Below are 230686 nucleotides of genomic sequence, written 5' to 3' on the forward strand. Positions count from 1 at the left end.
TGAGCGGTGTTCGTTCCATATGTTTATGCATATTTTCTATCATTACAATAGCACCATCAACCATCGCACCGATCGCAATGGCAATACCCCCTAATGACATAATATTGGCGTTTAATCCTTGGGCATGCATAACAATAAAGGCCATTAAAATACCGATAGGTAAACTAACAATGGCCACTAATGCTGAGCGCACATGAAATAAAAACACCATACAAACCAGTGCAACTACTGCAAATTCTTCCAGTAATTTAAAACCTAAATTATTAACTGCGCGTTCGATCAATGAAGAACGATCATACACGGGGACAATTTCGACCCCTTCAGGCAAACCATTTTTTAATTTCTCAAGCTTTGCTTTAACACGGTTGATAACATCTTGTGCATTTTCGCCAAAACGCATGACCACAATGCCGCCAACGACTTCGCCTTCACCATTAAGTTCGGCAATACCACGGCGCATTTGTGGACCAGTACCAATGTCTGCCACATCTTTGAGCAATATTGGCGTACCATCATCGTTAACACCTAAGGGAATACTCTCTAAATCTTTAACGCTTTCAATATAACCGGTAGCGCGCAGCATATATTCAGCTTCTGCCATTTCAATTACCGAAGCACCAATTTCTTGGTTACCACGTTTAATAGCTTTTTGAATATGAGAAAGCGAAAAACCAAAGGCACGTAATTTATCCGGATTAACTTGTACTTGGTATTGTTTAACCATACCGCCAAGAGTACTAACTTCAGAAACACCCGCTACCGTTTGTAGTTCATACTTTAAAAACCAGTCTTGTAAAGAGCGTAATTGGCTTAAATCATGTTTACCTGTTCTATCCACTAACGAGTATAAATAAACCCAACCTACACCGGTGGCATCAGGTCCTAGTTGTGGACGAGCCGCCGCCGGTAAATCTGGCGCTACTTGGCTTAAATATTCAAGCACCCGAGAACGCGCCCAATACATATCGGTATCATCATCAAAAATAACATACACATATGAGTCACCAAAGAATGAATAACCTCGAACCGTTTCCGCACCCGGCACCGACAACATTGCCGTTGTTAACGGATAAGTGACTTGATCTTCTACCACTTGTGGCGCTTGGCCTGGAAAAGATGTTTTGACAATAACTTGCACAGCGGACAGATCCGGTAAGGCATCTATCGGGGTGTTTTTGACTGAATATATGCCAAACCCCATAATGACCAATGTGCCTAGCATCACAAAAAATCTATTTGCAATAGACCAGCGAATAATATTAGCTATCATTATTGACCCTCGCCTTGTTCGTTAACTGAACCTTCAGGTGCCGCCATTGCCATGGCGCTAACAATAACAAAGTCACCCTCTCGAATTTCAAAGGTAAACATCACGTAAGCACCTTCGGTAAATAACGTCATATCGACATCTTCGCTGACAATATAATCAACATTAGCGGCAGGACGATCCCAATCGACAATAGCTTCTCGGTCAACATTCACCATTCGGTGTGCAACCATAACTGATTTAACGGTACCGTTAACCATGGCTGAAGGTATCTGTTTTTTCATATCCTTACCGGCCATTGAGCTATGATCCATACCTTCCATTGAGCTATGAACCATACCTTCCATTGAACTATGATCGATACCTTCCATGTCCTTACTAGCCTTGCTAGCTTGTTCATGGTTCATACGCTTAAAGTCAGAGGTTTTGCTTGATTCTGAATCGAGTAAGAATTGTGCAGAGGTAACCACTTTTTCACCGGCGGCTAAGCCTGATAATATTTCCACATTATCTCTATCAAAACGGCCAACGTTAACTTCAATGGCTTTAAAGCTACCTTGACCTAGTGCTAATACCACCCGATCTTGGTGCCCAGTTCGCACTAAGGCTTCTTTGGGAATTAATAGCGCACTTTCATCACCCGAGGTGTGCAGACTAATTTGTGCAAACATATCGGGTTTAAAGTCGCCATTTTTATTGTCTACACGGATCCTTACTTTCATTGTGCGTGTTTTAGGGTCTAAGGTTGGGTAAATATAATCGACATTAAGGTTATATTTTTTACTCGGCAAATAATCTAACGTCATGGTTACAGGAGTACCGATTTTTATTTGTCCGGATTGGCGCTCAAATACTTCCGCTTCAACCCATACCTCAGCTAAATCGCCAATCGACATCATGGTTGAGCCTGGTTGGATAAAGAAACCTTCACGAATTTTTAAGTTTTTCACGACACCCTGTTGTGGCGCATAAAAAGTAATATTCTGTTGGACTTTTTTGGTTTTCTTTAATTGAATAATGGCTGATTTCGGGATCTGTAACGAAACTAAACGATTTTCCGCGGCGGTGATCAAACGTTGGTTGCTGCGATCTAATGCCAATAATAATTCTTCTTGGGCATTTACTAATTCAGGCGAATAAATATCATATAGAGGTTGACCTTTTTTAACCGGGTCACCAATTGCTTTAACGTAAAGTTTTTCAACCCAGCCCTCTACTCGCGGGTGAATATGGACTAAAGCATCTTGATCCCAGGCAACATAACCCACAGTATCGATTTGCATATGCAATGGTTGGTATGCTGCATTGACAGTACGTACCCCTAAGTTATTAATAACATCAGGGGAAATACGAATGGTGCCTTTTCCTTCATCAGGGCCAGAACCAGTATTGCCATAATAAGGGATCAGCTCCATACCCATTGGCGACTTACCCGGTTTATCACTTTTATAATCAGCATCCATTGGCGCGACCCAATACAAAGGTTTTTCCTTCGCAGGTTCACTACTTTCACCCCCCGCAGAACTAGCCTGATCCGATGGCGCAAATGCAGTATAGGCACCTAATGTTACAACAGCACCAATTACGGCACCGATCACTACACCCTTCATTTGGGATTTATTACTTGAACTCATGTCTTTCTCCGTATTTGGCAATTTATCGGGTCGCTTTATTTGCACCAATAAATAAATAATTTAATTCTAATAGAATTTTTTGTTGTGCTACATCTAAGGTTAAAATTCTAATTTCAGCATTGAGTACTTCGATATGAGCTCGAACAACCTCAGAAAAATCACCGTCATCATTGGTATAAGCGGTTAAAGAAGCTTCTGCTTGTTCATACATTTGTGGTAATAATTTTTCTCGATAAAGCCGTTGTTGATCATTAAGTCGTAACAAACGCCCTTTGGCCGTCGAATAGTTACTAAGCAACTGACGAAGTAATAATAGCTTTTCAGTTTTTATCGATTCAGTTTGTGATATTGCTGATTTAACATCTTGATCTTGCTTGTTTTGCGTGAAAAATGGTAAGTCAAACGTTACCCCTACAGACATTAAATCAGCACGACTATTACCGGTAGGATCGTCACCGCGAGAACCAAAGCCTGCGTTAACACCCCATTCAGGTTTGTATTTCTGTTTCGCTAACGCAATGCCTGTTTTAGTCGCTTCAATTCTTTTATTTAAAGCGATAACCGCAGGGTGCTGAGCAAAATAGCTTATTAATTGTTCAGGTTTGTGCCATTTATCAGCATAAACTAGCTCACTCTGTTGCAAATCCATTTGTGGGATCTGTTTGCCTAAATTAATGTCATGCAGTGCTAAATGAGTCGATAGCGGATCATCAAGCCCTGATAAATAATCGGATAACCATTGTGACAATTGTCCTTCAAATTTATTTTTCTCTTGTGCTAACACATCCAAACGTGCATCTAGATTAGTCAATTCTAACTGCGCACGAACAATGTCGGTTTGTCGGGTTCGCCCTAAAGCAGCTGAATAACTCGCCTCGGTAATGTCTACTAATTGTAAAAATAACGAACGATCTTTTTCAATTAAGACAACACTTTGTTGTACACGATAAGCATCAAGCCATAATTGCCCCACGGTTAACGCAACTTGCGCTTCTCTGTTTTCTCGTTGAAAGGGATACCCTTGGCTTTTGATCTTTAATTGACGACTGGTGAGTTCCAGAGTGTCACCTCGAGGGATCACTTGGCTAATACCGACTTTAAATTGCGTCATACCTTCTTGATTAAAATTAAAACTATCGGTAGGCATATTAACCAAACCAACAGAAATTTTTGGATCAGGCAATGTATCAGCAGCAATACTTAAAGATTCAATAGCACTTTGTTGATGACGATTTCCTTTTAGCCAAGGGTCGTTCTTTTGTGCAACGCTAATCGCTTGCTCAAAAGAAAGTATTTCAGCCTTTTGAGATAACGGCTCTGCAAAAACAGTCAAGCTACTCATGGTTAATAGCCCCAAGCCAACCATTACCCACCCTTTGCTATGATTTTTACTTTTAATCACTGGTATTGCTCCTTACTTGAATTGACCGCAAATTTATACTCACTGACACAGCTTCTTGCTTTAATTGTCAGCAACATAAACTTCGCTAGCACCATCATTTTTAAGTAATCAAACTTGATATGGCCTAACTTTATCGCCAATGTCCATTGCTGACGTTGCCATTGGCATTGCGGGAACTGACAAGCCAAACACATAGTCAGCATAAGCTTCTTGCAAAATTTGCTAGATAAACTTTGCCGGGACATATGCATGAAAAACAGAGTTATATTTTGAAATAGCGTTATGACAAGAGCGATAACGACGCTCAATCCCTTTTTTATTTTTAATAGCGGTAACAGCATTGCTATGAAAAAATTTGGGGCGTAAATGCCACCCAGCCTTTTGGAAATTAAAGACATAAAGCCTCCAAATTAGTTACCTATATTCGAATTTAATTCGAAAAAAGGTAATATCTCGTTAATTTATTTTAAAAAAGATAAATGAGAAGGAAGGAGATCAGAAATTGATCAAACCATTCCTAGCTAACTAATAACTATAGGAGGGCGATATAAAGAAACGTTGAATTGTGGGATGGTATGTTGAGTCAAACTAGGTATAAAACGACTCACATTAGAGAGCGTTACTGATTGAATTGTCATCATTTCTAGCGCAATTGAAAAGCAACTACCAATAGGACAGTCACATTGATTATCGCAACAATCAAAAGTATCACTGGTTGTTTTGTTAACTAAATCAGTGTCAGACATTAATTGATGATGGCAAGCGTTAGTCGCAGTAGTGCTGGTATCGGTCGTAATGACATTAGATGTACTTAGCATTGAGTTCATATTAGAGGGACATGGCAAAATCACAGACGCAAAAGCTTGGCTGACAAATGTCATCAAGATAAAGATTACTGTGATAAATCGCTTACCAACCAAAATATAACTCCAATATTACTGATAATAATTTACACTCAACTAGCGTAAATCATCTTAGCTAATTGTAATGAATTTTAACGTTAAACAACCTGACCTAGGTCACATTTATAAGTAACAAATCAAGTAGGAATGACTTATGTATGCAATGTAAACGTTTGATATTAAATATATCTATAGTTTCTTTCCATAGTCGAATGCGTGTTTATTCATCGACTGGGGTGCCAACCGATAATTTACAGCATAAAACGCATCTATAAAGATCTCCCCTCAGTTTGACTGTAGACCTTGGCGGTGGTTTATGCCAGCTCGACAGCCAATTTACAAGGTCGACGAGACCCTTTGACTACCAACCGCCTCGGTGAAGGGCATACAACTAAAATCAACTAGATATAAGTGACTGGTTTTGTTGTTTTCATCATTACAACACCTTCTCCTAAGGGATTAATGTCGACTCCTTATGATTATTCAACGACCAACACCCCTTTATACATTTGCATCTGACAATGAAACGGATACTCGCCCTTTTCCAGTGCAGGTAATGCTATCGTGGTCGGTTTATCCAACGCCAAATCCTGACTAATCTCTAAGTCGGGTAGCAATACCGTGGCTGAACACCCCGATTTATCTTGGCGTAAAAAGGTTATTTCAGTCGGTGTATTGGCGGCAATATTAATTCTTGCTGGCGAATACACACCATCTTTAACCAGAATCGATGTGGTGGCATCAACGCTGGCTTCATTTGACGGTTTGTATAACCAAAACCACCAAACAATGAAACCGATTAGCGCGAGACAAAGTAAATTAATAACATGCCTATGCATCTGAGTCAGTTTTGGCTTATTCTTATAGTATAAATCAAGACTAGAAGTGAGATTTGCTATGAAAATGCCTGAAACGAGTTTTTTTGAATGGCAACGTCAATTCAGCGCTGAAATTGATTGCTTAAATCACATTAAGAAAATGAGATGGCCTAATGGTTTTGTTTGCCCTAGATGCTCTTGTGAGCATGCCTATGAGCTTACAACCCGCAATGTATATGAATGCAGTCAATGTCATAAACAAACATCGGTCACAGCAGACACATTATTCCACGGTAGCCGTATTCCTATCACTAAGTGGTTTTGGGCAATCTACTTTTTAGGCTCAGATAAAGGCAGTATTTCAGCATTAAGATTGAGCAAGCACATTGAAGTTAATTGGCGAACGGCACGTTTGATATTAAGTAAGCTGAGAACGGCTATGGGCCATAGAGACAGCTTATATAGACTGTCAGGCGTTATTGAAATTGATGATGCGTTAGTGGGTGGCAGAAGGAAGGGCAAGCGTGGACGTGGAGCAGAAGGTAAAACACCTGTTTTAGTTGCCGTTGAAAGCAAAGGAAAAAGAGCTGGATTTATTGCTATGCAGGCTGTGAATAGCGTTTGCCATGATAGTGTTGAAAAGTTCGTTGCCAAACACTTAACGAGACAGCAAAAAGTGCATACAGACGGCTTACCTGCGTTGAACATTATAGATAAGACTCAACAACATGAAGCGAGGGTTACCCCCAGTGAGCTTGTTGATGAATGGCTGCCTTGGGTTCATATTGCCATTGGTAACTTAAAGGCATTTTTACTTGGGACATTTCATGGTGTTTCAGGAAAGTACCTACAAGAATACCTGAGCGAGTTCTGTTATCGGTTCAATCGTAGACAAATGGAAAGAGAAATACCTAACAGATTGTTAAATTTGGCAATAATTCACACGCCAATACATTCTTACTGAGCCAACTGCATAGGCATTATTAATAATCATATTGGGCCTCTTAGTGTTCTTTAGCTTTAAATAAACGTAATCGATTCGCGTTACTCACTACGGTAAGCGATGAGAAAGCCATGGCAGCACCTGCAATCACTGGATTTAACAAAATACCAAATACCGGATAAAGCACTCCTGCCGCTAAGGGAATACCCGCAGCGTTATAAATAAATGCCCCAAACAAGTTTTGTTTAATGTTGCGCAGCGTTGCTTTACTAATAGCAATGGCATCGGCTAATCCATGAAGTGAACCGCGCATTAAGGTGATATCGGCACTTTCTATCGCGACATCGGTGCCCGTACCAATCGCGAACCCAACATCGGCTAACGCCAACGCTGGCGCGTCGTTAATCCCATCACCTGTCATACCAACCACTTCATTGTGACGTTGAAGTTCGGCCACTTTATTGGCTTTATCTTCAGGCATCACTTCGGCGAAAAAGTCATCAATACCCACTTTTTTAGCCACTGCAGCTGCGGTCGCTTTATTATCACCAGTTAACATAATCACTTTAATGCCATTACGTTTAAGTCTCGCGATAGCAGCCACCGAATCCGGTTTTATAGGATCTGATACGGCTATAATGGCAAGCAGCTGCCCTGCAAGCGCCAAATACATAGGTGTTTTAGCCTCTTCTGCTAATACTTGGGCCTTAGCTTCATTAAAACCAATATCAATATTTTTGTCTTGCATCAGTTTTTGATTACCAAACAGTAATATTTCCCCATCCACCGTGGCTTCAACACCTTTACCCGAAATGGCATTAAAGTGCTCTGTTTTAGTCATTTCAATTGCTCTGGCATTGGCACTTTCAACAATGGCTTGCGCTAGTGGGTGTTCTGAGTGACTTTCAATCCCAGCAGCCAATGATAATACCTGCTCTTCGCTGTCGGTATTGACGAGAATAATATCGGTGACTTGGGGTTTACCTTCGGTAATGGTGCCCGTTTTATCTAAAATCATTGCAGTGATTTTTGACGCTGTTTGCAATGCTTCACCGTTACGAATAAGCACGCCCGATTCAGCGGCCTTACCCACGCCTACCATTACAGACATTGGCGTGGCTAACCCTAGCGCGCAAGGACAAGCAATAATTAATACCGTTGTTGCGGAAACAATTGCAAATACGGTCGATGGCTCTGGTCCAAAGTTAAACCACACCATGGCACTAACAATGGCGATGATCATAATGGCTGGCACAAAGTAAGCCGATATCACATCAGCCAAACGGCCAATTGGTGGTTTAGAGTTTTGTGCGCGCTTGACCATATTGATGATTTGCGCCAATGCCGTATCTTTACCGACTCGAGTGGCTTTAAATATGATTGAGCCTGACTTATTTAAGGTACCAGTGACTACATCGTCATCAACTCTTTTTTCAACGGGCATTGGTTCACCGGTTAACATTGACTCATCAATGGTACTTTTACCGTCAATAACCACACCATCTACTGGAATTTTTTCGCCTGGACGTACTCTAACGTGATCGTTGAGTAATACATTGGCAATATCGATATCGACATCTTTTCCATCTCGGATAACTCTAGCTGTTTTGGCTTGCAGGCCAATAAGACGCTTAATGGCTTCAGAGGTTTTACCGCGCGCTTTAACTTCTAGCGCCAAGCCTAAATTAATTAAACCAATAATCATTGCGGTAGCTTCAAAGTAAACATGCCTTGCCATCTCGGGGAACCATTCAGGAAATCCAACAATAAGCATTGAATATATCCAAGCCGTACCCGTACCTAATGCAATAAGGGTATCCATATTAGCGTTATGGTTTAAAAATGATTTCCATGCGCCGATATAAAAATGCCTACCAGATATCAGCATGATTGCCAGTGTAACGACACCAACGGATCCCCACGCCATTTGCTCAACAGGGGTTGTCACCGTCATTTCACCGATGAAAAGTCCATAAATCATCAGTGGAATACCAACAGACAACGCTATAATGGTATGGCGCAATAAACTTTTATAATAGTGTAAATCGGCCTGTTCTTTTTCATCCATGGCATCTTCTGCTGAATCAGCCTGTATTTGTGTCGCGTTGTAACCGGCACTTTCTACCGCTTTTATCATCAACTCAGCAGAAGCTTGACCAGTAACAAGTACCGTTCTGTCGGCAAAATTCATGTCTGCCGAATCAACACCGTCGACGGCTTTAATCGCTTTTTCAATTTTGCCAACACAACTGGCGCAACCGGCGCCGAGGATATTGAGTTGCATAGGCGAGTTTGTTTTTTGATTCATTACTTAACCTCCTTTGACGTTAATTTCATCTTGTCCTGCTGAGTAGCGGTTACTGTGGTGCTTTCCGCTTGATTTGTCGCCTCAATTAAATTACAAACCATATTTCCTGTGGGCAAGTTGTCTGGCATGGTTGACCATTCTTCAACGGCCTCTGAAAGCCTAGTTCTTAATTTGACCATTTCATTAAATTGTTTTTCTGTTTCAGCCAATTTTTGTTTTACTAGCGCTCGTACAAGTTGACATGCACTTTCGCCATGATCGGTTTTGGAAAAAATCACTTTGATTTCTTCAACGGAAAAGCCAAGCGTGCGAGCACTTAAGATAAATTGCATTCGAGACTTATTTTTATGGTCATATATTTTATAACCATTAACAGGAGATTTATTTGGATTAAGTAATCCGACACGAGTGTAAAAGCGCACTGTGTCGGCGGTGATACCTAATTCATTAGCAAGTTGATTCACTTTCATACTGCCTCCTAAAGCAAACGTTAATCGTTACGATAGTTTGACTATAAACCTATGTCTTACACACAGGTCAAGCAGGTTTTGAATATTAAAATAATAGGGCACATTTTGAGTGCCCTATTATTTAACGGTTACTGCTGCATCATTTTACTATGTTGTTTCATGATGATAGCCATTAACTCTTCGTGATTAACTAACTTGACGGTTTCACCTTTTATATTGGCGCGATCTAATGTTATCAGGGGTGATTTGATAAAGTTCTTTGCACTGGTGGAGGACAGAACCTCTTTTGTTTTCACTTGAATATCTTCATCTTTAGCCAGATTATAGATCCAATATAGTGCATCTGATTTAATGATATCAGTATCATCTACCCCAGGTCTGAACACGTCATAATACTGTATTTGAATTAAATGTTGACCAGGTGCAATGTCTATTTGGCTCTTGTTTTGTAAGGTTTTACCATCGACCGCAGTAAAAATTAAATTGTCAGGTAATGAGATAGTTGCAGCCATTGATACTGAGCTGACGATAGAGAGAAGTGAAATAGCAATAAATTTTTTCATGATGAACTCCGTTAAGTGTTGATGCTGTTAATTACAGCAACAATAATCTTTATAAATTAATGTGGGTGACTAATTTGAATAAAGAATTACGCTATCGGAGGTGGATTTTGGTTTGTTAGAGTGGTAGGTGTTGATACCCATAAAGCTAGGCTAACTTTGGCGCCAGTTAACCGTATAGCGGTAAGCTCTTCGCCCGAAAACAACATAAAAGCATGAGCTATGGCATGGCAATGACTAATGCATTGACTTATGCATTGACTTATATTGTCTGAACAACAGTTATCGTTGTGAACGTAATTGTCGCAGTCGATGTCTATCATGGTTGATGGGTGCAGATTGCTCGATTGCGAGCCTGACATAGTCATTTCAGTAGACATAGTCATTTCGTTAGACATAGCATAGCTAGGCATAAACAGTTGCCCTACTAGTGATAATATAATCGCTATATTTAACAAAATTTTTAGCATACATGATGTCCACTAAACTAAGAGGCTTTTACTATAACAATGTTGTAGTTAAATTTATACGACTGATGCAACACTTATCAATAATATGATGCCTAGTTATTTATTAAAGAAGTAAGTAGTACGTCAATACGAGCACTATCAGAGATCGCCTCTATGCCCTTAAAACGGTCATATCATGCTATTACTCAGGCTAACGCTTGTTCATAAACACTTTTCTATAAACACATTCTATTGTTTGCACTTGAGACAGCCTATTTCATCTTGTCGTGGGTATATTGTGATAACAAATGTCATTGTGTATGCTGCAAGCCTGTAGTTAACATTATTATAACTATTTGGCTGCCATTATTTGATCCTGCTCAGCAAAGATTTATTTCATTTACAATTTAGTCTTAAATGGCAATGTAACCTAACGATCACTGCTGTTAATGTTTATTAGCATTCGATCTATAACAAAAATAAGGTCCACAAATGTTCGGATTGTTGAAATATTTTTTATATCTGTTGTTGGTACTTTTAGCCTGCCTGGCAATTTTTATTTATCTTAATCAAGCGCCGGACAAGTCAGTGGCAGAGCTGAGTCAACGCTGGGCTCAACCCCCCTCGCAGTTTGTTAATATTGCAGGGATGAATATTCACTTAAGAGATGAAGGGTCAAAGTCTGATCTAGAACCCATAGTGTTAATCCATGGCACGAGTGCGTCTTTACATACTTGGGATGGTTGGGTAGACGCATTAAAAGGACAACGCAGAGTCATTCGTTTCGACTTACCGGGATTTGGATTGACTGGGCCCGATCCTGACAATAATTACAGCATTGAACATTACGCTGATGTCGTTGCTGCAGTGCTCGATGAATTAAAGATACAAAAATGCGTCTTAGCGGGTAACTCTTTAGGGGGTTATGTATCTTGGGCGACCGCGGTTCGGTATCCACAAAGAGTGTCGAAATTAGTGTTGGTTGATTCCAGTGGATACCCTTTTGAACCAGAATCGGTACCACTGGCATTTACATTATCACAAAATCCGCTAACCAGTGTGTTGTTAAAAAATGTGTTACCTAAATCACTGGTCGCTCGCAGTGTTAAGAATGTCTACGGTAACCCTGATTTGGTCAGCGATGAATTAGTTGACCGATATTACGAACTATCACTTCGACAAGGTAATCGTGACGCCTTGAAAGCGCGCTTTAAACAAACATTACCAGGACTTTTGGTGGATAAGATTAACACCATTGATGTACCAACATTGATAATATGGGGAGCCAAAGACAAGTTAATTCCGCCTAAGTATGGCACCCAGTTTAATCACGATATAGCCAACAGCGAGCTGGTTGTATTTGATGAGTTAGGCCATGTACCTCATGAGGAAGATCCGCAATCAACGGTATTAATAGTTAAACAATTCTTGCAAGAACATAAGCCGGATCAATCTTAGGGTAAGTGCACAATATGGTTCACACTCTCTGTTACCAGAATCGATTTAATTCTCGGTGTTAGTTATCGCTCTTAAGCGTCTGAATTTCTAAGGACACTATTCATATGTCATGGCTATTGTGGCTCAGATAATATTAGAGGCAACCACGGTCATATGACCAAAACAGCTATTTTATCTTGTTAGGCATCACTTTTGTCGCTCACCTACCCTCCAATTATCCACTGTCGTTATTTCCTCGTTGGCTTCACCTCGTCTGTTCATAATCTTTCACATATTGTCTGCGTTCATTCATCTACAGTCTGAGTGCCATTAACAATTGTTATCTAATATAGCTGGCATCAGCAAAGGTAATTATTTAAGTGAGCACATTATGACAACAAAAGATTTAGCAGAACCCCCTAGAAAAGTGAAATCTAAGGAGTTAAAGGTACTTGGATTTATCATTTTTTTACTCTTTCCAATCATCACAATCACCAGCATTAGCGCTTACGGTTTTGTCATTTGGATGATCCAAGCATTTGGTGGCGTTGTCGCACACTAATCCTCGAAAATCATGAGTCAATCTTATTAGGGATGCTGTTATGAAATGGTTTATCAACATTTGGCGAACACTTAACCAACCAGCCAAATATCTTACCTTAGGCACAATTAGCCTATCGGCTTTTTTGATGGGCATTATTTTCTGGGGTGGTTTTAATACTGCACTAGAACTGACCAACACAGAAGAATTCTGTATCAGCTGCCATAGTATGGAAAGCAAGCCATACCAAGAACTGCAGCAAACCGTGCATTGGTCAAATCACTCTGGTGTTCGTGCCACTTGTCCAGACTGTCACGTGCCCCATAACTGGAGCCGTAAAATTGGTCGAAAAATTGAAGCTTCTCATGATATGTGGGGCTGGTTAATGCAAACGGTTAATACCGAAGAAAAGTTTGAAGCAAAACGCCTAGAAATGGCTAGCCGAGAGTGGAAACGCTTCGATCGGGATGATTCATTAGCCTGCAAAAATTGTCATAACTACGACTCTATGAATTGGGGTGACATGTCAAAGCTGGCTCAAAAGCAAATGAAACGAGCCGCTGAGATCAATCAAAGTTGTGTTGATTGCCATAAAGGCATTGCGCACAAGCTTCCTGATATGGGGACTGCGCGCGCACCTGAACTCATTGCACAAGTCGGATCTGGCGAAACTGGTCTTGTTGTTGGTGCTCAGTACTTTACCGCCTTGACCAAACCGCTTTATTTTAATCAAAATACAGATGTTGAAGCAGGCACATTAAACATTGCCACTAAAGTGACGGTACTTGAAACCAATGGCAGTCGTGTACAAGTTGGTATTAATGGTTGGCGTAAAAACATTGGTGCTGGTCGAGTAATTTATTTCGATTTCGGTCTTAATATTCTGTCTGCTCAACTCACAAAAGCTGCGGCGTTGGAAGATGGCGTAATGGAGGTCTTCGAAGAAAAACAAGATCCGATGACGGGGTTAACCTGGCAACGTGTTGAAGCCAAAATTTGGACCGACTCAGACTATCTTGTCAACGATTTACAGCCACTTTGGGACTATGCACGGGATACCTATACTAGCAGTTGTAGTGTTTGCCATACCCAGCCGGCAGAAGCACACTTTGATGCCAATAGTTGGCCAGGCATGTTTCAAGGCATGATTGCGTTCGTCAACATGGATCAAGATACTCAAGCGCTTGTACAAAAGTACTTACAAGAGCATTCATCTACTTTCGATAAGTCAGCGCATTAATAGGATATCATCATGAACAGAAGAGATTTTCTTAAAGGCTTAGTGGCGACTTCTTATGTGGGACTAAGCAGTACATCAGTGTTGGCGTCATTCAATGCTTTGGCAACTGCGGGCACTAAAGCAAGTGACGACTGGCTTACTACGGGTTCGCACTTTGGTGCTTTCAAAATGAAGCGTAAAAATGGGGTCATTGACCAAGTCATTCCATTTGAATTAGACAAATATCCTACCGACATGATCAATGGCGTTAAAGGCTTAGTCTACAATCCATCGCGGGTTCGCTACCCTATGGTGCGCTTAGATTTTTTATTGAAAGGTCATAAAAGTGATACGACCCAGCGCGGTGACTTTCGCTTTGTCCGTGTTACATGGGATAAAGCCCTAACCCTGTTTAAAGATTCACTTGATGAGGTGCAAACTCAATACGGTCCATCAGGACTGCACGCAGGTCAAACAGGCTGGCGCGCAACTGGGCAGCTGCATTCATGTACCAGTCATATGCAACGCGCTGTTGGTATGCACGGTAACTTTGTCAAAAAAATTGGCGACTACTCAACGGGTGCTGGCCAAACTATTTTGCCTTATATTTTAGGCTCAACAGAAGTTTATGCCCAAGGTACTTCATGGCCGTTGATCCTTGAGCAATCTAACACCATCATTTTGTGGTCCAATGATCCCTATAAAAACCTGCAAGTGGGTTGGAACGCCGAAACTCATGAATCATTTGCCTATCTTGCTGAGCTTAAAGAAAAAGTGAAACAAGGTAAGATCCGGGTGATCAGTATCGACCCGGTGGTCACTAAAACCCAAAAATACTTAGGATGTGAACAACTTTACGTTAACCCACAAACTGACGTTGCATTAATGCTGGGTATTGCCCATGAAATGATCACCAGTAAGTTACACGATGAAAAGTTTATTGAAGGTTACAGCCTTGGTTTTGACAGATTCGTACCTTATATTTTAGGCGAGTCAGATAGCGTTGCGAAAACCCCCGAGTGGGCCAGCAAAATTACTGGTGTTAGCCCTGAAATTATACGTGACTTAGCCAAAGTAATGACCCAAGGTCGTACTCAAATCATGATGGGTTGGTGTATTCAACGTCAACAACACGGTGAACAACCTTATTGGATGGCGGCGGTGCTTGCCACTATGATTGGCCAAATAGGGTTACCTGGAGGCGGTATCAGCTACGGCCATCACTACTCCAGCATTGGTGTTCCAGCGTCCGGTGCTGCCGCCCCGGGTGCATTTCCTCGCAATCTTGATGACGGCCAAAAGCCGTTATTCGACAGCAATGATTTTAAAGGCGCGAGTAGCACCATTCCGGTTGCACGTTGGATTGATGCCATTTTAGAACCGGGTAAAACCATTGATGCCAACGGTTCAAAAGTCACTTACCCTGATATCAAAATGATGGTGTTTTCAGGTAATAATCCATGGAGTCATCATCAAGATAGAAATAAGATGAAGCAAGCATTTCAAAAGCTTGAGTGTGTGGTCACTGTCGACATTAACTGGACAGCAACCTGCCGTTTCTCTGACATTGTTTTACCTGCTTGCACCACATTTGAACGAAATGACATTGACGTTTATGGCAGCTACGCTAACCGTGGTGTTTTAGCGATGCAAAAAATGGTTGAACCATTATTTGATAGCTTGTCCGATTTTGAAATATTTACTCGTTTTGCCAAAATAATGAACAAAGAGACAGAATATACCCGTGGCATGTCGGAGTTTGACTGGATTAAAAAACTTTATAACGACTGTAAAGCCGATAATGCCGGTAAGTTTGAGATGCCAAATTTCGACACTTTCTGGAAACAAGGTTATGTCCATTTTGGTGAAGGCCAACCTTGGACACGTCATGCCGATTTTAGAGATGATCCCGAAATAAACCCACTGGGTACACCATCGGGTTTGATTGAAATATTCAGTCGAAAAATAGCACGTTTTAACTACGAAGACTGCCCCGGTCACCCAACGTGGATAGAAAAATCAGAGCGCAGTCATGGTGGCCCAGGTTCAGATAAGCACCCGATGTGGATGCAATCTTGCCACCCAGATAAACGCTTACATTCACAAATGTGTGAGTCGCAGCAATATCGAGAAACTTACGCCGTAAAAGGCCGTGAACCTGTGTACTTGAACCCTAGCGATGCAAAACAGCGTGGCATTAAAGATGGCGACATTGTGCGAGTATTTAACGACCGAGGCCAGCTATTGGCTGGGGCGGTCGTATCAGATAACTTCCCTAGTGGCATTATTCGAATTCATGAAGGGGCTTGGTATGGCCCTGTCGGCAAAGATGGTACCAAGCAAGGCGGCAGTGAAATAGGTGCATTATGCAGCTATGGCGACCCTAATACGTTAACGCAAGATATTGGTACATCGAAACTTGCCCAAGCTTGCTCCGCGTACACATGCTTGGTCGACTTCGAAAAATATCAAGGTAAAGTCCCTGAAGTCAGTTCATTTAGCGGCCCAATTGAAACGCAGCTATAACGTGTAAGTATTATTACTGTGCGCCAAGTGATTTATCCTTGTCGCTTAAGTTAACGGCCTTAATAAGGTCAGGAGATAACATAGATGAATGACAAGATATTGTATAACACGCCAATGAACCAGGGTCGTTCTATGGTGTATAAGCTGCTCTCATCACTGTTTGCAAAGGAGCTAGATCAACAGCTATTACAAGCGCTCACGGCAAGTCAGGCGCAGGCATTCTTTACTCAATTGGCTAGTGATCCCTTGTTTAGTCAAGACATCGAAACCATAAACTCAGTGCTTAATTCAACCCTTAACAGCGTCAATACTGATCATGCTTTATTAGAGCTTGCTGCCGATTATTGTGGCCTATTTTTAGTGGGTACAAAGCATAGCGCCAGCCCTTATGCCAGTTTGTATCTTAACGATGCCCATGCTGTCAAAGATGATGTGCTGTTGTTTGGTGAGCAACATCAGCAAATGCAAACCTATTTACAGCAAAGCCAATTGGCTGTTCAAAGTGAATTCCCTGAACCGGCAGACCATATTGCCGTTATTTTGGCGTATGTTGCCCACCAAGCTTGCGCAAGTGATGATAACACTCAGCTCAGCTTTATTAGCCAATATCTTCACGCTTGGCTACCCCGTTTTGTAGATAAGCTTACCTCTGTTGATACTGGTAAGTTTTATTCTGTTATTGCTCACCTCACTCTGGCTTGGGTTGAAACTGATTGTGAAGCACTAAAAGGAGCTCAGTAACAGGATATCTATTTGACTAAGCGATAATTCATCCAGATAAAAACACCGAGCAAGCTCGGTGTTTTTATCTAATCCGTCGAGAAATTCCCGTGATCCGAGCGTAGCGAAAGTCTCGGGGTAGTTCACAAGTAATGTTTGAGCTTAGGATAAATAGAGTGACGGTTATCCACACTGAACTACATTCCAGGCCCATGATTTATAACAACTTAGCTGGCTAATTTCAACTCAAGTGCATTAATAGATGCTTGCCACACCTGTTTAAGCAGCGGATATGAATCAGCACTAATGCCATCTTTTTCTAATTGTTTGCACAACTGACTCAACTGAATAAAGCCGATACTGGCACTACTGCCTTTAAGTGCATGTAACGCTTTTGCCCTATCTGCAGGTAAAGCTGCGAGTGCATTAATGTGTTCCGTACTACTGACTTTAAATAGTGCTAACATCTCTTTAACAGCAGTGTTACCAAGGTATTGTAAGTCTTCATTAATTTGCTTTTCATTGAGTAAAGGCTGATTGTCTTCATTCCGGCGTGATGGTTTTTGATCTATGGCAGTTTGTGTCAAGCCTTTATGTTTCTCTATCTTGGTTAACTTATTCATGTTGCTGTTGTTCATTGCTGATTTGTCACTTGCATCACCGATCCAATGGGCTAAAAACTTCATATTAAGCGGTTTGGCTAATACGTCATCAAAGCCTGCGGCTTGATACTCGTTTATGTCATCATCTTGAATTTGTGCCGTAAATGCGGCAATGCTGATGTCTTTATGGGCCGCGTTAGCGATATGCTTCAACTCTACTAATAACTCAATCCCTGATCCATCGCCTAATTGAATATCAAGCATAATGCCGTCAAACTGCAAAGCACTATCGACGTTAAACAACGCCCTTGCTTGCGCACAACTATCAGCCAGTACGGAATGATGTCCAAGATGTGCTAAAAACCCTTGGGCCACCATGGAATTGACTTTGTTGTCTTCGATAACGAGTACACATTTAGGATCAACTTTAGGTAATTGTGCACAGATAACCTCATGTGCTTGCTCACAGATGTGCAATGGCAAACTAAAACCAAAGGTGGAACCTTCAGCTACTTTACTCTTAACCCAAATAGAATGATTGGCAGTATTAACCTCATTCATTAACGAGACTAATTCTTTACAAATAGCGAGCCCAAGGCCTGTGCCTCTGGTTCTGCCTTGATTAGGCTGCGCACCATAAGCAATAAACAATTGATTCATATCATTTTTACTTATGCCGACGCCGGTATCTGCCACTTCAAAAGTTAATCGTTTATCAACCACATTTACCCGTAATGTAATCTCTCCTGCTGGCGTGAATTTAATGGCATTGCCAAGCAAGTTAAATAACACTTGGCGCAATTTGGGTCCGTCTACCGTTATCCATTTGGGTAAATCACCGCGAACTAAATATAACGATATACCTGACAATCCCGCGCCAGCTAACATGATAGCCATCACTTCATCAAGCAGCTCACAAAGTGCGACAGTTCGAGGCTCGTTAGTTAATTTACCTTGCTCCAAACGAGAAAAATCCAAAATATCGTTAAGTACATTTTGCAGTAAGGTGCCACTGTATTGTGATAATGCCAACATTTGTTTCTGTGCTGGAGGTAATGGCGAGTGACTCAGTAAAGTCAGGGTGCCTAAAAGACCGTTTAACGGAGTACGGATCTCATGGCTCATAGTCGCTAAAAATAGCGATTTTGCCTTGCTAGCTTGCTCTGCCATCTCTCTAGCCGTCGAATGCCCTTTGGCTTCAGCGTCTAGTTGACGGTTGGTTTCAGCCAGTTCGAGTGTGCGCGCCTGCACAGTACTTTCGAGTGAGGCTTTATGGGCAAATAATTCTGATGCCGTTTGTTGTAACTCAGATTGCAGTGCTTGATTGTGCGCGGTTTTTTGTTTAAAAGCTTCAATGGCTGCAGCCATCGCGGTGAGTTCATCGTCTCCATGAGGATCAAGTACCACTTCGGTATTGCCCTGACTTAATTGAGATAATGCTGCAGTTGCTTCACTTAGGCGTAAAGCAATGCCTTTATAAATAACCCGATAAACGACCAACAGCATAATGATTAACATCAAAATACCTGTCGCCCACAGCCCTGATTTAGCCCACAGTAATTGCTGTAAAAAATTACTTCGGGCATGTTCTGCCTGCAGCTGTTGTGCTTTCATTGCGCTATCGACTGACTTATTCAGTTGGCCTAATTTATCCGTCAGCGTTAACAGCTGCGCATTTTGTTTCGTTAGTAATTGCGCATATTGCTGCTGCAAACTTAAGCCAACATTTACTTCCCTTAACATTATCAGTTGGTGCTCAAGCTCTGTCGCCCTAACGGGATCTCGAATTAAGCCTTTAAGTAATTCCAGAGGCATTAAATCAATTTTCCCACTCGTGCCTGAACCTGTGTAAGGGCTAGGCACTTCGATGCCGTTATGTAAGTTATCGCCAGTAGTATTAATCGTATAAGTTGTTGGAGAAAGTACTCGAGCCATACTGTCGAGAACGTTATTTAATCCGAGTTGTTGTTCTGGCGACTGTAATAACTGCCCCACTAACGCAATGTGATGGATCAATCCCAAAGCTCGGTTTAAACGTTCACGGACATCCAAGTCTTGTTCTATGATGGAGTCCAAAAGTTGGGCACTTTGTTCAGCGCCTATCACTTGAGGGTAAGCTAAACTCAACTTAGCCAGAATGGTTGAATCGACCACAGCTTGTTCTGCTTCAAGTAAAACACCACTCTTACTGGCCGCTTCCGCCAGTGCGCTTCCTTTATTATTCAATTGAGCCGCCAACACTAAACGTTTACCCACTTGGCGGCCGAATACCGATAAGTCATGGATGATTTCGCCGGCTAATAGCGCTAATTGCTTATCTTTATCGACACCATGATTTTGTAGATTTAACGAATTGAGTCGTTCAATAGCGGAAAGTAAATTAGTGCTTTCCAGTGACAACTTACGCCCAAGGAAAACGCGTTGAGCCTCTTCTTCCACTCGTTCAAGCGCTTGGGCATTGTCGAGCAAGCCATTAGAAGACTGCATCAATTGCCTTGCGGCCTGTGATGCGGGTAATGCCTCTTCATATAGATATTGGTCAGCAAGCTTTACCCAATAAAGCGAAATACTGCCAAGGCTAACTAACATTAATAGTAACAACCCGAGCAGACAGAATGCCAACATAAGGCGACCCACTAAGCTCTTGCCTGATAGTGATAAAGTGCTCACAGTCATTCCTTAAAATGTTATAATTATTAAAATTCTTTTGCTATTCTTTTCAGAAACCTTAATCGAGACAATATAATGTGCCGACTTATTTATATGCTCATAGCTGGCTTAGGGATATTACCATTACTTGCTGAAGCAACATCCGATTCTAGCTGGACATTACAACAGCGCACGCCCTTTAATGCCAAAATCCAAACAGTAAAGTCGATACAATATAATCAACTGACCTCGGCCAAAAAGCCTTGGCGGATCTGTGCCTTAGTACCTCACCTTAAAGACGCTTATTGGATCGGCATTGATTACGGTTTGGTGTCAAAAGCCAGCCAATTAGGCATTAATTTAGAATTATTTGAAGCCGGTAGCTATTACAGAAAAGAGCAACAACTAAAACAACTTGAATACTGCCTTAATCAGCCGTTCGATGCGATCTTACTCGGTGCTGTGGCCCCCAATTTACTTGACCGATACCCGGGCCAAATTAATAAGCCCATCATTGCGTTAGTGAATAGACTCGATAACCCGATTATTACTACTCGTGTAGGCGTTAATTGGTATCAAATGGGCTGGGAAGCTGGCCACTTTATCGCCAAATCTGTAAAAAAATCACCTCCATCGTCTCCAGTAAAACTCGCTCTACTCACAGGCCCAGAAAGTGTTGGCGGCAGCGATTGGGTTGAGCTTGGTATTCAAGATGCTATTACCAATAGTCCTATTGTGGTTTCGTCAATTCGTCATACTGACAATAATCGTGACCTTTATCGTGACCAACTTCATAATCTGCTTAACGACCACATTCCTGATTATATTCTAGGCAGTGCAGTTGCTATCGAAGCAGCAATAGGAACATTGCAACATAAACAATTAACTGGCCAAGTAAAGCTTGTGAGCAGTTATTTATCGCCAGCGACGTTGCGCGGACTGCATCGTAATAAAGTCGCTTTCAGTAGTGATGATCAAGTGGTGTTACAAGGTAAGTTGGCAATAGATATCATGGTAAAACTACTTGAGGGAGCACAATCATTTGGTGATATTGGCCCACAAATACAGGCGTTAGAACAAGGAAAGGTGCAACTCGATATGTTTAATAACAGCTTAGCCCCTGCAAATTTTTACCCCATTTACCGCGTAACACAAAACTAATCTTTAACCTTAGTCGCAAACAAATAACCTTCTCCGTGAACTGTCACAAACAGGTCTGCCTGTAGCTTGTTTCGTAAACGGCGAATAATGACATCTATGGTTCTATCATTTACCTCTTCATTACGATGGCTTGTTTGCTGCATTAATCGCTCACGAGATAGTACTTGCTGTGGATGCAATGCAAAGACGGTAAGTAATTCGAACTCAGCTTTAGTCAGCTTAATCACCTCGTCACCATAACTCAGTTTTCGACTATTTAATTCAAGAATATATTGATCGAAGGCAATGATATCGTCACATTTTTCAAATTGGTCTACAACGTCTTGCTGTGCTTTTTTGACTAACGAAATTCGCCACAGCAAATTTTTAACTCTTACTAATAATTCTCTTAATTCAAATGGCTTAGTCACATAATCATCAGCGCCCATCTCAAGACCAACGATTTTATCAATAGTTTCATCACGACCCGTGACTAAAATAATGCCCACGTCCGAACGGCTTCTCAGTTCGCGTGCCAAGCTTAAACCATCTGTACCGGGTAAATTAATATCTAACATCACCAAATCGACATGTTGATTTGCAAACTGTTGCCACATCTGTTCGCCGTCTCCAGCTTCAAGCACACGATAACCTTCGCGCTCAAAATAGCCTTTTAATCGAGCGCGGATCACCGCTTCATCGTCAACTACGAGTACTGTATTTGTTAAACCAGTATGTGCCATCGTCCAATCCAAATAGTGTTGCTAATAATGGTCGTTATTATTCATAACTTTTCACATTTGCCTATAACGATATTCAAGGAATGAGTGCTAGCTAGCAAAATTGGTTGATAAAAAGGACCCGGATCACACAATGGAAAGATGTAGAACCAGATCCAATTATATTTACAGATTCACAATAAAAGACGTTATATTTTTAATTTAAAAACTTTTGCTGATGCCAACAACCACTCGGTCATCAAAAATCTTTGTTTGAGTGCCATACACTTTATGATCGCTATCCATGGTACTGCCATGATAACGAACATCGAAATTGATGCCGGCATAAGCTTTACTCACACCCAAGTTCCAGTGTCCCCAGCCTTCTGCACCTTCGCCCTCTAAACCTTGATAACCGATGCTGGCTGAAAAATTTACACCATTATCAAATGCGTAGCTTGGATGAACCGCATAGTTAACACCTTGCCAACCATCAACACCAAACCAGTCATCGATGGTTGGAGTTACTTCTAGTTGAACATTAGCGTGCCCGAATTGCTTGCCAACCTTAATCCATAATTCTGTATAATTAGAGTATGAAGCGCCAGGATAAAGATAAGAGAAAACCATGACGTCGTAACTGATAGTGCTATCGCCAAATTTACCCGCTTTACCAATATAAGGTGCGGTGACAATTTCTAAATTAGGGTCGGAAAATTTAACATTTGAAGCAAACATGCCGGCATACCAACCAAGCTCATTGCCCCAACTGAGCGTACCTTGTACCACCGGTACTTCGCCATCCATGGTTTCAGATTCACCTCGAAAAACATAATCAGAAGCAAAGGTTAATTTACCGTTAATAGTGCCACCAAGGACATCCTGATCAGTTGCGGCATGAGCAAAGGCGTTTGCCGATAGGATTAAGCTAACTAATAAAATTGACTGAGCTAATTGAGTTGTTCTGATATTCATATTTATCACCCTACATTTAGGTTCTTGTTGATAGAGTGACTATATGTAAAATATATGAATAACTACTGATTTAGATATGAACTAATAAGTAACGAATATGAAAGATTATGAATACCAATATTTAACATGACCTAAAGCATTCTGGCTCTGTTGATGAGATTTTAATTCCATTGACGATGAACAATATAATAGTCGACACCTATAGGGCTTACCTTGCATTAATATATTCACCCAAAAATAAAGCATTCTAGAATTTAGCTTGTGATCTTCATCATCGGATTTCGATTCTATCAATAGCCGCTTCGGCTATTTTCACTGTTGAAAACCTCCGCCACTGAGTAGATTGGTGGTTATCAACAATGGTTACCAGCATTGGTCTTAATATCATTGCTCATAAAAATAGTGGAATTTCATCATGGCATTACAAGATAATATTGTTCAAATAGTCAGCCACCCTCAACTTTCTCCTAAGCAAAAATCGAATAATTTGGCATTAGAAGCTGAAAACAGCCTGCCTTATGTGGCGGTATCTGAGCAGGTTAATAATGCGATGACGGACGGCATTATCTGCGATATGTTTGAAGGCCATGCGCCGTTTAAGCCGCGTTATGTGTTACCCGATTATGCTAAATACCTTCAGCAAGGCTCCGAGTATTTGGAATTAGCGCCAGCTGAAGATTTTGATGATGCATTGAATGCGTTAACTATCCTTTATCACCATGTGCCGTCGGTGACCAATATCCCGGTGTACTTAGGCCAATTGGATGGGTTATTAATGCCTTTTACCCTAGGGCTTGATAATGATGCAATCTATCGCAAACTAAAACGCTTTTGGATTTTACTTGATAGAACCTTACCCGATGCGTTTATGCATGTGAATATAGGTCCGACCGATAATATTATTTGTCGGACCATATTGCGAATTGATGCCGAGTTACAGCAAATTGCACCTAATTTAACCTTTATGTACGACCCAGCCGTCACCCCAGATGATTTATTACTGCTCGCCACCACCAATATTTGTCAGTGCAGTAAACCTCACATTGCTAATTACCCATTACATGCCGAAACGTTCGATGAGCGGGGTTTTGGGATTGTCAGTTGCTATAACGCTTTACCATTAGCTGGCGGCGCCAATACCTTAGTACGACTTAACCTTAAGCAAGTTGCCATCAAAGCCACCAGCATTGCTGATTTTTTTGAGCAAACGTTAACTCATTATTGTCAGCTCACGTATGAGCTTATTGAAGCGCGTTCGGCCTTTTTACATCAACAATCACATTTTTTTGATAGTTTTTTAGTTAAAGAACAGCTCATTGATGAGTCACGGTTTGCACCAATGTTTGGGATTTATGGTATGGCTGAAGCGGTCAATATTTTACAAGCCTTGCCCACGCGTGGTTTAGCCGACGTAGGATCCACAAACAGTGTTAATCAATCCGGTAACGGTTATGGACACGAGCTTGAAGCAAATGAACTCGGACTGAGGATCTCTGCCGCATTAGATAAAATTGTCAAATCGACGCCGGTGACCTATGGCTACAAAGGCCGAGCATTATTACATTCTCAAAGCGGTATTAGTCTGGATAAAGGCGTAACCCCAGGGGTTCGTATTCCCTATGGTACAGAGCCCGATCCCATTAGCCATATTCAAGCATTAGCGAAACATCATCAGTATTATACCGCTGGGATTAGCGATATTCTCACCATAGATGAAACTGTAAAATCTAATCCTCAAGCTATGTTCCAACTCTGTAAAGGCGCTCTTAGCTCAGGTTTTAGAGAGTTTACCGCCAATGTTGCTAATAATGATTTAGTCCGCGTGACTGGCTATATGGTAAAACGTTCAGACATTGAGACGTTTAAGCAATGTGGCTCGCGTACCAACACCACGGGCTTAGCCGCCGAGGCTGCTACCAATACAGGGATATTACAGCGCCAAGCTCGGGTGATTGCTCACGAACAGTCGCCTCTTGTTTATGAGTAAACACGCCATTGTAAGCCAAATATTGCCGTTTTCATGTGTCGATGGGCCTGGCAGTAGATTGGTAATTTTCCTGCAAGGCTGCAATTATCAATGCAAAAACTGCCATAATCCTCACACGATAAGCTTGTGTGATGCTTGTGGCGATTGTGTTGAACATTGCCCTGAGCAAGCACTGACACTCATGGCGTCACAAGACGCTCTTTCATATGACATAGCGTTGCAAGGTGCTGTGGTAAAGGAGAAGTCGCATATAGTGTGGAACAGCTCGCTGTGCAGTCAATGTGATACATGTCTTGCGGTATGCCCTAAAAAGTCAACGCCCAAAACGTCCAATTATACCATTGAGCAAATGCTTGAGGTCATTAGCAGTCAACGGCATTTTATTGATGGTATTACGGTCAGCGGCGGTGAAGCCAGCCTGCAATTACCTTTTGTCATTGAGCTGTTTAAGGCGATTAAGTCATCTGAGCACTTATCACATCTTAATTGCATGATCGACACCAATGGCAGTTTACCTCCAACGGGTTGGCATAAGTTGCTGCCTTTTTTAGATGGCGCTATGGTTGATTTAAAAGCATGGCAACAAGATACCCACCATTACATCACCGGCCGTGATAATCATCCGGTATTTAAATCCATTGAGTTACTTGCTCAGCATCATAAGCTTTATGAAGTGAGACTGTTACACATTCCTGGGATCACAGATTATGATGTGGAGATTAACGCCCTAGCGACATATTTACAGCAGCTACCCAGCGATACCCGAGTTAAGTTAAATGCGTTTCACCATCACGGTGTCGGACAAGTTGCTTCGACATGGCCGCAATGCACCCAAGCCGATATCGAAGCCTTAGCGTCTCAACTTACCCAGCGAGGCGTAAGCAATATCGCCTTGCCGGCCTTGTACATTTAATGTAACTGAGTACATTCAATTTAATTAATTTAACTAAGCGCATTTAATTCAGCTTAGCGACTGCACAGCAATATTTGCTCATACAACCAGCGGTGCGCAGGGTCGTTCATACTCTGGCGATGCCAAACAAGACTATAAGCCACTTTGCCGTAATCTATGGGTAATGTTTTAATGATCAATCCTTGGGCTTGTTTGGCCATTGACGCCCAGCGGCGCGAGCACGTAAATAGCAGTTCACTGTGATGGCACATTAGCGCTGCACTGCCAAAGTCTGCCACCGAAATGGGTACGGCGCGCTTTTTGGATTGCTGAGCCAGCAAAATATCAAAATACGGCGTGCTTAGGTCGGTATCTGTGATGCCGATGTGACTAAAATGCAAATAGTCATCGAGGCTGATGTCTTGCTGCAAAGCCAATGGGTGTGATGAATTCATTAAGCAAACCATCTCATCATTTATCAAGGTTTCCCATTTTAAGTCTTCGTCTATATTAGTCGGTTGACTTAGATCATGGGGTAAAATGATAAAATCTAACGATCCCTTTAGTAGCCCGTCAAAACCAATATTGTCTTTACTGTAAATATCTAAATGGATATTGGGCGCCAAATTGAGAATATGAGCGCTTATTTTGGCGGCCAGCAGTTCAAAGGTGCTTTCTCGCATGGCGAGTGAAAATCGCCCCTGATAATCGGCAGGACTAAACACATCTTGGCTCATGATATGGTTTATATCATTGATCATTTGCTGCACGCTTGGGCCTAACCTTCGCGCTAAGGGGGTGGCGATAAGTGAGTTGCCATGTCGATAGAATAATTCATCATTAAGGCTTTCTCTTAACTGACTCAAGGTTTTACTGACCGACGATGGGCTTAAGCATAACCGTTCTGCACTGGCGGTTACACTGAGGGTATCAAGCATCACATGTAAAGTGATTAAATGTTTCATGCTGATACGGGAAAGTTTAGCCAAATCCATTAGCGTATTGCCCCTGATAAGTGGTGCATTTGTTTGCAAAATATAAACGTAAATTAGCCTGCAGTATAGGCTACACAACCACAATCAAGACCCGCTTCACATTGCTAACTGATATGGTTTACATTTCATCCAGAAGACGGGTTAGATCTTCAGCAACAGCCGAACGTTTCAGTCATAGCGGTTGAAATAAGCGTTTTTGTATTACCCATAAAAAACTTCCTCTCAGACAAGTCCGAGAGGAAGTTAAATGAAGCACACTTTCTACACGTTAAGCTAGCGTATTTCTCTAACTAATATAGCTTTGACCAGCATAGACAATGAAGTGACGAAGGGCTAACACCCCGGTCAAACTACAACATGCCACGGTCAACATTAAGGCTTTACTGTGGCGAGCGCTCGAAGGTAATAGCATTGCCAATAATGGAATAGCGAAGCCAATTCCAACCACCCCAATCCAAAACACGCTTGCCCAAATACCGGTATTTAACGATGCTAACGCAGTAGCGGCTGAACCGCCAGTGAAATAGAGTGCGCTAAACAGCATCACTAGAAACATCATTTCAGCAATGATAACCGGTAACTCAATGCGGTGCATTTTGGCAACTTCAGGGCTATGGGTATCGGTGTTAAACATCAATAACGCCACCACAAGGTTAGCAGCTGCTCCTGCTGATAATCCCGACACTAAAAATAGTGCAGGTAATACCGCAGTGTTGAGCATTGGATAAGCATTCATCGCCGAGATTAAAAAGCCAGTATATGCGCCAACCCCAATAGCAAGGATGAATAGCAAGACTTCAATAATCTTACGGAACGGCATTAGCAAATCGGCAATGCCGGATAAGAAACCCAGCTTCCACTTAGGTAAATCATCCTTAAGCACGATTAGCGCATAGGCGATACCCAGTGGTGAATATGCCAATAACGCTGCAACACCTATTGCCATAACAGACTGGAAGTTATAATTAACTAATATCAGCCAGAAATGAAACGGTTTAGTTAAATCAAACACCAAGCAAGCTAAACCTAAACTGATTGCCACCGGTCCAATTAGCGCTGCAGCTTTTAATATTGGACTTTCAGTTTGCTTATCACGGCTGTACCAACGCATACCAATACCAATGAGTACGCTACCTGCTGATAAACCGGCCATAAATAAGTAGACTGCGATAACCCAGTTCCATGTCACCGGATCATATTGCGCCATATCGCCCCATGTATTATTCATGACTCAATCCCTCCTCGTTTAGTTGGAATACGATACACACGAGGCTTAGTGCCTAAGTGAGTTTTTTCTTGATAGGTTATTTTAGTATTAAGTAATAGTGCAACCTCACTTTGACTATCGTTAGCATCACCAAAATACAACGCATCTGTTGGACATGCTGTGACGCAGGCGGGTTGCTCACCTCTGGCTAGGCGAGTGTCTTTACAGAAGTTACACTTGTCTGCAGCCTTGGTGATTGGATTGATAAAGCGGACTTTATAGGGACATGCCGCCACGCAATACTGACAACCGACGCACTTATCATTATGAATTGACACTAATCCATTTTCATCAATATAAGCCGCTCCTGTTGGGCAAACACTTACACACGGTGCATTTTCACATTGCTGGCAGGACACGCGATTATATTTAAAATGTAGATGAGGAGCTTCACCAAAAGGCCCTTCCACCCTAACCTGCAAGCGTGTGACACCCTCGGGTACGTTGTTTTCACTTCGACAAGCTATATTACAAGCTTGGCAGCCGATGCATTTGTTTTCATCATGCACCATGACATATCGTTTATTCATAGGAGATTCCAAATCTATTATTTACCGGCTAAATTTTTACCAACTTGACACCAGTGGTATGTAAATTCATGCCACAAATGGGCGCAATGACATTCGGAAGCAGATTGCCACAATGGATACCTTTTCCTGTTGCCCTTACCAGCTCTTTGTTTTTAGAGCCAAAGCCCATGTATGCAAATACCGTGTCTTGGCGAATGCCCGGAGTCACTAAAGCGGTTCCTTCTTCACTGCCAACACTGCTGATTAATTGAATGGCATCGCCACTGTGGATATTTAATCGTCCAGCGGTTACTGGATGGATCCAAACTGCGTTGTTAGACATAAGGTTGGCCAGCATTGGCACATTATGTGTTGCGCCGTTGGTATGTACGGCAACCTTACCTTGGATAAAATAAAACTCGTCAGCTTGCTTTAGTTGCACATTTCGATGCTTAATCACGCCTCGGCCAGGTGCCATGTCTTCTATTTTTTGCGATGTTAATTCAATTTTTCCACTGGGGGTTTTGAACTTCATTGCCGTTGCATAGCAGCCATCTTCATCAACACTTCTCGCGTTTGGAAAAGCCTTAACGAACGCTGCAACCATCTCAGGTTCACGCAGCATCAATGGCTTACCATAACTGACATAACCCATTTTTTTGATGTTTTCCAATAAGCTATGGTCACGATTAAGCTGCATTAATTGCAACGTTTGCATATTTTCCCAAGGATAAAATTTATCAAGTCCCAAAGACTGGCCTAACTCTTTGAATATTTGCCAGCTTGGGCGTGTATTCCCAATAGTTTCAACAACACGTTGGCGCACATAATAAGCAGGATTTTTGCCTGATTTATCTTGTATTTCTTCATCTCGTTCAAGGTAGGTTGACTCAGGCAAAATATAGTCTGCATAGGCTGCGGTTTCGCTGATATAAAGATCGCACGACACCACTAAATCTAACGCTTTAAGCGTTTGCTCTACTTTGGCCCTGTCTGTAAGAGTCTGCATAGGGTTAGTGCGGCTCATCACCCATGCTTTTAGTTGATAGGGTTTTGCTTCTAACGTTGCATCCAATATGGTTTGATAAATCCCCCCTGAAGACCACATCATTGCGTATTGCTTTTCAACCTGGTCAATACGAATTGCTGAAGATTTAGGCATACCTTCAACACCCGGTTTAGCTAATACTGGGGCGATATTTTCACCGGCAAATTTATTGTAGCCGGGTGCTTTTTTACCCATGTACAAACCACCTTTACGTTCAATGTTGCCAATTAATATATTGGCAGCATATAACGCACGGCGCATATCGAATTCTTCAGGGGTAAAAGTAGCGCGATGACCAAAGTCGACAACCGCATGTGGCGCATGGCTAGCATATTCGTGAGCGATACGGCGAATGGCACTAGCAGAAACATCTGAAATAGTTTCGGCCCACTCTGGCGTGTATTGCTCGACCTCTGCAGCGAACTCATCAAAACCCACTACAAACTTTTCGATAAAATCACGGTCGTATAAGTTGTCATAAATTAAAACATGACATAGCGCCAGAGCAACTGACACATCAGTACCAGGACGTATCGCATGCCATTCATCTGCTTTGTCGGCCACAATGGAAAAACGTGGTTCGAATACGACTAATTTAGCGCCTTTATCCATTTGCGCTTGCATCATTCCTCTGGTTTCAGACATATTGATGCCTTCATAAAGGTTATGACCAAAGTTAATAATGTATTTAGAATTACTCAAATCGCGCTTCATTTTGGTGCCAAATATCGCCTTAGCGGCCACCACATAACTTCCTGGACAGGTTGAAGCATGGGTAAATGTGTTTGGCGAACCGAATGCTTCAGCCAGATGAAATATATGACCAGAAAGCGAACCAGACTTAGATGAGAACGCAATGGTTTCTGCACCATATTGTTGTTTAATTTGGTTCATTTTGGTTGCAATTTCTTTATAAGCATCAGCCCAAGAAATCTCAATCCATTCACCCGCGCCACGTTCACCAACACGCTTCAATGGATTAACAATCCGCTGTGGATCGTAAAGTAAACTATGACCTGCGCCACCTCTGGCACAGACCTTGCCGCCAAATGATTTGGCTTCTTTATTGCCGGTAATAAAGACATTTTTCCCATCAACTATGCGCGCTTTTATAGGGCACCGAGTGGAACACATCTCACAAATACTGGCCACTTCAGAGGAAACACCTTTGAGAGGTTGTTTTTCTAATGCTGCCAGTGAACCAGGAAGAATACTTGCTAGCGCACAAGATGCACCACTAACCCCAGCTCCCTTCAAAAAATGACGCCGATTTAACTCAATCATGATTGCCTCTTAACCTTCGACGAGGTGCGAAGTTATTACGGTTAACGTATGATTAATGGAACTTATCAAAACTTATAAACTAATAAGCACCATCGCTAAACAGATTGTTAACCGACCAATAACTTAAGGATATTGTGGTAAACCACATCGAAGATAATCATTTGATTGATATCACGGTTTCAGCGCGCAATTAAAGAGATAGCAACATATTACGAGAGTATATAAAAGCGGAAGACGAATTCTTAATAGGCTAATTAGCAGAGTTATTTAACGGTATATCGATTAATACCCGACAACCCATTTGCCAAGCTGAATCTGGATCATCTTTACATTTGGATAAATTTATTTTGCCACCAAACTGCATAATGACATCATTGCAAATGGCGAGACCTAAGCCTAAACCGTTTTCTTTAGTGGAGAAAAAGCTCGTTTTAAAATCATCTGCAGAGCAGCTCAAACCAATACCGTTATCATAAATTTTCAATTTCAATCTATGGTCAACAATATATGAATCAATCCTAATCCGGTTAGGGATTTTTGCTGAGAAACCTCTTTCTGACATGGCATCAACAGCATTTTTTAACACATTAATTAATACTTGGCAGAAGCCCACCTTATCGCCGGTTAATTTGATGTCAGTACTAGTGAGTTGAGTGTTGAGTTTAATATTATGAATTTTAAACTCATGCTCGAGTAACTCTAGGCATATCATTAATTGTTCGTGTACATAAAACTCGGTCGCTTCAGCGTTCTTTCGTTGCAACAAGCCTCTTATTCTATGGACTATTTCACCGGCACGAATCGACTGTTGGTGTATTTTATCGAGCAACTGATACTGTTTAGAATCTTCCCCAGTATTATTGGCCTGCTCAATCATACCTCCTTCACTATATTGTGTTATCGCAGCAATAGGTTGGTTAAGCTCGTGGGCTAAGCCCGCACCTATCTCGCCCAAAATGGCTGCACTTTGTAAACGCTCTAATTGCAATGCTTTGTTTTTTAATTGTCGTTCACTGCTTAATAAATTTTCACTCTTTTGTCTAAACCTATATTCCAGCCATAAGTGATAAATTGTTGCGATAACAAATAAACCTAATAAACCAAAGCCCCACTTTTGATTCAGTTTAATCCATTGCCAAACTTGTAAATAAACCGGCATTTTATTGGACTCTATATCAAGTTCTTTAAATAACTTCACCACTTGAAATTGGCTAATGGGTGCTGCCCAACCTCGATTTTGACCCACAATTGAAGCTTGATGAGTCGCACTGACTGAAAGCAATGCGCGAGTAATATCGGTTCTCACTTTTAATGGCACAGCATCTGACGAGGCAAACGACCAATTAGGATATAGATGCGTACTCACTGCACATTCATAACCTTCTGGTGTGACATCATTGATGACTCTATAATCGGCAGCATTAATGTAGCCATCTCTAACCATCTGCTCTAAAGTACAGAATGGGGTAATGGCAATATCCGCGGTGCCATCACGGACTTGGTAAATTAACGGCTCTAATGGAAAACCGAGAAAAGTCACTTTACCGAAAAAGTTATTTGTCGAATAAGCCTTGGAATTAATTAACCCTATTGCGGCTTGATAACCGCCTAAAGCACTAGGGTCACTGGCCACCACGGAATGCCCAGACAAATCTTCAAGAGTCTTATATGGACTTTCACTGCGAACAATAATGGTCGCCCCAATCGCAAAAGTACTGCCATTATGCTGATTGCTTTTCATTGTGGCTAACCACGAAATAGGAAAATCACTACTCATATTAAAGTAATGCCCAGGATTGGTGACGACAAATTGCACCTGACCATTAAGTAACTGATCATTCATATGATTAAAATCTAAGGGCACCACTTCAAAACTGGCGTTTTTTACTCTTTTGGTTAAATAGGTCATTAATGGCTGCCAGCGTTGTATGCTTTTAGCCACACCATAGTTGGCTAATACCGCAACACGGTAATGGACCTGAACAGGATCTTCATTTGCAGCTTGCTGTTGAGCGACTGGCGCAATTTTGGCAGACAGTGCAAACGTTGCTGTTGAATGAACCAACAGAAAAACCAATATAAACCATAATAACAGTCCAAAACGCATCAGTAAGCTTCACCTAAATCAATGTCAATACAGCACAATAAAGGCTAGTTTAATGCAGTTATAGAAACAAAAAAGTTGCGTGTCGCACAAAAAACTCATCTACAATTTGCTCAATCTATAACAAGGATTACACTGTATTTATAATCAATTAACTTATGCTTAAATAACTTATAGCCAAATGCCGAATTTAAACAATATTTTTATGGTTGATGATGACCTCGCGATCCTTGATTCAATGCAATTTATGCTTTTGCAATACGGTTTCAACTTACAAATATACCCATCAGCTAATCAATTCCTTGCCAATAGTGATATATCTCAGCCAGGCTGTCTTATTGTTGACAGTAAAATGCCGGAAATCACCGGCCAAGAATTGCAACAAACACTCGTCAAAGGTAAAAGTCCGTTAGGGATTATTTTTCTGACCGGCCATGGTGATCTGCCGATGGCGGTTCAGGCATTTAGACAAGGTGCCTGTGATTTTTTTCAAAAACCGGTAAAAGGAATAGAGCTTGTTAGTGCAATAGAGAAAGCATTAGCTACTAGCAAATACACATTTGAAGCAATGCAATTAAGGCAACGTTACAGCACCCTAACCGAAAGAGAAAATCAGGTGCTACATCTATTAATTGATGGAAAAACCAATAAGAAAATGGCAGATATTCTGTTTGTATCGTTGCGAACCATAGAGGTTCACCGTTCAAAAATAATTAAAAAGCTCCAGGTACGTAATGCAGCTGAGTTAGCCAAATTCAGTCCCTTACTTGTTGACTAGCAAATTTCATTGATTATTTAGTGGTTACTTAACTGGATATTTAAGCTGCACTACTAAAGGTTATTTGTTCTACGTGAATAATCGATAACGCAACACAAGCAAACCAACAGCGCTATTAAATCAAGTTTTTGGATAATATGAGATAACGTTACAAACGTCCTTGTATAACCCTGTCGACTTAATTAAATTATATTCAATAGCATCAGCAATACTTTCTCTCTTTCGCTGATGCTATCTTTAATTCATAAAATGCGATGTTAAGTTACACCAGATGATGTTCTGAGTCGTTTGCACGCTGCCCTAACCTTGTTCTGGCTCTCTTTAGTGAAGATATTCGCGCATACGCCTTGTTTGTTCATGCCTCAATTCACCACTAATAGCATTTGTAGCAATACTCTTCGACCCACAGCGACAATTAACACAGTCAGTTTTGTCGCTTATGTCATATTTGACACAATAAAATGACAATTTATGATTTCCTTAATAAAACTATGACGTTAAAATTAAATATAAAAACATTAAACTGTTTATAATCATAAGCTTAATAAGTATTGTTATTTTTATTTTAATCTGACTGATGTTGGCCCAGCTATTGCTATTACTAAGTATGTTCGCAATCTACTTTATAGATTAGATTTGGATTAACTTAACCACTTTTTTGGAGTAATAACATGACTGATTCTATTGTTTCTTTTCCACAATTAAACCGACCCGCTCCGGCATTTAATACCAAGACCACACATGGCATGCGTTCACTCACTGACTATAAAGGCAAGTGGCTAGTATTGTTCTCTCATCCGGCTGATTTTACGCCTGTTTGTACTACAGAGTTTATCGGTTTTGCCCAACGTGCAGAAGAATTTGCCCAGCTTAATACCGAATTATTAGGTTTATCCATCGACAGTATTCATTCACACATCGCTTGGGTACGGAATATTGAAGAAAACTTCGGTGTTGAAATTACCTTCCCTATTATTTCCGACTTATCAATGGAAGTGGCTAAAGCCTACGGCATGATCCAACCCGGTGCGAGTGATACCGCGGCCGTCCGCGCGACCTTCATTATTGATCCTGAGGGTATTTTACGTGCCATGGTGTATTACCCAATGAGTAATGGCCGCTCTATCGATGAATTTGTTCGATTAGTCAAAGCATTGCAAACCAGTGACGCCAATGGCGTTGCCACCCCAGAAAACTGGCAGCCTGGTGATGACGTGATAGTCCCCCCACCAGCCACCACAGCAGAAGCCAAGGCCCGTTTAAGCCAAGGGTTTAAATACACAGATTGGTACTTTAGTAAAAAGTCGCTTTAAGCCTTTACCAGCACAGGGGCGCGAGTCCTTGTGCATCATTTATATAGGAGGTTTGTGATGAATTCGACGTTTAGTGTGCATGAGTTTTTAGATGAAGACAGTGAAACATTTACTTATGTCGTAGCCGATAATGCGACCTCATATGCAGTGATTATTGACCCTGTTTTAGATTTTGATTATAAATCGGGCCGCACTGATACCCGCAGTGTGCAACGTGTTTTACATTGGATTAACCGCCAGAAATTGACGGTTAAATGGATATTGGAAACCCACGCCCATGCAGACCATTTATCTGCCGCCAGTTTTCTGCGTGACAAAATAGCGGGCCAAATGGGTATTGGTGAACACATCACTCAAGTACAAGACACCTTTAAAACGATTTTTAATCTAGAGCCAGGTTTTTTGCCTAATGGCAACCAATTTGACCGGTTATTTAAACATAATGACCGCCTAAAAGTGGGTGATATGACGATTCGCATTATGCACACACCGGGCCATACACCAGCCGATCTAGCATATATCGTTAATGAGCAAGCGGCTTTTGTTGGCGACACTATTTTTATGCCTGATGTGGGTACCGCCAGATGCGATTTCCCTGGTGGTGATGCCAATACCTTATACGATTCAATTCAGACATTATTCAGCCTTCCTGAAACCACCGATATTTATGTGTGTCATGACTACCCGACCGAGGGCCGTGACCACCAATTTAAAACCCAAGTAAGCCTACAAAAAAAACACAATATCCATGTTAACGACAGCATGAAAAAAGCAGATTTTGTGGCACTTCGTCAACAACGAGACGCGACATTAACCATGCCAAGGCTGATATTGCCAGCGATTCAAGTCAACATTCGCGCAGGGCAACTACCAGCGGCTGAAGACAACGGCACTGTGTATTTAAAAATACCCATTAATATCCTTTAAGCCTAAGAGTAATCAAGATGATACAAGCAATCATTGGCGCATTATTAATTGGTTTCGTGTTAAGTGTTTTAGGCTCTGGAGGCTCAATTCTTACGGTTCCGGTGTTGCTATACCTTATTGGTATGCAAGCCGAGTTAGCCATTGCTTCATCATTATGCATCGTAGGAGCGATAAGTTTAATCAGTAGTATTGGTTTTATTAAGCAAAAAAAGGTCTCTTGGCCTCATGTATTTTTATTTGGTTTACCCGGCATGGCGGGTACTTATTTAGGTGCATGGACCAGCACCTTTGTCACCAGCGACATACAGCTAATGGTGTTTGTCATGCTAATGCTCATTGGCGCCGTCATGATGTGGCGTAATCAATCTAGCAGGTGTAAAGCGGGTGAACTAAATATCATTAAAATCCTCTCACAAGGTTTAGCTGTCGGTGTCGTGACCGGATTTGTTGGCGTTGGCGGTGGATTTTTAATTGTCCCAGCACTGGTTTTGCTCGGTGGTATTGAAATGTGGCTGGCAATAGGCACCAGCTTGGTGATTATTGCCATGAATTCACTGGTGGGCTTTGTTAAATATTACAGCTTGCTGTCAAACAAAGGACTTGAATTTGATTGGTCGGTTATCGCCATCATGATTGCCGGCGGGCTTGTCGGCAGTATTGCAGGTCAATGGATAAGCCAATATTTACCCAAAGCCATTTTACAAAAAATATTTGCCGTCTTTTTAGTCATGATGGCGCTATTTATGTTATCAAAATCTATCATTTAATATCACGAGGTACACATGAAAACAGCTCAAGAATACATAAGTGAAATCAAAGCGAATATTAGGGAAGTGAGTACTCATGAATTACATACCGCGATGAGTAAACCAGATGTGGTGATCATTGATGTTCGTGAGCATGAAGAGTTTCTGACAGGTCACATAGAAGGTGCAATAAATTTTCCTCGTGGCGTATTAGAGATGAAAATTCATGAACATCCTTTGGTGAGTCATCACTGTGAATGGGTATTAGCATTAACTGAGTTAGCTCAAAAAGACATATACCTTATTTGCCGTACGGGTGGTCGTTCAGCACTTGCCGCAGCATCATTACAGAATATGGGCTTTACCAAACCATTGTCTGTCGCTGGTGGCATGATGCAATGGCAACAAGATGAATTTCCGTTAGTGCCTCATAAGGTATAAATGCATCCAACATAAACCAGCATGTTGTGGTTTATTGCTCATTAATCATGACTGATTGCTGATTTCTAATGGCTAATCGATTTATGACAACTGGTTAAGCGGTATTTTAAGGTAAGCGTTACCCTTACGGTCTGCTGGTGGCATGTTACCTGCTCGAATATTAATTTGGATTGCCGCTAACAATAGATGCGGTATATCAGAATCAATGTGGCGTTGTTGATGTCGCTGAACAAACTCAGCGAGGGTCACTTTACCGCCGACAACGCAGTTATACCTTTTCTGCGCAATCACTGATGTTTCAAATATATTATCTTGGCGTTTGTATCCAAGGGGATCATGCCCTATAAACACCCGAGTACAATTAGGTAACGCTAATATATTGTTAATTGAATGATACAAGGTGGTCGTGCTGCTATTGGGGAAATCAGTATTCACAGTACCCCATTCTGGCGTAGATAATGTGTCACCGACAAATATCACATCTTCAATGAGATAGCTCACACAAGCAGGTGTATGTCCGGGTGTATGCATAATGTGAATAGTTAAATGACCCAATTTAATGAGTTCTTTATCGGTAAACAGTTGATCAAACTGCTCGCCATTGCACTGAAAGCTCTCATCGAGATTTAGCAATCTTTTAACGGTGTGCTGGACTTGAGTAATGTGCTCACCAATCCCCGTTGTTCCCCCGCGTTTGGTCTTGATATAACACGCCGCAGACATATGATCGCAATGTGCATGAGTTTCTAAAATCCATTCAATTTCAAATCCATGCTTATCGATATGATCAATGATGTTATCGGCAAAACATGTACTTATAGTACCAGAGGCCATATCGAAGTCTAAAACGGGATCAATAATCGCACTTTGACGAGTAGCAAGATCGGTCACCACATAGGTAATAGCATGACTAGTACGATGATAAAAAGGATCAATACGGATTTTACTCATAACAATTAACTCCCAACAAAATACCCAATGCATTTGTTAGATAAAGTCTCAGATCAATATTAGCAATAATGGTTAACATCATTTTGTAAATGACTGATAAGGAATCGTAAAGGCAGGATAATGTTAACGTAAACCACCACCATAAACAGCCCATGGGTCGCTGTGCTGTTTGCTTTAGCACCTAGCAGCGAAGCGTCCTAGGCTCTTGCTATAAGCCGCGCAGCGTCCTCGCTTCTAGGTCTTTCGCTTATATTACTTCAGCTTTGATTACGGCTTTGTTGTTGCTGTAACCGATGCGGCTTGATTATTGATAACCTTTTGTAATGAAAACGCACCGCGAATATCACCGAGGGCAAAGTTAACTGCTTTATCATTAGGATAGGTTTTGTTAATCAAAGTACTCAGCTCAGGATTAATATTACTACCATGACAACCTAAGCATAATTGTTGCGCTGGTATCGCCTTCATATAACGAAACTGTGTTTTGCCATCTTTGACGATAAACTCACTCGCCACAATGGGTTTATCAGCAGCTTGCTGTCCTGAAGCATTAACACGTTCAAATTGCTGTAATTGTGTTAACTCCCAAGCATCGGGCGTATTGGCTGGATTACGCACTCGCAAACTGGTCCGGGTAAGTGTCCAGCCCTCTTTTGAGTTTTCTGCTGCAATTGCAGGTGCTACCGCTTGGCACACCGACACTGCGTTGGTTAATCCACCTTGCTTAATGGCTGTCTTTAAATGACCTTTCAGTGCTTGGCTAAATTCGGCAATTCGTTGATTGGCCTGTTGTTCAAGCACTTGCTGCTCGGTTAATGATTCAGCTTGTCCTACCGTCGAGACGCTCATAAGCATGATTAAGCCGGCCATTTGGCTAGCCTTAATCAATGATTGTGTGTGTTTGTGTGTTAAGCGCATTATTGTTATTCCTCTATTTAAAATCGTTTAATCTCAATGAGTTTTAGGGTTATAAAAAACCTATGACCGAGTCCAATCACAAAACATATAGCAAGATCAATACAAAGCTTGTGCCATATTACACCGACAAATTTAAAATATATAAAATCAGCCACTTAAAATTCATTGATATTTGCGAGAGGCACATGCTAGGTTATGAACTGACAAATATGGCATTGTAGTGACAAATATTGCGCTAATAATGTCACTTTAGAGATTAACTGATTAATGTGTACAGTAAGCGAGAGTGATAAATGAGTAACACCACTGTTGTGCAATCAATGATAAACGCGATTGATAAACCGGCAATATTTATTACGCCAGATTATGTTATACATGCGGTTAATCAAGCCTATTTGGAAACGTATAATACACAAGTCATATTAGGCCAAAGTAAATGCCATCAGATATCTCATCACAGTAATGAGCCTTGTGATAAACACGGTGAAGAGTGTCCTTTGCAACAATGCCAGAGTACCGCAAGGGCTGCCAATGCCGTGCATATTCATAGCACTGCACACGGTAAGTCATATTGCGATATTTTAATGAAACCCATTAAAGATAACAGTGGCAAGGTATTGGGATATCTGGAGGTTTTAGATGCCATTGATTATGCATCAACAGAGTCTAAAAAAGGCACCATGGTCGGTCAATCTGCGCCGTTTAAGCAAATGCTCAACAGAATTAACCGAGCATCTCAATCCAGTATTGCGGTGCTATTGCAAGGTGAAACCGGTGCAGGTAAAGAACTCGTCGCTAAAGCGGTGCATCAAGCCAGTAGCCGCAATGATAAACCTTTTGTGGTTATTGAATGTACCGGCCTGAGTGAAAACCTGTTCGAAAGTGAGTTATTTGGTTACGAGAAAGGAGCCTTTACCGGGGCAACCACCAGTAAAAAAGGTCTGATTGAGATAGCCCACGGCGGCACGGTATTCTTTGATGAGATTGGCGATGTACCGATGAACATGCAAGTTAAACTGCTGAGGTTGCTAGAAACCCAATGTTATCGCGCCGTGGGTGGATTAAAACAAAAACGTTCCGACTTTCGATTAGTCAGCGCCAGCCATAAGAATTTACTCGATTTGGTTGAAAAAGGTGAATTTAGACGCGATCTGTATTACCGCATTGCCGGATTTCCCATTTACTTACCCTCGTTGCGTGAGCGCCTTGATGATATTCCAGGACTCGTAAATCATTTTATAAAGTACTCTGAATACAAACATAAAAGGTTTTCGGCTAACGCATTAAATCTGCTCAGTCATTATGCATATCCAGGTAATATTCGCGAACTGAAAAATATTATTGAACAATCGGCACTGATTGCCAACGAAGATATTATCCACAGCAGTGATTTACCTGAAAGCGTTCAACCTAACCACACATCGACAGATAACAAAAATACACTAAAAACGGCAACGGAACTCATGTCACTCGATGACGTGGAGTACGCATATCTTTCTCAGGTCTGTCAGCAATTTCAAGGATCTCCAGCAGAATTAGCCATTAAGCTTAATATTAGTGTGCGGACCTTATATCGTAAATTACAGCGCTATGAGCTAAAGCTAACAGCGCTGTAATGACGTAATATCAACCATAGTTACCATTAATGTTGATGTATTAGTGAATGCTTTTTATTGCAACACGTTTTCATTGTTGCGGTTGCTGTGCCCATTTCTGATCCGCAGCAACGTTTCTTTGTCGCCATTTCTGATCCACTGCAATGACCATCGTGACTGCCCGCTTCTCCGTCAGCATGATTATGATCACAACAACCACCATTCGCTTGTTTAGCAATATGCTTAGATGAAGGGCGTCCCTGACTTGCCTCGGTATACTCCTCACAGTCAGCTAAATTAGCACCGGCAAGATCGTCTATTGCTGTACGACCATTTTTAGCATGAAAAACACTCAGTTGCCGACTTAATAATTTAGCTAATAGTTGTTGGCCAATGTTACGTACGATCACGCGATTAGCGCCATGTGCCAGTATCAAACTGACTAATTGTTGTTTACCCTCACATCCATCTGTTAGTGCAGGATTGGCAAAACGCCCTTTCACTTGACCTTGATCGTCAATAAAGAGCACCTCATCAGCTTTGCTAAAATGGCTGGAAATATGTTCGTCTTTCATTGGTATGGCGGTAATCATCATTTCTCCTCATGTGCATTTTGCATTAACAACGCTTTACCATTAGTTAAGTCGTCCATTAATTTAAAACACACAGATTTAAGTAACTTCAACTCGGGTTAAGAGGTGGGATAAATAGGCTTAACATAGCTTTTGGCTGCCCCATTAATAGTTAACTGAATTTTAGCGCTTGGTATAACCAAACTACAGTTAATAGCATATGCTATATATACGCTTATTTATGGCATATGCCAGCTTTAATTTAGGGTTTGTGATCTGTTGCACTATTTATATCGACATCAATTATCTAAACATCTGACTGACAATCATTAGTGCCCTTGACCTTATTGCGATAAAAATAGCGGGGCGATTATTCGCTCTGTAGTGGCATTAATCATGAAAAACGAATAAAAAAACCAATAAAACCCCTTAGCATTTTATCTTTGGCAAGCATTTCCATTGGGTCGAATATTGAGGTGTTAGTAAATCACGGCGCATGGCCCACTTTTGCTCTATCCCTTGTGCGGCCAGAAACACAGTGTCGCGACCGTAGCGTTGGTTGATGCCATCTAGCGTGTGCATTAGCGCATGGGTGACCTTAGCGGTATTAAATAAATCAAATTGAAAATGCTTCTCGCTGGCTAAATCAACTAGGCCCACGCCTATTTTGTAATAGCGTACTCCTTGACGAAATAGCCTTGGAGCAGCGTGGGTCATAGCTTTGGTGAGCTCAACGCTGCAATGGGTTGGGCATGGAAAATGTACGATGACTTTATAACTTACTGGCTGTTCGTCATGGGGGGAATTACTCGCAAACAGCAACATGGTTTTACAATGGGAGTCTTGCTGACGCGCTTTGAGCGCCGCAATACCAACATGCTTACTTAACGCTTGTAATAATGACTCATAATCGGTGATGCGCTCGCCCACACTGCGGGTGGAGAAAATTTGCTTTTTATCAGCCCTCGCCTCATCCCATTGTTTACACACTTGGCCGTTAAGCTCGCGCACCGTACGCTCTATTTCAATACTAAACTGCTTTCTCGCAAGACTGGGCGGCATAGAGGCGAGATCAAATGCGCTGCGAATATTGATTAACGCAAGCTTGTTACTCATCTTCCTGCCAATTCCCCATACTTCTGCAACCGCCAACTGTTTTAAAATGTCGGTACGTTGCTGCATAGTCTCGATAACGCACACACCTTGGTATCCCTGGATTTTTTTAGCGGCGTGATTAGCAATTTTAGCCAAGGTCAAGGTTTCGGCTATGCCAACACAAACAGGTAGGCGCGCTTCTTTCCAAACCGCGCGGCGGATTAACTGACCTTGGGTATGCAGGCATTTGATCGCGGGATAACAATGCTTAAAAGACAGAAAGCTTTCATCAATCGAATACACATGCTGCTCTGGGGCAAAACGGCCTATTATTGCCATCATCTTTGCCGATAAATCGGCATACAATTCATAATTAGATGAGCAAACGATGACATTGCGCTGGGCGCATAAGGCTTTAACTTGAAAATAAGGTAAAAACTTTTGAATGCCAGCCTCTTTTGCATGTCGATTAGCGGCCACAATACAGCCATCATTATTGCTGAGCACAATCATCGGTCTACCACGCCAATCAGGACGAAACACCTGTTCAGCACTGCAATAAAAAGCATTGGCATCGACTAAGGCAAACATTTTACCTACTCTTATTTGCTTACAAGCAGTGGGCTTTGACGATGACAACGAATTGAGCGGGTCACCACGCCTTCAATACTAAAATCATCATAGTCGCAGATGGTCACTGGTAAATATTGCTCATTCGATGACACTAGCATTCGCCGTGGCATGTCGAGAATTTTACACACAAATTCACCATTAAAATTAGCCACAATCACATCGCCGCTTTTCGCGGTTTCATGGCGATCGACAATCAATAAATCGCCATCGAAGATCCCCACTCCTTGCATCGACTCGCCCTGGGCTAAGCCAAGAAAAGTCGAACTGGGATGCTGGATTAATATCTCATCAAGACTTAAGCCTAATTGAAGGTATTCGGCTGCAGGGCTTTCAAAGCCAGTAATACCGGCACTCGCTGCAATAGGAATAATGCGCATATGACAACCTCGCACACTTATAACGTGTACTGTATAAAAACACAGTACATCTTACCGCTAAATTTAGTTGGTGCAAGTTTATTTATTTTTTCTTGCGCCATGCCCTGTGCTTTTCAAGCATTGGAGTGGTTTTTATTGAACTTTAGACGCCGCTACACGGCAACCTTATCTGTTGTTTATGAAAGAATATGTTCAAGGTCAAAATATAATCAGAGTGATTGGTCTACACTGATCATCAGTACAAGAATTAACCTAGTTCGTGTATAGCGTAACCAATAGCATTATTTTTCCCTTTGCTCGGGGTCTAGTATGACACTCGCTACATTCCACATTGATATGCAAGATGATAACTGTTCACTGCATCTTACGGGTGATTGGCAATTGGGCCAAGCGCCACTGGGCGCGGATATTTGCGCTACGCTACCCTCTGTTTGTCATTCCGTCACATTAATCACCACAGAGTTGTCGCACTGGGACTCAAGTCTCGCCATTGCCTTATTACAATTGTCACGTTGGTGTGAACAACAACAAATCGCCTTAAATGTAAAAGACACCCCACAAGGATTACAGCAATTACTACAACTTGCTACCGACGTTCCTGTTTATCAAGCAACCAATGATGCTGCCATTGGCGGATTATTAGCAGCCTTACGTAGCTGGCTTATTGTGCAAGGTTTACAAGTACACGACGGATTAGTGTTTGTTGGCGAGAGTTCACTGGCATTGGGTCGTTGGTTCAGAGGCAAAGCCAGTACTCGTCGCAGTGATATCGTGTTTTTTATAGAACAAGCGGGACCTAAAGGACTGGCTATTGTCACCTTAATTAGCCTGCTTGTGGGAATGATATTGGCCTATTTAGGCTCGGTACAGCTGCGGCAATTAGGGGCTCAGGTGTATGTTGCAAATTTAGTGGCTATCGGGATGGTGCGTGAAATGGGCGCGCTCATGACAGGCGTTATCATGGCTGGCAGAACAGGGGCTGCTTATGCTGCGCAATTAGGCACAATGCAGGTCAATGAAGAAATTGATGCTCTGCGCGTAATGGGCATTTCGACCATGGAATTCCTGGTTTTACCTCGATTATTGGCATTGATTTTTATTATGCCACTGATGTGTATTTATTCAGATGTGATCGGCATGATCGGCGGTGCGATTGTTGCCAATGGCATGGGCGTAAGTTACACCCAATATATTTTGCAAACCCAGATTGCGATCGATTGGGTAGACATTTCCACCGGTTTGATAAAAAGCCTCATTTTTGGCTTTCTGATTGCTATAGCGGGTTGTCAGGCAGGCCTTCTTTGCGGTCGAGATTCTAATGCCGTTGGTTTAGCCACCACCAACGCTGTGGTTAAGGCGATTGTCTTTCTTGTGGTCTCTGACGCCGCGCTTAATATTTTGTTCGATAAATTAGGGATCTAATGATGCTTGATGATGCCTTTATCAGTGTTCGCAATCTTTGTGTCGGTTATGGCACTACCGAAGTGCAACGACAGTTAACCTTCGACATTCACAAGAATGATATCTTTTTTGTCATTGGCGGAAGTGGTTGCGGCAAAACGACCTTGCTTAAATCAATGGTAGGACTGTTAACTCCGCTCAAGGGCGAAGTACGCTATCAAGGTAAAAACTTTTATGACGCAGATGAACCGGCGCAAGTGGCTATGCTTAAAGACTGGGGCATTACCTTTCAAACTGGGGCGTTGTTTTCCAGTATGTCACTTGCTGAGAATGTCGCTTTACCGCTGCAACTGTATACCGACCTTTCGGAGCGGCAAATCGCTGAAGCCGTGGCCTATAAACTTGCATTAGTTGGCTTAGCCGGGTTCGAGAAATTTTATCCTGCCGAGTTAAGTGGCGGCATGCACAAACGCGCAGGGTTGGCGCGCGCGATTGCACTGGATCCACAATTGTTGTTTTTTGATGAACCCTCTGCAGGATTAGACCCCATTAGTTGTATGCGCTTAGATCATTTAATAGTGCAAATCTGCCAAGCACTCGATTCGACCGTGATTATCGTGTCGCACGAGCTGCCCAGTATATTGTCAATCGGCACCCGCTGTGTGTATCTGGATAATCAAACCAATACCATGCTCGACTGTGGCGATCCGAGAGAATTAAAACTTAACAGCAGCCAACCTCGGGTGCGACAATTTCTCAATCGTGCTGACAAAGTGGAGGCATCATGAGTAAAAGCCAGCGACTTCCTCTTGCGATTGGTGCCTTTATTCTGGGCGCTATTATCTTAGTGTTTATTGCACTGTTATTCTTTTCTGGAGGACGGATATTTGCCGAAAAAGCCCCCGTAGTGATGTTTTTCAACAACTCAATCCAAGGGCTTCAGGTGGGCGCCCCCGTGAAGTTAAAAGGGGTTGTGATCGGTGAAATAAGCGATATCAGTATCGATTTCCCCAATAACAATAGCCAAGGTATTACCGCCGCTGTTCATGCTAATTTGTTGTTGAAACGCATCAATCTAAAGGGTATTCAAGTGGGCGAAGAGTTTTTCTTCCACGCCATCGATAACGGTTTACGTGCCCAGTTGAATTATCAGAGTTTATTAACTGGGCTGCTCTATGTTGAGTTAGATTTTTATCCCAGTACTGTGCCTCAGTTTCATGGTGGAAACAACGCCATATTAGAGCTGCCAACCATAGAAACTGATTTCGAATCCTTGTCAAAAGATTTGCAATCTTTGAACCTTAAAAGCTTAGTCAATAATGTTGATAATTTGGCCCAACAACTCAGCGACATAGCTGCCAGCGGACAAATACAACAGGCACTGGAAAGCTTTGACAGTGCGGCTAACGCAGTCAAAAACACCGCTGTTCACATCGATACGACTCAGGCTACGTTAGGACAACATAGTGCTGAAGTTCTGGTCAAACTGGATAATCTACTTGTCCAATTGAACCAAGATGAACCTAAGGTTATTCAATCACTTGATCACAGTTTGACGGCATTACGCGAGACATTATTAAGCATTAATCAGCTCACATCCCAAGCGGGTAATTCACTTGCTCAAGATTCGCCGCTATTAATCAAGTTAGATAACACGCTAGAAGAAATTCACCGCGCCGCGCGATCACTACGCAGTTTGAGCGAAACCTTAGATGAACAGCCTGAGGCCATCATCCGCGGCAAAAAAACCATACCTTTAGGAGAATAACGTCATGAAATTTGGGTCGTGGTCAATTCATTGGGGAGCCTGCCTACTTGCGCTTAGTCTGCTTTTTGGCTGCCAAAGCTCACCCACGAAACAGTATTTTGTGCTCACGGCTATCCCCAGCCAAATTGAAGCGGGCAGTACACGCTTAGATCGTGATATTGGTATTGGGCCAGTCGAGATTGCTGAGTATCTTAACTTCACTCAGGTGGTGTACCAGCGGGAAGATGGCAGTTTGCAAAGATTCACCAATAGCTATTGGGCTGAACCACTAGACCAAGGCATTAGTCGGGTCATTCGTCTTAACCTTAGCCAAGGCGATCGCAGTCGTAACTTGATATTGTTTCCTTGGCGAGCAGATAACCGTCCTCAATACAGCATAAAAATTAAAATCATCAGTCTCAATCGTGATGGCGTCAACGCCAGAATGAATGCTAATTGGGAACTAATAGATATCCCATCAAACCGTCATATAGAACGACAACATTTTGCGGCGACGACTGAGGCAGGCTCAACAGCCGCTGAATTGGTTAACGCGTACAGCTATTTATTAGCTCAATTGGCTCAGGAAATTGATAAATCGCTGCAACGACTGCCTAATTAAGCGACCGCATGACGATCTGGTTAACTAAGTTCTGATTAAAAAGTAATAGGCTGTGACAACGTCACTCATTGCATGGTATGTAGCCGCTGGATCACCTATGCAACGAAACAAAAGATAACCTGAGGTTAGTTAGCGTTAGCGAGGCACCGATAATATTGTCAGCGCTTATACCTTATCCATCAGCGTCATCATGCTGGCTATTGAAGCGTGAAAACCATGTTCATATTGCAGTCACTAAAATTTGCTAACAATTCAAATATTGACATTTTTTGTCAATCTTTCAAGATAACCTGGCAAATAATTCTGTCAACACATTGGCTAAGGAAAACGATAACAATGAATAGATCCTTAATTGCGATTGGATTAACAACGGCACTATTAACGGGTTGTGGCGTATCTGATACAAATAACACTAAACTTGCAACCGTGACCTCACCTGCACCAGCTCAAGCAGAGTTAGGTACTTTTGGGGTAGACTTAGCCGCGCGTAATGAAGCGGTTAAACCTGGCGATGACTTTTTTATGTATTCAAGTGGCACTTGGTACGACAACTTTGTCATGCCAGCCGACAAAACCCGTTATGGCGCCTTTAATGCGTTGGCTGAGCGCAGTGAACATCAAGTCAAAGCGATTGTTGACGATATTGCCAGTCGCAGTGACTTAACTGCAGAAGAGCAATTAATTGCTGATTTTTATCATGCCTATATGGATACCGAGACCATCAATAAGTTAGGTATCACGCCCATTAAAGGTACCTTAGATCAAATTGCCGCGATAAACTCAACTCAAGACTTAACTAAAGTCTTCGGCGAGGCTTGGCTTACCGGTGCATCATCACCGATTGACGGAGGCATGTGGTTTAACCGTTTAGATCCTAATCAATATGAAATGACTCTCGGTGCCGGAGGTTTAGGTTTACCTGACCGTTCATACTACTTAGAAGAGAGTGAGCGCTTTGTGAATATCCGCAAAGCTTATGTGGATCATATCGCTAAAATGCTGGCTTTTGCTGGCATAAATGACGGCGAAAAACGTGCCCAGGCCATTCTTGTGCTCGAAACTAAAATAGCACAAGCCCAATGGCCTAGAGAAAAGCGCCGTGATCGCGACTTAACCTTAAACCAAGTTAAACGCGAAGATCTTGCTCAGCAATACCCAGGATTTGACTGGGATTTATACTTTGCGCAAACGGGTTACCAAGTACCACAACTCAATATCTCTGAGCCTGAGCCAGTTAAGGCTATGATTGGCTTGATAAACCAACAGCCATTAAGCGTATGGCAAGACTATCTGACCTTCCACACCGTCACTAATAACGCAGGGTTACTGTCAGAAGACATTTTCAATACTAACTTTGCTTTTTATGGCAAAGAATTAACTGGCCAAGAGCAACCTCGTCCTCGCTGGAAACGCGCGGTAGAAGAAATGTCAGGCACCCAATCATTAGGCTTTGCGATTGGTAAAGTGTTTGTATCGCGTTATTTCCCTGAGTCGTCTAAAAAGCAAATGGCCGAATTAGTCGAAAACTTACGCACTGCATTGGGTCAGCGTATTGATGGTTTAGAGTGGATGGGCGATGATACGAAAGTTAATGCTCATGCTAAGCTAGCAGCATTTAACCCTAAAATTGGTTATCCAGATGTATGGCAACAATTTGATGGCTTAACCCTAACTAAAAATGATTTAGTGGGTGACATTAAAAATTTACGCCAATACTTCCAAGCCGACAGCGTAGCGAAAGAACTGCAAAAAACCGACCGTAATCGTTGGGGTATGACCCCGCAAACGGTGAATGCATATTACAACAGCTCATTTAATGAGATTGTGTTTCCTGCGGCTATTTTACAACCACCCTTTTTTGATCCCAACGCAGATGCCGCGGTTAACTATGGCAGTATTGGTGCAGTAATTGGTCACGAAATGGGTCATGGTTTTGATGATCAAGGCTCTAAGTCAGATGCGAATGGCATTCAACGTAACTGGTGGACCGATGAAGACCGTGCCGCCTTTGATGCCAAAGCCGATAAGCTTGCTGAGCAATACAGCAAATATGAGCCGATCCCAGAAAACTTTGTCAACGGACGTAACAGCCTAGGTGAAAACATCGGCGACGTGGGCGGCATCGCAATGGCTTACCATGCTTACAAGTTAAGCTTAAACGGTAAAAAAGCCCCAGTCATTGATGGCGTTACTGGCGATCAACGCTTCTTTTTAGCCTGGGCTCAAGTGTGGAAAGAAAAGCGCACCGAGCAAAGCATGTTAACTCAGTTACGTGCAGGCACCCATGCCCCCGGTCGTTACCGCGCCCTTGCCCCACGTAACCACGATGCGTGGTACAAAGCTTTTGATGTTAAACCAGATGACAAGTTGTACTTGCCTGAAGATCAACGGGTACGTATTTGGTAGTTTGAGTACGTAAATAACTGCAATAACGTGCCTCGGTTGCAACAAGCATCCGTCACAATACAAAAAGGCCAGTCAGTTACTGACTGGTCTTTTATTATCACACTCTGCGCTAATACTTAAACAAATATCAGCAACCTTGTGACTCATGACAGAGGCCAATAAAGGCCTGGATAAACAGTCAGCTTGATTAATCAGTTGCTGGTAATATCGTTTGCACACTTTACAAGTCGGTGAATAATTTTCTCTTGATAAGCTTTAACCGTAGAGAAGCTTTGTATTTTCATAAATAAGTCCGAGGCAGTTTCCTTGGATACACCCGTTAAATTAACCCCCTTATACAGTGCTGGTACCGTGTTTTGTTTCATGGCATTATCTGCAAATATTAAATTTAATTTGACTACACGGGCCAACTCTTCTTGATAGAGAAAAAATTGCCTTAAATGTGTATTCTCTATTTTGGCAGTTTTGGATCTGTCTATTGTTAAAATCTCGTCAATGAGTCGGTTTAATCTACTACGAAATTTAATCGCTTCATCCATAACCTCAAGCCATTTTATTTCAGTACTTGATAACAAAGCCAAGAAATACAATGTGCGTGCTTTGTTATAATTAATGAACCCTGGCCACATAACATCTTCACTAGAAATATGAAGTGCTCTATCAAACTGGTCACATGCAGATTTTAAATACATGGTCACATCTTCTATAATTGATGGAGATATAGAGCCAATACCTTTCTGTACCAAACTAAGACCGTTAAGTGAGAGAATATCTATATCTCCCATATTTAGGGACTCTCTAAGCAAGTGCATGCCCTTTTTGTTGTAATACAAACCAAGGTAATTGTGATATATCGTTTTTGTGACAGGATTTCGAAGTATAGGTCCACGAACATGGAGAAGATCTGCATGGATATTAAAATTACCATCAGCAACAAAATTCTGATATGAAACGACAGCTTTAAATAACTTTATTGTTTCAGTTATTTGAATTGAATTTCCTTTGCTTACCGAATGTAGTATGTCACGTTGCCTATCTACCTCTATTAATATCTTGTCCATACGTTTTTTATAGAGCTTTTTATCCGTATCAGAAGCATTAAAAACAGCCGGAAATAAAACTATAAGATCAATCATATACTGCAACGTATCCGCAAAAAGCACGGCAGTACCGGACTCTTTTTTTAACTTATATTCAACTGAATCAAAGAGTTCTTTGTCGAGTGTTTTTTCGTCTTTAGACTTGAATTGATTGATTAACTCAGGAAGTGAAGTTACATAATTCTCATTATCAAGAATATTACCTTCCATTTTACTTATATTGTTCACACTGTCGATTGATGTATATGTCCTGACAGCTATAAACAGAGCTAATAGTGCAATGCAGAACCCAACGGTCGATATTGTAAAACTAAGTAAATCTTTGCCTTCTTTTAGATAATATACCCAAACTGCAATACAAGCAGAAAACATTACTAGTATAAAAATGGTGAAATATATTATTTTTGATGTGCGCATTTATCTTCCTAATATTGTTAAATTTGTACGTCTACATTGAACTAATGCCCAACACAGCGGAACGCGATAGCGCGTAAATCCACGAAGCCTTTGCATATAAAATGTCGTTCATCACACACTCTCATTGAGAGTAGGTTGTACCCATTAATAGCATTCTGACTTTTCATTGAACCATGATCAGGTACCATCTTGTAGTCACTAAATCATTTTAATAATCTCAACGTCGTTAACGTCTTGTATCCAAAGTCAACGAAAACAGGCCTCAAGATAAGAGTTGAACTTATCCATTTTTAAGCAAGGCATGTAACGCATTTATGGACAGAAGTGCGTTTGAGGTATTGATTAACTCAGCTTACTTGGTATTGGTTTAACTTGATTTATAACGTAGCTTCATTTGAACTTATTGCCTGCAGCATGTGAGCTACAGGACGTAGTAAATGTCGCGATCACAGGGATGTGAAAGAGTGATCTTAGTGCAGATGATTAAGCGAGACGCCAGCTCTTGATTTTAAAATTAGCATCCCTGTGGGCTTAACCAAAACATCCCTATTTTAGATTCTCGCTGACTCATCTACACCTGTAATTTAACTCTCTTCGATTTAGCTGCATAGTTGTCTATAGATGAAAGCTAAATAGGAAAAGTATGTCAACAAGATATGCGATAACGCCCTATTAGCTAGACATTTAACCCATCTTAAAATCTAATCGAACCGTCATATTTTGTTGAACTACTGCCTTTCCATTTTCTACCTTGGGTGCATACTTCCAATTTGAAAGCGCGCTAATTGCAGCTTTATCAAAAGTTTGTTCTGGAACAGATTTTAAAACTTTTATATTTATTGGATCACCCTTTTCACTTATATCGAAGCTCATTTGAACATAACCTTCTATTTTATTTCGAGCGGCATGAATTGGGTAAGTTGGATTTGCAGTTTCTTTCAGCGCCGCATTAGATCTATCGGGCAAAGGTGTTGAAGAGCACGCGGTAATAAAAACTAATGATATAAGCGCTAAAGTAGAATATTTCATTAAAATCCTTTTTGTGTCGTTAACGCCGCATTAAGCGGACTAGACTTGTTGGTTGTAATGCGTAGCGAAGCAGAACCTAACCAACTGTTTTAGTTCCGTTTAAACTTTTTGTGTACGCCCAGCATGGGCATGGACTAATGAGGTGATAGTCCTCTGTAGGAAGGTCACCGTTCAATAACATGCTGTTATTAAACGTTAACTACTAGCGAATGGCAAGGGCTTATCATTGATGATTGGTCTGAAGGAAGCCGCTAGCCATATATTGTAAAGAGGACTAGATGATGAACAAGAATATCATATGAGGCGTAGGCTAGAGGTGAGTTGGCAGGGTCTGCCCCGCGAAGTAAGGGATATCATCAAACAGAAACGCAAATTTGCCGTTGATGTTGATCTGTCTAAGTTCTTTGACCGAGTTAATCATGATCTCTTGATGACTCAACTTAGGATCAAGGTGCAGGATAAGCGTCTTGCCGATGTCATTCGATCATTATTGATCGGTGCAGCGGCCCCATTTACTGACACCAGTCATCCATAAGGTTGCGCATTAATTAATAGTACTTTGACATGCAATGAAGCGAGCGAATCAATAAAAATCGCTATCAATAATCGGAAAGAAAAAATCAAACCACGATAATTAATAGATTTGAATTGGCTCAAAGCAGCGGTGAACTCAATGACAGTTGCCAACCTGAAGCGTTGGCACGACTAATTATGACATTATTTAAAGGGATGTCGTTACAGGCTGCAGAGGGAGCAACTAAAGATGAGTTGCACCAAATGCTGAAATGGTCGTTGACGGGATCCTCTGTCAGCATGTGAATGAGGTTTAGCCGGATTTGCTCGGCTGCGCCTCATATCTATGCCAAATATGTTGGTTATCCTTAGGACGTCAGTAATAGCGCCTATGAATCTCGCAATTCTCGACGTAAGATCTTGCCAACATTTGATTTTGGCAATTCATCTCTAAATTCAATTATCCTTGGGTTTTTATAACCGGTAAGATATTTTCTACAATGTTTTTTTATTTCATCAACGGTCACATTACCTTTGCGTACAATAAATAATTTAACTATTTCTCCTGTGGCGTCATCAGGAATGCCAATGGCCGCAGCTTCGATGATGTGAGGGTGAAGTGTTGCAACTTCTTCAATTTCAGTTGGAAAAACATTAAATCCCGACACTAGAATCATATCTTTTTTACGGTCTTCAATATAAAAAACCCCATCGTCATCCATTCTTCCTATATCGCCAGAGCTTAACCAACCTCCTGCATGCATTACAGTATTGGTTTCGGCTTCTTGTTGCCAATAGCCTTTCATCACTTGGGGCCCTCTAATTTGAATTTCACCAATTTGGTTGGGACCTAAAGGTTCATTTTTATCATTAACGATACGGAGTTCAGCGCTGGGTAAAGGGACACCAATTGAAGAAATAAATGATTGTTGTTGATGAGTACCTGCAGCGACCACTGGGGAACATTCAGTTAAGCCATAACCTTCTATGACAGGCATTCCAGTGAGCTCTTGCCAACGATCAGCAATATGTTTCTGCGTCGGCATTCCACCTGCAATAGTAAAACGAGCGTGACTAAAATCTAATTCTTGAAAACCAGCATGATTGTTTAGACCATTAAAAAGTGTATTTAAACCAAAAACCATTGTGAATGGATATTTACTTAAATCTGCTACGAAACCATCTATATCTCTTGGGTTGGTAATGAGTAAATTCGTTGCACCGAGAAAGAGCATAAACATCATACTCACTGAGTTGGCAAAAATATGATAAAGCGGAAGTGGGGTTACTGCATATTCCTTATCATATAAGGTTCTTGGGCTAAAATGAGCATGAACCTGTAGAACGTTAGAAATAATATTACTATGAGTCAGCATTGCCCCTTTCGCAGGACCCGTCGTTCCACCTGTATATTGGAGGTATGCTAAATCATCTACTGTTATTTGGGGATCAATAAAGGGAAGTTTCTTGCCTTCGGTTAACGCTCTACGCAGTGAAATAGCGTCGGGGATATGATATTTTGGCACTATTTTTTTGACATGTTTGATAAGAAAATTAACCAGTGTACGCTTATGTATAGCTAACTCATCGCCGATTTTGGTTAAAATAACATGCTTAATGTTAGTCTCATGCAGTATTTGCTGAAGATTATTACCAAAATTTGTGACGGCAACAATAGCACTGGACCCTGAGTCTCGTAATTGATGTTTTAACTCTCGAGGGGTATAAAGTGGATTAACATTTACAATAATGAGTCCTGCTTTTAATGCACCTAAAATAGTGATGGGATATTGCAATAAATTAGGCATCATCAAGGCGATTCGTTCGCCTTTTTTCATTTTTAGTTCAGATTGTAGATAAGCAGCAAAAGCGTTACTTTTACTTTCGAGATCTTGGTAGGATAAGCTATGTCCCATATTAATATATGCTGCTTTTTTAGCATACGCACTAAAAGACTCTTTAAACAAATCATTGATATTGTTATACATACTTGAATCTATTGTTGCGGGCACATCCTCAGGATATTGTTTTAACCACGGTTTATCATTTGTCATTATAGCCATCATTAATGTTGTTGTTTAAACATCACTATTGTAAATTAATTTACCTAATTAGTATAAAAATAATAGGCTGAATTCAATGAATTAACTACTGTTCTAGGGGGTTAGCAGTAGCTAATCTCTCGGAGTGTGACTCGTCCCTGCTTTTATCGCTTTTCCGCTTCACTCTATCTTTCATCAACAATGAAAAAAGCATTCAGCTACTGCATTATCATGACAGTTTCTACTGTGGCACATGCTTGCTTCAGGGTTTGTTGCTAAAGAAAGCTTCGTCAGTCAGAAAAAGATTATGGTACCAGAGCGAATAAGGTAAATCCCTGCTAACTTTCTATCATTTTGGGTCTAAAACGAGTGACAAAAGGCAAGTAATAAAGCTCAAGTCGAACAGTGATTATTCTTGTAAATTAGCGAGAATAATCTCTGTTTTGGATACTCGTTGACTCATCTACACCTGTAATTTAATTCTCTTCGATTTAGCCGCATAGTTGTCTATAGATGAAAGCCAAATAGGAAAATCTCAAATCTAATTAGCTGACTTACTTTTGGAAAGAAACGCGTTAGAGTTCTCAACTTAATCTAGGCTCAAAAGATTACAAAATGTATCCCTAACGTCTAACGCTATGCAGAATATTACTTGACCACAAACAGTGTAAGTGGATAGCGGGGTTAAGGTTTAACCCCAAGTATGCCACTTTGCGTTTAACTCTAGTTGACCTTGTAAATATTTCGACTGTGCGCTATACAATAGTTCCCGTCTTCATAGAGCCAGTAATTGGGGATCCTATTTACTTAGTGTTAGTCTCTTGAGAGTGCATCTACCGGATTTAATTTAGCCGCATTTCGGGCTGGCAGATAACCAAACACAATACCGATTAAGGTCGAGCAGGCAAAAGCCGCCACAATTGACGTACTCGAATAGATCATCTGAAAACTGCTGCCTGTGTAGGTGAATATCATGCCGATAAGATAAGCAAGTCCAATCCCCAATGCGCCACCACAAAAACACACCAGCACGGCTTCAATCAAAAACTGACGCATAATATCGGTTTGCCTGGCACCAACGGCCATACGAATGCCTATTTCGCGCGTTCGCTCTGTTACCGATACCAGCATGATATTCATTACCCCAATCCCGCCAACTAACAAAGAGATAAACGCGATAGCTGATATCAGTAACGTCATGGTTTCAGATGTTTTTTCAATGCTTTTGCGTATCGTATCTGTATTAATAGTGAAAAAATCAACTTTGCCGTGGCGCATACTCAATAAGCTAATAATGCCTTGCTCTGCCACATCACTTGATACATTCGCATCTATCCTTACGGTAATATCGTTTACATAATTTTGCCTAAAAATACGCCCAGACACCGTGGTATACGGCAACCAAACATTCAGTTCATCACTGTTGTCGGACACACTTTCAATTGGCTTTGTTACGCCAATAATACGAACAGGAAGACGGCCGAGAAAAATGACGCTACCTAGCGCATTGCCATCAGGAAAAAGTGTCTGATCGGTATTGGCATCAATGACGGCAACCTGTTCTAGCGTATCGATACTATCATCGGCAAAATATTGTCCCTTAGCAAGCGTATAACCGCGCACGCGAAAATACTCAGTACCCACGCCTTGAATCGATCCTGTGACGGTTTCGCTAGCATAACGTATAACAACATTAGCTCTAACGGTTGGGGTAACGCTGTCCACATAGGGCAATATTTTAAGCGCATTGGCATCGTCTGCCGTGAGCGACTTAACCCGTTCAGAGCGGCGATCTCCTCGCCCTGTGCCTGGTTTTATTTCAATGGTATTGGTGCCCATTGAGGCAATATTATCCAAAATAGATTGCTGCGAACCAGCACCTAACGCAACGACAGACACCACTGAAGCAATGCCAATAATAATGCCGAGCATCGTAAGAAACGTACGCAAACGATGATTGGACATTGCAATTAACGCCATTTTTAACGCTTCAAGGTATCGCGACCAGTTTATCTTCTTATCTGTTCGAGAAGATTGTCTGTCTGCGATTAACGAGCTCGTTTCTGCTGGGATACGTTTTTGGTTATCGGCAATGATTTCGCCGTCTTTTAGCTCGATGACGCGATCTGCAAACTCAGCAATATGCGGATCGTGTGTCACCAAAATAATGGTGTGACCGTCGCGATGCAGTTCTTGAATGAGCTTCATCATTTCTTCGCCGCTATTGCTATCAAGCGCGCCGGTGGGTTCATCGGCCAGAATAATATCGCCACCATTGATTAAAGCTCTGGCCACACTGACACGTTGTTGTTGGCCGCCACTTAGCTGACTTGGTTTATGATCTAAACGATCGCTTAACCCTAGACGAGTCAGTAGTTTTTTAGCTTTTTCGTGTCGAGTTTGCGGCCCCTCATTGGCATACAATGCCGGTACTTCTACATTGCCCTGCGCAGTTAAATCTCCCAAAAGATGATAGCGCTGAAAGATAAACCCAAAATATTCACGTCGCAGTGCGGCTAGTTCATTGTCATCCATACTGGATGTGTCCTGACCATTAATGAAATAACTGCCTGCACTGGGTTTATCCAGACAGCCAAGGATGTTCATTAATGTTGATTTACCGGAACCAGACGCGCCGATAATGGCAATCAATTCACCACGACAGATTTGCAGGCTAATGTTGTTAAGTACCGTCAGCTCCTGCTCTCCGGCGGTAAAAGAACGACTAACACCTTTAATATTTAATAGAACGTCAGCCATGGGTTATAACCTCTTTCCTTTACCAAGACCTGGTACACTTTGTCCGAGCATATTGCCCTTAGATAGGCCGGTCATCGAAATCGCGTCGTCATTAGCTGAAGTTTGACCAAGCATGATTTGATCACCTTCGTTAAGCCCTGAGAGGATTTGAGCGTAGACTTTATTATTAATGCCCACTTCAACATTGCGATATTCAATGTGGTTGTCTACTATCACTGGCACTTGATACGAAGCGCTTGGCCCCGTTTTTGTTATCAATATCTGTGATGGGACAAGCAACGTATCTTGCGCATTGGCTAAAATAATCGATACCTGCGCTGTCATGCCAAAGCGCAACAGGTTGTCTGGGTTTTCAACATCAAACAGAGCGTTGTAGTAAATCGCTTCATCATCGCCAATCATCAATGAGCTGTCGGCGCCGCTAAGCAAAGTTGGCCCTGGTTCAATGGTGCGTAATACACCACGGTACTTTTTCGCTGTCGCGCCCAAAATACTGAAATACACGTCTTGCCCAGCACTCACATTGATAATGTCAGCTTCAGATACTTGCGCTTTAATCGTCATTACGTCTAATTGCGCAAGCTCAATAATACTGGGGGTGCCTTGATTGTTATTAACGGTTTGCCCCTCTTCGACCGACACGTAAATCACGGTGCCATCAATAGGTGAACGAATAGTTGTGTAACCTAAATTGAGCTTGGCGTTATCGACACTGATGATTGCTTTGTCTTTTTCAGCACTGAGTTCATCAAGCTCAGCCAGATAAACCGCCAATATCGATTCTGCCGAATCAAAATCTGATACCGACGCAGCGCCATTAACCAGCATCTTCTTATTACGAGCATATTCAGACTGTGCGACTTTTATTTGAGCCTGCTTTGCCCGATATTGCGCATCAATACTTTGCAGTGATGCTTGGGCTTCTTTAAGGGCATTTTGTTGAGTTAAATTATCGATTTGAGCAATCAAGTCGCCCTGTTTTATATTTTGGCCAACGTTCACGTCCATTGTTTCGATTAACCCCGATACTTGAGCACCGACACTGACTAATTTAGACGGATAAAGCACGCCATTGGTAAGTACTACTTTTTCGATGTTGCCGCGTTTAACCACATCGGAGGTAAAGATAGGTTGGTCTTGTTGTGCTTGAGTGTACTTGTATCCTACAACGGCAACGATTGCGCCAAGAGTAAGAAGCAGCAAGGTGTTTTTAATGTTCTTTTTCATGTGGATCTCTTAATGTCTTTTTAGTGACTGAATCTGCGCTAACAATCTTGTAATAACGGCTTTGCGTTTACTTACTATCAATAACAGCAGAAGTCGTATTCAAAGTGGGTTTACACAATGGCAATGTTGACAGCGGATCCATGCTGTCATTATGTGGCTGTGCTTGTTCCGGATGAGATTCTTGCGGATGAGCTTGTGGTGAATGAGCCCGTTGCGGCGTTTGACAGTGTCGCTCAAAGCTCACAGTCAAAGAGTCTGAGTCCAGTATGAAGCCTTGCATGCTTTGTCGAAGCGATACTGCTGACACAGAGGCTGATACTGGGGCAGATACTGGGGCTGACACTGGGGCAGACGAATCGATATCTAAAAATTTGGATAGCGCATACAGATGAAAAGTATACACTTTTTGGCCAGGTCCTTTAGAACATGGCGGTGCATACTCGTTACGATCATTCACAGTATTACTGCCAAATGAACCAACAGATTGATTTTCTTTACTGCCAGAACCAATACCAGAAGCTTGCGCCGGAATATTGTAAACAATCCAATACCACTTGAGTTCCTCAGGCTGGTTTGGTTTAGGTGCCTGAGTGTCACCTTGAGGTGGAGTGCCTTTTTTATTGTCAGCCGAGTCAGGCTTTGATGTATTTTGTTCATTGTTGGTCGGGTGTTGATTAGGCATGTGGTCCATTATCACCACCAATGATTGGGTTCCGTTGGGTACTCCTTGCCAGCCTAATGGCGGTGAAACCCCCTCTCCTTCACAAGTGAATTCAGTTGGTAATGTACCATTATCGGTAAATGCAGGGCTGGTAAGTTCAAGTGACGCCTTGGCATTAGCGGCCGTTGCGGCTAGCAGCGTCAAAGATAAAATGGAGACAATAATGTAGGTTTTCATGGCCTAATATCCGTAGCGATTAAGTTAACGATTAATGAGTTAACTTAAGTGTATCGATTAGGCTTCGCTGATGGATGACAATGTTGTCATTTAACGATGGGTAACAACAGCCGCATAGTCACAACCTCACTATCACTGGGTTCAAGCGTAAGATCGCCCCCGTGTGCGCGAGCGATTTCTCTGGCTAAACTTAACCCCAAACCACTGCCAGATATCCCTTGAGTATGTGCAGGTTCTCCGCGGTAAAAACGATCAAAAAGTTTTACCCTGACGTCGTGAGGTATCGGAAGGCAAAAATTGCTAATCACGACTTCTATAGCAGACTCGTTTTGGCGAGCGTGAATAGTCACACCTTTGTGATGAAGGCTATAACGCATTACGTTTACGAGCAGGTTATTTAACAGCTGCTTCAGCAAGACAATATCGCCTTGGATGATTAAACCTTTCTCAATAACACAATCAAGCTCCAGTTCATCCGACAACAAGGTCATATCGGCGATCAACTCATCGACTAATTCAGTGATGTTTATCGGCTCAAAATGCAACGCCATAGAGCCAGAATCAGCCTGTGATAGCAGCAACAATTTACGGGTAATAGCTGACAAATGCCCCACTTCATCAAGAATGGCATTGAGATCTAATTGCGATGAATTTTCAGACAACACAGCTTGTTCAAGCTTGCCTCTTAGCACTGTGAGTGGCGTTTTTAGCTCATGGGCGGCATCAGCAGTAAAACGAGAAACTTGTCGAAAGCTGTCTTCTAGGCGATCGAGCATCGTATTGTATGCATCAATCAACATTTTGAACTCTTTGTCTTCTTTATGCTCAGGTAAGCGATGACTAAGATCTTTTTGGGTCACCTTATCCATTGCTTTGTGTAATCTATTTATTGGTCTAATCGTATTGGTTGCGATAAACCATGCCCCTAGAATACTGAGTAATAGAGAAAAAGGAATAACCACAATCAGCGCCGCCTGCAAGGTGCTCGTTAACTGGCTAGTGGTAGCGGCAACATCCACAGCGATAAAACTTTGTTGGTTTGAGGCTTGGAGTAAACTGGCTCGCCATTGGTTTTGCTGATGTTCAAAAAAGGCAAATTGACAAACAGCGTTGGCTTTATAGTTATCGGTTAACGCTAGTGGCTCAGCGCTCAGCCAATGTAAGCGACTTATAACATCTTGTACGTCAACACCCGTTGGCGCAGTTAAAAACCCTTGCTCCGCAGAACCTACCGAGAGCATTAATTGGTTCGGTGAACTAACTCGCAACTTGTCTGTTAAATCAGTCATTAACCGACTACCAGAAAGCGAAGTGTCGCGTAAATTATTTATATTGGCAGCGGGGTTATTTGTATCAGGCAGTGTACGTTTGGGTATTAAGCGTTTTGCTTCCATACAAAGGCGAGAATCAAGGTTAGTCAATTCTACAGTCATAATACGCGACCAACTTAAGCTGATAACCAGCGCAAGCACAGCTGTCACGGTTAAAATTGATATGGCAAAAATACGAGTACGAAAATACATATTAAAACCTTATCGAATGCTCAGGCGATAGCCTGTGCCGCGGACCGACTCAATGGCACCGACCATTTTACCCGCCTTCCCTAATGAAGCCATTTTATTGCGGATGCGTTTAATACACACATCAACAACATTGGTACACGGATCAAAATCGTATCCCCAAACATGCTCCAACAGCTGTCCTCGGGTTAATACTTGGTTAGGCGAACGCATTAAGTGTTCAAGCAAGCTAAATTCGCGACTAGTGAGTTCGACTGATTGCCCCTGACAATTAATGCTTCGATTAATGCAATCAAGTTGTAATGCGCCTACCTCAACGACATGCTGTTGTGTGCCGCCATGTCGTCGAAGCAAGGCTTGAATGCGAGCATGCAACTCTTCAACATAAAACGGTTTTGCTAAGTAATCATCAGCGCCCATGTCTAACCCTTGAACGCGGTCACCCAATTCATTACGTGCAGTAAGCAGAATAATAGGCGTATCGACACCTTGTTGACGCAGCGAACGAAGAATATCCAGCCCATCGCGGCCCGGAAGCATAATGTCAAGAATAATAACATCATAGGTATTATTGCTTGCCGCCTGATAACCTTGATTGCCATCGGCACAATGAGTGACCTTGAGATTTTTGGCGCGCAAACCTTCACAGATAAAATCTGCAATTTTTTGTTCATCTTCGACAAGCAATACTTTCATTGAGTTCTATCCTTGGGAAACACTTAAAAGTATCTCACCTGACGCATCGCACCCGCAACCTATATGACAACATTGTCATTTAAGGGATTAAGTCTGGTCATACAAGAAAAATTAAAGTCAGCCCTATTCAGGGTTTTCTTTTAGGTGCCAAAACAAACTCAATAAAAATTATAAGTATTAGTAGATGAATTTGTTGATTGATTTTAATTTGACTGCAAAAGCAGAAAAATACTTTCTACCCGTAAAATGGGTCGCCTATTGACTGGCAAAAATCTCTTATGTTTTAGGTTTAAAATGCGTAAAAATATACAGCTAAAAATAACGGAATATATAAAACACACCCAACACCAGCAGCAATGCGCATTTTGTTTTTACCCATGAGCTCTGTTGCATAAGCTAATTTAGGTGACCAAAAAATTGCAAAAATAGACCACAAGACACCAATTATTAACCACACTTGCCAAAACATTGGATTTAAATAAATCTGATCGTTTATATAACCATAAAAAGCAAATAATCCAATCGACATGAAAATTGCATTCGCAGACTCTTCTATTTTGACACTTAACTTACTATCGTCTGAGCCTTTAATATAGCCAAGAACCTTAAATGGAAATGGTAAAACTAAAATAACAACAAGTAACCAAAATGATATTTGCCAGAACATGACGATTAATTCTCTTTAAACCTAACGTTTTAGTATTTATGCGTTGTGCTGTTTGCATGGCATAAACCACTTGTTGGACTTGGCCGATGCCGAGTCCAGATTAATTGGTACGCTTTATGCTGTAGGAATTTGCTTTTTTGATGCTGGCTCTGGGCTGCAGAGCCGTTTTGAACTGATTATTTGGCTTGAATTGTACATGTTTCATTGAAATTCCCTTGTCATTGTGGTGTTCCATCACATCTTTTTTAAGTTTAGCTGATTCAATGAGGATAATATACTCGATTGAGCCAGCATTTGGCTCCGCGCATCGGCTTAGTTCAACAGCATATTAGCTGGGTTCCCGATAAATATCCTAAGAAGTTCACCAAAATCAACATCAAGCACCGATTGCCAATAATGTCAGCCAACAGTACAAAAAAGCACATCTCAGCGTAACCGCTTTGAGTTAATTGTCGCCTATTAACGATGACAGTAACGAGACTAACAGACACGTACATATCAGTTGCCAGAAGCTTAAGCATCAGTTTCACATGACAGATAAAACAGTCTCAAGATGACATTTTATCGCTAATCATCTCAAAAATAGCTGCAACTGTAATGATTACATGTAAAACCTTTTATTTTTAAAAACAAAAAAATAAACTTCATACCATCAATTATTAACCATTAAAAACATAGAGTTATACTTTAAGTGCTGATTTAGATCTTGTTTAGCAACATCAGCTTTATGTGATGCTGGTCAAATAAATGCTTGATAGTTAGAGCTCTAATCATTAGTATCGTTATCAATTAAGCGTACAATTAACAAACCTTAAGACCAATGATCCCCTATATAGCAAGACCTGTATTGAAAAACGACAGACAACAACAGCTGATTAATGCCACGTTAGTATCTGTCGAACACCATAGATTACCAAACACCACACGTAATCGCATTAGCGGATTGACGGCAATGTTATCAGGGATAGTCAACCACTATTTCGGTAGCAAACAAGGGATAATCCAAGCCAGCCAAAAATTTGTTTCAGATAAATTGATGCAAGCATTACTGACAACAACGTCATGCAAAAACGTCCCCCTTGTAACAAGGCTTTCAAAGAGTGTGGCAGCTAACCTTACCGAGATACAAGGTTCAAATACCACGACTAAAAATTACGTAAACTTCTGGTCTCAGGCGATAAACGCCTCTAGGCTAGCAAGCTTGCACAATATTAATAGTCAGCAGTTATACGCCCATCGGTTTTTTTCAGTTAACCCATCATGGCCAACATTAGCTGCCGTCAATGCGACTAAGCAAATCGCCGTCATTGCTGGTTTTTGGTTGTCCCGTTCGCTCAACATCAAGCCTTTTACATCATCTGGTGTTATCGATTCTAAAGCGGCTATAGCGAGGCCAGATTGGCAGTATCACCACCTACTTGCGGTAATGCACTATGATGGTAAAAATGCTTTTCTCAGGCATGGTTTCCAAGCACATATTGGCCACAATAAGCCCAAAAACTGTCCGACTGCGACAGTAGTATCAAATGATACTCAGGCTGCGCCTCAAATCCAGTTCAATTATTTATCACACCAAAACCACATTGAAGGCTTTAGCGCGCAGGTGCACTTAATCCGTGAATTTGTCAATCAAATGAGTGTAGATCAATACCGTTGTGAACCCATTCAAGCTAACTTATCAGCTCAAACGAATGAAGAGATTGAACGTTTTGTCACAAGCGCGGTTGAACGAGCTGACCAGCCGACTTGCTCGTGCAAAATGAGCGAAGATAACATGATGATTGTCCATTCAGAAACCAAAGTTCATGGCATTAATCGCTTACATGTCGTTGATCTGTCTATTTCCCCGACAATCCCTAATGGCCATTTGAGCTCACCGACCATCATGGTCGCCGAGCAAGGCGCCGAATTTGTTTTAGGTGCACAACCACAGCCCCCGCCACAGTTTGGCCAACGTTACCGTTGCCAACCCATCACAACGATTACAAGCGCTTAAATGATCGCTTAACTAACCACAAATTAGTCTATGGGTATCAATAATACACATCGACAATGGGTCGATGGCCAACCGATGTTTTTATAAATGGCCAATGTAGCCAAGTTCAATCTATCAGGGTTTAACTATCGTCTTCACGATACTTAAGGCTTGAGGGCATATTCGCCTTTAAAAATTGTTCTATGGTATGAGAAAAAGACAACAAGGAGCCCACATTTTGTTTATAAATACTATTTACCCAGGAGTTAAGTAATGACTACCTGGTTATCAATAGGCATTTTATTTACTTTTTCCGCTATAGCATTTGTGATTTATCGTTGGGGTAACATGCGGTGCATTGGTGTCACACCCGTGCATAAATTTACCTTTATTGCCATTTTGTTCACCTCGGGACTTGATGTTGGCTTAATCATGTTTCCATTAACCGAATTTGCCGGTTATGCTGATTTAGCCGCCAGTCCTGAATATGGATTTAGCAATCCATTGGCAATTGAGTTTGGTTTTTGGTCCTATTTAATTTGGGCTTTTTACTTTTTAACCAGTTTCTACTTCTGTGTTATTGAACCAAGAGTACAGTTTTTTAAAATTCCGCTGATTAAATTTATTAATAACCTAGTAATTATTGGTACGTGTGCCTTTACCGCTTATTTATTATTGACCAATTTACCCTGGTATTTACCGCAATTAGGTGATGGTGAAAGCATTGTCAGTAGCTTTTACCTTATCGTGTTTATGGTGATTGCCGCCGCAGTGTATTCAAGCACCAGTATTCGCTATGTACGTTATCTCAGTTTAGCCAGTACTTGGTTATTCTTTGGTTTAATCGCCCTGATGTGGTCTGGTGCATTTTTAGCAGACGACTCAAGTGTGGGTGAATTCTTTACTACCTTTGCATTAATCGGTAATTACTTTAGCAATATCAATCGTTTTGTTTTACCCATCAATGATTACCATGAGTTTTACCTATTATGGTGGTTTGCGTGGAGCATTATGATTGGTCAATTTACCGCCCGTTTTGTCGGCGGCATGAAAACCTATCAAGTTTTGTTCGCCATGATGGTGTTCCCTTCTATTCCAATCGCAATTTGGTTCACCGTACTGTACTACTACAGCGCAAACGGCATTGATACATCAGGTTTCTATAATCTGGCCATGGTGATCGTTGGCATCACGTTTGTGATTAATTCACTCGATTCGCTAGTGCGTTTATACACAGACAACTTAAATATAACGGTTGAACGTTTTGGTAAAGTCCCTTATATGATCGGGAATGTGGTATTGCTGAGTGGTTTAACCTTGTTGTTTAAACTTGAATTTCTTCAAATACAATGGGTTGGCGCGTTATCTATTGGCCTGATCTTAGGTTGCTTTGGTTTTATCTTAATATCGCATTACCACAACGTGGGTAAAATTGAACACTCTCCAAAAGAAAATAAAATTGATTTCACTAAATTTGCATTAGCAAACTAAACCAATATTTATGTTCTAAGGAATAGTAATGAACAGGACAATAAAAAAGTTTGCCCTATTGATCTTATTTGCTCTACCAACTTCAGTCACTGCAGGAGAGTTAAGCGCCACGATTAATGCAACGTCTGACTATACCTTTAATGGTGTTAGCTAAACGGATAATGACCCGGCATTACAAGCCAGCCTAGACCATGCAGCAAATGACGCTTGGTACTTGGGTGCTTGGGCATCTAATGTTGACTTTGGTAGTGCTGATAACACTTAGTTAGAACTTGATTTTTATGCAGGTAAGTATGCTGAGTTAACTGATAAACTCTCTGTCGATGCGGGTATCGCATATTACACTTACCCTGGTGATAATGCCTCTGATGAGTATGACTACCCAGAGATATACACCAATTTACGATTACCTAAGGAGGCGCAAAATATTGATTTGTATTAATTGATATTTTGGCCAAATGAAGCCAAATCGAAGAAACATAATACTCGGTACACATGCACCTGAGACCGTCGAAAACAGGGACGTTTTCGCAGATCCCCCATGGATGGGTTTACGGCGGATCTTAGGTGTATGTGTACTTAAGGTCACTCTTTCACATCCATGTGATTGCGACATTCCGTTCATCCTGAACATTCCTGCGGCAGGCAATTGATAACATTGAATTAACGCTCTAAAGCAAACTACCAAACATGAAATAGGGTCTGCATTACTCGGACGAAAGTCCAACGACCCGTAAACTTTGGCGCATTAATCAGTTACCTGCCTAGCTGAGAAAGGTCAGATTTAACGATGAAATGAGTAACGCCACTTGTTCGGCTTGGTACAGATAAAAGTAACAATGTTAACCTGGATGAATCAGAGTGATAAAACGGATAATATCTGCCGGCGACTAAAGCCGGATAAAGTACGGTATCGCCACCAAGATAACCCCCATTATCAGTAAGCTGGTGACACTGGCAACAAAATACGGAAACACACATAACGCCATTCCAATACATAAGGGAACAATCGCTCTTTGACGTTTTCCATAGACAAAATACCCCATGCCAATGGCGCCAAATAGCACACTCCACATGATCATTGCTGCACTGCCCATCTGTTTGCCTCTTATCTATTGCCTAGCTATTGCCTACCTATAATGAATAGATTGGCTAATTTGTTGGATTATTTTGAGCTTTGGATTTGATCCAGTCAATCAGCTAGTCAGATCTTAATGTTAATAGGCTTCCAACTAATGCAAATAATGCAATTAATGCAATTAATGCAATTAATGCAATTAATGCACTAAGGCCCATCCGCCTTTTACTATAAGACTCCAGCGTCTAAGAACCCTAATGTCATCACAAACAAGCTTGGTAAACTGACCGCGATTCAAATCAACATCAAGCACTGATTGCCAATAATGCTAGCCAACAGTACAAAAAAGCACACCTCAGCGTAACCGCTTTGGGTTAATTGTCGCCTATTAACGATGACAGTAACGAGACTAACAGACATGTACAGATCAATCGCCAGAAGCTTAATCATCAGTTTTACATGACAGATAAAACAGTTTCAAGATGACATTTTATCGCTAATCATCTCAAAAATAGCTGCAACTGTAATGATTACATGTAAAACCTTTTTATTTTTAACAACAAAATATCAACTTCATATTATCAACTATTAATCATTAAAAACGTAGACTTAAACTTTAAATGCTGATTTAAATCTTGTTTAGCAACATCTGTTTTATGATCTAGATCAAATAAACGCTTGATACTTAGAGCTCTAATCATTAGTATACTTATTAATTGAGCGTTCAATTAACAATTGTTAATACGGATAACGGACCCATTTTATGTCAAGACCTATAATGAAAAACGTCAGACAACAACAGCTGATAGATGCCACGTTAATGTCTGTCGAACAACATGGGTTACAGAACACGACGATTAATACTATTAGTGGATTAGCCGGAATGTCATCTGGGATCATCAGCCACTATTTTGGTGGAAAACAAGGGTTAATAGAAGCCACGCTAAAATTTCTGTTAGATGAATTGAAGCAAGCATTACTGGCCAGAACATCAGGCAAAACGTTAACCCCGATAGATCGGCTTTCAATGATTGTGGAAGCTAACTTTACTGAATTACAACGTTCAGGCGGCGCGACAAAAACATGGTTAAGCTTCTGGTCCCAAGCGATGCACGATCCTGGACTCGCAAGGTTACAAAACATTAATAGTCAGCGGTTATACAGCAATCTGCTTTTTTCGTATAAACAACTGTTACCTAACATTGAAGCGGTCAATGCCGCTAAGCAAACTGCGGCAGTGATTGATGGTTTTTGGTTACGCAGTGCGCTGAGTGCCACCCCAATTGAAGATTTTAAACAAGCCCAAATTTTATCTAAAGCCTTTATAAAGGCTCTGATCGTGCACAACGGAGTAAATTGATGTCATCTAGAGTTATTTATCAAAATTATATTCATGGAAAATACCAGTCAAATGGCACTGGTGAAACATTTGAAGTAACAAATCCTGCTACAGGGGAAGTCAGCTATTTAGTTGAGGTGGCAACTGAGTCTGTGCAACAAGCCGCCATAGACAGCGCTAAAGTCGGTTTTGCGATTTGGTCGGCAATGGCCCCAATTGAACGTAGCCGCATTTTACTAAAAGCCGTTGCCCTACTTCGTGAACAAAATGATGAACTTGCCGCAGGTGAAGTACTCGATACTGGTAAACCATGGCAAGAAGCCTCAGTAGTCGATGTCGTTACTGGTGCCGACTCTATCGAGTTCTTTGCAGGTCTCGCCCCCAGTATTGAAGGTAATCAGCAACCTGTCGGCGCAGATTTTTATTACACTCGCCGTGAGCCATTAGGCATTTGTGCCGGTATTGGCGCATGGAACTACCCACTACAGATAGCTTGTTGGAAAGCCGCCCCTGCACTTGCTTGCGGTAATGTGATGATTTTTAAGCCTTCAGAAGAAACCCCTCGCGGCGCAATGCGTTTAGCTGAAATCTTCACTCAAGCTGGCGTGCCGGATGGCGTATTTAACGTTGTTCAAGGTGACGGTAGCGTCGGTGAATGGCTAACCACGAGTAAAGATATCGCTAAAGTATCTTTTACTGGCGAAGTGGGAACCGGTAAAAAGGTCATGGCAGCCGCCGCTGGCTCACTAAAATACGTGACCATGGAGCTGGGCGGTAAGTCGCCATTGATTATCTTTAACGATGCCGACGTTGAAAATGCAGTATCAGCTGCGATGTTAGCTAATTTTTATACTCAAGGCGAAGTCTGTACTAATGGTACTCGAGTCTTTGTGCAGCAAGATATTTATCCGCAATTTATTCAACGCTTAAAAGAACGTACTGAGCAGAACATTATTTGCGGCGATCCAATGGACCCTAACACTAATTTCGGGGCATTGATCTCACGCGACCATCAACAAAAAGTACTTGACTACATTGATATCGGTAAAAAAGAAGGTGCTACCTTATTAACCGGTGGAACAGCATTACAGCCTGACAATGCCCCTAATGGTTTCTTTGTTGCCCCGACTATCTTTACTGATTGTACCGATAACATGACCTTGTCTAAAGAAGAAGTGTTTGGGCCGGTAATGTCGGTATTAACCTTTACTGATGAAGACGAAGTGATCCGTCGAGCTAATAGCACTCATTTAGGTTTAGCGGCTGGCGTGTTTACTCAAGACATAACCCGTGCTCACAGAGTGATCCACCAAATCCAAGCAGGCATTTGTTGGATTAATGCCTATGGCGCCTCCCCTGCAGAAATGCCTGTTGGTGGTTATAAAATGTCGGGGGTTGGCCGTGAAAATGGCGCTGAAACATTAAAGGCATACACCCAAATCAAAGCTGTTTACGTGGGTATGCAGTCACTTGAAAGCCCATTTTAAGGAGTGACTAAACTAATGACTCATCAATATGATTATATTATTGTCGGCGCCGGTAGCGCAGGTTGTGTATTGGCTAACCGCTTAACTGAGAACCCAGACAATAAAGTATTAATTCTTGAAACCGGTGGTAGTGACAAGAGCATTTTTATTCAAATGCCAACGGCGCTATCTATCCCAATGAATACTAAAAAGTATGCCTGGCAGTTTGAAACCGAAGCCGAACCGTATTTAGATAATCGTCGCATGCATTGCCCTCGCGGCAAAGTATTAGGCGGTTCATCATCGATTAATGGCATGGTTTACGTGCGTGGTCATGCTCGCGATTTTGACGAGTGGCAACAAAAAGGTGCAAAAGACTGGGATTATGCTCATTGCCTACCTTACTTTAAAAAAGCCGAAACATGGTCTTTTGGTGGTAATGAATATCGTGGTGATAAAGGCCCATTAGCGGTTAATAACGGCAATGAAATGAAAAACCCTTTATATCAAGCTTTTGTTGATGCAGGTGTCGATGCCGGCTATTTAGCAACCGATGATTACAATGCCAGTCAGCAAGAAGGTTTTGGTCCAATGCACATGACGGTTAAAAACGGCGTGCGTTGGTCTACGGCAAATGCCTACCTTCGCCCTGCAATGAAACGCCCTAATTTAACCGTGGTAACTCATGCTTTAGTGCACAAGGTTATCATGCAAGGTAAAACAGCTATCGGCGTTCGTTACGAGTGTAAAGGTCAGTTGATTGATATTAACTGCAATAAAGAAGTGGTGTTATCGGCCGGTTCAATTGGGTCGCCACATATTTTGCAGTTATCGGGTATTGGCGACGCCAGCACATTAGCTAGCGCAGGCATTGAGCAAGTACATCAATTACCCGGTGTTGGCCAGAATCTGCAGGATCACTTAGAGTTTTACTTTCAATTTAAGTGCTTAAAACCCATTTCGCTTAATGGCAAAATTGATCCATTAAACAAACTGTTTATTGGTGCTCGTTGGATTTTAGATAAGTCAGGTTTAGGCGCAACTAACCATTTTGAATCTTGTGGCTTTATCCGTTCAAAAGCTGGCTTAGAGTGGCCAGATTTACAGTATCACTTCTTACCTGCTGCAATGCGCTATGACGGTAAAGAAGCTTTTGCGGGCCATGGTTTCCAAGTTCACATTGGTCACAATAAACCCAAAAGCCGTGGGACTGTCACTGTGGCATCAAATGATCCCAAGGTTGCTCCACAAATTCAGTTCAATTATTTATCACACCAAGATGATATTGAAGCTTTTAGAGCTTGTGTTCGCTTAACCCGTGAAATCATCAATCAACCAGGTTTAGATGAGTATCGTGGTGAAGAAATCCAACCAAGCTTAGCGGTGCAAACCGATGAAGAAATTGATCGTTTTGTTAGAAGCTCAGTAGAAAGCGCATATCACCCTTCTTGCACATGCAAAATGGGCGAAGATGATATGGCTGTTGTCGATTCAGAAACTAAAGTTCACGGTATTAATGGTTTACGAGTGGTTGACTCGTCAATTTTTCCGACCATTCCTAATGGTAATTTGAACTCGCCGACCATCATGGTCGCCGAGCGCGCTGCCGATATTATTTTAGGTAACGAGCCGCTCGCGCCAAGTTTGTCAAACGTGACCATTGCCAAACAGTGGCAAACATCACAACGATTACAAGCCCCCAAACGTCAAGTTGATTAACACTAATTAGTCGATGTGTATTCATTAATACACATCGACAACGGGTTGATGGCCAACCTACATTTTTGTAAATGGCCTATTTAGCTAAGTTCAATCTATCAGGGTTTAACTATCGTCAACACGATACTTAAGGCTTGAGGGTTTTTGCCTTTAAAAATTGTTCTATGGCATAAGAAAACATACAACAAGGAGCCAACATTATGTTCGCACACACCCTTTATTCAGGAGTCAAATAATGACTACCTGGTTATCAATAGGTATTTTATTTACGTTTATCGCTATCGCATTTGTGATTTATCGTTGGGGTAACATGCAGTGCGTTGGCGTCACACCAGTGCGTAAGTTTACTTTTATTGCCATTTTGTTCACATCTGGACTTGATGTGGGTTTAATCATGTTTCCGTTAACTGAATTTGCCGGATATGCAGATTTAGCCGCCAGTCCTGAATATGGATTTAGTAATCCGTTAGCGATTGAGTTTGGTTTTTGGGCCTGCTTAATTTGGGCATTTTATTTTCTAACGTGCTTCTACTTCTGTGTTATTGAACCAAGAGTAAAGTATTTTGAAATTCCATTAATTAAATTTATTAATAACATTGTCATTATTGGCACTTGTGCCTTTACCGCTTACTTATTATTAACCAACTTACCCTGGTATTTGCCGCAATTAGGGGATGGTGAAACGATTGTTGGCAGCTTCTACTTAATAGTATTGATGGTCATTGCCGCCGCAGTGTATTCAAGCACCAGTATTCGCTATGTTCGTTATCTCAGTTTAGGCAGTACATGGTTGTTCCTAGGTTTGATTGCCATTATGTGGTGTGGTGCATTTTTATCAGACGACTCAAGTGTGGGTGAGTTCTTTACCACATTTGCATTACTCGGTGACTACTTCGGTAATATCCATAACTTTGTGCTACCGATAAACGATTACCATGAATTTTACCTGTTCTGGTGGTTTGCGTGGAGCATTATGATTGGTCAATTTACCGCACGTTTTGTTGGTGGAATGAAAACTTATCAAGTGTTAATCGCTATGATGGTGTTCCCTTCAATTCCAATTGCCATTTGGTTCACGGTACTTTACTACTACAGCGCAAACGGCATTGACACGTCAGGTTTCTATAATCTTGCGATGGTGATTGTTGGCGTAACGTTTGTGATTAACTCACTCGATTCACTGGTACGTTTATACACTGACAACTTAAACCTAACGGTTGAACGTTTTGGTAAAATACCTTATATCGTCGGTAATGTTGTCGTACTGAGTGGTTTAACCTTGCTATTTAAATTGGATTTCCTACAAATTCAGTTGGTCGGCGCACTGGCTATTGGCTTGATATTAAGTTGTTTCGTATACATATTAAAATCACACTACCGTAATGTGGGAGATATTGAACGCTCTCCAAAAGAAAATAAAATCGATTTCACTAAAATCGAATTAGCAGACTAAACAAATAATAATAATCCAAGGAATAATGATGAATACGACAATAAAAAAGTTAGCTCTATTAAGCTTATTTGCTATACCAACTACTGTTATGGCTGGTGAGTTAAGTACCACGGTTAATGCAACGTCTGACTATACCTTTAATGGTGTTAGCCAAACGGATAATGACCCTGCATTACAAGCTAGCTTAGATTATGCTGCCAATGACGGTTGGTACGTTGGTGCATGGGCATCAAACGTCGACTTTGGCAGTGCTGATGACACTTGGTTAGAACTTGATTTTTATGCAGGTAATTATGTTGAGTTAACTGACCGAGTCTCTGTTGATGCAGGTATCGCATATTACACTTACCATGGTGATAATGCCTCTGATGAATATTACTACCCTGAGATATACACCAAATTTGGTTACGGCTCATCGCTTGGTCATACTGAATTGAACTTTTGGTATTCATGGGATTACTTTGGTGTTGATGCTGACCATTACATCATGATGGTCGCACATACCTTTACCATTGCAGAAGGTCATGACATTCGTGTAAGCGTTGACCGCTCTACGTCGCAAGACGAAGATAAGTGGGCATGGGATGGTGACAAGTCTTACAACCATTACCGTGCAGAATACATGACTAGCTGGGAAGGTTTTGACTTCAATGTTGCTGCTGAAGATACCAGCATGAACAATGATGTAAGCGATTCTCGTGTAGTATTATCTGTATCACGAACTTTCACGCTATAAACTGTTATAATCAATAATAGCAAAACAGAATAATGTCTTTGACATTATTCTGTTTTTTAATATTGAGCATGAGTAATAAGCAAAATTCTTCTCTCGTGCGGGGTCAATTATGAAGAGGAGAATAAGGGGATTATGGAAAAATACGAGCAGCTGTTAATTTCATTACGCCGGGTGATCAGAGCCATTGACATACACTCGCGCCAATTAAATAAACTATCCGGTCTAACTGGACCGCAATTAATGGTAATACAAAAAGTTGATCAGCTTGAGGCGCCACTGGCTAAAAAAATTGCCCAAGAGATTAATTTAAGTGCAGCCACAGTGACGACCATTATTGACCGACTCGAAAAGCGTGGATTTGTAATTAGAACGCGCAGTGAAACTGACAAGCGTAAAGTTCACTTATCATTAAGTGAAGCAGGTAAAACACTGTTAAACAGTGCACCTAAACCATTGCAAGAACATTTTATTATGCGCTATCAGAATCTTGAAGAATGGGAACAAAGCCAATTATTGTCTGCAGTCGAACGTATTGCGACAATGATGGATGCCAATGATATTGATGCGGCGCCTGTATTGTACGTCGGCCAAATTCAAGTAGAAGATCAACCTCAATAAGTTCCCCCTTTCTTATCTATAGCGCGAGAACCATCTTGCGTTATAGGTATTGCAGCTGGCTAGCGTTTAATCTTAATATTTACCCCTTCGGTTGTCATGTGTTGTCATCTTTTTGAAAGCCATACTGTTTCAACGTCTGCAGTGCAAATCATAGTAAATATCAGCCTAACACCAAATGCTCGATTAAAGCGAGATGGTCGGCACCATAGTCTAGAGAGAACTAAGAAAAGTGAATGGCTAATTTCGTGCATCGATCTATGCAGATATATCAACACTCAGCATTAGCCACATATTAGCCACAGAAAGACTCAAGCGCACAAACATTGATATTATTACTACCCAGAATATAAAAGACGTGACGACTTTAACGTTTCAATAAGCTTGCGACTAAAATTGTTACTCACTTTTTCATAAAACCGATTAGCCAAATACGCTAAATAACTTAACGTTCAAATCACCATCATCAGTATCTCATACTCGCTATTTACACTTTGGTTACAAGGCGCGTTGGGCTAGAAGTCTCATCAAAATTAACCAATATAAAATTGATGATGTAGGATCGGCTCATTTATCCTTTCTGCTTTACACGCTAATCAGTTAGAAAAATTGCACGATTAAAGCCTTTAAAGTCAAACTGGAGTCGTTTAGTATGAGATGAGTATGTATTCCTTTGTGCTTATAACAACATGGGAGTGGTAATTGAAAAAAGTCAATATTATCCATGTGTTATAGAGAAGCTAGTGAGTCAACTTTTTTTACTGGTTGTGCTTTGGGGTATATTGGTAAATTTTAAAATTACATTTTGGAGAGAATCAATGTTAACTGTTATGAGAGCCCCATCTCGATATGTTCAAGGTGCTAACGCTATTTTGGAACTGGAAAAACACGTTTCCTCGATAGGCACAAAGTTCTATGTTGTAGCCGATGAGTTTGTCATGAATATGACCAAGGAAAAAATAGAACAGGCCTTTGGTGGTGATACTTCAAAATTGGTATTTGAAGAATTTAATGGCCAAAGTTCCATGACAGAAATTCGTCGTATCGAAGAATTACTTAAGATGAGCGGTTGTGATGCCATTATTGGGATAGGTGGAGGTAGAACATTTGATACCGTTAAGGCGGTTGGTCATTTTTCTAAAGTCTCAGTAATTATTGTACCAACCATAGCAGCAACTGATGCGCCATGTACTGCATTATCTGTTATTTATAATGATGAAGGAGAATTTAGCGAATATCTTTTCTATCCTAAAAATCCTGATGTTGTTCTGGTCGATTCTACCATTATCGCAAAAGCACCCGTACGTTTTCTAGTAGCAGGAATGGGCGATGCGTTAGGAACCTATTTTGAGGCCAGAACTTGCTTAAATACAAAATCTGCCAACCTTGTTGCTGGTGCGGTATCTCAAGCCGGTTTTGCACTGTCTAAATTGTGTTATGAAATATTGCGTGATTATGGCTTAAAAGCCAAACTTGCCGTCGAAAATGACGCAGTAACACCTGCGGTTGAAAAAGTGTTGGAAGCCTGTACTTATCTCAGTGGTGTCGGCGCTGAAAACGGTGGTTTAGCTACGGCTCATTCTATCTATAATGGTTTCACTATTCTTAAGCAGTGTGAAAAGACCATGCATGGTGAAATCGTGGCATTTGGCACATTGGTTCAATTGATCCTTGAAGATCAGCCAATGGAAGAAATTGAAAATGTGATCGATTTCTGTTTAACCGTCGGTTTACCCATTACGTTAAATCAGATTGGTTTAACAGATTACACCAGTGAAGAGTTGATGCGTGTTGCCCAAGCGGCTTGTAAGGAAGGAGAAACGATCCACAACACCCAAGGCGGTGTGACCGTTACTGAAGTTTACAATGCTATTGTGACTGCCAATGCGATGGGTGAAGAGTATCTGCAATTAGCTTAATTTTATAAGGTAACTCCCCATCATTATAAACCGGCCGAGATGTTAATCTTTTAATGTTAGGTCCAAATTCCAAACATAAAAAGCCCCAACTCATGTTGAGGCTTTTTTTTACCACTTTCTATTACTAGAGATTATAATGGTACCCGAGGCCGGACTATTCTTGATAACAAAGAGTGGCACGCCTGATGCTTAACAAGAGTGAGATGGATGTTCATCTTTATTCTTTACAACTAAATTCAAGATGTAAAAAAGCCCCAACTAATGTTGAGGCTTTTTTACACCATACTTACGTATGTAAATGATGGTACCCGAGGCCGGACTTGAACCGGCACGCTTATTCAGCGAGGGATTTTAAATCCCTTGTGTCTACCGATTCCACCACTCGGGCAAAGTGTTGTTTTAACCGTTACTAAAAGTAACCATTAAACGCAATATTGTGGAGGCGCAACCCGGAGTCGAACCGAGATAGGCGGATTTGCAATCCGCAGCATAGCCATTCTGCCATCGCGCCATGCTTTAACCAATTTCATCTCTATCGGATGAGAAAGAAATTGGAGCGACATATCGGGTTCGAACCGATGACCTATACCTTGGCAAGGTATCGCTCTACCAACTGAGCTAATGTCGCATATCTAACGCTTTAACGTTTCATTAATACTGCAGAAAAGGTATCGGCTTTCAACCTGTATCAACTGAACTAATGTCACATTTGTAACTCTTTAACGCTTAACAGCTAGAGAACGTTTCCCCTGACTGCGGAATGGCATTCTACCGTTTTAGCCCTGATAGTCAATCAATAAAAACAGATTTATTGCCACAAAATGACCGTTTGGTGCATAAAACAGCAGTATGATTAAATATATTACAAGGCGCATAAAAAAGCATCTCCAAAGAGATGCTTTATCATTAACTTTACGGGTAAGTACTCAATAAACAGACATATTAAGTATAAAGACTTTACTGATCGTCCCCATCACCTAAGGTTGATATTTATAACGTATTAATTTTTTGGTAATGACAATGTGGTTAAACCAAGCATTTTTTGCATAACACCAACAACTTGGCAGCTATAGCCAAACTCGTTGTCATACCAAACGTATAAAATAGCGCGCTTACCTTCAGCAATCGTCGCTTGAGAGTCAACCACACCCGCATAACGTGAACCAACTAAATCGCTAGATACAATTTCAGTTGACTCAGTAAAATCAATTTGATTCTGAAGTCCAGACTGTAATGCCACATCTTTTAAGTATTCATTCAGCTCATCACGATTAGTTTCAGATTGTAGATTAACACTGATGATAGCCATAGATACGTTAGGTGTTGGTACACGGATCGCGTTACCGGTTAACTTACCTGCTAATACAGGCAATGCTTTGGCAACGGCTTTAGCTGCACCCGTTTCAGTAATAACCATATTCAATGGTGCGCTGCGACCACGACGGTCAGCACTGTGGTAGTTATCGATCAGATTTTGATCGTTAGTATAAGAATGAATGGTTTCTACGTGGCCATTCTCAATACCGTATTTATCATTGACCGCTTTTAACACTGGAGTAATGGCGTTAGTGGTACAGCTTGCCGCCGATACAATGGTGTCTTCATCGAGAATATCATTTTCATTAACACCGAATACGATATTTTTAATCGCACCTTTAGCGGGTGCCGTTAACAATACTTTGGTCGCACCAGGGCTTTTAAGGTGTAAACCTAAACCGGCTTCATCTTTCCAAATACCGGTGTTATCCACGACTAAAGCATCGTTAATGCCGTACTGAGTGTAATCAACCTGGTCTGGAGAATTAGCGTAAATGATCTGAATGTAAGTACCGTTGGCAATGAGCGCGTTGTTTTCTTCATCCACTTCAACAGACCCATTAAACGGTCCATGTACTGAATCACGACGTAATAGACTAGCACGTTTTTCTAAATCGCTCTTTTTCCCACCCCGTAAAACAATGGCACGCAGACGCAATTTATTGCTCTTACCTGTACGTTCAATTAACAACCGGGCTAATAAACGGCCGATACGACCAAAACCGTAAAGAACAACATCACGAGGAGGGGTATCATCACCATGATTAACCGCTTCTGACAATTCGTGAGCCATATAAGCTTCAATACCGCTCGCATCCTTGTTATCACGCCAATAATTAATGGCTAATTTACCGATATCCACTCTGCAATGCTTGATGGCTAATTTGCTTAGTGCTACAACAAATGGGAAACTTTCACGAAGACGTAACTTTTCACCGACATGACGACGTACTAAACGGTGTGACTTAATGATTTCGATGGTTGATGCGTTTAGTAATGGTTTACCATATACCATTACTTCAATGCCTTGGTTACGATACAATTTTCCAAGCAACGGTTGCATTGCTTCTGCCATTTCGAAACGTTCTTGCCAGCTTTGTAAATGTTTATCTGCACTCATGTAGGGATCCTTTATCTCACTTTTCTATTATTTTCAGAAAGGTTTGAGTAACAATAAGAAAAGACCAATAATTTAGTATATTGTATGGGGACTACCCCTGTTGGTCGCCGACATTGTAATAAAATATACGCTATTTCGCTAGTAACAAATTTTCGGTAAATGTGTAATTTTATTAGACAATTCAGCTCTTGGAGACGTTTTTGAACCATAATTTTGTATTAATTACATCATTTACAGTTATTGGGGCATTTTTTGGTCTTTATGGCTGTGATAATGACCGTAATAGCGACCAAATTTGTAAAAATAATCCTGAACTTTGTAGCGATTTACACGAAGATAGTTGGTGTCGCTTTGAAAAAGCCGACTTAATCCGTCATCGATACGCGTTAAAACAAAGTTCATCGCCCACTGGTAAGCAACTGTATCAACAGCTCGTCCATCTAGAAGATTATAGTAAATGCATCGAATTGGCCGCTGGAGTGCAACATAAACTTAATACCTACCGTACTCGTGATCGCGAGCAAGCATTTGCGGTAAGCACCCAAACACTCGCTGAACTGCAAGAATTTACCCGCACTAATAATAATGTGCATTTAGCTTTTTATCGTTGGATGCGTTTCAACGACCAAGCCGGATTCACCATTGTAGAAGAAACCTATAAGCAAGGTAACCTCGTCGACAATGAAATTATTACTCAACTAGCCGCCTATTATGTGCGGGTCTCCCCTCGCGACGCTAAATCACTTTATTTGCATTTGTTATCCACATCAGAGCCAGCCAATGTCGATCCTGATTGGTTTTTAGCATTAGCCTCAATTTACCGCCAACAACAGGATAGTGAAAAAGAGTATCTGTTGACCAGAGCCAATTTGTTAATGAGCGAAAACCTTGCCGATGAGGAACAAGTATTAGCCATCATTAATGGTGATCATAAGCGCGCATTAGTTTTAGACCGCCAAGCAGTTGAATTAGTATCAACGGTAATGAGCAATAAATTTGCCAATAGTCACAGTGAAACATTATTGAGATAAACGACGATTTTACTGTTTATGTCAGCTTTTGTAGCAATAACTATTTATGTAAACTTACAAAAATGTGGTTAATTTATCTTCAAAACGGGCTAAATGTAAAAATAATACGACAATTACATCCTTTATTCGGCATATTTGGGTGATTTAACTTGATTATTATAGCCAGTTTGGTAATTTTACAACTAGGCGATCCACATGCCACCAAATTATTTTAACTTGAGGGATATGAGATGACTATCCGTGTAGCAATTAACGGCTATGGCCGTATCGGTAGAAATGTTTTACGTGCACTGTACGAAAGCGACAAAGATTACCCAATCGAAATCGTAGCATTGAATGATTTAGGTGATGCGTCAATTAATGCCCACTTAACTAAGTATGATACTGTACACGGTCGTTTCAACGCTAAAGTTGATCATGACGATGAAGCTATCTACGTCAATGGCGACAAAATCTTAACTTTCCAAGAACGTGACCCATCAAAGTTACCTTGGGCTGAGTTAAAAATTGATGTTGTTTTTGAATGTACTGGTATCTTTACTTCTAAAGAATCTGTGCAACCACACCTTACTGCAGGCGCAAAGAAAGTTATTATTTCTGCTCCAGGTAAGAATGTAGATGCAACCATCGTTTATGGTGTGAATAACGACATATTAACCTCAGACATGACAGTGATTTCAGGTGCATCATGTACGACTAACTGTTTAGCGCCTATGGCTAAGCCGTTAAATGATGAAATTGGTATTGAGTCAGGTCTAATGACCACAATCCATTCATACACTAACGATCAACGTTTATCTGACGTGTACCACACAGATTTACGCCGTGCTCGCGCTGCGGCAATGTCGATGATCCCAACTAAAACCGGTGCAGCTGCTGCAGTAGGCTTAGTGGTTCCTGAGCTTCAAGGCAAATTTGACGGATTAGCGGTACGTGTACCAACGATTAATGTGTCTTTAGTTGATTTAACCTTCTTAGCGTCTCGCGACACCACTATTGAAGAAGTTAACGCCATCATCACTCGTGCTTCACTGCAGTCTCCTATGTCTGAAGTGTTAGCGATTAATGAAGAACCATTAGTGTCTATCGACTTTAACCATAATCCTTTCTCTTCTAATTTCGACGCAACACAAACACGTGTTAACGGTCGTTTAGTGAAAGTGATGTCATGGTACGACAACGAGTGGGGTTTCAGTAACCGCATGTTAGACAACGCTGTTGCACTAATGAACGCTAAGTAATCTACCTTGTAGAGTCGCTTGTTGGATTTGGTTTAGCTTAAGAGCCTCGCATTTATTGCGGGGCTTTTTGTTGGCTGTTGGGTAAGCCGTGTACCCTTTGTGTGTGTGCTGGTGCTGGTGCTGGCAGGATTTTAGCTTCAACGTTACTGAAGTAGGTAACAAAAATGAATGTATCCATTAATGTCTAAAATGCCATCGCGATTATGTGGTGATGAAATTATAATCGTTACAACAAATTGCCACATAATTGAATCATGGTTATTCGAAGCACAAAATCGAGTCAAAAATTTGTTAGCTCTTGGTAATTATTATTAATTTAAAAAACAATACCTCTGACTATAACCTCAGCTGAACAATATTTTAATATCAGATATTTGTTGTTACTAAGCATTGGTATTATTTTAGATAACTCGATTCTGCTAAATAAAAAGCCGACTTGATGTCGGCTTTCATTTTTCTGTTCACACTAAACTTTGCGCTTAGGCGTTGCCCTTCACTTTCATATTCAATTCTTTGGCAAAATCGAGCATGCGGGTGAGTGGGATGAGTGCTTTGATGCGCAGTTCATCGCTAACAAAGATTTCATGGTCAGTTTTGTCGGTATCAACCAATGACGCTTCGATAGCGGGTAAACCGTTCATGGCCATCCACGGGCAATGAGCGCAGCTCTTGCAGGTCGCGCCGTTACCACCGGTTGGAGCCTCGAGTAAGGTTTTACCTGGCGCCGCTTGCTGCATTTTATAAAAAATACCGCGGTCTGTGGCAACAATAAAAGTGTCATTAGGCATTGTTTGCGCAGCGTTAATGAGCTGGCTGGTAGAGCCAACGGCATCGGCAAGTTCAATCACACTGGCAGGTGATTCTGGATGAACAAGAACGGCTGCTGTTGGATGTTGCTTTTTAAGCTGGCGTAAGGCTTTGGCTTGAAACTCATCATGCACAATACAATCGCCCTGCCATAACAGCATGTCAGCGCCAGTTTGCTTATTGATGTAAGCGCCTAAGTGACGGTCTGGTGCCCAGATGATTTTTTTATCTTGGCTGTCTAAGTGCTCAACAATTTCAAGTGCAATACTTGAGGTTACCACCCAATCTGCACGGGCTTTTACTGCGGCAGAGGTGTTGGCGTATACCACCACGGTATGATCAGGGTGCGCATCGCAAAACTCACTAAAGAGTTCTATCGGACAACCTAAATCTAATGAACAGGTTGCTTCTAACGTTGGCATTAAAATGGTTTTTTCTGGGCTTAAAATTTTTGCGGTTTCGCCCATAAACTTCACCCCTGCGACAATTAATGTCTTTGCTGGGTGATCACGACCAAAGCGTGCCATTTCTAGAGAATCAGATACGCAGCCGCCGGTTTCTTCTGCTAAGGCTTGAATTTCAGGGTCGGTATAGTAATGGGCCACTAACACCGCATCTTTTTCAATCAGTAACTGCTTAATGTGTGCTTTATATTGTGCTTTTTCAGCGTCAGACAACACGGCAGGTTTAGGTGGAAACGGATACTCAATAGTTTCAATTTTAGGTGCCGACAAACTCATACAGGTTCCAAACGATTGACATTGTCCGGATATTATACAAAATCGTGGTTAAAAACAAAAGGACGCGTTAGCGTCCTTTTAGATAAGGTAGTGTATTAAACACTTAACAGTATTAGCGCATGGCTAAAAGCATTTCTTGCGGTTGTTCTAGGTAGTGTTTCCATAGATTACAGAAACGGGCAATGGTGCCGCCATCAATGACGCGGTGATCGCCTGACCAACTCACTTGCATGATCTTACGTGCTTCAACTTCGCCATTGGCGTTAAAGCGCGGCAATACCTGCAATTTACCCAAAGCCACAATCGCCACTTCAGGTTTGTTGATAATGGGTGTTGCCACCGTACCACCTAGAGCACCAATGTTAGAAATCGAAATAGTGCCGTCTTTTAAATCTGCTGGTGATACTCGTCCGCTGCGCGCGGCAGTCGTTAAGCGAGTAATATCAGCGGCGATTTCTAAAATCGATTTACGTTGAACATCTTTGATATTAGGTACAAGTAAACCCACTTTGGAGTCAACGGCCATACCAATGTTATGACGTGACTTGTAGGTGAGTTCAGTGCAATCGGCATTCACTTGGCTATTTAATATCGGAAATTGGGTAATCGCTAACGACATGGCCTTCATAAAGAAGGGCATCATGGTGAGCTTCACTTCATCGGTTGAATAACGTTGCTTCATGCTTTCACGCAAAGCCACTAATTCGGTTAAATCAAACTCTTCACAGTAAGTAAAATGCGGGATAGTCGATACCGACTCTACCATCATCTTCGCCATGATAGCCTTCACGCCTTTGATGGGCTCGACTCTATCGCTTGCTCCAGCATAGCTAACAGTAGGGCTATTATTTATTTGACCAGCTTGATTTTCTAATTGACCACCGACTTGACCACTTACTTGATTAGCAGAAGATGACACCGGCGTTGTGCTTACAGCAGCTTGGGTGGAACTTGCCCCCTGCTGATGACGTTCAATGTCTTCTTTATAAACACGGCCATTTTTGCCAGTACCCACAACCATAGCAATATTAATGTCTCGCGAGCGGGCCATGCGGCGTACCGCCGGACTGGCTAACGCTTTACCTTGTGCAACAGGTTCAAGATTACCTTGTGGCGCAGCAACTTGAGCTTGTTCAGCAACCTCTACCGTCGCGGACTGAGTATGACTATCCGCTGCCACTTCAATGGCAAATAAAGGCGAGTGAACTTTAGCGAGCTGTCCTTTGCGATAATGCAGTTTGACAATTTTACCGGCTTTCATTGCAGGTATTTGCACTAAGGCTTTATCGGTCATCACATCAGCAATAGGCTGATCTTCAACCACCATATCGCCTTCTTTTACTAACCAATCAACCAATTCACATTCAACAATACCTTCGCCAATGTCTGGCAATAAGAATTCTTCAATGTTTGATTGGCTGCTTGAGGTGGTAACAACAGCATTACTGTCGTTAACGCTTGTGTCATTAATGGCCGTGTCGCTAACCGCTGTGACTTCAGCAACCGGCGCGTCAGTGACACTATCGCTCTCTTCACCTTCCATTTCTACTGCGTACAATGGTTGATGCACAATGGCTATTTCACCTTTAGCGTAGTACAGCTTAGTAATTTTTCCGCCATGGGGCGCTGGAATTTGCACTAACGCTTTATCAGTCATTACATCTGCAATCGGCTGATCTTCAGTGACCATATCACCTTCACTGACTAACCAATCAACTAATTCGCATTCCACCACACCTTCGCCGATGTCGGGTAAAATAAAATCTTTAATCATATCTTACTCCTAATAGGCCACTGTGGCTTTGATGGCTTCGAATGTCTTTAACTCATCTGGCATGTATTCTTTTTCATGCACTAATGGATAAGGCGTATCTAATCCGCACACACGGCTGATGGGTGATTCAAGTGATAAGAAGCATTCTTGCTGAATAGTTGCGGCAATTTCACCGGCAAAACCTCCGGTTAATGGCGCTTCATGGTTAATCAGCAAACGACCCGTTTTGGTCACTGATTTTACAATAGTTTCAACGTCCCATGGCGCTATGGTGCGTAAGTCGATAATTTCACATGAAATACCTTCTTTCTCGGCACGTTCGCAGGCCTTTTCAACGATGTCCATCTGTGCCCCCCAAGCCAAAACAGTAATATCACTGCCCTGTTTAACCACTTGTGCTTTACCTAACTCAATGACGTAGTCGCCAGCTGGCACTTCGCCAACAGAGGCTCGATACAAACGTTTAGGTTCAAAGAAAATCACTGGGTTTGGATCGCGAATAGAGGCCAATAACAAACCTTTAGCTTGTTCAGGATTACGCGGAATGACCACCTTTAAACCTGGCGTTTGCGTAAAATACGCTTCAGGTGATTGGGAGTGGTAATGACCACCTGCGATACCACCACCATAAGGTGTGCGGAAAGTTAACCCACCTACATCGAATTGATTGCCGCTGCGGTATCTGAATTTTGCTGATTCATTAACGATTTGATCGAATGCAGGAAAGATATAATCAGCAAACTGAATTTCAGCAACCGCGGTCATACCATAAGAGGCTAAGCCATTAGCAAAACCCGCAATACCTTGTTCAGTCAACGGCGTGTTAAAACAACGGTCGCGCCCAAATAGTTCTTGCAGGCCCGAAGTGGCACGAAATACCCCACCGAAGTGACCAACGTCTTCACCAAAAATTACCATGCGCTCGTCGGCAGTCATGGCTATTGATAGCGCCTCATTAATGGCGTGTAACATATTCATTTGAGCCACGGTTTAGAGTCTCCCTGCACTTTTTGGATAGGCTTTTGGATACTTATTGATATGCTCTTTCAACTCTTTCAGCTGCTTTCTCAATGCTGGAGTGGGTTTATCAAGCACGTCTTCGATGATCTCGTCTAATTTCGGAACAGGTAACTTTTCAGCCACTTTAACCGCGGCGAGGACTTCTTCGCGATAACGTTCGAACAATTTGGCTTCATCGGCTTCGGTGAGCCAATCTTTATTGATCATCCATAATTTAAAGCGTTTAACTGGATCGTGTTGTTGCCATTTGGCCTCTTCATCTTTTGAACGATAACCCGATGGATCGTCAGATGAAGAATGCGCACCCAAGCGATACGTCATCGCTTCAATTAATACTGGTGCATTGTGCTCAAGTGCATAGGCACGAGCTTGTTGAGTTGCCGCTAACACCGCAAGCATGTCATTACCGTCAACACGAATGGTGTGCATACCGTAACCGACTCCACGACTGGCAATACCATTGCCGGAGTATTGTTCTTCCGTTGGTGTTGAAATGGCATAACCATTATTGCGGCAGAAGAAAATCGTCGGCGATTTCAGCACTGCAGCCATGTTTAAACCAGCATGGAAGTCACCTTCTGACGCGGCGCCTTCACCAAAATAACAAATGGCCACGTTACGTTTACCTTGTAACTTCATACCGTAAGCCACACCTGTGGCTTGTGGGATTTGGGTTGCCAATGGTGACGAAATCGTTTGGTAATTCAGTTCACGGCTGCCGTAATGAATCGGCATTTGACGACCTTTACCTAAATCTTTTTCGTTACTGAACATTTGGTTCATAAATTGTTCAGTCGTAAAACCGCGATACCGCAATGATGCGTGTTCACGATATTGAGCCAAAATGACGTCATCTTTATCTAACGCGGCGGTACTGCCTATAATTGAGGCTTCTTCACCGGTACAGGTCATGTAAAAACTAATACGCCCTTGACGCTGTGCACCCAACATACGCTCGTCTAATACGCGTGTAAAAATACACGTATCAAAGATTTTATCAGCCAGAGCCTTGTCGATTACCGGTAAAACCGCGTTTTCATACGTGGTGCCATCGGCTTGCAAAATACGCAAAATGGGGATGTGCAATGACGCTTTGTCTAAGAAGCTGACACGGTGCACTGTTTCATTGGTCAGTGGTGCGTTGCTCATATTATGCTCTTGTTATTGTTGAACCATGTTCAATATAAACACGGCTCTATTTATACTATGCAAGTAGACATTACGTTAACGTAAACTACCTATCAATACTTACTTTAACAGTAAATGCATTTTACTCACGATTAACATGTATATATTGCTTTACGGCTATACGATTGACTCATTCGGTGCAGGCACTAAACATAACACTGTACGCTGCCCTATCGGCACATTCGCATTAGGAAACACAATCGCTTCTTGAGGGTGTTCTACTTTAATCTCTACACCACCTTCGGTTGCTAGCACTTCGCCCTGACTAAAGGCACTGAAGTTTTCGGCATCACCGGCAAAGCTAAAGGCAAAGTCTTCAACATGCTTATTGATCGAGCGAGACACCTTATATAAGTTGACCTTGGAAGAGTCGAACTCAACAGGCGCTAACGCAGTTTCGGTGATCAGCTTTTCAAGCATAGTATGAGTTTGAGTAAAACGACTCATGTCATTTTGCCCAAATGGCATCACCTTACCTAATTCAACCGTGAAGGCATCTGCTTGAAATTGCTGTGACGAATAATAACTAAACGTCGTTGTGGGTTCATGATGAAACAACATGGTATCGACACCACATGTCGCTAAAAACATGATTTGCTCCGCGCTAAAGGCTCGCCCTGGGCGGTATGGATAAATAGCAAATTTTTCATGCTTTGACGCACGGATGGCGGTATGTAAATCGTAATGTATGCGTTGATGGTCGCTATTGGCGTTAAAAAAGTCGGCGACATGTTGCTCTAATGCTTTGGCGCGGTGACGTTCTGGATGAGTTAAACCCTCACCTTTTGAGTGCGCACCACTGAACAGACGGTTCATGTTTTCGTCAATAAAACGGGTTTGATTAATGATGGCCGCAGGATTACCTATTAAGAATAAACACCGCTGTTTAGCGATGATTTTCTCACTCAACAAATCATGAATAAGTTGATTACACATTTCAATTGGCGCGGTTTCATTACCGTGGATAGCACTGGATAGTACAATGTCTTTGGTCGAATTTTGGCTCGGGGTAAACACAATGACACCCGTGTCGAGTACATCAACATGAGTATGTGTCCCTAACATAAAATCAAAACAGCCATCTATTTTGTCGGGATTGGCTAAAGTGTAAGCTAAAAAATCTTGGTCTTTCAGTAGATTAGATAACACAAACAACTCCTTGTATGCTTTATTATGCGGCATGATTAAGTTAGCCATTGTGCACCACTTAACATTAATTGCCTGTTTTTATCGGCGGATTCTAACATAGGCAAACATTATTTTATTGGTGGCATATGTTAGATTTATTTATTAATAAAAGTTTGCTTGCAAAACATCTCAATATTCAACACAATTATAGCCATCTAGACTTCTGTAAATTATTTTAAGGGTATGTCATGGCGTTAGCAACATTTGGTGCAGGTTGTTTTTGGGGTGTTGAATATTTTTTCCGTGACATTAACGGCGTCAGTAACGTAACTTGTGGCTACATGGGTGGCCAAGACAGTGCGACAACATATAAAGAAGTCAAAACCGGTTCAACCGGTCATGCTGAAGTGGTACAAGTTGAATTTGACCCGCAAGTAGTCAGTTTTGACGATTTATTGGACGTGTTTTGGCAGAACCATAATCCAACCATGTTAAATATGCAGGGCGGCGACATTGGTACCCAATATCGAAGTACTATATTTTTCCACAATAAACAGCAAAAGGCCGAAGCTGAAAGCTCTAAGCTGGCGCTAGCGCGCAGTGGTAAATGGGGACAGCGTCATATTGTGACCGAAATTGTACCAATACAAACATTTCACATTGCCGAGGAATATCATCAAAATTATTTAGAAAAAAATAATTTACCAACATGTCACTTGGTTTATTAATCCCGTTGAGCAGATATAGGGGCTGTTTATAATTTAAATTTGCCCTGCTTATAACTGAATACAGCTCCATTTATCGGTAAATATTACTTTTTACAATAAGTGATTCGCTTTAGGCTAGTTCGCTTGCCTAGAACCAGTTATTGACATAATAGATAACCCCAATCGATTTCTTACACTCAACTTCACTTTACCCGCCGTAGTAAATTCCATACAATCTCATTCATATTGCTTAGGGCATGTTATCGGAGAACAAAATCATGAGTGAAGCTCGTCACGTTAACCTACTAATTTTAGGTTCTGGCCCTGCCGGCTATACCGCTGCAGTTTATGCTGCACGTGCTAATTTAAAACCTGTGATGATCACAGGCATGCAGCAAGGTGGGCAATTAACCACGACTACTGAAGTTGAAAACTGGCCAGGCGATGCAGAAGACTTAACCGGCCCAGCATTAATGGAACGCATGCAAAAACATGCAGAAAAGTTTGATACTGAAATTATTTTTGACCACATCAACGAAGTAACCTTAACTGAGCGCCCTTTTCGTTTAAAAGGCGATAATGGCGAATTTACTTGTGATGCATTAATTATTGCTACTGGTGCTTCAGCTAAATATTTAGGGCTTCCTTCTGAAGAAACCTTTATGGGTCGCGGTGTGTCAGCGTGTGCGACTTGTGATGGCTTCTTTTACCGTAACCAAAAAGTTGCAGTGATCGGTGGTGGTAACACCGCGGTTGAAGAAGCACTTTATCTAAGCAATATTGCTTCTGAAGTTCACTTGGTTCACCGCCGTGACAGTTTCCGTTCAGAAAAAATTCTGATCAACCGTTTAATGGACAAAGTGGCTAACGGTAATATCATTTTACATCTCGACCAAACACTTGAAGAAGTCACTGGTAACGAAATGGGTGTAACGGGTCTTAAAAAGAAAAGTACTAAAGACGGTTCAGTAACTGATTTAGACGTTGCGGGTGTATTCATCGCCATCGGTCACAGCCCAAATACGGGTATTTTTGCTGACCAATTAGAAATGAGTCATGGTTACTTACAAGTAAACAGTGGCTTACAAGGTAATGCGACTCAAACTAGCATTGAAGGCGTGTATGCTTGTGGCGACGTAATGGACCAACATTATCGTCAAGCTATCACATCAGCCGGTACCGGTTGTATGGCTGCATTAGATGCAGAGCGTTTCTTAGACGCGCAAAAGTAATCTACCTCGCTAACGCTAAAAAAAGAGCAGCTTCGTTTGCTCTTTTTTATTAACTAATAAATGATTTACATCGCTTTATACCCATCAGGCCTCAAGGTGCTTTATCCGGTACCCGCTCGGATGCCAGATAAAGGTGCCACATTTGTTAATGGTCATTCCCTTGTCACTTGTTGCAACGCAGTTGGCGTTACTCTGTTAGGTTTATGCCATTAATCTAGATAAATTATAATAAATTAAATGCCTTTTTAAACTTCTTTTTGATAAAACACTGCTTCGGTATCACCTAATGGATCTCGATGAATACTTTTGTGTTGGAAGGTCATCCCGAGTTTTTTCATGATCGCGATAGACGCTAAGTTTTCTTCTATCGCCACGGCACTGACATGAGTGACCTCATCTACTGCACTCACCACGTCCATGACAGCTTGGGCCGCTTCTGTTGCGTAACCTTTGCCCCAACTTATGTGCTTAAATCGTCACCCTAATTCAAGGTTATGCGGCTGTGCTTGGGTAAAAAAATGCATTGGTCTGACTAACACCCAGCCCAAATAGGCACCGCTTAAGCCATGATTGTCGTTGTCAGCGCACGTTAATGCCTGTACCTTCCATAATCCCCAGCCTTTGGCTGGATTTAAATATTGAGCCAATCTGGGGATCATCACCGTATCAATCTGATGTTGAGTGGTTTTGTGTCCTCCATTTAAAAAATGCATCACCCGTTCGTCTTGGTCGAGTTCAAATAATAATGCGCTGTCATCAAGGGTTATTAATGATAATTGTAATCTAGAGGTATTAGCGACCAACATGTTTTTCTCCTTGGGTTGACACACAAGTTTACACAATGAAACAACAAACAATATACATATCGATTAACATATACCACTGAAAAAACTATTAGCAGTATGCACAGCAATTTGCTGCAAAAAAATTCGGATATTAAGAGGAAGGATTGTGGCGACTAAAAAACAAATCATATTACCAATCATAGTATTAGGAATTGGAATAGCCGGTTTAGTTGGCTTCTCTGCGTTAAAAAAGCCCCCAGAAGAAAAGCCCGCTGTTGATAACACTCCTTTAGTGTCGGTTGAAGCAATAGAGTATAACACGATGACCTTTTCGGTCAGTTCATATGGTGTTGTGGCCGCCAAATACGATACCGAACTCGTGTCGCAAGTAAGTGGTGAAATTATTTATTTAGCCGATGCATTCGTCAAAGGCGGCTTTGTTAAAAAAGGCGATATTCTTGCCAAAATAGACCCTAGCGATTATGAAGCAGGCTTATTAGATGCTCAGGCCAATGTTGCCGCATCCAAAGCTAATATGGTTCAAGAGCGAGCCAATGGCGAAGTTGCCTTACGAGAATGGGCGGAAATTACCAGCAGCAAGCCAACGGCTCTCAGTTTGCGGAAACCGCAATTAGCCCAAGAGTTAGCAAAGCTAAAAAGTGCTGAAGCAGGCTTATTACGCGCACAACGTGATTTAGAACGTACCGTGATCCGCGCACCGTATGATGCACTCATTTCCAGTCGAGAAATCGGTTTAGGTGCATACATGACTACGGGCAGTAAAATTGGCCATGTTTACAATACAGATACAGCTGAGATCCGCTTACCACTAGCCGATAAAGATATGCAATATTTAGACAGCAAAGGCACCCATGCTGAAGTGCAATTAGTGGGCAATTTTGCCGGAAGTAAACAAGAGTGGACAGGAAAAATTGTCCGCAGTGAAGGCGTGGTAGACAGTAAAAGTCGTATGACCTATTTGGTTGCAGAAATTGACGATCCCTACGGGCTTAACACCAATAAGAATGAATTACGTTTTGGCACCTATGTCACCGCTCATATCGAAGGCAGTAATGCCGGTAATGTGACCATTATCCCCCGTCATTTGATAGTAAATGGCTTAGTTGCCGTCATGGATGCAGACAAAAAACTGCGTTATAAACCCGTCACAATTATCCGCCAAGAAGGTGCTAATGTGGTTATTTCTGAAGGGCTTGAATCAGGAATGCAAGTGATAACATCAGCGCTTGATTACCCATTAGAAGGCATGAAACTGGCACTGCCAGAAGATAAGATTCTGCAAAAAGAGTCTGTAGAAAAAGAGCAAACAGAACTTGCGATGGAAGGTAAATAATCATCATGGCAGATACTCATAAAGGAATCATCGCCTGGTTTGCTCGCAATAGTGTGGCCGCAAACTTACTGATGATCATTATCATACTCGGTGGTCTGTTGACCGCCAATACTATTCGAAAGCAGTTCTTCCCTGCCGTTGAAATTAACTGGATTCAATTTAGCGCTGTTTACCCCGGTACTGCGCCGCAAGAAGTGGAAGAAGGCATTACCATTAAAATTGAACAAGCATTAGAAAGTGTTCAAGGTTTAAAACGAGTTATTACCTATTCAAACCGTAATATGGCTCAGGGTTACTTTCAGGTTGAAGACTCATATGACCCACTAGTGGTACTTGATGAAGTCAAGTCTCAAATTGACTCTATATCTACTTTCCCTGGCGGCATGGAGCCCCCAAAAGTTGAGCGAATTAAATTCAGGCAAGAGGTAATGTACTTAAGCCTATATGGTGATTTAAATCAAAAGCAGCTGAAAGACTTGGGCGAGCGGATTAATGATGAAATCATGCAGCTGCCTGGGGTTAACATTAGCGAATACTATAGCGGCTTAAGTTATGAAATTGGTATTGAAGTTAGTAAAGACCGTTTGCGGGAGTTTGGCATAACCTTTAACGATGTTGCCGATGCGGTTCGCGGCTATTCACGCAATATGTCTGCGGGGCAAATTAAAGCTGAAAATGGTTACATTAATTTACGCGTTCAGAATCAAGCCTATGTGGGTTACGAGTTTGAACAACTGCCTTTACTGACCTTAGATGATGGTACTAAGATTTTATTGGGCGATATCGCCACCGTAAATGATGGCTTTGAAGAAGGCATCCAATACTCAAAATTTAATGGTAAAAATTCAGTTAGCTTTTTCATTGGCGCCGCTAAAAACCAGAGTATTACAGATGTTGCCAAAACCATTAATATTTTTGTCGATAAACAGCAAAATATATTGCCACAAGGCGTAAAACTTGAACCTTGGGTCGACATGACTTACTACTTAGACGGTCGTTTGCAATTAATGCTCGACAGCATGAAAACGGGTTCTATATTAGTGTTTATTATGTTGGCACTATTCTTACGAGTTCGATTAGCGTTTTGGGTGATGATGGGGCTACCAGTATGTTTCTTAGGCACCTTATTGTTTATGCCAATGGCATTTATTGATGTCACCATTAACGTTATCAGCTTGTTTGCCTTTATCTTAGTACTGGGGATCGTGGTCGACGATGCCATTGTTATGGGAGAAAGTGCCCACAGCGAATCAGAAGAACACGGCCAAAGTATTGAAAGTGTTATTCGTGGGGTTAAAAAAGTTGCCATGCCAGCGACCTTTGGGGTGCTAACAACAATAGCGGCCTTTTTACCCATAACCCTTGATGATGGTCCGTCATCAGCATTTGGGCAAGCCATTGGTTTTATTGTTATTTTATGTTTGTTATTTTCGCTAATAGAATCAAAATTAATTTTACCCGCGCATTTAGCCCACATGAAAAAACCTACCGTGGTTAAACCCGGTTCAAAAAATCCAGTAGATTGGCTGCGTAACGGCGTCAATTTTGTTCAAGGAAAAGTTGACCGCGGTTTGAGCCGATTTATTAGTTCTATTTATCGCCCTTCCCTTGAATTAGCCGTTGAATATCGTTATGCGGTCATTATGTTGTTCATTAGCTTGATCCTGATCGGTGTTGGACTCTATATGGGTGGTGTGGTGCGTTTTATTGGTCAGCCAAAAATCCCCCACGATTTCCCAAGGGTTACGGTTGAAATGAACGTCGATGCATCAGAACAGTCGACGCTTGCGGCCGCTCTGGCGATTGAGAAAACCTTATATGATGTCGATAAAAAGATAGAGCAACAGTACGGTCAGAAAATGATTTCTGACATGCAGGTCGATCTTAAAGGGCAAACAACCGCTGAAGTGATGACAAAATTAGTCGACCCTTCGGTGAGACCGATGGACACTTTCGCATTAGCTGAATTATGGCGACAAGCCATGCCATTAATTCCAGGTGTAAAATCCTTTAACATCCGCGACAGCCTAATGGGTGGTGGTCGTGAAGACGGCGATATTAGCTTCAGGCTTGAAAGTAAAGATGAAGCCCAATTAGTTGCCGCTTCACTCGCCCTTAAAGAGAAGCTTAAATCTCTTAAAGGCGTCAGCGATGTCAATGACAGCCGTCAGTCAAGTGCAAAGGAAGTGCAGTTCCAATTAAAACCGTTAGCCAACGCATTAGGCTTAACCTTAGCCAATATTGCCTCGCAAGTGGGTAACAGTTTTTATGGCTTAGAAGCACAGCGTATTATTCGAAATGGTGAAGAGATCAAAGTGATGCTTCGCTATCCAGAAGAACAACGCAATTCAATCGCACTGGTACAAGACGTGATGATTAACACCCCACAAGGTGCAGAGTTACCCTTATCTGAAGTGGCGGAAATTAAGGTAGTTCAAGGGGTTAATAGTATTCGCCGCGAAAACAGTAACCGTACGATTAACGTATGGGGCAATGTTGATGCAGAGCAAACTGAACCGTTTAAATTGGCTAAAGATATCCGTGATAACTTTATGCCAGAATTACTGACCAAGTATCCACGAGTACACAGTGAGGTTTCGGGCAGTATTCAAGAGCAATTAGACAGTGCTGACACCCAAATGCGTGACTTTATTTTATCGCTATTACTGATTTATAGCTTGTTGGCTATCCCACTGCGCTCATATATACAACCAATTATGATCATGTCAGTTATCCCTTTTGGGATCATAGGCTCCGTCATGGGACACATCATTTTAGGCATTGATTTAAGCGTCTTATCCATTTTTGGTATTATCGCGGCGGCAGGTGTGGTGGTGAATGATTCGTTAGTGATGGTAGATTATGTTAATAATTCCCGAAAAGCAGGCGTCGCCATGAAAGAAGCTGTGCTCAATGCGGGTTGCCGACGCTTTAGGGCAATAATGTTAACTTCATTGACGACATTTATTGGTTTAGTGCCGATTATGGCTGAGACCAGTATGCAAGCTCAAATGGTGATCCCAATGGCGGTATCATTAGCCTTTGGGGTACTGTTTGCAACAGTCGTAACCTTGTGCCTCATCCCTTGTCTGTACATTGCTATTGAAGACGGTAAAACAATGATCCGCAAGATCATCAATATTTACGTCCCGGTCCCTTCATCAGCAACAACAGCAACCTAGCAGTATTAGTTACTTGTAGCAAAAACCATGAAAAAGGGCCTTAACTGGCCCTTTTTTATTACCGCTTTCTATGGCCGTTGTCTATTATTCTATCTAAGACGAATTTTTAGCTTGAAGCTAAGCCCTGCACACTATTTCATGATGCTTTAATCGATTACTAGAGACAGACTGAGTAATTGGTTTTATTCACAAAATAACGACCGCGTAAAAATAGTGTCTTTAACGTTATTCCACAAAATATTATGCTAATCTAACCTTAATCACCGTGCTTATTGCCAGCCAGCTAAGGTCACTTTCTATGAGTCAACGTAGCATTAATGCTCTATTTAAACCCACGTCTGTGGCAGTCATTGGCGCGTCTAACGGCAATAAACGTGCGGGTAAAGCCATTATGAAAAACCTGCTTTCGGGTGGTTTTTCTGGACCCATTATGCCGGTCACCCCCAAGTACACTGCTGTGATGGGGGTATTGGCTTATCCCAATATTGAAGCGCTACCCATCAAACCAGATCTCGCCATTATTTGTACTAATGCGCTAAAAGTCCCCAGTATCGTTGAACGTTTAGCGCAATTTGGCTGCAAAGTGGCCATTATTATGGCCTCAGGCATGGCCTCGCAAACCGACGAGCAAGGCAATAATTTACTTGAAGTCACCAAGCAATATGCTAAACGTTACGGGATGCGTTTGTTAGGCCCCAATAGCTTAGGAATGATTTTACCGCCTATAGGTCTCAATGCCAGTTTAGCCCACGCAGGTGCCAACACCGGGAAAATCGCCTTTGTGTCACAATCTGCCGCCATTTGTACCACGGTACTCGATTGGGCAAACAACAAAGGCATTGGCTTTTCTTCCTTTATTTCATTGGGTGATGCCACCGATATCGACTTTGGTGAATTGCTAGACTATCTAGGCCGTGACAGTAAAACCAGCGCCATCATGTTATATATTGATTCAATAAACGAAAAACGTCACTTTTTATCTGCTGCCCGTGCCGCCTCGCGCAATAAACCCATATTTGTGATTAAATCAGGACGCAGCCGTGAAGGTGTAAAAGCCGCCATGCTCCATACTGGGGGGATTGGTGGCAACGATGCCGTTTACGAAGCCGCCTTTAGGCGTGCCGGTATGCTAAGGGTTAATGATTTAATCGAATTATTTGCCGCGGTTGAAAGTCTCGCTCATTCTGCACCCCTAAAAGGCGAACGATTGGTTATTATGAGCAATGGCGGCGGCCCTGCGGTGCTTGCTGCTGATGAGCTGATCATAAAAGGTGGCAAATTAGCCCCCTTGTCAGAAAAAACAGTTGCCGAGCTCAACACTATTTTGCCTAGCACCTGGTCACAGCAAAATCCTATCGACATGATTGGTGATGCAGACCATCAACGTTATGCTGATACCTTAAATGTGCTGATGAGTAGTAATGAGACTGACACCATTTTAGTGCTGCATTCGCCATCGATATTAGGCGAAAGCGTCGAAATAGCCAACAGTATTATCGACATCATTAATAAACACCCCAATCGAAACCGATTAAATATACTCACCAACTGGGGCGGTGAGGACTCAGCTTATCTCGCCCGCAAACGGTTTACTAAAGCTGGCATTTCGACCTATCGCACCCCTGAAGGGGCTGTAAAAGCATTTATGCATATGGTCGAATACCGTCGTAACCAAAAATTACTCCAAGAAGTGCCACAATCGATACCCGATAATATTCCGACTGATAGCCACGCGGCGCGAGCATTATTACAACAGGCCTTAGATAATGGTCAAACCGTACTGGAAACCCATCAAGCTGGTGATATTTTACGAGCTTACGGCCTCAATACCATTGAAACATTGTTTGTAAAAGACGTGGATGAAGCCGTCAATGTCGCCAAGAAAATAGGTTATCCGGTGGCGTTAAAAGTGCAATCACCCGACCTACTCTACAAGTCGGATGTCCACGGTGTGGTATTAAATTTAGCCTCGGATGAAGATGTGAGCTATGCCGCCCACTCTATTATTAATCGGGTTCATCAAATTACTCCTAGCGCCAAAATTGACGGTTTGATTATTCAAAAAATGGCCTTAACCGCGGGGGCACAAGAAATTCGGGTATCCGTGATTAATGATCCGGTATTTGGCCCCGCTATCTGTTTAGGTGAAGGTGGCTCGGATTGGGACCCGACTCGTGATGCTGCCGTTGCCTTGCCTCCGTTAAATATGGCGTTGGCGCGATATATGGTCATCCAAGCACTGAAAACCCACAAGTTACGTGACCGTCACTTACCACTGGGTTTAGACATGAATGCCTTGTGCGTCATGTTAACCCAAATCTCTCATTTGATTATTGATTGCCCTGAAATCGCTGAATTAGACATTAATCCGGTGTTAGCGGCGGGTGAGAAAATTACATTATTAGACGTCAATATGCGGTTGCATGATACGCCACAAGACAACATCAACCGCTTAGCCATTTTGCCTTACCCGAAAGAATTAGAACAAACCACCACCTTAAAAAACGGTCTTCAGGTGATGTTAAGACCCATTTTGCCCGAAGATGAACCTAAGCATTTAGAGTTTGATAATTCATTAAGTGATGAAGACAGATACAAACGTTATTTTGGGGTGCGTTCACGGATGACCCATGAAGAAATGGCAGTATTAACTCAAATTGATTATTCCCGTGAAATGGCGTTTATCGCAACCACAATGACAGAAGATGGCGAAGAGCTGACCTTAGGCGCCGTGAGAGCATCTATCGACCCAGATAATACTGAAGCCGAGTTTGCTATGGCGGTACGCAGTAACTATCAAGGGATCGGCTTAGGTAAGTTATTGCTCGAAAAACTGATTGCTTATTACAAGACCAATAACACCCTTTATTTAATGGGGTTTACCATGTTTGAAAACCGCAGTATGGCCAACCTTGCCAAGTCACTCGGGTTTACAGTGTCATTTGATATGGAAGAACATCTGATAAAAATGCACATGGATTTGCAACCTGAGTCTACCGCCCAATAACATTCTGATTAACACACGGTATTAATCAGCAATAGATAAACAAACGCCCACCAATGGATCATAGCGATTACATTCATTGGTGGGCTTAAACGTTTTATAGCCAAATACCCGTGCGATTAAACAAGCTAAAAAACACTATCGAAATAGCCATTATGCCAGCTAGAACCGACCTGATAACGTCTGATTATTGACGGGCATGTCGCTAAATCAATAACTAAATAATGTGTTAAATCAAAAGCTAAATAGAGGACTGTAATTATAGCCATAAAAACGATATAGATTAACATCAAGCAAACTTAACGCAATTTTTACCGGCTGATTTTGCAATATAAAGTTGCTCATCAGCGCGAGAAAATAACGTATCAATGTCATCACCCGTTTGAATTGTTGCCACCCCAATAGAGACGGTAATATGGCCTAGATTTTGTTTCTTTTCTTTACCGATAGAAAGCTGTTTCAATGAAATTCTCTCGCGGATCTTTTCGGCCACATTCACGGCGTCGTTAAGCTTGGCATTGGGTAACATGACGACAAACTCTTCACCGCCATAGCGGGCAACCAAATCGTCGCCTTTAACGGTATTTTTCATGGCTAAGGCAACATAAGCCAAAACCTTATCGCCAATTAAATGGCCAAAAGTATCATTGAATACCTTAAAATCATCGATATCTATCATCAACAGACTGCATATGGTTTGGGTATCATTAAACTTAGTCACCTGCTCTGCGGCAAACAGTTCATAAGAACGGCGATTTTTTAACGATGTCAGTTCATCCGTCATGGCCACCTTACTTAAGTTGTCCATTTCATCTTTGAGGCTGGTAATCTCTTCAGATAACGACGCAAGACTCACCGCCATGTGACGATTATTGGCAATCACTTGTTCCACTTCATCAGCAATACATTCCACGATAAGATGGAGTTCATCAGCATTGGGGGTTGTTTGCAGCTTTTCACCAAATTCATTAAGATTAGCTGAAAAAGACTCAGTACCAAGATTTAGCAGTTCAACCTTATTCAATAAGCTGTTTATCAGAATTTGAGTTTCAATGTGCACATTTTCAATAATTTCTGGTGAACGTTCTTCAATAAACCGATTGTATAAGCCTAAGTTAACTTCGGGAGTAAATTGGACCTTATTAGCAATTAAACCATCAATTGCACGTTTAAGATTAATGTTCGTCTCGGCAAAATAATCAAACCAAATAGCATAATTTTCTGGCGTTACAGGAATAGCTAATGATGCCATTTTAGGTAATGCCAAATGCAGTATATGCGAAGTTTGTTCAAGATTTTGGGTATTATGCATCGAAAACGATACCTTAGTAATAAATACAATGTGTCAAAGGTTATCAGTATGTTATTTCATACTTATGAACTAAACTCAATTATTGATCGTTTTGTTAACCATTAGACATGGGTAAATAAAACGTATTCATTTAACCCTTTTAGTCCCACACAGCGTTTACTATAAATAACCAAGGTAAACATACTTTTATTATTTGTTATTTTTAGTGTGAACACCGGAAATACCATGCCTTTTAATGCGAAACATCTTACATACACTTTACGAGGACAGAATATGAACCTGCCAGCTCTCGCTTATGCCAAAAAGCTCATCATTACTGTAACTATCATGACTAGCGTGTTGTCGTTTGGATCGAATGCTACAAGTCCTGTTGACAATAATTATCTTAACAACATAAAAATTAACAGCACAGTTATGGATACCCGTCATTATCAACCGCAAGTTGCCAGTAAAATGTATCCCTCACCTTCCGCTGGAATGGTACAACATGTGCTTACTTTGCCAACCCTAGCCGATGAACAAAATTACATGCTTGAAGTGCAAATAGGCCAAAATAAACTTGTCGATTGCAATAAAATCAATCTCATAGGTAAGATTAGCACATTGTCATTAGCCGGCTGGGGATATGTTTATTACCAAGTCGATAAAGTGATGCAAGGCCCGACTACCAGAATGATGTGTACTGCAGAGAGAACCGCTGAATTTATTGTCCTCAATGAAGCCCTGACGCTGCGCTATGACAGCCGTCAACCTAAAGTCTTTTATTTACCTGAAGGTACTGATTTACGTTATAGAGTGTGGAAAACTGCCAGCGAGTTTGTGTTTAGTGAGCAGTAAGCGTTGAGGCACAAAGGGCTTAAGTTTATACTTGGGTCACTTTTCATCAGTTGTCGATTTATGTCTATTTCATTTGTGTTAGTTGAACCCACCCGAGCGGCCAATGTGGGTGCTGCGGCTAGAGCTATCAAGACCATGGGTTTTGAACAGCTTATTTTAGTTAATTCTGCATTACATTTACAGCCTGAAGCACTTTGGGTGGCACATGGTGCACAAGATATTCTCGCCAATACCATTACCGTAGACAGTCTAGCGACATTACGTGAACATACCGACCTGCTGATTGCCACAACAGCACGTGAAAGAGGAAGCCCAAGGTGTTATTTATCACCGACAGAGTTAGTCAGTACGTTACAAAGCAAGAATGTATTCGGACCAAGGAGTATCCAGCGAGAACCCCCACATACTCACTCATTGCAAAACCTCGCCCATCCATGTGCTATTGTATTTGGCAGAGAGTCTAGCGGACTGAAGAATGAAGAGTTAAGCCTATGTGATCTCTACAGCTATGTGTCATTAGCTGCCGATTATCCCTCGCTAAATTTAGGCCAAGCAGTGATGGTGTTTGCCTATCAACTCAGCCAGGTTGATAAAAAAATTGGTCTACAACAGTTAGCGGCCACAGATATAGCAACTGACCAATTACAGGCTTTAAAGGCGAAAGCGATGGCTTTAGTCGAGCAGATTGATGCAGGGGAAGATACTAAACTTGTCCAATGGCTCAGCGACGGCATAGCCATGCTGGGACAACGTGATATGAAAATGGCTCATCAATTATTGAATGACATTGCAAAAAAACTGAAATAATCCATCAATTAACACTCAGCACACCGAAACGTGGTGAGCTGAGTTTACGATATTGGGTTTAGTAACGGCGAACCCTTACCACTTGCATTATTTCAATTTCAAAGCCACCCACGACTTCTTTTGCAGGGTAGTAAATCAGATTCACTTTATGGTCTAACAAACTTTTGAAACGTTGAGGTCGCTTGTATTTAAATGGCACATCGCAATCTTTAATCATTAACGTTTGTACCACCCATTCTCCAACTTGACGTTGAATATGGGATACTACCGTCACGCCTTCACTTTGTATTAACTCACCGTGTCGCTTTAACAATATTTCAGGAACCGGTTTCATGGATTTACCTTCTTAACAGTATCCAGAATATCTTGATATCGATAAGCACTAAAACGTCCAAAGCCATCTAATTGTTTTACTTTCAAACGACTAAACATTGGCATTATCATACCAGCAAGAAATTTAGCCTGCGTAGCAATGGTTGGAGTGGGTAGCGATTTTGCCTGAGCCAGTATGGTTAACGGTTCAAGCAATGTTGTCACTGTGGCCGAGTCTGGTATCGGAGCCAAAGCTTGTTTTGATAATACAGCAATTTGCCCACGACAAACGCTGCAATGACCACATATTTGTGGTACTGAGTGGTCATCAAAATACTGAGCTAAATTTGCACTTAAACAACGATCAAGTTCAAAAAAATTGACTAGCTTACTAATCCGAACAATTTCTTTATGTTCATTATCACTAAAATACTCACTGAGTTGCTGAGTAAGTTGTTGTAATTGTTGCGGTGTCGATAACGCCTGCTGTTGTACATCATACACTTGAGTAATTTTTTTTGTCTCAAGAATAATCAAATCCTGCTCAGCTAAATAATTTAATGCCGCAACGACTCGTTGACGCTCACAACCATGTTGTTGATATAAACTATCAAAATCCAGTTGTCCCCAAATCTTTTTAAACTGTGTATGGGCAAACACCTGACTAAGAAACTGCTGGCGTTGGTCATTAAATCGACTGAGAATGGTTTGCGGGTCTTCAACAAACCGATATTTAAATTCAGCAAAATAAGCATAGCTTGGACGGATCACGCCGAGTAGCTCTAACTGTACAAATAACGTCTTCAACGGCAATGAGCGAATATTACACGCGGAGGACAATGGCGTTTCTTGTACTTCCCAGCGACCATCTTCAGTCTCACTGGCAATTATACCTAATAACTGGCTAATATTCTGTGCTTCAGGAGTATCACCATAAACAAAATTTTCAACCGTATTCAACCCATCTAAATTAGCTAGCGTAACACAGTGAGATAATTGTCCGTCGCGCCCTGCTCGGCCAATTTCCTGGCTGTAATTTTCAATCGACTTAGGTAAATCAAAATGGATAACAAATCGAATATCCGATTTATCAATGCCCATACCAAATGCAATGGTCGCCACTATCACTTGGATTTGATTATCCATAAAATGCTGTTGAATATGCTGGCGGACAGTTTGATCCATCCCCGCATGATAAGCTGCGGCATTGATCCCTTGACGGATCAAGTGTGCGGCAACGTCTTCAGCCGTTTGCTGTAAGGTCACGTATACAATACCGCTACCAGTATACTCTTTTACGCTATGGGTGAGTTGATTGAGTTTTTGCAGCTGACTTACCGCAATAACTGATAAATCTAAGTTCGCCCGATAAAAACCAGTTTGGACCACCTGTTCCGGTAATAAACCAAAACGCTTGGCCATATCCAATTTGACTTGTTCTGTTGCCGTTGCGGTTAACAATAAACTTTGGGGGATAGCAAATTCTTGACAATATTGCGGTATTTTTAAATAGTCGGGCCTGAAATTGTGCCCCCATTCAGAAATACAATGCGCTTCATCGACCACCAGCAAAGAAATGGGTACTGACTTAAGGAATTGCCTAAAGCGCTCATTTTTAAAACGCTCAACCGATACCATTAAAATCCGAGTGCGCTGTTCACGAACATCGCGCATGACTTGTTGTGTTTGCTCATAGGTTAAACTTGAATCAATACTGGCGGCCGCGATCCCCTTGCTGGTTAAAAAAGCTAACTGATCTTTCATTAATGCCAATAATGGCGAAATCACTAAGGTGAGATGAGGTAACTGTTGGGCGCAAAACTGATAACACAAAGACTTGCCAGAACCGGTAGGAAATATCGCTAACGCCGAATGACCGCCTAAAATGGTTTCGATAACCGCTTGTTGGCCTTCTCTGAACTCAGTAAAACCAAATTGTTGTTGTAGCAATTGATGTAGCGTTTGATGATCGAAAATTGCAGGGGTCGCTTCTGTGAGTGCGGTTTCGGAGTGCGCTAAGGGAGTCATAATTAATCCTGTTATTAACCCCAAACAACATAGGATTATACAATTAACGATTAAGCCGTAAGCTTTAGTGCTATCCGCTAAATCTAAAGTGCTATTAGTTAAATCTAAAGTACCATTAGTTAAATCTAAAGTACTATGGGTTAAATTTTAAGTACTATGGGCTAAATCTAAAGTACTGTGAGTTAAATTTTAAGTACTATGGGTTAAATCTAACGTTTACGGGCAATATATTGATTAATCAATTGCGTCAGTTTATCTTCAAAGCGTTCTTCTATTACATTAAGGTCTTGATCGAAAGAGCCAATGAACTTAATGGCTTTATCGCGAGACAACACCTTACCTGCAAGACTGTATTGAATTTCAATTAAGCTTTTGTCAAAACGAGGCGCAAGAAGCCAATGACACACATCAGCATTTAAGGTCACTAATGCACGTTCGGCAACCCGGCAAAAAGTGTTGATATGATCGACACCATCAGGTCCTAAACAACCTGGTTCAAGACGGCACAAGATGACTAACTTGCTAGTATTTATATCTCTAGTACTGTTTATCGACTCTTCCATAGATTGTACGACACTGTCCTTAATAAAAAACCGGTAGATGAGATCCACACCGACGCATAAGATCTAACGTTGCGCCTGCAGGTCAAGCCATAGGCGTTCGGTTAGCATCTCCTAATTGGACACAATATGCAACTGCTTAGCAGTGGTTAGCCGCTTAAACGGTCCGTTTGCTGCACTCATGACTGACGTTTAATGCTTGCTTATAAGCATCAATAAACACAGCAATAGGGGTTAATGTTTCTTTTGCTCGGCGGTTACGCCCCAGCAACGAAGATTCAACGAATAAATCAAACCAAGTAGATAATGCTAAACCATTTTGTGGTTCTTCAGCAGCGGTTAATGCTAACGCCGCCACTTCAGCGGTACCGAGTTGAAAATCATGACTCCCTTTGCGGAGTGCATAAGTCGCTAAGGTGTCGGGTGCAAATGATAATACTGGCATTTGATGTAAATACGGGCTTTTACGATACATTTTTATCGCTTCACGCCAACTGCCATCGAGCATCACCAACAGAGGCGTTTTAGCGTGACCAGGGGCGGTTGACAATTCGGCGGCAGTTATGTGTTCAACAATGGCTTGATCGTTTTCAACATATTGTTGTGGGAAGACTAAAAACGGTTGGTATTGTGGATTGGTTAATAATGCCAACATCGCACGATCCGTCTCTGTTCGAGTCCATAAAAACGCATGCGTGTCTGGAATTAAGTCGGCAATTAACCTACCGCTGTTGGTTGGCTTCAACACTTCATCGTTATACATGATCAGCATAAAGCTGACGTTGGTACTCAAATATTGTCGATGTTTACACGTGCAAAATAATTCACCCAAAAGACATAAATTACACCTAACAAGTTTCTTTCCTCGAGCACCAAAGGGCTTAGTCGACAATGATTTTCGATATTCATACAACCGATGTACTGCATGAATAGGCGCTTTAATAGCTTTACTTGATAGCTCTGACATTTGACAACTCTGAGGTGAAAAAAATTCATCACCAATAATGGTGATGAACGAGTATAAACATTTTCAGGTAATTATAGAATACGGCGCAGTAAAAAGTCTGCTTTTAAACGGCGAATTCGATTCATGATTTTTTTCACTGGTTTAGGGTATTTCTGCAAGGTATCAATTTGGCTATAATGATATAACCGCTCAGTGTGGAGCAAGATATATTGCTGCTCTTTGTTGAACGACTCTTTCCAGCAACCTGAATCATCATGCAATAATAAAGCGTTTTCTAAATCTAATGCCCAAGCTCGTGGGTTTAGATTTGAACCTGTGATGAGATGCTTACGATTATCAGCACTGATGCCTTTCAAATGAAAACTGTTAATCCCATCTTTCCATAAATGAATATTAAGCTGTCCATTGTCAATCGCCCACTGCTGGTTTTTGGCAAATTTACGCAGTGATTGTTCGTACATATATGGCAATGCACCAATGGTAGTAAAATCTTGATCCGGCGGAATATAGAAATCGTTAGCAGTTTTGTCACCCACGACAATATCAATTTTTTTACCCTCACGCAGATGTCTTGCTAATGCACGGGTCAAAATAGTCGGAGGATTAAAATAAGGCGTACAAATAAACAACTCTTGAGTTGAGGAATCAACCAACTTAATGATTGTGTCATTTAATACGTTGTTCCTTCGCCCTAAGCCGACCAATGGCGTTACACGGTTGCCCACTGTGGTTGAGGTATACTGATATCGCACCTGAGATAATCGATACTTAAAACTTTTAATATCGTTCTTTTCAGGGCTATCATCATTGTCACCAGCTTGACTTAATATACTTACGGCAGGATCGCTGACGATGTCATTTTGTATCATATCGCGCATGCTGCGGGCCAGCTCAGGGCTGTCGATAACATGGTATCTATCGAAACGGTATTTCTCTTGCTGCTGAAAATAAATATTGTTAATGCTCGCGCCACTGTAAATAACAGTGTCATCGATAATAAACCCTTTAAGGTGTAACACACCCATAAATTCACGAGACTTAACCGGCACGCCCACAATATCAAACGGGTGCGTCGCTTCAGCCATTAATTGACGATATAAAACATTATTACCACTGTCGCCTTTTTGACCAATGAGGCCTCGGCGTGCACGATGGTAATCCACTAACACTTTAATCTCTAATTGTGGGTTTTGGTCTTTTGCAGCTAATAGCGCATGCAATACTTCACGGCCGGCTTCATCATCTTCAACATATAATGCCGCGATGTAAATTAAAGATGTTGCCGATGCGATTTTAGTTAATATGGCTTGCTTAAAGTCTTTTGGGTTAAGCAACCAAGACACGGCATCTGCATTTAGGGCAATACCACCTAGCTTATCCAGCAAGGCATCCTCCTTAAAATGGGTGACCACTACGATAATCAGTAATGGGATCTAATTCAAAAACATTACAGCGATATATTGTAATTGTGAGTACGCTGTTGGAATGTTTAGCAAACATTACGCGCCATGTTTATTACGCACATGTTTGACAGACACATAGAGGGAGTTATCAAACTTCAACCTCAACTCATGATATTTCTTTTAACGTCATTTCAATCGTGTCTACGAGATAGCATTGACAGTATTAAACCTCACTGTTTGGTGATAAATCGAGGTCATTCTATCAGATCAACTCGACATCAACGACGCCACGATATTATGCAAAATGGTGCAATTGCAACTCTGAGACATCGATTTTTGATAGATTGTTGAGTTTGGCGTTTATTAAAACGATAGAAATTACCGACTAACAAGGTGATGAGCAAGATTTTTCTCACTTAACAGCGGTTTTAATACGCTTTTTTGCCGATAATTAGACCATTAAACTAAGATTGCTTGCTAACTAGTCAGCTAAAGAGACCATGATAAACACATAAAGCACATATTTATAAGCAAAAATCATCAAATGCGTATCAGCCAAGGATTTCATCAGCTAACATCATCTATCGTTAGTGAACTCTTGATGAAGGCTTTTATGAATTCAATGCTTTTCTACCTCACTCGGCCTCGTTCATCTTATGAGCATCAATATGGGAGGGGTACTCAAGCCTTATGGCTATTATGTGCATTTCTCGTCACAAGCCAGCCTTGTGTCGTCAAAGCAACAGAACTGCCTAACCAACAATCAACCATTCAACAATCAATCAATCAGCAACCCATATCGACACCCCAAATCGACAAGGTTGCCCAGCAGCCTGCAGCGTTATATCTTGATAGTATGCTGCAACTATTAAAACCAATGCATTCACAGTTAGGCATTACCGTGTGGGACATGACTAGTCAACAAACGGTATTTGAGTACAACAATCAATCGTTGATGCAGCCTGCCAGTGTCCAAAAACTGTTAACCGCATTGGCCGCGACCAAACAACTCGGTAAAGAATTTACCTACCAAACACGATTAACTACGCTAGCAGAGCAACCTCTGGATAAAAGCCGGATTGACCATGGCATTTATTCTGGTGATATTTATGTCGAGTTCAGTGGCGATCCGACTTTTAAGTACCAAGATTTGCGCCTGTTACTCGCCTCCTTAAGTCAGCTGGGCATCACTGAACTGACAGGCAACATCGTATTAACCAGTGAACAAGACAGCCAACTACAAGCACCTGGATGGGTATGGGACGATTTAGGGATCTGCTATGCGGCCCCAATATCGCCTTTCATCATTGATAAAAATTGCGTCTATGGTCGATTAGCCACAGAGGGTTACAATAAAATAGCCAACATCACCATGATGGGTAACAGGCCTATTGAAATCAGTAGCGATGCTTATTTTGTCAACCCGTCCACGACGTTGCCGATTGCTAAACCTGCGGTTAAGTCATTAACCGATACTGGCGTTATTCCCACACTATTAACGGGATCTGCCCCACAGTGTCACTTATCGTTAAGCCGTTTCGATAATAATCGTTATCATCTCAGTGGCTGTTATGTTGGGGCTAAATCATTACCGTTAGCGATAGCCATTACGGAACCACAACTTTATGCTCAGCAGATTGTGGCTAAACAACTTGCCTCTTTAGGCATTGTGCATCAGCAACCTATTACGGCGAGAAAAATGAGTACGGATCCGCAATTTATTGCTCAACGGTACATTATCGCCAGCCACCAATCTGCAGCCTTGCCTCAATTGCTCGAAACCATGTTACTCAAATCAGATAATTTAATTGCCGACAGTTTACTCAAAAAACTGGGTGAGGATTATTATCAGGCGCCAAGTGACTTTGCCCAAAGTAGCCAAGCATTGAAAACCATTCTTTACTCGATAGGCATCGATTTATCCAACGCAAACATCGCCGATGGCTCAGGTTTGTCACGCTATAATTTACTCACCCCGGAGCATGTATTAAGTGTACTCACCACCCTATATCAACAACCACAATACCGCTTTTTACTCAACTTATTACCAGAATCAGGTGTCAGTGGCACCTTACGCTACAAACGCTATTTTAATAAGTCACCGTTGAAAAACCATGTGTTTGCTAAAACCGGCAGTATGTTGGGTATTGCTAACTTAGCGGGCAAAGTTAACGTCAGTAATGGCCATGATTATTTATTTGTTTTATTCGAAAATGGCCTAAGCCCACAAATTAAAAAACAGCAAAAAGCGCCGTTTTCAGCGATATTCTTGCAAACCATGATGGATGTGCCTAGATAATATTGCTACCTATGGACGTATCTTAACGAAAGGTGCGTCATCCTCAATCGCGATAATGTAATTTTAGCGCCACCAGCAAGGTCAACTCCAACCAAACTGACGCTAACAGTCAGTAACAAAAGTAATAATTATCGTTAAATCATCATTATATCGTTACAAATGGCCTTTCAGCACTAGCGCATATTATCACTTGCTATAACATTGCTAACCGTAACCTTAAGATATCAATGTTTTATCGGCTGGAGATATTATGGATAAGCAAGTCAGTTCGCGTGGCACAAAAGAAAAAGCCCTTCGTTTAAATTTAGACGAGAAAAAGTACGGCACCATAGTCGAAATTGGTGCCGGACAAGAAGTTGCGCGTAACTTTTTTGTGGCTGGCGCAGCTGCGGGCACGATAGCAAAAACGATGTCGGCCTACGATATGAAATTCTCTGATGCCATCTATGGAGTTCAAGAAGATGGTCGTTATGTCAGTAAAGCGCGCGTCTTAGCGATGATGGAGCAAGAGTTTGATTTAGTGGTTGATCGCGTCGGTGCAATTCGTTCAAAGTCTTCACGTTATTTTGCTTACGCAACAACCGTTTCGGCTAAAAGCTTTAATCGTAAAAACGAATGCCATGCATGGTGTGGGGTGCGTATTCAAATGTACCCAGGTGCTGAACCGTCAAATATTATTGTCCATGTACGTATGTTTGATGACAGCGCCGAAGCACAACAGCAAGCATTGGGTATTTTAGGGGTAAATTTGATTTACGCCAGCTATTACTATTTTGAAGATCCAAAGCAAATTATCGATTCGTTAACCGACAGCTTAAAAGCCAATCGGATTGAAATTGACTGTATTGACTTCCAAGGTCCCTACTTTGAAGATGTCGACAATCAAACCAAGAATATTCATCTCATTCGCAGTTGGAAAACCCGCGCGATAATGTTTAAAGCCGATGGCAGTGTCGCGGTCCCAGCCGATATGCTCTACAAAAAGAATGTATTAACCATTCGCGGATCGTTTAAACCTATCACCAAACTCAATGTGGATATGATTGAGCAAGGCTATAAAGCCTTTTCCACATTAGAGGGAGTAACCGATAAGAACACGGTGTTAATCGCCGAAATATCGCTAAATGACTTACACGGCAAAGATGCCAATATGACCGAAAAGGACATCATGGAGCGGGTTAAATTGCTTAATTTATTAGGCTACAACGTGATGATTTCCGATTACACGCGCTACTTCTCATTACGGGCCTATTTCCGTCAATACACCCAATTACAAATTGGCATTGTGGTGGGCATGATTAACATCAAACAAATTTTTGATGAAGAATTTTACCGCGGTTTAGAAGGCGGTATTCTTGAAGGTTTTGGTAAATTGTTCCCGGATAACACTCGCTTGTTTGTCTACCCTGAACGAGATGAAAAAGGCATTCTTAACGATTTAACCACGGTCAGCGTACCCAATAACCTACGCTATTTATTCCGTCATGTGCTTGATAATGGTTTTATCACCAGTATTGAATCAAGCGATATTGATCTGTTTAATATATTTTCTCGGGAAATTTTACAGCAAATTTGTCGTGGTCAAGGAGAATGGGTTGACGCCGTTCCCGAGCCGGTGAGTAAAGCGATAATGGAACAAAAATTATTCGGCTACCGCGGATAATAAGCCCATAATAGCTTTTTGCTATGATTAAACGGTCATTGCTCTACTCGATGTAAGATGACTCAATTTTCGGCTAAATCTCTTAAATAATTGATTATATTTTATGTCATTATGCATAAAAGTAGCTTTGCTAGACTATTGCTTAAAATGGCTAACTTATCTTAAGTTAGCCATTTTACTTAACAGGCTCTTTATTAAACGCCCCCCCCCGTTAACATCGGCAATTAATGGTAATCATTCACAACAGCTGACCTGTTTTTTAGTCATCCGTACTCTTTACAACAGGAAATAGCGGTTGTTACAGATAGCGGCTTTATCCGTGCCTTTATTCGGGATCAGCATGGGGCCTTCAACTTAAGATCAGCTTATAAAAAGGTAACTAACAGAAATATTGCCAAATAATCGAGATCACTGAATGGGTAAAGTAACAAGTTGCAAAGGGTATTGATTATTTTGGTTCCTTAGGATTATCGACCTCAATTATCCACCCAAATTATCCACCTCAATTACCCACCTCAATTTTTCAGCTAAAAATGTACCAGCCCCTAATTTGATCAATAAATGCGTGACACTTGTTAATTGCAATGACTCATCAAAATATCAGTAACCTTGACCATAAAGATGTTGAGCTCGCGCTCGTAAAATCAGTACGGTCGTTATCGCAACATCTTAATTGTACTGTTAGTGCTGAAGGGGATGAACAAATTGAAACTGGCGCCAAACGTCAAGCGTTCGGTTGCGACTGAGCTCAAGACTAAAATTACGGTCAACCTATGCCGACAAAACAATCGCCATTTTATCCAAGCTTCTGTGGCGTAATCATCATGACAAACCTTTACCAATACAGAAGTAAATTTAGTGACCTAGATCATAAATTCAACTGAAGTATTAACTTAACCTCATGATTGGTTAATTGTTCTATGATTAATTAATTATTCGATTTATAGGCCCCCTTATTATGTATCAATAAAACCGATTAACCAAACCGGAAAAAGTCGCTTTCTTTAGTTACCACAGTCAGTTAGCCTAGTTAAGCAATCCAATAATACATAAAATTTATGTTATTAAGTGATCAAGGAAAATATCATGGACAAAGCACAACAATCTCAAGGCAAGTGCCCTGTTAATCATGGCGGTAATACCTCAGTCGAAGACGATGTGATGGAATGGTGGCCTAAGGCACTTAATCTCGATATTCTTCATCAACACGACAGAAAATCAGATCCGATGGAAGCTGACTTCAATTATCCTGCGGCCTTTAAAAGCCTTGATCTTTCTGCCGTAAAAAAAGATCTCATCGCATTAATGACTGACAGCCAAGACTGGTGGCCAGCTGATTGGGGCCATTATGGCGGACTGATGATCCGCATGGCTTGGCATTCTGCAGGGACATACCGTATTGCTGATGGTCGCGGTGGAGCAGGAACAGGTAACCAACGTTTTGCGCCCATAAACAGCTGGCCAGATAACGTCAATCTAGATAAAGCGCGTCGCTTATTATGGCCAATCAAAAAGAAATACGGTAACAAACTCTCTTGGGCTGATTTAATTATTTTTGCCGGTACTGTTGCCTATGAGTCTATGGGACTCAAAACATTCGGTTTTGCGGGTGGTCGCGCCGATATATGGCACCCAGAAAAAGACATCTACTGGGGCTCAGAAAAACAATGGCTTGCCACTAGTGACTCACCAGATAGTCGCTATTCTGGTGAAAGAGATCTCGAAAATCCATTAGCCGCTGTAATGATGGGATTAATTTATGTCAACCCAGAAGGCGTCGATGGTAAGCCCGACCCACTGAGAACCGCACAAGACATTCGTGTCACCTTTGAACGCATGGCAATGAATGACGAAGAAACTGTCGCCCTTACCGCGGGTGGTCACACTGTGGGTAAATGTCATGGTAATGGCCAAGCAGAAAATCTACAAGCCGTTCCTGAAGGCGCAGAACTTGAAGACCAAGGCCTGGGCTGGTTAAATAAAACAAGTCGTGGCGTGGGCCGGGATACGGTTTCCAGTGGTATTGAAGGGGCTTGGACCACTAACCCAACACAGTGGGACAATGGTTACTTTGAGTTATTGCTTAACTACGAGTGGGAGCTTAAAAAAAGCCCTGCTGGAGCGTGGCAATGGGAACCCATCAATATCAAAGAAGAGCATAAACCTGTTGACGTTGAAGACCCATCAATTCGTTTAAACCCCATTATGACAGACGCCGATATGGCGATGAAAATGGACCCAGAATATGGCAAAATCTCGCAACGTTTTTATCAAGACCCTGCTTATTTCTCTGACGTGTTTGCCCGTGCTTGGTTTAAATTAACTCATCGTGATTTAGGCCCTAAAAGCCGCTATCTTGGCACCGAAGTCCCTGCTGAAGAGTTAATTTGGCAAGACCCTGTTCCACAAGTTGATTACAGCTTATCAGAGCAAGAAATTAACGATCTTAAAGCCAAAATATTATCCAGTGGATTGAGTGTTGCAGAGCTTGTGGCAACCGCTTGGGACAGTGCCCGTACCTTCCGTGGTTCTGATTTCCGTGGTGGCGCCAATGGAGCGCGTATTCGTTTAGCGCCGCAAAAAGGTTGGCAAGGAAATGAGCCGGCAAGATTGCAAAAAGTATTAGCAGCATTAACCACTATTCAAGCCGGTCTAGCGAAGTCTATCAGTATGGCTGACTTAATCGTACTTGGTGGTACTGCTGCAGTAGAAAAAGCCGCTCACGCTGCTGGTGTCAAGGTTACAGTGCCGTTTGCGCCTGGTCGTGGGGATTCCACCCAAGAGCAAACCGATATTGAGTCTTTTGAGGTATTAGAGCCGTTGCACGATGCTTATCGTAACTGGCAAAAGAAAGACTATATCGTTCAGCCTGAAGAAATGATGCTCGACCGTAGTCAATTAATGGGACTAACCGCCCATGAAATGACAGTTTTGGTTGGCGGTATGCGAGTCTTAGGTACCAACTACGACAACAGCAAACACGGTGTGTTTACTGACAATGTCGGCGTGTTATCGAATGACTTTTTTGTCAACTTGACCGACATGTCATACAACTGGAAACCTACTGGCAATAACCTATATCACATTATTGACCGTAAAACAGGCAAGATGAAGTGGTCTGCCACTCGCGTTGACTTAGTCTTTGGTTCTAACTCTATACTGAGATCTTATGTCGAAGTGTATGCTCAAGATGACGCTAAAGAAAAATTTGTTCATGACTTCATTAAAGCATGGACTAAAGTCATGAATGCGGATCGATTTGATCTAGTCTAGTGAGTAATGTCTGTAATAATGTTTACTTTGTAAAATAATGACGGGGCAGAATAATATATTCTGCCCCGTATTTTATTGGGTTAAAGAGTGCAACACACGTTTAAACGACCCCAAGATTAATTCATACGCTTTATTTCAAAATCCACTTTCACTTTTACGGGTACTCGCTTAACATTCAATGCCGCTGGCTCATACTGCTGTTTTGGCATCTTGTTGACTAATTTTTGCGTCATCCAACCTTCAGGCTGCGAGCTAATAAGTTCTTTGCTGACTTCGTTACCGTTTGAGTCAATCGTAATATAATATTCGCCCTTACCTGCACCTCTTGGTAACCAATCAGGACGTTTGTTTAACATTACAGGTTTAATCTGCTCCAATGACCAATATTGATTTAGTTGAGAATGTTCAATAGTGATCACATTTGTATTAAACACGGCTTGAGGTACTTGAACGGTTTCAGGTTGAGTTTGGCAACCCGATAAAATAATCACAGGTAAAAAAAGTAGTGAGAAATATTTATTCATTAATATCTTCCTTGAAATGACTTAATATTGATTATGGACGACAAACAGACTACACATATTGATAAAAAAATAACATCTTATAGAAGCAAAAAAGCACTGAAAATCAGTGCTTTTATTTTTATTAAACAAGTAACAGTAAACTTAGCCTTTTAGGGCTTGATCAATCATTTGTTGTGCTTGAGTAATAATGTCATCCAAATGCTGCTGATTAATAAAGCTTTCGGCATAAATTTTAAACAAGGCTTCAGTGCCCGATGGCCGTGCGGCAAACCAGCCATTTTCGGTAGTGACTTTAATACCGCCAATGGCAGCATTGTTGCCGGGTGCGTGACTCAAAATTGCTGTTATCGCCTCACCCGCTAATTGAGTATCAGTAAAGCTATCACTATTTAATTGTTCAAACTTGGCTTTTTTCTTAAGGCTAATGGGGCTATCGATACGCGTATAAAAACTCTCACCAAATTGCGCAGTTAATTCTTGATAACGCTCTGCAGGTGTTTTACCGGTTACCGCTAATATTTCGGCCGCAAGCAAGGCTAAAATAAAGCCGTCTTTGTCGGTACACCAAGTGCTGCCATCACGTTTTAAAAACGCTGCGCCTGCACTTTCTTCACCGCCAAATGCTATGGTGCTTTTGGCTAAGCCATCAACAAACCATTTAAAGCCTACTGGCACTTCAAGACAATGACGTCCTAACGCCTTACAAACCCTGTCAATCATCGCGCTAGACACTAAGGTTTTTCCGACTGCAAGTGACTCTGACCACTGCGGGCGATGGGTCATTAAATAATCTATCGCAACAGCTAAGTAATGATTCGGGTTCATTAAGCCAGAACCAGGACACACGATACCGTGACGGTCGTAGTCAGGATCATTACCCACGCACAAGTCATAATCTTCGCTGTACGCTAACAAGCCTGCCATGGCATAAGGAGACGAGCAATCCATGCGGATTTTGCCGTCTTTATCTAATGTCATAAAGCCAAATGTGGGGTCGACTTTGTCATTGACTAAGGTAATATCAAGGCCATAGTGAGCGGCTATTTGCTGCCAATAATAAATACCAGAGCCACCCAGTGGATCAACACCAATACGAATGTTGGCTTTTTTAATCGCTTCCATATCTATCACTTGTGCAAGTGATTCAACATAGGGCGCAATAAAATCAACTTCATCTATCCAACCAGATTTTACCGCAACACCGTAATTGACCTTTTTAACCCCAGAGAGTTGATTCGCTAGGTATTGGTTGGCCTTAGATTCAATGATTTTGGTAATTTCACCTTCAGCGGGACCGCCGTGCGGTGGATTGTACTTAATGCCACCATCCTGAGGAGGATTATGTGATGGCGTTATAATTAACCCATCGATTAATGTCGCTGGGTTAGCTGCATTAGCTGCATTAGCTGCATTAGCGGTGACTATGGCTTGCGACACTACCGGGGTAGGCGTAAACCCATCGTCTTTTTGAATTAACATCTTAACTTGATTAGCAGTCAACACTTCTACCACCGACATAAAGGCGGCATAAGATAATGCATGAGTGTCAAAACCGACAATCATTGGCCCAGTAATATTGGCTGAGTGACGATAATCGACAACAGCTTGGGTGATGGCCCAAATATGGTTTTGATTGAAACTGGATGTAAACGCACTACCACGATGACCCGAAGTGCCAAACGTCACTTTCTGCTGCACGTCTTCCACGTTAGGAATAATGCGATAATAATGACTCATCAATTTAGGAATATTCACTAAATCCGTTTGTAAAGCGTGCTGTCCTGCGCGTTGATGAATGGCCACGTGTGGTCTCCTATGAGTAAATGATTAATTGAATCTTCGGAAAATCAAATGTTAAATGTGTTCAGCGATGCTCTTTGCTCTTTCACTACCACAGCCTAAATGTTCCAATACCTCTGTTAATATAGTTTGTTTTTTCGCAGTATTGTTATTGGTGGTGACCCAAAAACCACTTGAGGCAATTTCTTTTGGATTAGAAGATTGACTTGAATTTAATAATGCCTGTTTAGAACGAGCAAAATACAAACGTCCTTTGCCTTGCACATTAAGCACCTTATCAAAATCACTGCGAGCAGTGGTTTCAAGACTGGCTAATAAATGCATAAAACGCCCTACCGCACCTTTTTGCTGGCTTAATAAATGTTGGTTAACAATCGCATCAAAATCAATCGTGACTAACGTTGAAATGTCTTCATCTAGTGGATAGTGCTGACCGGTAATATTCTGTTCCGCAATGACCTTTTCCACGACTGCCTTAGCTTGATTAAAAACCGAATGACGATCTTCCAGCGATTCAGATTCTAAACTGGGCTGACTAATGGCCTTGGGTAAGCTTATATCGACATCTTCGACAGACAAGTTCAATAAACGACGCAAAATATCTGAAGCGCTTTCGCCGATGCGTTCCGTCTTACTGGCAATAAAACGATAAAGTTCTTCGTCAATTTCAATGTATTTCATCAGAGTCATCCTTTTTCTATCAGTCTTTGTCACTACTGTAGCCATTATTTTGCTGGCGCCGAGTAATTCGGGATCGCAGATCAAATTATTATTAATGCGATCAAAAAAATATTGTTCCAGTGTAAGCCAAGCTTAACCTACTAATAAAGTAGCAAAATCATTAAATGACCTATAATGCTGAAATTTTATTAAAAGGCGATTAAAATATCATCAACAATTGTGACAACGATCATCAAAACTTGATTTGACAGGCTCATTGCAGCAAAATCCCCCGCACAAATTGTCCCAATGAGCTTATTGCGTTATGCATTATGTATCTTCTGGTCAAGGTGAAGCCGTCCTGCTTATTCATGGACTGTTTGGTAATCTTGATAATTTAAAAAACCTAGGCAGCGTGCTTGAACAACAGCATCAAGTCATACGGGTTGATTTGCCCAATCATGGCTTGAGTGAACATTGGGATAACATGGATTACGCTCAACTGGCTGATGCCATGGTTGATGTACTCGATGATTTATACCTCAAACAAGTCCATGTTATTGGGCATTCAATGGGCGGCAAAATTGCAATGGCAATGGCACTTTTACACCCAGAACGAGTAATAAGCCTAGTGATCGCAGATATCGCTCCTGTGGCTTATAGTCCGAGACATCAAACGGTGTTTGCAGGATTAACCAGTTTAATATTAAACAGTAAAACCACTCGAAAATCAGCCTTAACCCACTTAATGGCTGCAGGTATTGATGAGCCGACATCTCAGTTTTTACTTAAGAATCTACAACGTACTGATAGCGGTTTTGAATGGAAAATGAATTTAACTGGGCTAATCGAGTCTTACGACCGTATTATTGGATGGAATTTACCATTAACCAATGACAAACATTTTGATAAACCAGCACTATTTATCCGTGGTGGTGAGTCAAATTATGTAACGGCTGAATATCGTGATGAAATCATGCGTCAATTTCCTCGCGCTAGCGCCAAAACATTAAATGGCACAGGGCATTGGTTACATGCACAAAAGCCAGAGATATTTAATCGCATCGTGTCTGAGTTTATTGAACAAAACCAAGGGTAAGTTTTTAATATTTTAGCTTTTTGAATATAGCCGATTGTCACCTAATGTGATATATTCGCGCCCTCTTTTCGCCAGACACTCAATCGCGAAGGTAGAAGTATGTTAAACCAATACATTGAACAAATTGAAGCGGTAGGCTTAAACTTGTTTTTTGCATCGATATTCTTTTTTATCGGCATGGCTATCCATGATGTGCTTAAACAAGGTCAAGTCCCCAAATTTGGTCGATTTATTGTGTGGTTAGTTTTATTCCTCGGCTGCGCCGGGTTTATTGCAAAAGGTATTATTCAGATGACCTGGGAAGGCTCTGGGATCGGTTAAAGAGTACAATGGCAAAAGAAACAACAGATAGAACGACTATTGACCTTTTTGCTGCAGAAACTCGCCGAGGGCGCCCGAGAAGTAACCCACTTTCTAGGGAGCAGCAATTAAAGATCAACAAGCGTAACCAAATTCAGCGTGATCGCGCTAACGGTTTAAAGCGAATAGAGTTAAAGGTGTCACAAGATCTGTATGATGCCTTGAACCAACAAGCTTTGAACAGTAACATTAGTCGTAGCCAGTTAATCGAATTTATTCTGCAACAGCAACTCGACAACTGAGACGTTTTTAGAACATCGCACAACGCGAACTTGATATTTAAAGGATAGACAATGGCAACTGTAGGTCTTTTTTTCGGTAGCGATACTGGCAACACCGAAGCTATAGCCAAAATGATCCAGAAAAAACTGGGTAAAAGCATGCTCGATGTTAAAGACATCGCAAAGAGTACTAAAGAGCAAATTGCTGAATATGATTTGTTAATGTTTGGTATTCCAACATGGTATTACGGCGAAGCACAGTGTGATTGGGATGATTTTTTTCCAGATCTTGAGCAAATCGACTTTACCGATAAGTTAGTCGCTATTTTTGGTTGTGGTGACCAAGAAGATTATGCGGAATACTTCCTCGATGCGATGGGCATGATACGTGACATCGTAGAAGCGCGTGGTGGGATCATTATTGGTAATTGGCCATCTGAAAGCTACAACTTCGAAGCCTCTAAAGGCATGGCGGACGATAAGCACTTTGTTGGTTTAGGGATTGACGAAGACCGTCAACCAGAACTCACCGATGAGCGTGTTGATGCTTGGGTCAAGCAGATTTATGAAGAAATGTGTTTAGCTGAGTTAGAAGACTAATTCTGTAGTTACTCAGTAAAAAAAAGCGGCAATTAGCCGCTTTTTTTCTTTTTAACTATCGGCTGTCGTCGGTGAAAAAACCAAACCGAGGCTGATTCATTTTAAGTTTGAACCCGCTAAAATTTTAGACAGACTTTTATGCAGTATAAAAAAAATAATATCTTAAATACATTTTCTATATATCAAAAGCACACAAGAATATGGCCGGATTTAGCAGCAAAATCTTTGATCTAGACATAAATAATAGTTTGAATCATTGGGATATATTTTGTACCGTTGTCGATAATTATGGAGACATAGGTGTCACGTGGCGTTTGGCTAAGCAGTTGGTGACAGAATATGCCATACCCATTAATCTATGGGTTGATGACTTAGTGAGTTTTTCGCATATTTTACCAATGCTAGATCCCGATAAAGCACAGCAGAATATCAATGGCGTGAATATATTTCAATGGAATAACCCACTTGATATTAAGTTTGAAGCTGGGGTTGTGGTAATTGAAGCATTTGCCTGTGAGTTACCTTCACAGGTAAAGCTAGCCATTGAACAATTACATCAACACCCAGATACTTGCGCCCCTACTTGGTTAAACCTTGAATACCTTAGTGCCGAAAATTGGGTCGCTGGTTGTCATGGACTGCCGTCGTCACAAGCCAATGGGGTCAAAAAGTGGTTTTACTTTCCCGGTTTTAGCGCTCAAACCGGAGGACTTATTTGTGAACGTGAATTGTTTAGCCAACGAGATGAATGGCAAGCAGATCATAAACATAAATTAGCATTATTCAAGCAGCTAGGGTTACAGGGCATTAATGCCCAGGATACGGTTATCAGTGTTTTTAGTTATGAAACCCAAGCCTTACTCGCTTTATGTCATTTATGGCAAGCGTCGCCTACCCCAATTCATGCGCTTATCCCTAAAGGGCGCAGTTTGCACAGCTTAACAAGCCTATTGCCTTGTGCGATTGAAGATTTGATGCCCGGTCAGCAATTTGTCATAGGTAGCTTAACCTTGCATATATTACCCATGACAGATCAAAATGACTTTGATCGCTTGCTATGGAGCTGTGATTTTAATATTGTGCGGGGTGAAGATTCATTTTTACGTGCTCAATGGGCTGCAAAACCCTTCATATGGCACATTTATCCTCAAGAAGATGATTATCACTTGGTAAAATTACAAGCTTTTATGCAACTTTACTGCGATAATCTTGCTCCAGAAATTACTACTACTTGGTCTGAGGTGAATTTGGCCTTCAACCGGGGCAATACACACGCGGTAGTTATGCACTGGCAACAGTTAAATTCTGTTAATTTGTCTTTAATGCAACATGCTATTAAATGGCCAATTAACGCGTTAAAAGATGCAGATCTTGCGAGTCGACTCGTTCAATTCGTTAAAAATAGCTAAGATACTGCTCTATAAATAAAAAAAGTCCAAAAATATAGGAAATAGTGAAATGAAAACTGCTCATGAAATCCGTCCTGGTAACGTGATCATGTTAGATGGCAGCCCATGGGTTGTTCAGAAGACTGAAACAACTCGTTCTGGCCGTAACGCTGCAATCGTTAAATTAAAATTAAAGAACGTATTGCTAGATTCTGGTACTGAACAAACCTTTAAAGGTGAAGACAAATTAGACGATATCGTTCTAGAACGTCTTGATTGTACTTACTCATACTTTGCTGATCCTATGTATGTGTTCATGGATGAAGAATATAACCAGTATGATGTAGAAGCTGACAACTTAGGTGATGCAGCTGCCTATATCATCGATGGCATGGAAGACATGTGTCAAGTGACCTTCTATGAAGAGAAAGCGATATCTGTTGAATTGCCGATCCACATCGTACGTGAAGTTATTTACACCGAGCCATCCGCTCGTGGTGATACTTCAGGTAAAGTGATGAAGCCTGCTACTATTACTGGTGGTGGCACGGTCACAGTTGCTGACTTTGTAAAAGTGGGTGACAAGATTGAAATTGACTCTCGTACCGGCGAGTTCAAAAAGCGCGTTTAATTGCCCATTAACGTGTGTTATTGATAAAATATCAATAACACAAGTTAATGCATTAAAAGCCAGCACTTAGTGCTGGCTTTTTTGTTATAAAATGGAATAAGACAACTGCATTAGGCATTAACAACAGTATAAAACACTTTTATATGTGCCATCAAACTGGCAATAACAGCATTTCTGACTGATTAATTTGTTCATTTTACTCTTATGCCCCTTCCACAAGAACAATAAATTCGTTATGGTTCGCTAACTTAAGCCGTATTTAGTTATCGAGAGTAGTATGCGACCCATTATCAAATCCAATAAGCTTGATTCAGTTTGTTACGATATCCGTGGACCCGTCCATAAAGAAGCCCGTCGTTTAGAAGACGAGGGCCATCGTATTTTAAAGCTTAATATCGGCAACCCAGCCCCATTTGGATTTGAAGCACCAGAAGAAATCGTCCGAGATGTCATTTTAAACCTACCGAGTGCGCAAGGTTACTGCGAATCAAAAGGCTTATTCTCTGCGCGTAAAGCCATAGTGCAACACTATCAAGCACAAGGCATATTTGGCGTTGATATTGAAGATATCTACATTGGTAATGGTGTATCAGAATTGATTATGATGGCTATGCAAGGCCTACTCAACACCGATGATGAAGTACTCATCCCCTCGCCTGATTATCCATTATGGACTGCGGCAGCAAACCTTGCCGGTGGTAACGCGGTACATTACCGTTGCGATGAAGAAGCCGATTGGTTTCCAGACTTAGACGATATTAAACGCAAAATTAGCAGTCGCACCCGCGCAATAGTGTTGATCAACCCCAACAATCCAACCGGCGCAGTTTACAGTAGAGAATTGTTGTTAGAAGTTATTGAGCTATGTCGTCAACATGATTTGATTTTATTCGCGGATGAGATTTACGACAAAATTCTGTATGACGAAGCTAAGCATATTCCAGCGGCGGGCTTGTCTGATGATATTTTAACCATCACCTTTAATGGCTTATCTAAAGCGTATCGCGCAGCTGGGTTTCGTGTCGGTTGGATGATGTTATCGGGTAATTTAAAAGCCGCCAAAAGCTACATTGAAGGCTTAGAAATGCTCGCCTCAATGCGTTTGTGTGCCAATGTACCCAATCAACATGCTATTCAAACCGCGTTAGGGGGTTATCAGTCAATTAATGAATTGATATTACCAAACGGTCGCTTAACCGTACAACGTGACGCCGTATATGAATTGCTTAATCAAATCCCTGGGGTCAGCTGTAAAAAGCCTAAAGGAGCCTTATACGCGTTTCCGAAGTTAGATATGAAAAAGTTTAATTTACGTGATGATGAACGCTTGGTACTTGATTTATTAAAAACTAAAAAGATTCTGTTAGTACAAGGAACAGCCTTTAATTGGCCAGAGCCCGATCACCTTCGAGTGGTTTTTTTGCCCTATAAAGAAGATTTGGCTAAAGCCCTTACCGAGTTTGGTGAATTCTTAGAGGATTATCGTCAATAGTCTCTTGACACTTCATCTCTAGCACAAAATACTAAGCGACTGAACAGTCGCTTTTTTTTATCGATAAGCTCATGTAAGCTGACTGAATCTATTGAGCGCAGTAAGGAGTCTCATGAGTCATTTATTTGCCCATTTATCGCGGATGAAGCTAATCCAACGTTGGCCGTTAATGCATAACGTGCGTCGCGAAAACGTCCAAGAACATTCACTGCAAGTGGCTATGGTTGCCCACGCTTTAGTGATCATCAGCAATAAGAAATTCGCCACAGACTTAGACGCCAATAAAGCTGCAACGATTGCGATTTATCATGATGCCAGTGAAATTTTAACCGGAGACTTGCCCACACCGGTTAAATATTTTAATAAAGAGATAGAAGCTGAATATAAAAAGATCGAAGCCATAGCCGAACAACGAATGCTTGAAATGGTACCTGATGAATTTAAAGAAGATTACCGCAGTTTATTCATTAGTCAAGATGCTGACCCACAATACAAAGCCATTGTGAAAGCCGCCGATACGTTATGCGCGTATCTTAAATGCTTAGAAGAACAAAAAGCCGGTAACAGCGAATTCAACAGTGCCTGTAAACGTTTAGAACAAATGATAGACGACAACCCTAACCCCGCAGTTGGTTACTTCCGTGATTGTTTTATTCCAAGTTTTACATTGAATTTAGACGAAATTAATCAAATGCTGTAAAGGAAATATATGCCTGATAACACCGTCATGCCCAGTAGTACAGAACATGAGGACTGTTGGCAACAACGTCTACTTGGCGAAGATAAACAACGCCGTAATGATCACCGCAGTCCTTATCAGCGCGATCGTGGCCGAATTCTACATTCTGCCGCATTTCGACGACTTCAAGCCAAAACCCAAGTGCTTGGTATCGGCATGAATGACTTTTATCGCACTCGTTTGACCCATTCGTTGGAAGTCTCTCAAATTGGTACCGGCATCACCGCACAGTTACGTCGTAAGTATCCAGAACTTAAGTACTTGCTTAACTCTATGAGCTTAATTGAATCGATTTGTTTAGCTCACGATATAGGCCATCCACCCTTTGGCCACGGGGGTGAAGTCGCATTAAATTACATGATGCGCCATCATGGTGGATTTGAAGGGAATGGCCAAACCTTCCGTATTTTAACCCGTTTAGAGCCCTATACACCGTCATGGGGAATGAATCTGACTCGGCGGACGCTATTGGGTGTGATGAAATACCCCGCAACTCATGGGCAGTTATTTGTTGACCAACACCGTCCAGACATTGCCAATCATCGTCAATTAAAACCATCAGAATGGCCACCAGTAAAAGGCTTGTTTGATGATGATAAACCTATTGTTGATTGGGTATTAGATTCATTATCCAAGTCTGATAGACAGTTGTTTATCACTAGTGAGCAAAATCATACTCACGCCAATTACCCACATCTTAAAACCCGCTATAAGTCCTTTGACTGCTCTATTATGGAGTTGGCTGACGATATTGCCTATGCCGTGCATGATCTAGAAGATGCCATTGTCATGGGGATTGTTAATCAACATCAGTGGCAACGCGATGTGGTTGAGCAGTTAACGGAGATCAAGGATCAATGGCTCATATCGGAAATGGCTCAAATAGGTGACAAACTATTTTCCCATGAGCATCATTTACGCAAAGATGCCATCGGTACCTTAGTCAACGGTTTCGTGACTGCGATTGGCATCAGTGCCAATCCACAATTTGAACAAGACTTATTAAAATATAATGCAGAATTAGAGCCAGACTTTGCTTCAGTTTTACATGTACTTAAACAATTGGTGTTTAAGTACGTTATTCGTAAACCCGAAATTCAAATGTTGGAATACAAAGGCCAACAAATTGTAATGGAATTGTTTGAAGCGTTTTCCTCTGATCCAGAGCGTCTATTACCGCTCAACACTCGTGAACGATGGTTAGCCGAGTGTAATGAAAACAATAATCCAATGCGGGTGATTGCCGATTATATTTCCGGCATGACTGATGAGTTTGCAGGCCGCTTACATCAGCAATTATTTGGTTCAAAAACCGCAGGCATCATGGAATTAAGTCGCGAGCAATAAGCATAAAAAAGCACTTGGTTGTTCCAACCACAATTGCTGGTCATTCTTATTGATATACTTGTCCGTCATTAATGGATCTATCGCCATAAACCCAAGGGCATAAACGCTAGCATTGAGACTAGATAGCGCTTTGGTGGGTGGCAAATCGATACCGTACGGCAAAGATGGTACTTGCGACAGTAACAATATTAGCGCGTAAAACACGCTTTTACTGAGCGTCAGTAAAACATTAAGTCACAACAATCACGCAGTATAATTACCCTTAAGGGGTTAACAGAAGATAAGTTTGGTTTGAGAGTCACCACGTTATTCTAACCAAAGCATACATTCGGCCCACATTGAATATTGGCCTTAAAGTGAGTCAATCCGCCCTTATAAATATTGATATCAATCACAGTTCACTGATTAAGTAAGCAAAACTAATTTTAGCATTTGCTTATATGCATTGATCAGTAATAAGATATTTCACACATTCAACAGACTATTTTCAAACTGTTTGATATGGTTAATTAATTAGGCCAAGGTATAAGGTTAAAAGTAAAAAAAGTTCAGTGTAAAACAACCAAAAACATACCCCTAAGCCTATTGACCATTGCACTTGTTGATGACAATAGAGCCAGTGATGACTGATTTATCGCCATTATTAACTAGTGCCATAAGCAGATCATCATGTTGAGCGAGTATAAGCGTTAGGTCATATCGAAGTGCTGGATGAACAGAAGTTAAATATTAAGTGCTAAAAAGCATTCAATGCTGTAATAAAATTACATAAGTTACGCTTTTGTGGTCATCATCACAACAAATACAGCCTAAAAGTTGTAATTTTATTTACAAAGAATATTTTGCAAAACTAATTTGTTGAATATTTTTACAGGAAACCACTATGACAGTCACCAATACGCAAGAGCTAGATTTATTAGTAGAACGCGTTGCCAAAGCCCAAGCCGAGTTTGCCAATTTTAGCCAAGAACAAGTTGATATCATCTTTAGGGCGGCCGCTTTAGCCGCTGCAGATGCACGTATATCATTAGCTAAAATGGCCGTAACCGAAACGGGGATGGGTGTATTAGAAGATAAGGTGATTAAAAACCACTTTGCCTCTGAATACATTTATAACAAATACAAAGATGAAAAAACCTGTGGCATTCTATCTGAGGACTTAACCTTTGGTACCATTACCATTGCAGAGCCTGTCGGTATTATTTGCGGTATTGTTCCCACCACGAATCCCACTTCAACCGCTATTTTTAAAGCCCTTATCAGCTTAAAAACCCGTAATGGCATTATTTTCTCACCCCACCCAAGGGCGAAAAACTCAACCACCACAGCAGCTAGAATTGTATTAGATGCGGCAGTGGCCGCGGGTGCGCCTAAAGACATCATTGGCTGGATAGACCAACCGAGTGTTGCACTGTCTAACCAATTAATGACTCATGAAAAAATTAACTTAATTTTAGCTACGGGTGGACCTGGCATGGTTAAAGCCGCCTACTCGTCTGGTAAACCTGCCATTGGTGTGGGCGCGGGTAATACACCGATTGTGATTGACGAAACCGCAGACATTAAACGTGCGGTGAGCTCAATTTTAATGTCAAAAACCTTCGACAATGGCGTAGTTTGTGCCTCTGAACAAGCCGTGATTATTGTGGACAGCATTTACAAGCAAGTAAAAGAGCGCTTTATCAGCCATGGCGGATATATCCTGTCTAAAGCTGAGACCGCAGCAATGCAAACGGTGATCCTTAAAAATGGCGGACTCAATGCTGATATTGTAGGCCAAAGTGCGGTAGCGATTGCTGCAATGGCGGGTTTTGACGTTCCTAGCACCACTAAAGTTCTCATTGGTGAAGTAACTGATATAGATGATGCCGAAGCATTTGCTCACGAGAAGTTGTCTCCGTTATTGGGAATGTATAAAGCAAAAGACTTTAACGAGGCAATGGATAAAGCCGAAGCCTTAGTCACGTTAGGGGGGATTGGCCACACATCAGGTTTATATACCAATCAAGACACCCAAGATGAACGTGTTAAAATCTTTGGCTTTAGAATGAAAACTGCACGTATTCTAATTAATACACCGGCATCTCATGGTGGCATAGGTGACTTGTACAATTTTAAATTAGCGCCGTCGTTAACGCTAGGTTGTGGTTCATGGGGCGGTAATTCAATTTCGGAAAATGTCGGTCCAAGCCACTTGATCAATACTAAAATGGTCGCTAAGAGGGCTGAAAATATGTTGTGGCACAAACTTCCATCATCTATATACTTCCGACGCGGCTGTTTACCAATAGCACTAGAAGAGTTAAGTGATAAAAAACGTGCGCTGATCATTACTGACAAATTCTTATTTAATAATGGTTACTGTAACGAAACCTTAAAAATTCTTAAGGCACAGGGTCTTGAAACCGAAATTTTTTATGAAGTAGAAGCTGACCCAACCTTAACTATTGTACGCCAAGGTGCAAAAGTCGCCCAAAGCTTCCAACCCGATGTCATTATTGCACTCGGTGGTGGTTCGCCAATGGATGCCGCTAAAATTATTTGGGTGATGTACGAGCACCCTGATGTTGATTTTGCCGATTTAGCACTGCGCTTTATGGATATCCGTAAACGTATATACAAATTCCCTAAAATGGGCGTTAAAGCTCAAATGGTTGCCATTCCGACAACCTCAGGTACAGGTTCAGAAGTGACCCCTTTTGCCGTGGTAACTGATGAAGTAACCGGAATGAAGTATCCTATCGCTGACTATCAATTAACCCCGAATATGGCGATTGTTGATCCTAACTTAGTCATGGATATGCCCAAATCACTCACCGCTTTTGGTGGCATTGATGCTGTTACACATGCGTTAGAAGCTTATGTGAGTGTAATGGCAAACGAATACAGTGATGGCCAAGCGCTACAAGCATTAGACCTATTGTTTAAGTACCTACCAGAATCCTATGAGTTTGGTGCAAACGCGCCTGTTGCCCGAGAAAAAGTTCACAATGGTGCGACGATTGCCGGCATTGCTTTTGCCAACGCATTCTTAGGTGTTTGTCACTCAATGGCGCACAAACTGGGTGCTGAGTTCCACCTAGCACACGGCTTAGCTAACGCGCTGTTAATCTCTAACGTGATCCGCTTTAACGCGACGGATATGCCAACCAAGCAAGCCGCTTTTAGTCAATACGACCGCCCTAAAGCACTGTGTCGTTATGCTGCCATTGCGGATTATTTAAAGCTTGGGGGTAAAACCGATGCTCAAAAAGTTGACAAGCTGATTGAAAAAATCGAAGCGCTGAAAACAACCATAGGTATTCCTGCATCAATCCAGGACGCCGGGGTTAATGAAGCAGATTTTATCGCCAAACTGGATGAGCTTGCTGAAGATGCTTTTGATGATCAATGTACGGGTGCCAATCCACGTTACCCGTTGATTAAAGAGCTTAAACAAGTGTTATTGGACAGCTTCTATGGCAGAGCTTATAACGACTAGTCAACTCAATAACAAGCAGTAAGCTTATAACACTGCGCCTTACGAGATAATTATCGTAAGGCGTTTTTTTTATACCTTTGACTGTGTGAAAACCTTACCAAACTACTTTGCTAGCGCCAGCATAACAGCGCTGTGAGCATGAATTTGAGTGGTATCATACAAAGGCACATTGGTATGTTGTTGCTGCACCAGTAAGGCTATTTCAGTACAACCTAAAATCACTGCCTCGGCTCCTTGAGCGAATAATTTATCAATAATACTAAGATAGCATTGTCGAGATTGCAGATTAATCTTGCCTAGGCACAACTCTTGATATATCACATTATGGATTAATATTTGATCGTCTGGCGAAGGCACAATAACTTCGATAGGATAGTTATCGGTGATACGCTGCTTATAAAAATCTTGCTCCATAGTAAAGCGCGTACCCAATAAGCCCACTTTACCGATACCGTCGGCTAACAACGCCTCGGCGGTGGCATCGGCGATATGTAAAATAGGGATAGAGATTTGTGCTTGAATGTCATCGGCCACTTTGTGCATTGTATTGGTACAAATCAACAAAAAGTCAGCCCCGCCCGCTTCAACAGCCTTAGCCGCATTTGATAAATGAATGGCGGTATCGTCCCACAACCCTTGATGTTGCAATATTTCAATTTCAGCAAAATCGACACTGTACAAACAAATTTTAGCCGAATGAAGTCCGCCTAAAGTAGACTTCACCCCTTGATTAATGGCCTGGTAGTAACTCAGCGTTGACTCCCAACTCATGCCACCTATCATACCGATTGTTTTCATATTCACTCCTACAACTGAATAGCAAAAAGTCCCTATAGACATGATTGGCCAGATGGAACCTTACTTCGAAATAACACACTTATATCCTAAGCCGTATTATCGTTATTCAGACTTCGGATAATATAACCTCAATACAAATAAGAGATAAGCCAAACGGATAAAAATCAGCATCTTTGACGTATTGCATTGCTAACTTGCCTAGCGTTTTGCTAACAAGACCCATTTATACGGAAATATCTGCCTATGACAAGTTACTACAACGGCATGAGCTGGACAAAAGAGTTGCTTAATAATCGTTTACTATCTCAAATGCAGCTATCTAGCAATAAGCCCCCTTTCGTGCCGCTATCCACAACTTATCCTATTGTTGTTTAGTAGACTTTATTTGGCTAGATAACAAAAAACCAGCTCATGCTGGTTTTAGTGGCGCCATTGACACTGGCGCTTACTGTTGGTCACTAGTGGCTCAGTTACGACTTAAATGACATTGCACCTAAGTAATCTTTTTTACCGACTTCAACCCCATTATGACGCAAGATTGAATAGGCTGTTGTGATATGAAAATGAACATTAGGGATTGCATGTTCAAGTAAGAAATCGTGGCCGGTAAGGTACTTATCGTTCCAACGATGATGAGTGATCTTGCGGGTTTGGGCACCAACAAAATCTTCTGCTTTAAAAGTGGCTAAATAACCAATAACCGAGGTTATGCGGGTTTGTAATTCTGCCACAGTCGTTTCATTATCTTCATGTTTTGGTGCACGGTCTTGTTGACCCGTTAAACGCGCAACCGATAATTTTGCGGTATCACACGCGATTTGTACTTGGCGAATTAAGTTAAATTGATCTGCTGCTAAACGTGAGTTAAGTAATACCGACATTTCAATCTTTTTAGCACCGGCAAAGTCTTCCCCTTTCGCAAGAATTGAACTTAAGTTATTGAGCATTTTACTAAATTGCACAACCGTTAAATCATAAAACATAGAGAATACCTCTTAAAAATGAATGAGCTTGCATTGTTTTAGGTCTAAAACATCAATAATCGTATACTTATCAACAATAACGCTTAGATTATCAGCAACCCTTAGATTACATCAAACTGAATAATAAGAACTTTACTTAAATTAAATTAACTTAATGATATACACAGTAAACTATCGATAATAAAAAACCAGCATAAGCTGGTTTTTTAGGTCACACAATCAATGTATTACAAAGCCGCCAGGGCTTCTTTACATAATTGTGTAATGCGATCCCACTCTTCGTTATCTACAGCATCAGTCGGTGCAATCCAGCTGCCGCCAATGCAATCAACATTTGATAATGCTAAATAATCTTTATAAGTCGCTGGGCTGATCCCACCAGTTGGACAGAATCGGATCTCAGAAAGTGGGCCAGAGAAAGACTTTAATACATTAACGCCACCCGAGGCTTCTGCAGGGAAAAACTTGAAGTGAGTGTAGCCCAACTCCATACCCACCATAATCTCTGAAATACTCGCGACACCTGGAATTAACGGCACAGTGCCTTTCTTGGCCGCTTTTAATAGATCAACCGTTGCACCCGGGGTAATGATAAATTGCGAACCCGCATCAATAGCTTGTTGTAACTGGGCTTCATTTAAAATGGTCCCTGCACCAACCAATGCTTCTGGCACTTCTTTAGCAATTTTAGCTATCGCTTCTAACGCACATGGAGTTCGTAAAGTGACTTCTAAGACACTAATGCCGCCAGCCACTAACGCTTTTGCTAATGGGACAGCGTGTTCAAGTTTATTAATGACCATGACCGGAACAACCGGGCTGCGTTTAAACACGTCTTGTGGTTGGAGCAACCAATTATTAGGCTCAAGCATATTACAGTCTTCCTTTGTCGTTAATATAATTCATCAATCGCATTAGTACTGCGAGCACCTGTTTCTGGGCTGCTCAAACTGCTACGTAGCGCGCCAAACAACTCACGGCCCATGCCATAACTTGAGTGATGTAAATCCACTATCCCTGCGGTTCTGCTTGCAAGTGTCTTCTCGTCAACAAACAGGGTTAATTCACCCGTTGTAGCATCAACACGAATTAAATCACCGTTCTCAACTTTGGCAATCAAACCACCGTCTAGCGCTTCTGGGGTTAAATGAATGGCTGCAGGTACTTTACCTGATGCACCTGACATACGGCCGTCAGTCACTAGTGCAACTTTAAAACCTTTGTCTTGTAGGGTACCTAAGTAGGGTGTGAGTTTATGCAGCTCAGGCATCCCGTTAGCTTTAGGGCCTTGACCTCTAACAACCACAACACAATCTCTGTCAAGCTCACCCGCTTGGAATAGTGCATCAAGTTTGTTTTGATCATCAATCACAATCGCAGGACCTTCAACTACGCGATTTTTATCGGGCACGGCAGATACTTTAATCACTGCGCGGCCTAAGTTACCTTTGAGTAACTTCAAACCACCGTTATGTTGAAATGGTGTATCAAGGTGAGTTAACACTTCTTTGTCTAAGCTTTCAGTGACACCATCAACCCACTTAAGCTCGCCATCAAGCAAACGAGGTTCTTGGGTATAACGACGTAAGCCATAACCTGCAACGGTATTAACATCTTCATGCAATAGGCCGCCATCAAGTAACTCTTTAACCAACAACGCCATGCCACCTGCTGCATGGAAGTGATTAATATCGGCATGACCATTTGGATATACGCGGGCTAATAATGGTACTGCATCAGATAAATCAGAAAAATCATCCCAATTAACGATAATGCCAGCGGCGCGAGCTGCAGCGACAATGTGCATGGTTAAGTTAGTTGAACCACCGGTCGCGAGAATACCCACAATGCCATTAACTACTGACTTTTCAGAGACCAGTTCACCAATCGGAGTGTACTGTGTACCCATTGCGGTTAGACGGCACACTTGTTTGGCAGCCATTTTGCTTAATTCATCACGTAATGGATCATCAGGATTAACAAACGATGAACCAGGTAATTGTAACCCCATGATTTCAAGCATTAACTGGTTAGAGTTAGCTGTACCATAAAAGGTACATGTGCCGGCGCTATGATATGACTTAGCTTCAGCTTCAAGCAATGCGGCACGATCAACCTGCCCTTGGGCAAATTGTTGACGAATACGCGCTTTTTCTTTATTTGGAATACCTGACTTCATTGGACCAGCAGGCACAAATAACATCGGCAAATGACCAAAGCTTAATGCACCGATTAATAAACCTGGAACGATTTTGTCACAAATACCCAGTAGTAGCGCACCATCAAACATATTGTGCGACAAACCTACCGCGGTAGACATAGCAATGACTTCACGACTCAGTAAGCTAAGTTCCATGCCTGGCTGACCTTGGGTCACACCGTCACACATGGCAGGAACACCTGCCGCGACTTGTGCCACACTACCCACATCCATACACGCTTGCTTAAGCATATTTGGATAAGTTTCATAGGGTTGATGTGCTGACAACATGTCATTAAATGCAGTCACAATACCAATATTGGCTTTCGTTAGCTGGCGTAAAGAATCTTTTGCTACCGGCTGACAGGCTGCAAAACCATGGGCCAAATTGCCACAACTTAATGCACTACGATGAACCCCTTGGGCTTTGGCATCGTTTAACGCGGTTAAATACGTTGATCGAGATTGTTGACTACGAGCAATAATTCTATCGGTGACGGCTTGTACTACTGAATGCATGGTAAAACTCCTTACGCGCTATAGAACACATCAACGGGCGTTTTATGCTGCGCTAATACGGCTCTAATGGGCATTTGGGTAACATCATCATTCTCGAGAGCCTGATGATATACAGTTAATTTTGGTTCTCCGACAAGATGCAAATAAATCTGACGACTATTTAAAATGGCATCTTTAGACAATGTGATGCGTGCATGCGGCGCGGTCGTTGGGTTAACAGCTACACATACCGCTTTGGTATTTAATGCATTATCAAGCTCTGCACTGCAAGGAAACCATGAGCATGTATGGCCATCAGTACCCATTCCCAGTATCACCACATCAAAAGGACGAGGAAAATTAGCTAACGATTCGCTGGTCATATCGCAACCCGCTTCAGGCGTCGCAAACATATTTTTCAAACCGCGAAACTTAGCGCTAGCGGCGCGATTTTGCAGAAAATGCTGACGAACCAATCTTTCATTTGAATTATTTTCATCAGTCTCAACCCATCGTTCATCAGCTAAAGTAATATAAACATCACTCCAGTCAACAAGCTTATGACTTAATAGCTCAAATAATTTCACGGGTGTTGAGCCACCAGAAACCACTAAGCTGGCTTTACCACGGGTATCAACAGCATCTTGTAATTGCCTAGCAATTTTATCGGCCAATTTAGCGTCTAAATCAGCGGGTGTATTGAACGATTTAAATACGGCTTCTTTAATCATGTCTACTCCCTACTCGTCCCAAGAACGACCATCTTTGGTTATCAATGCAACGGATGCAACAGGTCCCCACGTGCCAGCAGGGTATGGTTTGGGTTTTTCGCCACTTTCTTCCCATGACTGAATAATGCCATCGACCCATGTCCACGCTTGCTCAACTTCATCACGACGAACAAACAGCGCTTGATTACCAAGCATGGCTTCAAGTAACAAACGCTCATAAGCATCTGCAATGCGTTCATTTTTAAACGTGTCACTGAAACTTAAATCAAGCTTAGTGGTTTGAAGGCGTTGCTTTTGCTCAAGACCTGGCACCTTGTTCATCATCTGAATTTCAACCCCTTCGTGAGGTTGCAAACGAATAGTCAGTTTATTCGGTGGGAGATTACGGTAACTTGCCCGGTATAAGTTATGCGGTGGATTTTTAAAGTACACCACAATTTCACTGCTCTTAAATGGCATACGCTTACCACTGCGCAAGTAGAATGGCACGCCAGCCCAACGCCAGTTATCGATATCTACACGTAACGCCACAAAGGTTTCGGTATTCGATTGGGTGTTGGCATCTTCTTCTTCGAGATAACCAGGAACGGGTGAGCCTTTTAGGAAGCCAGCACTGTATTGACCCCGAACAGTATTTTCATACACATTCTCTTGATTAATGGGACGCAATGACTTAAGCACTTTTACTTTTTCGTCACGAATACTGTCAGCATCTAAATTGACCGGTGGATCCATCGCAACCAAGGTTAACACTTGTAATAAATGGTTTTGGATCATGTCACGCATTTGCCCAGCGCCATCAAAGTAGCCCCAACGCCCTTCAATACCCACTTCTTCAGCAACCGTGATCTGGACATGATCAATCGTACGGTTATCCCATTTAGAGGCAAATAAAGAATTAGCAAAACGCAGAGCAATTAGATTTTGTACCGTTTCTTTACCAAGATAATGATCGATACGATAGACCTGATTCTCATTGAAGAATTCAGCCACTTGGTTATTAATTACATGTGATGATTCCAAGTCGGTACCAATCGGCTTTTCAAGCACAACACGGGTATCAGATTGAATCAGGTTTTGTGCATGTAAACAGCGGCAGATGACACCAAAAATCGAAGGAGGCGTTGCGAAGTAATTCACCATGACGCGTTTACTGGGTTCAAGTAAATCGTGGAAGGCACGATAACCTTCAGGATCTTTAAAATTGGTACCAATATAATGACAACGACTGAGGAAGCGCGCTAGCGTGGTTGGGCAAAGTTCGTCTTTTACAAATGTATTTAATGCTTTAGTAACGAGGGCGATAAACTCTTCTTGAGTAAATGCGTCTTTTGCTACACCGATTACCTTGGTTTCTTTATCAAGCAATTCTGCTTTATCTAGCTGATATAGGGAAGGTAATAGTTTACGCCTAGCTAAATCGCCTTTAGTACCGAAAAGTACGAAGTCACAAGCCTTGGCTCCAATTGATTTGCCCATTGCTTAAAGCTCTCCTGATTATATGTGTGTGTCATGTTCCAATTTGGTCAATGAATAAATGAATAAAAGCACACTTTTGTTGTAATATAACAACAGAATTTAAATTTTGCATCTTTAATTTGCATTTATTGTATTGTTTTTAATCTAGTCATGTGTATCTATTATCTGCTATGATTTTCTACCAATAACAAAGATTGCGAACCATTTAACCATGATCTTTGTATTGAAAAATAATTCCGGATTACTACCATAAGTAAATAAATAACTTAATTTACGTAATTCCTGTAACTTATGATATAAAATTACATTACCTACTTTTAGCTACTTTTAGCTACTTTCTAGCGGATGCTTGCTTATGAATACCCTTGAAAAGGTTCAAAAAAGCCTTACCCAATTTAGTAAATCGGAACGTAAAGTTGCCGAAGTCATATTAGCCTCACCGCAAACAGCTATACATTCAAGTATCGCCACCTTAGCCAAGATGGCTGATGTAAGTGAGCCAACCGTCAATCGCTTTTGTCGTCGACTCGACACTAAGGGGTTCCCTGATTTTAAGTTACATTTGGCTCAAAGTCTTGCTAACGGTACACCTTATGTAAGCCGTCACGTTGAAGAAGATGATTCACCAGATTCATATACCACAAAAATCTTCGAATCATCAATGGCATCGCTTGATACTGCACGCCAAAGTTTAGACACAGCTGCGATAAATAAAGCCGTTGATATTCTAACTCAAGCTAAGACTATTTCATTTTTTGGTCTTGGTGCCTCTGCCTCTGTAGCCCATGATGCGCAAAACAAGTTCTTTCGCTTTAATGTACCAGTGATATGTTTCGATGATGTGTTAATGCAGCGCATGAGCTGTATTAACTGCAATGAAGGCGACGTAGTGGTATTAATTTCGCACACTGGCCGGACAAAATCACTGATTGAAATAGCCCGTATCGCTCGTGAAAATGGCGCCGCAGTCATTGGTATTACAGCCCGTAATTCGCCACTTTCTCTTGAATGTACATTACCTGTAACAATGGAAGTGCCCGAAGATACTGATATGTATTTACCAATGGCATCGCGCTTAGCGCAACTGGTTACCATAGACGTATTGGCAACAGGGTTTACCTTACGCCGAGGCCCTCGTTTTCGTGAAAATTTAAAACGCGTTAAAGAAGTATTAAAAGAATCTCGAGTGAACAAGGATTTGACTATTTAAATTGATGGCCGATTAAACGAAGATATTACGGATGATCAGACATTGTTCGTTTGAGGATCGATTAACTCAACATCTATCGTCAATCGACACAACGCCGAACTCATTCTCATTTATACAGTGAATTTTGCACAAATCTTACAAGATAACTGGTAAATAATTACACAATTTAGTTATGTTTAATCGTGTAAATTATCATGCATCGCAATCAAATATTGTTCATAAAGCCAAACGGTTTATTCTGTTTGGCTTTTTTTATTGCAAAAATCGCTGATCTGTCACATAAATTACACATTAAAAACGATCTTTTTGTTTGTAACTTTACTACATTTGTTGAGAATGTCTGTTAATATAGTTACATCATTTAAGTGCCGAGATTGCTTAAGCACTTTAAATAACCAAATTCTATTTAACACAAAATCTTTCTTATCATTAACGGAGTATCTTATGTTCCGCAGAACTAAAATCGTTACTACACTAGGGCCAGCAACTGATCGCGATGACAATTTACGTAAAATTATCGTGGCAGGTGCTAACGTTGTTAGACTTAACTTCTCACACGGTTCACCAGAAGATCATTTAAAGCGTGCTACAGATACACGTAGGATTGCTAAAGAATTGGGCAAACACGTCGCTATTTTAGGTGACTTGCAAGGGCCTAAAATTCGTATTTCTACCTTTAAAGATAACAAAAAGATCAAGCTTAACTTAGGTGATGCTTTTATCCTTGATGCTGATTTAGCAAAGGGCGAAGGTGATGAAACTCAAGTAGGTATCGATTACAAGCAATTACCTAATGATGTCGTTATTGGCGATATATTAATGCTTGATGATGGCCGAGTGCAGTTAAAAGTTGAACGTGTTGAGGGTAATAAAGTCTTCACTAGCGTTACAATAGCAGGCCCGTTATCAAATAACAAAGGCATCAACAAAAAAGGCGGCGGCTTAACCGCTCCTGCCCTCACTGAAAAAGACATGGCGGATATCAAAACAGCTGCGTTGATTGATGTTGATTACTTAGCAGTATCGTTTCCTCGAACGGGTGCGGATCTTGATTTAGCACGTTCGTTAGCACTTGAAGCGGGCAGTAAAGCATTAATTGTCGCTAAAGTTGAGCGTGCAGAAGCGGTTGAATCTGACGAAGCTATGGACGATGTTATCCGAGCATCAGACGTCGTCATGGTTGCTCGTGGTGACTTAGGTGTTGAAATCGGCGATGCGGCACTTGTTGCTGTACAAAAACGGTTAATTCAACGTTCGCGTCAACTCAACAAAGCCGTGATCACTGCAACACAAATGATGGAATCAATGATTTCAAGCCCAATGCCAACACGTGCTGAAGTGATGGACGTGGCTAACGCAGTGTTAGACGGTACTGATGCAGTGATGCTCTCAGCAGAAACCGCTGCGGGCGATTTCCCTGAAGAAACCGTTATGGCAATGGCTAACGTTTGTTTAGGCGCAGAGTTACACCCAAGTGTAAATGTGTCTAAGCACCGTATGGATGAACGTTTCTCTTCAGTTGAAGAAACGATAGCACTATCAACCATGTATGCTGCTAACCACTTGCCAGGTGTTAAAGCGATTATTTCGTTAACGGAATCTGGCGCGACAGCTAAATTAATGTCACGTATCAGCTCTGGTTTGCCGATTTTTGCATTATCACGTCATCAAAAAACATTAGCTAGCATGGCTATGTTCCGTGGTGTACAGCCTATTGAGTTTGATTCAACAGCTTATCCTGCTGATGAATTAGCTAAAGAAGCATTAAACTGCATGGTTAACGCCGGTTATTTGGTCAGTGGTGATCTGGTACTCATGACTAAAGGTGACGCGATGGAAACGATCGGTGGCACTAACACTTGTAAAGTACTTATTGTTGCATAATCAACAACTACGCGTAGCGAGTAACACTCAATAGTTTTTATATTGTGATTATCTCGTTAACCCTAAAGCCAGTCTTCGGATTGGCTTTTTTTATGGGTTAAATTTAGAACGCTAGTAATGAACCGCCTATCCCCCCTAAATTCGCCTATCCCTCCCTTGTTGTATTTCTAACAATGTCTGTTTATCGCTTTGTTGTAATGAAAAAAAACCCCGACAGAGTCAGGGTTTATTTGGCGCCAATGATTTACATCAAAGACTGACATAAAAGTAATCAACTTACATTATAGCGTCTCAAAGTCATTGACGTTAATAGCGGCTAAGCGCAATTCATCTGCTTCGACAAGCTGTTTATGTTCAGCTTCAGTGATAATGTCTTTTGCTAACGCTACGTCAAATAACTCAAGCATTGGAAGCTTGGATTTTATATGACCGCTACGTTGAGCTTTCTTCAACTTTTTATACAGCTCTTTTGCAGCATATTTGGCTAAGAAAGCTTGCTCTACTTCCGCAATACCACTTTGGTCATCTTCAACATCACTACAAAGGAAAGTGATTCGGTCTCGTGCAGGTCCAGGCTTTAGCATACCGGTCACTAAATCAATCGCCAACTTGTCGCTTGGTGCGCTAAAGTGATTCCCTAATGGAAAAATCAATACTCGCAGTAATACTGCCGCGATTTTGCTTGGGAAATTATGGATAGCATCATTCAACGCTTTAGCCGCTAAATGTAAACGCTCCGTCATCACATAATGCACTGCAGGTAAATCATCTTGTTGACGACCATTATCTTCAAACAGTTTCAACGTGGCAGACGCTAGGTATAGCTGACTTAATACATCCCCCATACGTGCAGAGAGCATTTCTTTACGTTTAAGGTCGCCGCCCATGATCAACATCGAAACATCAGTCATGATGGCAAGTGATGAAGAGATACGCGTCATATCACGGTAATATTGCTGCGTCGGACCGCTCACTGGCGCACTGGCAAAACGACTGCCCGTTAACGCATTACCCAATGATCGTAATGCGTTACCGATCGCATAACCTATGTGTCCCAGTAAAAGAGAATCGAAACGGTCTAATGCCGATGTCTCATCTTCCATCGCCGCGGCTTCCATTTCAGCCAAAACGTAGGGATGACAGCGCGTTGCACCTTGGCCAAAAATCATCAATGACCGAGTCAAAATGTTTGCACCTTCTACGGTAATTGAAATAGGAGTTGCCATGTATGCATGACCTAAATAGTTTTTAGGTCCTAATTGGATACCTTTACCCGACTGAATGTCCATTGCGTCTTCTAATACATCACGACCTAACTCTGTCATATGGTATTTAGCAATTGCGGTAACCACAGAAGGTTTAACTTTTAAGTCGATACCTTGAGTGGTTAAACGACGGGCGGCTTCAAGCTGGTAAGTATTGGCAATAATACGCGCCATAGCCTCTTGTACGCCTTCAAAGTGACCGATTGGCATACCGAACTGTTGACGAACATAACTATACGCTGTGGTCGTTTTAGTGGCCACATGGCCAGATGCAGTAGCAAGCGCAGGTAATGAAATACCACGTCCTGCAGACAAACATTCAACCAGCATACGCCAGCCTTTACCCGCAAACTGTGGTCCACCAATAATCCAATCTAATGGAATGAATACATCTTCACCACTGGTAGTACCGTTCATAAACCCCATCATTAATGGATTATGACGACGACCGATTTCAACGCCTTGATGATCCGTTGGGATCAACGCACAAGTAATACCTAGGTTTTTAATCTCACCTAACAAACCGTCAGGATCGCGCATTTGGAATGCTAACCCTAATACTGTCGCTACAGGTGCTAAGGTAATGTAACGCTTGTTCCAAGTTAAACTTAAGCCTAATGTCTCTTCGCCTTCAAACTCACGGCGACACACAATACCCAAGTCAGGGATTGCGCCAGCATCACTGCCCGCTTCTGGACCCGTTAACGCGAAACAGGGAATATCTTTACCCACAGCTAACGATGGCAACCAACGCTCTTTTTGCTCTTGAGTGCCGTAATGCGTTAATAGCTCACCTGGGCCTAAAGAGTTAGGCACCATAACGGTAACGGCAGCACTGACACTGCGGGTGGCAATTTTAGCCACAATCGTTGAGTTTGCATAAGCTGAAAATTCACGCCCGCCGTACTTTTTAGGAATAATTAACGCAAAAAAGCCTTGTTCTTTAAAATATTGCCATAACTCTGGCGGTAAATCTTTACGATTATGGACAATATCGAAATCGTCAATCATGGTTAATGCGGTTTGTACTTGATTATCAATAAAGTCTTTTTCTTCTGCACTTAACGTTGGTTTACCATAACTGTGTAAGGTGTTCCAGTTTGGTTTTCCGCGGAATAACTCACCTTCCCACCAAACATCACCGGCTTCCATTGCTTCTTTCTCGGTACTCGACAATGGAGGCAACACTTTTTTGAAAAATGAGAATACTGGACGCGTGATAAATTGCATCCTGATATTACGTACGCCAAAGAGGACGATGATCGCTATAATAAGCAATATGACGATGGTCATTTTATACCTTCTTAGTTTGTTAACACAGGGACAGCAACACCAGCTGCCATGTAGGGGATAACTTTACGAATAATGGCTTCAATATTGTTATGTTCACCATAATCTGCCGCGGCAATTTCATTTAAGGCATCTGCAGAAGCCATAGTGAACACAATAGTTCCTAAAGTGAAATGCAAACGCCAAAACATTTCAGCCGCGGGAATATGCGGAACGCTGGCTGATACAGCTTGAACAAATGTGGCTAAATGTTCGCCATAGTGTGTGGTGATAAACCAGCGCAAATGCCCTTGGCTTTCTATGTAACCTCGGCCCAACAACTGTAAGAAAATAATCGTGCCGCCGTTACGTACCTTATTCAATTCAAGTAACGGGTTAATTAAAGCAGAAAAAATCTCGTTTAGTGATGCATTTTCAGGCGCATTATGTAAACGATTAATCTCTATCGAAGCGCTTGGCATAAACACATCTAAGTATCTTGCTAATACAGCACGAATTAATTCTTTTTTCGAACCAAAATGGTAATTGACCGACGCCAAATTGACTTCAGCTTTACTCGTAATCAGTCGTAACGACGTTTCAGAAAAACCTCTTTCAGCAAACAACTTTTCAGCTGCATCGAGTATTCTTGTTTTTGTATCAGTACGACTTGCCATTCCAAGACCCAAGTTAATTTAAACACCTGTTTAAATTAATCATTGAGCGCACAGATGTCAATCGAAATTGTTAGCTTTCTTTGTTTATGCAAACAACAAAAACAGTAACAACCGCATCAGATTGTTAACTTATATGCAAAGTTTGCTATTTTTCGGTACACTCATTACGACAAGAAAAACAAGGATGCAAACAAATGAATTTGCCTTTAAAACGACCGTCCCAAATTGCACTTATTGTCTCAATCGCATTAGGATTGTGTGCGTGTAACGACACGACTGTCACCACTGAGGCTGCTGATGAAAAAACAGATATCGCAGCCGCAATAAATTTTGTTAACCGCGCAGAGGCTGATTTAGCCAGTTTATCGATTGAAGCTAACCGTGCAGAATGGATCTATTCCAATTTCATTACAGATGACACCGCGGCTTTATCTGCTGCAATGGGAGAAAAAGTAACCTCCACATCAGTGCGCTATGCAACTGAAGCGGCCAAATACGCTAACGTAGATTTAGACCCTGTCAATGCACGCAAGCTTAACAGCCTTCGCAGTAGCATAGTATTACCCGCTCCACTTGATGCAGCTAAAAATGCCGAGCTGGCTAGTATCGTCTCACAGCTCAATGGACTTTACGGCAAAGGTAAATATTGCTTTGCTGACGGTCGCTGCCTTACTCAACCTGAGTTATCTAATATTATGGCAGAGTCAAAAGACCCTGCTTTGCTTTTAGAAGCATGGAAAGGTTGGCGTGAAATAGCCAAACCCATGCGTCCGTTATTTGAACGCGAAGTTGAATTAGCCAATCAAGGCGCAAGCGATCTAGGTTATACCGACTTGTCTGAACTGTGGCGCAGCCAATACGACATGGAGCCTGAGGCATTTTCAGCAGAACTTGATCGGCTCTGGGCACAAATAAAGCCGCTTTATGACTCATTACATTGCTATGTTCGCGGCGAATTAAACCAACAATATGGTGATGACGTTGCGCCAAAGACGGGCCCTATTCCAGCGCATTTACTGGGGAATATGTGGGCTCAACAATGGGGTACTATCTATAATAGTGTTGCACCTAAAGATGCAGACCCTGGCTATAACGTGACCGAACTATTAGCCCAAAACGGCTATGATGAAATTAAAATGGTAAAACAAGCTGAAGGTTTCTTCACTTCACTTGGGTTTGGCGCATTACCAGAAACATTTTGGACCCGTTCAATGTTTGTACAACCTCAAGGCCGTGATGTGGTGTGCCATGCATCGGCGTGGGACTTGGATAACCTAGATGATATCCGCATTAAAATGTGTATTCAGAAAAATGCTGAAGACTTTAGTGTTATTCATCATGAATTAGGCCATAATTTTTATCAACGAGCCTATAAAAACCAGCCTTTCATCTTTAAAAACTCAGCAAATGATGGCTTCCATGAAGCGATTGGCGACACAATAGCCTTATCTATTACGCCTAAGTATTTGCAGAAAATTGGCTTACTTGAAACGGTCCCCGATGCGTCTAAAGACATTGGATTATTGTTAAAGCAAGCATTAGATAAAATTGCCTTTATGCCTTTTGGGTTAATGATTGATCAATGGCGCTGGCAAGTATTTAACGGCACCATCAAACCGGAGCAATATAACCAAGCTTGGTGGGAGCTACGTGAAAAATATCAAGGTGTTAAAGCACCCATTGAGCGTACTGAAGCGGATTTTGATCCTGGTGCTAAATATCATGTCCCAGGCAATGTCCCCTATACGCGTTATTTCTTAGCCCATGTACTGCAGTTCCAATTCCATAAAGCACTGTGTGATATTGCAGGTGACACAGGTCCTGTTCACCGTTGTAGCATTTATGGTAACAAAGCAGCAGGAGCTAAACTGAATCAAATGCTCGAAATGGGTGCCAGCAAACCTTGGCCTGAAGCGCTTAACGTTGTGACAGGTTCAGACAAAATGGACGCCAAAGCAGTGTTAGATTACTTTGCCCCTTTGCAAGTCTGGTTAGATGAACAAAATACACAGGCAAACCGCCAGTGTGGCTGGTAACCCTCGATGTGATGACCGATTGTTTCAGCGACCGATTGTAGCGATTGGTTGCAGTGACTGATGCAAATAAACGATCATTAAGAGGCCGCTACTTCACATCTAATTTTTTCACTTAAAATAATGGCGCTAGTCAATAATAGCGCCATTATTTTATATAAATACTCTCGATTTAATGTAAACCTATCTAAAACCACGACCTTTTCTATTCAACTCGCCATTTTCAATTCTTTTTTGCTGTGATTTTTTTAGCATCACAAATAGCGCGCCGACCCCGCCACATTCTTTTGTGGCAGAATGATACGCGGTAACCGGCTCGATAAATTGTAACCAATGACATACTGCAGATTTCATTAATGCTGCATAAGGTTTGCTTTTATAACCCTTACCATGAATAACCAGTATGTTACGTTCTCCGTGTTCATAAGCACTTAATACGTAATTAAGTAAACTTTCACGGGCCTGTAAAAGCCGATATTGATGTAAATCCAACACAGTATTGAATCGATATTTACCCAGTCGAAGTTGTGTAAACACTTCGTCTTGAATGCCATCCATTTTATAGCTCACCACATCGTCGGGCTTAAGCGGTTTGAATAAATAAGGATCGGTGGGCAATAACGCTAACAACTCATGTTGCTCTGCTGCCGCTCGCTTTGCCAGTTGAGCATCTGTTACTCTTAATGGATTAGGCCATGTTTGGGCAGTCTGTGTTTGATGTTGATGTTTAATAGGAGTCACATCGGCCATTTCTTGTAAGAATAATGGGTCATCACTTAACAACATATGGACCTCCTACATACTTTGTAAAGATTCTACGCTTTAGCAAAGTTGATGAATAAATTATAGTTACGGTTACGGTATCGCTTCAATTATTGATTTAGGCGACAACTGCCTTGAAAAACACCGTTAGCTAAAAAGAGAACTAATCCTTGAAAAAAATATTGACCTTATTGAATGCGCCATGGTCGTCTCTACTTCTGCTAGCAGTGGGTTTGAGCGGAATCACGTTGAACGTTTATGCCGCAGAGTCGATCCCTCATCAGACGTTGAATGCTAATTTTACAAAATTGACTCAAGCTTTTGAACAATTAGATTTAACCGCCATTGAGCAAATATACACTGACGATGCTGTGTATATTTCTGAAACACAAGACCGAGGCATCATTAGCGGTAAAGAAAACATTTTAGATCTGTATAGCCGATTTTTTAATAAGATTAAAACTAAACACGCTAAACTTGAAGTCGACTTTCGTGTACTTGTACGTTATAGCGAACCAAATAGCGCAACCTACATTGGTTATTATTTAGTGCGGTTTCACCCAGGAAAAGAGTCTGGTGAACCGATCAGTGAGTTTGCCGGTAAGTTTGTGACTGTTTTTACCAAAGACAGCAAGCAACAATGGAAAATTAGCGTCGACTCTAACACTCACGCCGCGCCCCATTTTTACTATGATGCGAAACCGGTACCGAATCTATATTATGGTCGGCAATTTATTGCTGCAGCCGCAAAATAATAAACTTGATGAAGAATAATGATTTATTAGACGCTAAATCGACACACTGCCCCTGTGGCAGTTCACGTCCCTACGAGCAATGCTGTGAGCCATATCATTTAGGTCGTGCTGTGGCAGAGATACCAGAGCGTTTAATGCGGTCTCGTTATTGTGCCTTTGTGTTGCGTCATTTCCGCTATTTGATTGCGACGCATCATCCACAATATTTACACGGTTTGACTGAACAACAACTTGCCCAAGGTAAAACCCAGTGGTTGGGTTTAGTGGTAATGTCATCGACACAACAATCTGAATATGGCGAAGTAACCTTTAAAGCTTGGTTTATTGAAAACAAACACATTGATGCTATTTATGAGTGTTCGTCATTTATCAAACAAGATGGCCATTGGTTTTATACTCACGGACACCAAATGCAAACTCGGTTACCAGGCAGGAATGACCCTTGTATCTGTCATAGCGGCAAAAAATTCAAACAATGCTGTGCTAAGCGCACGGGTTAGCAACGGTGAGTAATACGCTACCCATCCGCTTAAAAATAAGCCTAGTTGCTGATGTCGTCGAATAGCTCGTTGCAGAGCAATAGTGAATTAATCTGCTATTGATAAATAAAAATTGAGTAAAAGACGCTGTGAAAAGGCTATTTAGCATTTTGTAGAATACTGCTTAAAGATAATTTCAATCATTACCCGTAAAAATCTTATGCTCCACAAGGATGAAATACGACGACTCAGCCAACATGTTGCTCACTTAATGCCTGTTGGTGTCGTTTCATCTCATGGGCATTAATAAACAAGGCAAAATCATTAACACGTATAGCTGGGCTATATAAAAACCCTTGAGCATGATCGCAAGCGTTCAATGTTAAAAACGCTTCCTGTTCTTTGGTTTCAACCCCTTCAGCGGTTAACGAAATATTCAGTGCTTTAGCCATCGCGATAATCGCACTGACAATCTCACGGCTTTCGTGGCTAGAACAGATATCCATAATAAATGAGCGATCTATTTTTAATTTCGAAATGGGGAATTGCTTAAGGTATTTCATCGAACTGTAACCTGTACCAAAATCATCAATCGCTAAACCGACACCTAATTCGGCCAATTCATGACATAACTTAATTGCATAGCGAATATCTCCCATGAGTTCAGTTTCAGTTATTTCAAGGATCAAAGTCTTAGGCTTAATACGATAGCGCGTAACGAAACGCCAAACTTGTTCATACAAGTTACCGCTAAAAAATTGTCGCGCGGCAACATTCACATGCATCGCAATGTTGACATCTTTATGCTGCCACAAATTCAATTGCTTACAGGCCGTTTCTAATACCCATTCACCAATTTGATTAATCATCCCGGTTTGTTCTGCTATTTCGATAAACGCACCTGGATAAAGCACCCCTTTTTTAGGGTGATGCCAGCGAATTAATGCTTCTGCACCAATATACTGATTATTTTGCAGATCCATTAAGGGTTGATAATACAACTCAAACTCTCGACCGCGAATAGCGTGGTGTAAATCATGCTCTATCTCTGCTTTAGTGTTAAAAGCTTCAAGTAGCGCTTCATTAAAGAATTGATAATGAATATCATTGTTTTTCTTAGCAACTTGTAACGTAATATCAGCACAAGATAACGGGTTGAACAAGCCGACTACTGACTTGATATCGACTACGGCAATGGCGGGTCTAGGTTCTACTTTTTCTCGATAGATGACTGATGAAGCGGCCAGATTCATGTAAAGCTGGCTGATCATTTGTTCGACATCTGTATCCGGTAACATCGGCGGCAATAATACAGCAAATTCATCGCTACCTATTCTGGCGACATCAATAGCGTTGGAAGTCTCTGCAAAATATTGTAAACGTCTTGCCGTCTCAATTAATAAGGCGTCACCTTGTTCATGGCCATGAGTATCGTTAAAACGCTTGAAGCCTAATAAATCAATAAGAATTAATGTACCTTCAGTAGCGCTATCTAGAATGGGGGTAAAATGGCTACGATTGTGTAGTCCTGTTAATGAACAATGCCATGCCAAACGCTCTAATTCGGCTTTGTGTAAATATTCTGCGGAATTATCGTAACTAGACACAAGCGCATAATGCTTACCTTGTTCCGTTACAAACGGCGTAACATGATAATTTATCCAATATTCACTACCGTCAATTCGCGCCAATTTAAGGTCGCCTTTAACGATCTCGCTATTACGTAATTTATTGATAACCTGGTCAAGCAGTTGTGGCGTATGCCTAAACACATCGAGGTTTGAAGCACTATGATGTTCAACCGAAGAACGGGGTAACCCGGTCATTTTTTCGTGGGCACTGTTAACATACTCAATAATACGACTATCGGTATTCACCAGCATGACAACATGTTCTGATTGCTCGGTAGCATTTCGCAACATATAAACTTGTTCATTGCGATCATAGGTATAGCGCGTAGATAACGTTAACGCCAATTGATCAGCACATTGAATAGCAAACTGAATATCAGATTTTATCCAACGGGCCTCTTCACAGCTTTCCACCGACAAAATGCCCTCTATATGGCCATTTATTCGGATGGCAATATCGATACTGGTGGCAATGTTGTGGTGTTGGTAGTACTCAGAAAATGTTTGAACTAAATTTATATGCGTGCTGTCGGTGGATAAAATATATCGATGGGAACGTAACTCATTAAAATATTGAGGGTCAATGGTCATTTGTCTCAAATGAGATAAATGACTCAGTTTGTCGTTAACCTTGCTTGCGACTAAAGTATGCTCACAGATAAAATCGTCATCGTCAGCAAAGCCGTTACTATCGTTTTTATTTCTCAATGACCAAACAGATACAAATGACGCAGCGAAATATTCTCGCAGCTGTTGGCATACCAACTCTGCGGTTTTTTTGAAATCACCTTGTTGTTTAGCACTGGAATTTACAATTAATTCCAATAAATGCTGTTGCTCTTTTCGATTCATTTACATTCCGAAAAAATGGCTTCATCACTCTAAATCTTTAACATTATTAACTCAGTACACTTATTATTATTTTCTGATATTCACAGCGTGAGTCAACATATAACAGCAATGCACCGGGAGCGAAACTCGCGTTAAAAACATTTAGAATATTAGATTAGCATAAGCTACTATACCTTTAGTTAAGTAAAGCAGATTACACCCGATACTCTAAAACAGCAATCCTTTGGTAATATATTGTTACGCTTAATTAGGATTGTTGACACACGATGCTCACTCCCATAAAAAGTGTTTAACAACAAACACGTAACACGTTTTTATTTTCATTACAAAGTGCCATAAATCTAAAGTTGATTTTCAAGTTGAAAAATCATCTTCTCCACGCTATAAGCGAAATCAAGCTTCAAAGCAATAGTGTTATCCTCATCAACAATCTCAGCTTTTGTATCAGTAAAACGTTGTTGTGCTATTTGCTGCATAGCTTGTGCTTGCAACAATGCATCGTCACCGACAAAACTAAGCATCAATAAAGTATCTTCTGCTTCAACGACGGCACCAATATCAACATAACTACCACATTCCGCACAGGTGTCATTGACATTACCTTGTTGCTGTTTAATTTTCTCAATCATTACTCACCCCATCAGTTTGTTTAACGTCGAACCACAAATATAACCCAATTTTGGCTGAATTTTATTTGCCATGCTCACAATTACCAAAAATATTCACTCTATACTATCTAAGAGTAACAGCACCGTATTAACCCTAAGCAGTTAAGCCAACTGTAATGATAAGGTATTTGAAATCTTACGTTGTGTATTGAGCTGATCCAGAAAATGCATCTCTTCTATTGGAGTATGTTGTTGGTAAGCATTAATGGCTTTATTTTTAGTCAGGTAATCACAGTTACTTAAGACTTCAACCATCGCATCTGGTTGAGAGCCTCTAATCACAAGCGCTTCTGGCGTTAATGCTTGTTGAAGTTGAAACTGCCTTGCCCCTTGCTGCTGAAACACAATAGCGTTATCGATAGTGTCCGGGTGGACTGATATATCATCAACCAGTAATTGCGCTGGCGGTACCGCAAACTGTCTTCGTAGCTTTTGCGTGCTCTCTATATCATTATCCAATTGAAATTGAGCCATATCAACGGCATCAACCGACAACATAGCCAATAGCAAACCAAATTCACCGCGACGATTATGTTCAATCGCGACGTTTAATCGGTTCCCTATTTGTAATTCATTGACTAATGTTGATTCAATTTGCATATAAAAACATCACTACTATTGCTCGATGCTAATTTATCGACCAAACAGTCATAAACTTTAGCAATATATTCAATTTTACACTTTACATATAAAAGGTTTCTGACTACTATGGCGGCCGCAATTGAGGAGGGGTTCCCGAGTGGCCAAAGGGATCAGACTGTAAATCTGACGGCTCAGCCTTCGAAGGTTCGAATCCTTCTCCCTCCACCATTTGCGATGTGGTAAAGCTGTAAAGAGTTAAAATGTAAAAAGAGAGTAAGAAAAAAAGAAAAAATGTGGAGGGGTTCCCGAGTGGCCAAAGGGATCAGACTGTAAATCTGACGGCTCAGCCTTCGAAGGTTCGAATCCTTCTCCCTCCACCATCTTTCTTTTATTCGTATCTATCTTGCTGTGGAGGGGTTCCCGAGTGGCCAAAGGGATCAGACTGTAAATCTGACGGCTCAGCCTTCGAAGGTTCGAATCCTTCTCCCTCCACCATTTTACATCTTACTTTAATTCAACGCTGTTTTATTACTGTGTCCTGTAGCTTATTTACCCTTGTTAAAAATATTTCCCTATCTGCGCTTTGTCGACCTCATCTAGACCAATTTATGTCATCCAAGTTATAGTCTGTTTACACCACTATCTGTTGTACTCACTATCTGTTGTACTAACAATCTGTTGTACTAACAATCTGTTGTGATAACTATTGTGTTATTTATTGTGGTAGTACTTGTACTCACTACTGGGTTACTTGTGCACTAATTGTTGTTTTAATTGTTGTTCTAATTGTTGTGTGATTAGCTGATCTCAACAATATTGCCCTTCATCGCCGTTATTCAATAATAATTGTTTCCTTGTGTCGATAAACACTACTCTTAAGTTTGTATTTTAGTTATTATTTATTCCTTTTTGGAATAACGGGTGCAATTGCATGTCATCTACTTGGGTCAATCAGGCCATCGCAAAAATAGAAGCCGATTATCAACGTTCTGCAGATACGCATCTTATAAAATTAGATCTTCCACAACTTGATGGAATAGACATTTATTTAAAAGATGAGAGTACTCACCCCACTGGTAGCTTAAAACATCGCTTAGCTCGATCACTATTTCTGTATGCGCTCTGTAATGGCTGGATAAAAAAAGATACCCCGATTATTGAATCCTCCTCTGGCAGCACCGCCGTTTCGGAAGCCTATTTTGCAAGATTACTCGGATTACCTTTTATCGCAGTGATGCCAACTACTACCGCCAAGAAAAAAATCCAACAAATTGAATTCTATGGTGCTCAATGCCATTTTGTCGATAATGGCAGTCAAATGTATGCAGAATCAGAAAGGTTAGCCACTGAGTTAAAGGGTCATTATATGGACCAATTCACTTATGCTGAACGCGCAACAGATTGGCGGGGTAATAACAATATTGCTGACTCGATTTTTAATCAGATGGAAAGAGAACCTTATCCAATTCCAAGTTGGATTGTCATGAGCCCTGGTACTGGAGGTACAAGTGCCACCATTGGCCGCTACATTCGTTATCAACAACAACAAACACAACTGTGCGTCGTTGACCCAGAAAATTCAGTATTTTATGATTACTTTCACAGTGGTGATGCCACTCTGGTTAGTGATAAAAGCAGTAAAATTGAAGGCATTGGTCGACCTCGCGTTGAACCGTCTTTTATTGCTGGTGTGATTGATAGCATGATTAAAATCCCTGATGCCGCCTCAATCGCAACGATTCAGTGGTTAGAACAACTCATCGGGCGTAAAACCGGTGCGTCAACCGGCACAAACTTATACGGCGCATTGTTGCTGGCATCGCAGATGCGAACTGCCGGTCAAACAGGCTCGATTGTGACCTTGATTTGTGATGCCGGAGAGCGTTATCTAGATACCTATTACAATCCACAATGGATTGAGGACAACATTGGTTGTTTTGAGCACTATCGAGAAAAACTGACCGCGTTTAATGACACAGGTTTACTGAGTTAACTATCCGAACATAAAAAAGCCGTTGAACCTGTGTTCAACGGCTTTTTTATGGCACAACTGTGTTGACACAATTGTGCCTGAAATAAATACCTGCTAATCGATATTCAAATATTTGTGTGTTTGGATAGATAATCGCCAATTACGACTAATACATACTTTTATTGCAAGTTCTGTCGCGCGGGCCTTTTGGCTGATCGGTTGCAAACAAATGGTTTTATCGCTGACATCAATATTTCGCAATAGCTCATCTAATTCTTCAATATGATATTCTGTGGCGATCGGATGTTTAATTTCATTTGCGCGGTTTAATGCTTGTTCGAGCACCTTGTATCCACCTTTCATATTGATTTTAGGTGATACAGTTACCCAAACCTTAGCATGGCATTTCACTTCAAAAGTACCACTGGTTTCAATCTGGATCTTATAACCAGCCTCTATAAAGTCGGTAGTTAACTCTGTTAAATCATACAAGCACGGCTCACCACCGGTTAACACTATGTGCTTAGCCGTAAATCCTTTCTCTGTGAACGCTTGCAATAATGTTTGCCCAGTATGATCAGCCCATCGACCGAGGGTGCCATCCACTTGAATAACTTGATCCGCAGTAACTTTATTTTCAGGTAATACATCCCAAGTTTGCTTAGTATCACACCATGCACAACCCACAGGACAGCCCTGTAAGCGCACGAACAGTGCAGCAACACCAGTATATGAGCCCTCACCTTGTATTGTTTCAAATACTTCGTTAATGGGATATTTCATCGTTTACCTTACTTTTAGCGACAAGTATCGGCTACCTGACTTTCAACGGGGCGGCATTTATAGAGTATTTTGCCATTAGCTGCAAGTATTTACACCTATGGCTTTGCAGTTGGGTCTGCCTTAGGTAAAATATCATTTCTATTTACTTGAACCACTAAGCGTTGATCACACCGATCTTACCCGTCAGTTCAGTACGTTAATGAGTATATCCATGCCAGATGCAAAGCAAAACCCACCAACTAAAGCCCTTGTTGTTTTCAGTGGCGGTCAAGATTCAACTACTTGTGTTATCCAAGCTTTATCACAATATGATGAAGTACATGGGATCACTTTTGATTATGGTCAACGTCATCGTCAAGAAATAGAAGTGGCAAAATCATTGGCAACAGAGTTGAAATTAGCAAGCCATAAAGTCATGGATGCTACCTTGTTAAACGAGTTGGCCATTTCTGCGTTAACGCGTGACGCCATTCCCGTATCACATGATTTGATGAATAATGGTTTGCCAAATACCTTTGTGCCTGGGCGTAATATACTATTTTTAACCTTAGCGGGTATTTATGCTTATCAACTTGGTTGTGAGGTTATCATTACTGGCGTATGTGAAACGGATTTTTCCGGATATCCAGATTGTCGTAACGAGTTTATTCAATCGATGCAATCGTCTTTAGCTTTAGGTATGGACAAACCGATTAAAATCGTTACCCCACTAATGTGGCTCAATAAAGCTGAAACATGGGCATTGGCAGACAAATATCATCAATTAGCCTTAGTGCAACAACAAACGTTAACTTGTTATAACGGTATTATTGGTGAGGGCTGTGGAGATTGTCCTGCATGTTTACTGCGTCAACGAGGCTTAGATGATTATCTGCAAAATAGTCAATCAGTCATGACATCGTTAAACAATAAAATATGACCATATCGTTCACACTCTTTAACTAACAACAGAGGTTTACACTTTAATATCCCTCTGTTGTTATTGCATTATTTTTCATTAAGATACCAAAACGACATAGGGTTAACTCAAAATAACCTTTTTGCGCTACAGTTAACTCAGTGTCTTCAAAACAAATTGGCTTGACTGAAATTTGACGGTGAGTATAGAGGATATTTTGTTAAAACATAAATCAAACACTGTTGGCCTATATCATGTTGTTGTGGTGATCAGCCTCATTTGTATTGGGCTTTTTGCGGCAGATTTACCTTCGCCTTCATTTTGGCCTACTGATCAGTATTTCAGTTATCAGTATGACGCAATTGCTCATGGTCAAGTTTGGCGATTAATCACCGGTAACCTGCTGCATACTAATTTATGGCACTTGCTAATGAATTTAGCCGGTTTCTGGGTCATTATCTTCCTCCATGAAGTTCATTATAAGCAGCACGCCGGTAAATTATTGCTGCTTTTTTTCAGTTTATGCCTGTTAGAGGGCATAGGCTTATATATTTTTTATCCTAGCTTGAAAGCCTATGTGGGGCTAAGTGGATTATTACATGGCTTATTTGTATTTGGCGCGGTAATGGATATCCGCAGAGGTTATCGTTCAGGTTATTTACTCTTGCTCGGTGTCATCATCAAAGTGGGATATGAGCAATTATTTGGTGCGAGCGATAGCATTACTCAATTGATTAATGCGCGAGTTGCCACTGAATCCCATTTTGTCGGCTTAATCAGTGGGATGATCTGTGCATTATGCTGGTCTAGTGTCGTTCACCGTTTTAAGTATAAAAAAGTATAATCTCCGCTTCGCCTTATTGAGCATATTCAGCTCAATTACACTTCAACCAATTTTCGTTGATTGAAGTGACTATTCATTGCCGTTCAACAAACAAGCAAAGGCTCATTTAACACCGTTTAAACTTTGCTCCGCTATTGCACTTTTATCACATAAGCCATGCCACTGATGCTTTAGCTACCGGTAACACTCTCGACCTAGTATCGATCACAAGTCAGTATTGATCACAAGTCAGTGCGCAGCAAGAATATCAATAGACTACTGTATCGAAGCGGTCTAGAACCAATTTGATCCAATCAACACATTGAAGCATTAACCTTTTTGCAGACAATCAAGCTTATCTAGATTACTGGTGACGGGTGCCAACTCGGAAAGACTAACTCAGTGACGGTTACTTGCGCTGATCAGTGCTAGACATTGCCTTTTCAGGCGCTTGTACCACATCATTATTGATAACCTCAGTAACAGGTACATCTATTATTGCCGTATTATTGGTTGCATTCGATTTGAGATTAGCTCGCTCAACCAATTTGTCATACTCGGCTTGGGTGATGAGGTAACTTTTAAGTGGGGGTAAAGGCTCAGCTTGATTGCGACTTGCGGCATCGGTTAGCGGAATATCGAGTAAACCACCAACATCGACTTTCCAATAAATGCTCGCAAAAATAATCAGTAACACGTGTACCGTAACAACAATAATCATTGCATTTGTTGATGTCATTATTCGGGTAATAAGCTTATTAACAACAGAGCCTATTGGGGCTGTATCTGTTTCTGTTTCTGCATCTATCTCAGTCATTCCAGGCGCTGCCAAATTATGTTGAGACTGAATTGCCCCCAATAATTGCAGTTTAATCTTATTCGCAACTCGTTGTTGATGAGCATGAAGTTGACTGTCATCGACATCCTGTTGTTGAGGATCAATAAAAGGTGTCATATCTTCATTAAAGTCAATCTTAGCAATCTCATTAACTTGAGCGGTTTCATTACCCCACACAGAGGACTCATCAGTGTTAGCGTGGACATTTCGCGTAGGATTGGCCATAGGATACTTATAAAATAATTATGAATAAAGTAATACAGGTTTCATTGCCATAGTATAGCGTTAATCACCGCATAAGCGACACACAGTAAGATTAATTAAGTTAAACATAACGACCAATGGACACTTCACTTAACTCAATGCACTGTTAGCTGTACATCATAAAAGGTTGTTGCATGCTATCCTGCGATAGGGTTTTAGCACAACGAACAGCCTTAATGTTTGCGTCATATGTCTAACCTTTACAGTGGCAGCGTCGAGATTATTAGCTTGTATGAACAAACTATCTTGCTATTTTTTGTACTACAGCTATAGCAGTTCAAACGGATGTAGACCCAAGGATCATATTCAGCTTACACGTGTTCACCAATTTAATGCTATTGTAGTTGGACACTGTTAGACTTGATTTCGATTCATTTCCATTCAACAACACAACGGACAATCATGAATTCATCCATAGCCACATCGTCAGCTCATCAAGATAACTTAACTCATACTGCTTCTGACTATTGTCACAAAGAAGAAACAGCAAACAGTCTTTCCCATGGCTTAGGTATCTTAGCGGGAATAGTCGGCTTAATCCTAATGTTAACCAAAGCCCCTGCACACTTATCATTCATACAATTAGCCGGTGTGTTTATCTATGGCATTAGTATTATTGCGCTGTTTTTGGCCTCAACATTGTACCATTCAAGTAAAACAACACTTTGGCGTCGCCGTTTTAAGATGGCAGATCATTGTGCCATTTATACCCTCATCGCTGGCACTTATACCCCAATGATGTTGATAAGCCTTCAAAGCCCACAAGCTACAAGGGTACTTATCGCCATTTGGGCGTTGGCACTTGGCGGTATTATTTTTAAAACCTTATTTATCGGGCGATTTAAAGCGTTTAGTGTGGTGTTATATTTAGTGATGGGTTGGTTATGTGTCACCGTAATCAGCGATTTAAACCAACACATGAGTGATGTAGGTTTAGGCTTATTATTCGCGGGGGGCTTATTTTATAGTCTGGGAGTGATATTTTATATTGGAAAACGTATTCCCTTTAATCATGCTATATGGCACTTGTTTGTGCTCGGCGGCGCGGTGTCACACTTTTTATGTATCTACTTAACGGTACTCTAAACGTTGATAATACAGTTATTATATCCTCGCTATCACCTATATTGCGATTGTACACTTGATGCTATTTTTATTATCCTTGCCTAATATTCAATATTTAATCATTATTGCGTCTAAAGCATCTTTGTTTGGAATGTAATGGCAACCCTTTCTTCGATGGAGCGTATCTGGTTTATTGTTAACCTCATCCCCAAAGGCAATGTATTACCTTATGGCATAGCCGCCGATTTAGCGGGATTACCAGGACGGGCGCGTTACGTATCACGAGCCCTAAAATTAGCACCACAATCATTAGCATTACCATGGCATCGTGTCATTAACAGCCAAGGAAAAATATCATTCGCTAACAATACTGAACCTTTTCGAACCCAACAAGAATTATTAAGATTAGAAGGTATAGAAGTGAACGCAGGCAAGATTTCATTGTCTCAATATCAATGGAAACCTGATATTGCCACATTGGTAATGACATTACCCTTTTAATATCAGATTGTTAACTGTTTTTATACTTTAAGGTAATTATACATTGGCAAATAAATTAACTCGCTTATTCACGTTGATCTTGTGTATTAGTCCTGTGATTTTCGCACACGCCTCTGACAACCAACCGCTGACTTCAGATGCTGAGATGACGGAGCCATTAGGTGTGTCACAAACCGCTGTTATCGGAAAACAAGGTGAACAAGTTAATCCAACTGCGGCATTAAGTGGTATCCAAAAAGCGGCTATTTTATCACCCTTGACGGCCCACACCGCTAAATACAACGTATTTTATGGCAGCATTGAATTAGGTGTAGCAAATTATCGCTTACCTGCAACCGATAGCGGTTTTTACAGTTATCATTTTGATAGCGATGTCAGTTTATTCATACTGTCTGATCAACGTCACCTTAAAAGCGAGTTCACCCTAGAAGATGGTAAATTGGTGCCATTTAGATACATACATGAACGGACAGGTACAGGCAGTGATTACACAGAACAGACTGCATTTGCCAAAGCCCAACAATTTATTCATACCATCTATAAGCAGGAAGCATTAAAACTGCCATACGAAGAAAAAGTATTTGATCCTTTAATGGTGCAATTACAATTTAGAATGGATCTCGCTGCAAATATAAGACCGTTAGATTATAAAATGGTTAAAGAAAAAGAAGTCGATGACTATCAATTTAGAGTATTAGGCAAAGAAAAAGTCATCATAGAAAGCGGCACTTACGATACGGTTAAGGTTGAAGTTGTTCGCGATAGTACCAAAAGACAGACATTTTTCTGGATGGCACCAGATTTAGCTTATCTACCGGTGCGATTAAGTCATTTTTCAAAAGGCAGCAAGCAACTGGATATTCAGCTAGCAAGCTATCAATTTGAACAAGCATTGCCACCAATGACCCCCGTGCTCATTGATGGTCCTGAGCATGAAGGTTCAGCAGCGCTTGATAAACTAGTGGCAGATGCTGAAAATGACGCAGGCATCAGTGAGTCAGAATTAGACAACATTAAGCAATTAGCGACGGATTAACTCACCTTTACGGAATAACGTCCACTCACCTGGCTGTAAAATAACCCAATTTTCATTATTGGTTAACGGTCGGGTGGCAATTACTATCACCACGTCATTGGGGGTGGTTTCTTGACTAAAATCGATGACCACATCGGTATCGATCAAGGTTGCCTTTCCAAATGGAGCTCGGCGAGTGATGTGGCATAAATTATTGGTACAGTAAGTCATTAAGTCTATGCCGTTACTGAGCAACATATTAAATACACCTAGTTGTCTTATTTCATCGGCAAGTTGGCCAATATACTCAAACACCTCATTCATATTGTCAGGTTCATACTCACCAAATTTATTGACCACAGATTCCAATATCCAGCAGAAAGCCAGTTCACTGTCAGTTTCTCCAACAGGTTGAAACCGTGACACGATAAATTTAGTCTGATAATCAGTTAATTGACCATTATGCACATAGGTCCAATAACGGCCCCAAAGCTCACGACTAAATGGGTGAGTATTGACCAAGGACACACAGCCTCGATTTGCCTGGCGAATATGACTGATCACTATTTCACTTTTAATTGGATATGACTTAATGAGCTCTGCAATATGTGACTTACTGCTAGGACAAGCATCTTTAAAGGTGCGGTGTCCTTTGCCTTCATAGAAGGTAATCCCCCAGCCATCAACATGAGGACCCGTTACCCCACCGCGCTCAGCTAAGCCCGTAAAACTAAATACAATATCCGTTGGTACATTGGCACTCATCGCCAGTAATTCACACATTAACCTTGCCTTTTTATTGCCATATTGAGCTAAACACTTCTTATAAACGTATTGTATATACTAAGCTTATTGAGTGGAATATTTCTGTCACACAAATATTTAAACAATTGTTTGAAAAACACTTGTAATCGAGTCTGCATAAGGTTAACTTTTACGTGACACAGGTCTGACCACGATCGAATCTGTGAATAAGATCAACAATTGACGGGCTATTCATTACCTATTTTGAATAGTTTTAAGGAGAAGTACATTGACCACCCTACTTTGGATCATCGCGATGATCTTTGTGCTCGGCGCTATGGCATACCTAAGGGTATCCCTACTATCAACCACAGTTGCAGCAGCCATTGTGCTCGTTGTCGGTAGCACTTTAGACATTACTGGTGTAATTGCATGGATTATTTTCATTGTTATTGCACTGCCACTCAATATCAAATCATTCAGGCAGAATTTTATCAGTCGCCCACTGATAAAAGTGTATCGCGGTATTATGCCAGAGATGTCTTCAACAGAAAAAGAAGCCATTGAAGCTGGTACTACGTGGTGGGAAGCAGATTTGTTTGCCGGTAACCCTAACTGGAGCAAATTACACAACTACCCAAAAGCACGGTTAACTGCCGATGAACAAGCATTCCTAGATGGTCCGGTTGAAGAAGTCTGTAAAATGCTTAATCAACATGAAGTGTCTCATGTGCTTGGGGATTTACCACCGGAGATCTGGCAATTCTTAAAAGATCATGGCTTCTTCGCGATGATCATCAAGAAAAAATTCGGTGGTCTTGAATATTCAGCTTATGCTCAATCATGTGTGTTACAAAAGTTGGCCGGCGTGAGTAGCGAACTAGCCTCTACAGTAGGCGTACCCAATTCACTAGGCCCTGGCGAGCTATTGCAACATTACGGTACTAAAGATCAGCAAGATCATTACTTACCACGTTTAGCGAAAGGCTTAGAAGTGCCATGCTTTGCATTAACGAGCCCTGAAGCAGGCAGTGATGCTGGTTCAATCCCAGATTTCGGCGTTGTATGTAAAGGTGAATTCCAAGGCGAAGAAGTTCTTGGCATGAAACTAACGTGGAACAAACGTTATATTACGTTAGCACCTGTCGCGACCGTATTAGGTCTTGCATTTAAACTACGCGACCCTGATCACCTTTTAGGTGACAAAGAAGAATTAGGCATTACTTGTGCGCTTATCCCTACGGATGTTCCTGGTGTTGAAACCGGCCGTCGTCACTTCCCATTGAACTGTATGTTCCAAAATGGTCCAACACGCGGAAACGAAGTGTTTGTGCCATTAAGCTTCATTATTGGTGGTCCAGAAATGGCAGGCCAAGGGTGGAGAATGTTGGTTGAATGTTTGTCAGTGGGTCGTGGTATTACCCTACCCTCAAACTCAGCCGGTGGAGTAAAAACCGCCGCGGTAGCGACTGGAGCTTACGCTCGTATTCGCCGCCAATTTAAATTACCTATCGGTAAGTTAGAAGGTATTGAAGAGCCAATGGCGCGTATTGGTGGTAACGCATACTTAATGGATGCTGTTGCCACATTAACGACTACTGCTATCGATTTAGGTGAAAAACCTTCGGTGATTTCTGCCATCGTTAAGTACCACTTAACCGACAGAATGCAAAAGTGTGTTATTGATGCAATGGACATTCATGGTGGTAAAGGTGTTTGTCTTGGCCCTAATAACTATTTAGGCCGTGGCTATCAAGCAGCACCGATTGCAATTACCGTAGAAGGTGCAAACATACTGACTCGTTCAATGATCATTTATGGTCAAGGCGCAATACGCTGCCACCCATATGTATTGGCCGAAATGGAGTCTGCATTTGATACGGATGCAAACCGTGGTTTAGCTAACTTTGACGCCGCGATATTTGGTCATATTGGTTTTGCAACATCTAACTTCATTCGTAGCTTCTGGATGGGCTTAACCTCATCTCGTTTCTCCAATAGCCCTTACTCAGATAAAACTAAACGTTATTATCAACAGATGAACCGTTTCAGTGCTAACTTAGCATTATTATCTGATTTAGCGATGGCAACCCTTGGTGGCAACCTAAAACGTAAAGAGCGTATTTCTGCTCGTTTAGGTGACTTGTTAAGTCAGCTGTACCTAACCTCTGCCACATTAAAACGTTATCAAGACGATGGCCGTTTAACTGAAGATTTACCGTTAGTGCAATGGGCTGTTGAAGATTCGTTATACAAGTTACAAGATTCGTTAGATGACTTGCTTAACAACTTCCCAATGGGCTTAGGCATTGCGCTTCGTGCGGTGATCTTCCCATTCGGTCGTCCAATTAAGCGTCCAAGTGATGTATTAGATCACAAAGTAGCTAAGATTATGCAAACCCCCTGTGCTAGCCGTGACCGTTTAGGTAAAGGCCAGTTCTGGACGCCATCTGAGTTCAATCCTGTTGGTATCCAAGAACAAACGTTTAAGGATATCCTAGCTGCAGAACCACTGTATGACAAAGTCTGTAAAGCTGCCGGTAAACGTCTACCATTTATGTGGTTAGACAAAGTTGCTGCAGAAGGTAAAGCGCTTGGTGTGTTAAGCGACAGCGAAATCGCTTTACTTGAACGAGCTGAAATTGGTCGTTTGAAATCAATTAACGTTGATGACTTCGATACCGATGAGCTCCGCGCGCAACTAGCGCCTAAAGCTAAGCGAGAAAAAGCAGCCTAGCTGCCTAGGTTATAAACCTAAAGTAAAAAGGGTAAAGCGCAAGCTTTACCCTTTTTTATTGCTACAGATTGTTCAGATAGACAAAGGGTTAACATGAAGCACTTTACCGGATTACAATTAATGCAAGCCATGCTCAATGGCGATATCCCAGCTCCCTCCATCACCAAAACCATGCCAATGACGGCCATTGAAGTGAGCCAAGGATCGGTTACCTTCGAGGCCTTCGCTGATGAGCGTCACTTAAACCCTATGGGTGGCGTTCATGGTGGTTTTGCCGCCACGGTATTAGACTCGGCAACGGCATGTGCAGTTCATTCAGCCTTGCCTGCTGGTGTCGGCTATTCAACCATAGATTTAAACATTAAGATGGTCCGCCCAGTACCGCAAAAACAACGTTTATTAGCCAAAGGTAGCGTGATGAACTTGTCTACATCATTGGGCATTGCTGAAGCAACATTAACCACTGAAGACGGCAAACTATTGGCCACGGCAACAGCAAGCTGCTTAATTTTACGTGGCGCATAGCTATTTCTCTATAAGAATGACCCGGTCACCATAAAGTCACCTATAAAGAGATCGCAACCACAATAAAATCGTCGATTAAACTGCCGCCGAAAAAGCTAAAAAGCCAGTCATTTGCATAACTGGCTTTTGACATCACTCAAAAAAGTAAAGTTAGTCGTCTTGTAATTCTATTTCTAACTGCTTCGCCACCGCTTGCGGTGAGCTGCTATTACGGGCAAATAAGCTATAAGCAACAGGAATAACAATCAAGGTAAAGAAAGTCGCCAGTAAAATACCTGACAACACCACTACCCCTATTACAAATCGAGTTTCAGCCCCTGCTCCACTGGACAACACTAATGGAATAGCGCCTGCAGCAGTGGTAATACCGGTCATTAAAATGGGCCGTAAACGTTGAGTCGAAGCTTGTAAAATCGCTTGTTGAAACTCAACACCTCGGTCGCGTAATTGATTGGCAAATTCAACGATTAAGATACCGTTTTTAGCAGCCAAGCCAACCAGCATGATAATTCCAATTTGACTGTAAATATTGATACTTTGGTCTGTAAACCATAACCCAATTAGCGCACCTAAAGTCGCGAGTGGTACAGTTAACATAATCACCAAAGGATGAATATAGCTTTCAAACTGTGCCGCAAGCACTAAAAAAACAATTCCCAATGCTAGTAAGAATACAAAGTTCATCGAGTTACCCGACTCTTGGTAATCTAACGATGGACCTTTATAACTGATCACCGCTTCTGCAGGTAAATACGTCACAGCAAGTTCATTGAGATAATCTAACGATTCACCCAGAGTATAATCATCTGCTAAGTTGGCTTCTAACGTGATGGCACGCATACGATTGTAGCGATTTAACGAACTCGCATCGGCAAACTCTTCAACCGAGACTAAGTTTGATAACGGGATCAGTTCTTGCGAGCGGTCAGAACGAACATAAATGTTCTCCATATCAGTCGCAGTACTTTGATTATCACGATTACCTTCAACAATAACATCATACTCCTCGCCATCGCGCATAAAGGTTGTGACCAAGCGCGACCCCAGCATTGACTCTAATGTTCTGCCAATATGGGAAATCGACACACCTAAATCTGCCGCGCGTTCCCGATCAATTACCACTCTCAACTGTGGTTTGGTTTCTTGATAATCGTGATCTAAACCAATGATTTTATGATTCTCTTTGGCTTTATCAAGCATAATATCACGCCACTCCGCCAGTTCTTCGTAGCTTGGACCACCGATAACAAACTGCACAGGTTTACCCACACCGCGACCAAACGCTTGGCGCATAATCGGGAAAGCACGAATGCCGGCTAAATCTGATAAGCGATTACGGATATCGACAATAATTTCATTAGCACTGCGGCGCTCAGCCCAATCTTCGAGCACAATGATCGCCATACCATTTGAAAAATCAGCAGAGGTTCCAAAACCACGAGGGGCACGGATCAATAAGCGCTTAATTTCGCCGCTTTCAACCAGTGGCATTAACCGACCTTCGACTTCATCCATGTATTTTTCAATGTATTCAAAGCTTGCGCCTTGAGGACCATTAACAATTAAAAACATAGAACCCCGGTCTTCTTGTGGGGCAAATTCTTGGGGGATTTTATTCAATAAAAACCCACTTAATGCAAACGAGAACAGTACAATTAATGACACTAAAATCGGTTTTTTCATGCCCGCTTGTAAACTTATCAAATACCAACTTGATAGCTTACTCATCATCTTATCGACTTGTTTAACTAACCACGGGTCTTGGTTTGCGGGTTTTAATAATTTTGAGCACATCATCGGGCTTAACGTTAACGCCACAATACTGGAAAAAATCACTGCCGCGCTCATGGTGACCGCAAACTCTTTAAACAGCTTGCCTAAATCACCCTCTAAGAAGGTGATCGGCATAAACACAGCAACAAGTACCAAGGTTGTTGCCAACACGGCAAATGCCACTTCACGCGCGCCTAAGAAGGCTGCTTTTAACGGTGAATCGCCTTCTTCAATACGTCGATGAATATTTTCGAGCATCACAATGGCATCATCGACCACCATGCCAATGGCGAGGATCATCGCCAACAATGTCAGTAAGTTGATGGTATACCCTAGTGCATATAGCACTATAAAGGTCCCCATTAAAGATACGGGCACAGTGATGGCTGGAATTAACATCGCTCGCACGGAACCTAAAAACAAGTAAATAACGATAATAACTAACACCATGGCAATAAACAGTGTTTTATAAACCTCAGCAATAGAGGCTTCAATAAACACTGAGCTGTCATATGATCGTTTAATCTTCATGCCGGCTGGCAATGTTGGGTTAAGCTTGTCTACCAAGATATTCGCCGCGCGCGCGACGTCCAGGGTATTAGCCGTAGATTGTTTACTGACGCCTAAGCCAATCATCGCCTCTTTGTTGCCTCGGAAGATAATACGCTCTTCCTCGGAACCAATTTCTACTTTGGCGACATCACTTAATTTAATTAAATAACCGTCCTCACCTTGCTTGATCACTAAGTTAGAAAAGTCATTCGCCGTTTTAAATACCCTGTCTAGGCGCACCGTAAAGTGACGATCTTTCGATTCGATTGACCCGGCTGGCAATTCAACATTTTCAGAGCGTAACGCATCTTCAACATCAGAGACGGTTAGATTGCGCGAAGCTAACGCTTGACGGTCAATCCAAATTCGCAAGGCATACACCTTGCCGCCACCTAAACGTAATGTCGACACCCCATCAATTACGGCAAAACGATCGACTAAATAACGATTGGCATAATCCGTAAGCTGCAAGATATCCATTTGATCGGACACTAAATTCAGCCACATAATCACTTCGTCGCTGCCGTTGGCTTTGTAAATGGATGGCGCATCGGCTTCTTCTGGAAGCTGCTCTAATAAACCAGAGATGCGGTCGCGCACATCATTGGTCGCAGCCTCAATATCTCGATTAATATCAAACTCAATAGTGACATTTGAACGGCCATCACTACTGGAAGAACTAATATGACGTATCCCTTCTACACCACTGATCTTGTCTTCGATAAGTTGGGTAATTCGACTCTCGACGACAGAAGCACTGGCGCCACGATAACTGGTCTCGACCGACACAATCGGCGGATCAATATTTGGGTACTCCCGCAAGGGTAATTTACCGAATGATACTAAACCTAATACAATCAGTAAGATACTAATAACAGATGCAAAAACCGGTCTTTTAACCGATAAGTCAGTTAAGATCATGCCGACTTCTCCATTGCTTCAATAAGAGCAAAATTGAAGTTTTCAGCTTGTTGAACTTGAACCTTATCTCCAGGTCGAACTTTTAAAATACCGCGAATAATCACTTGCTGATCAACCTTAAGCCCTTTGGTTATTTCAACCCAACCTCGCGTCCGGGTGCCTAAGGTAACTTGTTGCTGTTCAACTTTATTTTCTGCATTAACCACATACACATAATGTTTGTTTTGAATAGGAATAATAGCGGCTTCTGGTAACAATAATGCTTCACGACTTTGCTTAATAAGACGGACTTTCATTAGCATGCCGGGCAGTAACTTATAATCATCATTAGGCATTACCGCACGCACGACTACCGCTCGGGTTTCAGGGTTAACCCTGCTGTCAATCGAGGTCACAACGCCTTTGAATATCTGGTCTGGATAAGCAACGGCTCTGGCTTCCACTAATTTACCTGGTTGTAATTCTTGGATAAAACGTTCTGGCACTGAAAAGTCTAATTTGATTTTACTCACATCATCTAACGTACTGATTTGCTCACCAGGGGTAACCAAACTGCCGACACTCACTTGGCGTAAGCCTAATTTACCTGCAAATGGCGCTTTAATAGTGCGATCATTGAGTGCCGCTTTTGCTTGCTCGACTTCCGCACGAGTGGTATCGATTAAACTTTGTAACCGGTCTCGTTCTAATTCTGCGATGGTTTTGCTGGTGACCAATGAACGGATACGATCCAATTCACGTAGATTTTCAATTAATTTGATTTCAGTGACGGCCACTTTGGCTTTATGTTCGTCATTTCTCAATTGCACTAATAGCGTACCTTTTTCGACCAAATCACCATCTTTAAAATTAATATTGGTTACAATTTCAGTGATTTTTGATGTCACTATGATCGATTCATACGCTTTTCCTGTACCTAAAGCTTCTACTTCATCACGAATAGGCATAATCGCCACGTTAGCTACAACCACATTAGGTATAGGTCTCGGACGTTGAATGACGGCCTCTTGAGGAAACATTAAATAGTAAGCCGACAGCGCAGCCAACACTATGGCGATCAGTACAATTATCTTTTTCATTTCAGGTCCGTAACCATCGAAGGTTAAATGAATTATATATATGATTTTTAACTTGTATGATTGTACTTAGCAATAAAACTACATCAAGTTGTTTTACTTTCATTTACAAACTACGAACATATCAAGCAAAAGGTTCACATCGAAATTATATGCACTATATTGTGCTTTTAAAGCAATAATAATGCATATTTTTTGCTTTTTACGCATTATGTGAATATCAATCCAATATAGAGGTCTGATTGTCGACACATGCTGTGACAAATCGTTTATAGCATCACTTTAAGTCTCGGTTCATTCTGCGAGAGTTAAGCTTTTCTGGGGGATTATTTAAAAAAGGAGCTCGCGTTATCGTGTCTATATGGATTGAACTGAAGACATTAATATGTGCAGACTAACGACCCATTGAATAAAATGAATATTAAAACTGTATAGCCGGCAAAGCAAAAGAGACGCTCGAAGCGTCTCTTTTAGGATAAAGTCGTTAACCGTAACGCTTAACGAATTTTACGGTCTTCTTGCATTAAGTCTGAGATAATGTTGTACACTTCTGTAATAGACTCATCAGGTAATGGTTTGTCTTCTACATCACGCAGCAATATTTTAGTTTGATTAACATCTTCGGTTTCTTTAAGCAGTAGACGATAATTGCCTTTTTTCAATGACAACTTTTCTTCACTCCATAAAGAGCTCCAGAAACCGCCGCTTTCTTCTAAATTAATGTAAAACAAGCCTTTGCTGTTATCCATATCAACAACATCAAAACCCATTTCCGGTAACACTAACCGTAAGCGATCCCAAACCGATTTGTAACTTGCATCAGCTAACCAATAAGCAGATTCGCTGGCATTCGTCACTAAATCAACTTTAATACCAAGACTTTGCTCAATCCGTGCAGCACGGATAGCTTGATCACGTTTAATACTCATATAAGCAATGGCATTATTTAGCATATCAGTGGTATAACGACGCTTGTCTTCACCATTTAATAAAATCTTTTGATCTTTATCATCGTAAAATTCTTGATGTTCAATTAAATCAATTGCGACAGAGCCTGAACGACCGTGAGATTTCACCTCTACTTGATAACGATAGCGTTGACGAAGTTGATACACTTTGTCACTGCTCCACCAATTAGATTCAATGACTTCATCATTTTCAATCCAATCAGTTTCAATAAAGCCTGCAGCCATATCTTCACTACGCACAGCAATATTGTTTTTGGCTAGATAACCATTAATCACATCAAATATTTCTTGATTTAAATCAGTGGTACTTTCAATCGATTCAATCACCACTCGAATATTATCATTGCTTTCTTCGATGTGTGTGCCTTCAGCCATTGGTAATACTTGCAATGGTGCACGAATATCAAGATTTTTACCCACAAGTTGCTTGTTTACTTTATTGCCCACAGCGGGAATATCATATTCTTTGCTGTAAGTAGGCGTATTCAAGCCCTGTGGGATCGTCAATAATGGCGTAGTTTCAGCATTGACGAAATCATCATCACCATTTGCCTGACGGCGATCTAATGGTGTACTGCAAGCTGTAATAGCTGCAACAAGGAGTAACGGAGTGACTTTCTTTAACATGAATTTATTTTACCTCGATATGAGCTTGTTTCATTGTTTCTATTAACAGACCATGAAACTGCTCAGAAAGTTCAGTTAAAGGTAAACGAATATGACCATCAGCTATCAAACCCATTCTATGAACAGCCCATTTTACTGGGATTGGGTTGGCTTCACAAAATAAAGAGCGATATATGCCCATCAATGGTTGATCAATGGTGGCAGCTAATTGAGCATTTTTAGATAATGCGGCATCACACATGGCTTTAAACGCATGTGGAACAATATTATTCGCTACGGAAATAACGCCATTACCACCCAGCAATAAAAACTCGCGTGCTGTGGCATCATCACCGCTGTAAAGTAAAAACTCATCACCACACAATTCGCGCAAACGTGAGACCCGGCTTAAATCGCCAGTAGCCTCTTTTACACCAATAATATTACTCACCTTTGATAATTCCGCCACGGTTTCGGGTTTCATATCAACAGCGGTACGACCTGGTACATTATAAAGAATTTGCGAAATGTCAGTACTTGCAGCAACCGCCTTATAATGGGCAATGAGCCCCTTTGGCGAAGGCTTATTGTAATAAGGGGTCACGCCAAGCATGGCGACAACACCTGATTTTTGCATTGCTTTGGTTAATTCTATTGCTTCTGCAGTGGCATTGGCGCCATTACCACCAATAACAGGCAGACGACCTGATGCAAACTTAACCGTTTGGGTAACAACAGCCACATGCTCTGTCATAGGCAAAGTTGCTGATTCGCCTGTAGTACCGACCGCGACAATGGCATCAGTACCTTGTTCAATATGAAACTCAACAAGTCGTTCAAGACTTGCATAATCTACTGTGCCATCACTATTCATTGGTGTGATTAAGGCTACGATGCTTCCGTTTATCATCTATCTTCCCCACGGTTTCAGGATTCGCTATGTTACTGATGCCAACCACTAATGACAAGCTCTACGGTAACCAGAATCTGAAATAAGTTATTTATACTATTTATTGCACAGTAACCTAGCATCTTTGAAGCCATAGCGCTAAAAAATAATCACATTTATGTGAGTGATATAGGTTAGTATATTGAGGTGTTTTAGTGAAAAATGATAGTATTAACACCCGCACCAAAACTTACATGCTTTGGCATAAGTTTTCGCTCTAAGATATCAAAAAGTGAGGAAAATCCATGACCAATTATCTGGTCGTTACGGCAATGGGCGCAGACCGTCCTGGATTAGTGAGTCGTTTAGCGCGTTTAGCAAGTGATTGTGATTGCGATATAGTCGACAGTCGTATGGCATTATTTGGTAATGAATTTACCTTAATTATGATGATATCAGGATCTTGGTCAGCGATGACAAAAATCGAAAGCTTATTACCCGTGTTGAGTGTTGAACTTGAACTCATGACGGTAATGAAGCGAACATCCAAACATACGCCCAAAAACTTTGTCTCTCGTATTGAAGTTATTTTTAATGGTGAAGATCTACGCGGAACCATGAAGAGCATTACCCATTTCTTGGCTGAAAGAGGCCTCGATTTAGGTGCAGTCCGCTCCCACGCTGAAGATAATAACAATCTTAAAACTCAGTCGATTCTACTCGCTATCAATATCCCCGATAAAGTCAATCTATTGAAGCTTGAACAAGGTATTCATGAACTGGCTGAATCTTTGTCATTAGAGTGCACCATTAAACGTATGCAAGGTATTGCGGCGCCATAATAGTTAAAAATGTTTAACCACGGTAATACAATCCATATTGATGCGATTAACGTGAACTTCTCAGGGCTTTTTGAGCAGAAATCGCATCTTAAATATTAAGGACAACTGATGAATACATTACAGGTCGGTGATAACGCACCACAATTTAGTCTTAATAACCAAGCAGGTGAAACCATATCGTTAAAGGAAGTATTAACGAAAGGTCCTGTGTTGGTGTACTTCTACCCTAAGGCATCGACTCCCGGATGCACAGTGCAAGCACAAGGCCTGCGCGATATCAAAGCACAACTTGATGGCTTAAACGTAACAGTATTGGGCATTAGCCCTGATCCTGTGGCTAAACTGGCCAAGTTTTCAGACAAACAACAACTCAATTTTGCTTTGTTAAGTGATGAAGACCATGCCGTTGCTGACGGTTTTGGTGTGTGGGGCGAGAAAAAATTTACCCTTGATAAAATTGCATGACAAAAAACCTTGATTATTTTTTATGACAAGCTATCTTTGATGTGTGGTTAACATATCTGAGGATATTTTGTGACAAGAACGCATGAAGAAAATCAATTTGATATTTATGATGACTATCGATTGCTATCAATAGTAGTAGATACGTTAGCGAAACTTAAAATTTCAGAGAGCATTAATGCTGACTCTGGAGAAGTCACTTTCTTAGCGAACCTTTCCCCTTCCAACCTTCCATCACGCTCGAAGAAAACTAACATTATCATTGCACCTGATGGAAGTGTTGTTTACCCACAATCACTTTATCTAGTCTCCAAATTACGCGGAGCGGGAGCCGTTAAAGACACCGACTCAATTGCAAAAGGGTTACTTGCTTATTCTCGTTACTTAGATTCTACCCATTATCCACAATTCGATGACGATGGTAACGAGATTCCTCCTGAGTATCTAACTTATAAGTCTCTAACTAAATATGAAGAAGAAGGTGCGCCATGGCGCTTTGCTGAACACCTTTTAGCAAACTGTCGTGCTAAACAAAATTCAACAGGTGATGAAGCATACTCACTTGCCACAGCAAGAAGCTATATGGGGGCCGTTATTGGCTTCTATAAATGGATGCACAGACATGGTTATCTCAAAAATGATGATGAACATGTATTAACGCATTTCACTTCTGTTGAGATTTATGAAGCCATTAATCAGCACGATATGCTTGCTCATACTAAATCTGACGCAAAACGTGTTTATGAAATGTCAAACATCATGAAGATGTTTCCAAGGTATGCTAATACACCTATTTATAAAAAATTGAAGCCTATGACTTTAGACCATAAAGATTCATTCTATAAGTATATAGATTTATTGCCAAAATCTATATCCCTAATGCTTCGGTTATGCGAGCAGTCTGGACTTAGGATAGATGAAGTCACTCATTTCCCTGCGGACATTATTGGAAATAAGAATTTTAGTGAATTAGACGTCATACCTGTTCGCATTACACACACCAAAGGTAGTAAGCCCCGTACTGTTGAGATCCCTCTAGCACTTTACGAAGAATTAGAGCAATACAAAGAGAGTAAGCAAAGGCATAAAAAACTAATCATACGCAAGGAGTTGATAGATTCTAAAAGTGAGTTGGATTGCACTGATTACCTTTTTTTATCGAATAAAGGTACCCCTTACAGAGAAAACACTTTGGAAGTTCATTTCGGAGTGTTGAGAAGGCTCATCCGAACGATAGACCCGACATGGTATTACCGAATACACGATTTACGTTCAACCTTTGCCACTAATTGGCTTTGGAATGAGTCTCAAACACGAAATGTGGGTTATGAATTTTTGATGGACGAGCTAGCTGAGCTTATGGGGCACAAAGACACTTCAACCACGGAAAAGTATATTAAGTTCATGAATAAGTTTGATGAGCAGTTACGGGTTGCACAGAGCAAAAACAACAAAATTAATAAGGGGTGGTAGCATGGCAAAAAGTCCACTCGCAAAGAACTCAAAGACGGTAAAGCACGTTAGAAACAGTAAGAATGTGGTTCCGTTGCACCTAACCATCCCCTATATGCAACTCATAAACATAAAGGCAACCGAGTTTGATATATCACATCTGTTACACCTGGCAGCAAACAGCAATAACGTCAAAATCGACAGCCGTATTCCTTTTTTAAGGAACTTTTGTAAAAAAGCCTACCAGTATGTTGATAATGGCAGGTCGACGCAAACCATCACGGCCACCTACGATGCATTAAGAGCCTTCATTGTCTTTTGTGACGCAGTCGGAGTAGATCCCTTTTCCGAAGCGGGCTATTTAAAATATGCCGGAAATGATGGCGAACTTCGGCACCGGATTAAAATGTACCGCCCATCCAAAAGACTATGGGAAATGGACCACGGTGATGAACTGGGTATTAATGAAACCTCAGCAGTTAATATGACTTCATCACTTCGTACCGCCCTTTTATGGAGTGGATTACCCGCTGACACATGGGCAACCCATCACCGAGGATTTTCTGGCGAAATGACACCATATAAGGGTTACTCTGACGCTGAAGAAGAGGTGCTTGTTGCTCGGTTGAGTAAGTTATTTTTCATCCTAGCCCCACAGCTCATTGCGGAAAAAAAAGAAAACCTTGTCATGCCTGACGAGCTGCCTGTCGTTATTGACTTAGGTGGCCACCTAGAAATCATTTCAATTAAAACGTCTCTCAAAACACAAAACCATGGGCTTAGTAAAACGGGCTCATCGGTAAAGCATTCAGCTGCGTTTAACATGGCGATGGGGGCGGCTTATCATCTAATGTGCTTTTTCACCTCATTAAACGATAGCGACGTAAAAAGCATCGCTCATCCAATCACGATTCATACTGATGAGCGGGATAAAAGCTTACAAGTGGCTAAGGTATCGAGCTTTAAGTCACGCGCAAACAAAGAGGTAGACGCTATACTTACCAACCAGAGTTTCGATGTTGATAAACGTGATGGAGTTAAGTTTATCAAAACCCTTGAAACTCTTTCAGCATTATATGGCGGTGGCGAAAAAGGCGCTGAGTTACTGTTTACGTTGAATAACCAAGGGGAGGAAAGTAACTCGCTCAATTTGAATGAATTAAATAAGCACCTGATGGTCGAGTTAAACCTACTATCACCCACTCGTGCATCCTGTCAGCCATGGTTTAAAGAGCTGTTTTACAGCTATCGAAACCAGCATGTTATCGAGCTAAAAAAAGAGATGAATACACTTGGCCGAACTGTTGTAAGTAAAGTCACTCGCCCGTGCTCAAAAACAAATGCTACTCTAGGCGCAACGACTGCTGCCTACTGCATTTTATCGTGTTACACAGACTTAGCCATAAAGGGCATCTTACTGCCGCTGAGTTATTCGGATAAAGACGCTGATGGCAACATCTGTAATGGTCTAATGAAACTGTAGAGATTTATAGCTTAAAATAAGCAAAATCTTAAAGGTATTTATTATGATTAGAAAAACTAAAATCACTGTCAGCCCTCTTCAAAAATTAGAATATGCCAAGCTGATGGTCGAACAGGGTTACACGAACAAGCAAATTGAAGATATGTCAGGTGCAGGTAAATCTGCGGTGTCTAGATGGAAAGTGCAGTACCAGGCTGAATTAGCCGGTAAAACACCGGAAAATGCCAAAGCATTAACTGAAGAACAACGAAGAATACAGCTTCTAGAAGCCCAACTAAAACAAGCCATGAGGGATAATGATATCTTAAAAAAGGCTGCAGCTTTCTTCATTCGAGACAATCAAAACTTAAAATGATGCGCGAAGTAAAGAAAGCAGACCCAGGCTTTAAAATGAGTGAATTATGCCGAGTATTCGAGATCAGTTGTAGTAGTCTCTATTACAAACCGATCCCCAAAAGCGTTGAAAAACAAGCTCAGATACAATTGATAGAGCAAGCTTTCTCTGAGTCACACTCGACGTATGGCAAACGTCGAATACAGGCTGATTTATTAGATTTAGATTGTAAGGTTGGGGTTTACGCCATAGCTAGCGTAATGAAAAAATTGGGATTAATAGCGATTAAGCCAAAGAAAAAGCATTACTATCCAAATCAAGGTGAGGAGCAAGTTTACGCACCTAATTTGCTTAGACGACAGTTTAACCCTACGACTTATAATACCCATTGGGTGGGTGATATTACCTATATAAAATCACACCAGGGGTGGAGTTATTTAGCCTGTGTACTTGATTTAGGGACCAAAGAAATCGTTGGGTATGCCTTATCAAGCCAACCCAATGCAGCGTTAGCGACAGCGGCATTAAATAACGCGATACAACGTCAGAGGCCAAATACACAGGAGTTGATGTTTCACTCAGACCAGGGTTGTCAGTACTCTGCTAATGTGTTCAGAGAAAAGCTAAAGCACTTAGGCATTGAACAAAGTATGAGTCGTAGAGGAAATTGTTGGGATAATGCGGTGATGGAACGATTTTTTAGGAGTTTAAAGACTGAAAGATTAAACCATTTAGCTTTTACCAATCACAGCGCAGTAGTGAGCGTAGTTGAGCAATATATTCAGTTCTACAATTACAAACGCAGACATTCGGCAATAGATTATAAGACGCCACATCAGAAATATAATGAGTTAAAAAAAGCGGCTTAAAATCTCTCCAGAAATACTTGACCATTACAATGAGACTCAATCCATCTATAAACTTATCTCTTTCATAGATGTGCTGAAGGAGGCAGTAAACCTGTACCCTAATGCGCAAGAGGAAGTCCATGAAAGAATCGCCGCTTTTGAGGTTACTCTCGATGGTGCCAGCAAGGATGTGTACGACAATGCGATGGAATTTTTTAACCGAAACGGTCGTCACCCTCGGGTATCTATGGATCACGCCATTTTAGCCCTCAACCATTAATTGGGAGCCAATCATGATAAAACTACCTAAGAACAACATTGACCAACAAAATGCCCTGTTAAGCGCACAAAATCACGTTGGAAGCTACACAAATTACCTGAAGGATGTGTTAGAACCTGCCATTAAATCGGGCGAGTGGGATGATTTTGAAGCGCTAGATATTGGTTTTAGCGTCACAGGTGAGTCACTGGGTAAAATTGGGGACAACAACGCTTGGCGTCAACTCCAACCGTTCTTTGAGCCTAATGCTACCAAAACAGATACTCTAGATTTCTTTCTAGACGGAAAGGTGATGGAGCTCAACCTGACAAACCAATTGAAGGCATTGGCATTAAGTATGATATGGATCTCACCCAAAGATTATTCTTTTATTAGCATTGTGCAAACTATCACTGGGTTAAAGAAAGTCGCCAAAGGTCTACTCAATGAAGGTCACAATAGTTTTGAATTAATAAGTTTTGAGCGGTTAGAGGCTTGGGTATTAGGTGATGTTACCGTTTTGGACTTCGAACGAAAAAGCACCTATGCACCACTCAACAAACTGTACATTGAAGCCAAGAGGCTACCCTTTAATGTTAGCCTTAACAAAACGTTATCTGCCTCGGATTTGGGTTTAGTCACTAAAGAGCCAGAGCAGTACACGGTTATCCCACAGCGACTGTACTACTTGGGACTTCAACAATCAGAAGCATTAGTGAACGAGCTATACCCTATTCGTGACGAACTGAGCAAGCTATCTGATTACATAGCCACCTACTCTGATAAAACCTATATAGGATATGCAAACTATATTGTTAGCGGTGAGGCACAGCTCAAAAATACCGGGCTTCGGTGGTATTTATCTACAAAAAATAATGGTTCTAAGGAAAATAATATAGCCTTTCAATCGGCTTTTCTCGCGCTCAATAACCCGACACAAGAATCTACCCTTGAACTACTCAACAAACACAAACCTGAGGTAAATATTGTATACATCGACCAATTCCACCCTGAACGAACATTGACGGTTGGCAACAGGAAGGTAACCGGATTTAGAGAGGCGCAATCATTAGTTAAACAACTCAATGGTGGTTGCCTCTGGGCATTAATGTCGCGCACAGGTATGCGCTCGGATGAAACCTTTCACCTACATACCGCAAATGGGTGCACAACAGAAACCATATCAGGGCAAACTATTCATGTTATTCATGCAGATCTCTCAAAAACCACCAAAGGCTCTCAGTCAAAGCAGGACGAGTTTGTCACCACAGAGGTCGGCAAAAAGGCTTACGAGATACTGCAAGCGCTACATACGCCACTTAGACAGCGTCATCCCGATAGCCAAGCATTTTTCCATAAGATAATAGAGGACCGTGGTGCAATTAATAAAAACCAAATAGGAAAGCATCTCAAGGCTTGGTTTGAAGGCGTACTGGGAGAGAAGCTAGCGCTAACCGATGACGATGTCATCGATTTGAAAGTTTCTGACCCTAACCTTTCGTTTAATGTTGGTGATTATTATGGATTCTCAGGGCATCAACTTCGACGCTCGTTTGCTTACTACCTTGTTGGTTATGAGCTTTGTGATTTTCCACAACTAAAACAACAATTCAGTCATGTATCGATGGCAATGTCTAGGCACTACGCTAAAAACGCCAGTAAATTCCAAAAATTAAGGCGAAAAAAACAAAACTTAGCCTACGATATCGATGAAGAAAGGATTGATAAAAAAGCACAAATCTACCTAAAAATCTATAAAAAACTTGCCAATAAAGAGCGTGTTGCTGGCGGTAAAGGGAAAGAGTTTGCCAAAAACATGATGAAGGCAGAGCGTAACCTGTTTAGAGATAAGGTCGATAACGACATGCTCACGTCAAGTTACTGGGAAAAACAAATTAGAGACCAAAAGCGTCATATCCATGCTGTAGCGCCTGGAGTTTACTGCACATCAACAGGCTGTAGTCTGCGCACACAAGTCAACCTATTAGAATGTGTGGACTGTAAGAACGACTATATTGTCGATGCTGTTTTTGCCGAAGCTAAGCGCAAAGAGGCCGAAATTCATATGCTATGGGACATTGAGCATGATGAATTAACACCTCAAACAGCGTCAGAAGTGTATATCAAAATCACGGCTGCTGAACGCATTATGAAAGACTTAGATATCAGCTATGAACCCGTTGTAATACCTCAAGAAGTTCAAGACCTGCTGATTCCTTTCGGAGTGACCATATAATGTCACAAGCAACGAAAAACAAACTGTTAAAAGCCCTAGAGCGATTATTGAACGATGAACCAGAGAATCGTGAGTTAAGAATAAAAGCCCGAGCTGGTAAGTTAAAAATCAACAATAGTAATGTTGAGAAAGAAGCAGGGCTTTCTGTGGGAGCACTTCGCAGACATGAAGATATTCAAATATTGGTGACGAATAAGTCGCTTGAGGCTCGCACAACACAGAGCAGCTCAAGCACATCACCTATTGAACTTTTACAGGTCGAAGTTAAAAAACTTAAAAGTGAAATGACTCGAGCAAATAAAAAGAAAAAGGAATACTTAGATCTCTCTAGAAATCATGAAGAAGCTCTAGCCAGACAAGCCGCTATCCACATCAAAATCGTTCAAGACTTTATGGGGATGTTGCATGAAAGTGAGCGAGAGAAAGCAATGGATATGGTGGTAAAAGCAAGACCTGATAACCTTATAAAGGGAAAATTCAGATAAAGCGTCCTGTTTAGAGTTATCACTATAAAGGACAGTTCGACACCTTTAAAACCGGCTACTCTAGCGGCATAAATTTGCACTAAACAGGACACGGTTAAATACACTATCACCCAAATAATTCAAAAAGAAATACAAGGAAATATTATGGTAATCGAAGCAGCACAAACAGCACCAGATTTTACGTTAAATGACCAAAACAATAACCCTATTACGCTCTCTGAACTGAAAGGTAAAAAAGTTTTGATCTACTTCTACCCACGCGCCTCAACACCTGGCTGTACTGTACAAGCTCAAGGGCTACGCGATACTAAAGCAGAATTAGACGCTCATAACGTAGTCGTGCTCGGTATAAGCCCTGACACCCCTAAAAAGCTTAATAGCTTCATCAATAAGCAAGAGCTCAACTTCACCTTACTAGCAGATGAAGAACACACCGTTTGTGAGAAATACGGGGTTTGGCAACTTAAAAAATTTATGGGCCGAGAAAATATGGGCGTAGTAAGAACAAGTTTCTTGATCAATGAATTGGGCTATATTGAGCATGTTTTCAATAAGTTCAAGACTAAGGATCACCATGAAGTCGTTTTAGATTACTTGAATAACAAATAATCGCTTAGCCTACGTGAGGAGGCAGCGTTCAATGATTAGTTATATAAGGATCTATAACCTCCTATAAGAGGCTGTAAATCGTTTTGACTACGCAGCCCTATTCTTCTTAAAGTTCTCTGCTTGCTCAAAAATCTCTTTGTAGACTTCATCTCGGCTCACTGGCGGATAACCAAACTTGGCGAGTAGCATGATGAGGTCAACCTTTAACTCGGCTTTAATATCATCGCGCTGGTTCCAGTCTGTGTATTTTGCTTTATCGTCTACAACTTCTTTAACTGCACGGGCAAGTTCGAGTAAGCGGTCTTCTGGATACTCAAAATCGTACTTAACGGCTAGTGAGAGTAAAATGTCATAGAAGGCTTTTTCTTCTAAGTTAATGCCCATGTCCTCAAACGAACCCATTTCAATCTTAAGGTCTTGGAACATGGAAATGATTTCGTCCGAGAAGTCCTCTAACACATCGCTTACAAGCACGTCTTCTTCTTTGCGCTCATTGTACTTTTCAACCAATGACTTAAAGCGTTGTGAAAAATCGATAGCTTTCATTTTGTTAACTTGCTTAAACTCACCAATCGCCTTTGCTAGCAATTGTTGTAAAAGCTTTATTTTAGTATTCGGTAATTTAATTTTATCGATTTTAGCTAAGTAATCATCATCAAAAATATCAACGCCATCAGCGCCCTGACCCAGCTTGAAAATTTCTTCAACACCATCACTTTTAAGCGCCTCAGAAATCATCTGCCGCACTTTAGTATTCATTTGTGCCGTGTCAGGTGCTTCACCTTTAGTAAGCTTGTATACAATTGATCTAACCGCTAAATAGAAGTGAATATAATCACGTTCTTTTTCTACCAACTTCTCACTGCCGCAGCAAACGTCGTAAGCAGTCTTCAAACGTTTCACTAGCGCCATAAAACGGTGTTCTAATTTTTGAGTTTGGAGCACAAATTCAGCGGCGTTATTCAAACAGTTTAGTTGAGCGACAGCCATGCCTGAAAAGTAAGGTGCGTCGTCAAACGTATGCAGCATTTTGCCTAATAAATCTAAGTGGTCTTTTACCACAATGACCGATTGAGCAATATCTTCAAAGTTACTGACATCCGTCTTAGAATACTGCGCTAACGCTTTATTCATCTGAGTTTTGATGCCGATATAATCAACCACTAAGCCTTTGTCTTTGCCTTCAAACTTGCGGTTAACCCGTGAAATGGTTTGGATGTAATGGTCAAGTATTTCTGGAGAGATTTTAAGCCGCTTTTTTTAACTCATTATATTTCTGATGTGGCGTCTTATAATCTATTGCCGAATGTCTGCGTTTGTAATTGTAGAACTGAATATATTGCTCAACCACGCTCACTACTGCGCTGTGATTGGTAAAAGCTAAACGGTTTAATCTTTCAGTCTTTAAACTCCTAAAAAATCGTTCCATCACCGCATTATCCCAACAATTTCCTCTACGACTCATACTTTGTTCAATGCCTAAGTGCTTTAGCTTTTCTCTGAACACCTTAGCTGAGTACTGACAACCCTGGTCTGAGTGAAACATCAACTCCTGTGTATTTGGCCTCTGACGTTGTATCGCGTTATTTAATGCCGCTGTCGCTAACGCTGCATTGGGTTGGCTTGATAAGGCATACCCAACGATTTCTTTGGTCCCTAAATCAAGTACACAGGCTAAATAACTCCACCCCTGATGTGATTTTATATAGGTAATATCACCCACCCAATGGGTATTATAAGTCGTAGGGTTAAACTGTCGTCTAAGCAAATTAGGTGCGTAAACTTGCTCCTCACCTTGATTTGGATAGTAATGCTTTTTCTTTGGCTTAATCGCTATTAATCCCAATTTTTTCATTACGCTAGCTATGGCGTAAACCCCAACCTTACAATTTAAATCTAATAAATCAGCCTGTATTCGACGTTTGCCATACGTCGAGTGTGACTCAGAGAAAGCTTGCTCTATCAATTGTATCTGAGCCTGTTTTTCAACGCTTTTTGGGATCGGTTTGTAATAGAGACTACTACAACTGATCTCGAATACTCGGCATAATTCACTCATTTTAAAGCCTGGGTTTGCTTTCTTTACTTCGCGCATCATTTTAAGTTTTGATTGTCTCGAATGAAGAAAGCTGCAGCCTTTTTTAAGATATCATTATCCCTCATGGCTTGTTTTAGTTGGGCTTCTAGAAGCTGTATTCTTCGTTGTTCTTCAGTTAATGCTTTGACATTTTTCGGTGTTTTACCGGCTAATTCAGCCTGGTACTGCACTTTCCATCTAGACACCGCAGATTTACCTGCACCTGACATATCTTCAATTTGCTTGTTCGTGTAACCCTGTTCGACCATCAGCTTGGCATATTCTAATTTTTGAAGAGGGCTGACAGTGATTTTAGTTTTTCTAATCATAATAAATACCTTTAAGATTTTGCTTATTTTAAGCTATAAATCTCTACAGTTTCATTAGACCATTACAGGATAAGATTGTGCCGTTGCACAGGCTTATCTATGTAAATTGTATCTAAAGAAGGCACATCAAAACCGGTTAGCCACATATCCACCACGATCGCAATTTTGAAGTTTGATTTATCATTTTTAAATTGGCGGTCTAAGTCTTTTCGGTATTCTTTCGTGCCAAGTAAATCCCACATCGCTTTAGGATCATCTTTACCGCGAGTCATCACCATCTTAACCCGTTCTATCGGTTTAATTTTTTTACGTTCTTGTTCTGTGAGAGTCGTTCTCACATCACATTCCAGTACCTCAAACCATTGGGGTCTTAACTGTGTTAATTCTTGATAAAATAAATAAGCAATTTCACGCGCACTACTGACAAAGATGGCTTTACCATTAACAGTAGCCCCTTCACTTACACGGTTGTCATAATGAATGACAAAATCTCTAGCAAGTGCATGAATACGGTCAGGATCACCAAGAATTGCCGTCATATTGGCAGATGCTTTCTTACTTTCTTCTATCTGATGTTCGTTACTGCCATTATCTTCACATTTTTGATAGTAGGCTTCTATTTCATCTAGCTTGGCATTGTTCAGCACAACTTTTGCTGCTCGGCCTTCATAAACAATACGCACCGTAATTTCATCTTTAACAGACTCAGTCATGGTATAGCTGTCAACAACCGGGCCAAATACATCTAATGTGGCGTCAACTGGCGTACCAGTAAAACCAACATAGGTCGCATTAGGCAAAGAGTCATGTAAGTATTTTGCAAAGCCATAGGTTTTCTTTACGCCAGCATTAGGGCCTGTTTCAATGACGGTTAACTTCTGATCCAGGTTTGTTTGGCTGCGATGCGCTTCATCAGAAATACAAATCACGTTATTGCGGTCGGTCAACACCTTAGTGTCTTCAGTAAATTTGTGGATTGTCGTTAAAAAAACACCACCACTATTGCGGCCTTGAAGCATCTCACGTAAATGTTGACGACTTTCAACCGTCACTACTGTTTGGTCACCAATAAACGTTTTGGCATTGGTAAATTGTTGCGATAACTGATCATCAAGATCGGTTCTATCGGTAATTAAAATGATGGTTGGGCTTTCAAAATCAACACTTTTCATCAATAAACGTGACAAAAACTGCATGGTAAAACTCTTACCGCAACCCGTAGCACCAAAGTAAGTACCACCTTTACCATCGCCTTCTGGCTTTCTACTGAGTTTAATATTTTGATAGAGCTTGCGGGCCGCATAATATTGCGGATAACGACATACAATTTTTACGTCGTTTTTTGAGGTATCAGGGAAAAATACAAAGTTACGGATAACATCACGCAAACGGGCTTTATTGAACAAGCCCTGTAACATGGTGTGCAACGAGTTAATGCCATCTTTTTCGATTGACTCGTTACCCGTGACTTTACGCCAGGCATAGAAAAACTCATATGGAGAATACAATCCTCCCATTTTATTGTTAACGCCATCACTGATAACGCAAAAGGAGTTGTATACAAACAATGAAGGAATATCACGACGGTAACGAGTGTTTAATTGAACATAAGCATGGTGTATCGACGCCTCTTCTTCACGAATGGCACTCTTAAACTCAAACACCACCACAGGTAGACCATTGATATACAAAATACCATCAGGAATACGCTTTTCACCATCAATGCCCTCTATCTCAAGCTGATTGACGATTTTATAGATATTGGTGTCACTGCTCTCTTGGGCAGCATAAAGGCGGGCTCGTTCGGCGACTAAGGCTAGTTGCTGATCCTGTTGGTGAGTCGCGACTAAATTCGGCAAAATAGACTCAACCACATTACTGTAGTCAACTAGCTGGATGTAGAGATCCTTTTGCGATGCTTGTTGAGCATTCGCACATGGCTCTCTTTTTAGCAAAAAGCCATCACTTAACCATTTACAGAAGGTTTTGTTACTGTCGTATAAATCACTGGCGGGCAACGATTCAATTTGCTTAATAATCAAATCAATTTCACCCGGCGTAATATTATCTCCAGCATACTTTTTAGCGAGATACTGGCTCAAATCAGCTTTAATTAACACGTCGGTATTATCGCGTTCAATGTCACAGCCTCGCACATATGGGTAACCTTGCTCACCCAACAGCTCAATAATGGCCTCTTCTAACTTCGCTTCTGTAAATTTCATAGTAAGTCTCTGCACCAGTTAGTTATAAAGAACCGATCAAGTTCGGTTTACCATAAGCAACCGACCCTTCTAAAAAGTCGTCTACAACATCAGATACCCGTTTAATTAAACTCTTATCTCTGGTGATATAGCCCATAGGCACATGAACAGGACTGATATCAGGCATAGCCATATGATAACAAACGGCTGCAAACTCGTTTATCCCTTTCAGGATCAACCATGGTATGTCTTAACTTGTGCATTAATGACCAAGCGGTTTGATAACTCCCAAGACCTAATAACCTTTGAACTCCAAGGGCGCTGACACCATTTTTTTGATTTGTAATAAACCAGACCGCAGCAAACCAACTTTTCATGGGGGTTCTTGTTTTGTCAAAAAGTGTACTTGATGTTACTGAACACTGAGAACCGCAAGCATGACATTTTAACTTGCCATTACTTAACTGATAAGGTGATTGATGGCTTGAACAGCTTGGGCAAATGAATCCGTTTGGCCAACGAAGTGCGTAAAGGTAGCTGATGCAAGATTTTTCATCATGAAACCAATCAACAAACTCGTCCCAATTTGTAGGGTAATCAACGCCAGCTTTTAATAAATACGATGAAGTTTTCATTACTACATATTGACACTGGTGGCGCTAAGTGGATAGCCCTTTCATCTATACAGCCAGACCTGGTGATTAATGTAGGCAGACAATAAAGTCTGATCATTTACAATAAAACTTGTCACTTTTATTAGGGGTTGTTGATCTTTGTTTAAAATACATCCTGTAAAAGTGAATTAACGTTCCATTTATTTGGCTTCTAGAAATGCTTCAAAACGTTTATCGGTCAATATTTTCATAAAGGCGATTAATGCATCAATTTTACGATCTGATAATACTTTAGCTTTAAGTTCTTCCTTATCAATAGTATCTGGGACTTCAGCTTCCTTCCACGGCTTACCCGTTTCTGGATTGATGATACGTTTAGGATTATTATAATGATCGTAGAATTCCATCACGGTCGATAGATTTTTAAATACACCATTGTGCATATAAGGGCCGGTAATAGCGACATTCCGTAATGATGGGTTTTTAAATTTCCCGTCATATTTAAGATCGCTAACTACTGGATTTTCTAGTAAGCCATGATCAATGTAATCATTTTTAACATCACTCAGCTTAAGTAACTCGTCATTAGAAGGCACGCCGATATTACGATATTGATGGTTGCTAAAAGGTTCTTTTGTACTATCTTCTGCTTTCAATTTATGACAACTGTTACAATTGACATTATTATTGGAGAAAAATAAGGTACGACCAAGGTCCTCTAATACGGTAAGCTCATATTCCCCTCTCAAAAAGCGGTCATATTTGCTGTCATAACTAGAAAAAGTATCCGTTTTTTCAAAAGCTTGTATAGCACGACCAAAAGCTATAAAAGCAGGAATTATCGAGTCCGAATTCTCCCCTTGTTGATTAAATATTTCTTCGCCATATAAGTGTTTAAAAGTAGCTGTATAAATAGGGTTTTCTTGTAGACGTTTAATCACGGTTTCTGCATTAGGCAATGCCATCTCTACAGGGTTAAGTGGAGGACCCATCGCTTGTTCGGCAAGAGTTGCTGCACGACCATCTAAAAATTGTCCGCCTACGTACTCTTTTAAAGCTTCATCAAAATGAAATATGGGTGAGGTGTTCGCATAACCTGCCATTGGTGTATTACGTCCTCCTATAGAATGTCCATCATCCCCCATTGAAACCATACCCTTGCCTCTATTGGTGCGATGGTCTGTAAAACCTTGAGCAGGTTCATGGCAGGTTGCACAAGACATGGTACGGTTAATAGAAAAATTAGTATCGAAAAATAATGCTTGTCCTAGCCCCTCTTCAGAGAGCTTAGTCTCAGCGCTAGATGAGCTACTAATAAGCACCATTGCAAATAAAAAAGTAAAATATTTTATCATTTTAATTTCCGCCGAATAATAGTATAAATGTCAAAAAATGGATTAATAATAATTTTTGTTACGCTATCAAAATTTTGTCTTTTACCCACCCCTAAACCAAACTTTTGATTTAACGGAGCATCTTGAGACAACTTTAATGTTCCAAATAACAAATCCCACAGCGCTAATACGCTACCTAGATTTTTCTGCATACTTTCTGGGTGATGATGTGTCTGATGTTGTGCAGGTGATACCAACAGATGCTCCAACCAACGACCATAGCCTAGTCGAATATGGCTGTGTCTCAGGTTTCCCGTAAAGGAAAATAAAATGACGACAAATACATTGCCACCCAATACAGTATAAAGGTCAACTCTAGCGCCAAAGCAGAAAATAAATATGCCAGTAATCACACCCGCTACAATTGCATGGCGTAATGCAAAAAGTATGATTTCTACCGGGTGTAAACGGTAAAACGTCAATGGGTTTAATGATTCAGGGCTGTGGTGAACTTGGTGAAATTTCCACAACCAACGGTTCGTATGCATCCAACGGTGCAGCCAATAGCGACTAAAGTCTCCAATCACGAACAAGCTTAGTGTGTAACACAAAACAATATCACGATAATACCAGGGTAAAAATAATGGTTCTGCTACTGCGTTTAGATTATCCAATGTCCAAAGCGCAACGGTTTGCCCTGATAATAGAACAGGTAAAATGAGTAGTTTTTTGAATACCCAATTAACTAAAAAATAGCGATAATCTAATTTTGAATCTGCATTTAACCAGTAAGCCTTTAATCTTGATAATGAAATAGACCTATCTTTTCTTATATACCATACAGATGCAATCAGTACACTTGCTATAAGGTAGCCCCAGAAAATCCGGTTACTACCATTAAGAAATAGATTTAAGGGGGTATCAATCTCCATCTGCATCTATTAAATTAGCTGAAATACCAAGACTATTAACTAGTTGTCTATAAAATGCTTTCTGAATATCTAACAGCCCTTGGAATACCGGGATCATATCGTTGAGGTTAAAGTTATGGTCAACAGGCGTATTTTTGTATGCTGTTAATGTTGCTTGTAAGGCGGCTTGTACTTCTACTAGTCCGTCATTATTGGTCTTTGAGTAAGAGATAGTAGCAACATTAGGTTGTTGATCTTCACTTAAAAGTTGCGAGTTAGCTTCTAAGATCCCTCCGATAAATGCCCAAGATGCCTTACTATAAGGGTATTGTTGATGCTCTGGTTTTGTGATGCCAAGGTTTGCTTTAGTTAATCCACTAATTTGAGCAATCCGCCAATCACGAGTCTTATAAATATGTTCAATTTCTGCGTTAACAACTAATGATAAGGCTTTATCTTTATCAGCAAGAAACTCACTGCGACTGTCCTTATATCCGTCACTAATTTGAGTAAATCGTTTACAAATGTTAGCAGCTATCACTTTAGAGAATTGTTTTCTACGCTCAGACCAAGTGCCACTAAACATAACAGAATCCAACGCGCCCATCGTTTTATAAGAGTTTTTATATAGTCCTACAGAGGCTTCTTTTTCACGATTTAATAAACGGGTAACACTTTCATGAATATCTTCATTCCCGCTATGAAAATAATCTACCATCAATGGATAATCCATTGCATTCATATCATAGTTTCCAAGAATATAAGTCGCTTGAACTCTACCCCATCCTTCAGCGAGTTGTACAAATGCTTGCTGTCGCAGATTACTAGATGTGCTTTCCAAAGAATCTTGTACATTTTGACAAAATTTTACTGCGTTATCTGCATTGCTCTGAATAACATTGTCATAAATAGCTACATAGGGATCTTGTTCTACAGCATTACTTAGTACTGGTAGGCTAAGTAAACAAATAAATGATAGCGATGTAAAAATTTTCATAATTGCTCCAGAAAGTGTAACAAGGCCAAGCGCTGAGCATAGTCTAGTTTAATAAATTTTGATTTAGCATTTTCGGCTTCACCACCGTGCCAAAGAATGGCTTCTTCTGGTGTTAGCGCTCGTGCATCATGTAAAAAACGATGTCCTGCTCGGACACGAGCCCCTACACCCCATAAAGGTGCTGTACGATATTCTCTTTCAGTTGCTAGGAATTCTGGACGACCATCTTTTAATGCCTCGCCCATATCATGCAAAAGCAGATCAGTATAAGGGTGAAATTCAACATCTTGAGTTGTAGTTAATGTTGAACGATGGCAGCTACTACAACCAACTTCTTTAAATATTTTATTTCCCTTTTGGGCTTCAACATCTAGGGTAACTGTTCTAGGGGCTTTATGATTACCAATATAAGATGCAATAGCTTGAAGACGAAGCAGAGGAAGATCCAAGTTACCAAGTGGTGAATCACTTCCTCGAGGGGCCACTAAACAATCTTCTTGTGCTGGTTGGCAAAGTTCTTGTGGATGAATAGGATTAGTTAATCCAAGGTCATGGGCTGCTGCATTGGCTGTTTGGCTAATAATTGTATCGGCATTGGCTTTCCAATTAAAACGTCCTAACACTTTCTTGTCTTGGTCTAATGAGTTTAACCAATTCGGACGGCCACTGATACCATCAGCATCTTTATCAGATGGGTCTGCCCAAGCCAGAATATCTTCAGTTGAAACTTGTTCAATTAACTTTAGACCAGCCAAAATAGGTGGTTGTCGTAATGAAATGACAGTTTCTTCTGCTAAAGACCCGTAGGCTAAATTATCTAAATAAGGAGTAAACTTTGTCAATATGATTAACTGACCATCGGGATAAGTAAAAGGTATAAATTCGACATTTAATTTTGTTTTTGCTTCAGGTTTTACCTTGCCGTTACCTCTTATTGATACCTGAGCACCATATACCGGGTCTGGCACACTATCATGAAAAGGAGTCTCTATATTATTAACTAACCATCGTGATGAATGATTACTAGGTTGGGTAAGTTTAAAGAGCAACGCTCTCAAAGGCTGATTTTCACTACTTAATGTAGGTGCACTTCCGTTATTGATGTGGCAACTAGCGCAGGTATTTGAGCTAAAATGAGGACCTAAACCATCTCGGGCAGTGGTTGCACTCGGGGCTTCAACCCAAGGGATGGAAAAAAAAGAGCGTCCAAGAATAAACTGATCGAACTCTTCATCAGTCATTTTAAGCGGATGAGAAAAGGGTTTCTTACCTGCTGTATTGGTAAATTGGTTACTATGAGTATCCATCGCCATATTGATAGCTTCGCTATGAGCAAAGTTATTTAACACCAGAAACAAAAAAACGCTTCGAAAAAGAATCGTCAAGACTGTACTAAAACTACTTTTCATAAATCACTATTCAAGATGGCTTGTACTTACTTGGGAATAACAAACGCCAACAACCGAATCGATTAGTGGCGATTATTATGACACTACTGAATCATTACTTTACATGCCTATGCAGTTGGCTCAGTAAGAATGTATTGGCGTGTGAATGATTGCCAAATTTAACAATCTGTTAGGTATTTCTCTTTCCATTTGTCTACGATTGAACCGATAACAGAACTCACTCAGGTATTCTTGCAGGTACTTTCCTGAAACACTATGGAATGTCCCAAGTAAAAATGCTTTTAAGTTACCAATGGCAATATGAACCCAAGGCAGCCATTCATCAACAAGCTCACTGGGGGTAACCCTCGCTTCATGTTGTTGAGTCTTATCTATAATGTTCAACGCAGGTAAGCCGTCTGTATGCACTTTTTGCTGTATCTTAAGTGTTTGGTAACGAACTGTTCAACACTATCATGGCAAACGCTATTTGCAGCCTGCATAGCAATAAATCCAGCTCTTTTATCCTTTGCTTTCAACGGCAACTAAAACAGGTGTTTTACCTCCTGCTCCACGTCCACGCTTGCCCTTGCTTTTGCCACCCACTAACGCATCATCAATTTCAATGACCCCTGACAGTCTATATAAGCTGTCTCTATGGCCCATAGCTGTTCTCAGCTTACTTAATATCAAACGTGCCGTTCGCCAATTAACTTCAATGTGCTTACTCAGTCTTAATGCTGAAATACTGCCTTTATCTGAGCCTAAAAAGTAGATAGCCCAAAACCACTTAGTGATAGGAATACGGCTACCGTGGAATAATGTGTCTGCTGTGACCGATGTTTGTTTATGACATTGACTGCATTCATATACATTGCGGGTTGTAAGCTCATAGGCATGCTCACAAGAGCATCTAGGGCAAACAAAACCATTAGGCCATCTCATTTTCTTAATGTGATTTAAGCAATCAGTTTCAGCGCTGAATTGACGTTGCCATTCAAAAAAACTCGTTTCAGGCATTTTCATAGTAAATCTCACTTCTAGTCTTGATTTATACTATAAGAATAGGCCAAAACTGACTCAGATACATAGGCATGTTACTTTATACTTGTGTTTCTTCAGCATCCGTAACATTAGTTGTTGTTAGAGAAATACCGTACGCTTTAGCTACAATAACCATTTTGTCACCTAGGCGACGTAATTGGTTTTTAAGAGTTACAATATTCTGTACACTTTCTTCGTTTTCAGGATGAATCTGATAATCAAAATGCATTGTAGAAATTGCTAATTTATCGACCATTGCAATGCGCATCTCAATATCAGCCATTAATTTAGTAATCTCAGCTTGCTCGGACATAGATAGGCTATCGATGAAGGCAGGGCCTACTTTTTTACCTTTGTATTCGCCCATTAAGACATTTCTAATACCTTGGTAGTTCGAGGCAATATCACGGTGTGTGTTATCAGAGAAACAAGAATGCTCATCTTCTTCACTAGGAGTTAAAACAGCAACTGCAATACGCTCATTAGCTAATTCTGATTTAGCAAATACGCCAACACCAGCTAATATTTGTTTTAATGATGCAGCTTCATCGATATTTTTAGTTTCTTGATCGCCAGTTAATTCTGCTAATAAAGCGGCACGGTAAAGACCATTTTTACCACTAACTGAACTATCCCATGCACTAGATACTACGGCCAAGTCATCAACCATCTTTTCCGCTACTGCAGCCAAATAAGTAAGGCGACGTTGTGCTAATTTATCAGTTGTAAAATCAGACAGTGGACGTTGACCTGCAGTCAGAGCACCATTGGTAATAGTATCTTCGATCATGTTGTTGTAATCTTGATCTTGACCCCAAAGCATAAATTCAATTGCATGGTAACCCACTGCTACATTTGCATCACCACCATTTGTATTTAATGCACCTAATGCTTCTGGTGTGATTGCTGATACATCTACAGAGCTAACGTCTTCACCGCCAGGTGTAAACATGCCTTTAGTATCAATAATGTTACCACTAGTACGCTTATTATTAGCGTCCATAGTGTAGTCGATCATGTTTTCATCTAATGGCCAAGAGTTAAGTTCTCCTTCCAAACTACCGTAAGCTTCTGCTACCCAACCATCTTCAGCATCAATAGGACCATTTGAAAGGCGGAAGACTTCAGTCGTTCCGTAGCTTTCACGAGAAACTAACCAAGCCTCTTTAGCTGATTGTAACTTAGTTTCAGTCGGTGCTTTTGCAAAATCACTGATCGCAGCTTGTAATTTTTTAGCATCCATCACTGCATCTTGGTAATTAGAAGAAGCAATTGCTGCGTAAGTAGATAATGTATCCTGCTTAAAGTTCTGAGATGCGGCTGCATTAGACTGTGATGCTGCAGTTGTACTTGGCGTTGTGTTACAAGCAGATACTAATATTGCGCCAGCAATCATCATACATAAAATTGTTTTCTTCACTTTTGTTGCTCCTAAGATAAATTTAAACGTTATGTCTTGAATTCGATAGTTAAATAAAACATTTGTTGTTGACTGCTTCCGGCAATTTTATTGATTACTTTATGTGATTTGCTAAAGATTATTCCGTAATAGCTCGAGCTATTGGCGCACTCTTATCTCGAGACTGCCACTTAAGTATCAATAATACAGTGATCCAATAAGTACCTAATACCGCCAGGTCCCAACCAATGGGCTGTGAACGATAAGCAAAAAGTGAAGCTAATAGATTACCTAATATCGAGCCGTCACTAAGCACACTTGTCATGTTCCACATCGTGCTATATACCCAGCTAGGTAAATCAGTAGCCGCTAACGGGCCGCTCAATAATTTTTCTGATGCTGTTAATAACAAGGAAGCGCCGAGGAAAAGAAGCATAATTTCTGTTACTCGAAAGAACCATTTCCAAGAAATAACTCGGCCACCCAATTTCAATAAATAGAAGAGCACCATGGCAAGTGCTAAGCCAATAGCGACTGCCATGAAAAAGCTCATATAAGATGCGATCGAATCTAGTTGTAAAAGGGAGCCGTAAAGAAACATTACTGTTTCAGAACCTTCTCGACCCACTGCAATCATTGATAGAAAGAATACTCCCCACCAATTCTTTTCGTCTTGCAGGCTTTTTTCTAATCCACTTTCAATTTCTTTTTTTAGCGTTCGCCCATGGACACGCATCCACATGACCATTTGAACAATCAATGCACTGGCAAATGCCAGCATGCCGATCTCAAACCATGTTCGTCCTTCTCCACCCAATAAATCTGTTACACCAATTAATGTTAATGTCAGTAATGTAGCTAAGCCAAAACCAGCCAATATACCTGCAAATAACCATTTTTTGCCTATTTTAGCGTCTTCGCGTCCATCCATCCAAGCATAAAGGATCCCAATTACTAAGAGAGCTTCAATACTTTCTCGGCATACGACAAAAATAGTTTGCCCCATGATTTAATCCTTTGCTTTTACGATGATTTTGCCATGTATTGTTGGTGCAAAATCGTCAAAATAGTCATAAGTACCAACATCTAATGGAATTATTACTAGGCTAGTATCTGCGCCCATAAATAATACTTTTTCTTGGCGTAGCTGATTACTTTCAAATTCTGCAGGTTTAGCGCCGATATTACGTACAACAAGACGAAATTTGATCTTTTCAGGTACAGTCAATTCGGCTGGAATTAAATTACCGTCTTTCATTTCAATAAGATAAGTTGGTAGTTTGGTATAGCGGGAATCATTGATTTGTTGGCTAAAGCCATCAACCCCCTTTTTTACACTATTTGGGGAATCACTTTCGTCAGCCCATGATTTCACTGGTGAAAGAGAAGCAAATAAGATAAGAAAAAGTACACCGGTTAACTTCATGTTGAGTATCCATACATTTAGAATTGAAAATATGTGTTGAAAAAACATTAAGACTCTTCTATTTCTTACTTTTCAATTGGTTATCGATTGAAGAACATAGGAAGCTAAATGCCTTTCCCTCCACGATAATGATTATTATTCGTGTTTAATCAAAGCATGTCAAGTTAATAGAGCAAGGTCATGAATGTTTTTTGTATTGAAAAAGCTAACTTCTCGATTTTGAAATTGATCCAAACCACAATTAACTTATAGCCTAGTTGGTGAGCTTACGGCAGTATAGCGTGACATCATCAATTTACAGGCACAGCTTGACCTAGGCGGTTAAGCCTACGTTAATCTGTTTAGGTGGGGTTTATCTAAATGACTTAACTTTTGGTGATATAATTCCACGGTAAGTCATTTTCTGGGTGGGCTTTTACCTGCGCACTTTCCTGCTGTAATGTGGTGAAGTAATCAAAGACATTAATACCCGCTTCACTTGCCGTTGCGATAACTGAGGTAACCACATCACCAATCGTTGCGCCCAGTAATGTTTTGTGGAACATCGCATTTTTTCTGTCTCGCACGATGATTTTTAGCATCGATTCTATACGGTTATTATCGATTTTCACGCCTTTCATGTTGCAAAAATAACTGAGGCCAACATAGTGTTTAAGGAAATAGCGGATTGCTTTGCCCAGACCACTATTTTCTTCGACCGTTTCATTCGCGATATGCGCTTCGCCCCATGATTTAATGTCTTCCATGATGGGCAATGAGTGAGCTTGATGATAAGCAAGCCTAGCCACAGGGGATAGTTTTTCGCTTTTAGCAAAATCATCATTCCCCCATATTTCTCCATAGCGTTTGAGCACATACTCAACTTCCTCAGGAAAATGATTAATCACATCGACAAATTGTCGTCTGGCGTGGCTGTTACACAGTGACATTGTTGCCTCTCTTGCCGTGGGACGATTACTCGGTAATGCATCACTCATGATAACGGGCTTGCCACATGATTGACTGCGTTTATGCAAAATGCTGTCAATGAATTCACCTGCGTGGCCGATGTTGGTTTCAAACAAGACGATGGCATTATTATCTTTCAGTGTGGCGATAACCCCTGAGGTATAAATACCGCTACGCAGTCGTGTTTTATTGCTATTACGGACGGCTTTCTCGACCGGTTTAGCGTCTAAAATGCGGTGCGTCGTGTCATCCAGATAATAATGTTCGGCGTCTGAGGCTACATTAAAAAGCTGCTGGTACACAGGGTAAATATCATTACAAACCCGCTCAACTTGGTCAAAGACCGTTGAAGCGGTAATTTTTACCCCCAGTAGCTTTTGAATACTGCACTGACGATAAAAAGGCAATCCTGCAAAGTATTTATAAATGGCCATCAATGACCGCGCAGAGTAACCATACTTTTGCTGGCTTTCACCATCGACTAAGACGCCATCCGGCAGAGGCGCACTGAAATAAGCACCGCAAGTATTACAGCGAAGACGCTCCATCACATGCTGCTCAGGCTTGAACGGGCTTTGCCCTGTAATACGCAGTAAGCTACCAGGCTCAGTTTTATACACTTTACCGGTTAAGCACTCCGTACAGGTATCACCTTTAGCCACATCTGTCATTGCGTGAACGATAACGACGGGCTTAACAGGTGTAAAACCTTCACCTTCATCGTGTTGACGGTTTTTGCTTTTCTTACCGGATGCTCTCGCTTGCTTAAGTACGCTGGCAAGCTTTTCAGATGACTTTTCAATACCCAACAATTTTCGCAGTTTATGCACTGTGACATCATGGTGGGCTAACCGGTCTTGCATGCTCGCTAACGTCAGCAACGCATCAAGTAATAACTGACAATCCTCTGGACTTAACGCGAGGTTGTTCTCTTTGGCCTCACTGACTCGCGATATCAGCGATATCAGCGATTCAAGTGCGGGTCCATCAATATCGGTGAAGGGTTTACTCACGGTTTATCAACATTGTTTAGGCTGAAGTCGAGGTTGCTGGGGGAAGGATTATGATCCGATAACATTAACAATCAAGCACTAATATTGCTGTTTTTTGACTTAAATAAGATCGTGTTTTTGCCACATTGGATCGCAGTTCAGTAACAGCTGCCGTAACTGCTTGGCGATGAACGGTTCAATTTTTTGCTTTGAGCCTGGCCAATGTACAAACTTGCCTTTTGACAACCGCTTGGTCATCAACCAAAAGCCGCTGCCATCATATGATAATGCACGTACCATGGTTTTATTGCGGTTAATAAAGACGAACACCGAGCCAGAGCGAGGGTTAGCCGCTAATGTATAACGGCATAGTGCCGCTAAACCATCCATTCCCTGACGAAAGTCGACAGGTGCAATGGCGATTAAGATATGCGTCTCAGCGGTAAGATGTATCATGATTTCAACGCCCTGATCAGCGAAATAAGGGTTTGTGGATCATCAACGCCTGATAAAGACATGGTATCTCCGTGAGCAAATTGTAGGACTACGTTAAAAGTGGTTTGAGCAGATGATGTTGAAATGGGTAGGTGCACAAACTGGTGGGGACTGAGTTGAGGATTTACGCTATTTCGCCACTGTTTAAGCTGGCCGCCACTAATCCGTAGTGCGGATGTTATTTTGCTAGAAGAATAATGTTCGAGTAATCCGACGGCTTGTTCACGCAATGTATTGGGGGTTGGAGCCTGACGACTATTCCTGTTGGTACGCCAGGATTCAAAAGCTGTTGTGAGGGTTGATAAGGGATCTAATGTTGACATGATTGCATCCTGATTATTGAGTAGCGATCATTAAATCAGTTTACAAGATAGAAGTTGAACTATGCTGCCGTAAGCTCACCCTAGTTGGGACTTCAGTGATTTTCAAAGTAGTTGGCACTCTTTGCTTAAAATTTACGCTACATTTCTTGCTTTATTTTCAGATTTTTTATCTGGGTTCAGAAACACCTCCCCAATAGCTTCGCAGTTTCTTATACCGTTAGTCAACGTTTCGGATTTCTTGCCATCGTTCCTTCTAATACCAATCCGCATTAAATTATGATCTAATATGCTCACCACTTTCAAATTATTTTATACTGTGAAAAACTACACATCTGTTGAACTTGTTAAGCTATCAAAGTCAGAAACTATGCTGCCGTAAGCTCATAATGTACCCACCACCCACGTAATTTATCTGTAGTGGTACCGAGTTTACTAAGCTCTTGTGCTACTTGATGCTTGTAACTCAATGGGTGGTGTCATCTATGGCTAATATCTCAGCATATGACTGGGCAAGCTCCGCTGTATGTTGAAAACCAGAAGCGCTAATCACTTCTGAAGACATTTTATCATTACGGATCAATCGATAAGCCCCTTCAACTTTAGCCTCATTACCTTGACATGATAGAGCGATAGACTTACCACTACAACGTGCCATATCTGCAGCGACTTCGATTACACGGTCTGTGCGACGCGGGTCACCAAAGAAACCGTTTAAAAAGTGATTATATGACCATTGCTCTGCGTTGAAAATTGGCATCATTAATCTGCAAGTTAATTGAGTTATCCACTCTGATCATCAACTTTTAATAAAGTTCATTGTGGTAGAGATTTGTGTAGAAAAGTCAGCAAATAATCTGTCCAATGTGAACGCTTATGGAGTTAAGTACGAGATGCTTGATCAAGAAAATAACATGACTATCTATTATTATTCTTTCACGAAAAATATTCTCAAGTAATACTTCCCATCCATACGAATAGTAACTATTATCATTTATACGCGTCTTTACACTGATGCCATTGACGACTCAATCATTGCTTAAAGGTAAGTTTACCGCGACAGGATTAAGGATAACTGCATGTGTGATATCTCAGCCACTGGAACACAGGCATTTAATTGCTTTAAAGGTAAACGTAAACTGTGGGAGTTAAGCGCTAAACTGCTATGTCCGGTTATAGGTACCTGTTTGACGACATCTGAAATCCGTAAGCTGGCAGAAAAAATTGTCGATAAAGAACAGGCTCGAAAAAGTGATTACTGGCTACACACTTGGATCGTTTCCAACTGTGACGTTAAACATCACCTGTCTTTGACGGTACAAAAGCACCTAGATAAAAAATTCACTGCCGCTATCAAGCGTTTTGGTCTGATTAAATGCCGCGATGAGCTCAAACCAGTCTGGCAGCAACATATAGATCGAGGATCCAGCGCCGAAGCCCTATGGGCACTGTTAACGCACCCTTTGTGTGATCTGACTATTGAGGACATGGCCTATGAAACCATTCATATGTTGTCCCACCAAATTGGGGCTGGCCAGCGTGCCGATCTGAAACGTCTACACACTGTTGAAAAGGAGCTGTTAGAACTGAAAAAATCGTCAGATAAAAGTCAGCAAAAATCCCATCAGACGATCTCTAGTAAAGAGTGGCAGCTAGATGATCTACAACAACAGCTGGCTGATATTAAGGCGGACAATTTGCAACTTAAAGAGCACTGCCAGCGCCTAGAACGGCAAGGAAATAATAATGCAGCGGCGCTTGAACTAAAGCAGCTACAGAACAAAGTGGCGAGTCAAAATACCTCGCTCGAGATTTTAGATAAACAGAAACTGCAGTGGCAGCAAAAACTACAACACAGTAAAGATAACATTTTGGGTTTAACTCAAAAATTGCAGCTACAGAGGCAAGAATCCCGATCGCTAGAGGGGTTAGTAAAGCAGAGTCTGTCTCCCTGTAATAGATGCAGTGCGGCTTCTTGCACCGATTGTCCAGATCTTAAGGGTCTGAAAATTTTATGTGTTGGTGGCCAGCCGCGCATGACTGAACAATACAGGGAGCTGGTGTCTCGTTGTAATGGCGAATTCAGCCATCATGATGGCGGCGTCGAAGACCGTAGCAAGCGCTTAGATGCCATGTTGTGGTCTGCCGATGCGGTTATTTGCGCCTCCGATTGCATCAGTCACGACGCCTACTACAGATTGAAGCGATTCTGTAAGCAACATAATAAGCGTCACTTGTACATCCCCTCCTCTGGCATATCAAGCTTTGCTAAAGCGATGGATGATGTGGCCAATGAAATAAGCTGCGTCAACTTATAATGAATAACATGGCCATATATGGACGCTCCCGGTGAGTCAAGATAATACTCTGCTCACCAAAAGCTTTTGACCTTAGTTTTTATTTCAACATATCACTCTTGTCATTGCTTTTGATGCGACTCATTTACCGCTAAAAGCGGTTGTACTGCCATATATACCCATCATTCTTCAAGGTGCATGTTTTAACACCTGAAAATGGTCATTAATTCTACTTCCTAAAATATCACCTATCTGGGGAAGTGTTTGACTAAAAAATTCATCAATTTTATCCCTGAATTCTTTCGCCGTTGCAAAATATTTGTTATTTCTCACATGCTCATTCATTACCTTCCACAAACGTTCTATTGGGTTTAAATTGGGGCTGTAAGGCGGGAGGTAATGAAGCTCAATATTAAGCTCTTTTGCTTTATTCTTTACGACTTGTGCTCGGTGATAACCTGCACCATCTAAAATTAAATGAATTCGCTTATCACTGCCGTTATACGCTCTTATCTCCTCGAAAAAATGCTGAATAGTTTCACCATTCACTTTATCGTAACGCTTCACTTGAGCGGCAGCTAAGTCATTCAAATCAATTGCACCAACTAGATTTAATCGAGTCCGGCTACCCGTTGTTTCTATCGCTTTGTCATGCCCTGTTTTTATCCAGCCACAACTTACTTTTGTCGCTTGAGTTGGATGCATAGCATCCATAAACAATATAGGCTCATCAACTACTTCAGACTTTAACTTAGTGTACTGCTCAATAAAATCGGCTTGCTTTTTTTCATCAAACTTATGAGGGACGCCTTTAGGATATTTGTAGCTAAAGTTATGCTGATGAAGCCATTTATTTAAACCTGGGATAGAGAAGCGCAGCCCATGGTTTCTCCATATGTACTCAATGATTTCATACGAGCAGCGATAAGTGTTTAACATCAGGTGAGCCATAACCTCATCAGTTTGTGTTTCACTCAAATAAGGTCGTGAACCTCCATTTTCAGGTGCTAACTTATTTTTACTGACGTAATCATCAATATGCCTAACGATACTTGTTTCATGCAGTCGTAAGGCCTGAGCTATCATCGGTGTTGACCAGCCTTCAGAGCGAAGTAAAACGGCTTTAATTCGATCACGAACACGCCCATCTCGACTCTCGTCGTGAAGGGCTTCAAGATCTATTTTTTGCTCGATGGTCGTAAGCGGTCAATTAACCCCACATACCAATAAGGATCAGCCTTTGGCATAGTGCTTCTTTACAAAGGAGACGCTATGAATCAATCGCAAAAACATGACCACTGGACTCAAATACTGACTGAGTTCAAACAAAGCCAGTTACCGATTAAACAATTTTGTACTGAGCGGTCAATCCACTATCAAACACTTTACTATTGGGTCAAAAAACTCAAGAGTAAAGAGGCCAGGCAACAAGTTCAGCCAATTGTCTTTGACCAGGAAAGTGCTGATGTCGTGGTGCTATTATTACCTAACGGTATTCGCGCTGAACTTCCTTCTATGCTCAGTCAAACACAAATCAAACATTGGGTTGCAGCACTACTATGACTCCCACTGGTAACGTGTATTTAGTGTCAGGTGTCACCGACATGCGAAAGTCGATTGATGGATTGTCATTAATCGTCGCCGGCACACTTGAGATGGACCCTTTTAGTCAGGCTTGGTTTATCTTTTGTAATCGACAGCGTGACAAACTCAAAATCTTATTTTGGGATACCAACGGGTTTTGGCTTTATTATCGCCGTCTTGAAAAAGGCCATTTTAAATGGCCCACACCTCAATATGATGGCGCTATTCATATCACTAAGCAGCAATTACACTGGTTATTATCGGGATTAATGTTAGATAATCCCAAGGCACATCGACCGATTTATGGGCTAGAAGTGTAATGATGAATGTCGATCGCAAATTTCTACTTGAACGATCATTTTTCGCTGTCAGACTAAGGAGATTGATACCCACTTAAGCCCTGAGTAACCTTGACTGACTTACCTGATGACGTAGCGCAACTCAAAGCATTGCTGCAAAAACTGCAGCAAGAGAATACGTCTCAAAAAGTATTGCTGCAAGCTAAACAAGAGCAAGTAAGTGAGCTTCAAACTCAAATTAAACTGCTTATTGAGCAACTCAACCTCAGTAAATCTAAGCGCTTTTCGTCACAAAGTGAAAAAGTCGCTAAAGGTACGTTCAACGAAGCAGAGCAGCAACATGCGTTGCCTAAAGAAAATAAGAGTAAGGCTAAAACGGGTCGAAAACCTTTTCCTGAAGCGCTTGAGCGTGAAGTTTATCTGCACGAACTCATCGCCCCTTGTTGTGAATGTTGCCAAACACCCCTTCACGAATGCGGTAAAGAAGTCAGTGAAGCGCTCAAAATCATTCCACAGAAAGTCAGCGTTATCCGTCATGAGCGCACTAAATACGCTTGCCGTCATTGTGAAAAAATACAAGTCAGTAGTCGTGTCATTACGGCACCAAAGCCTGCGAGCATGCTGCCTAAAAGCATGGGCAGCGCTGAAACGTTTGCCGCTATTGTCACCGCTAAATACGTGGATGCATTACCACTGTATCGCCAGGTTGATATATTAAATCGCTCAGGAATTGATATCAGCAGAGGCACACTCGCTAATTGGTGTGTACAACTAGGTGATAAAGTCCAGGTCATTATCGATGCAATGAAGGATAAGCTTCTGAGCGAGAAACTCATTTGCGCTGATGAAACAACGGTACAAGTGCTTCGCGAGGAAGACCGAAAGGCCGAAACAAAATCGTACATGTGGGTGTATCGCAGTGGTGAATTTGCAGAAAACCCTGCCGTTATTTACGACTATCAACCGAGTCGTGCAGCCGCCTGTGTAAAGGATTTTCTAACGGGATACTCAGGCTATCTCCTGACCGATGGTTACCGTGCTTACGATACGCTTGAGCAAGTCACACAAGCGGCTTGTATGGCACATGCCAGACGTAAATTTACGGATGCACAAAAAGCATCGCCATCCAAAAAAGCAGGCAAACCCGAAAAAGCATTGAGTTATATTGCCAAACTCTACGGCATAGAAAAACAGGCAAAACACTTAACTTCCTAAGCGCGTCAACAATTGAGAAAGCAACAGGCCGAGCCCATCCTCAATGCGTTTTATGCCTGGCTAAACAGCCAACATGTTTTACCCAAAGGAGCATTAGGTAAAGCCATCGCTTACACCCTAAATCAATGGCCCAAATTGTTAACCTATCTTGAAGATGGGGATATCAGTATTGATAATAATGTCACTGAGCGTGATATCCGGCCGTTTACCACAGGGCGAAAAAACTGGATGTTCTCGACGTCGGTGGCTGGTGCTAAAGCCAGTGCGAACTTATACAGCCTTGTGATGACCTGCCGTGCCAATGATTTGAATCCCTACTATTATTTCTGTCATCTATTTACAGAATTACCCAAGCGTGCGCCATCGGATGATATGACTGATTTGCTGCCGTGGAATGTCGATTTAGGTGAAGCTGAGTAAGCTTCACCGGTTAATTGACCGCTTACTTTTGCTTGATGGTCAACTTGATGTTTTTCATGAGGGGTATGGTGATCTTTATTGGTAAAAAATCAAGCATCTTCATTGATCATGGGTATAAAGTGTTTTTGATAAATGATATTTTTTAAACCATCAAAGAAGAAGAATTTGATCGCTAAAATAAACAGCGCTCATAAGAAGATTATTGTTTACTAGCTGATTTATATTGGTGGTTTTTTAATTAAGTAAAATATTTATCTAATCTGTCGCTCTTAAGTCATTAGGCACACGTAATCCATCAATCACAGTTGACACCTATAACGTTACAGGTTACTGTCTAGCTGTTGCCGAAGACTGCCCTATGTGAAGAACTCCTTAAGTGAGTAAATAAATTTCAATAGCTTGGTATGTACTGCTTGATGACAAACATTAATCAAAGGAATAACCAAATGAATTTATTTAACATTTTTAGGAATTTTAATATCACTAGGAGGGCGAGAAATTGGCAATCAAAAGTTTTTCACATAAAGGACTTAAAAATTACTTTTATGACAACAATGCAAAAGGGCTAAATCCAAATCATGTTCAAAAGATTGGGTTTATATTAGATGCAATAGATTCATCTCACCACCCCCAAGACCTAAAGGTTTTGTATCTAAATCAATTTTCTGAGAAGAAAGGGTCAGGTGAAGGGGTTTACAGTATTGAGATTAACGGTAACTGGCGGATAACCTTTCAAATAAAAGATGAAGGCGCCATATTGCTTGATTACGTCGATTATCACGGCAAAAAAATCAAAGCCCGTTAGCTCATACTCTATATAAAATGTACCTATGATTAATCGATGATAGGTACATTTTATCTCTCGATTTTAGGAGAAGAAATGAGACAGATTAGAAAACCTTCACATCCAGGTGAATTTTTCAAATTCACTGTTCTAGATGATAGAGGGATATCTATAACGTCGGCAGCAGGACACTTAGGTGTTACCAGAAAGGCGTTAAGTGAATTTGTTAATGGGAAAGCCAAATGCTCCCACGCTATGGCTAGACGTTTAGCTGAGTCAACAGGGACTGGGGTAGCTATTTGGATTAACATGCAAGCTAAGCTTGATACTTGGGAAGCTGAAAATATGGATAAGCCTGTAAATATTACTGCTCTTCCAGAAGCTCGCGTAGCGTAGTTTTTTAAGCTAGATTTTTTATTAGAAAAGGTCGCCAAATTGGCGGCCTTTTTGATTTTAACAATAAGTGCGCATCATCTAAAATTGGTCATCATTGTTAACTAGTGTGGCAAGTGTTGCGTAAGCAATGGAATGGACACAACCTCACCCATTCGTCCCATATGCTGACAATAGAGTAAACTAGCAGCAGGAGTCTTTTTTATAACCAGTGAGGTTTTTATGAAAAACACGATAAGAGTCGGTGTCGATTTAGCCAAGAACGTTTTCCACATTCATGCTGTTAATGAAAGTGAAGAGATTGTCTGACAAGGAAAATATAATCGTACTAACTGGATGAAGGCCATTGTTAAGCCTGTACCGACAACGGCAGTCATTGGCATGGGAGCTTGTGGCTCTGCAAATTATTGGGCTCGAGAGCTTACCTCACTTGGCTATAACGTTAAGTTAATAGCAGCCCAATTTGTGAAGCCTTATGTCAAAACCAATAAAAATGACAAAGTGGATGCTGAAGCTATTTGTGAAGCGATTAGCCGACCTCATATGCGTTTTGTACATATAAAAACAGTAGAGCAACAAGATATTCAATCAAAGCATCGTGTTCGTGAAGATTTAATCGGCCAACGCACAGCCAAGGCTAATCAAATAAGAGGGTTGGTAAGTGAGTACGGCATTGTCGCTCCGGTAGGTATTGCTTATTTACGCAAGGCTATTCCGATATGGTTAGAAGAGTTTGATAACGGATTGAGTATTGATTTTAGAGCTTTGTTACAAATGCTGCAGGAGGATTTAATCCTTTTAGATGAGAGAGTTGAATTAATAACAACTCAAATTAAGAATGCAGCGACGGCTAACCCTCTAGGCAAAAAATTAATGAGCATTATCGGAATAGGCCCTTTAATCTGTAGCGCTTTATTACTCGCTATTGGTGATGGTAAACAGTTTAAGAAAGGTCGAGATTTTGCAGCTTCTTTAGGCTTAGTGCCTAAGCAATATAGTACTGGAGGGCGTGCAAATTTGTTAGGTATTAGCAAACGTGGCAATGGTTATTTACGGAAATTACTTGTTCATGGTGCACGGGCTGCTTTTCGTTATATTAAAGATAAAACTGACCCTTTAAGTTTATGGATAAAGAAGCTCAGTGAAAAAAAGCATCCCAACGTTGCTATTGTTGCCCTGGCAAACAAACTTGCTCGAATTTCATGGGCTTTAGTTACTAATAATGTTGAATATAAAGATGCTTTAGCTGCCGGATAATAGAATTTAATGGATTGAAACTTAGGTGTTTAAAAAACGTATGATTTAAGTTGGAAGAGTAAGATATACCCTTTTAAAATTGCAAAGTAAAAAGAGATGGAAATAAGGTTAAACCATCACTAGAAAAACCCTTGCCGGACGAAGAGTTAACAGCTCGTGTAAGCGATTGGGATCTAGTGTGCGGATGAAGCCATTGAGGTTCGATGCAAAGTAGCATCATTAAAGAAACCGAATACACGTGAGCAGTCATTCCTTCATTTTTATTGATATTTTACTTGCAAAAGAGGTTGTGTCCATACACGTCCGGGCAAGTACGTCTTCAACTGCGCTCATCGAGCCTTTATCTTAACGACTGATAATGACATCAGGAGTTAACATGGCTACACGTTCACATGAAGATTGGGCTGCTTTGATACAACAGCAATCCGCTAGCGGCTTAACTATTAGCGCTTTTTGCCGTCAGCATAAGCTCAGTGTCAGCGGATTTTACGCCCGCAAAGCGGATATAGCTAAAACAAACAGTCAACCGATAGCGCCGTTTGTTATGGCCACTTTGACCTCGCCGACAGCTATGACAACCCAAACTCAACCTTCCGCTTCAGCCCAGGCTATCCATTTTCAGCATCATACAGGGTTATGGACTTTCCCCAGCACCTTGCCCCCACGCTACCTGCTGGAGATTATTAAAGGCTTACAAGCATGCTGATGTTTCAAGAGCTTCCCAGTGTTTATCTGCACCGTGCACCGGTGGATTTTCGTAAATCGATAAATGGCTTAGCGGTTATCGTTGAGCAGCAATTATCCTTACAAGCCACCGACGGCAGTGTGTTTGTCTTTTGTAATAAAAGCCGTGATAAATTAAAAATCCTCTACTGGGATAGCACCGGCTTTGCACTACAAACGTATTTGAGCATTGGCAACTTGGCAGGTGTATATCGACAAAACTAGTTTTGTCGATAATGGTTACCTCGGTACATGAAAGGGACTGTTTATGCTTCCAATGTGAGAAATGTATTACGGCGTTAAGGTAAGTCTGAATCGTTTTTGTTGCATAACAATTACTCTCCAAATATTGAATGAAAATCTGCAGACTCGAAACGGGTATGTGTTTAGCTGCGGATAAAAGCAGCGGTGACTTAAGATATGCTTGTAACATGGACGTCGCCTTTGTGGTAGAAGGGAACACCATTATGTGGAGGTTATGTGCAGAAAGTTTGTTTTATATCACGAGGTTTAGGCGGCCTATAGAGCACTACTTAACATAACGGGGAACTGCACATAATTTCGCCCTATCACAAACGGTTTTACTGTCCGTTCAGCACGGTTATTGTCGATATTGAGGCGACTATCTTCTGCGTAACGGCTCAGCTTTGACCATTGATTGAAGCTGTAATGAATGGCTTTGCCTAGTTGGCTTTGTTTTGATACTTGCTGCGCTGATTTATCCAGCCATTGCTTAAATAACGCCAATTGGGCACGTCAGTGGGTGCGCCTAAAATACAGCCGCTCTTCCAGGCTCAGTGCTTGTATTTGGGTTTCAATGCGGTACAACAGCTTGGCTATCATGCTCAGCGCCATATCCGCTTTACTGACTTTGTCTGCTTTTGGTTTTCCTTGTGCCACTAACGCTTCTTTGAACTTGTGCCGGGCATGAGCCCACGACCGCATGGATGCAGGAGGTAGAGCGACTCAGGAGGCTAAGCCGAGCAGCCTACCAGTTTATTGCTGGCCTGCTGATAAGCTGCGTAGCCATCAACCTGTAAATAATCATTAAATACCGTTTGCTCGGTGGCCAGAAAACGGCTCACGCAGTTGCCTGCGCGGCTACCGTCTTGATAGTCGTACAGTACGATGCTGCGTAAACCTTGATATCGAGGCTCAATACTTGGCCCACCCGCGCCAGCGCAATACACCCACATATAGGATTTTACACGCTCATCGTTAATCACTCTGAGCATAGTTTCATCGGCGTGCTGTACCGCTTGCGTTAACAGATGTTGGTGGAGTATGTATGTGATATTTTTTTCTGATTGTAACTAAATGTTAGGCATTCTTTAATGCCGCGGAACGAGCAAGGATCGCGAGAGTGGTGCCGTTATGAAGTAGTGCACTCATCGCGGGACTTAGCATTCCGAGGGCTGCTGCTAGCATAATACCACTGTTAATATATTCAGCGGCCTTAATGTTTGAATTGATCATCGACATCGCAATTTGTGCCAATTGGCGTGCTTCAGCTACACCATAAAGCTTATCTTTTAGTAATACTACATCAGCAGCTTGTCTTGCTAACTCAGTGCCTTTACACATAGCAATCCCTACATCCGCAGCCGTTAATGCGGGTGCATCATTGACGCCATCACCAATAAACATCACTGTTTTACCAGCTTGTTTAAGTTGTTCAATAATACTTGCTTTACTTTCAGGTGTGGCTTCGGCATAAACTCGATCAAGCTTAAGTTCATTTGCGAGAGTCTGAGCTTTATAGGCACGGTCGCCAGAGATCATCACTAACTCTTTAATACCTAAATGACGTAACTTGTTTAGGGTTTTTTCTACATCTTCACGTAAATGATCACGTAAGCCGAGCATCCCGATTAGCTTACCTTGATGGGAAATAAACACCAAATGACGTCCTATCTCTTCAAGTTCACGAATTTGAGCTTCAAAGGGAGTGAAATCAACATTTTCATGAATTTCAAGGAAATGACGGCTACCCATTACAAGACAATGCCCGTTGAGGGTACTTTTAAGGCCATGGGCAATAACATATTCCACTTCACCGTGTTCGATGTGTGGGAGTTTATTGTGTTTTGCTGCATTTAACACAGATTGCGATAATGGGTGATTACTGTGCTCTTCTACGGACGCTGCAATTGCCAATAAATCACGGGCATCGTTGTTTTGGTTAAATGGTACTACATCTGTTACTTCCATATCGCCATAAGTTAATGTGCCTGTTTTATCAAACACGCAAGTATCGACCTTGACGATCTTTTCGATTGCACTTCCGCCTTTGAGTAAAATCCCGTTTTGTGCTGCACGATACATAATTGATTTAAACGTTACAGGAGTACTTAGTTTTAGTGCACAGGAATAATCGACCAGAAATACTGAAGCCACGCGATTAATATCTTGGGTTAGGGCAAATACTGCAGCACCTACTCCTAAGGTTATCTTAACTCGGCGATCAGCCATGTCTTGAGTGACTTGCTGAGTTTCACTTTTTTCACTTAGTGAATCGTAAATTAACTGTGCTATTTTAGCCGTTGTGGCTTCACTTCCGACTTTTTCGACTCGGACTTTTATTGTGCCTTCATATACGCTGGTGCCTGAATAAACGATAGCATCAACTTCTCGTCGAATAGGTACGTTCTCACCCGTTAGAGCTGATTGATTGATAAGTGCCACACCGGATATGACTACACCATCGACAGGGATTGCATCGCCAGGTGCAAGCTCGATAATATCATCAGCCTTAAGGTCATCAGAGCTAACTTGGCTTTTTCCTGATTCGTCAACTCGCCAAACTACAGACTGTTGAGGGTGCATGAGTTCTGCCAGTAGTTGATCACTGTTTCGGCAGGTTTTCTGTTCCATGTACTCACCTAAACTGATTAAGCTTTGCGTGACCATGGCTGTTTTATAGTCCCCTCGCCAGACGGATAAACCGACGGCAATTGCATCTAGAACCTCAACAGAAATACGTTTTTCTTTTATTTCATTAATACCTTCAAAGAGGGTCGGTGCTACAAGTGTTGCAGTTGTTAAAGCTCCCCATTTATTTGGTAATAAAGCGGTTGAAAGAGTGCCAATAATATTCATGGCAATATCCCCACGCGTATATTGATGCTCTATTTCAGTCTGATCTGCTTGGGTAAAATCAAGTTGTGATAAACGTGCTTCAAGGGTCTCCACATGCAATAATTGCGAATCATAATGCACGACAATGGAAGCTGCTGCCTGATTGATTCGCACGTCACGAATCCCTTGAATAGCCAATAAGCTTTGCTTGATCCACTCTTCAATATCGGGAAAGTTAATCAGTGCTGCTACTTTGAAACGTATTCGCCCTGACAGGTGGTGCTTAACGACCAAATCGATCATTTTTCGCCTTTATTTAAGTTACGGTAGTAATCTAATTCTGCTTGTGTATCTTCTAGACGCTCTTTTAACTCTTCGACTTCACCGCGTACAGCTGACCATGCCTTTTCACCTGTTGAGGTGACACCTTGCTGGAATTTTTTATTAGATAATAAGTAAGCAACGGCAGTACCAGCTGCAAGACCCATAGCAAAGTGGGTCTTGCTATTTTGTTGTTTGTAGGTAGATGCCTGTTTAACTTCACCTTGTAGATAACTGTAATAAGGTGGATAAGGGTGTTTATTATTCATATTTCTTTTCCTTCTGAAATTTGATCCATCATGTATAAACTAGCTGCGCCCACACTTAGTATTGTGAACAAAGATAGTACTGGCCGACCGGCCATCTTTTCGGCTATATAGGTAGATGCTCCACTGATCGCTCCCGCCTTAATTGCTGATTTTGCCGCATTTAGGACGACATCATTGGTTTCTAATGCTCCATTTTGATGATCGCGCCATTGGTTGGCTAATGAAGCACCACCGCCGGCCATTGCTCCGATGAGCATAGCTCGGTGGCTTGTGATTAATTTGTCTGATGAATTACTCATAATTTAACTATCAGTTTTAGGTTGTTCTTCTTGATGGCGATCGACTGATTCTTGAAAACCTTGTTTACCAGCAGTATATGTATCGCGAAATATTTCGCTACTTGTTGTCACGTTGCCTTTGACCGATTCGGCTGTTTGTGTTGCTGTATCTTTAACGTTTGATCCACCGGATTTAAGCATATTACCAGCACCAGAAACTAAATCGATTAATTTACCACGTACATTTTCATTGCTTAGTAATAGGCCTGCAGCAGCGCCAACCATAGCGCCTTTCCAAAATTCTTTATCATTCATATCTAAGTTTCCTAGTAAGTCTTTAAATATTCCCGCGTCTTCACCTAGAGCACCTTCAAGCATAGCTTGGGCTTGTTCAATGAAAGCATTGTTTTCGGGGGTATCTTGCTGTGTATGCATACCTAGTTGCATACCTGGTTGCATACCTGGTTGCATACCTGGGTACATACCTGGGTACATACCTGGTTGCATACCTGGTTGCATACCTGGTTGCATACCTGGTTGCATACCTGGTTGCATACCTGGTTGCATACCTGGGTACATACCTGGGTACATACCTGGGTACATACCTGGGTACATACCTGGTTGCATACCTGGTTGCATACCTGGGTACATACCTGGTTGCATACCTGGGTACATACCTGGTTGCATACCTGGTTGCATACCTGGTTGCATACCTGGGTACATACCTGGTTGCATACCTGGTTGCATACCTGGTTGCATACCTGGTTGCATACCTGGTTGCATACCTGGTTGCATACCTGGTTGCATACCTGGTTGCATACCTGGGTGATTATAGCCGTATACAGGCGTCATGTAAGGTGAATATCCCCCACTGGCAGCATAAGGATCTGGCTGTTCTGTGTTCTGTGTATAAGGGATATCGTGCGAACCGTATTTAGGGCCATCACTCATCATTTATTCCATCCATATTAAGACTTGCAACAATATTTAAACAAGCTTGTTGCACGTTAACCTCTGATTCTGAAAACAACTGGTTGATCAATTCCGGTTTGATGATGCCAGTATCGTATTCAATCAGAATGCTACCTGTATCTTTATTTATTTTATAATTTTTAAACGCTGGTATATCGGCTAACGCTTGCTCAATATCAGTGACTTTTATGGTCACCAAATGAGCCATAAGACCCATTTTATATTTAAGTCTGATACGTCCTGGAATATGGTGCGCTAACGTTAACCAACGTCTTATTTTTAATACTTTTTTAATTTTATTTTTCATCACAGAAATATATGTAGAAAGGAGGGCGTTGTAAATAGTGATTAATTGGTAATTGAGTTTTCTTTGCGCTGAATCAATTTTGGTGCTATTTTGTTGATAATAATTGTCGTTTGCATTTGAGTTAGTTATGAACACATATATTCACAAAACATCCCAACGATTACGCATCAGATCCGACTATATCCGTCATAATCAAAAGTCTGTCATGGCATTGATTAAACAATTGCAAGAAATAGATGCGGTCACGAATATTAAGCATAAATATCATGCAGGTTCAGTAGCAATTTATTTTGATCGAAAAGAGCTTGACTGTGACAGTTTGTTAGAGATTTTAGAGACACATGAGTGGACTAAAAGTGATGAAAAACCTTCATTTATTGAAAACGCGGTTATTAACGGTACAAAAACGCTAACTAGAGGTTTAGCCACCATGGTATTAAAACGTTTAGTTGGTCCCTCCGTTAGTCGTATGATGATAAGTTTTTGAATTTTTTAGCGGCACATTGACATACTCCATTTGCTAGCGCAGGACATTTTTTACAAGCGGGTGATTTCAAGGGAATATGCAGTATGGAGCGAGTTGCAGAGTATTGTTGATGTTTAGCTATATTTTTTATACTGTGGTCAACATCATCTGAGCCCTCTTTAAACCAAGATATGAGCGGATTTAATGGTATTTTTAATTCTGTCACCATACTTGTAATGATTTCTTGTGATAATTCTTTTATCTCATGGTGCCATTTACTGTTGTTGGCTGCACCTTGGTCGATGATATGAGATAGTTTGTGCAGCTGTTTGAGAGATTTGCTTTCAATTTTTTTGTGTTTTTTTTCTAATTTTCTTAATGCTTTTTTTACGCTCATAGTGGTACCTACTTACTGAGTTTTATATAATCTAGCAAATTCTAACTGCAAATAAATCTCATTTCTGTTTTTATTTTTTTATAACTCAAGTTTCGGAGTTCACTTTTAGCGCATAAAAGTGAACAATACCTCATTATAGGGCTCTTGCCGTAAGGTGAAATTATCCATTTGCATGACTTGCGTAAAAAAATCTACAACCGTTTGTTAAATTTTATTTAATACACCATCTTTATCTGCCTTTGTTAAAATTGCCATTTAACTTAACGCACCCGCAATTAACGCTTTGAATAATCGCCACAACTTACTGGCAAAATTTAGACAATTTAAACTTTCTTCAAAATCATTTCTGACTTCACTAAGCCTTGCCGACCTTTCTTCTTGTCTGGCAAACAATAACAAGCAAAACCTTAAACCTGTTAGGTGTATTGAGGCAATGTAAGCACTATAATGACGGCTTTACTATTTTAAAAAACCTAGCTTTTGTTTCGCTTCTTTGAAGTAAACTTCAATTCCCCAACGCAACGCATAGACCTCAAGTATTTTTTCGTCTTCAAGTTGACTATCCGTCGTTAAAAATAGCGCCCAATCATGTTGACTTGCTTGCTGCTTGGTTTCATTGACTGAACGAACAAAGAGCAATTTAACTTTAACCCATTGAGTTGGCTGTTTATCTGAGCTTGCGATGTTCAGCTCAACAACAATGGATTTACTTTGATAAGGCACATGATTAAAGGGTTGCCACTGGCCTTTGACATGTTGTTTGTGTAGTTCTTTTGCACAAAGTAAGTGAGTAGTGCCGTTGATAGTTAGGCGATATTTCATCTTATTCTTTTTCATTCTGACTATCGCTATGAGTGAGTGCTCAATAGTCATTCTCAATATATGCTTTGTCGCAAACCATGCATCTGCTAAAAAGTAATCCGCATTAATACCACCGCGAATTGCTCGCGCTATCATGTCACACACCATTTCAGGCTTAGTTTGGAACTTTGATTTCTGGTAACGTTTTGCTGCAATACTGCGACCATCATTAAACTTATAGTCTAACGCTTGCTCCTTAATTTGGCTGATTAATATTTCATTATCAACGGGAACAAATTGTTCATCATTCGCAACACCTAACGTTACGGCTTGCTGACCCATCACGCAACGAGAAGTTAAGTGATCGAAGTGACTCGATACGCCTGGCATCTTTTTACCACACCTTGTTTTTACGGTATCGTCAATAACAAAGGCGCTGAGCTTGCTTTTACCGCTAGCCTTAAGTACTTTTTTAGCGGTCAATAGCTGTAGCTTTCGCCAATCTAAATCTTCGCGGTTAAGTAGATCATATAACGCGTCTTTTTTAGCCGCTGAAAAACTTAATAATGCATCCCTTGAAAACATGGCAACAGAGTCTACTTTTAGCCAAACCCAAAGCATTAAAAGATAGGTAACATCACCAACGGGCGTACCTGAGCGCTTAGCAAAGTTAGCTTGACGTAACATGATGTTAAAACCAATGCTCTTCCAAGTAGAGCTGAAAGTATTGTCAATATTAAGGTTTACTTGATTCAGTAAATCAGCGGTTAATGATGGGAAGTTCAAGGTCTTTGTGGCAGAGTTCATTCGATGTCTCTTGTTGTATTATTCATTGTCTAGACAACAAGTATTTTACCACAACGAGACATTAACTTATGTTAAATCATCAGGTTATCTTTTTCCTTGTCTGATTTAAATCCCGAAACTTGAGTTGCTTAATATCAAACGTGCCGTTCGCCAATTAACTTCAATGTGCTTACTCAGTCTTAATGCTGAAATACTGCCCTTATCTGAGCCTAAAAAGTAGATAGCCCAAAACCACTTAGTGATAGGAATACGGCTACCGTGAAATAATGTGTCTGCTGTGACCGATGTTTGTTTATGACATTGACTGCATTCATATACATTGCGGGTTGTAAGCTCATAGGCATGCTCACAAGAGCATCTAGGGCAAACAAAACCATTAAGCCATCTCATTTTCTTAATGTGATTTAAGCAATCAGTTTCAGCGCTGAATTGACGTTGCCATTCAAAAAAACTCGTTTCAGGCATTTTCATAGCAAATCTCACTTCTAGTCTTGATTTATACTATAAGAATAGGCCAAAACTGACTCAGATGCATAGGCACGAATCATAAACGCTAATGCCGTGATGGTAGATCTTCATCAGTGTTCACTGATTTGTGTGGGCATTCTTTCCCCCGCTTAAAAATTCACTGTCCCGAGTGAAACAGCACTTGCTCTTTTTGATATGATCACTTACCCTGACGCAATTGATAACTATTATCAATTGCGTCGGTTGCGGCGGAATATTTTTTCAATTGGGGAGCATAGATTAATGAAATTGCTAAAAAGTGTCGCATTATTAAGTTTGGCTTGTGTGGCTTCTTCTGCCACTGCAGCAGACGCACTAACGGTTTATTCTTATCGCCAAGCCTTTCTGATTGAGCCTATTCTGGAAAAATTTACCGAGCAGAGTGGTATCGACGTTAATGTCGTATTTGCTAAAGATGGTATAGCAGAACGTATGGCACGAGAAGGTCGCTTATCTCCTGCTGACTTGGTTTTAACATCAGACTTCTCTCGCTTAATGGAGTTGGTGGATAAAGATCTTGTTTCTCCAGTTGAAAGTAATGTCATTAATAATAATATTCCACCTCAATATCGCTCACAGCAACACAATTGGTATGCACTGACGATGCGCGTTCGTAATCTATATTCTTCCAAAGATCGCACCGGTAAAATTGATATTGATTACGAAGATTTAGCCTCAGTAGAATACAAAGGGAAAATTTGTACTCGCAGTGGTAAACATCCTTATAACGTGGCATTAGTGGCGTCGATGATTGCTCATAATGGTGAAGCGAAAACCAAAATCTGGTTACAAGGGGTCAAAGCTAATTTAGCCCGCAAGCCTCAAGGTAACGACCGTGATCAAGTATTAGCGGTTAAAGAAGGTATGTGTGATATCGCTATCGGTAACAGTTATTACTACGGCAATATGCTAATGGATAAAAACCAAAAAAGTTGGGCACAAGCTGTCGACATTAATTTCCCTAATCAACAGAACCGTGGTGCTCATGTCAACGTATCTGGTATGGCATTAGCCAAACATGCTCCGCATAAAGACAATGCAATTAAGCTAATGGAATTCCTAACCTCTGATATTGCACAAAAAATGTATGCTGAGGTGAATATGGAATATCCGGTTAAGGCTGATGTGGCACCGTCTGAATTAGTTGCATCATGGGGTGATTTTAAAGTGGATAGCTTACCTATCTATAAGTTGGCTGAACATAATCAAGATGCAGTAAAATTACTAGACGAAGTAAAATTTGATCTTTAATTGAAGCTTATTTAAACATTACCAGCGCACGATGAAGTATCTCGATTTTATTGGTTATATTAATCATGAAGTCTAGTGCGCTAAGTTTACTCGGTATTATTTATGATTTTAGGTTTAACCAGAAGCTGGTCGCTTGTTGGTTATTTTATTGCGGCGATATTAATCTTGCCGCTGATTGCCTTAATGGTGCAATCCACTCTTCCTGATCAAGCTGTATTTAGTCATTTGTTCAATACAGTACTGCCGACATACATCGCTAATAGCTTATCATTGATGTTGTTGGTTGGGCTTGGCTCTTTGCTATTAGCTATTCCTGCCGCATGGGTAATTGCCCGCTGTGACTTTCCTTTTCGACGATATTTTCAGTGGTTATTACTGCTTCCATTAGCCATGCCAGCTTATATTGTTGCTTATGTTTATACCGACATGCTCGACTATGCCGGCCCAGTGCAACGTACACTAAGGGACTGGTTTGAATGGCAATCACCCCATGATTATTATTTCCCCGCGATACGCAGCCTTGGCGGGGCGGCAATAATACTGTCGTTAGTACTATTCCCTTATATTTACTTATTAGCCCGAACCGCTTTTATGGAGCAATCTTCAAGTTTGTTGTATGCATCACGGGTGATGGGTTGTAGTCCGTGGCGCAGTTTTTGGCGACTTGCATTACCCATGGCACGGCCTGCTTTAGCTGTTGGCGTTGCCCTAGTGGCTATGGAAACCGCAGCAGATTTTGCCACTGTAAGTTATTTTGCCGTTCATACACTAACCACAGCTGTTTACGACACATGGCTTGGCTATGGCAGTTTAACGGCTGCCGCTAAGTTATCGGCAATTATGTTGCTGGTGGTATTTTCTATGATTGGTGTTGAACGGTTTGCCCGTCGCAAACAACAATTATTTCAAAAACAATCATCCTTCAATGAAGCCGATCGATATGTGTTGTCATCAACTAAGGCCTGGATTGCGCTAGGCTATTGCACATTATTGTTATTTATTGCCTTCTTGCTGCCTTTTACCGTGTTATGTGTTTATGCCATTGATTATTTTAACGAGAGTTGGGATGCACGGTTTTGGCAATATAGCCTTAACAGCTTATACATTGCCGCTATCGTCAGTGCTGTGTGTATGCTGTTATCACTGATATTGATGTTTGTCCGTCGAGTCAGTCCGCGCAAAAGTGATTATCTTCCCTCTAGACTAAGCTCTACTGGTTATGCCTTGCCGGGCACCGTTCTGGCAATTGGTGTTTTGGTACCACTGACATTGATTGATTTTGCGATTAACGATGTTTATGATTGGCTGGGTGAACGTGGGCCGGGATTGTTATTGACCGGCAGCGTGTTCGCCCTGATTTTTGCCTTTTGTGTGCGTTTTATTGCCATATCTATCGGTAGCTTAGAGAACAGTTATAAGCGTATTTCGCCTTCTTTGGACATGGCGTGTATTACCTTGGGGCAACCCCCACTTCAACTGCTTTGGCGTGTTCATTTACCTTTATTGCGTAAAGGGATTTTTGCCGGTGCATTGTTGGTGTTTATTGAAAGTATGAAAGAGTTGCCCGCAGCATTATTATTACGCCCCATCGGATTTGAAAACTTAGCCACTTATGTGTTTCAGTTTGTCTCAGATGAAAAGCTTGAACACGGTGCATTAGCCGCGATTGTTATTGTGTTAGTAGGGTTTGTTCCGTTGATTTATCTTAATCGCTCCTTGGAGCAACAAGGCTAATTATGTCAACCTTAACTATTGAAAATATCTGTAGTGATTATCAAGGTCAAGTGATCTTGCGTCATTTGGATCTTACCTTACTGCAAGGTGAAATTGTCGCATTATTAGGCCCCAGTGGTTGTGGCAAAACCACACTGTTGCGCGTGATTGCAGGTTTGCAAACTATTAGCCAAGGCTGTATCAGTATTAGTGGCCAGGTGATGAGCAGTGATGACGTGTTTGTGGCCAGTGAGCAACGTGGTGTCGGCATGATTTTTCAAGACTATGCCTTATTTCCACACTTAACCGTGGCGGATAATATTTTATTTGGCGTTAAAAACCTTAATGCAAAGGAGCGCCTAACTCGGTTGGATGAGATGCTTGATCTGGTTAAATTAACTAGCTTGGCATCTCGTTATCCTCATGAATTATCTGGCGGACAGCAGCAGCGAGTTTCGATTGCGCGTGCCTTAGCTTATCAACCTGAATTATTATTACTTGATGAACCTTTTTCCAATATTGATGCGCAGGTACGTAACGAGATGATGCTGGAAATTCGTGCCATATTGAAAAAGCGAAATGTGAGTGCGGTGTTTGTGACTCACAGTAAAGATGAGGCATTTGTATTCGCAGATAAACTGGCATTATTTAAAGATGGCGCCATTATTCAACATGGCAAAGCTGAAACCTTATACCGTTCACCAAAAGAGCGCTACGTGGCTGATTTTTTAGGAGCTGGTAATTATTTACCTGTTACTGTAACGACTCGTTATCAAGTCGATTATGCTCTTGGCACTCTTAATAGTACTGAAAAATTACCTTGGCCTATTGGAAGCCAAGGGCAAGTATTATTAAGGCCACAGCAAATTGAAGTTCATTCTAATATCGATGGTCTTGGCTGCATTGTTGAAAGGCATTTTCTAGGTGCTGTATGCCATTATCAAGTTAAAATTGGCGCTGATATTTTGGATGTAAGTAGCCAATCAACGACACTAATACCAGGTCAACGAGTTGATATTCGCATTGCGCCACATCCGCTAGTCATTTTTAATTAACGATTGATGTGGTCATCTTAATTTTTGGGCATAATTGTTAACTTCCGCCCTAGATAATAACCCGTTATAAAATCGTTTACTGTCTAGTCCACTGTGCTGCATTAATTTAAAATAGACCATCACTTGCAGCAGCAGGGTAAGAGCATGAAAATTCACTTTCTTTTCGTGCTTAGAAACTGATATTCAAGCTCATTAATTAAGCAAAACCACCACTATTAATCCCAGCTAAATATACAGTAAAGTCCTTGGATAACCCTCTTTCACAAACATCAATCGCTGTAATATACCCAAATGCTGGAATTGGTTTTTCTAACCAAGCAGAAATGCCTTCATAGTCTCCCGCCCAAGGCTGTAGTAAAGAGAAAATATACGCTATATCTTGATCTGAAAAATAACGGCTTAGTAATTTTCTAATTTTTGCTGTTCGTTCATTTAAGTTACTGTCCTCTTAAAGCCCAAAAATTTGTTAATAGGCTGTCTAAAAATTCACATGTCATTTGAGTCATCCGCTCGTCACTTAACCCCGACAATCTAAGTATCTGCCATCGAGGAAGTATATTTGGTCTAGTCATAATCATGACGTGAGTAATCCTTCTTATTTGATAATCAGTAATACTTTCAGAGTAACGGGCAAGATAGATTGAAGCCAAGGACAGTTTATATAAATACTTCTCCACTGACGTTCCAGTATCTAATTGAGAAACAAGCCATTTCATCGATAATCGAGGCCCCGAAACATCATCAGAATGTTTGTCGATTATACGAATAAGAGCTCTAACAATTTCCATATCCCTGCTTTTCCAATCAACTCTATTGTTTACTACGGGAATAGGACGCTTGTATTTGTTATTAGTGTTAAGCAACCAATCTCTATTGTGGCGGTATAACCAAATATACTCAAGTGAATTCAAACTGCAGGTTTTAATTTCTGAAAGTTATCATTAATTGTATCACCGAGCGTGTCAGCAATATCGGGGAGGGTGATGCTAAAAAAGTCAGTGATTTTTCGTCGGAATTCTTTTGTCGTTGCGAAGTATTGCCCATTCCTCGCATGTTTATTCATCACCTTCCACAATCGTTCTATTGGGTTTAAATTTGGACTATAAGGCGGCAGGTAATGCAATGTTATATTCAGATGTTCAGCCTCTTTAACCACTAAGGCATTTCGATGGTATCCAGCGCCATCAAGCACCAAATGGATAACACCACTTGTTGAGTAACGCGCTCTAATTTGGTTTAAAAAATCGATGATGGATGCACCGTTAACCGTTTTGCTATATTGCTCAATGACCGCTTCTGTTAAGTGACCAAGTCGGATTGCACCAACCACGTTAATACGGGTTCGGCTTCCCGTCGTTTCTATCGGTTTATCAACGCCTTTTTTTATCCAGCCAGCGGTGATTTTTGTGGCTTGGGTCGGATGAACCGCATCCATAAATAATAACGGTTCATCAGGGGTTAACGAGGATTTTAGTTGCTCATAATATTCAATGAAAGCCGTTTGTTTGTCTTCATCAAATTTGTGAGGAACCCCTTTAGGGTTTTTATAGCTGAACTGATGTTTATGCAGCCATTTATTGAGACCTGACACTGTGTACTTAATCTGAAATTGTTCTGAGATATAAGCGACTATTTGATGGCTATGCAAGTAGGTCACCTCACACAGGTGTGCAATCAATAGTTCAGTTTGCTCTTGACTCAGATAGCTTAAGGAGCCGCCACTATTACACGTGAGTTTTTGGTCGTGAGCATAGGCATCAATGTATCGAACTACGGTCGTTTCGTGAATACGTAACGCTTGGGCAATCATTGGCGTTGGCCAATTTTCATCGCGTAGTAAAATGGCTTTAATGCGATCACACTCACGCCTATCACTCGAGCTTTTATGTCGAGTTTCCAATGCTACTTTTTGTTCTGGCGAGAGTGTAATTTGTTTCATAGGGCTATGATGATCCCATTTGGGACAAAATCAAGCATTTTCAATGATCACGGGTATAGAAGTGAGATTTGCTATGAAAATGCCTGAAACGAGTTTTTTTGAATGGCAACGTCAATTCAGCGCTGAAACTGATTGCTTAAATCACATTAAGAAAATGAGATGGCCTAATGGTTTTGTTTGCCCTAGATGCTCTTGTGAGCATGCCTATGAGCTTACAACCCGCAATGTATATGAATGCAGTCAATGTCATAAACAAACATCGGTCACAGCAGACACATTATTCCACGGTAGCCGTATTCCTATCACTAAGTGGTTTTGGGCTATCTACTTTTTAGGCTCAGATAAAGGCAGTATTTCAGCATTAAGACTGAGTAAGCACATTGAAGTTAATTGGCGAACGGCACGTTTGATATTAAGTAAGCTGAGAACAGCTATGGGCCATAGAGACAGCTTATATAGACTGTCAGGGGTCATTGAAATTGATGATGCGTTAGTGGGTGGCAAAAGCAAGGGCAAGCGTGGACGTGGAGCAGGAGGTAAAACACCTGTTTTAGTTGCCGTTGAAAGCAAAGGATAAAAGAGCTGGATTTATTGCTATGCAGGCTGCAAATAGCGTTTGCCATGATAGTGTTGAACAGTTCGTTACCAAACACTTAAGATACAGCAAAAAGTGCATACAGACGGCTTACCTGCGTTGAACATTATAGATAAGACTCAACAACATGAAGCGAGGGTTACCCCCAGTGAGCTTGTTGATGAATGGCTGCCTTGGGTTCATATTGCCATTGGTAACTTAAAAGCATTTTTACTTGGGACATTCCATAGTGTTTCAGGAAAGTACCTGCAAGAATACCTGAGTGAGTTCTGTTATCGGTTCAATCGTAGAAAAATGGAAAGAGAAATACCTAACAGATTGTTAAATTTGGCAATCATTCACACGCCAATACATTCTTACTGAGCCAACTGCATAGGCATGTTAAGTTTTGATTGTCTCGAATGAAGAAATCTGCAGCTTTTTTAGGATTTCATTATCCCTCATCGCTTGCTTTAGGTAAGCGATCATTCTGGGGTTAGATCACCCCATTCAAGCCAGATCTGACGTTAAAAAATTATCAGCGAACTTTTCTTTCCATATTCTCGGGGTAAGCTCTGCTACTTTTGAAGCGGGATGTATGCTGACACGTTGCAATACATCAACAAGGTAGTGGTAGGGATTGATTTCTTGTAGACGACAAGTGACAAGTAAACTTTGTAAAATACCTAGCTGCTCTGCGCCTAATTCGCTCCAACAAAACAAATAATTCTTGCGTCCCATAGGGATAACACGCAATGCCCGCTCAAGGTGGTTGGTATCCATGGCAACAGCGGGATTTGACAAGAACACTTTCAATTCAACTTGGCGCTCATTCACATAATTTAAGGCTTTGCTTAAGGGGTTTTGGGGTGTTAAATCGGTTCGCTGTCGTTGCTCATAAACCCAGTTGAAAAATTCAGTAACAAGTGGCTCGCTGTGCTTTTGCCGATAGGTTAAGGTATCCGCAGGCTCGGTTATCTTGTCTTTGATGTGTTTTTCAACTTTATAAAGCAATGCTATTTGGTCAATAGCCGCCTGTGCTGCTATTGGCTCAATCAGTAACGCTCTATCAAAATAACGCCTTGCATGTACCCAACAAGTAGCATGCGTAACCGTTTTTTCTTTTTCATTCAATTTTGCCACTGTTTTACTGTAAGCGGCATAACCATCGGTCAATAAAGTGCCGGTAAAGCCTTCGAGCTGATTTTGGGCATGCAAAAAGCCTCGGCTACTCGACCAAGTAAAGGCGATTTCATTGTTGTCACCGAACATCGGCCAGAAATAGGTTTGTTTCATTTTGCCTTTGCCTTTGCTTTTTCTGCCTGCTTTTATGGGGACTTCATCCATGGCAAGGGTTTGACTGTTGATAATAGACTTTAGATTAGCCTGGTAGATAGGCCGGAGCAGTTCAATGCCTTTTTGTACCCAGTTAATTAAGGTGGCTCGGCTGATATGAACACCTGAATCAATCATCCGTTGGTGTTGCCGATAAAGTGGCAGATGATACACCCCTTTATCAACCATAAGTCCTGCAATCAGGGAAACATCGGCGTAACATCCCTCAAGTACATTACTCGGTGCTGATGGCGTTTTCACCGTTTGCTCACGTTTATGGCGAACAATAGGACGACGGTAAATTAATATCGTATAACTGCCGGGTTGTTGCGCTAAGCGGTTAGTTTCTTTATAGCCGATGATTTCATAGTGCTCAGCGTCATCACCCTGTAACTCAGGTGCGGGAATATCGATAACTTTAGTCGGAACAGACGCATCAAAACGTAAACCCGTGTCATTGACTTCATCGCCATTGAGTTGTTTGTTTGATTTGCGTTTGTGGGCTTTGATGTCGGTGGAGGTATCGATTGATACAACAGCTTTATCTGTAGCAAATAATGAGCCCTGAGCGCCCAATTTATCGAATAATTGTTTTTCTGATTTACGACCAAAAAGTTGACGTTTAAACCAATCCAACTGCTGTTTAAACACAAGAATATCTTCTTCGAGTGCTTGAATTTTAGTTTGCTGTAACTGATTGATTTCGGTAATTTTCATACCAAGTATTATAACAAAAACTACCGACTATAGCGCTTACTTTTGAGTGCTTTTTGCCAATTAATCCCCTCAATTAAACACTGTAATTGCGCCCAATTGAGTGACATTTTATCTTCATCACTGGTAACGCGATGAAACTGACCTTGCTCAAGGCGTTTGCTCCATAAACAGTAACCGCCACGACTGTAGTAAAGAATTTTGATGTGAGTTCGCCGCTTATTGATAAACACAAACAACTCACCACTGCTGGCTGGTCGCTTGAGTTTTGATTGCGCCAATGCGGCTAACCCATCAAATTGCTTGCGCATATCAACGGGATGAGCGTAAAGCCATACCGATAAGTTGGGCTCTTGCAGTAACATCAAGTATTCATCATGCGCAAAACTACGCCGTTAGGTAGTGATAATTCAATATCCCAAGGTGACGCTGCGACGTTCGGCTCTGGGCTGATACTGTGCCAATCGTCCTGAGCACTTTCGCTAATGATAGGTTTACTAGTGATTGAAGGAAGTGATGGCTGGTTTGTTAACCGTTTACGCCAAGCATAAAAGCTTGAGAGGGTAATTTGTTGTTGTTTACAGAAGGTAGCGACTTGCAATTCGCTTGGTGCATGCTGCTCGATTATTGCTTGCCATTGCTTAGGCGTTCTGTGGACATTTGCCATTTGTTTTATCTGTGAGTGAATAATGGCATTATTTTAGAGGATTTTGGAGGGGATGGAATACGGCCTGTAATGATCGCTTACTGCTTTAGTTGGGCTTCTAAGAGTTGAATTCTTCGTTGGTCTTCAGTTAATGCTTTGGCATTTTCAGGGGTTTTACCTGCTAATTCAGATTGGTACTGCCATTTCCATCGAGACACTGCAGATTTACCCGCACCAGGCATGTCTTCGATTTGTTTATTGGTGTAACCCTGTTCGACCATCAGCTTGGCATATTCTAGTTTTTGCAGCGGGCTGACAGTGACTTTCGTTTTTCTAATCATAATAAATACCTTTAAGATTTTGCTTATTTTAAGCTATAAATCTCTACAGTTTCATTAGATCATTACAAATGGATCGATTCGCGATACCACCACATGGTTATCTAAATCATAGGTAAAGGCGAATCACTGATTATCTATCATCTACAAGGCTACATATTAACATACAAGGCCACTGATCTTAAACAACGCTAGATCAGTCTGGCTTTATGATGATTACCACGAACTTCAGGTGGAACTTGATTGATCTAACATTTCTGAACTTCCCTATCTCAATCCATTATTTTTATATCACTATGTTGATCCAGAACAAAGAAATGGATAATACGAATCATTATCATTCATCCCACAAAAGGAAGCTGTTATGCCGCCTTATTTCTGTTTATAGAGGTTAATATGTCGTATTTTAAACCCTTTGCTATCACCACTAGTTTTATTTTTTTTACCTACAGTGGCATCGCGCTTGCTGAAGACGATATGCATAATTCACATCATGTGGTTCCCCAAGGTATCTCCCAAGTCGAACTTTCGGTAGATCTAGGTTGGGAGTCGAAATATGTATCAGAGGGACGCGACAACCTCGACAGTGGTGGGATCTATTGGAGCGGTATTGCTGCTCAGTATCAAGATGTAAATGCCTACGCCAGAGTTGGTCGTGCCGACAACGAACACTACACTGAATGGCAATTTGGATTAGAGTACTGCATCACACTCAGCGACAACTTTGATGCAGCGATTGGCTACCAACGTCTAGAATTTTATGGCGACGAAGGTGCTAGCGACAATGAGCTGTTCAGCTCCATTACTTACTCAGGCATTGAATGGCTGACTCCATCGATTAACTACACCTACTCAACTGAAGCAGGCGGCTATTTTATCGAACTAAGCTTACACAGCTCTTGGGATCTCTCCAAAGCTTGGAACGTCACACCTTATCTCACTCAAGGTATCGATTACCAATATGTAACCGAAACTCATAACGGCCGTAACAACTTGCAGTTTGGCGTAGAGTCTGCATATGCGCTGACGCCAACATTAAACATTTCAGGACATGTCAGTCAAAGTATCGCCCAGCAAGATATCGAGCAAGAAGTTGGTTATAGCAGCTCAAAGCTTAACGAAACCTTTGCTGGGGTTTCTATCAACTGGCTGTTCTAGAATCATATTGGAAAGACAAGGAATGTCTCCCCCTATCAGGGAAAATTGATCTATATCAAATAACTCCAAATTACTAATAAAAATTAGCTTAGAAGCTACTAAATAAACTGCAATAGTAATGATTATCATTTAGACTCAATTATAATAGTTATTTCCATTTGAAGCTTGTTGTTCTCAGCCGTAACGCCTGATTTTCAACAAGCGTTCAAGAATAAGTAGACCCATTTGTTGGAGTTGAAATTATGATCAAAGCCGTGTTTAGTCTATTACCGAATATCTTAGCAAAACTGTCAAGCTCAAAAAATCAGACGACAATACAAAATCGTCAAGTAAAAAAACTATATAACGCTGAACTGAGTAGGATGTACACAATTGAAAACGTCGCTTCAAATGATCCGAAGATGAATGATTTTCTCTTCACTTTGGGTTGTTTCAAAGGACAACAGGTAACCTTGATATCTCATTTATCTGGCAATTACGTTATAGCTGTAAAGGATGCTAGGTACAGTATTGATGCTGATTTAGCAAAAGCTATCATACTCGTTTAAATAGAAAGCGTTCACATAAATTAACTTAAAATCTAAATTGGAATAAATCGTGAAAATAGCACTAGCAGGCAATCCAAACAGCGGTAAAACCACACTATTTAATGCCATAACTGGAAAAATGGAACATGTAGGCAATTGGGCTGGTGTAACCGTTAGTAAAAAAGAAGGCATAATCAAAGAAGCTTTAACTCAAACTACTAATGCAATTACAGTCGTAGATTTACCTGGTTCATATTCAATGTCACCATTTTCTTCCGAAGAAACAATCACTCAAAATTTCATAAAGGGCGAAGCCCCAGACGTTATTATAAATGTTGTTGATTCAACAAACCTGAATCGAAGCCTATTCTTTACCACGCAGCTGTTAGATCTTGGCGTTCCGGTTATTGTTGCACTAAATAAATATGATTTAACTCGGGACAAAAAAAATCAAATCAACTTACAGGAGTTAAGTCGGTTGTTGAGGTGCCCTGTAGTTGAGACAATCTCGTTACGAAGTGAAGGCAATGGATTGGACACATTAATTGCTAAATCTATAGCGATAAAAGGTCAATCGCAAACAGCCCCATTCAGCCTTCAGAACGTTGATTTAAATGATAGAAACTCAGTAGAAGTGGATAATACGAAACGATTTGAGTTTGTGAAAAATATAGTGAAAGCAGTCGAAACAAGGCAAGTTGAAAGCTCTAAGCAGACGACACAAGATTCAATAGATCGGGTTTTAGCTGATAAATGGATGGGACTTCCGATATTTGCATTGGTTATGTGGAGCATTTTCTCTATTTCTCAAACCCACTTAGGTCCAGTCTTGGCTGATGTTCTAGGTGGATGGATAGATGGTCTGTACTCTCTAGTAGAGCAGTTACTTGGTGATGACGTTTCTCCTTTATTAAGATCATTACTTTTAGATGGTATTATTGGAGGCGTTGGTGCAGTTGTTGGTTTTCTGCCTCTAATAATGGTTCTCTTTTTCTTATTAGCACTGCTTGAAGACAGTGGTTATATGGCTCGAGTAGCTGTTGTAATGGACCGTTTTTTCAAAACAGTAGGCCTGTCTGGTAAGTCCATTATTCCAATGGTTATTGGTACTGGCTGTTCTATTCCTGGAATAATGGCAACCAGAACGATACAAAACGAAAGACAAAGAAGAACGACTGCAATGCTGACTCCCTTTATGCCTTGTGGAGCTAAACTGCCTGTAATAGCTTTGTTTGCGGGAGTATTTTTCAATGACTCTGCATGGGTAGGGACCCTCATGTACTTTGTAGGTATTGCTATCATTATTATCAGTGCATTGATAATAGGAAAAATTACAGGAGAAAAAAATTCACGACCTTTTTTCATATTGGAATTACCCGAATACCGATTTCCCAGCATCAAAAGAGCAACAGAGTCAACTCTTTCACGTGCTAAAGCTTTCATTATTAAAGCCGGTACCATAATCCTTGTATGCAACGCAGCGGTTCAGATTATGCAAACTTTCAATTGGCAATTTCAAGTTGTTGCTGAAGGTGCTGAGGGCTCAAGTATCTTAGCCGGATTAGCTTCGCCATTTGCTATGATATTAATCCCCCTAGGCTTTGGAGTATGGCAGCTTGCGGCAGCGGCTATCACAGGATTTATCGCCAAAGAAAATGTAGTAGGGACACTTGCAGTTGTATACGGGATTACTAACTTCATTGATACAGAAAAACTTGCGTTAGTTTCTGGAAGCTCCGATGTGGCAGGTATAATGGGGTTAACAACTGTCGCAGCGTTATCCTATCTCATGTTTAACCTTTTTACCCCTCCTTGTTTCGCAGCAATTGGTGCGATGAATGCTGAGTTAGAAGATAAGAAATGGTTGTGGGGAGGCGTTATATTCCAGTTTGGCATGGGTTATTTTGTTGCATTTATAACTTATCAAATCGGCACACTTTTTACTACTGGGTCATTAGGTCAAGGTTTTGTATACGGCCTTCTCACTTGTTTAGGACTTTTAGGGATTTTAATATACCTAATTAGAAAAGGTTGTACGCAAGAAGATCTAAAACTCAACAAGGGCCTTAACTAGGATATATATGACAGATGTAATTGTAGCTTTAACTATTATTATTATTCTCACGTTATCGATTGGCAAAATAGTTAGCGAAAAGCGTAGAGGAAATAAATGTATTGGTTGCCATCTTAGTGGTGAGTGCTCCTCTAAAAAAAATAAAGGCATGAAAATTAGGGGCACAAAGATAAATATCAAAGAATTGAAGTGAAAGCAATTTAGCTTCTGCAGAACCTTTCATGAAAATATAGAATGCTGCTCTATCAAGAAGTGGCATTCTAATTAGCCGCTGAAGAACATAGTGAGATGATGTTGTGGATAGGGACTAAATAGCTTCGCCCGCTCCATCATGTAAGCTTGTTTATCAAAAAACAGAGTGCTCTGCTACCAGGGCAACCGCATGAACGTTTTTCACTCACAAATTGTCCGATAAATATTCAATAATTGTACGGCCGTTAAGCTGAAAACAAACAAGCGCGGATTAATGCAATCGAGTCCACCTTCATCAAATAGGTGGATTATTAAGCACTAATGCGGTCGCCCTGGCTCTGCTACAGGGTCATCACAAGGGTTGAGCTAACTAGGCAACTTCTTGCCTAACTGATATTGCCGAGGACGGTTCATTTAGAACTCCTGGCTAAAAACCTTCTGGTTAGGATAATGAATTGCGATCCATGCATCTGTCAATGAACGGTGTTTTTCAAGGTAGTTGGCACTCTGTTAGGCGTCAACTAGCTTGTCCTATCGTATTGCCTCATTAAAAAAACATACTACATTTAAAGATTTGTTACCGCATATGTAAGTAAGAATCAAATGACATAACAGGCTAGCGCTCCTTCAGCAGTATAGTGTTTCCTACTGATTGATTTCACTTTCCTCTGGGATATTAAAATTTAAAACGGGCACTAATTCATTAATCATCAAATCACGTAGTTTTTCTTCCTGACTCGCTTGGTTTTGACGCCATAGAGCAAGTCTTCGTTGAAGTGTTCGGGTTTGCCCTATTAAAAATTTATCAGGATATTTATCCATGAGCCACAAAATTATTTTTCTAGCATTATTTTCAGGTGCTAACTCCATTCTTAATCGTATTTCATCCCAAACATCCTCGAACGGATCTTTTCGAGTTAGCCATGTCCGAGGAGATTTTCTGAAGTCAACTTTATCATTTCTATGGTAATGACGATTCACTCTATCTGTAATGATAACAGGCGGTATTTTAGATAATTGTTTTTTAACAACGTCATCAGTTACGATATAATCATCTTGAGCATGACCTCTTTTATCCCATGAGTATTTCCACAATTCATCTTGTAGTGATTCTAATTGAGCTAACAAATAAACCGGGTCTAATCTTTCATACTCTAACCTAAGTGACTCTTTTGTAGACTGATTAACATGGTCAGAAAGTAAAACGCGTTGATAAGGTGTTTTTGCATCATCATATTTCTTTGATACCTTAGCCCCAACACGTTCTTTTTCAAGTAACTTCAGCGATGGTTGATAGAAATTAACGTACATCCTGACTATGCGATACAGCCTTGCCAAAGCTTCCCAGGCTTTCCAACCTTCGTAGCGATCATAACCAACCAATCGACGTACAACAGAACCGTTTTTTTCTTCCACATGCGCCTGGTCATTTTTTCGGTGAGTTCTTGCTCTTGTAAAGGTGATATTATTTTCTTCGCAGTATTCTAATAATTCATAATTTATAAACTCACTGCCACAATCTGTGTCTACTCCCTGCATAGGGAATGGAAGTAAGTCACTAGCTACTTGTAAGCCATCAATCACGTCGCTGGCGCTTTTTCGTAACAAAGGCATGCACTCTAACCAACCAGTGGCAATATCAACTAATGTGAGCGTATTTAAAAAAGAGCCATTGGTATTGCCCCCACAATGAGCGACGAGGTCAGCTTCCAGAAATCCAGGAATAACGTCATCCCAATCAGCAAATGTTCTGACTTGAATTTGGTGCTTTAATAAATTCCCTTTACGAGTAGTGCTTACAGATTGTTTGATTTTTTCTCGTTCAGGTTTGAGGATCCTATCAACAGTAGAAGGGCTAATTTGTAGCAATTTTTCTCGTACATCAATAGGTAAGCGTAGATGACCATGACGCTCCATTGCTTCGACTAGGTAGGGTAAAAATGGCACTAGACGTTTAGAGCATATTTGATTAGCCGCATACCAAACAGCAAGTAGAGCTTGTCGTAGCTGTTCGTCGTAGCGATGGGGTGTCTTGCGATTTTTTGGAAAGATATTCTGATTGATGGTATTCAACAATTCGATAGTATATTTTCGTTCATAGCCGGTAGCAGCAACTATTCCATCAAGTATTTTCCCTTTATCTATCCAGTTAGCGTCATGATATTTTTGTTTAATGCTAGCTAACAATTCCTTTCTCGCATTTAGACTCATAGACTTAATCATATCTAGTTACCTCATCTTAAAAGAATCACAACTAGTGTTATTTTAGATGAGGCAACGACATATTAGTAGTATGGATTTAAGTGAGTCAATGCGATAGGACAAGCTAGTTGACGCCTAACATTAAACCAAGATTTCATCAAAGCAGATATCATGTTTGCATGGCTGACAGATGATGCGATGATAAGCCCTGCTCCATCGGGATTTACAAGCCTAATATTCGATAGTTTTTTATGTGATGCTGTGATCAAAAACTTGAGCACTGCCTCATTTTCGATGACCTGTTGATACGAGACATCTGAGTTTGACAATAAGTCGCTAAAGCTAGTGAATACCTGTGTGGATTTAGCATTCATAACCGAAACTTTCACATTATCAACAGCAACAATTTGAGGAATTCGACAAACTTTTTCACGAACAGCCTCTGCTAGACCATAGACATAATCACATGCGATTTTACTGTCAGATTGAATATACTTTGAAAGAACAATTGGTGCGGTATCTGAACGCCAAGGAGTTCCTGTTAATGCTAAGGTAAATTTAGCTTTATCACGAATATTTGTAAGCGGTCAATTAAGCGGTGGAGCCCGATATCATCAAGCTTTTAGATCGGCATGCCAAGGTAATAAATCACTTAAATCAGCAAATTTATCGCGTTGTGGCAGTTCCGTGAAAAGTTTTTGGAAGTAAAAGTACGGGTTAATATCGTTGGCACGGCAAGTCATCACCAAGCTATAAAGTGCAGCACTGGCTTTTGCACCATTTACCGATTGGCAGAACATCCAGTTTTTCCGCCCCGTCGTAAACGGCCTGATATCGCGTTCAGTGACATTATTATCAATGCCTAATTCACCTGATTCAAGGTAACGCCTCAGTTTTTCCCACTGATTCAATGTGTACTTGATTGCTACCCCAATTTTACTTTTGGGCAGGACTGTTTTCTCGCTTTTTTCTAACCATTCATGCAACGATGTTAAGATTGGCTCAGCCTTTTCCTGCCGGAGTGATTTTCGCTTATCGGGCGGTAATGTTTTTGCCCGCTTTTCTATTGCATACAGTTTTTGAATATAATTGATACCGACTGTTGCTTTGCCGGTTTTCTTCGGTTGCACCGCTAAGGCATCGTGGAATTTGCGTCTGGCGTGTGCCCAGCACCCGACTGGCATTATTCCTTCTATATTGTCGTAAACACTGTAACCATCACATTGTAAATATCCGGCATAATCTGCTAGAAATGCTTCTGGACAACTGCGTGCACGACTCGGTTGATAATCATAAATAACAACAGGGTTATCGCTAAATTCATTGCTGCGATAGACCCACATATAGGATTTAGTTGCTGCTTTTCTATCTGGTTCATCCAATACTTGCACCGTTGTTTCATCTGCGCACAGCGTTGATTGAGCGAGTAGATTAGCTTTCATCGCAGCAATTAACGGCCTAACTAATTCGGCACTGGCTATGCACCAATTGGCCAGTGTAGCGCGGCTAATATTTAAACCGCCACGGGCAAATATGTCGGTTAACCGATAAAGCGGTAGGGCATCACAGTATTTGGCGGTCACCACAGCCGCAAGCGCTTCAGGGCTGGCGATACTCTGGGGGATCGGCTGTGCAGGCTTAGGCGCGGTAATGACAGAGGTACTGGTTGATGTTGTTTCACATTCACGGCAAGCATACTTGGTTTGCCTGTGCTTAATGACGCTGATCTTCTCTGGAATAATGTTGACTTGTTCGCTTTCTTGCACACCGCATTCACGCATCACATGACCACAGCAATCGCACATAGGGCTGTCAAGAGTATAAGATCTTTCTTCACGTTCAAGGTGCTCAGGTAATCGTTTTCGACCCGTTTTACCTTGTTGTTTATTTTCATTTTTATTTGTGGATTGATCCTGCTCAGCTTCATTGAATGTGCCTTTCGGCATTTTCTCACTGCGTTGACCAAACTGCTTATTGCGGTTGAGTTGCAATTGTTCCAAAGCGATATTAAGGCGGTTTTCCAAGTCTTTATTTTTAGCATTGAGCACCTGATTTTCATGCTGCAACATTGCCAGCATTTTTTTTAGTTGTTCAATATTATCAGGCTGTTCAGTTGTCATTAATTAGCGTTCAAGACCAATAGATAGCGCTAGTTTGCCTGCTGTATTTGATCATGCAACCGCTATTTAGCGATCCAGTGATGATCACCTCACTGTCAGGCCATTTAAGGGTTTATGCCCATGGGATACTTCTAACGATAAGCCTGATAGTAACCAATTTAGCTGATGCTGGTTGATTGTCAGCGCGTCTTGTTCGTCGTTAGCGCCAGGCCACTTAAAGCGACCTTTTTCTAGCCGCCGATAGTAAAGCCAAAAACCATTAGTATCCCAAAATAAAATCTTAATTTTGTCCCGGTGGCGATTACAAAAAATAAACCAGGCTTGATTCAACGGATCCATTTCCAATACATCACTGACGATTAAAGATAAGCCATCAATGGCTTTACGCATGTCGGTATGGCCGGTAACAAGATAGATCTGCTTATGTGGTGTCATGCTGATAGCACGCGTAAAAATTGTTGTAATTTGCTTGGCGCTAATGAGGCTGGAAAAGAAAACAGATAGCCGTTGGGCAATGCCAGCGTGAGTGGCTGGTCAGGTTTAATTTCAGGAAAAATCAGCGGCACCACTTTTTGCTTAGTTGATGACGAATGCGGGTTAAGTTTTTTAGTCCACGCATAAAATGTAGATAGGGTTAAGTCATTGGTTTTACAAAATTCAGCTTTGGTTAATTTACTTTCAGTTTGCTGCTGAAAAATGCGTTGCCAGTATTGTATTTTATCGTTTTTTGACATGATTGTTTTCCTAGATTTAGTTAGGAAATAATCATGTCACATTTGAAGATTATTGGTATGTGCGGTTAATTGAGCGCTTACGAATATTTAGTAGAATTCGCTCACCCCAAGAATTAGCATTTTCGAGGTTTGAGCCTGCACAGTGATGGATTTCATCGAAAATTACGAATATGCGGTTTGATTTAAATAACTGCCAAAATTGGTCATCAAGATACTGAAGACTCTGGTAAGTTAACGACCGCCCCTTTGCTCCCATAAGTCCATCAAATCTTTCTCCAACTTGTGTTTCTAAGCTTTCGGCAAAATCTTGAGCAACAATCGCAGAAGGAGAAAAGCAGATAACCAAATCTATGATGTTATTTTTTAAAAGTTCATTAGCTAAAGCAGATGCCATTAATGTCTTACCGGCTCCTGGAGTAGCAAGCGTTAAAAAATGTTGATCTTCGGTATAATACTTATTCAATGCTTGATTAATACATTGCTCTTGCCAATGTCTAAGGTTCATGTTGTTCTCTGTCTAATAATATCTTCTATAGCTTTAATCTTGCCTAATAGCTTCGTATTGTTATCTCTTGCCATATGATATTTGGGTTGGATCTCGTCAACTAGTTCCGGCATGTCTAAGTAAATTTCTTTGTAGGCCTCTGACTCTCCAATGCTTTGTAACAACTCGGCCTTATAGCAAACCAACTTCTCTAATAATTTTTGATGATGGACATCTGTTTTAGTCACAGCTATTGATTCGTTACTTATAGATTTTATCTGTAAATAATTAGCATCAAAAATACTGGTTTTACTAAACCGTGTTGGGCCTTTAATTTTAGAGATATTTTTCTTCAGCCAGCCCTTTCTAACGAGCTTTAAGAGTTCAGCATAGATCATTCGTCTCACGCAACTTGGCTCAAGTTTAGGATCTTTTTTTAATACCAGAAAAGCTGACCTAACATCACTTGTAGTGAAATTGTCAAAATTTCTAGCTTCAATGACTTGAGCTACAACGGGATCTAACATTACGACAGGACCTAAAATAAACTCAATAATGGGTATTATAGGGCGTGGTGCTTACACCTCAACATGAAAATCTATTCATTTTACCTGAAGGGAAAATAGGTTGAATGATTTAGTAACTGATTTTGGCAAAATGCTAAGATTAAAGCGTAAAAATGCAGGTTATTCTCAAGAAGATTTTGCTACATTGGCTGGTATTGAAAGAGGGAACTATGGAAAAATGGAGCGTGGGCTTGTCAATGTCAAATTAGAAACGCTGTATAAACTGGCAATCGCACTCGATTGCGAATTTGATGAAATTATGCCACCTAAGTGTAGTTATAAGGTGGAAGTAAGTTAACAAGCGAGGAATATGTAATCGATATGGCTTCATCTTCATTATGTAGGTCATATGGTTTGGCTACGAGGATTAAACCTAATGGGTATAGGTTAGAGCTTCAAAAGTTACTGAGTCTTTATTATTCAAAAGAAGAAGTAATCGATTTGTCTTCACTTTTGATATCTTGGAGTGGTAGCTCTCAAGAAGCATTTAACTGGTTAAACAAACCGATTCCAGCCTTTGGTGCATTTGGTAACATGACGGCTATAGAGGCATGTGAAAAAAGATTTATCTCAGCATATTCTGACTTAAATTAAGTAAATCGAAGACGGAGGTTTTGCGTAAAACAATCGAATGTCTCTTTATATAAATGATACAAAAATCTCTAGAGATGCTAGATTAAACACTTGCTCAACCTGCAGTTAATCCTCTAGGT

Annotated in this window: 193 protein-coding genes, 6 tRNA genes and 12 pseudogenes (1 of these 211 only partly in view); 98 read left to right on the plus strand and 113 right to left on the minus strand. The window is 41.1% G+C overall.

The annotated features are described in order from the left end of the window. The 5 genes from EGC80_RS16360 to EGC80_RS16380 all read right to left on the minus strand — a co-directional run. A protein-coding gene (locus tag EGC80_RS16360) for an efflux RND transporter permease subunit (RefSeq protein WP_124013744.1) crosses the window boundary here: on the minus strand, positions 1-1270 show its 5' end (the start). The gene continues 1859 nt to the left of window position 1, outside the view; the window shows 1270 of its 3129 coding nt (coding positions 1-1270); it begins with the start codon at positions 1268-1270; its stop codon lies beyond the left edge, outside the window. Beyond that, a complete protein-coding gene (locus tag EGC80_RS16365; RefSeq protein WP_124013745.1) occupies positions 1270-2901 on the minus strand; it encodes an efflux RND transporter periplasmic adaptor subunit in 1632 nt (543 codons plus the stop codon). The genes EGC80_RS16360 and EGC80_RS16365 overlap by 1 nt, the downstream gene beginning before the upstream one ends. A 22-nt stretch (positions 2902-2923) precedes the next feature. Continuing rightward, entirely contained in the window at positions 2924-4303 is a 1380-nt protein-coding gene (locus EGC80_RS16370) for a TolC family protein (protein ID WP_233768525.1), read from the minus strand. Beyond that, complete coding sequence (locus EGC80_RS22755; RefSeq protein WP_233768526.1) at positions 4300-4701, minus strand: hypothetical protein; 402 nt, start codon at positions 4699-4701, stop codon at positions 4300-4302. Before EGC80_RS22755 ends, EGC80_RS16370 begins: the two co-directional genes overlap by 4 nt. Positions 4702-5684: 983 nt before the next feature. After that, a complete protein-coding gene (locus EGC80_RS16380; protein ID WP_124013746.1) occupies positions 5685-6044 on the minus strand; it encodes a cupredoxin domain-containing protein in 360 nt (119 codons plus the stop codon). A gap of 58 nt (positions 6045-6102) precedes the next feature. Here EGC80_RS16380 and EGC80_RS16385 point away from each other — a divergent pair, with 58 nt between their 5' ends. Continuing rightward, positions 6103-6987, plus strand: coding sequence for an IS1595 family transposase (locus EGC80_RS16385; RefSeq protein ID WP_124693443.1), 885 nt, complete (start codon positions 6103-6105; stop codon positions 6985-6987). A gap of 40 nt (positions 6988-7027) precedes the next feature. Here the strand turns inward: EGC80_RS16385 and EGC80_RS16390 are convergent, their stop codons facing one another. The 3 genes from EGC80_RS16390 to EGC80_RS16400 form a co-directional block, all read right to left on the minus strand. Continuing rightward, positions 7028-9274, minus strand: coding sequence for a heavy metal translocating P-type ATPase (locus EGC80_RS16390; protein ID WP_124011435.1), 2247 nt, complete (start codon positions 9272-9274; stop codon positions 7028-7030). Beyond that, positions 9274-9744, minus strand: coding sequence for a MerR family transcriptional regulator (locus EGC80_RS16395; protein ID WP_101031551.1), 471 nt, complete (start codon positions 9742-9744; stop codon positions 9274-9276). The genes EGC80_RS16390 and EGC80_RS16395 overlap by 1 nt, the downstream gene beginning before the upstream one ends. A gap of 128 nt (positions 9745-9872) precedes the next feature. Beyond that, a complete protein-coding gene (locus tag EGC80_RS16400) occupies positions 9873-10307 on the minus strand; it encodes a DUF2057 family protein (protein ID WP_124011436.1) in 435 nt (144 codons plus the stop codon). Between the two features lie 938 nt (positions 10308-11245). Here EGC80_RS16400 and EGC80_RS16410 point away from each other — a divergent pair. The 5 genes from EGC80_RS16410 to torD all read left to right on the plus strand — a co-directional run bounded on the left by EGC80_RS16410 (position 11246) and on the right by torD (position 17217). After that, positions 11246-12211 carry an alpha/beta fold hydrolase gene (locus tag EGC80_RS16410; RefSeq protein WP_124011438.1) on the plus strand — a complete coding sequence of 322 codons (966 nt, stop codon included), beginning with the start codon at positions 11246-11248 and terminating at the stop codon, positions 12209-12211. 370 nt (positions 12212-12581) lie between these two features. Continuing rightward, positions 12582-12752 carry a periplasmic nitrate reductase, NapE protein gene (locus EGC80_RS16415; protein ID WP_124011439.1) on the plus strand — a complete coding sequence of 57 codons (171 nt, stop codon included), beginning with the start codon at positions 12582-12584 and terminating at the stop codon, positions 12750-12752. Between the two features lie 40 nt (positions 12753-12792). Next, entirely contained in the window at positions 12793-13971 is a 1179-nt protein-coding gene (gene torC, locus EGC80_RS16420) for a pentaheme c-type cytochrome TorC (RefSeq protein WP_124011440.1), read from the plus strand. A gap of 12 nt (positions 13972-13983) precedes the next feature. After that, complete coding sequence (gene torA, locus EGC80_RS16425) at positions 13984-16476, plus strand: trimethylamine-N-oxide reductase TorA (RefSeq protein ID WP_124011441.1); 2493 nt, start codon at positions 13984-13986, stop codon at positions 16474-16476. A gap of 99 nt (positions 16477-16575) precedes the next feature. Continuing rightward, positions 16576-17217 (plus strand): molecular chaperone TorD, encoded by a 642-nt coding sequence (torD, locus tag EGC80_RS16430; RefSeq protein ID WP_372491434.1) that lies wholly within the window; start codon positions 16576-16578, stop codon positions 17215-17217. Between the two features lie 206 nt (positions 17218-17423). On the opposite strand, the gene torS is transcribed toward torD, so the two are convergent. Beyond that, the gene (gene torS, locus EGC80_RS16435) at positions 17424-20474 is read right to left on the minus strand and encodes a TMAO reductase system sensor histidine kinase/response regulator TorS (protein WP_124011443.1); all 3051 of its coding nucleotides are present in this window, start codon (positions 20472-20474) and stop codon (positions 17424-17426) included. A 69-nt stretch (positions 20475-20543) separates the two neighbouring features. Between torS and torT the strand changes: the two genes are divergently transcribed. After that, a complete protein-coding gene (gene torT, locus EGC80_RS16440; RefSeq protein ID WP_124011444.1) occupies positions 20544-21608 on the plus strand; it encodes a TMAO reductase system periplasmic protein TorT in 1065 nt (354 codons plus the stop codon). Here torT and torR read toward each other — a convergent pair. Both torR and EGC80_RS16450 read right to left on the minus strand, forming a co-directional pair. Beyond that, positions 21605-22330 (minus strand): two-component system response regulator TorR, encoded by a 726-nt coding sequence (gene torR / locus EGC80_RS16445; protein WP_101031573.1) that lies wholly within the window; start codon positions 22328-22330, stop codon positions 21605-21607. The genes torT and torR overlap by 4 nt on opposite strands. 198 nt (positions 22331-22528) lie before the next feature. Next, positions 22529-23281, minus strand: coding sequence for a TorF family putative porin (locus tag EGC80_RS16450; RefSeq protein ID WP_124011445.1), 753 nt, complete (start codon positions 23279-23281; stop codon positions 22529-22531). A gap of 415 nt (positions 23282-23696) precedes the next feature. On the opposite strand from EGC80_RS16450, the gene EGC80_RS16455 reads away from it, so the two are divergent. Together EGC80_RS16455 and EGC80_RS16460 are read left to right on the plus strand one after the other, a co-directional pair. Continuing rightward, positions 23697-25268: a YjjI family glycine radical enzyme gene (locus EGC80_RS16455; protein ID WP_124011446.1), complete on the plus strand. Its 1572-nt coding sequence runs from the start codon at positions 23697-23699 to the stop codon at positions 25266-25268. Then, entirely contained in the window at positions 25261-26181 is a 921-nt protein-coding gene (locus EGC80_RS16460; protein WP_124011447.1) for a YjjW family glycine radical enzyme activase, read from the plus strand. Before EGC80_RS16455 ends, EGC80_RS16460 begins: the two co-directional genes overlap by 8 nt. Positions 26182-26234: 53 nt before the next feature. On the opposite strand, the gene EGC80_RS16465 is transcribed toward EGC80_RS16460, so the two are convergent. The 5 genes from EGC80_RS16465 to EGC80_RS16485 all read right to left on the minus strand — a co-directional run bounded on the left by EGC80_RS16465 (position 26235) and on the right by EGC80_RS16485 (position 33370). Beyond that, positions 26235-27155 (minus strand): LysR family transcriptional regulator, encoded by a 921-nt coding sequence (locus EGC80_RS16465; RefSeq protein WP_124011448.1) that lies wholly within the window; start codon positions 27153-27155, stop codon positions 26235-26237. A gap of 286 nt (positions 27156-27441) precedes the next feature. Then, on the minus strand, positions 27442-28383 hold the full coding sequence (nrfD, locus tag EGC80_RS16470) for an NrfD/PsrC family molybdoenzyme membrane anchor subunit (RefSeq protein ID WP_101031583.1): 942 nt from the start codon (positions 28381-28383) through the stop codon (positions 27442-27444). Further along, entirely contained in the window at positions 28380-28952 is a 573-nt protein-coding gene (locus EGC80_RS16475) for a 4Fe-4S dicluster domain-containing protein (RefSeq protein WP_124011449.1), read from the minus strand. Before EGC80_RS16475 ends, nrfD begins: the two co-directional genes overlap by 4 nt. Positions 28953-28980: 28 nt before the next feature. Continuing rightward, complete coding sequence (gene phsA / locus EGC80_RS16480) at positions 28981-31263, minus strand: thiosulfate reductase PhsA (protein WP_124011450.1); 2283 nt, start codon at positions 31261-31263, stop codon at positions 28981-28983. A 250-nt stretch (positions 31264-31513) separates the two neighbouring features. Then, positions 31514-33370 (minus strand): sensor histidine kinase, encoded by a 1857-nt coding sequence (locus tag EGC80_RS16485; protein WP_124011451.1) that lies wholly within the window; start codon positions 33368-33370, stop codon positions 31514-31516. A 178-nt stretch (positions 33371-33548) separates the two neighbouring features. On the opposite strand from EGC80_RS16485, the gene EGC80_RS16490 reads away from it, so the two are divergent. The 5 genes from EGC80_RS16490 (at position 33549) to EGC80_RS16510 (ending at position 37572) form a co-directional block, all read left to right on the plus strand. Beyond that, positions 33549-34145: a response regulator transcription factor gene (locus EGC80_RS16490; RefSeq protein WP_101031591.1), complete on the plus strand. Its 597-nt coding sequence runs from the start codon at positions 33549-33551 to the stop codon at positions 34143-34145. Positions 34146-34816: 671 nt separating this feature from the next. Continuing rightward, positions 34817-35458 carry a peroxiredoxin gene (locus tag EGC80_RS16495; RefSeq protein ID WP_124011452.1) on the plus strand — a complete coding sequence of 214 codons (642 nt, stop codon included), beginning with the start codon at positions 34817-34819 and terminating at the stop codon, positions 35456-35458. Between the two features lie 57 nt (positions 35459-35515). Then, positions 35516-36385, plus strand: coding sequence for an MBL fold metallo-hydrolase (locus EGC80_RS16500; RefSeq protein WP_124011453.1), 870 nt, complete (start codon positions 35516-35518; stop codon positions 36383-36385). Between the two features lie 17 nt (positions 36386-36402). Beyond that, positions 36403-37152, plus strand: a complete 750-nt coding sequence (locus EGC80_RS16505; RefSeq protein WP_206191805.1) for a sulfite exporter TauE/SafE family protein — start codon at positions 36403-36405, stop codon at positions 37150-37152. Positions 37153-37167: 15 nt separating this feature from the next. Continuing rightward, complete coding sequence (locus tag EGC80_RS16510; RefSeq protein ID WP_124011454.1) at positions 37168-37572, plus strand: rhodanese-like domain-containing protein; 405 nt, start codon at positions 37168-37170, stop codon at positions 37570-37572. A gap of 81 nt (positions 37573-37653) precedes the next feature. Here EGC80_RS16510 and EGC80_RS16515 read toward each other — a convergent pair whose 3' ends face one another. Both EGC80_RS16515 and EGC80_RS16520 read right to left on the minus strand, forming a co-directional pair. Continuing rightward, complete coding sequence (locus EGC80_RS16515) at positions 37654-38523, minus strand: MBL fold metallo-hydrolase (RefSeq protein ID WP_124011455.1); 870 nt, start codon at positions 38521-38523, stop codon at positions 37654-37656. Between the two features lie 267 nt (positions 38524-38790). Further along, entirely contained in the window at positions 38791-39441 is a 651-nt protein-coding gene (locus EGC80_RS16520; protein ID WP_124011456.1) for a Tll0287-like domain-containing protein, read from the minus strand. Positions 39442-39734: 293 nt separating this feature from the next. On the opposite strand from EGC80_RS16520, the gene EGC80_RS16525 reads away from it, so the two are divergent. After that, positions 39735-41057 carry a sigma-54 interaction domain-containing protein gene (locus tag EGC80_RS16525; RefSeq protein ID WP_233768527.1) on the plus strand — a complete coding sequence of 441 codons (1323 nt, stop codon included), beginning with the start codon at positions 39735-39737 and terminating at the stop codon, positions 41055-41057. 26 nt (positions 41058-41083) lie between these two features. Here the strand turns inward: EGC80_RS16525 and EGC80_RS16530 are convergent, their stop codons facing one another. From EGC80_RS16530 to EGC80_RS16545, 3 genes are all read right to left on the minus strand, one after another. Next, on the minus strand, positions 41084-41632 hold the full coding sequence (locus tag EGC80_RS16530; protein WP_124011457.1) for a NifB/NifX family molybdenum-iron cluster-binding protein: 549 nt from the start codon (positions 41630-41632) through the stop codon (positions 41084-41086). 405 nt (positions 41633-42037) lie between these two features. Beyond that, positions 42038-43294: a Y-family DNA polymerase gene (locus EGC80_RS16540; protein ID WP_124011458.1), complete on the minus strand. Its 1257-nt coding sequence runs from the start codon at positions 43292-43294 to the stop codon at positions 42038-42040. Positions 43295-43305: 11 nt separating this feature from the next. Beyond that, positions 43306-43713 carry a LexA family protein gene (locus EGC80_RS16545; RefSeq protein ID WP_101031607.1) on the minus strand — a complete coding sequence of 136 codons (408 nt, stop codon included), beginning with the start codon at positions 43711-43713 and terminating at the stop codon, positions 43306-43308. 309 nt (positions 43714-44022) lie between these two features. Between EGC80_RS16545 and EGC80_RS16550 the strand changes: the two genes are divergently transcribed. The 5 genes from EGC80_RS16550 (at position 44023) to EGC80_RS16570 (ending at position 49889) form a co-directional block, all read left to right on the plus strand. Next, positions 44023-45135 carry an MlaE family ABC transporter permease gene (locus EGC80_RS16550; RefSeq protein WP_124011459.1) on the plus strand — a complete coding sequence of 371 codons (1113 nt, stop codon included), beginning with the start codon at positions 44023-44025 and terminating at the stop codon, positions 45133-45135. Next, positions 45135-45902, plus strand: coding sequence for an ABC transporter ATP-binding protein (locus tag EGC80_RS16555; protein WP_233768528.1), 768 nt, complete (start codon positions 45135-45137; stop codon positions 45900-45902). The genes EGC80_RS16550 and EGC80_RS16555 overlap by 1 nt, the downstream gene beginning before the upstream one ends. Next, positions 45899-46882, plus strand: a complete 984-nt coding sequence (locus tag EGC80_RS16560) for an MlaD family protein (protein ID WP_124011460.1) — start codon at positions 45899-45901, stop codon at positions 46880-46882. The genes EGC80_RS16555 and EGC80_RS16560 overlap by 4 nt, the downstream gene beginning before the upstream one ends. Positions 46883-46886: 4 nt before the next feature. After that, positions 46887-47483 carry a PqiC family protein gene (locus tag EGC80_RS16565; RefSeq protein WP_124011461.1) on the plus strand — a complete coding sequence of 199 codons (597 nt, stop codon included), beginning with the start codon at positions 46887-46889 and terminating at the stop codon, positions 47481-47483. A 336-nt stretch (positions 47484-47819) separates the two neighbouring features. Continuing rightward, on the plus strand, positions 47820-49889 hold the full coding sequence (locus tag EGC80_RS16570; RefSeq protein WP_124011462.1) for a M13 family metallopeptidase: 2070 nt from the start codon (positions 47820-47822) through the stop codon (positions 49887-49889). Between the two features lie 191 nt (positions 49890-50080). On the opposite strand, the gene EGC80_RS16575 is transcribed toward EGC80_RS16570, so the two are convergent. Beyond that, positions 50081-51406 carry a hypothetical protein gene (locus tag EGC80_RS16575; RefSeq protein ID WP_101031620.1) on the minus strand — a complete coding sequence of 442 codons (1326 nt, stop codon included), beginning with the start codon at positions 51404-51406 and terminating at the stop codon, positions 50081-50083. Between the two features lie 684 nt (positions 51407-52090). Continuing rightward, positions 52091-52435 (minus strand): energy transducer TonB, encoded by a 345-nt coding sequence (locus tag EGC80_RS16580; RefSeq protein WP_124011463.1) that lies wholly within the window; start codon positions 52433-52435, stop codon positions 52091-52093. A 316-nt stretch (positions 52436-52751) separates the two neighbouring features. Between EGC80_RS16580 and EGC80_RS23055 the strand changes: the two genes are divergently transcribed. Both EGC80_RS23055 and EGC80_RS22480 read left to right on the plus strand, forming a co-directional pair. After that, positions 52752-52970, plus strand: coding sequence for a hypothetical protein (locus EGC80_RS23055; protein ID WP_233768529.1), 219 nt, complete (start codon positions 52752-52754; stop codon positions 52968-52970). Positions 52971-53083: 113 nt separating this feature from the next. After that, positions 53084-53254 carry a hypothetical protein gene (locus tag EGC80_RS22480; protein WP_164839482.1) on the plus strand — a complete coding sequence of 57 codons (171 nt, stop codon included), beginning with the start codon at positions 53084-53086 and terminating at the stop codon, positions 53252-53254. Positions 53255-53337: 83 nt separating this feature from the next. Here the strand turns inward: EGC80_RS22480 and EGC80_RS16590 are convergent, their stop codons facing one another. The 8 genes and pseudogenes from EGC80_RS16590 to EGC80_RS22485 form a co-directional block, all read right to left on the minus strand. Next, on the minus strand, positions 53338-55014 hold the full coding sequence (locus EGC80_RS16590; RefSeq protein WP_124011464.1) for an AMP-binding protein: 1677 nt from the start codon (positions 55012-55014) through the stop codon (positions 53338-53340). A gap of 115 nt (positions 55015-55129) precedes the next feature. Then, positions 55130-55260, minus strand: a pseudogene (locus EGC80_RS22765) (IS3 family transposase); the annotation flags it as partial. A 543-nt stretch (positions 55261-55803) separates the two neighbouring features. Then, entirely contained in the window at positions 55804-57750 is a 1947-nt protein-coding gene (locus EGC80_RS16595) for a MacB family efflux pump subunit (protein ID WP_124011465.1), read from the minus strand. Positions 57751-57753: 3 nt separating this feature from the next. Then, positions 57754-58977, minus strand: coding sequence for an efflux RND transporter periplasmic adaptor subunit (locus tag EGC80_RS16600; protein WP_124011466.1), 1224 nt, complete (start codon positions 58975-58977; stop codon positions 57754-57756). 67 nt (positions 58978-59044) lie between these two features. After that, positions 59045-59875, minus strand: a complete 831-nt coding sequence (locus tag EGC80_RS16605) for a YbhB/YbcL family Raf kinase inhibitor-like protein (RefSeq protein WP_124011467.1) — start codon at positions 59873-59875, stop codon at positions 59045-59047. A gap of 86 nt (positions 59876-59961) precedes the next feature. After that, positions 59962-61398, minus strand: a complete 1437-nt coding sequence (locus EGC80_RS16610) for an ATP-binding protein (RefSeq protein WP_124011468.1) — start codon at positions 61396-61398, stop codon at positions 59962-59964. A gap of 9 nt (positions 61399-61407) precedes the next feature. Next, complete coding sequence (locus EGC80_RS16615; RefSeq protein ID WP_124011469.1) at positions 61408-62091, minus strand: response regulator transcription factor; 684 nt, start codon at positions 62089-62091, stop codon at positions 61408-61410. Positions 62092-62380: 289 nt separating this feature from the next. Beyond that, positions 62381-62758 (minus strand): hypothetical protein, encoded by a 378-nt coding sequence (locus EGC80_RS22485; protein ID WP_164839483.1) that lies wholly within the window; start codon positions 62756-62758, stop codon positions 62381-62383. Between the two features lie 847 nt (positions 62759-63605). On the opposite strand from EGC80_RS22485, the gene EGC80_RS16625 reads away from it, so the two are divergent. From EGC80_RS16625 to EGC80_RS16635, 3 genes and pseudogenes are all read left to right on the plus strand, one after another. Further along, the gene (locus EGC80_RS16625) at positions 63606-64754 is read left to right on the plus strand and encodes a GMC oxidoreductase (protein WP_233768530.1); all 1149 of its coding nucleotides are present in this window, start codon (positions 63606-63608) and stop codon (positions 64752-64754) included. 252 nt (positions 64755-65006) lie between these two features. Then, positions 65007-66224 (plus strand): BCCT family transporter, encoded by a 1218-nt coding sequence (locus EGC80_RS16630; protein WP_124011472.1) that lies wholly within the window; start codon positions 65007-65009, stop codon positions 66222-66224. Between the two features lie 28 nt (positions 66225-66252). Then, positions 66253-66627: pseudogene (locus EGC80_RS16635) on the plus strand (TorF family putative porin); the annotation flags it as partial. Positions 66628-67114: 487 nt separating this feature from the next. On the opposite strand, the gene EGC80_RS16640 reads toward EGC80_RS16635, so the two are convergent. Further along, positions 67115-67321 carry a hypothetical protein gene (locus EGC80_RS16640; protein ID WP_124011473.1) on the minus strand — a complete coding sequence of 69 codons (207 nt, stop codon included), beginning with the start codon at positions 67319-67321 and terminating at the stop codon, positions 67115-67117. A 744-nt stretch (positions 67322-68065) separates the two neighbouring features. Here EGC80_RS16640 and betI point away from each other — a divergent pair. The 7 genes from betI to EGC80_RS16675 all read left to right on the plus strand — a co-directional run bounded on the left by betI (position 68066) and on the right by EGC80_RS16675 (position 76549). Beyond that, a complete protein-coding gene (gene betI, locus EGC80_RS16645; RefSeq protein ID WP_101031630.1) occupies positions 68066-68662 on the plus strand; it encodes a transcriptional regulator BetI in 597 nt (198 codons plus the stop codon). Further along, positions 68662-70128 (plus strand): betaine-aldehyde dehydrogenase, encoded by a 1467-nt coding sequence (gene betB / locus EGC80_RS16650; RefSeq protein ID WP_124011474.1) that lies wholly within the window; start codon positions 68662-68664, stop codon positions 70126-70128. Before betI ends, betB begins: the two co-directional genes overlap by 1 nt. 15 nt (positions 70129-70143) lie before the next feature. After that, positions 70144-71826: a choline dehydrogenase gene (gene betA / locus EGC80_RS16655; protein WP_124011475.1), complete on the plus strand. Its 1683-nt coding sequence runs from the start codon at positions 70144-70146 to the stop codon at positions 71824-71826. 235 nt (positions 71827-72061) lie between these two features. Beyond that, complete coding sequence (locus EGC80_RS16660; RefSeq protein ID WP_101031636.1) at positions 72062-73279, plus strand: BCCT family transporter; 1218 nt, start codon at positions 72062-72064, stop codon at positions 73277-73279. 28 nt (positions 73280-73307) lie between these two features. After that, positions 73308-74015, plus strand: a complete 708-nt coding sequence (locus EGC80_RS16665) for a TorF family putative porin (protein WP_101031638.1) — start codon at positions 73308-73310, stop codon at positions 74013-74015. 132 nt (positions 74016-74147) lie between these two features. Beyond that, positions 74148-74633, plus strand: a complete 486-nt coding sequence (locus tag EGC80_RS16670) for a MarR family winged helix-turn-helix transcriptional regulator (RefSeq protein ID WP_101031639.1) — start codon at positions 74148-74150, stop codon at positions 74631-74633. An 815-nt stretch (positions 74634-75448) separates the two neighbouring features. Beyond that, the gene (locus EGC80_RS16675) at positions 75449-76549 is read left to right on the plus strand and encodes a glycerol dehydrogenase (protein ID WP_101031641.1); all 1101 of its coding nucleotides are present in this window, start codon (positions 75449-75451) and stop codon (positions 76547-76549) included. Positions 76550-76851: 302 nt separating this feature from the next. Here the strand turns inward: EGC80_RS16675 and EGC80_RS16680 are convergent. The 4 genes from EGC80_RS16680 to EGC80_RS16695 all read right to left on the minus strand — a co-directional run bounded on the left by EGC80_RS16680 (position 76852) and on the right by EGC80_RS16695 (position 78986). Continuing rightward, positions 76852-76937 (minus strand) — tRNA-Leu (locus tag EGC80_RS16680). 49 nt (positions 76938-76986) lie between these two features. Beyond that, positions 76987-77060, minus strand: a tRNA-Cys gene (locus EGC80_RS16685). 41 nt (positions 77061-77101) lie between these two features. Beyond that, a tRNA-Gly gene (locus EGC80_RS16690) sits at positions 77102-77177 on the minus strand. A 372-nt stretch (positions 77178-77549) separates the two neighbouring features. Then, complete coding sequence (locus tag EGC80_RS16695; RefSeq protein WP_101031643.1) at positions 77550-78986, minus strand: glyceraldehyde-3-phosphate dehydrogenase; 1437 nt, start codon at positions 78984-78986, stop codon at positions 77550-77552. Positions 78987-79186: 200 nt separating this feature from the next. Between EGC80_RS16695 and EGC80_RS16700 the strand changes: the two genes are divergently transcribed. Beyond that, positions 79187-80017 (plus strand): DUF2989 domain-containing protein, encoded by an 831-nt coding sequence (locus EGC80_RS16700; RefSeq protein ID WP_124011476.1) that lies wholly within the window; start codon positions 79187-79189, stop codon positions 80015-80017. A 230-nt stretch (positions 80018-80247) separates the two neighbouring features. Continuing rightward, positions 80248-81258, plus strand: coding sequence for a type I glyceraldehyde-3-phosphate dehydrogenase (gap, locus tag EGC80_RS16705; protein WP_101031647.1), 1011 nt, complete (start codon positions 80248-80250; stop codon positions 81256-81258). 52 nt (positions 81259-81310) lie between these two features. Here gap and EGC80_RS22845 read toward each other — a convergent pair whose 3' ends face one another. From EGC80_RS22845 to astE, 6 genes are all read right to left on the minus strand, one after another. After that, positions 81311-81436 carry a hypothetical protein gene (locus EGC80_RS22845; protein ID WP_267898625.1) on the minus strand — a complete coding sequence of 42 codons (126 nt, stop codon included), beginning with the start codon at positions 81434-81436 and terminating at the stop codon, positions 81311-81313. Between the two features lie 301 nt (positions 81437-81737). Continuing rightward, the gene (gene nadA / locus EGC80_RS16710) at positions 81738-82805 is read right to left on the minus strand and encodes a quinolinate synthase NadA (RefSeq protein ID WP_101031649.1); all 1068 of its coding nucleotides are present in this window, start codon (positions 82803-82805) and stop codon (positions 81738-81740) included. 112 nt (positions 82806-82917) lie between these two features. Further along, on the minus strand, positions 82918-84579 hold the full coding sequence (locus tag EGC80_RS16715; RefSeq protein WP_124011477.1) for a dihydrolipoyllysine-residue acetyltransferase: 1662 nt from the start codon (positions 84577-84579) through the stop codon (positions 82918-82920). 9 nt (positions 84580-84588) lie between these two features. Next, positions 84589-85566: an alpha-ketoacid dehydrogenase subunit beta gene (locus tag EGC80_RS16720; RefSeq protein ID WP_124011478.1), complete on the minus strand. Its 978-nt coding sequence runs from the start codon at positions 85564-85566 to the stop codon at positions 84589-84591. Positions 85567-85569: 3 nt separating this feature from the next. After that, complete coding sequence (locus EGC80_RS16725) at positions 85570-86748, minus strand: thiamine pyrophosphate-dependent dehydrogenase E1 component subunit alpha (protein ID WP_101031655.1); 1179 nt, start codon at positions 86746-86748, stop codon at positions 85570-85572. Between the two features lie 156 nt (positions 86749-86904). Next, positions 86905-87936: a succinylglutamate desuccinylase gene (astE, locus tag EGC80_RS16730; protein WP_124012108.1), complete on the minus strand. Its 1032-nt coding sequence runs from the start codon at positions 87934-87936 to the stop codon at positions 86905-86907. Between the two features lie 227 nt (positions 87937-88163). Here astE and msrA point away from each other — a divergent pair, with 227 nt between their 5' ends. Then, the gene (gene msrA, locus EGC80_RS16735) at positions 88164-88643 is read left to right on the plus strand and encodes a peptide-methionine (S)-S-oxide reductase MsrA (protein WP_124011479.1); all 480 of its coding nucleotides are present in this window, start codon (positions 88164-88166) and stop codon (positions 88641-88643) included. Positions 88644-88900: 257 nt separating this feature from the next. Then, positions 88901-89854, plus strand: coding sequence for a thioredoxin-disulfide reductase (gene trxB, locus EGC80_RS16740; protein ID WP_101031659.1), 954 nt, complete (start codon positions 88901-88903; stop codon positions 89852-89854). Between the two features lie 245 nt (positions 89855-90099). Here trxB and EGC80_RS22915 read toward each other — a convergent pair whose 3' ends face one another. After that, positions 90100-90318, minus strand: coding sequence for a GNAT family N-acetyltransferase (locus tag EGC80_RS22915; protein WP_325049180.1), 219 nt, complete (start codon positions 90316-90318; stop codon positions 90100-90102). A gap of 12 nt (positions 90319-90330) precedes the next feature. After that, positions 90331-90660 (minus strand): GNAT family N-acetyltransferase, encoded by a 330-nt coding sequence (locus tag EGC80_RS22920; RefSeq protein ID WP_325049152.1) that lies wholly within the window; start codon positions 90658-90660, stop codon positions 90331-90333. Positions 90661-90805: 145 nt separating this feature from the next. Between EGC80_RS22920 and EGC80_RS16750 the strand changes: the two genes are divergently transcribed. The 3 genes from EGC80_RS16750 to EGC80_RS16760 all read left to right on the plus strand — a co-directional run bounded on the left by EGC80_RS16750 (position 90806) and on the right by EGC80_RS16760 (position 98182). Then, complete coding sequence (locus EGC80_RS16750) at positions 90806-91993, plus strand: efflux RND transporter periplasmic adaptor subunit (protein ID WP_124011480.1); 1188 nt, start codon at positions 90806-90808, stop codon at positions 91991-91993. Positions 91994-91998: 5 nt separating this feature from the next. Then, positions 91999-95175: an efflux RND transporter permease subunit gene (locus EGC80_RS16755; RefSeq protein ID WP_124011481.1), complete on the plus strand. Its 3177-nt coding sequence runs from the start codon at positions 91999-92001 to the stop codon at positions 95173-95175. A gap of 298 nt (positions 95176-95473) precedes the next feature. Beyond that, on the plus strand, positions 95474-98182 hold the full coding sequence (locus EGC80_RS16760) for a bifunctional acetate--CoA ligase family protein/GNAT family N-acetyltransferase (protein WP_124011482.1): 2709 nt from the start codon (positions 95474-95476) through the stop codon (positions 98180-98182). 286 nt (positions 98183-98468) lie between these two features. Here EGC80_RS16760 and EGC80_RS16765 read toward each other — a convergent pair whose 3' ends face one another. Continuing rightward, a complete protein-coding gene (locus EGC80_RS16765; protein ID WP_124011483.1) occupies positions 98469-99491 on the minus strand; it encodes a GGDEF domain-containing protein in 1023 nt (340 codons plus the stop codon). Positions 99492-99764: 273 nt separating this feature from the next. On the opposite strand from EGC80_RS16765, the gene eco reads away from it, so the two are divergent. Then, positions 99765-100328 (plus strand): serine protease inhibitor ecotin, encoded by a 564-nt coding sequence (eco, locus tag EGC80_RS16770; RefSeq protein ID WP_124011484.1) that lies wholly within the window; start codon positions 99765-99767, stop codon positions 100326-100328. A 60-nt stretch (positions 100329-100388) separates the two neighbouring features. Beyond that, positions 100389-101135: a TrmJ/YjtD family RNA methyltransferase gene (locus EGC80_RS16775; protein WP_124011485.1), complete on the plus strand. Its 747-nt coding sequence runs from the start codon at positions 100389-100391 to the stop codon at positions 101133-101135. Between the two features lie 58 nt (positions 101136-101193). Here EGC80_RS16775 and EGC80_RS16780 read toward each other — a convergent pair whose 3' ends face one another. From EGC80_RS16780 to pssA, 5 genes are all read right to left on the minus strand, one after another. Beyond that, on the minus strand, positions 101194-101469 hold the full coding sequence (locus tag EGC80_RS16780) for a hypothetical protein (RefSeq protein ID WP_101031676.1): 276 nt from the start codon (positions 101467-101469) through the stop codon (positions 101194-101196). Next, complete coding sequence (locus tag EGC80_RS16785) at positions 101466-103475, minus strand: RecQ family ATP-dependent DNA helicase (RefSeq protein ID WP_124011486.1); 2010 nt, start codon at positions 103473-103475, stop codon at positions 101466-101468. The genes EGC80_RS16780 and EGC80_RS16785 overlap by 4 nt, the downstream gene beginning before the upstream one ends. A gap of 209 nt (positions 103476-103684) precedes the next feature. Next, complete coding sequence (locus tag EGC80_RS16790; RefSeq protein WP_124011487.1) at positions 103685-104038, minus strand: hypothetical protein; 354 nt, start codon at positions 104036-104038, stop codon at positions 103685-103687. A gap of 154 nt (positions 104039-104192) precedes the next feature. Next, positions 104193-105002: a tRNA-uridine aminocarboxypropyltransferase gene (locus EGC80_RS16795; protein ID WP_124011488.1), complete on the minus strand. Its 810-nt coding sequence runs from the start codon at positions 105000-105002 to the stop codon at positions 104193-104195. Positions 105003-105073: 71 nt separating this feature from the next. Next, positions 105074-106414, minus strand: a complete 1341-nt coding sequence (gene pssA, locus EGC80_RS16800) for a CDP-diacylglycerol--serine O-phosphatidyltransferase (RefSeq protein ID WP_124011489.1) — start codon at positions 106412-106414, stop codon at positions 105074-105076. Positions 106415-107018: 604 nt separating this feature from the next. Here pssA and dacB point away from each other — a divergent pair. From dacB to katG, 3 genes are all read left to right on the plus strand, one after another. Then, positions 107019-108704, plus strand: a complete 1686-nt coding sequence (dacB, locus tag EGC80_RS16805) for a D-alanyl-D-alanine carboxypeptidase/D-alanyl-D-alanine endopeptidase (RefSeq protein WP_164839484.1) — start codon at positions 107019-107021, stop codon at positions 108702-108704. A gap of 250 nt (positions 108705-108954) precedes the next feature. After that, entirely contained in the window at positions 108955-110367 is a 1413-nt protein-coding gene (locus EGC80_RS16810; protein WP_124011491.1) for a TonB-dependent receptor, read from the plus strand. A gap of 1086 nt (positions 110368-111453) precedes the next feature. Further along, positions 111454-113640, plus strand: a complete 2187-nt coding sequence (katG, locus tag EGC80_RS16815; protein ID WP_124011492.1) for a catalase/peroxidase HPI — start codon at positions 111454-111456, stop codon at positions 113638-113640. Positions 113641-113756: 116 nt separating this feature from the next. Here the strand turns inward: katG and EGC80_RS16820 are convergent, their stop codons facing one another. The 3 genes from EGC80_RS16820 to seqA all read right to left on the minus strand — a co-directional run bounded on the left by EGC80_RS16820 (position 113757) and on the right by seqA (position 116645). Further along, positions 113757-114164 (minus strand): hypothetical protein, encoded by a 408-nt coding sequence (locus EGC80_RS16820; RefSeq protein WP_124011493.1) that lies wholly within the window; start codon positions 114162-114164, stop codon positions 113757-113759. Positions 114165-114305: 141 nt separating this feature from the next. Further along, positions 114306-115967 (minus strand): phosphoglucomutase (alpha-D-glucose-1,6-bisphosphate-dependent), encoded by a 1662-nt coding sequence (pgm, locus tag EGC80_RS16825; RefSeq protein WP_124011494.1) that lies wholly within the window; start codon positions 115965-115967, stop codon positions 114306-114308. A gap of 51 nt (positions 115968-116018) precedes the next feature. Beyond that, entirely contained in the window at positions 116019-116645 is a 627-nt protein-coding gene (seqA, locus tag EGC80_RS16830; protein WP_124011495.1) for a replication initiation negative regulator SeqA, read from the minus strand. A gap of 304 nt (positions 116646-116949) precedes the next feature. Between seqA and EGC80_RS16835 the strand changes: the two genes are divergently transcribed. From EGC80_RS16835 to adhE, 10 genes are all read left to right on the plus strand, one after another. Next, positions 116950-117723, plus strand: a complete 774-nt coding sequence (locus EGC80_RS16835; protein ID WP_124011496.1) for an alpha/beta fold hydrolase — start codon at positions 116950-116952, stop codon at positions 117721-117723. 99 nt (positions 117724-117822) lie between these two features. After that, the gene (locus tag EGC80_RS16840; protein WP_101031701.1) at positions 117823-118044 is read left to right on the plus strand and encodes a DUF2788 domain-containing protein; all 222 of its coding nucleotides are present in this window, start codon (positions 117823-117825) and stop codon (positions 118042-118044) included. 8 nt (positions 118045-118052) lie between these two features. Then, positions 118053-118325, plus strand: coding sequence for a LexA regulated protein (ybfE, locus tag EGC80_RS16845; RefSeq protein WP_011637372.1), 273 nt, complete (start codon positions 118053-118055; stop codon positions 118323-118325). A gap of 51 nt (positions 118326-118376) precedes the next feature. Then, entirely contained in the window at positions 118377-118904 is a 528-nt protein-coding gene (gene fldA / locus EGC80_RS16850) for a flavodoxin FldA (RefSeq protein WP_101031703.1), read from the plus strand. Positions 118905-119104: 200 nt separating this feature from the next. Next, the gene (earP, locus tag EGC80_RS16855; protein ID WP_124011497.1) at positions 119105-120313 is read left to right on the plus strand and encodes an elongation factor P maturation arginine rhamnosyltransferase EarP; all 1209 of its coding nucleotides are present in this window, start codon (positions 119105-119107) and stop codon (positions 120311-120313) included. A gap of 49 nt (positions 120314-120362) precedes the next feature. After that, on the plus strand, positions 120363-120923 hold the full coding sequence (gene efp / locus EGC80_RS16860) for an elongation factor P (protein ID WP_101031709.1): 561 nt from the start codon (positions 120363-120365) through the stop codon (positions 120921-120923). 277 nt (positions 120924-121200) lie between these two features. Then, complete coding sequence (locus tag EGC80_RS16865) at positions 121201-122415, plus strand: pyridoxal phosphate-dependent aminotransferase (protein WP_124011498.1); 1215 nt, start codon at positions 121201-121203, stop codon at positions 122413-122415. 112 nt (positions 122416-122527) lie between these two features. Then, positions 122528-123115 (plus strand): 5'-deoxynucleotidase, encoded by a 588-nt coding sequence (gene yfbR / locus EGC80_RS16870; RefSeq protein ID WP_101031713.1) that lies wholly within the window; start codon positions 122528-122530, stop codon positions 123113-123115. A 9-nt stretch (positions 123116-123124) separates the two neighbouring features. Next, on the plus strand, positions 123125-124501 hold the full coding sequence (locus tag EGC80_RS16875) for an anti-phage deoxyguanosine triphosphatase (protein ID WP_372491433.1): 1377 nt from the start codon (positions 123125-123127) through the stop codon (positions 124499-124501). Positions 124502-125384: 883 nt separating this feature from the next. Then, positions 125385-127982: a bifunctional acetaldehyde-CoA/alcohol dehydrogenase gene (gene adhE, locus EGC80_RS16880; protein WP_124011499.1), complete on the plus strand. Its 2598-nt coding sequence runs from the start codon at positions 125385-125387 to the stop codon at positions 127980-127982. Positions 127983-128084: 102 nt separating this feature from the next. On the opposite strand, the gene EGC80_RS16885 is transcribed toward adhE, so the two are convergent. The 6 genes from EGC80_RS16885 to zwf form a co-directional block, all read right to left on the minus strand. Next, a complete protein-coding gene (locus EGC80_RS16885; RefSeq protein WP_124011500.1) occupies positions 128085-128780 on the minus strand; it encodes an aspartate/glutamate racemase family protein in 696 nt (231 codons plus the stop codon). A gap of 470 nt (positions 128781-129250) precedes the next feature. Further along, positions 129251-129763 carry a DUF1993 domain-containing protein gene (locus EGC80_RS16890; protein ID WP_124011501.1) on the minus strand — a complete coding sequence of 171 codons (513 nt, stop codon included), beginning with the start codon at positions 129761-129763 and terminating at the stop codon, positions 129251-129253. A gap of 227 nt (positions 129764-129990) precedes the next feature. Beyond that, entirely contained in the window at positions 129991-130635 is a 645-nt protein-coding gene (locus EGC80_RS16895; protein ID WP_101031725.1) for a bifunctional 4-hydroxy-2-oxoglutarate aldolase/2-dehydro-3-deoxy-phosphogluconate aldolase, read from the minus strand. A gap of 20 nt (positions 130636-130655) precedes the next feature. Next, positions 130656-132482 (minus strand): phosphogluconate dehydratase, encoded by a 1827-nt coding sequence (gene edd / locus EGC80_RS16900; RefSeq protein WP_124011502.1) that lies wholly within the window; start codon positions 132480-132482, stop codon positions 130656-130658. 11 nt (positions 132483-132493) lie between these two features. Beyond that, the gene (gene pgl / locus EGC80_RS16905; RefSeq protein WP_124011503.1) at positions 132494-133192 is read right to left on the minus strand and encodes a 6-phosphogluconolactonase; all 699 of its coding nucleotides are present in this window, start codon (positions 133190-133192) and stop codon (positions 132494-132496) included. A gap of 9 nt (positions 133193-133201) precedes the next feature. Continuing rightward, positions 133202-134671, minus strand: a complete 1470-nt coding sequence (gene zwf, locus EGC80_RS16910) for a glucose-6-phosphate dehydrogenase (RefSeq protein ID WP_124011504.1) — start codon at positions 134669-134671, stop codon at positions 133202-133204. A gap of 355 nt (positions 134672-135026) precedes the next feature. On the opposite strand from zwf, the gene EGC80_RS16915 reads away from it, so the two are divergent. Further along, positions 135027-135881, plus strand: a complete 855-nt coding sequence (locus EGC80_RS16915) for a MurR/RpiR family transcriptional regulator (RefSeq protein WP_124011505.1) — start codon at positions 135027-135029, stop codon at positions 135879-135881. A gap of 444 nt (positions 135882-136325) precedes the next feature. After that, complete coding sequence (gene pyk, locus EGC80_RS16920; protein ID WP_124011506.1) at positions 136326-137765, plus strand: pyruvate kinase; 1440 nt, start codon at positions 136326-136328, stop codon at positions 137763-137765. Positions 137766-138046: 281 nt separating this feature from the next. Here pyk and EGC80_RS16925 read toward each other — a convergent pair whose 3' ends face one another. Both EGC80_RS16925 and EGC80_RS16930 read right to left on the minus strand, forming a co-directional pair. After that, positions 138047-140323 (minus strand): acyl-CoA dehydrogenase, encoded by a 2277-nt coding sequence (locus tag EGC80_RS16925; RefSeq protein WP_124011507.1) that lies wholly within the window; start codon positions 140321-140323, stop codon positions 138047-138049. Between the two features lie 11 nt (positions 140324-140334). Then, the gene (locus tag EGC80_RS16930) at positions 140335-140976 is read right to left on the minus strand and encodes a TetR/AcrR family transcriptional regulator (RefSeq protein ID WP_124011508.1); all 642 of its coding nucleotides are present in this window, start codon (positions 140974-140976) and stop codon (positions 140335-140337) included. Positions 140977-141170: 194 nt separating this feature from the next. Between EGC80_RS16930 and EGC80_RS16935 the strand changes: the two genes are divergently transcribed. Then, positions 141171-143012 carry a M2 family metallopeptidase gene (locus tag EGC80_RS16935; RefSeq protein ID WP_124011509.1) on the plus strand — a complete coding sequence of 614 codons (1842 nt, stop codon included), beginning with the start codon at positions 141171-141173 and terminating at the stop codon, positions 143010-143012. Positions 143013-143192: 180 nt separating this feature from the next. Here EGC80_RS16935 and smrA read toward each other — a convergent pair whose 3' ends face one another. After that, on the minus strand, positions 143193-143795 hold the full coding sequence (smrA, locus tag EGC80_RS16940; RefSeq protein ID WP_124011510.1) for a DNA endonuclease SmrA: 603 nt from the start codon (positions 143793-143795) through the stop codon (positions 143193-143195). 146 nt (positions 143796-143941) lie between these two features. On the opposite strand from smrA, the gene EGC80_RS16945 reads away from it, so the two are divergent. Together EGC80_RS16945 and EGC80_RS16950 are read left to right on the plus strand one after the other, a co-directional pair. After that, positions 143942-144526: a YybH family protein gene (locus tag EGC80_RS16945; protein ID WP_233768532.1), complete on the plus strand. Its 585-nt coding sequence runs from the start codon at positions 143942-143944 to the stop codon at positions 144524-144526. An 8-nt stretch (positions 144527-144534) separates the two neighbouring features. After that, positions 144535-145026 (plus strand): YchJ family protein, encoded by a 492-nt coding sequence (locus EGC80_RS16950; RefSeq protein ID WP_124011511.1) that lies wholly within the window; start codon positions 144535-144537, stop codon positions 145024-145026. A gap of 227 nt (positions 145027-145253) precedes the next feature. Here the strand turns inward: EGC80_RS16950 and EGC80_RS16955 are convergent, their stop codons facing one another. From EGC80_RS16955 to EGC80_RS16965, 3 genes are all read right to left on the minus strand, one after another. Then, complete coding sequence (locus EGC80_RS16955) at positions 145254-147488, minus strand: bifunctional diguanylate cyclase/phosphodiesterase (RefSeq protein ID WP_124011512.1); 2235 nt, start codon at positions 147486-147488, stop codon at positions 145254-145256. 341 nt (positions 147489-147829) lie between these two features. After that, positions 147830-148117, minus strand: a complete 288-nt coding sequence (locus EGC80_RS16960; RefSeq protein ID WP_101031749.1) for a DUF406 family protein — start codon at positions 148115-148117, stop codon at positions 147830-147832. Between the two features lie 141 nt (positions 148118-148258). Beyond that, positions 148259-148756, minus strand: coding sequence for a VC2046/SO_2500 family protein (locus tag EGC80_RS16965; protein ID WP_101031751.1), 498 nt, complete (start codon positions 148754-148756; stop codon positions 148259-148261). A gap of 125 nt (positions 148757-148881) precedes the next feature. Here EGC80_RS16965 and EGC80_RS16970 point away from each other — a divergent pair. The 4 genes from EGC80_RS16970 to EGC80_RS16985 all read left to right on the plus strand — a co-directional run bounded on the left by EGC80_RS16970 (position 148882) and on the right by EGC80_RS16985 (position 150731). Further along, positions 148882-148966: transfer RNA gene (locus tag EGC80_RS16970), tRNA-Tyr, on the plus strand. Positions 148967-149033: 67 nt separating this feature from the next. After that, positions 149034-149118: transfer RNA gene (locus EGC80_RS16975), tRNA-Tyr, on the plus strand. A gap of 30 nt (positions 149119-149148) precedes the next feature. Then, a tRNA-Tyr gene (locus EGC80_RS16980) sits at positions 149149-149233 on the plus strand. Between the two features lie 436 nt (positions 149234-149669). Next, complete coding sequence (locus EGC80_RS16985; RefSeq protein WP_124011513.1) at positions 149670-150731, plus strand: PLP-dependent cysteine synthase family protein; 1062 nt, start codon at positions 149670-149672, stop codon at positions 150729-150731. Positions 150732-150824: 93 nt separating this feature from the next. On the opposite strand, the gene queE is transcribed toward EGC80_RS16985, so the two are convergent. Then, complete coding sequence (gene queE, locus EGC80_RS16990; protein WP_124011514.1) at positions 150825-151493, minus strand: 7-carboxy-7-deazaguanine synthase QueE; 669 nt, start codon at positions 151491-151493, stop codon at positions 150825-150827. Between the two features lie 211 nt (positions 151494-151704). Between queE and queC the strand changes: the two genes are divergently transcribed. Together queC and rrtA are read left to right on the plus strand one after the other, a co-directional pair. Then, positions 151705-152412, plus strand: a complete 708-nt coding sequence (gene queC / locus EGC80_RS16995) for a 7-cyano-7-deazaguanine synthase QueC (protein WP_124011515.1) — start codon at positions 151705-151707, stop codon at positions 152410-152412. A gap of 196 nt (positions 152413-152608) precedes the next feature. Next, positions 152609-153235 (plus strand): rhombosortase, encoded by a 627-nt coding sequence (gene rrtA, locus EGC80_RS17000; RefSeq protein ID WP_232772044.1) that lies wholly within the window; start codon positions 152609-152611, stop codon positions 153233-153235. A 388-nt stretch (positions 153236-153623) separates the two neighbouring features. Here rrtA and EGC80_RS17005 read toward each other — a convergent pair whose 3' ends face one another. Then, positions 153624-154277, minus strand: coding sequence for a hypothetical protein (locus EGC80_RS17005; protein ID WP_124011516.1), 654 nt, complete (start codon positions 154275-154277; stop codon positions 153624-153626). A gap of 441 nt (positions 154278-154718) precedes the next feature. On the opposite strand from EGC80_RS17005, the gene trhA reads away from it, so the two are divergent. The 3 genes from trhA (at position 154719) to EGC80_RS17020 (ending at position 156918) form a co-directional block, all read left to right on the plus strand. Next, on the plus strand, positions 154719-155402 hold the full coding sequence (gene trhA, locus EGC80_RS17010; protein ID WP_124011517.1) for a PAQR family membrane homeostasis protein TrhA: 684 nt from the start codon (positions 154719-154721) through the stop codon (positions 155400-155402). A 135-nt stretch (positions 155403-155537) separates the two neighbouring features. Beyond that, positions 155538-155882 carry an MGMT family protein gene (locus EGC80_RS17015; protein WP_124011518.1) on the plus strand — a complete coding sequence of 115 codons (345 nt, stop codon included), beginning with the start codon at positions 155538-155540 and terminating at the stop codon, positions 155880-155882. Between the two features lie 43 nt (positions 155883-155925). Further along, positions 155926-156918 carry a DUF3108 domain-containing protein gene (locus tag EGC80_RS17020; protein WP_233768533.1) on the plus strand — a complete coding sequence of 331 codons (993 nt, stop codon included), beginning with the start codon at positions 155926-155928 and terminating at the stop codon, positions 156916-156918. On the opposite strand, the gene EGC80_RS17025 is transcribed toward EGC80_RS17020, so the two are convergent. Further along, positions 156904-157680: a class II glutamine amidotransferase gene (locus tag EGC80_RS17025; protein WP_124011519.1), complete on the minus strand. Its 777-nt coding sequence runs from the start codon at positions 157678-157680 to the stop codon at positions 156904-156906. The two genes, EGC80_RS17020 and EGC80_RS17025, sit on opposite strands and share 15 nt — an antisense overlap. A gap of 250 nt (positions 157681-157930) precedes the next feature. Here EGC80_RS17025 and fadE point away from each other — a divergent pair, with 250 nt between their 5' ends. After that, the gene (fadE, locus tag EGC80_RS17030; RefSeq protein ID WP_124011520.1) at positions 157931-160378 is read left to right on the plus strand and encodes an acyl-CoA dehydrogenase FadE; all 2448 of its coding nucleotides are present in this window, start codon (positions 157931-157933) and stop codon (positions 160376-160378) included. Between the two features lie 93 nt (positions 160379-160471). Next, positions 160472-160903: a PaaI family thioesterase gene (locus EGC80_RS17035; RefSeq protein ID WP_101031772.1), complete on the plus strand. Its 432-nt coding sequence runs from the start codon at positions 160472-160474 to the stop codon at positions 160901-160903. Between the two features lie 150 nt (positions 160904-161053). On the opposite strand, the gene EGC80_RS17040 is transcribed toward EGC80_RS17035, so the two are convergent. The 4 genes from EGC80_RS17040 to dapA form a co-directional block, all read right to left on the minus strand. Continuing rightward, a complete protein-coding gene (locus EGC80_RS17040; protein WP_124011521.1) occupies positions 161054-164149 on the minus strand; it encodes an efflux RND transporter permease subunit in 3096 nt (1031 codons plus the stop codon). Then, complete coding sequence (locus tag EGC80_RS17045; RefSeq protein WP_101031775.1) at positions 164146-165228, minus strand: efflux RND transporter periplasmic adaptor subunit; 1083 nt, start codon at positions 165226-165228, stop codon at positions 164146-164148. The genes EGC80_RS17040 and EGC80_RS17045 overlap by 4 nt, the downstream gene beginning before the upstream one ends. Positions 165229-165722: 494 nt before the next feature. After that, a complete protein-coding gene (gene bamC, locus EGC80_RS17050; protein WP_124011522.1) occupies positions 165723-166820 on the minus strand; it encodes an outer membrane protein assembly factor BamC in 1098 nt (365 codons plus the stop codon). 4 nt (positions 166821-166824) lie between these two features. After that, the gene (dapA, locus tag EGC80_RS17055; protein ID WP_124011523.1) at positions 166825-167709 is read right to left on the minus strand and encodes a 4-hydroxy-tetrahydrodipicolinate synthase; all 885 of its coding nucleotides are present in this window, start codon (positions 167707-167709) and stop codon (positions 166825-166827) included. A gap of 284 nt (positions 167710-167993) precedes the next feature. Between dapA and EGC80_RS17060 the strand changes: the two genes are divergently transcribed. From EGC80_RS17060 to bcp (EGC80_RS17100), 8 genes and pseudogenes are all read left to right on the plus strand, one after another. Then, complete coding sequence (locus tag EGC80_RS17060; RefSeq protein ID WP_124011524.1) at positions 167994-168530, plus strand: glycine cleavage system protein R; 537 nt, start codon at positions 167994-167996, stop codon at positions 168528-168530. Positions 168531-168638: 108 nt separating this feature from the next. Then, positions 168639-168974, plus strand: a pseudogene (gene bcp, locus EGC80_RS17065) (thioredoxin-dependent thiol peroxidase); the annotation flags it as partial. A gap of 90 nt (positions 168975-169064) precedes the next feature. Further along, on the plus strand, positions 169065-170465 hold the full coding sequence (locus EGC80_RS17070) for a tyrosine-type recombinase/integrase (protein WP_124011526.1): 1401 nt from the start codon (positions 169065-169067) through the stop codon (positions 170463-170465). Position 170466: 1 nt separating this feature from the next. After that, the gene (locus EGC80_RS17075) at positions 170467-171927 is read left to right on the plus strand and encodes a hypothetical protein (protein ID WP_206191994.1); all 1461 of its coding nucleotides are present in this window, start codon (positions 170467-170469) and stop codon (positions 171925-171927) included. 43 nt (positions 171928-171970) lie between these two features. Beyond that, positions 171971-173130, plus strand: a protein-coding gene (locus tag EGC80_RS17080) for an IS3 family transposase (RefSeq protein WP_407695558.1) whose coding sequence is annotated in 2 segments (ribosomal slippage) — positions 171971-172244 and positions 172244-173130 — 1161 coding nt in all. Because the reading frame shifts where the segments join, the coding sequence is not laid out codon by codon here. A 272-nt stretch (positions 173131-173402) separates the two neighbouring features. Continuing rightward, positions 173403-175604: a site-specific integrase gene (locus EGC80_RS17090; protein ID WP_124011528.1), complete on the plus strand. Its 2202-nt coding sequence runs from the start codon at positions 173403-173405 to the stop codon at positions 175602-175604. Continuing rightward, positions 175604-176089, plus strand: a complete 486-nt coding sequence (locus EGC80_RS17095; protein ID WP_124011529.1) for a bacterioferritin comigratory protein — start codon at positions 175604-175606, stop codon at positions 176087-176089. Before EGC80_RS17090 ends, EGC80_RS17095 begins: the two co-directional genes overlap by 1 nt. Before the next feature lie 144 nt (positions 176090-176233). Continuing rightward, positions 176234-176698, plus strand: a complete 465-nt coding sequence (bcp, locus tag EGC80_RS17100; protein ID WP_124011530.1) for a thioredoxin-dependent thiol peroxidase — start codon at positions 176234-176236, stop codon at positions 176696-176698. A gap of 87 nt (positions 176699-176785) precedes the next feature. Here the strand turns inward: bcp (EGC80_RS17100) and EGC80_RS17105 are convergent. From EGC80_RS17105 to EGC80_RS17180, 17 genes and pseudogenes are all read right to left on the minus strand, one after another. After that, positions 176786-177916 (minus strand): annotated as a pseudogene (locus EGC80_RS17105) (DUF3387 domain-containing protein); the annotation flags it as partial. Positions 177917-177944: 28 nt separating this feature from the next. Beyond that, a protein-coding gene (locus EGC80_RS17110; protein WP_407695556.1) for an IS3 family transposase occupies positions 177945-179104 on the minus strand; the annotation gives its coding sequence in 2 pieces (ribosomal slippage) (positions 177945-178831 and positions 178831-179104; 1161 coding nt in all). A gap of 68 nt (positions 179105-179172) precedes the next feature. Beyond that, a pseudogene (locus EGC80_RS17115) lies at positions 179173-181329 on the minus strand (type I restriction endonuclease subunit R); the annotation flags it as partial. A gap of 22 nt (positions 181330-181351) precedes the next feature. Further along, positions 181352-181501: a hypothetical protein gene (locus tag EGC80_RS22490; RefSeq protein WP_164839485.1), complete on the minus strand. Its 150-nt coding sequence runs from the start codon at positions 181499-181501 to the stop codon at positions 181352-181354. A gap of 25 nt (positions 181502-181526) precedes the next feature. Next, positions 181527-181943: pseudogene (locus EGC80_RS17120) on the minus strand (transposase); the annotation flags it as partial. Between the two features lie 179 nt (positions 181944-182122). Then, positions 182123-183277, minus strand: a complete 1155-nt coding sequence (locus EGC80_RS17125) for a cytochrome-c peroxidase (protein WP_206191807.1) — start codon at positions 183275-183277, stop codon at positions 182123-182125. Continuing rightward, positions 183274-184188: a sterol desaturase family protein gene (locus EGC80_RS17130; protein WP_164839486.1), complete on the minus strand. Its 915-nt coding sequence runs from the start codon at positions 184186-184188 to the stop codon at positions 183274-183276. Before EGC80_RS17130 ends, EGC80_RS17125 begins: the two co-directional genes overlap by 4 nt. Beyond that, positions 184178-185164 carry an imelysin family protein gene (locus tag EGC80_RS17135; protein WP_124011532.1) on the minus strand — a complete coding sequence of 329 codons (987 nt, stop codon included), beginning with the start codon at positions 185162-185164 and terminating at the stop codon, positions 184178-184180. Before EGC80_RS17135 ends, EGC80_RS17130 begins: the two co-directional genes overlap by 11 nt. Next, the gene (locus EGC80_RS17140; RefSeq protein WP_124011533.1) at positions 185161-186573 is read right to left on the minus strand and encodes a di-heme oxidoredictase family protein; all 1413 of its coding nucleotides are present in this window, start codon (positions 186571-186573) and stop codon (positions 185161-185163) included. The genes EGC80_RS17135 and EGC80_RS17140 overlap by 4 nt, the downstream gene beginning before the upstream one ends. A 120-nt stretch (positions 186574-186693) precedes the next feature. Next, positions 186694-187578: pseudogene (locus tag EGC80_RS17145) on the minus strand (IS1595 family transposase). A gap of 76 nt (positions 187579-187654) precedes the next feature. After that, entirely contained in the window at positions 187655-189016 is a 1362-nt protein-coding gene (locus EGC80_RS17150; protein WP_206191808.1) for an imelysin family protein, read from the minus strand. A gap of 118 nt (positions 189017-189134) precedes the next feature. After that, positions 189135-190001, minus strand: a complete 867-nt coding sequence (locus EGC80_RS17155; protein WP_124011534.1) for an FTR1 family iron permease — start codon at positions 189999-190001, stop codon at positions 189135-189137. A gap of 3 nt (positions 190002-190004) precedes the next feature. Further along, a complete protein-coding gene (locus tag EGC80_RS17160) occupies positions 190005-190421 on the minus strand; it encodes a cupredoxin domain-containing protein (protein ID WP_164839487.1) in 417 nt (138 codons plus the stop codon). 365 nt (positions 190422-190786) lie between these two features. Next, positions 190787-192382 (minus strand): IS66 family transposase, encoded by a 1596-nt coding sequence (tnpC, locus tag EGC80_RS17165; protein WP_124693498.1) that lies wholly within the window; start codon positions 192380-192382, stop codon positions 190787-190789. 99 nt (positions 192383-192481) lie between these two features. Further along, positions 192482-192817, minus strand: coding sequence for an IS66 family insertion sequence element accessory protein TnpB (gene tnpB / locus EGC80_RS17170; RefSeq protein WP_124011537.1), 336 nt, complete (start codon positions 192815-192817; stop codon positions 192482-192484). Then, positions 192814-193179 (minus strand): hypothetical protein, encoded by a 366-nt coding sequence (locus EGC80_RS17175; RefSeq protein WP_124011538.1) that lies wholly within the window; start codon positions 193177-193179, stop codon positions 192814-192816. The genes tnpB (EGC80_RS17170) and EGC80_RS17175 overlap by 4 nt, the downstream gene beginning before the upstream one ends. A 463-nt stretch (positions 193180-193642) precedes the next feature. Beyond that, positions 193643-193939: an IS4/Tn5 family transposase DNA-binding protein gene (locus EGC80_RS17180; RefSeq protein ID WP_124011539.1), complete on the minus strand. Its 297-nt coding sequence runs from the start codon at positions 193937-193939 to the stop codon at positions 193643-193645. 316 nt (positions 193940-194255) lie between these two features. On the opposite strand from EGC80_RS17180, the gene EGC80_RS17185 reads away from it, so the two are divergent. Further along, positions 194256-195494: a DUF2325 domain-containing protein gene (locus tag EGC80_RS17185; RefSeq protein WP_124011540.1), complete on the plus strand. Its 1239-nt coding sequence runs from the start codon at positions 194256-194258 to the stop codon at positions 195492-195494. Between the two features lie 168 nt (positions 195495-195662). Here EGC80_RS17185 and EGC80_RS17190 read toward each other — a convergent pair whose 3' ends face one another. After that, positions 195663-196667, minus strand: a complete 1005-nt coding sequence (locus EGC80_RS17190; RefSeq protein ID WP_124693499.1) for an IS630 family transposase — start codon at positions 196665-196667, stop codon at positions 195663-195665. 78 nt (positions 196668-196745) lie between these two features. Between EGC80_RS17190 and tnpA (EGC80_RS17195) the strand changes: the two genes are divergently transcribed. From tnpA (EGC80_RS17195) to tnpB (EGC80_RS17230), 8 genes and pseudogenes are all read left to right on the plus strand, one after another. Then, on the plus strand, positions 196746-197036 hold the full coding sequence (tnpA, locus tag EGC80_RS17195) for an IS66 family insertion sequence element accessory protein TnpA (protein ID WP_124011541.1): 291 nt from the start codon (positions 196746-196748) through the stop codon (positions 197034-197036). Next, complete coding sequence (gene tnpB, locus EGC80_RS17200; RefSeq protein ID WP_124011542.1) at positions 197033-197377, plus strand: IS66 family insertion sequence element accessory protein TnpB; 345 nt, start codon at positions 197033-197035, stop codon at positions 197375-197377. Before tnpA (EGC80_RS17195) ends, tnpB (EGC80_RS17200) begins: the two co-directional genes overlap by 4 nt. A 90-nt stretch (positions 197378-197467) precedes the next feature. Then, a pseudogene (gene tnpC, locus EGC80_RS17205) lies at positions 197468-198991 on the plus strand (IS66 family transposase). Between the two features lie 499 nt (positions 198992-199490). Next, the gene (locus tag EGC80_RS17210) at positions 199491-199796 is read left to right on the plus strand and encodes a type II toxin-antitoxin system RelE/ParE family toxin (protein ID WP_124011543.1); all 306 of its coding nucleotides are present in this window, start codon (positions 199491-199493) and stop codon (positions 199794-199796) included. A 36-nt stretch (positions 199797-199832) separates the two neighbouring features. Then, positions 199833-200171, plus strand: coding sequence for a HigA family addiction module antitoxin (locus EGC80_RS17215; RefSeq protein ID WP_233768534.1), 339 nt, complete (start codon positions 199833-199835; stop codon positions 200169-200171). A gap of 219 nt (positions 200172-200390) precedes the next feature. After that, a pseudogene (locus tag EGC80_RS17220) lies at positions 200391-201425 on the plus strand (IS110 family RNA-guided transposase). A gap of 376 nt (positions 201426-201801) precedes the next feature. Then, on the plus strand, positions 201802-202131 hold the full coding sequence (tnpA, locus tag EGC80_RS17225; protein WP_124011544.1) for an IS66 family insertion sequence element accessory protein TnpA: 330 nt from the start codon (positions 201802-201804) through the stop codon (positions 202129-202131). Continuing rightward, a complete protein-coding gene (tnpB, locus tag EGC80_RS17230; protein WP_124011545.1) occupies positions 202125-202373 on the plus strand; it encodes an IS66 family insertion sequence element accessory protein TnpB in 249 nt (82 codons plus the stop codon). Before tnpA (EGC80_RS17225) ends, tnpB (EGC80_RS17230) begins: the two co-directional genes overlap by 7 nt. Before the next feature lie 294 nt (positions 202374-202667). Here tnpB (EGC80_RS17230) and EGC80_RS17235 read toward each other — a convergent pair whose 3' ends face one another. The 8 genes from EGC80_RS17235 to EGC80_RS22585 form a co-directional block, all read right to left on the minus strand. Next, positions 202668-202895: an IS66 family transposase gene (locus EGC80_RS17235; protein WP_233768535.1), complete on the minus strand. Its 228-nt coding sequence runs from the start codon at positions 202893-202895 to the stop codon at positions 202668-202670. Between the two features lie 9 nt (positions 202896-202904). Continuing rightward, the gene (locus tag EGC80_RS22770; RefSeq protein ID WP_233768536.1) at positions 202905-203048 is read right to left on the minus strand and encodes a hypothetical protein; all 144 of its coding nucleotides are present in this window, start codon (positions 203046-203048) and stop codon (positions 202905-202907) included. Between the two features lie 74 nt (positions 203049-203122). Further along, the gene (locus EGC80_RS17240) at positions 203123-203443 is read right to left on the minus strand and encodes an IS66 family transposase (protein WP_443729204.1); all 321 of its coding nucleotides are present in this window, start codon (positions 203441-203443) and stop codon (positions 203123-203125) included. Positions 203444-203468: 25 nt separating this feature from the next. Continuing rightward, on the minus strand, positions 203469-205529 hold the full coding sequence (locus tag EGC80_RS17245) for a heavy metal translocating P-type ATPase (protein ID WP_124011546.1): 2061 nt from the start codon (positions 205527-205529) through the stop codon (positions 203469-203471). Next, positions 205526-205816 carry a YtxH domain-containing protein gene (locus EGC80_RS17250; protein ID WP_124011547.1) on the minus strand — a complete coding sequence of 97 codons (291 nt, stop codon included), beginning with the start codon at positions 205814-205816 and terminating at the stop codon, positions 205526-205528. The genes EGC80_RS17245 and EGC80_RS17250 overlap by 4 nt, the downstream gene beginning before the upstream one ends. Next, positions 205813-206115: a magnetosome protein MamC gene (locus tag EGC80_RS17255; protein WP_124011548.1), complete on the minus strand. Its 303-nt coding sequence runs from the start codon at positions 206113-206115 to the stop codon at positions 205813-205815. Before EGC80_RS17255 ends, EGC80_RS17250 begins: the two co-directional genes overlap by 4 nt. Positions 206116-206118: 3 nt before the next feature. Next, the gene (locus EGC80_RS22580; protein WP_206191809.1) at positions 206119-207048 is read right to left on the minus strand and encodes a hypothetical protein; all 930 of its coding nucleotides are present in this window, start codon (positions 207046-207048) and stop codon (positions 206119-206121) included. Beyond that, positions 207038-207508 carry an HMA2 domain-containing protein gene (locus EGC80_RS22585; protein ID WP_206191810.1) on the minus strand — a complete coding sequence of 157 codons (471 nt, stop codon included), beginning with the start codon at positions 207506-207508 and terminating at the stop codon, positions 207038-207040. The genes EGC80_RS22580 and EGC80_RS22585 overlap by 11 nt, the downstream gene beginning before the upstream one ends. Here EGC80_RS22585 and EGC80_RS17270 point away from each other — a divergent pair. Further along, on the plus strand, positions 207501-207860 hold the full coding sequence (locus tag EGC80_RS17270) for an HMA2 domain-containing protein (protein WP_124011549.1): 360 nt from the start codon (positions 207501-207503) through the stop codon (positions 207858-207860). The two genes, EGC80_RS22585 and EGC80_RS17270, sit on opposite strands and share 8 nt — an antisense overlap. On the opposite strand, the gene EGC80_RS17275 is transcribed toward EGC80_RS17270, so the two are convergent. The 3 genes and pseudogenes from EGC80_RS17275 to EGC80_RS17285 form a co-directional block, all read right to left on the minus strand. Next, positions 207835-208236, minus strand: coding sequence for a hypothetical protein (locus tag EGC80_RS17275; RefSeq protein WP_124011550.1), 402 nt, complete (start codon positions 208234-208236; stop codon positions 207835-207837). The two genes, EGC80_RS17270 and EGC80_RS17275, sit on opposite strands and share 26 nt — an antisense overlap. Positions 208237-208695: 459 nt before the next feature. After that, complete coding sequence (locus tag EGC80_RS17280) at positions 208696-209844, minus strand: transposase (RefSeq protein WP_233768538.1); 1149 nt, start codon at positions 209842-209844, stop codon at positions 208696-208698. A 126-nt stretch (positions 209845-209970) separates the two neighbouring features. Further along, positions 209971-210315 (minus strand): annotated as a pseudogene (locus EGC80_RS17285) (transposase); the annotation flags it as partial. A gap of 279 nt (positions 210316-210594) precedes the next feature. Between EGC80_RS17285 and EGC80_RS17290 the strand changes: the two are divergent. From EGC80_RS17290 to EGC80_RS17300, 3 genes are all read left to right on the plus strand, one after another. Continuing rightward, complete coding sequence (locus tag EGC80_RS17290; protein ID WP_124011551.1) at positions 210595-211602, plus strand: extracellular solute-binding protein; 1008 nt, start codon at positions 210595-210597, stop codon at positions 211600-211602. 102 nt (positions 211603-211704) lie between these two features. After that, the gene (locus EGC80_RS17295; RefSeq protein WP_124011552.1) at positions 211705-213336 is read left to right on the plus strand and encodes an ABC transporter permease; all 1632 of its coding nucleotides are present in this window, start codon (positions 211705-211707) and stop codon (positions 213334-213336) included. Between the two features lie 2 nt (positions 213337-213338). After that, positions 213339-214370 (plus strand): ABC transporter ATP-binding protein, encoded by a 1032-nt coding sequence (locus tag EGC80_RS17300; protein WP_124011553.1) that lies wholly within the window; start codon positions 213339-213341, stop codon positions 214368-214370. 437 nt (positions 214371-214807) lie between these two features. On the opposite strand, the gene EGC80_RS23060 is transcribed toward EGC80_RS17300, so the two are convergent. After that, positions 214808-215281, minus strand: a complete 474-nt coding sequence (locus tag EGC80_RS23060) for a TnsD family Tn7-like transposition protein (protein ID WP_164839488.1) — start codon at positions 215279-215281, stop codon at positions 214808-214810. Then, positions 215278-216309: an IS630 family transposase gene (locus EGC80_RS17315; RefSeq protein WP_124011554.1), complete on the minus strand. Its 1032-nt coding sequence runs from the start codon at positions 216307-216309 to the stop codon at positions 215278-215280. The genes EGC80_RS23060 and EGC80_RS17315 overlap by 4 nt, the downstream gene beginning before the upstream one ends. Positions 216310-216388: 79 nt before the next feature. Here EGC80_RS17315 and EGC80_RS17320 point away from each other — a divergent pair. Then, positions 216389-217267: pseudogene (locus EGC80_RS17320) on the plus strand (IS1595 family transposase). A 126-nt stretch (positions 217268-217393) separates the two neighbouring features. Here the strand turns inward: EGC80_RS17320 and tnpC (EGC80_RS17325) are convergent. From tnpC (EGC80_RS17325) to EGC80_RS17340, 4 genes and pseudogenes are all read right to left on the minus strand, one after another. Beyond that, positions 217394-218935, minus strand: coding sequence for an IS66 family transposase (tnpC, locus tag EGC80_RS17325; protein WP_124693500.1), 1542 nt, complete (start codon positions 218933-218935; stop codon positions 217394-217396). Between the two features lie 20 nt (positions 218936-218955). Next, positions 218956-219297, minus strand: a complete 342-nt coding sequence (gene tnpB, locus EGC80_RS17330) for an IS66 family insertion sequence element accessory protein TnpB (protein WP_124011556.1) — start codon at positions 219295-219297, stop codon at positions 218956-218958. Then, positions 219297-219599, minus strand: a complete 303-nt coding sequence (tnpA, locus tag EGC80_RS17335) for an IS66 family insertion sequence element accessory protein TnpA (RefSeq protein WP_124011557.1) — start codon at positions 219597-219599, stop codon at positions 219297-219299. Before tnpA (EGC80_RS17335) ends, tnpB (EGC80_RS17330) begins: the two co-directional genes overlap by 1 nt. 80 nt (positions 219600-219679) lie before the next feature. Beyond that, a pseudogene (locus tag EGC80_RS17340) lies at positions 219680-219919 on the minus strand (IS3-like element ISSde8 family transposase); the annotation flags it as partial. Between the two features lie 393 nt (positions 219920-220312). On the opposite strand from EGC80_RS17340, the gene EGC80_RS17345 reads away from it, so the two are divergent. From EGC80_RS17345 to EGC80_RS17360, 4 genes are all read left to right on the plus strand, one after another. After that, a complete protein-coding gene (locus EGC80_RS17345) occupies positions 220313-221074 on the plus strand; it encodes a hypothetical protein (protein ID WP_124011558.1) in 762 nt (253 codons plus the stop codon). A gap of 242 nt (positions 221075-221316) precedes the next feature. Further along, positions 221317-221622, plus strand: a complete 306-nt coding sequence (locus tag EGC80_RS17350) for a FeoA family protein (RefSeq protein WP_124011559.1) — start codon at positions 221317-221319, stop codon at positions 221620-221622. A 49-nt stretch (positions 221623-221671) separates the two neighbouring features. Further along, positions 221672-223675 carry a ferrous iron transport protein B gene (gene feoB / locus EGC80_RS17355; protein ID WP_124011560.1) on the plus strand — a complete coding sequence of 668 codons (2004 nt, stop codon included), beginning with the start codon at positions 221672-221674 and terminating at the stop codon, positions 223673-223675. A 7-nt stretch (positions 223676-223682) separates the two neighbouring features. After that, positions 223683-223868 carry a hypothetical protein gene (locus EGC80_RS17360; protein WP_124011561.1) on the plus strand — a complete coding sequence of 62 codons (186 nt, stop codon included), beginning with the start codon at positions 223683-223685 and terminating at the stop codon, positions 223866-223868. 644 nt (positions 223869-224512) lie between these two features. On the opposite strand, the gene EGC80_RS17365 is transcribed toward EGC80_RS17360, so the two are convergent. The 6 genes from EGC80_RS17365 to EGC80_RS17390 form a co-directional block, all read right to left on the minus strand. After that, the gene (locus tag EGC80_RS17365) at positions 224513-226090 is read right to left on the minus strand and encodes an integrase catalytic domain-containing protein (protein ID WP_124011562.1); all 1578 of its coding nucleotides are present in this window, start codon (positions 226088-226090) and stop codon (positions 224513-224515) included. A 593-nt stretch (positions 226091-226683) separates the two neighbouring features. Continuing rightward, on the minus strand, positions 226684-228189 hold the full coding sequence (gene tnpC / locus EGC80_RS17370; protein ID WP_124011563.1) for an IS66 family transposase: 1506 nt from the start codon (positions 228187-228189) through the stop codon (positions 226684-226686). An 84-nt stretch (positions 228190-228273) separates the two neighbouring features. Further along, on the minus strand, positions 228274-228624 hold the full coding sequence (gene tnpB, locus EGC80_RS17375) for an IS66 family insertion sequence element accessory protein TnpB (RefSeq protein ID WP_124011564.1): 351 nt from the start codon (positions 228622-228624) through the stop codon (positions 228274-228276). Next, positions 228621-228923, minus strand: coding sequence for an IS66 family insertion sequence element accessory protein TnpA (gene tnpA / locus EGC80_RS17380; protein WP_124011565.1), 303 nt, complete (start codon positions 228921-228923; stop codon positions 228621-228623). Before tnpA (EGC80_RS17380) ends, tnpB (EGC80_RS17375) begins: the two co-directional genes overlap by 4 nt. Positions 228924-228972: 49 nt before the next feature. After that, positions 228973-229428, minus strand: a complete 456-nt coding sequence (locus EGC80_RS17385) for a DEAD/DEAH box helicase (protein WP_124011566.1) — start codon at positions 229426-229428, stop codon at positions 228973-228975. Then, the gene (locus EGC80_RS17390) at positions 229425-229934 is read right to left on the minus strand and encodes a hypothetical protein (RefSeq protein ID WP_124011567.1); all 510 of its coding nucleotides are present in this window, start codon (positions 229932-229934) and stop codon (positions 229425-229427) included. Before EGC80_RS17390 ends, EGC80_RS17385 begins: the two co-directional genes overlap by 4 nt. Positions 229935-230034: 100 nt before the next feature. Here EGC80_RS17390 and EGC80_RS17395 point away from each other — a divergent pair, with 100 nt between their 5' ends. After that, positions 230035-230271: a helix-turn-helix domain-containing protein gene (locus EGC80_RS17395; RefSeq protein WP_123882985.1), complete on the plus strand. Its 237-nt coding sequence runs from the start codon at positions 230035-230037 to the stop codon at positions 230269-230271. Between the two features lie 23 nt (positions 230272-230294). Continuing rightward, the gene (locus EGC80_RS17400) at positions 230295-230567 is read left to right on the plus strand and encodes a hypothetical protein (protein WP_124011568.1); all 273 of its coding nucleotides are present in this window, start codon (positions 230295-230297) and stop codon (positions 230565-230567) included. The last annotated feature ends 119 nt before the right edge of the window (positions 230568-230686 follow it).

Origin of the sequence: Shewanella psychromarinicola (genome assembly GCF_003855155.1) — a bacterium.
GTDB lineage: Bacteria > Pseudomonadota > Gammaproteobacteria > Enterobacterales > Shewanellaceae > Shewanella > Shewanella psychromarinicola.

Coding starts and splice junctions, on each gene's coding strand:
- EGC80_RS16365 (WP_124013745.1), bottom strand. CDS start 2,901: ATGAGTTCAAGTAATAAATCCCAAATGAAGGGTGTAGTGATCGGTGCC.
- EGC80_RS22755 (WP_233768526.1), bottom strand. CDS start 4,701: ATGTCTTTAATTTCCAAAAGGCTGGGTGGCATTTACGCCCCAAATTTT.
- EGC80_RS16380 (WP_124013746.1), bottom strand. CDS start 6,044: ATGCATAGGCATGTTATTAATTTACTTTGTCTCGCGCTAATCGGTTTC.
- EGC80_RS16385 (WP_124693443.1), top strand. CDS start 6,103: ATGAAAATGCCTGAAACGAGTTTTTTTGAATGGCAACGTCAATTCAGC.
- EGC80_RS16390 (WP_124011435.1), bottom strand. CDS start 9,274: ATGAATCAAAAAACAAACTCGCCTATGCAACTCAATATCCTCGGCGCC.
- EGC80_RS16395 (WP_101031551.1), bottom strand. CDS start 9,744: ATGAAAGTGAATCAACTTGCTAATGAATTAGGTATCACCGCCGACACA.
- EGC80_RS16400 (WP_124011436.1), bottom strand. CDS start 10,307: ATGAAAAAATTTATTGCTATTTCACTTCTCTCTATCGTCAGCTCAGTA.
- EGC80_RS16410 (WP_124011438.1), top strand. CDS start 11,246: ATGTTCGGATTGTTGAAATATTTTTTATATCTGTTGTTGGTACTTTTA.
- EGC80_RS16415 (WP_124011439.1), top strand. CDS start 12,582: ATGACAACAAAAGATTTAGCAGAACCCCCTAGAAAAGTGAAATCTAAG.
- torC (WP_124011440.1), top strand. CDS start 12,793: ATGAAATGGTTTATCAACATTTGGCGAACACTTAACCAACCAGCCAAA.
- torA (WP_124011441.1), top strand. CDS start 13,984: ATGAACAGAAGAGATTTTCTTAAAGGCTTAGTGGCGACTTCTTATGTG.
- torS (WP_124011443.1), bottom strand. CDS start 20,474: ATGACTGTGAGCACTTTATCACTATCAGGCAAGAGCTTAGTGGGTCGC.
- torT (WP_124011444.1), top strand. CDS start 20,544: ATGTGCCGACTTATTTATATGCTCATAGCTGGCTTAGGGATATTACCA.
- torR (WP_101031573.1), bottom strand. CDS start 22,330: ATGGCACATACTGGTTTAACAAATACAGTACTCGTAGTTGACGATGAA.
- EGC80_RS16450 (WP_124011445.1), bottom strand. CDS start 23,281: ATGAATATCAGAACAACTCAATTAGCTCAGTCAATTTTATTAGTTAGC.
- EGC80_RS16455 (WP_124011446.1), top strand. CDS start 23,697: ATGGCATTACAAGATAATATTGTTCAAATAGTCAGCCACCCTCAACTT.
- EGC80_RS16460 (WP_124011447.1), top strand. CDS start 25,261: ATGAGTAAACACGCCATTGTAAGCCAAATATTGCCGTTTTCATGTGTC.
- EGC80_RS16465 (WP_124011448.1), bottom strand. CDS start 27,155: ATGGATTTGGCTAAACTTTCCCGTATCAGCATGAAACATTTAATCACT.
- nrfD (WP_101031583.1), bottom strand. CDS start 28,383: ATGAATAATACATGGGGCGATATGGCGCAATATGATCCGGTGACATGG.
- EGC80_RS16475 (WP_124011449.1), bottom strand. CDS start 28,952: ATGAATAAACGATATGTCATGGTGCATGATGAAAACAAATGCATCGGC.
- phsA (WP_124011450.1), bottom strand. CDS start 31,263: ATGATTGAGTTAAATCGGCGTCATTTTTTGAAGGGAGCTGGGGTTAGT.
- EGC80_RS16485 (WP_124011451.1), bottom strand. CDS start 33,370: ATGCGTTTTGGACTGTTATTATGGTTTATATTGGTTTTTCTGTTGGTT.
- EGC80_RS16490 (WP_101031591.1), top strand. CDS start 33,549: ATGCCGAATTTAAACAATATTTTTATGGTTGATGATGACCTCGCGATC.
- EGC80_RS16495 (WP_124011452.1), top strand. CDS start 34,817: ATGACTGATTCTATTGTTTCTTTTCCACAATTAAACCGACCCGCTCCG.
- EGC80_RS16500 (WP_124011453.1), top strand. CDS start 35,516: ATGAATTCGACGTTTAGTGTGCATGAGTTTTTAGATGAAGACAGTGAA.
- EGC80_RS16505 (WP_206191805.1), top strand. CDS start 36,403: ATGATACAAGCAATCATTGGCGCATTATTAATTGGTTTCGTGTTAAGT.
- EGC80_RS16510 (WP_124011454.1), top strand. CDS start 37,168: ATGAAAACAGCTCAAGAATACATAAGTGAAATCAAAGCGAATATTAGG.
- EGC80_RS16515 (WP_124011455.1), bottom strand. CDS start 38,523: ATGAGTAAAATCCGTATTGATCCTTTTTATCATCGTACTAGTCATGCT.
- EGC80_RS16520 (WP_124011456.1), bottom strand. CDS start 39,441: ATGCGCTTAACACACAAACACACACAATCATTGATTAAGGCTAGCCAA.
- EGC80_RS16525 (WP_233768527.1), top strand. CDS start 39,735: ATGAGTAACACCACTGTTGTGCAATCAATGATAAACGCGATTGATAAA.
- EGC80_RS16530 (WP_124011457.1), bottom strand. CDS start 41,632: ATGATGATTACCGCCATACCAATGAAAGACGAACATATTTCCAGCCAT.
- EGC80_RS16540 (WP_124011458.1), bottom strand. CDS start 43,294: ATGTTTGCCTTAGTCGATGCCAATGCTTTTTATTGCAGTGCTGAACAG.
- EGC80_RS16545 (WP_101031607.1), bottom strand. CDS start 43,713: ATGCGCATTATTCCTATTGCAGCGAGTGCCGGTATTACTGGCTTTGAA.
- EGC80_RS16550 (WP_124011459.1), top strand. CDS start 44,023: ATGACACTCGCTACATTCCACATTGATATGCAAGATGATAACTGTTCA.
- EGC80_RS16555 (WP_233768528.1), top strand. CDS start 45,135: ATGATGCTTGATGATGCCTTTATCAGTGTTCGCAATCTTTGTGTCGGT.
- EGC80_RS16560 (WP_124011460.1), top strand. CDS start 45,899: ATGAGTAAAAGCCAGCGACTTCCTCTTGCGATTGGTGCCTTTATTCTG.
- EGC80_RS16565 (WP_124011461.1), top strand. CDS start 46,887: ATGAAATTTGGGTCGTGGTCAATTCATTGGGGAGCCTGCCTACTTGCG.
- EGC80_RS16570 (WP_124011462.1), top strand. CDS start 47,820: ATGAATAGATCCTTAATTGCGATTGGATTAACAACGGCACTATTAACG.
- EGC80_RS16575 (WP_101031620.1), bottom strand. CDS start 51,406: ATGCGCACATCAAAAATAATATATTTCACCATTTTTATACTAGTAATG.
- EGC80_RS16580 (WP_124011463.1), bottom strand. CDS start 52,435: ATGAAATATTCTACTTTAGCGCTTATATCATTAGTTTTTATTACCGCG.
- EGC80_RS16590 (WP_124011464.1), bottom strand. CDS start 55,014: ATGATGGCTATAATGACAAATGATAAACCGTGGTTAAAACAATATCCT.
- EGC80_RS16595 (WP_124011465.1), bottom strand. CDS start 57,750: ATGGCTGACGTTCTATTAAATATTAAAGGTGTTAGTCGTTCTTTTACC.
- EGC80_RS16600 (WP_124011466.1), bottom strand. CDS start 58,977: ATGAAAAAGAACATTAAAAACACCTTGCTGCTTCTTACTCTTGGCGCA.
- EGC80_RS16605 (WP_124011467.1), bottom strand. CDS start 59,875: ATGAAAACCTACATTATTGTCTCCATTTTATCTTTGACGCTGCTAGCC.
- EGC80_RS16610 (WP_124011468.1), bottom strand. CDS start 61,398: ATGTATTTTCGTACTCGTATTTTTGCCATATCAATTTTAACCGTGACA.
- EGC80_RS16615 (WP_124011469.1), bottom strand. CDS start 62,091: ATGAAAGTATTGCTTGTCGAAGATGAACAAAAAATTGCAGATTTTATC.
- EGC80_RS22485 (WP_164839483.1), bottom strand. CDS start 62,758: ATGTTCTGGCAAATATCATTTTGGTTACTTGTTGTTATTTTAGTTTTA.
- EGC80_RS16630 (WP_124011472.1), top strand. CDS start 65,007: ATGACTACCTGGTTATCAATAGGCATTTTATTTACTTTTTCCGCTATA.
- EGC80_RS16640 (WP_124011473.1), bottom strand. CDS start 67,321: ATGGGCAGTGCAGCAATGATCATGTGGAGTGTGCTATTTGGCGCCATT.
- betI (WP_101031630.1), top strand. CDS start 68,066: ATGTCAAGACCTATAATGAAAAACGTCAGACAACAACAGCTGATAGAT.
- betB (WP_124011474.1), top strand. CDS start 68,662: ATGTCATCTAGAGTTATTTATCAAAATTATATTCATGGAAAATACCAG.
- betA (WP_124011475.1), top strand. CDS start 70,144: ATGACTCATCAATATGATTATATTATTGTCGGCGCCGGTAGCGCAGGT.
- EGC80_RS16660 (WP_101031636.1), top strand. CDS start 72,062: ATGACTACCTGGTTATCAATAGGTATTTTATTTACGTTTATCGCTATC.
- EGC80_RS16665 (WP_101031638.1), top strand. CDS start 73,308: ATGAATACGACAATAAAAAAGTTAGCTCTATTAAGCTTATTTGCTATA.
- EGC80_RS16670 (WP_101031639.1), top strand. CDS start 74,148: ATGGAAAAATACGAGCAGCTGTTAATTTCATTACGCCGGGTGATCAGA.
- EGC80_RS16675 (WP_101031641.1), top strand. CDS start 75,449: ATGTTAACTGTTATGAGAGCCCCATCTCGATATGTTCAAGGTGCTAAC.
- EGC80_RS16695 (WP_101031643.1), bottom strand. CDS start 78,986: ATGAGTGCAGATAAACATTTACAAAGCTGGCAAGAACGTTTCGAAATG.
- gap (WP_101031647.1), top strand. CDS start 80,248: ATGACTATCCGTGTAGCAATTAACGGCTATGGCCGTATCGGTAGAAAT.
- EGC80_RS22845 (WP_267898625.1), bottom strand. CDS start 81,436: ATGGATACATTCATTTTTGTTACCTACTTCAGTAACGTTGAAGCTAAA.
- nadA (WP_101031649.1), bottom strand. CDS start 82,805: ATGAGTTTGTCGGCACCTAAAATTGAAACTATTGAGTATCCGTTTCCA.
- EGC80_RS16715 (WP_124011477.1), bottom strand. CDS start 84,579: ATGATTAAAGATTTTATTTTACCCGACATCGGCGAAGGTGTGGTGGAA.
- EGC80_RS16725 (WP_101031655.1), bottom strand. CDS start 86,748: ATGAGCAACGCACCACTGACCAATGAAACAGTGCACCGTGTCAGCTTC.
- msrA (WP_124011479.1), top strand. CDS start 88,164: ATGGCGTTAGCAACATTTGGTGCAGGTTGTTTTTGGGGTGTTGAATAT.
- trxB (WP_101031659.1), top strand. CDS start 88,901: ATGAGTGAAGCTCGTCACGTTAACCTACTAATTTTAGGTTCTGGCCCT.
- EGC80_RS22920 (WP_325049152.1), bottom strand. CDS start 90,660: ATGTTGGTCGCTAATACCTCTAGATTACAATTATCATTAATAACCCTT.
- EGC80_RS16755 (WP_124011481.1), top strand. CDS start 91,999: ATGGCAGATACTCATAAAGGAATCATCGCCTGGTTTGCTCGCAATAGT.
- EGC80_RS16760 (WP_124011482.1), top strand. CDS start 95,474: ATGAGTCAACGTAGCATTAATGCTCTATTTAAACCCACGTCTGTGGCA.
- EGC80_RS16765 (WP_124011483.1), bottom strand. CDS start 99,491: ATGCATAATACCCAAAATCTTGAACAAACTTCGCATATACTGCATTTG.
- eco (WP_124011484.1), top strand. CDS start 99,765: ATGAACCTGCCAGCTCTCGCTTATGCCAAAAAGCTCATCATTACTGTA.
- EGC80_RS16775 (WP_124011485.1), top strand. CDS start 100,389: ATGTCTATTTCATTTGTGTTAGTTGAACCCACCCGAGCGGCCAATGTG.
- EGC80_RS16780 (WP_101031676.1), bottom strand. CDS start 101,469: ATGAAACCGGTTCCTGAAATATTGTTAAAGCGACACGGTGAGTTAATA.
- EGC80_RS16785 (WP_124011486.1), bottom strand. CDS start 103,475: ATGACTCCCTTAGCGCACTCCGAAACCGCACTCACAGAAGCGACCCCT.
- EGC80_RS16790 (WP_124011487.1), bottom strand. CDS start 104,038: ATGGAAGAGTCGATAAACAGTACTAGAGATATAAATACTAGCAAGTTA.
- EGC80_RS16795 (WP_124011488.1), bottom strand. CDS start 105,002: ATGTCAGAGCTATCAAGTAAAGCTATTAAAGCGCCTATTCATGCAGTA.
- dacB (WP_164839484.1), top strand. CDS start 107,019: ATGAATTCAATGCTTTTCTACCTCACTCGGCCTCGTTCATCTTATGAG.
- EGC80_RS16810 (WP_124011491.1), top strand. CDS start 108,955: ATGGATAAGCAAGTCAGTTCGCGTGGCACAAAAGAAAAAGCCCTTCGT.
- katG (WP_124011492.1), top strand. CDS start 111,454: ATGGACAAAGCACAACAATCTCAAGGCAAGTGCCCTGTTAATCATGGC.
- EGC80_RS16820 (WP_124011493.1), bottom strand. CDS start 114,164: ATGAATAAATATTTCTCACTACTTTTTTTACCTGTGATTATTTTATCG.
- seqA (WP_124011495.1), bottom strand. CDS start 116,645: ATGAAATACATTGAAATTGACGAAGAACTTTATCGTTTTATTGCCAGT.
- EGC80_RS16835 (WP_124011496.1), top strand. CDS start 116,950: ATGCATTATGTATCTTCTGGTCAAGGTGAAGCCGTCCTGCTTATTCAT.
- EGC80_RS16840 (WP_101031701.1), top strand. CDS start 117,823: ATGTTAAACCAATACATTGAACAAATTGAAGCGGTAGGCTTAAACTTG.
- ybfE (WP_011637372.1), top strand. CDS start 118,053: ATGGCAAAAGAAACAACAGATAGAACGACTATTGACCTTTTTGCTGCA.
- fldA (WP_101031703.1), top strand. CDS start 118,377: ATGGCAACTGTAGGTCTTTTTTTCGGTAGCGATACTGGCAACACCGAA.
- earP (WP_124011497.1), top strand. CDS start 119,105: ATGGCCGGATTTAGCAGCAAAATCTTTGATCTAGACATAAATAATAGT.
- efp (WP_101031709.1), top strand. CDS start 120,363: ATGAAAACTGCTCATGAAATCCGTCCTGGTAACGTGATCATGTTAGAT.
- EGC80_RS16865 (WP_124011498.1), top strand. CDS start 121,201: ATGCGACCCATTATCAAATCCAATAAGCTTGATTCAGTTTGTTACGAT.
- yfbR (WP_101031713.1), top strand. CDS start 122,528: ATGAGTCATTTATTTGCCCATTTATCGCGGATGAAGCTAATCCAACGT.
- EGC80_RS16875 (WP_372491433.1), top strand. CDS start 123,125: ATGCCTGATAACACCGTCATGCCCAGTAGTACAGAACATGAGGACTGT.
- adhE (WP_124011499.1), top strand. CDS start 125,385: ATGACAGTCACCAATACGCAAGAGCTAGATTTATTAGTAGAACGCGTT.
- EGC80_RS16885 (WP_124011500.1), bottom strand. CDS start 128,780: ATGAAAACAATCGGTATGATAGGTGGCATGAGTTGGGAGTCAACGCTG.
- EGC80_RS16890 (WP_124011501.1), bottom strand. CDS start 129,763: ATGTTTTATGATTTAACGGTTGTGCAATTTAGTAAAATGCTCAATAAC.
- EGC80_RS16895 (WP_101031725.1), bottom strand. CDS start 130,635: ATGCTTGAGCCTAATAATTGGTTGCTCCAACCACAAGACGTGTTTAAA.
- edd (WP_124011502.1), bottom strand. CDS start 132,482: ATGCATTCAGTAGTACAAGCCGTCACCGATAGAATTATTGCTCGTAGT.
- pgl (WP_124011503.1), bottom strand. CDS start 133,192: ATGATTAAAGAAGCCGTATTTAAATCGTTCAATACACCCGCTGATTTA.
- zwf (WP_124011504.1), bottom strand. CDS start 134,671: ATGGGCAAATCAATTGGAGCCAAGGCTTGTGACTTCGTACTTTTCGGT.
- EGC80_RS16915 (WP_124011505.1), top strand. CDS start 135,027: ATGAATACCCTTGAAAAGGTTCAAAAAAGCCTTACCCAATTTAGTAAA.
- pyk (WP_124011506.1), top strand. CDS start 136,326: ATGTTCCGCAGAACTAAAATCGTTACTACACTAGGGCCAGCAACTGAT.
- EGC80_RS16925 (WP_124011507.1), bottom strand. CDS start 140,323: ATGACCATCGTCATATTGCTTATTATAGCGATCATCGTCCTCTTTGGC.
- EGC80_RS16930 (WP_124011508.1), bottom strand. CDS start 140,976: ATGGCAAGTCGTACTGATACAAAAACAAGAATACTCGATGCAGCTGAA.
- EGC80_RS16935 (WP_124011509.1), top strand. CDS start 141,171: ATGAATTTGCCTTTAAAACGACCGTCCCAAATTGCACTTATTGTCTCA.
- smrA (WP_124011510.1), bottom strand. CDS start 143,795: ATGTTGTTAAGTGATGACCCATTATTCTTACAAGAAATGGCCGATGTG.
- EGC80_RS16950 (WP_124011511.1), top strand. CDS start 144,535: ATGAAGAATAATGATTTATTAGACGCTAAATCGACACACTGCCCCTGT.
- EGC80_RS16955 (WP_124011512.1), bottom strand. CDS start 147,488: ATGAATCGAAAAGAGCAACAGCATTTATTGGAATTAATTGTAAATTCC.
- EGC80_RS16960 (WP_101031749.1), bottom strand. CDS start 148,117: ATGATTGAGAAAATTAAACAGCAACAAGGTAATGTCAATGACACCTGT.
- EGC80_RS16965 (WP_101031751.1), bottom strand. CDS start 148,756: ATGCAAATTGAATCAACATTAGTCAATGAATTACAAATAGGGAACCGA.
- EGC80_RS16985 (WP_124011513.1), top strand. CDS start 149,670: ATGTCATCTACTTGGGTCAATCAGGCCATCGCAAAAATAGAAGCCGAT.
- queE (WP_124011514.1), bottom strand. CDS start 151,493: ATGAAATATCCCATTAACGAAGTATTTGAAACAATACAAGGTGAGGGC.
- queC (WP_124011515.1), top strand. CDS start 151,705: ATGCCAGATGCAAAGCAAAACCCACCAACTAAAGCCCTTGTTGTTTTC.
- EGC80_RS17005 (WP_124011516.1), bottom strand. CDS start 154,277: ATGGCCAATCCTACGCGAAATGTCCACGCTAACACTGATGAGTCCTCT.
- trhA (WP_124011517.1), top strand. CDS start 154,719: ATGAATTCATCCATAGCCACATCGTCAGCTCATCAAGATAACTTAACT.
- EGC80_RS17015 (WP_124011518.1), top strand. CDS start 155,538: ATGGCAACCCTTTCTTCGATGGAGCGTATCTGGTTTATTGTTAACCTC.
- EGC80_RS17025 (WP_124011519.1), bottom strand. CDS start 157,680: ATGTGTGAATTACTGGCGATGAGTGCCAATGTACCAACGGATATTGTA.
- EGC80_RS17035 (WP_101031772.1), top strand. CDS start 160,472: ATGAAGCACTTTACCGGATTACAATTAATGCAAGCCATGCTCAATGGC.
- EGC80_RS17040 (WP_124011521.1), bottom strand. CDS start 164,149: ATGATCTTAACTGACTTATCGGTTAAAAGACCGGTTTTTGCATCTGTT.
- EGC80_RS17045 (WP_101031775.1), bottom strand. CDS start 165,228: ATGAAAAAGATAATTGTACTGATCGCCATAGTGTTGGCTGCGCTGTCG.
- bamC (WP_124011522.1), bottom strand. CDS start 166,820: ATGTTAAAGAAAGTCACTCCGTTACTCCTTGTTGCAGCTATTACAGCT.
- dapA (WP_124011523.1), bottom strand. CDS start 167,709: ATGATAAACGGAAGCATCGTAGCCTTAATCACACCAATGAATAGTGAT.
- EGC80_RS17060 (WP_124011524.1), top strand. CDS start 167,994: ATGACCAATTATCTGGTCGTTACGGCAATGGGCGCAGACCGTCCTGGA.
- EGC80_RS17075 (WP_206191994.1), top strand. CDS start 170,467: ATGGCAAAAAGTCCACTCGCAAAGAACTCAAAGACGGTAAAGCACGTT.
- EGC80_RS17090 (WP_124011528.1), top strand. CDS start 173,403: ATGATAAAACTACCTAAGAACAACATTGACCAACAAAATGCCCTGTTA.
- EGC80_RS17095 (WP_124011529.1), top strand. CDS start 175,604: ATGTCACAAGCAACGAAAAACAAACTGTTAAAAGCCCTAGAGCGATTA.
- bcp (WP_124011530.1), top strand. CDS start 176,234: ATGGTAATCGAAGCAGCACAAACAGCACCAGATTTTACGTTAAATGAC.
- EGC80_RS22490 (WP_164839485.1), bottom strand. CDS start 181,501: ATGGCTATGCCTGATATCAGTCCTGTTCATGTGCCTATGGGCTATATC.
- EGC80_RS17125 (WP_206191807.1), bottom strand. CDS start 183,277: ATGATAAAATATTTTACTTTTTTATTTGCAATGGTGCTTATTAGTAGC.
- EGC80_RS17130 (WP_164839486.1), bottom strand. CDS start 184,188: ATGGAGATTGATACCCCCTTAAATCTATTTCTTAATGGTAGTAACCGG.
- EGC80_RS17135 (WP_124011532.1), bottom strand. CDS start 185,164: ATGAAAATTTTTACATCGCTATCATTTATTTGTTTACTTAGCCTACCA.
- EGC80_RS17140 (WP_124011533.1), bottom strand. CDS start 186,573: ATGAAAAGTAGTTTTAGTACAGTCTTGACGATTCTTTTTCGAAGCGTT.
- EGC80_RS17155 (WP_124011534.1), bottom strand. CDS start 190,001: ATGGGGCAAACTATTTTTGTCGTATGCCGAGAAAGTATTGAAGCTCTC.
- EGC80_RS17160 (WP_164839487.1), bottom strand. CDS start 190,421: ATGAAGTTAACCGGTGTACTTTTTCTTATCTTATTTGCTTCTCTTTCA.
- tnpB (WP_124011537.1), bottom strand. CDS start 192,817: ATGATACATCTTACCGCTGAGACGCATATCTTAATCGCCATTGCACCT.
- EGC80_RS17175 (WP_124011538.1), bottom strand. CDS start 193,179: ATGTCAACATTAGATCCCTTATCAACCCTCACAACAGCTTTTGAATCC.
- EGC80_RS17180 (WP_124011539.1), bottom strand. CDS start 193,939: ATGATGCCAATTTTCAACGCAGAGCAATGGTCATATAATCACTTTTTA.
- EGC80_RS17185 (WP_124011540.1), top strand. CDS start 194,256: ATGTGTGATATCTCAGCCACTGGAACACAGGCATTTAATTGCTTTAAA.
- tnpA (WP_124011541.1), top strand. CDS start 196,746: ATGAATCAATCGCAAAAACATGACCACTGGACTCAAATACTGACTGAG.
- tnpB (WP_124011542.1), top strand. CDS start 197,033: ATGACTCCCACTGGTAACGTGTATTTAGTGTCAGGTGTCACCGACATG.
- EGC80_RS17215 (WP_233768534.1), top strand. CDS start 199,833: ATGATAGGTACATTTTATCTCTCGATTTTAGGAGAAGAAATGAGACAG.
- tnpA (WP_124011544.1), top strand. CDS start 201,802: ATGGCTACACGTTCACATGAAGATTGGGCTGCTTTGATACAACAGCAA.
- tnpB (WP_124011545.1), top strand. CDS start 202,125: ATGCTGATGTTTCAAGAGCTTCCCAGTGTTTATCTGCACCGTGCACCG.
- EGC80_RS17245 (WP_124011546.1), bottom strand. CDS start 205,529: ATGATCGATTTGGTCGTTAAGCACCACCTGTCAGGGCGAATACGTTTC.
- EGC80_RS17250 (WP_124011547.1), bottom strand. CDS start 205,816: ATGAATAATAAACACCCTTATCCACCTTATTACAGTTATCTACAAGGT.
- EGC80_RS17255 (WP_124011548.1), bottom strand. CDS start 206,115: ATGAGTAATTCATCAGACAAATTAATCACAAGCCACCGAGCTATGCTC.
- EGC80_RS22580 (WP_206191809.1), bottom strand. CDS start 207,048: ATGATGAGTGATGGCCCTAAATACGGTTCGCACGATATCCCTTATACA.
- EGC80_RS17270 (WP_124011549.1), top strand. CDS start 207,501: ATGAACACATATATTCACAAAACATCCCAACGATTACGCATCAGATCC.
- EGC80_RS17275 (WP_124011550.1), bottom strand. CDS start 208,236: ATGAGCGTAAAAAAAGCATTAAGAAAATTAGAAAAAAAACACAAAAAA.
- EGC80_RS17280 (WP_233768538.1), bottom strand. CDS start 209,844: ATGAACTCTGCCACAAAGACCTTGAACTTCCCATCATTAACCGCTGAT.
- EGC80_RS17290 (WP_124011551.1), top strand. CDS start 210,595: ATGAAATTGCTAAAAAGTGTCGCATTATTAAGTTTGGCTTGTGTGGCT.
- EGC80_RS17295 (WP_124011552.1), top strand. CDS start 211,705: ATGATTTTAGGTTTAACCAGAAGCTGGTCGCTTGTTGGTTATTTTATT.
- EGC80_RS17300 (WP_124011553.1), top strand. CDS start 213,339: ATGTCAACCTTAACTATTGAAAATATCTGTAGTGATTATCAAGGTCAA.
- EGC80_RS17315 (WP_124011554.1), bottom strand. CDS start 216,309: ATGAAACAAATTACACTCTCGCCAGAACAAAAAGTAGCATTGGAAACT.
- tnpC (WP_124693500.1), bottom strand. CDS start 218,935: ATGAAAATTACCGAAATCAATCAGTTACAGCAAACTAAAATTCAAGCA.
- tnpB (WP_124011556.1), bottom strand. CDS start 219,297: ATGTTACTGCAAGAGCCCAACTTATCGGTATGGCTTTACGCTCATCCC.
- tnpA (WP_124011557.1), bottom strand. CDS start 219,599: ATGGCAAATGTCCACAGAACGCCTAAGCAATGGCAAGCAATAATCGAG.
- EGC80_RS17345 (WP_124011558.1), top strand. CDS start 220,313: ATGTCGTATTTTAAACCCTTTGCTATCACCACTAGTTTTATTTTTTTT.
- EGC80_RS17350 (WP_124011559.1), top strand. CDS start 221,317: ATGATCAAAGCCGTGTTTAGTCTATTACCGAATATCTTAGCAAAACTG.
- EGC80_RS17360 (WP_124011561.1), top strand. CDS start 223,683: ATGACAGATGTAATTGTAGCTTTAACTATTATTATTATTCTCACGTTA.
- EGC80_RS17365 (WP_124011562.1), bottom strand. CDS start 226,090: ATGATTAAGTCTATGAGTCTAAATGCGAGAAAGGAATTGTTAGCTAGC.
- tnpC (WP_124011563.1), bottom strand. CDS start 228,189: ATGACAACTGAACAGCCTGATAATATTGAACAACTAAAAAAAATGCTG.
- tnpB (WP_124011564.1), bottom strand. CDS start 228,624: ATGACACCACATAAGCAGATCTATCTTGTTACCGGCCATACCGACATG.
- tnpA (WP_124011565.1), bottom strand. CDS start 228,923: ATGTCAAAAAACGATAAAATACAATACTGGCAACGCATTTTTCAGCAG.
- EGC80_RS17385 (WP_124011566.1), bottom strand. CDS start 229,428: ATGAACCTTAGACATTGGCAAGAGCAATGTATTAATCAAGCATTGAAT.
- EGC80_RS17390 (WP_124011567.1), bottom strand. CDS start 229,934: ATGTTAGATCCCGTTGTAGCTCAAGTCATTGAAGCTAGAAATTTTGAC.
- EGC80_RS17400 (WP_124011568.1), top strand. CDS start 230,295: ATGGCTTCATCTTCATTATGTAGGTCATATGGTTTGGCTACGAGGATT.